Source organism: Streptomyces sp. NBC_01176 (assembly GCF_045039825.1).
Classification (GTDB): Bacteria; Actinomycetota; Actinomycetes; order Streptomycetales; family Streptomycetaceae; genus Streptomyces.
This window is the reverse complement of sequence record NZ_CP108600.1, coordinates 9,882,805-10,111,754: the sequence shown is the minus strand read 5'-3', so window position 1 is coordinate 10,111,754 and position 228,950 is coordinate 9,882,805. Positions and strand designations below refer to the sequence as shown.

Here is a 228,950-nt window from a genome sequence, read left to right as displayed (position 1 = left end):
GAATACTCGCTCCGCTCGTTTCGCGCGTCCCCGCGCGAATTGCCTCCGCCTCCGGCGAATAGTTTATGAATTCACCCTCCGGGCGAAATTCATAAACCTGCGTGCCTCCGGCACGAAAAGCGTTGTGTGTGTGTGTGGGGTTGAGGGTTTGCGGACGGGTTTTGAGGGGGTGTCAGGCCGGTTTCCGGGTGCCGGGGGCGGGTCGGGCCTTCCAGTCCCTCCCCGGGAGGTGGTAGGGATTCTCCGAATTCCCTACCACGGGAGAGAAAATGGGATTCGCTGAATTTTTTGAGACAATTAAACCACGGAATTCCAGGGAGAGTTGGCCCCTCCGGGGCCAACCCAACCGGAGAGCAAGGAGAGTGAGAAGCCGTCAGACGACCACGAAAGGGCGCAGGAGTCCTCCGGACACTCACACACCCAACACCCCACCAGGCGCCCCACCGGACGCCTGACGGGCTACCAGGCCCCCACCACCCAGCGCGGCGACACCAGCGCCGCGCCACCGCCGACACAGGCCCCGCCCGTCCCCGAGGCCGCCACCCGACCACACCCCACCCCCCATTCCTCTACTCGTACTTCTGCGGTGCGGGAAAGTGGCAGCTGAGGGGATGTCGGCAAGACGACCACACGCCACATGGCCTCTGACCTGCGGTTATATAGAAGCCGGCGAATCCGGCCCGCAACCTCGAATGCAGCACCTGACGCAACGTCAGAACGCAACATCGCCCGCAACAGGGGTTGGGTCCTCCGGACCTCAACCCGTGTGTGGGGGTTCCCGTCTTTGGGCGACTCCGTCGCATTCCGCCGGCCGCCTCCCGATGAAGTGCTCTCGTCGGCCCGGCAAATACCCGACACGCCGTAGTGGCCAACGTCACACCCCCCTTTTAAGGGGGCCACGCTTTTGTCTGCCGATTCCGTAAATAGGCGGCGACTCCAGGGGGCCTGGGTTGCAGAAATAACAGGCCGTCAGGGTGACCTAGAGTGGGAGTAGTTAGAGAAACCCGACGCAAGGAGGGTCCGCATTTTCACAATATTTGGAGGATGTATGTATCAGCGTGAATTTCTGATTTTGTCGTTCGTGGCCGCAGTACTCATGTACTCCGTCTATGGAGTGCCGCAGAATTCACCTTCTTCTTCGGCATCATCGGAGACACTACGTCAAGAAAGACGTCGACGCCTCGCCTCCGGCGAGGCTAGCTTCCACAACTCACCGCACAGAACTTCACCGCCCCGCCCACACGATGCCCGACGCGCCCTCGCCCGAAGAACGCGGAGGGCCGACCCGTACCTGAACGACCCTCTGACGCACCCCTCGCCGACAGCAGCCGAGTTAACGAGCCCACGCTCCATCCCGGCAGACAGTCACCGGCGGCCAGCGGCTGCCGCACAGCGGCCTTCGTGTCAGTGCCCGCTGCCCTGCTGCCCGCATGACTTGCCTTGGGTCCCTGCCCCTCAGCCTCCAAGAACTCCTCGTGCTTGATCGACGGAATGCTCCAGGCGGATTGGACGCGCCGCGCAAGCAGCGGCACACGATCACGCGGATCTTCCACCGCCTGGTCGAGGAGCACGCAGCGGACGTCTCCTATCAGATGGTCCGGCGTTACGTCTCCGACCGGAAGCCGCAGATCCTCGTCGAGTCGGGGAAGGCGCCGGTCGAGGCGTTCGTGCCGCAGACCCACCAGCCCGGCATGGAGGCCGAGGTCGACTTCGGCGACGTGACGATCCGGCTCGCTGGCGAGCTTGTGACCTGCTATTTGTTCTCCTTCCGCCTGTCCTACTCGGGCAAGGCCGTCCACCGCGTCTTCGCGTCCTGCGGCCAGGAGGCCTTCTTCGAAGGGCACGTTCACGCGCTACGGACGCTGGGCGGCGTCCCACGGAGCAAGGTCCCCTACGACAACCTGAAGGCCGCCGTGGCCCAGGTGTTGGGGCTGAGCCGGGCCAGGGTGGAGGCCGACCGGTGGATCGCGTTCAAGTCGCACTTCTCGATCGAGAGCTTCTACTGCCGGCCAGGCATCGAGGGCGCCCACGAGAAGGGCAGAGTGGAGGGGCAGATCGGCTACTTCCGCCGCAACCACTTCACCCCGGTGCCCGAGGTCGACTCGCTGGCCGAGCTGAATAAACTCGTCGACCAGTGGGATCTGCACGACGGACGGCGCCGGATCGGTTCGCGGCCCCGGACCATCGACGAGTACTTCCAGGTCGAGCGGCCGCTGCTGATGCCGCTGCCGGAAGAGTCCTTCGAGACGTGCCGGCTGTTCACTCCGAGGATCGATCGCTACAGCCAGATCGCGGTTCGCACGAACCGGTACTCGGTGCCGGTCCGGCTGATCGGCAAGCGGGGCCGGGTCGTGTTGCACGCCTCTCACCTGGTTGTTTACGACCGGAACGTGGAAGTGGCACGGCATGAGCGTCTGATCGCGAAGGGCGGCTGTCGCCTGGATCTGGACCACTACCTGAAGGCTCTGATCCGCAAGCCGGGTGCTTTCCCCGGTGCGACGCACTTGAACAGGCCCGCTCCGCAGGCAAGTTCACCCCGGTCCAGTGGGCCGCGGCGGTCAAGGCCCACGGAGACACCGCCGGCACCAGAGCCTTGATCGAGGTGCTGCTGCTGGCCCGCCACGTCTCGCACGAGCACCTGGTCGCCGGCCTCGCAATGGCTCTGCGGGCCGGGGCACTGACCGCGGACGCGGACGCGGTCGCCCTCGAGGCCCGCAAGGTCGCCCAGGCCGAGGATGACCCCGCCGGGCACCCTTCGCCCGCCGGTTCCGCCGGTGAGGCGACGGTGACGTTTCTGCACGAGTGGCGGCTCGCGCATCTTCCCCCGGACACCAGCCGCTGCCCTCGGTGACCCACTACGACCAGTTGCTCCGACGCCGTCGCGCCAGCGGCGGTGAACACCGCGAGGCAGAAGCACAGTGACCCTGCCCCGCCAGCGAGGATTGACCAAGCAGGCCGCCAACACGGCCATCGACACCGCCTGCCGCCTACTGCGGCTCCCCTCGATCAGAAACGAGTTCGCCGACATCGCCGACCGGGCGATGAAGGACCAAATGACCTATCGCGGCTTCCTCGCCGAGCTGCTGATGGCCGAGTGCGACGACCGGTCCCGGCGCCGTTCGGAACGGCGGATCAAGGCGGCCGGCTTCCCCCGGGACAAGTCTCTGCGGACCTTCGACTTCGACGCGAACCCGAACATCGACGCGGCCACCATCCACACGCTCGCCAGCTGCGATTGGATCAAGAAGAGCCAGCCTCTCTGCCTGATCGGCGACTCCGGGCCGGGCAAGTCCCACATGCTGATCGCCCTGGGCACCGAGGCGGCGATGGCCGGCTACCGGGTCAAGTATGTGCTGGCGACGAAGCTGGTCAACGAGCTCGTCGAGGCCGCCGACGAGAAGCAGCTCTCCAAGACGATCGCCCGCTACGGCCGCGTCGATCTTTTGTGCATCGATGAGCTCGGCTACATGGAACTCGACCGTCGCGGCGCCGAACTCCTCTTCCAGGTCCTGACCGAACGCGAGGAGAAGAACAGCGTCGCCATCGCCTCCAACGAGTCCTTCGGCGGCTGGACCAAGACGTTCACCGACCCCCGCCTCTGCGCGGCCATCGTCGACCGCCTCACCTTCAACGGCACCATCATCGAGACCGGCACCGACTCCTACCGCCTCGCCAGCACCCGAGCACGCGCCGAGCACGCTGCAGCCAGCTGACCGGAGCCCCCCGCTGGTCCGCTGCCCCAAGGGGCAGCGGACCAGCCAAGCCTCATGACCTGGTTCATTCTCCGAGTGCGAACGACGCCCTCTCTTGCCACTTCACCCCGTCATGCACCATGAGTTCAACCGACGCGACGTGAGACGTGAACGGGAGCCTGCCGACGAGGTCGGCCTCAATCTCCTCCAGGACGGCGTCTTCCTGACCTTGAGCGATGGTCAGGTGCGGCACGATCTCGGCAAACCGGCCGCCATACGGCGGAGCCTCAGGCCAACGATCAGCGATCGCCTCCGTGAGCTGCCGCAACTGCGTGTCAGGCTCGGGTACGAGATACAGCACTTCCGGGAGTCGTCCGCATCTCTCGAACCGCAGGTCAAAGGCCTGGTGGCTTCCCAGCACGTCCGCGAGAGCGGAGTAGACGAGCGCATCTATCCGGCTCTCGTCGAGGAACGGGAAGAGCACGGTGACGTGGGCTGGAACCCCGGCCTGGGCTGAGGGGTCGAGCCGTCCACGCCACGCGCGGACGGACGGCTCCGCCTCCGGGATCCGGACGATGAGCCCCGTCTGGCCCGCCTCCTCTGCCGCAGACAGCACGGCTCCTTTTTCCGCTGAACGATCACGCCGATCTGCGAAGCAGGTCGACGAGCGCGACGACCAAGACGCTGCCGCTATTTCCCGTGAACATCCAGAGTGACGATGATCACTGAACGCCGCCGGAACCCACGAACAAACGCTGCCGGTTGAAGTGAACGAAGCCATTCGAGAGTGCGACCCGCATCGCTTGACGGCATAGCAACGTGGGGTGTCTGGTGGTTGGTGGAGTACCGGAGGTTCCTCGACTGCGCGGCGATGGCGTGGTCGCGGGTGGGGACCAGGGTGCCGTCCACGATGAGCACGGTGTCCTTGGCGAACCGCTTGCGGGGCTGGGGCGCGAGCATCGGCCCGAGGTGGTCGATGATGCGGTCTGCTGCCGACTTGGACACCCCGAACAGCGGAGCGAGCTGGCGCATCGTCAAGTTCGTGCGCCAGTACGCCGCAACGAGCAGTGCCCGGCCTCCAGCGGAAGGCTCCACGGCCTGCCCCTGCGGACCGCATCCGCACCCTCGCGCCGCAGCATGGTCACGAGCTTTCCGAAGCAGCGTGGGCTCAGACCGGTGAACGGGGCCATCCAGGTGGTTCCGTTCAATTTGGGGGGTGGAGCAGGGTAGCCCGTAGGTCGTCATCGGTGACTTGGCCGGCGGGGCGGTCCAGTGTCCAGCGCTGAGCCTCGCCGTCCATGGACAGCACCGCGACGACGGTCTTCAGGCGTGGACGGCCGGGTGCGGTGCAGGTCAGTTGGCGGATTATGACGGCGGTGTCGTCGTCCAGGCCGAGCAGGGCGCTCACGGCGTCCCTCAGTTCGCGGATGCGCGGGCTCAACCCGGCTGTTTCTGGGCGCGGTTCCCGGTGCATGGAGGTACTCCTTGGTGTGTTCTGCGGCGAAGCCGATGTCGCAGGCGTTGGGGCGGGTCGCGGATGGAGGGACCGCCCGACTGCCTGTTGGAGCGGGAGGGGTGCGCTGTGCTGTCGGCGGCCTCCCGCTGGTGGTTCAGTTGGGTGGTGTGCGGGTGTCGGCGCGGTTCCAGGTGGGTGTCGCGATGGGCGGACGGGCAGCGTGGTGTTGTCTGGTCACGGTCATCTGCCAGATCGCGAGGAGCAGCAGGGTGCCGGTTTCGGCGAAGAGGCTGAGAAGGGCTTGTGGCGCGGGCTGCAGACCGTGCTCGGTGAATCCGAACACGCCCACGGTGCGCGAAGCGGTGAAGCCACCGAGGGCGCCGAGTGCGACACCGGCCACGGCGGCCCTCAGCAGGAGGGGCGGCGTCCCCACCAGCAGCAGGGCGCCGAGGGCGAAGGAGACGCTTGCCTGGAGCAGGAACAGGGGGCCGACGATGTGGACGAAGCGGTACTCGTCGACGTAGAGCCGGGCGTGGATGTATCCGCTGGCGGCGAGGGTGGCGGCGGTCGCCGACCGCAGGGTGAGGGCGAGGAGTCCTTGGCTGTTCATGCGAGCCTCTGGTCCTTGATGGCCAGTTCACGATCGCCCTGGCGGTAGCCGACGCTGCGGATGCCCAGTGCGTCTTTGAGCTGCCGGGCGGGGACGACCTGCGGGGTGGGGGCCGGGGCGCGGCCCGGTTTGGGCAGGGGGTAGGCGGTGGTGGTGGCGGAGTGGAAGGTGATATTGCCCTCCGTTTTGCTGAACAGTTGATGGACGTGCCCGTTGAGACAGGTGACGGAGGAGAAGCGGCGCAGCAGGGCGATGACCTTCAACGCGTCGTCCGTACTCCAGCCCCACCGGGGGTACATGGCGAACAGGGGGATGTGGCTGAAGACCACGATGGGCGTGTCCGACGACAGTCCCGCGAGATCCTTGCGGACGAAATCGACCTGCTCGTTGCCAAGGTGGCCGAGCTTCTCCAGGCTCAGGGTGTTGACCAGGGCGATGAAGTGCACGCCGTGGGTGTCGAAGCTGTACCAGCCGTCGCCGAGCGTGCCCTTGCCGAAGGTCTGCCGGTAGGCGTGGCCTGCGTCGCCGATGGAGTCGTGTTCGCCGGGTACGGTGAAGACACGGTCCGTCTTCATACTGGTCATCATCTGCCTGACCTGGTCGAACTGTCCGGCCGTGGACAGGTGGGTCAGATCGCCGCTGTGCATGACGAAGTCAGGTCTGAATCCAAGCGAGTTGACCTGGTTGATGGCTTCGGTGAAGGAGCCGGCCACGTCCGTGTTCGCCGGGCCCTGGAACCCGATATGGCTGTCCGAGACCTGCACGAACCGCAGTGCGCCGCTTCCTGCGGCGGCGGCCTCGACGGCCCCGGGGGCGGCCCCGGCGTGGGTGTCCCGGGAGTCGGCGATGTGACTGATCACCTCTCCACTGGCCACGGTCAGCACCACGGCTCCTCCGAACCACCCTGCATGTCGGAGTAGTTGGCGCCGGCTCATACCGTGCTGCGGGGCGGGGTCGGGCTGAGCGGCGTCGCCGGCCGGTGCTGCGTCGTGACTGTGGTGGTATGCGGTCATCGGGTCACCTCCACGGTGGCGGTCATGAACGGGTGGATGGTGCAGAGGTAGGCGTAGGTGCCGGGCTTGGTGAATGTGTAGCGGTAGGTGGCGCGGGTGTTCAGGGCGGCCGAGTGCAGAGGGCCTCCCGATCCGGTGCTGGTGACGGTGTGGGCGTCGGTGTCCTGATTGGTCCAGGTCACCGTCGTGCCCGCTTTGACCTTCAGCGTGGCGGGGAAGAACGCGAAGTTTTTGATCGCCACGGCCTTCCCTGTCACCGGCGCCGTCGGCGCCCCCGTGCTCGGTGGGCCCATGGGCATGCTCATGCCGGGCGTGGGCGAGGTGCCGTGGTCGGGGCCCGCCGTGTTCCCCGGCCCCGTGGCGCCGGACATCCCGGCCAGCTGGTGCTGACCCGGACCGGGTGTGCCGGCACCGGCTCCGGTGGACGAGGAATGCGACGAATGGCCGCACGCCCCGAGGAGCCCCACCGCGCCGGCGGTGGCGATGGCCAGCCAGGCCGCGGCGCGTGACCGACGACATGGCGTGCGCAGGTTCAGGTACATGGTGTTCGTTCCTCACTGATCAGGCGGAGATGGGGGCTGCGCCGACTGAGCGCACGCCACCGCAGCCCTGTGCGGCGGAGGCCCTGCTCATGGCCGAGTGCATCTGAGGGACCGTGCGAGCGCGGGCTGATACCGCCCGGCACCGACCGCTCGCCTCGACGTGTCCCGCGCTGCGCATCCGCGCTTGCGCTGCGAAATAGCGGGCGGCATAAGGCAATTCCCCGTAGGGCGGCCGCGAGAGAGGCATCGCGGGTTGGCGGTGCCAGGCGGGTGATGCGCTCGCTGGGCGGGACGGAGTTCTGCTCCGGTGATCGCCCAGCGCTCGATCGCTGTATGCGTCGAGCGCTCCGTGGTGTGCCCGGGGCGAGGGGCACGCAGTGCGTAATGCATCTCGGTCACCTCTCGTCCGTCGTTCGTCGAGCACGGAGTTTCCGTGGGGAATAGATGTGGAATTGCCGTGTAGGCCACCTCTTGTCCGGCTCCACGGACGGCGGGGGTCCGACGGTTCGGCGGGTGAGCACTTTTTGTGAGACTTCTTCACGGCCGCCGCAGCTCGACCGGCCTCCTGCGCGTGCTCCCCGCGATTGATCCCGGCTGTGTCGTGAGATCCGAGCAGGGTGTCGGCCTGCGGCATTCACAGGGCGCCACTCGCACTAAACTGTGCGTTACAGGACAAAGCAGCTGGTGTGCGTAATGATCGCCTTATGCACTGGAGTTCCCGAAAACGTGGTCCCCGGACCGATCCGGATCGGTCCGGGGACCGTGTCTCCGGTAAAGGGACCCTTTCGACCGCGGACGAGGAACTGCTGCGCACCCTGTATTCGGAGCACGCACGGCCCCTGTTCCACTACGTGCTGCGACTGACCTCAGGAGACTGGCAATGGGCGGAGGATGTCGTGCAGGAGACGCTGCTGCGAGCGTGGCAGCACCCTGCCGCGTTCGAGCCCGCACGCGGCCCGGCCCGGGCATGGCTGTGTACGGTCGCCCGACACCTGGTCATCGATGCCCACCGGGCCCGGCAGGCCAGGCCGGCCGAGGCCGGCGGCGAGGCGCTGGAGCGAGCCGCCGAGCAGGCGCAGGGCGAGGACGGGATCGAGCAGGCGCTGCAGAGCTGGGCGGTCGCCGACGCCATCCGCACGCTGCCCCCGGGCCACCGAGCGGTCCTGCTGGAGACCTACTACCGGGGCCGGACCATGGCAGAGGCCGCACGGGTGTTGGGCATCCCGCTGGGCACTGTGAAGTCGCGGACGTACTACGCCCTCCACGCCCTACGGCTGGCGCTGGAGGAACGGGGAATCGAGCCATGACCACGGCGTGCAGGAGGTGGTGACCATGAGTACGGAACATGACCCACTCCGGCTGGCGCTGGGAGGATTCGTCCTGGGCACGCTGCCCCCGGCGGAAATGGAACAGGTGCGTGTCCACCTCGCGGAGTGCGCCGAGTGCCGGGCCGAACACGCCCGGCTAGCGGGTCTGCCCGCGCTGCTGGCGACGGTGACCACAGCCGAGGCCGCAGGCGAGACGGTGCCGACAGCCGACGGAGACCTGGCCGACCGGCTGGTGGCGCGGGCCGCCGAGAGCGCGCAGGACTCCTCGTCCGCACGACCCGCCGTGCCTGTGATGCAGCAGGCGCCGCAGGCGGGTGGTCTGGACAGGCTGCTCCAGCGGGCCGCTGCCCGCCGCCGCAAAACCTGGCGTCTGCAGCTGGCCGGGGCCGCCGCCTTCCTGACGTTCCTCGCAGCGGCGGTCGGCGGCACATGGCTGGCGGCTGTCGGCACGGTGGGCAGTCAGGCGACGCCACCCGCGCCGACCGCGCCGACACCCTCGCGCACCTTCTCCGGAAGCGATCCCGCCACCGGCGTAACCGCCTCGGTCAAGGTCTCGCCCTCTGCCTGGGGCAGTGTTCTGCAGGTCTCGGCCAAGGGGGCGCCCGCCGGAATCACCTGTCGGCTCCAAGCGGTGGGACCAGGCGGAACCAGGGCGGACGGCGCTACCTGGCGGGCAGGCACATACCCGGCCGGCAGCACGATCCAGGGGACGGTTGCCCTGTCTCCGGGAGCCATCGACCACTTCGAGATCCTCGCGGGCAACGGTCAGAAGCTGGTCACGATCCGGGCGTGAGGCGAGAGGGCCCGCCCGGCAGTGCGTCGGGCGGGCTCCTGGCGCACCCACGGACTCGTGGACTGCGGCCGCTCCCGTCACGCGGCTGCCCCAGCGCCGGCAGGCACGGCGATGTGGGGGCCGGCGGCATGCACCTCAACCTCCACCGGAAGGTGGCCAAAGCCGGAGACCCGGTCCTTCTCCCGGCGCGCCGAACGCTCCCGGGATCCGGTCGCCCTCACCGCCGTCTCCAGCGAACCGGCCCGGTCCTCAGCCGACTTGATTACGTGTGTGCACGACGGGTCGTGCACACCGTGGCCGTCGCCATCGCCCTTGGCTTACAAAAGCCCGGCCGAGATGCCCCGCGTTCCTCGGCAAACAGTGCTCCGCCGGGCCGCTGGCATTGACCTGTCTCAAAAAGAAGTTGGACAAAAGGTGCAGACGGCTCGAACCGTTCGGCACGCATCGTCCGTGGAACTGAATGAGCGCGCCCATGCACAGGATCCGGTCCAGCGACCGCCCCTCGAAGTCGTAGGCGGCGTCCCACGTTCCAGCTTCCGTACATCGACAGAAGAGCCAGAAGACCATGTCTGTGATCGCTTCGCCCCACCCGAGTGCACTCCTCCGCCAGCCTTACCGCCGCGAGGCGCTGTTCACGCTGCCCGCGCAGGAGGCGCACGTCTCCCCCGCTCGTCACTTCACAGCCGATCTGCTGGAGACTTGGAGCGTTCCCGCGAGCGAGCGGGACTCCGCCGTTCTCATCGTGGACGAACTCGCCTCCAACGCCGCCCAGTACGGCCGCGAGCGCCTGACCGTGCTGCTCGTCCTCGACCGCGACACTCTGCACATCGTGGTCAGTGACTCCGGCACGGCGGTGGATCGCCGTCGCCCCGACATCGCCCCGGACGAACACGGCCGAGGCACCGGCATCGTCCAGTGCCTCGCCCAGTCGACCGAGGTTCACCAGTCGCGCGGCGGCCGCGAGGTCCGGGCCTGCCTGAGGTGCTCGGCATGACCGGCCCGGGCGTTGCGCACGGGCGTCGGCCCCTGACCGACGCCGGCACCACGGCGCGGCGACGGTTCACCGGGAGCGACTGCGGCACCGGGGCGTCCGACGACCCCACCGAGTGGGACTTGACGACACACAAACCATGCCCCGTCGACGGCTGTCCGGGCCGGCCCCGGGCGTCCTTGCGGGCCGCGGCAGACCCACCTGCCGTCGACCACGACGCCCGCGAACCCGGGCACGACACGGTGCTGTGTACACGCTGCGGCGCTGGCCCTGGCGTACCGGCGGGGGTGTGAGCGTGGACGTCAACCCCGACAGCGGCGAGGACGTCGGCGCACCGCCCCGGCGCGACGCGTACGTGAACGCGCCCAACCTCCACCGCGAGATGCACCAGGTGCTCGCCCTCGGCGCCGAACGCGACGGCCGCCAGGCCAGGCTCGTCACCCGACCGCCGGTCGACCCGGCGGTCGCCGAACGCGCCTGGTTGCTGCGTCGCGCCGCGCTCATGGACCGGATGACCCTGGACGACCCCGGCCCCGGCCCTGTCGACGCAGCCGAGCAAACCGCCGAACAACTCCTGCTGTATGACCGCCGTCATCCACACCTTGCGGCCGGCTCGCACCCCGACGCAATCACGCCCGTCCCCAGCCGCCGCCTCTATGTCCGCCAGGAATACGCCGCCTGGACGGCCGCCGGACGCCCCGGCGCCTGAACCGCCCCCGACCCAACACGGCCGTGACGCGAACCGGGGGTGTGGGCCGTGCATCGCGGTTCGGGAGGCCGAGTGCGCTGAGCAGGTCCGCGAACGGGCAGTTCAGGCGGGCGGCGAGGAACAACTCCCCGCGCCCGCCACGCACCCCCGCCGACGGGCAACGCTGCTCGGCCCGGCTCACAGCGTGGCGAGCGCGGGTGCGGGGGTGGGCACGGGGGCTGGCCGGAGGGCGAGTTCGGCCCAGATGGTCCTTCCGTCGGACTGCTGTCGGGTGCCCCAGCGCTCGGCGAGCTGCGCCACGATGAACAGTCCGCGTCCGCCCTCGTCGACGGTGCTGTTGACGCTTCCTGAAAACTGACCCCTGAGTAGTCCGGGAATCCTGACCCCGTCCGGACTCTTGGAGGGTGCTGAAAGTGGAGGACTGGCAGAGATACGCCGTCTGCTCGCGCGGAGGGTGTACCCATCAAGGAGATCGCTCGGCGGCTGGGGGTGGCCCGGAACACGGTGCGGGCCGCGTTGAACTCGGACCGGCCGCCGAAGTACGAACGTGAGCCCCGCGGCCAGGTCGCGGACACTTACGAGCCGCAGATTCAGGCCCAGTTGCAGGAATGGCCGCGGATGCCCGCGCCGGTGATCGCCGAGCGGATCGGCTGGCCGTACTCGCTGCCGCCGCTGCGCGAGCGCCTCGGCGGTGATCCGCCCGGAGTACGTGGGCATCGACCCGGTCGACCGGGTCGTCTACGAGCCCGGCCGGGTCGCCCAGTGCGATCTGTGGTTCCCGGAGACGAAGGTCCAGGTCGGGACGGGTCAGCAGCGGGTCCTGCCGGCTTCAGTGCGACGAGTACCCGTACGCCTCCACCAAGGAGGGCTCGGCCAAGGGTGACAACCGGTTCTCCGTCCGGCTGATCGACGGCACCGACAATGAGACCGGCGGTCGCGGGCTCGACCAGACGTACACCCTCAACCGGATCCTCGACGGCGACGCCTTTTACATGAGATCACCGACTAGCAGAAGGGCAGCGGCATCATGGCGCTCCTGGCCGCATACAGGTGCAAGGCCACACCCGGCCGCCGCGTCGTGGAGATCTACGACGCGGACGCCTATCTCAGTGACGACGACGCTATGGCCGCCGCCCGCACCCAGGTGGTAGCCGGCAACGGCTACCACCTGTACATCCAAAGCCTGCAGCCCGACATCGACGTCGAGGTCGCCATCCGGCTCTGGGACAGCCCTCCCCCTCCTCCTGCCGGAGTTGAGGGCTCGGTTCCCGTCAGCATCGAGTCGGAGACGGCGATTCTCGTGGTGAACCAACTGGAATACGGCCCCGCCGGGGAAATGTCCCTCCCCCGCTCGGGTGTCTACACCGGACACGCCTGGTGGGAAAACCGCCAGGCGACCGGGGACTACTACCAGACCACCCTCGACCGCCCCACCGACGACACCTTCGAAGACGACCTCACCGAGGCATGGAACAACCCCCCGGTGACCGAGCGCTACGTCCTGGACCTCGCCTACAGCCGTTCCTCGAAACCCAGTGACGACGACGAGCCGTAAAACCCGGACGCTGAAGGAAGACCGCTGCCTTCACGAGATCGCGAGCAGAGGGCCGGGGACTGTAGGACGTTCGGTGTAACTCCCGATCATGGAAGATGCGTCGATGACCAGTGAGAACGTGTCCGAGTCCGAGACTGCCGAGCCTGGGGGGGGCTGCGTCGGTGAAGGCCGTGGACGACCAGTTGATCGACGAGCTGGTGGGCCGTGCCCAGGCCGAGGGCCTGCAGCTGACCGGTGAGGGCGGCCTGTTGCAGCAGATGACCAAGCGGCTGCTGGACCCGCCCTGGAGGGCGAGCGCTCGGCCCATCGCCGGGCGGTCGTCGGTGAGACCTGGAACCGCTCGGCGGCCCGCCGCAACGGCCGGCGGTCCTCGACCACACAGCGGGCCAGACGCAGCCGGCCGGTCTCGGTCAGGGGTGCATTACGGTGGACCACGAGGGCCTTTCTGGTCGGTGTAGACGTCGCAATCCACACCGAACCCGGAAGGCCCTCACCTGTTCAAGATCCCGCAGCCGAGACCTGCCTCACCCGTCCACAACCTCCCCGGACAGAACATCTAGCACTCGCTGTCCGCTCAGCTGATCGCAAGCACCATGGGATCGAGGCCCAGCTTGCTTCGGCATGAATCGACGGCCCGCGTGACCCAGGCGGTCACGGCGTCGCAATCTGCCGCGATCGCGTGAAGCTCACGAGTCTTCTCCTGGGCTTTGGCAATCCAAGGCGCCAACGCGTCCTCTCGCAGGACTCGCTCGAAGTGATCGCGGGCCATGTCCGGATCCCCGATAAGAGCGGCTGCGATCCCAGCGTCGAAGCTGTCCCAGAGGAATCCCCGCCGCACCGGCCTGGACGTCAGGTACCGGGCGACGTTCGGCAGAGCCGGGAACTTCTCCCTCAGCGCGGTCACGTTCGCAGCCGCCTGTCGGCTGAGGTCGAGCGCCAGCGGCGTGAACTGGTCCTCGGTGCGGAACAGTTCGAGGCCGGTGCGGACTGCGTCCACGTGGAAGGCTAGGTGGTCCACGTCATACCACAGCCACATCGCGCCGACGTACAGACCGCTGCCGGCCGTCCGCGGCGGGGTGAACTCCACAACCCCGAGCCACCACCCGTGATCATCAATCCACAGCCGCGACCGGCCACGTTGGGCCAGTCCGAGCGGCTTCAGGGACTCCCGCGCCGCTGAGGTGATGATCCGGAGGACCGGACTGCAATCTGCCATGACCAGCAGTATCGACCGTCCCACCGACACCACCATCGGTCGTGGTGGCACACCATGCACAGAGCTGTTCAGCAACACTGGGCGTCACCGCTCCACGGAAGTTGGACCGGAACCACTTCACGTGACCAGAGCTGCTCGCCTCAGCCGGTGATGCTCTTCTGCAGCTCAGGTGTATCTGGATTCTCGGCGGCGAGCTGTAGCCGCCCTTCGGCCTTCTCTGCCACCCAGCGGGCCAGGAGCCCCGCGCCGAGAAACGCCACCGCCAGCCCGGCCCACCCCGCTGGCCCGTTCGCGATCACCCCCACCGTCACCAGCATGGGGCCGACCGCCACTTGGACGCTGGATCCCAGATGAAAGGCGGCGAGGTACTCGACGCGGGAGCGGGTGGGCGCGAGGCCGAAAGAGAGACTCCACTGGCCGGCGGACTGAAGCAGTTCGCCCCAGGTGAGCAGGACGGTGCCGGTTAGGATCACGGCGAGTGCGGAAAGCACGGAGCCGACGTACGCCGCTGCAGCGAAGCACCCACAGCACAGCGCCAGCACCATGCCTGCCCTGCGCAGGGCGACCGCTCCGTCGGACACCTTCTCGGTCCCCCGGGCCACCCGCACCTGGAACAGCACGGCCAGCACCGTGTTGACGACCAGCACAACCGCCACGACCCACTCCGGTGCGCTCGTCCGCGTAGTGATCCACAGAGGTACGCCCACACTGAGCAGCGTCATATGGAGCAGGAGCACCGCATTCACGCCGGAGGCGGCGATGTACCAACGGTCACGCAACGCCGGGAAGGGCGGGCCGTCACCGCCCACCGCCGCACGTGGGGGCCGGCCGCCGGGGCGCACCCGAAGAAAGGCCAGCAGTATCGCGGACAGCAGGAACGAGAGCGCGTCGCCCACCATGACGGCGAGAAACGACGTCCGGGTCCCTGTCTGGATGGCGAGCGCGGCCAGCAAGGCACCGCCGGTGTAGCCGACGTTGTAGACGACCCGAAGCGTCGCCGACATCCGGGTGCGATGTTCCTCGCCGACCACCTGCTCCGCCAGCGCCTGGTTCATGGGACGTGCGGCCTGCTCGGCCACCCCGAGCAGGCCCGCGACGACCAGGAAGGAGACGAAGTCGTCCACGAAGGCGTAGGCGGCGAACCCGATGGCACAGGTCAGGTGGAGCCCGATCAGGACCATGCGCGGTGACCGTCCGTCGGCCAGCCTGCCGAAGGGGACGGGCGCCAGGAAGCCGAGCACTCCGGCGACCGAGAGGCCGGTTCCGACCTGGGCGACGTTCAGGCCGACGATCTTCGTGAAGAAGAGAACCGCCCCCGCCAGGTAGAGGCCGGTGCCCGTGGCGTCGACGAGCCCCACCAGCAGCAGGCTGGTGCCGCCGGGCGGCACCATCGGCCGCGGCCAGGCCCCGTTCACCGGACCGCCACCGCGGGTTCGGAGACCTCGACCCGGACGAGGTCATGGGCCCGTTCCGCGTGGGCGACCGCCTCGCCGGTGTTCTCCCCCGTGCACAGCACATAGCCCTGGCGGTCCGTGGAGGAGGCGAGCCGGCCGAGTTCCTGCCCGGCCTCCAGCGTGCACTGGAAGCGGACGACGCCAGGTGCGTTCTCGGCCTCTACGGTGCCCCCGACCCCGACGACGCGGACGTCCTCGTACGAGAAGAACCGGATCGCGGCCGCCGGTGCGACGGGTGTGCGCTTGGGGCGGGGCAGGGAGAGCAGGGTGGTGAACGTCTCCGTCATCAGGTCGATGCCGCTGGTCATCTGGCACATTTCCCAGATTTGGTCGCCGCCGACCCTGGTCTGTGCCTCGATGATCCTGGGGCCGGCGTCCGTGAGGCGGAGTTCCGTGTGTACCGGGCCGTCCCGCTGATCGATGAGGGTCAGGAAGACGGTGATCAGTTCCTCGATCGCGATGCGGGACGCCTCGTCCAGCCGGGCGGGGACCTGATGTCCCGTCTCGACGAAACGGGGCAGCTGTGTGGTGACCTTCTCGGTGATGGCGGCGATCTCGTGACGGCCCGACGCCGAGAAGGATTCCACGCTGTACTCGGGGCCGACCAGGAACTCCTCGGCGAGGACCGGTCCGTCGGTGGCCTGGCATGTGAACTCCCAGCTCTTGCTGAGTAGTTCCTCCGTCTCCGCCAGGCAGACGCCCTCGCTCAGGCCGCCGTCCAGGGGCTTGAGTACGACGGGGGCCCCGAGCTCACGCATGAACCGGCGCGCCTCATCGAGGTCCTGGCACAGTCGGTGGCGTACGGGGCTCACCCCGTGCCGGTCGAGCAGTTCACGGCACTTCGTCTTGTCCCTGGTCAGTTCCACCGCGGTCAGGTTGTCCCCGGGGATGCCCAGGTCGCGGGCGCACTGGGAGGCCGGATACAGCCCGTACTCGGTGAACGACGCGACTGCGTCGAACGGATCGACCGAGTGCCAGGCCCGTGCCATGGCCAGGACCTCCTCAAGATTCCGGTAGTCCAGGACCGCGTAGTGCGCCGCGTTCGTGTACTGCCGTGCGCTCACCCGCTCGGGCAGCTGCATCATGGAGTAGCGCACGCCCAGCCTGTCCAGCTTGTCGAGTTCACTGCCGGGCCCGCCGACCAGCAGCACGTGTTTCCGTGTCATCGCCGCCACCCCTGTCACGGCCTGAGCCGGGACAGGTCGAGGTCCATGCGGTTCGCCCAGGACCGGGCGCGCATGAGTACGACGTCGACGAGTTCGGGGTGATTGCGCCTGACCTCGTCGGGGTTCAGCAGCAACGCGAGCAGTTCGTTCATCCGCTGACGGATGTGGGTCGGCAGGTTCTGCTCGTCGAGGCACTTGCGTCCCAGGCCGATCGAATCGCTCAGCAGCTGGATGCGGTGGTACCAGTTCGCCGGCAGGTACAGGACGTCGCCGGGTCTCAGCACGCACCGCATCAGCCGCGTCTCGGGCGCCTCGCATAGCTTGCGCCAGTCTGCCTCGGTGGTGCCGCTCAGCTCGGTCTCGGGCGCCATGACGTACCAGAGCTTCTCGCCGACGATCTGCGCGTGCATCACGTCGACCGAGTACGAGTCCTGGTGCAGCCGGGTGACACCACCCCGCTGGCCGAGCCACAGCTGGTGATTGGTCGACGCGGACTCGCCGTACAGGTTACGCCGGAAGTCGTACTGGGCGATGTCCATCTCTGGCATGTCCGCGGCCAGTTCGGGAGCGGTCGTCTGGTAGTACCACTCCTGGAGGTAGATCGGGGTCGCGTCGTCGCCCTGGTTGTCCCTCAGCATCCGGACGAACTCGCCGAGGCGCGCCTCGCGGGCCGCCTCGGTGTTGTAGCTGTCGACGACCACGTGCACCGAGCCGCACCGCTCGGCGAGATGGTCGAAGGACCAGGTCCGTACGGAGGGCCAGTCGGCGACATGGCCCTCCAAGACCACGGGGCGCATCGGGTGCCGGTACTCGGCGGCAAACTCCTGCGCGGTCAAACCGCTGCGGCGCTCGATGTCCGGGGCCGTCGTCACCGCCTCGGCGAGCGGGCCGGTGTGGAAGGCCTGCTCGACGGCGGTGGGACTGTCCCGGTCGTGTCGGCGCAGGACGTTGGGCTCGATGGTCACGAGTGCCCCTCTTGTTGGCTTTTCCTGTTGCTGTCGGCAACGAACGTGCGCAGCAGCGCCAGCAGGTCGCGCCGCGGCGCCCCTTGCCCGGGGAGCCGGCGGTGGACGAAGTGGTCGCCGTCGAGCCAGATCAACCGTCGTGTCCTGGCCTTCTCGGCGCTGTCCAGATAGCCGTCCAGGACCGTCGCGGGCACCACTTGGTCGTCTCGGGCACCGACGATCAGCAGATCGCCGGTGAACTCCCGCATCGCCGCATAGGCTGGCGAGTCGGCGTACCTGCCGGGGCGCGCGAGGCTTCCGTCGAACGGCAGATCGGCCGCGTGGCCGGGGTAGGCCGCGGGGCAGAACAGGACCAGGGCTCGCGGGTCGAGTACGGGCACGGTCCATGCTGCGAGATGGGCGCCCATGCTGGTCCCCATGACGACGGGACGCGTCTCGCCGTCCAGCAGCCGGGCCGCAGCCAGGGACTCGTCCCGGCGCCGTCGCAGGGTCGCCTCCTCCAGCACGCCCGTGCTCTCGCCATTGCCCGAGAACTCGAAGGTCACAGAGGAGTGCCCGTGCGCCGCCAGGTCGTCCAGCAGATAGCGGACACCGTGCCGGGTCGCGGTGGGGCCGAGCCCGTGCAGGTGGATGAGGGCGGGCGCGGCGCCGTCGGGTGCGTAGACCCTGGTTGCAGCCAGCCGGTGCTCGGCTACGTGGAAGAAGACGTCTTCGGTATGCGGCTGGAAGGTGCTGGCGTTTTGAGGGCGCGGCAGCATGCTGTCCGCCGCCGTGGCGATCTGGGTCATGTTCACGCCCCCGTGCCGACGGCGAGCGGGGCGAAGCGCTCCGCGCGCAGCACGGGCCACTCGTTGCGCAGGATGCTGTAGTACACGACGTCGCGGCGGCGGCCGCCTGGCATGTAGTTGTAGCTGCGCAGAGTGCCTTCCTCGGTGGCGCCCAGCGCGGCGAGGCCCCTGCGCGCAACGGTGTTGAGCACATCCGTCTTGAACTCCACGCGCTCGCACCCAAGGACGTCGAAGGCGTGGTCCAGGAGGGCGAGTTTGGCGGCCCGGTTGGCTCCGGTGCCGCGCAGGGCGGTCGCCACCCACGACCAGCCGATCTCCAGCCTCCGGTCGGCTCTGGCCAGGTTGCCGTACGCGCTGCTGCCGACGATGTGTCCGCTGTGGCGGTCGACGACGGCGAACACGATGCGCACGCCGGTCAGCGTGTCCTTGATCGCGGTCTCCAGGAAGGTGTTGAGGTCGGCTGGGGTTTCGATCCTGGTGACGAAGTGGCGCCAGATCTCCTCGTCGTAGCAGATGCGCTCGAACTCGGCGCGGTCGGTGACACGGATACGGCGCAGTTCGACCCTGTCGTTGGTGAGGACCGTGTCCGGCAGGTCGTCCCAGGTCATGCGGTGCTCCTCGAGGTGCTGGGGTGGCTGTTTGCGGGGCTTGTCGCGGGCCGGGAGGCGGTGACGACCCAGGGGTGGTCGGCGGTCGGGCCCGTGCCTGGTGCGGTGCGCCTGCGGTGCAGACGGGAGAGCTCCGGGCGGTGCCGCTCGTGCACAGCTCGTCGTCTCGGCTTGAACTGTCCGGTCAGCAGTCCGTTCTCGGTCGAGAAGGGCTCCGCGGCGATGACCAGGGCGTGGACGCGTTGTTCCGGCAGCAGCTCCTTGTTGAGTGCGGTCACATGTCGGCTCAGCTCCTCGTCGTCCGCGCCGCTGGCGGGTGAGAGCGAGACAATCGCAGACAGGAACGTGTCGCCCGTGCCGTACAGCACGCAGTCTTGGATGCCGGGGTGTGTGCGGAGTTTCTCCTCGATCAGCGGGGCCAGCACGTTGTAGCCGCTGTCGAGGGTGATGACATCGTCGACCCGCCCATGGATGAAGAGATAGCCGTCCTCGTCGAGGTGACCGAGGTCGTGCGTCCGGACCTCGCCGGTGGGCAGGAAGATCTTCTCGTCGGCTCCGGGGCCGCTCCACGTGTACCGGTGATTGACGGGGTGCCGGCTGCCGACGATCAGGATCCCGTCCCGGTCGAAGCGGACCCTCTTGTTGGGAAGGACCTTGCCGACGCTTCCGGGGCGGAAGGCGCCGGGGTGGTTCTTCGCCACGATGCAGGTCTCGTTGAGGCCGTAGCCCTCGTACAGCGGCACTCCGGAGCCGTTGAAGAACTCCAGCAGCTCGCGGCTCGCCGGGGCGGAGCCTGTCCAGAGGTAGCGGACCAGGCCGCCGAATTCGGCTTCGATGGCCTCCTGTCGCTCGTCCGCGCTGGCAGAAAGGATCGTGCCTTCCAGGCGTGCCCGCACTTCCTCGTAGAAGCCGGGGACGCCCATGACGACCGTGGGCTGTGTCCTGCGTGCCATGTCGAGGGCGTCGGTCTTGCGCGCGAGCGTCACGTCGTGACCGTGGACGAGCGCGGAGTAGATCCAGTAGCGCTGTTGGAGGAGGTAGTTGCCGAGGAAGACCAGGAGGTTGTCGCCCTCACCGTGGGCGAACATTCGCTGCACCTCGTGGAGGGAGCTGTTGACGCTGGCCACCGTGGCTTCCAGCCCTTTGGGGGCACCGGTGCTGCCGGAGGTGAACTTGACGGCCAGGACGTCCGCGGGGTCGTATCCCTGGTGCCAGGCCGGTACCGGCTCTGAGGGAATGTCCTGTGCCCAGGCCGTGACCGACCTGATGTCGCGCAGCGGGCCGTCGTCGCAGGCGCCGTCGGTGAACAGCAGCGCCAGACCGTAGTCCTTCACCACCTGGTCCGGTTCGAAGCAGACGGGTTCGAAGCCTGCTGTGACGGCGCCGAGTTTGATCACGGCGAGGTCGAGCAGAACCCATTCGATGCTGTTGGGGGCGAGGATGCCGACCCGGTCGCGTGGCCTTATCCCCAATGCGTGTAGGTGCCGCGCCACGCGCGCCGCGCGCGTGTCCAGCTCCGCGAGGGTGAGGGAACGCACCTCGTCACCGACGCGGTAGTGGATGCGATGCCGGTGGTCGGTGCACGCCTTCAGCGCCAGTGTGTTGACGACGTCGAGGATGGGCGTTCCGTCGTGGTCCTCGCCCGCGATCAGGTCAAACATCGGCGCTCTCCTTGTCGTCGCCGCCGAGGAAGAACACCGTGTCGGTGAGCGTGACCTTCGTGCCGGCCGGCAGCAGTTCGACGCCGCCGGGCCAGTCGGCCGTGTCGGGCAGGCCCAGCGCTGCCGAGAGCCGCCGGCCGAACCGGGGCATGATCGGGGCCGCACAGCGGGCCAGCAGTCGCGCGGCGGCGAGTTCCAGCGCCAGGGCGGTGCGGGTTTCGTCCTGCCACGGGCCGAGTCCGGCCAGCGCGCGCTCGCGGTCGGCGAAGGCGACGGTGTCTTCGACGATGCCGTCGAGTTCCGTCGCGGCCCGGTTCAGCGAGAACCCGTCCTGACCGAGGCTGCGGGTGATCGCGGTCAGTCTGACGGCGAGGCGATCGAGGAAGGCGGTGTGCTCGGGGGTCCACACCCCCGTGTCGGGGGCCCGTCTGTCGTGGTGCTCGTCAATCCGGCTGCCGAGACCGTTCAGCCACCGTTGCCAGGTGCCGATCAGGGTGTCGCTCAGCAGCGTCTCGTACGCGGTGGGGTCGAAGTTGGTACGCCGGCCCTCCGGGCGGGTACGGGCGAGGAAGAAGCGCACCGCGTCGACGCTGTCGGTGCTGAGGATGTCCTTGCCCCAGATCGCGTGCCGCCGGCTGGTGGAGAACTTCTGGTGCTCCAGCAGGTAGAACTCGTTGACGTGGTAGTCGATGTCCGGTTCCCAGCCCGGGAAGGCCAGCTTGTAGAGCACCGGATAGAGCAGTGAGTGGTAGAAGCTGTTGTCGTATCCGAAGAAATGCACGATCTTCCAGGCCTGCTGCGGCGCTTTGGCCCGCCATCCGCGGTTCAGGGTGCGGCCCAGGGCCTCGATGCCGTGCAGGAATCCGTACGCCATCTCCGGCCACACCCAGATGACCTGCCCCTTGGCGTCGGACTCTCGGGGCGATACGCCCCAGTGGGCGGGGTGGGTCAGCGGCAGTTCGAGCAGAGGGCGGGTGAAGACGCGGTGCGCGAGCTCCCGTAGGCGGGCCGGCACCCGTCCCAGGCGGTGATGGGCCGCCACCGTGGCCTGGAACTCGTGCAGGGGCAGGCAGTAGCGGTCGGCGGCGGCGCGTCGGGGCGGTTCGCCCGAGCGCTGGGAGCGCGGGTCGGTGAGGTCCGTGCACAGGTTCGGCTCGCCGCACTCCTCGCAGATGTTGCCCCCGGTCGGTTCTCCACAGCCGGGGCAGCCGCCGGACACCACCACCTCGTGCAGATAGTCACCGGTGCTGGCGTCGAACAGGGCGGGCGTGGCGCGTTTGTTCACGGCCCCGGAGGCCACGAGACGGGAGAAGAAGGACCGCAGGCCGTCCGGATAGTCGGTGTCGGCCTGGGTGACCGTGTACTGGTCGGGCCGGATGTCCATCAGCGCGAGGGTCGCGGCGATCTCCGCCGAGAAGTGCGCGGCGGTCTGCGCCGGGGTGCGTCCGTCGCGTTGGGCACGGTCGGCGACGTAGCTCTGGTGGTCGTCGCTGCCGGTCAGGTGCCAGGCCTCGACTCCGTTCATCCGTTGGAAGCGCGTGAAGACGTCGGCTCCCAGGTAGGGGCCGGAGAGGTGGCCGAGGTGGAGGTCGCCGTTGGGGGTTGGCGGAGTGGAGAAGACGAACACCGGCCGCTTCCCGAACCGGCGGCGGTCGGCCGGCGCGGCGGCGGCCGCCGCGGCCGCGCGGGCGGAGTCGCGCCAGTACAGGTCGAAGAAGAGGAGCTCCTCCGTACCTGTGTTCTCGATGACATGGGTCTCGAACGGTTCGAACATCGCGACCGTTCCGGGACGAGCGGGTGTGCGCTCCCCGTCGACGAGGAGTTCGCCGGTGCCCCGGACAATGACGAAGATCTCCGTCTCGTCGTGCTGGTGGGCCTCGCTGCGGCCGCCTGGCGCGACTCGCCCCCAGCCTGCCCCGGGACCGATTCCCGGGACGGCTGCCATGTCGATGCCGAATGCGGCGGAGAGTTCGTCCGGGGTGAAGCGGCTGATCTTCACGCTGCGCTCCTTCGTCCTGAGGTGACGTCCAGCAGGCTGGCGGCTTCGGCGGCGATCGCGGGCGCCAGCCGGTACCCGGAGCCGCCCGCGGCGCCGGCGAACACGACGCGCCCGTTGCCCAGTGCCCGTATGAGGGGCTCACGCGTGGGGCTGTAGGCGTCGGAGAAGACCCGCCCCGAGGTGGCGTGTTCGACCAGGGTCGGCGCGTACGCGGACAGGCACGTGAGTGCTGCGTCCAGGTCGGTTTCGCCGACTCCGCCGGTGAGCCGGTCGGGATCCACGTCCCATTCGCGGCAGGTGTAGCTGAAGAGCCAGTGGCCCCGGTGGTGCAGCGGGAGCAGGAAGGCGTCCTGGTCCTCGAAGACGATCGCCCCGTCGTGCTCCGTGGGCGCCCGGTCGATGTGCAGGGCGACGATCTTCTTCACTCGGGCGCCGAGCGGTGCCACCAGGGAGCGCCACGCGGGATCCGCGATCCACGGTCCGGGTGCGAGCACCACGTGTGACGAGGTGATCGTCCGCCCGGTGGACAGGCGCAGGGTTACGTGCGCGGGGCCGGGCTCGACGGCGGTGACCCTGGTTCCTTCCCGGAAGGAGACACGGGTGCGCAGCTCACGCGTCAGGGCCTCTGTCAGCGTGCCGACGTCGGCGTACTGACAGCCGCGGCCCGTCCATACTCTGGTCCCGGCTGGTACGTCGACTAGCCCGCCCGGTACACCGGCGACTGGGGTCAGCGCGGCGGCGGGGAGATAGGTACGCCCGACTCCGGACGAATCCGCCGACAGGACGTGCAGGTCCAGCGGGTGGATGGGGAGAGCGGGGGCGTTGTTCAGGAGGGCCGTGTAGAAGGACTGGCTGAAGTCCGCCATGGCGCGCACCCGCCCGGTCGCACCGCGTGGGAAGTGCAGTCCGGCGGAGCGTCTGCTGGCGCCCGAAGCCACGACGTCCCGGTCGAGGACCATCAGGCGGGCATCCGGGGCCGCGGCCAGGACGGTGCGGGCCACAAGGCAGCCGATGATGCCGCCGCCCACCACCGTGATGTCGGTGTCGGTCATCGGAGCACTCCCTCCAGGACCGGGGAGGAGCCCGGTTTTCCGGACCATTCGATGAAGGACTCCAGGGGCTCGTCACCGCGCGTGTTGCGGATGCGGTCGGCGATCCGTCGGCTTCGCCAGGCGACGAGGCTCAGGTTGCGGTCCGCCAGGCCCCGCTGCGCGGGCGCGGCGTTGTGAACGAAGATGTTGCGGTCGGCGGGGCCGTCCCACCGCACGGCGAAGCTGTCGTCGATGCCGAGCTCCTCGCCCTCGTGCTCCAGGCGGTGCGCGATCGGGTCGAGGAAGGTCATCGGCGCCGGGCGGAACCCGGTTGCCCAGACGAGTACGTCGGCCTCGATGGTTGTGACCCGGTCCCCGTGGTCGCTGTTGCGGACGCCTATGGACCACTCGCCCCTCACGCCGCGCCCGGCCCGGACCACCTCGCTGCTGGGGTGGAGGGTGACCAGGTCTGCGTTGCCCTCGACGAACCGGTGCACGTAGATGCGCTGGTAGATGCTGCGCAGCGTGGCCTCGGATATGCCGTCGCTGGTCAGCATGTGGGCCTCGTTCAGCCGCTCGCGGGCGGGCCTGTCCAGGCGGGCGAAGTGGTCCGAGTAGCTCGGTGTGTAGAAGTCGTTGGTGAACGGGGAGTCGTCGATCGGGAAGTAGTTGTGGCGCCGGGTGATCCAGGAGACGCGGCGTGGGCGTTCGGCGGCGGGCTGCGAGATGAGGTCGAGAAACGCCTCGGCACCCGACTGCCCTCCGCCCACGACACACACACGTTGGCCGGCGAGAGCGCGTGCCTTCATCGCGAAGTCGCAGACGTGGAACTGGTCGTCCCCGGACAGGCTCTGTGCCACGGGCGGGTACCAGGGGGCCGTGCCGATGCCGACGGACAGGTTGTCGGCGGTCAGCGTCCGGCGGTCCGTCCGCACCACGAAGGCCGTGTCGAAGTCCACCGAGACAACCTGTTCGCCGAATGTGACGTTCTCGTTCTGCTCGGCTGCCCAGTTCAGGTAATTGCGGAATTCCTGCCGGGGCATGGCATCGAACTGTGCGTTGATGAAGTGGTACATCTTCCGGTGGGCGTGCAGATACGCCAGGAATGAGAACCTGTTGGTCGGATCCGCCAGGCTGACCAGGTCCTTCAGCATCGACACCTGGAGCGTGGTGCCGGGCAGTTGCTGTCCGTCGTGCCAGGTGAACGTTTTCTTCCGGTCGAGAAAGAGGCTGGGGACCGTCTGGTCTCCGTGCAGGAGAGAGGCGAGGCTCAGATTGGCCGGACCGACTCCCACACCGATGCAGCCGTAGTGCTGCTCGCCCCGTTTTCCGCTCATGCGAATTACCCCCTGGACCAGTGGACTCGCTGACCGCCTCCACTGATCCTTCGCCGCGGTCGGGGACGCAACCAGTCGCTTTTCTCCATGACTTGACAGAGGCCTGGATCAGCGATACGAGACCGTTTGGGACAGGGGAGGTAATCGGGCGGGAGCGAATCGGAATCGGCGCGAGGGATTCTTTCTCCGACCACTGCCTACCGAAGGATCACTACGTGACAACCCCTTACTCCGATCCGAGTGACGGTGCGGAGCCCCGTACGGCTTTCCAGGAACTCGCGGACGTCGAGCGCTGGGCCGAGCGCAAAGGTTCCGGGGCCGGCGCGGCCTCCTTCGTCTCGGACAGGCCCCTGAACGGGCCCCTGTTCGGCGTCAGCACCGCGACGAACAACGGCATGCACCACATCGTCGGCATCTCCCCCCGGCCGACGCCGGGCCAGGAGCCCGCCGCCGAGCCGCCGACCGCGGCCGAACGCGCCGTACTGCGGTCGGTGGTCAGAGCCGCGCTCGATCTCGTGGGACACGAGTCCGGAGACGCCTGGGCGGAGGTGGTTCTCACGGCTCGCGGGCCGCGGATCGCCACATTCCGGCTCGGTGAGGCCACCCGGAACAGCCCGCGCTGAGCGTGTGTGACCAAGCGGTTCCCGCGGCCTGGTAACGCGGCGGGAACCGTTCGGGAAGGGCCGCGAGCAGCATCAGTGACGTCAACAGCGGACATCACTCCACACGAAGGGCCCGACATGGCGCGCAAGCTGGTTGGAATGATCGGAATCATCACCACGGCCATCGTCATCGGCCTCGCTCCGGCGGTGGAATCGGGTCATTCCCAGGCGCGTCACGCGGCACCCCTGGTACTCGCCGAGGGCAAGGGTCCCACCAACGGAACCGACACCACCGGGTCGTGACCCGGACGTCCTGGCTCCACCGGCCGGCTCAGGCACCGCCGGTCATCTGCGCCAGCGGTCGCACGGTACGCCCATCGATGTGAACAGCTCGTCGCAGGCCACCCGGTGGGCGGTCGCGGCTCGGTGGTCACCCAGGGCCTCGGCGGCGCGAGCCATGCCGAGACGGGCGTACGCGTCCTCGGGAAGGTACTGGAGCCGGGAGGCGAGTTCATGAGCCTGCACGTGGAGGCTCAGTGCCTCCTGGTGCTCCCCGTGCTTGTGGAGCACCCGCCCGATCACGTTCCTGACCTTGGCCGACCTGATCGGCGACGCGCTCGACTCCACGGTCCGCAGTGAGCGCCGGGCGTACTCTGCGGACCGCTCGGTGTCCCCCAGGGCGTGCGCGGTGTCGGCGGACAGGGCCAGCACCAGGGCGGCGATGCCCGGCTCCCGGGTGTCGTCACAGATCTCCCGTGCCCGGGCCACGGCGGCCTCCGCCTTCGCGTACTCGCCGAGGCCCACGTACGCGAACCCCAGATCGATGAGCGCCACGAGGCCGTTCTCGTGCTGGCCTACCCGGCCGCACAGCTCCACCGCACGGTGCGCGGCCTCGACGGCCTCCTGGTAGCGGCCCCACTGCTCGTACAGTGTGCTGAGGATGGTGAGGCTCTCCGCCTCCGCCCGGTGCAGCCCGAGTTCACGCTCTGTGGTGATCGCCTGCTCCAGATGGGCCAGCGCCTCGGAGAAACGTCCCAGCAGACTCTCGTACAGCCCGAGCGTGCTGTCGCTGTGGGCCTTGGTGGCGAGGTCCCCCAGACGTGCCGCGAGATCTCTGCCCTCCCGCGCCACCTCGACGCCCTCGGTGAACCTGCCCAGTTCCCAGCAGGCGACGCCCAGGTTGGCCAGGCTCACTCCCAGCAGCGCGTCGTCGCCGAGGCGGCGGGCGGCGGCCACCGCCGTGCGGGCCAACTCCCCGAACTCGTCGAGTAGACCGTGGGCATTGAGATGAAAGACGACGTTGCGGGCGAGACATACCGCATGCCGGTCGTATCCGTGGCGCACGGCCAGTCTCACCACAGACATCAGAGTGATCTGCTCGCGTGCGAACCACTCCCCTGCATGCTCGGCGGTCTTCAGGTAGGGCAGCTCGAACGTCGAGGCGGGAAGGCCGCTCGGGATGTCGCGCCGGCCCGGGAAAAGGGCCTTGCACGCGACCTCGGTGGCGGTGAGGTAGTAGCCGAGCAGCTGGTCGACCGCCGCCTCGTGAGCGGGCGGAAGGGCTCCGCCGTGCAGCCCGCGGGCGAAGCTGCCGACCAGGTCGTGGAAGGTGTAACGGCCGATCTCCGGCTGCTCAACGAGGTGGACGTCGAGGAGGCGTTCCAGCACGTCCTCCCCGTGCCGTGGCCAGGTGCCGAGCAGCGCTCCCGCGGCATACACGTCGATGCCGCCACCGGGGTGCAGGGCGAGGGTACGGAACGTGGTGCGGCTCTCCTCGTCGAGTGCCTGGTACGACAGCCGCAGGGTGGCGGCGACACTGCGCACTCCGATGCTGAGCTCGTCCAACCTGCGGGTCTCGTCCCGCAGCCGGTCCGCCATGTACTGCAAGGTCCAGCGGGGGCGGTTGCCCAGCCTTGCGGTCGCGATGCGCAGGGCGAGGGGAAGGTGGTCGCAGAGCCGGGCCAGTTCCGCGGCACCCTCGGGTTCGGCGGCGACACGCGCCTCACCCAGTATCTGGGCCATCAGGGTGCGACTCTCCGCGGGTGTCATCACGTCCAGGGTGAGCCAGTGGGCTCCGTCCAGGTCGATGAGGCGGGCCCGGCTGGTGACCAGCACCAGGCAACCGGGGTCGGTCGGCAGAAGGGGGCGGACGGCGGCCGCGTCCGAAGCATTGTCGAGGAGGATCAGCATCCGTTTTCCGACGAGCAGCGTGCGCCACAGCGCGGTACGACCCGCGAGGTCGTCGGGTATGCGGGCGTCGGGCAGCCCCAGGGCCCGTAGCAAGGTGCCCAACGCGCTGACCGTGCTGACGAGTTGCTGGTCGGGCGAGTAGGCGCGCAGGTCGATGTGGAGCTGACCGTCCGGGAAGGAGTCGGCCAGCCGGTGTGCCGCCCGCACCGCCAGCGAGGTCTTGCCACTGCCGCCCATCCCGTCGATGGCCACGATCCGAGTGCCCGCGCCGCCCTGCTGCCGGGCCTGAGCGAGGATCTGGCCCAGTTCAGACTCCCGGCCGGAGAAGTCGGACACGTCGTAGGGGAGGGTGCAGGGCGATTCGACGACCGCAGGGGCCGCCGGGGCGGGAGCGGGGGACGCCGACGGGGATGCCGACAGCTCCGGGCTCTCCCGCAGGATGTCCTCGTACAACTTGGTGAGCCTGGGCCCGGGATCGATGCCCAGCTCCTCCACCAGCAGCTCGCGGGTCCTGCTGTACTCCTCCAAGGCCTCCGCCTGCCGTTCCGACCGGTACAGGGCGAGCATCAGCTGGCCGCGCAGGGTCTCGCGCAGCGGGTATTGGGCGACGGTCTCGCGCAGGTCGACGACCAGTTCGCTGCCTTCGCCGAGGTCCAGACGCAGGCCGAAGAACTGCTCCGTGGCCGCGAGCCGCCGCTCCTCCAACGCCGTGGCGGCCGCCTCGATCACGGGGCCGCCGTCCCCGGCGAGCACGGGGCCGCGCCACAGTGCGAGAGCGTCCCCCAGCGCACTGGCAGCCTCTGTACGGCGGCCGGCCGCGACGTCCTCCCTCGCCCTGGTCACCAGGGCGTTGAATTCCGTCAGATCAAGCTGGCCGGGGGCGAGTTCCGCACGGTATCCGGGGCCGTCGGTCAGCAGGATCTCGCCGCCCCCGGGGATACGGCGGCGCAGGTCCGCCACCGCCTTGCGCACCTGATGGGATGAGGTGGCGGGCGGATCCTCGGCCCAGGCGGCGGCCACCAGCCGGGTGACGGGAAGCACCTTGCCGGGTTCGAGCAGCAGGGTGGCGAGCACGCGCTCCTGGATCAATCCGCCCAGCCGGAGCCTCTCGTCGCCCACCCATGCCTCCAGCGGGCCGAACAGGTTGAAGCGGAGTCTGGTGTCGAAGCCGGCTCCCATGTGCGTACCACCCCCGTGGCGTTTGGCCCTGGTCAGCTACCGGAACTCAAATCCCGCCGATGGTAGATCGTTTCCTTCCGGGCAACCAGAGGTGCCCGGGGCGGGAACCGGCGGTAACCGATCGGGAGCGGATCGGGAAGCGCCGCGCGGAGAGTCACCGGCAACAACGGATTCCTCTCGCAGGCTCAAGACCACGAAGGATTCACATGACTGCGGATCTCACCACGTCACCCATGACTCCTGGGCCCGAACGAGAATCGCCGCTCTCTCAACGAGAGAGGCAGGTACTCGCCCATATCGCCGCCGGCTTCACCCATCTTCAGACGTCCCGGCGGCTGCACATCAGCCAGAGTTCCGTGGAGACCTATCTGCAGCGCATCCGCCTGAAGCTGGACGTTCCCACCCGTGCCCACCTCATCCGCGCGGCGATCGAACTCGGGTTGTGAGGAGAGGGACATGAGCGAGAACAACGTAGAGAACGCAGCGAACACCGAGACCGCTGCGACCGCAGAAAAGGCAGAGGACAAGGCGCAGTGGCGGATGCGGATGCTGCGCGAGGCGAAGAAGGTGCTCGCGAGGCCCTCGGCGACCGTGCCGCTGAACGAGCGGCTCGCCACCCTCGTCGCACGGTCAGCCACGGTCTACGACCTCTCCTCCCCGCCGGACGTCTACGGCGACGGTGTCGTGGCCGATCTGGAGAAGCGGGTGGCCGCACTGCTCGGCAAGGAGGACGCTGCTTTCTTCCCCACCGGCACCATGGCGCAGCAGGTGGCGTTGCGCTGCTGGGCCGAGCGCACCGGCAACCGCCGCGTGGCGCTCCACCCGGTGTCCCACCCCGAGGTCTTCGAGGCGGACGCCTTCCGGACGGTGAGCGATCTACGGCCGATGAAGGCCACGGGAGCCCCTCGCCAGCCGACCGCCCAAGAGATCCGCGACCTGCCGGAACCGTTCGGCGCGCTGATGCTCGAACTGCCGCTGCGTGACGTCGGATATCTGCTGCCCACGTGGGAGGAGCTGGTCGAGGTCACAGAGGCGGCGCGGGAGCGCGGCGCCGTGGTGCATTTCGACGGAGCCAGGCTGTGGGAGTGCACACCGCACTTCAAACGCTCCCTGGCCGAGATCGCCGCTCTGGCCGACAGCGTCTACGTCTCCTTCTACAAGTCGCTCGACGGGCTCTCGGGTGCGGCCCTGGCGGGACCGAGTTCGCTGATCGAGGAGAGCAGGATCTGGCGGCACCGTTACGGGGGCAAGATCTTCCAGCAGTTCCCGGCTGCGCTGTCCGCGCTGATCGGTCTCGACCACGAGTTGCCGCGGCTGCCCGAGTACGTGGCGCAGGCGCGTGTCGTGGCGGCGGCCATGGCAGAGGGGTTCCGGGAGTCCGGCCTCGGCTGGTTCAAGGTACAGCCGGAGGTGCCCCACACCCTCCAGTTCCAGGTGTGGCTTCCGTTCGCCCCGGAGGCACTGCTGGACGCGGCGGCACGGCAGGCGGAGGAGAGCGGGGTCTCGGTCTTCCAACTTCCCTGGTGGGAACCGGGACTTCCGCCCGGAATCGCGCTCACCGAGGTGACGGTGACAGCAGCCGGCCTCGACTGGACCCCCGCCGAGGTCCAGGCGGCGGTCGTCGACTTCGTGCGCTGTATCGAGGGATAGCTCACCGCGGCCTTCGGTCACCGCACGGCCGGCCGCTCACACGCCACAGGAGTTCGTCGACGGAGCCGAACTCCGCCCGGCGCCTCCTACTCGGACAAGGACCTACGTATGGTACGAACCGCAGCTCTCTCCGGGCTGAGCGGCACGGCGCTGCCCCGCCAAATCGCCGATGCCTACCTTGAGGACCTGATCGCACTCGACCCGATCACCGGCAGCTTCCTGGGCGTGCGCGAGTGCGACACCCGGTTGCCCGACTTCTCCCCGGCCGGCCGAGCCGACGCGGCGGCGCTGATCCGTGGCGCGCTCGCCCGGCTCGACGTCGCCGAGCGGATTCCCGGGGCGAAGGAGGAGGTCGAGCGACGCTGCGCCCGGCTGCTGCGCGAGCGGCTGACCGCGGAGCTCGCGGTGTACGAGGCGGACGAGGAACTGCGGACGGTCAGCAACACGCACTCACCGATCCACGCCATCCGCGACGTCTTCTCGGTGATGCCCACCGACTCCACGGCGGACTGGGAGGCGGTCGCGGAGCGGCTGCGAGCCGTACCGGCCGCCGTCGAGGGCTACCGGGAGTGCCTGGCCCTGGGCCTGAAGCGCGAGTTGTACGGCGGTCCGCACACCACGGGCGTCTTCGTCGGACAGCTCACCGAATGGGCGGGCGACGGCACGGGCTGGTTCGAGGAGTTCGTGGCCCCCGGCCCCGACTCGCTGCGTGCGGAACTGGAGACGGCGGCCTGCGGTGCGACGGCGGCGCTCGCGGCGCTCCGCGACTGGATGCGCGAGGAGTACGCACCCTTGGTCGCGGATGCTCCCGACGTCGTGGGCCGTGAGCGCTACGCCCTGTGGTCACGGTTCTTCAACGGCACGGACCTCGACCTCGGCGAGGCGTACGCCTATGGCTGGTCGGAATACCACCGGCTGCTCGGCGAGATGTGCGCCGAGGCGGAGCGCGTGCTGCCGGGGGCGGAGTCTCCGTGGGCGGCACTGCGGCACCTGGACGAGCAGGGCACGCACATCGAGGGCGTCGAGGAGGTGCGAGCGTGGTTGCAGGGCCTGATGGACGAGGCGATCGAGGCGATCGACGGCACCCATTTCGAACTCGCCGAGCGGGTACGCAAGGTGGAGGCGCGGATCGCCCCGGAGGGCGGCGCGGCGGCACCGTACTATTTCCCCCCGTCGGAAGACTTCTCGCGCCCCGGCACCACCTGGCTGCCGACCATGGGCCGAACCCGCTTCCCGGTGTACGACCTGGTGTCCACCTGGTACCACGAGGGCGTTCCGGGGCATCATTTGCAACTGGCGCAGTGGGTGCACAAGGCCTCGTCCCTGTCCCGCTACCAGTCCACCGTCGGCTGGGTGTCGGCGAACTGCGAGGGCTGGGCGCTGTACGCGGAGCGCTTGATGGACGAACTGGGCTTCCTCACCGATCCAGAGCGCCGGCTCGGTCATCTGGACGCCCAGATGATGCGTGCCGTCCGCGTGATCATCGACATCGGCATGCACCTGGAGATGGCGATCCCGGCGGACTCTGCCTTTCACCCCGGCGAGCGATGGACACCGGGGCTCGCCGAGGAGTTCTTCCGCGCCCACAGCGGCCGCCCGGCCGAGTTCGTGTCGAGCGAGCTGACCCGCTATCTCTCGATGCCGGGGCAGGCCATCGGCTACAAACTCGGCGAGCGGGCCTGGCTGCTCGGCCGGGAGAACGCGCGCCGACACCACGGCGAGTCCTTCGACCTGAAGGCGTGGCACATGGCAGCACTCTCGCTGGGGTCGCTGGGGCTGGACGACCTGGTGGACGAGTTGTCAAAGCTCTGACTCCGGCTGAGGCCGATAGGTGTGGTCGAGAGGTCGGCCAGCCAGGGTCTGGGCGGTCAGGGCCTGCTGGGCTGCGGTCAGTCCCGCGCGGTTCCAGTGGAAGACGGTCCAATACGCGGCGGCCCGCCTCGGGGTCAGTGGATACCGGGTGGCGGGGCGGCTGAGGCACTCGGCGTGCCATGCCTCAAGGGTGGGGCCGCTGGTGCGGGCGAACGTGTGCAGCAGCGGCGACTGGTCCGCTTGATCGAGGCCGGGCCGATCGTGCGGTGCGGCCCAGACCGTGTCCCACCGAACGCGCAGGGACCTGGCCAGGGCCACCACCTCCGGCCGCGCCCACTCGTGTTCGGCCAGGCGGCGGCCGGTCTCCTCGGTCACGTGGTTCCAGACCTCCCGGTCCTCCCACCCCACCACACCGAGCTTGACGAACACATGGGCAAGCGCCCGGAAGGAGAGGATCAGACGCTCCCCGGCCGGCCGGGAGCCAGGCCGGGCGCCGGCGTGCCAGCGCATCCACAGCAGAGAGTCCGCGCTCCAGGTCCGGTGCACGTACCCCATCGAACGTGCCCCTCCGAACAGGGTCTGCTGCGGTTCGTAGACGGCACTGCGCACGTGGTCGCGGCCGACGATGCGTGCCGCGGCCGTGACCGCCTCCCGGCGCAGCTCGCCGAGGTGTGTGCCGTCGGCCGCCTGGAGCCGCCAGCGCAGGCCGGGCGGTTTGTGGATGAAGAGGAAGAGGTCGGCCAGTCCGGTCTGCCGCAGCCGCTGGGTCTCGTCCAGCAACCGCTCGTAGACCTCGGTGGACGGCGGATAGCCCGTCAGGGCCAGGCCGATGTCCACCCAGTTGTCGTGGTGGGTCGCCTGGTGGGGCGGGATCAGGGTGTCCTCCTCATCGGTCGTCCCGGGGCCGATGGGGAGGGGCGGTCGGTTCATGAGGCATCCCTGGTTGCTCGGTGCCATGAGAGGTGAGCGTGTTCCGCCGCGGCGGCCAGGGCCAGCAGACCGTCGGTCCCGCCCGGTCCCACCAGGCGCCCGGCGTGTTGGCGGACCATGAGGTGTCCCGCGTGGGCGACTGCGGCAGGGGCCGACAGCCGGCGCAGGTAGGTCTGCGTCGTGGCCGCGCGTTCCTCCCAGCGGTGCGTCAGTTCGCGTGGGGCGAAGCCGTCTTCGTCTGCAGCGCCGGTGAGCCGCGCGATCACCCGTCGGCGCAGGGGTGCGAAGCCACGACGGTCCGGCTCGATGCCGGCCAGGGGCCGGGTACCGCTCAGTCTGAGCCGTCCGGCGAGATCCAGGATGCTGAGCAGCGGGCCGTCCGGTACGGGGCTGTCCAGGGCGGCGAGTGCGCAGCGGGTGTCGGCCATGGCCCAGTGCTCCAGCAGTTCCGGGTGGGGTGAGGGCGTGCCGAAGCCCGCGTCCCGGGGGTAGGCCAGGATGATCGGCCCCTCTGCCGGCCACACGCCGGACAGTCCGGCGAGGAGCTCCTCCCACCTGCCCGGTCCGCACGGATCGAGGAGGATGCGGATGTCCAGGTGCTCCTCGTCCCTGTGGGTGAAGAACCACCGGTGTCCGGTGAGGATGCCCGACAGCTGGTGCCGAAGTTCCTGCCGCTTCCTGCCGGAGCAGGGCAGCGTGGCCCGCAGCCAGTCCCCGCCGGGCAGGACGGGGGCGGGCGGACGGGGGCGCTCCGGGGGGAGGCCGGCCATCGGCTTCCCGGGACCTGGACACCGTCGCTCCGTCGCGGCCATCGGGAAGACGGCCTCGACGAGATGGGCGCCACCGGGCGATCGAGCCCAACAGTGTTCCTGGCCCAGCGCCTCGGTCAGGACGAGGGGTCCCTTCTGTGCCTGGCGGTGCAGCAGGTGAACGTCGACAGGGTCGTCCAGACGCAGCGGAATCTGGCGGTCCCCGTCCACCAGCGTGACCTGCGGGGGGACGGACCACTGCCGGCACCACCGGGCGAACCGCCCGTGCCAGGAAGGGGCACGGGCACCGTCGTGCACGAGATCGCTCTGCGGGCGCCAGGTCTGGGGGCTGAAGACGGTGCGCCCACGCCGCACGCGCGGCAGCCAGGGTGCGTCGGCGAGCGTGCCCCAGCCGAAGGCGATGGCGAGGTTCTGGCCGCTCGCGGCGGCCAGCACATGGGCGCTGTGGGGGCCGGCCGCCTCCGAGTTGAGGGCGGTGGCGGCTCGTGGCAGCACCCGGACGCCCAGGCTCCGGGACCAGATCTGCGGGCCGTCCGGGCCCGGGGAGAGCAGCAGGTCCTGCGGACCGAGGTCGCTCTGGCGGATCCCGTCGTCGTCGGCGGGGGTGTTGGTGCGGATGCGGACCGAGCGGGTGAGGCTGGCCCGGGCGACGTTCTCGGCGGCCGGGTGGCGGGGGTGGAAGGTGACGTCGGCGATGAGGACCGGCTCGGGCAGCCAATCCGCGGCGGTCAGGTCGGCCCGGTCATGGATGGCGCGCAGGGCCTTGTCGCCGGCGCCGCCCAGCGCAGGGGCGAAGCGGGCCAGCGCGGTACCGGCGCTGCTCGCGGCCGGTCTGCGCACGTGCAGTTCGAAGTCGCCCCGGTTCAGTGCGGCCAAATCCGGCGCGGCGACGACAGCGAAGAGGTCCAGGTCCGTGACCGGGGCACCGTCGCGGACGGGAGCGATGGCGTCCAGGAGTGCGTCGTCCAGCACGATCTCTGTTCGGCGCTCGTGCAGCGCGGCGGCGTAGGCCGCGAGCAACGCGGGATGCGTGGCGGGCGGGCGGGGCGGCAGCGGCGGACAGGAGAACTCCGGGAGAGGGACGGCGTAACCGCCGGAGACCTGTTCAAGGTGGTCCTGGACGTGCCGGAGTTCTCGAGCGGTGGCGAACCGCGCGAGGACGCCCGCGGCGTCCTCGGCCTCCGCGCGGACGTCCGGCCCGAACGCTATGTCCGCGTCGACGACCGTGTCGACGTGCAGGGGGCTGCCCTCCACGGCCGGTACCCCGGCCACCTCGGCGACCCGGTCGGCCAGCTCATGGACGTCTTCGAGCGCGGGGCCGGCCGCGCCGGCCGGTGCCGTGGCGTAGGCGTCGACGATGGCGACGAACTCCTGCAGTTTCTGGGCCAGTTCGGGGCACAGGCGGCGACGGCGCAGCCGGTCCAGGACATGGGCGAGTGGGTCATGGCTGTGCGGGGGCGGCTGAAGTTCGGAGACGAGGAAGCCGTGCGTGACAAGGGTGCGGTGCAGGAGTACGCCGTCCTCGCGCGATGCGCCCTGGACGCGGACCGCGTCCAGGATGCGCTGGCCGGGGACCTGCCGGGCGGCAGCCTCCATCGCGGCGACAAGCGCCGCTGTGGCGCGCAGGGCGATCCGGCTGGTGCGTGCGTCAGGAGTGAGCAGGACGTAGGTGTCGTCAGTGCGTCGTACGGCGGGGTTGGCCGCGTACTCCAGGGTGCTCAGTCCGGCCGTCGAGCGTTCCGTGCTGTTCACGACCGCCCTGAGCCAGGCGGCGTCCGGGCGGACCACGCGCCGGTGCTGGGCTGGTTCGGCCACGCTCCCGCGTCCGGCGTCAGCGAAAGGGGCGAGGGTGACTCCAGCGAAGAGACCAAAGGGCGTGGCCCGGGCCCGCATTCGTGCCGCGTAGGCGGTGAGGCTCACGGCGAGGGTGCGTAGTTTCTTCACCGGAAGCTGGTCCAGCGGCTGTCGGGCCGTGTGCGTCGTCGAGGGGCTCGCCAGCGCGACCGCGTCCATCAGCAGGTCGTCACTCAGCAAGGCCGTGATCCGCGCGCGCAGCTGCTCCGGGGTGGGTGGTGCTGTGGCCACTCCCGCGCCGTCATGGGGGCTGCCGATCTGCGCGAGCGGAATCCGCACCAGCGCCGGCCCGGCGCTGGTGTAGGTGACGGGGGGCGGGTCGTCCGTCATCACACCGGCCTTTCTTCCTTCGGCTGTCGTGTCTGGTGGCGGACGGCGGGCCGCGGCGGGGTGAGCCGTCGATGCGGCAGTGTTCGGACAGGACCCGTGAGCAGGGTGGGTGTGGTGGCTCCGACCGGGAGGCTGCCGGAGCCAGCCAGGCAGTAGGCCGACCACGTGTGCAGGGTCCCGGCACACCCCACGGCCCGTACGTCCTGCAACAGGTGCCGTGCTTTTGCGGTGACGAGGAACGGCTCCAGCCGGGTGCGGCCGTCGTCCTTCGTGGCGTCCTTGACCTCAAGCACGACCGTGCCATCCCGGTGGTCCAAAGACCCGAATCCCAGCCGGTGGACGTGGATCACCGGTGCACTGGTGTCGCCCAGCGCGCTGTCCAGGGCGGCGGACGAGGCGGCGGGTGCCAGTTCGAGGTGGCTCATCCGCGGTTGCGGCCTGTGCCAGGCGTCCTCGGCACGCCACGGGCCGTCGACGTTGTCCTCCAGCAGGCCCGCTAGCCGCCCCGCGGCGAGCAGGGGGCGACGGCGCGTCGGCGTGCCGAGCATGGTGTGCTGGTGCGCGCCGAAGCCTCCGGCGTGCCGCGGGTTGTCGTCGATGGTCAGCCGGTCGTACGCCACCTGCCGTGTCAGGTGTCCAGCCAGCAGCGACGGACGATGCCGGGTGCTCTCCAGGAGGTGGCCGCAGACCTCGTGCAAGAAGGCGCCGGCGCTGCCGTCGATGAGGAGCAGCTGCACCCGGGGAGCAGCCGTGCGCGGGGGTGCAGCTGCTCGGGCCAATGCCTGTTCCACCTGCTCGCGGAGCCGGTCGAGGCCGTAGGCGATGTCACCGCTCCACGCGGCATCTGCCTCGGCCACTCGCCGCCCCGCCCTGAGCACATCGACGACGACGGCCGACGTGTGTAGCGTCTCGTGCCTGGACGGCCCGTTTGCCGGCAGCAGCAGCCGGTTCTCTACGGCGACGTGAGCCTCGACGACCAGCTTCAGGTCGTCGTCCCGGGGCAGTTGCCGGGCGACCGCCTCGACGAGCAGTGCTGGCTCCCGGTCGATGTGCGGCGGCATGACGAGCTCGGCGTCGGGTCCAGCGGCACCATGTGTGTCAGGGCATTCCACCTCGACGACCTGGGACACCGCACGCAGCGCGCGCGTGCCGCACTCGTCCACGGCCGCATGGCGGACCGGGGACGCCTCGGGGCCCGCCGCACAGTCGAACACGAGGGCGGCGGTGGTCCGCTCGACATGGTCCGCGAGGCGGCGGATCCTTACCTCCGTCCCCGGACCGGTGCCCACCGCGGCCGCACGCCGGTGGCTGCGGACCGTCACACAGCCAGGTCCGTCCCCGGCGGCCGGCGCCGTGCGGTGACCGCCCGCTCCCGCGAGATCGTGGCCGGTGGTCGATGGGGTCATGACGCCGACTCCGCGGCCGACGGAGAGAACAAGGGTTGTGCCGCTCGGGCCCGGTGGTGGCGCACGGCGGGCACGAAGGCCGCCAGGGCCAGCACACTGCCGCCCAGGCCCACGGCCCAGGTCCCGGTGCGCACGTCCAGCGCCGCGACGAGCCCGCCGAGGATCACCCCGCCGAGCGCGAATCCTCCGGTGATGGACGACTCAACGAGGCCGTAGAAGGCGCTGGAGTCGCTCTCGCCGACGCGGTCGGCATACGACGTCCAGTACATGGGCTCCGGAATGTTGGCGGCCAGACCCACGAGAACAGCGCACCCGAGGGCGACCAGCAGGCTGGGACTGGAGCCGAGGAGACCGAGAATCACGCCCATCGACACCACGCTCGTCACACACAGCAGGAGCCGTCCCTGCTTGGCCACGCTGCCACCGATCAGGACACCGAGAACGGAACCGGCGCCGACAGCGGCGGTCAGCCACCCGATCGACCCGTTGCCGGCGTGCAGCCGGTCGCCGAGCAACGGCAGCAGGACCAACGAGGCACCGGCCACCGTGCAGGCCACCGCCTGGGTCATGACGCAGGCCAGCACCGCCGGATCCTTCCGCATGGCCCGTACGGCCGTGGCCAGGGCGCCCTTGCGCAACCCGGCGGCCTGCGACTGCTCGGCCACTGGCGCGGCGGTGGCCGTGGGCTCGCGGACTGCGGCCACGAACGCCAGTGACAGCAGGAAGCTCGCGGCGTCCACGACCAGGGCACCGACATTGCCGACGGCGGTGCTCATCAGTCCGCCGAGCGCCGGGGCGACGACGATGACCGTGGTGCCCGTCGCGCCGATCACGGCGTTGAAGCTCGCGCGCTGGTCGGGGTCAATGACATCCCGCTGAAAGCGGCGTTCGGCCGGCCCGTGGAAGGCGGACACCAAGGAGCAGCCCACAACGAGGGCCACGAGCAGCCACGCCGACTGGTGGGCACTGGCCGCGAGGGCTGCCAGGAACAGCAGGCCGGCCCGTACGGCGTCGGCGAGGATCATCACCGTTCGCGGCGCCAGAACCGCGCCCCAGCGCCCGGCCCATGGCCCCACCATGAAAGGAACGACGACGCGCAGCGCGGTGAACAGGGAGAGAGCACCGGCCCCACCCTCTTCGAAGACCAGCGCGCTCATCGCGACGTAGAGGATCCAGTCACCGGCCTTGGAGATCGAATCCGCGACAAGCAGGCGCCGTGCGTCGGGAAGGTGCGCGATATTCTTGTAGTTCGTCAGGGCGGCTTTCATGGAGGCCTCGCTCTGTCTGATCGTCTGCTCGTCTACTCGGAAGGCTTGGGTCGGGTGGGGTCCGGGCGGTGGCCGCTCAGGCGGTCCTGGCGCTAGGGGGCGCCACCGTTTCCCCCGTGGCGCAGTCACAGGCCGGATGTCCGGGGAACGGCTCCAGCACGGTGCGCGGATGCTGGAAGCGCACGATCCCCCCGACGGTGGAGGGTGGTGCGGCACCGGTCAGATGGAGCACGATCTCCGTCGTCATCAGATGGGCGACGGTGAGCGGGCCGGAGACGAAGGCCGGGTAGCGCCACGACCGCTTGGCCGCCAGCGCGTTGACCAACAGGTCGTGGCGGTCCCCCAGTTCCTCGCGCAGCCGGTGTTCGAGACAGCCGAAGCAACCGGCCGCGCTCGGGCTGTACAGCGGTCCGACGGAGCCGGCAAAGGCGCCCAGGTAGGGCGTGCCGCTCTCTTTGCAGACCTCGTCGATCCACCGGTTGAGCACGAAACGCGGCGCGTCGGCGCACACGGCCACGAAGTCGGCACCGTCGATCGAGTGGCGGACGTCGTCCTTGCCGCGGACGTACTCGGGCAGAACCCGGTAGTCGGTGTACCGGGAGAACCGCCGCAGCTGCTCAGCCAGGCAGTCGGCTTTACCCCGCCCGCTCTGGTCCGGGCTGAAGAGGATCTGCCGCACCAGGTTGGACGATTCCACGGTGTCACCGTCGACGAGGGTCAACCGTCCGACTCCCACGGCGGTGAGCGCCTGGGCCAACAGGCTGCCCGCCCCGCCGAGGCCGATCACAGCCACGTGCGCCGCGCGCAGCCTGCCGAAATAGTCCCAATGCCCTTGCGACTCGGTGGACAGCGTGCCCAGCCACTCAAGCTCCGTCGAGAAGCGATCGACGAGCTCGTCGTCCGCCCACGGTGGGCGCTGTCCGTCGCGCAGCGGTACGAGGATCCCGGCCCGGGTCAAAGGGGCAAGGAGACGCTCGACCCGGCTGATGGTGGTGACCGACGTGTCACCGATGACGCGCTCGACGACGTTCCTGAGCGTCGGCCGGTCGCTTTCGATCAGCAACAGGATCCGGCGCAGCGTATCGGGCGGCTCGGAGATCACCCGGTGATCGGCGTAGACGCTGTCGAAGAACAGGGAACCGTCGGCCAGTTCGAGCATTTCCCACTGGTTGCTGAACTGCCAGCGCTCGTCCCCCTGTCCCACAGCCACCGTACGAGCCGCGGTGGTGCGTCCGGTGACGCCGAACCGCGGCACCGTCGCCTCAGACACCGCCGCCCTCATGACGGCACACCCTCTCGTGCCAGGCACTCGCCCATGGACGCGCACAAGGTCTGCCCGTCCTTGGTCCACCGCGCCGTACTGTCCAGCACGATCAGCGCCTCACGCAATGAGTCCAGGGCGAAGCGCCGGCGCTCCTCGACCGGGCAGCCGTCCAGTGGGCCACCGCTGGGATGGACGCTCAGATAGCGGCTCAGCCCTTCGGCGATCCGGCACATGACGAAGGCGGCGTGCAGGACTCCGCGCAGCGGCCGCGCATCGGGACGCAGCGCGTGGACACCGATGGCGTCCGGGTTGTCGAGGAAACGCGTGAACTGTTCCCGCAGGGCCAGCGCGTGGTGCGCCGACTCGTGCAGCAACAGCTCGAACATACGCAGCGGGTCGCTTGCCTCTTCCAGTTCGGCGTAGACGACGCCGTACGTGCTCTGGATGGTCGCCGATCGCAGCGGCCCCCGCGCGAAGACGAGGTACTGGACCAGCAGGTTGTGTTCCGTCCACGCATCAGGCCAGGAAGCGCTCAGCGCCTGCCGAGCCAGCCTCAGCGAAACGCGCACGTCGTCTGGCAGGTCGGTGACGACGCTCCCCACTTCTTCTTCGCCCCAGTTGAGGGACCGCAGCACCTCCTGCAGTCCGTCACGCAGCCACAGCGGGTCGCGGGGACCGCTGTACACCTCGGTCGGCTGCGGCACGCCGGCTTCGTCCAGCCAACGCACGACCTCGACGGGATCGGTGTCCGCGACGGTGCCTTTGTACAGGGAGTGCACGGCCGCTGGCGCGAGACGCCGGGTCCGCGGAACGAGGTCCTCGACCCGCCGCCGCTCGGCCGCGTCCACCCGGCCCGCGGCGCGCCGAGCCAGACTGCGGTGATAGATCACTGCAAGCCGCTCGGTCCGGCTCGCGTCGATGCCGATCGATCGCACCTGCTCGGCAAGGTCGACGGGGATCGCCTTCACTGTTCCTCCTCCTCGGTACTCATCTGCGCGATCGCTCCTGGTGGGTGAGAAGCCGGGGGCGGAACCTCGAATCGAGATCCCGCCCCGAGTGCTGCCGACGATGGGACAGCCGCCAGCTCACGAATGGCGGCGCCCAACGCTCGCGGCCGCTCAGCGGCCGGATGATCAGGCGAGACGCGGCTCGGTGTAGGTGAAGGAGGTCTCCGCCGTCTCAAGCTCGATCTCGACGTCGAGGTCCGCGGCGACCTTCGTCTCCACCTGGTCCTGGACCGGGGTGCCCTGGATGTCGTTGGTGTTCTCAGCCATTTCCGTCTCCTTCAGTCGGGCCCGCCGTTCGGGCTTGACTCAAGATTCCGGCATGGCGGGGTGGTCCAACCAGTCGGAAAAGTAGACGACTTGACGTGAGTAGAGATCACGTATAAATGCGCATGGCACTCGTGATCCAGTTCGACAGGGGGCGTCACGAGACACTTGGTTCTCGTGGATCTCTTGGCGGCCACGACGAAACCCGAATGGAACCCGCATGAGTGACGGAATCGCCTGGATCGGTGTGCACAGTACGGCAGGCAGTTCAGCCGCCCTTCCGGGCATGCTGGGAGGGATATCGCTTACCTGTGCACGCGGCGTCGACGCGGACGAGTTCCTCATCGCGCTGGGTGCCGATCTCGACGAGCTCGCCGACCGTACGCTCTGCAGGGATCTCCTCGTGCCAGTGAGGCGACCGGGCGACCGGTCACCGCACGTCAATCGCGCGATGTACGGGACGTGCGGCGAGTGGGTGTACGTGCTGGAGGACTGGGGCGCGGCGACGTGGGCCACCGGCTACCGGAAGGTGGAGTCGATGCGGCCCGCTCCGGACGAGGAGATCGTCTGCGTGGCCTTGAACGCCTGGAGTCCGCCGCAAAGGATCATCCATGCGCCGGGCGACGAGAGCGCCCGTCAGGCCGAGTTCGGACAGGACACCGGGGAAGGCTCGGCCTTGGATGCGGCCCTCCATGCTGCCGGCGCTGTGTTCCCCTCCATCGGGGAAGTGGGTGAGGCCGCTGCCGTGGCGCACTTCGAGGAGCACGGGCCCCGGCTTCCCGAAGCGGTGTTCACGGCTGTGGGCGACTACTGCGGCCTGTCCGTCGATCGGGCAGCCGTGGAGGCCGGGGATCTTCCCGCGGTCCTGATTCCCATGGTCTGACCTACGCGCCAGGACGCGGTGCGCAGCCTCCACCCCGGGGTTCCGACGAGGAGGAGGGAAGCGATTCGTCGAGCGCGCCGCGTACGAGAGATTCATGGGTGTCACGCAGCGAACGCGCGGCTGGGACCCCTCCCCGGCACGAGACATGCCGCCGCGGGAAGAGCGAAAACAGACCAGCTCAGCCGTCTCTTGCACCATGCCCACACACGACGTACGAAGCGGCGCACGTTGGACAGCCTGCCGAACTCGGGTACGTCGTATCCTTCCGTCGATCAGCCGGACGGAGAAGCGGTGTCTCCCTTGGTGGAGCCTTTCTCGGTGGAGGCGAAGGGGTACTCGTCGCACTGCAGGCCGTTGTCGACCGCACCTCCGTGGGGGTCCCCGTCGCGGGGCCGCCGGCGGGTTCAGTGCTGTCCGGCGGCCGGTGGCGGCGTCCCGCGCCATCGCCGCAACTACCCGGCCTTTTCGGCCTCGCCGCCGCCCTGTGCTGCTACTAGAGGCTCGTCCGCCTCACCACGTAGGACACGGTCTTTAGCCAGGACGGGGTCAGGCCGCCGGGAATTTCCGTCCGTTGCGGTGACCGCCATCTGGCGTTCATACCTGTCTCACCGCTCCGGTCGACCGTGCTTCCTAGCGTCCGTGAGTGCGCGCACCGCTGACCTGCCGCAGCCCCCTGTCAGGTTCGGAGCGCTGCTGTCCGGTCGTTGTGCGACTGCACCCGACGACGCGAAAGGCCCCTGGAATGTCCGAAGAACCCAAGCAAACCAGAATCTCTCGTCGCAACGCGCTCGGCCTGTTCGGCGCGACGGTGTCCGGCGCCGCCGCCGGGCCACTGGTCCTCGGCGCCGGAACCGCCGAGGCGGTCCCGGCGCAGTCGGAGGTCACCGGTCTCACCACCGGCTCGGCCACCACCCCCGTCCAGGGCCTGCACCTGACCTTCGGCGCCGACCCACGCAGCCAGATGGTCGTCTCGTGGGTCACCGACGCGGCCGTCAAGAACCCTCGGGTCGTCTACGGCACGCTGGGTGGCGGCTTCGGCTCGACCGTGCACGCGAGGACGAAGACCTACGTGGACGGCGCCTCCGGGCGGAGCGTCTGGGTCCATCACGCGCTGATCAGCAAGCTCAGGGCCGACACCGGCTACCTGTACGCGGCCCAGCACGACGGCGCCACCCCCGACGCCGGTACCTTCCACACGGCGCCGTCCGGCCGAGCTCCGTTCACCTTCACCAGCTTCGGCGACCAGGGTGCGCCCAGTGTGACGTGGAAGACCGGAGCGAACCCGGCCGACGCCTCGGGCCGGGACTTCGAGCCCAACGCCACGCCCGCCGCCGCCGACATCGTCACCGGCGTCGAGAAGGTCGGCCCGCTGTTCCACCTCCTCAACGGTGACCTCTGCTACGCCAACACCGGGCCCGACCGCATCCGCGTCTGGCGCGACTTCCTCGCCAACAACAGCCGCTCAGCGCGATTCCGTCCGTGGATGCCGGCCGCGGGCAACCACGAGATCGAGCTGGGCAACGGCAAGCTCGGTCTCGACGCGTACCAGACGTACTTCGAGCTGCCCTCGACCGAGACCCAGCCCGAGCTCGACAACCTCTGGTACTCCTTCACGGTCGGCGCGGTGAAGGTGATCTCCCTGCAGAACGACGACATCGCCCTGCAGGAGGGGGGCGACATCTACATCAACGGCTACTCCGGCGGTCGGCAGCTGGCCTGGCTGGAGAAGGAGCTCAAGTCGGCACGGGCTTCGAAGGACATCGACTGGATCGTCATCTGCATGCACCAGGTGATGATCAGCTCTGCGACCGCCGCGAACGGCCCCGATCTCGCGCTGCGTGCGGCGTACGGGCCGCTGTTCGACAAGTACGGCGTCGACCTGGTGCTCTGTGGCCACGAGCACGACTACGAGCGCTCGTTGGCGGTGCGTGGCGTCGTCCCGGGCAGCGTCACCCTCACCCCCAACCCGAGTCAGAGCGCACTCGACGTGATCGACAGCGCGCACGGCACAACGCACATGGTCCTCGGCGGTGGCGGCGTGTCCGGCATCACCAACAACAGCTTCACCACCGACGACGCCGACGGTCACGGGCATCACTCGGCATACGTCCAGACGGAGCACGTCGGCAAGTTCAACTCGGTCAAGGAGAAGGAGACGGCGGTGTGGATCGGCGTCCGCGACGCGGAGCATCCGTACGGCTTCGCCGAGTTCGCCGTCGACCCGGGCCGTCACCCCGGTGACGTGACCCGCATCCACGTCACCTACTACAACATCATCACGCCCACGGGTGAGCTGTCGGTCTTCGAGAAGTTCACGCTCCAACGCCGTCGTAGTGACGGCGGCCACGGCCGGCACTGACCCACCGCGAGCAGCAGCAGTAGTCGTCAACGCCTGGGGCCGGGACGTCGTCCCGGCCCCAGGCGTTGCGCGCGTCGATGGCGCAACGGGACGGGTCCAACTCGTCCGGCACCTGCACGACGTGACGAGCTCCGTGAGTACTTCACCGCTGTGACCAACCAGTGCGCACCGGGCAGGCACGACCCACGTGACGGACAGCATGACGATGACCGACTGGTTCCGCACCATGCTGCAAGCCCTGGACCGCTGAACCACCCGCCCTTCTGGGGCGGCGCAGCCGCCCCCGGGCGCCGCCGTGGTCGGGTCACCAGCGGGTGGATACGTCGTCATGCCCCAACCGGCCAACCGGCCAGCCGCCGGCATCAACACGCACACCCGCTGTCGTCACACCTGCTCGTGTCGCGGGGTGGGCCTGCCCCGGCCCGGCCGGGAGGCGCACGGTCGTGCGGGCGGCACACACGCACCGTGTCCCTTCGGGGCGGCGGGCGGGCGGGGTGCCGCTGGTAAAATGGCGGCACGCTTCGATGTCGCCGGGGTCCGTACCGAAAGGGGTACGGGCCCCGGCGCGTTTCGGGCGTCGTATCGAGGAAGGTTCCCCATGAACGCGAAGCCGCCAGTTTCTGGACTCCCCCGTGCCGGCGAGCACCGGTCGGCGGCGGTGCCGCAGGGTGAGCTCCCGGTGCCGCAGGCGGTCTCCGCCGGTCTGCCGCCGGCCGCGTCCTTCGACGCGCTCGGGCTGCCCTCGGAGCTGGTGGGGGCGATGAGCGGCCTGGGGGTGACGGAGCCCTTCCCGATCCAGGCGGCGACGCTGCCCAACGCGCTGGCCGGCCGGGATGTCCTGGGCCGGGCGCGGACCGGTTCCGGCAAGACGCTGGCCTTCGGGCTCGCGCTGCTCGTGCGGACGGCGGGTCTGCGCGCGGAGTCGAAGCGGCCGCTCGCACTGGTTCTGGTGCCGACCCGGGAGCTCGCGCAGCAGGTGAGCGATGCGCTGGAGCCGTACGCGCGGACGCTGAACGTGCGGCTGGCGACGGTGGTCGGCGGTCTGTCGATCAACCGGCAGACGGCGCTGCTGCGCACCGGTGTCGAGGTGGTCGTCGCGACGCCGGGACGGCTGGCCGACCTGGTGTCGCGGCGGGACTGCCAGCTGGGCCAGGTGCGGATCACGGTGCTGGACGAGGCGGACCAGATGTGCGACCTGGGGTTCCTGCCGCAGGTCTCGGAGATCCTGGACCAGGTCCGCGGCGACGGTCAGCGGCTGCTGTTCTCCGCCACGCTCGATCGCAACGTCGACCAGCTGGTACGGGGGTACCTGCACGACCCGGTCGTCGTCTCGGTCGACCAGGTGGCCGGCTCGGTCGCCACGATGGAACATCACGTGCTGAACGTGCACGGCGCCGACAAGTACGCGACGGCGACCGAGATCGCGGCGCGGGACGGCCGGGTGCTGATGTTCCTGGACACCAAGGCGGCCGTGGACCAGTTCACCCGGCATCTGCGGGCCAGCGGTGTACGGGCCGCCGCCCTGCACAGCGGGAAGTCGCAGCCGCAGCGGACGCACACGCTCGCCCAGTTCAAGGCCGGTGAGGTCACCGTGCTGGTGGCCACCAACGTCGCCGCGCGGGGCATTCACATCGACGCGCTCGACCTGGTCGTCAACGTCGATCCGCCGGCCGACGCCAAGGACTATCTGCACCGGGGCGGGCGTACGGCGCGTGCCGGGGAGTCCGGGAAGGTGGTCACCCTGGTCACCCATGGCGAGCGGCGCGAGGTGAACCGGGTGATGTCCGAGGCCGGTATCCGGCCGACGGTCACGCAGGTGCGTTCCGGTGAGGAGGCGCTGACGGCCATCACCGGGGCGAAGCGGCCGCCGGCCGGGGCGAAGGGCGGCGGCCATGTCCCCTTCGCCGGCCTCGGTTCGCGTGCGGGCCGTCCGGCCAAGGAGTCCCGCAAGGCCGCCGAGGCCCGCAAGGTCGCGGAGGCCCGCGCGGCGGCCCGGACGCGCAAGGGGCGCTGACACCGGGGCCCTGCCGGGCCTCTACCCGGCTCTGCTGGGGTGGCCGTGGCACGTACGCGGCCGGCGGGCGCCCGCACGGCGGCACGGCGCCCACACGGCGGACGGGCGGCGGCACAGCGGACGGGCGGTATGCCGCGGGCGTAGATCGCAGGGGGCGGGCGGGCGCAGGCCGCGGGCGTAGATCGCAGCGGGCGGGCGGGCGCAGGCCGCGGGCGTAGATCGCAGCGGGCGGGCGGGCGCAGGCCGCGGGCGTAGATCGCAGCGGGCGGGCGGGCGCAGGCCGCGGCGTGGTGGTTCTATCCCTCGGGCGTGGTCAGCCAGGTGGCGACGGTCTTCAGTGCGCCGGGGCCGGAGTCGGAGCTGACGTTGCGGGCCAGGTCGGCGACGGAGACGGATCGCAGGGCGTTGCGCCAGGCGGTCTCGGCGTCGGCCATGGCGCGGCTGATGGCGCAGGGGGCGGGGCAGGACTCGGGCGGGGCGGCCAGCGGGCCACGCTGGCGGATCTCGGTGCAGACGAAGGCCGGGCCGGGTCCGTCGACGGCCTCGACGACGTCGAGGACCGTGATCTGTGCGGGGGAACGGGTGAGGACGTAGCCGCCCGCCTTGCCCTGGACCGACCGGACGAGGTCGGCGCGGGAGAGTGCCTGGAGCTGTTTGGCGAGGTAGCTGGGCGAGACGTCGTGCAGTTGTGCCAGCCGTGCGGCCGGTACCGGTTCCTCCACCGAGGTCAGCACGACACAGCAGTGCAGTGCCCATTCGACCCCGCCCGACATCTTCACGGCTTCACTCTAATCCACCCCCGCTTGACTCGGACATCAAGTGTCCGAGTATTATCCCGGACATTGAATGTCCGAGTAGGCGGCATGGAGTGCGTACGCGTCTCTTTGGCTATATAGCGGACATAAGCCATCAAAGAAGGGCAGGACGGGTCATGAAGATCGCGGTCATCGGCGGAACCGGGCTCATCGGATCGCAGGTCGTACGGGACCTGAACGCGGCCGGGCACGAGGCGGTCCCGCACTCGCTGTCCACCGGCGTCGACGTCCTCACCGGCAAGGGCCTGGACGCGGCGCTGGAAGGCGCCGACGTGGTCGTCAACCTGACCAACTCCCCGACCTTCGACGACGCCTCCCCCGCGTTCTTCCAGACGTCGATGGACAACCTCCTGGCCGCGGCCCAGCGAGCGGGCACCGGGCACTTCGTCATCCTGTCCATCGTCGGCGTCGACCAGGTCCCCGAGCTGGACTACTACCGCGCCAAGACCCTCCAGGAGGACCTCCTCAAGGCCGGCCCCGTCCCCTACTCCATCGTCCGCGCCACCCAGTTCATGGAGTTCATGGACGCCACCCTGTCCTGGACCGCCGACGACGACACCGTCCGCCTGCCCCGCACCCTCCTCCAGCCCGTCGCCGCGGCCGACGTCGCGGCCACCGTCGCCGACGTCGCGGCCGGATCCCCCCTCGACGGCACCCTCGACCTCGGCGGACCCGACACCTACCCGCTGGACGAGATCGGCCGCATCACCCTCGCCGCCAAGGGCGACAAGCGCCCGGTCACCGTCGACGACACCGCCGGCATGTTCGCCGTCCCGAAGGGCGACGTCCTCACCACCAAGGAAGGCGCCCGCATCGCCGCCACCCGCTACACCGACTGGCTGAAGTAGACCCCGCGGGCCCCCGCCAGGGGCTGCTCGGGTGGACCTTCCCCAAGGCCCCCGTCCGCGGGGAAAACGGCGCGCGCCGGCCGGCCCGCGGGCGGTACGGTCCCCAAATGCTCGATGACGACGGCTACTTCGGAGAATCCATCGCGGCCGGCTACGACGACTCGGCCGCGGACATGTTCCAGCCGGGCGCGGTCGATCCGGCGGTCGACCTGCTGGCCGAGCTCGCCGGCGGCGGCCGGGCGCTCGAGTTCGGCGTCGGCACCGGCCGGATCGCGCTGCCGCTGGCCCGCCGCGGGGTCCCGGTGCACGGGATCGACATGTCCCGGGCCATGGTCGCCCGGCTGCACGCGAAGCCGGGAGGCGACGCCGTCGGGGTGACGATCGGCGACTTCGCGACGGCGGAGGTGCCGGGCACGTTCGCGGTGGCGTACCTCGTCTTCAACACGATCAACAACCTGACGACGCAGGACGCCCAGGTGGACTGCTTCCGCAACGCCGCCGCCCATCTGGACCCCGGCGGCCGCTTCGTGGTCGAGGTGGGGGTGCCGGACCTGCGCCGGCTGCCGCCGGGACAGAACGCCGTGCCGTTCCACATCAGTTCGACCCGCTGGGCGTTCGACACCTTCGACGTCGCCACCCAGGCGATGAGTTCGCACTACGTCACGATCACCGACGGGCGCGCGGAGCACTGGTCCCTCCCGTTCCGGTACGTGTGGCCGGCCGAGCTGGACCTGATGGCGCGCCTCGCCGGGCTGCGGCTGCGCGACCGGTGGGAGGACTGGACACGGGCACCGTTCACCGGCGAGAGCACCCGGCACGTCTCGGTCTGGGAGAAACCCGCCGCCTGACCCGGCCGGGCCGGACCCGCACCCGGCCCCGGGAGCGCGCGCCCGCACGGCCCCGCGCACCGGCCCGGTCCGGGCCGGTGCGGCACCGCGGGGGCGGCGCGGGTGGGACGCGCACCACGCATGGGCCTCACCTCGCGCCGCCCGCCTGCCGTACGGGGTCGGTCCCGGTCGCCTGCGGCAGCCACGTGGCACCCGCCTGGGCGGCCCGGATGAAGGCGCGTACGTGGGCGGGCAGGACGGCGCCGTTGAGCCAGGCCAGGGCGATCGGCGCGCTGGGCAGGTCGCTCACCGGGACGGCCCTGATCCGCGGTGACAGGCCCGCCTCGACCGAGCGGAAGGAGAAGTGCAGGGCCTGCGTGGTGGTCAGGGTGCGGGTCAGCGCGTCCTGGGTGGTGAGGGTGTGGACGCGGCGGATCGGTGTCCCGGCGGGGGTGCGCGGGGGCACGATCAGGTCCCACACGGACTCCGGGAAACCCTGCGGCCGGTCGAAGGCGTCATAGGAGGCGGCCTCCTCGACCGACACCGTGTCGCGGGAGGCGAGCGGGTGGTCCGTGCCGACGAGCACGGCGCGGGCGTCGAAGCCGACCGGCGGGCCCACCGCGATGTCGTTCTCGTGCGGGCTGTACTTCACCAGCATGACGTCGACCCGGCGGGTGCGCAGCTGTGTGAACGACTCGCGGACGCTGGAGGGGACCAGGACGAAGTCCTCGATGCGGGCGCCGGTGCGGGCGATGACGCCCTTGGCGAGGTCCGGTGTCACGTGTATGCCGAAGCGGATCGCGGGGGCGTCGGTGGTACCGAGGCCGCGGGTGGTCGGCTCGGGGCCGGTCAGGTGAACCATGTCAGAGCTCCTCGGTGAGGCGGCGTTGATGGGGAGGGCTGGGGGTGCGCCCAGGGAAGTGCCGTGGGGCACCCAGGAAGTGCGGTGAGGGCACCCGGGGGTGCGGTGAGGGCACCCGGGGGTGCGGTGAGGCGCCGTACGCCGGATCGCGGCGCGGTGCGTACGGCGGTGAGCGTGCGTCCGCGGGCCGCCGGGCGGAGTACCGGACGCGGCGTCAGCCGGCCGCCGGGGCCGGTCGGTCCGGCCACGACGGCTCCGGCCGCGCAGGCGGCCGAGGCGGCCGAGGCGGCCGAGGGGGTGGGTCCCCCGGGCGCCGGTGACCCGCGCGGCGGGGTGGTGCGCGTCGCGGCCGGCGCTCCCCGGCCGCGACGGCGAGGCGGTCCGGCCGTGCGCCGCCGTCCGGCCATGCACGGCCGTGCGGCCGTGTGCGCCGGCGCCTTCGGCGCGCATCGGTGAGCGAACGCCCGCCCGTCCTGGTGCGGGAGCGGGAGCGGGCCGCCGGCACGGGGCACCGGGTGAGGGTGGCGGTGCGGTGGGCGGCCGTACGCGGGCCGGGTGCGGCCGGTGGCCGCCGGAGAGCGCGGCGAGCGGGGCGGGAGCGGGTGGGCGGAGTGCCCGGGAGCGGCCCGGCGGGCTCGCGTGGAGCGGGTGCGGTGCGGCGGCGAAGGGCCGCGCGGCGGGTGTGCGGTCGCCGGCTGCCGTCACGCACCGGCCGGCGGCATGCGGGCACCGCTGGGCCGTGTGCCCCGCCCGGTGTCCGTGGTCCGGGCGCACGCGGGCCGCCCGGTTCCCGGTGTCGGTACATCCGGGAATCCGGTGGCCGCCCGGTGTCAAAAGGCGGGAGGCAGCGCGTGCGCGGGAGGACATCCCGGTGGCCAGGGCCGCTGACGCCGGGTCAGAGACCCGGTGCCCGGACGGGTTCGGCCTTGTCCCTGTCCCGCGGTCTGCCCGGCCGGCCGGTGCACCTCGCGGCGGCACCGCTGACGCTCAGTGGTGTGCTCATGCCGTCAGCCTCACGGGTCGGGAGCACCGCGCGACAGCCGGGAGGGGCACATCTAATAATTCACTTACGGATCGCTTCCCGTTCGGACGGTGCGAGGTGGGTCAGGCCTGGCGGCCGAGGTCGGCCAGCGGCTCGCCGGAGAGGCGGAAGACGGTCAGTTCCTTGCCCTGGACCGAGGGGATCTCCGCGCCGAGCGACCGGTAGAAGGCGGCCGTCGGTTCGTTGGTGACCCTCCCCCACCACTGCATGTGGCGGTAGCCGCGTGCGACGCACAGGCCGGCGAGGGTGCTCAGCAGGGCCGTGTCGAAGCCGCGTCCGACCGCGTCCTCGCGGACGTAGATGTCGTCGATGTGGATGGCGGTGCCGCGCCAGGTGCTGTAGACGAGGGCCCACAGGGTGTAGCCGACGATCTCGTCGGTCTTGTCGTCGACGGCGAAGTGGGCCCAGGCGACCGGGTCCGGGCCGAACAGGGCGCGGCGCAGTTCGTCCTCGTCGGTGCTGATCTGCTGGGTCGCCTCCTCGTTCTCGGCCATCCCGTGCACCATCGTGTGGAGCAGCGTGAGGTCGTCGGCGGTGACTGGACGAATCATGTGTGCCATCCCCTGGGTCCTGGTGGTCCGATGAACCGGCCGCGTGGGTGCGGCGGGCGGGCCGTGCGGCGTCGGGGTGCCGCGGCGGCCGGGCCCCGGGGGCTCAGGTTCGCACGCGTGTGCAGATGCCATGGATCGGTCGCGAGGGGAACTGGTGGAATTCCCAGACTTTGCCGTGCGTGCTTCCCGCAGGCGGGGTTGGGAGGTAAATACGGGGGTGGTCGGGAGGGTTCGCGTCGTCCGTCTCAGGATTACCCTCGAATGCGGGTGGCCAAGCTGGCGGGGAGATGCTTGTACCACATGGCGGGCCGGGAGGAAAAGTCCTGTCGGGCTTCGTCCTGCTCTCCCGGGACGTTCCATTGTTTTCCCTACCACCTGCCTGCCGAGGTATCGGGTCGGTGGCTGTGGCGGCCAGAATTCATTGTCCGGAGGCGGCCTGCAGGTGTGGTGACACAAGAGCCCGGCGGTCGCGTGGCCGGAGTGACGATTCAACGCGCAGAGAGGCAGCCATGATAGAGCCGGTACGGTTCGAGCTCAGCGCCCGGGACATTCCCGAGACCTGGTACAACATCGCCGCCGACCTCGACTATGTGGCGCCGGTGTTGAGCCCGGCGACCGGCAAGCCGGTCACTCGTGACGAGATGACCCGCACGATGCCGGAGGCGCTGGTCGACCAGGAGCTCAGCAGGGAAGCCGAGTTCGAGATCCCCGGAGAGGTGCGGCAGTTCTACGCCCGGTGGCGGCCGGCGCCGCTGCTGCGTGCCCGTGGTCTGGAGAAGGCCCTGGACACGCCGGCGCGGATCTACTTCAAGTACGAGGGTGTGGCGCCGACCGGCAGCTTCAAGCCGAACTCCGCGATTCCGCAGGCCTATTACAACAAGCGTGCGGGCCGTACCGGTCTGATCGCGGAGACCGGTGCGGGCCAGTGGGGCAGCGCGGTCGCGTTCGCCGCGTCCCTGTTCGGCATGGACGCCAAGGTGTTCATGGTGAACGTGAGCTTCCAGCAGAAGCCCTACCGGCGGGCGCTGATGGAGACCTTCGGGGCGAGCTGCACGCCGAGCCCGAGCATGGAGACCGAGGCCGGGCGTGCGGTGCTGAAGGAGAACCCGGACCACCCGGGCAGCCTGGGCATCGCCAAGTCCGAGGCGCTGCAGGTCGCCTTCTCCGACCCGCGCTGGGGCTACACCCGCGGCAGCGCGCTCAATCACGTGTGTGCGCACCAGACGGTGATCGGGCAGGAGGCCATCCTGCAGATGGAGATGGCCGGGGACTACCCGGACATCGTGGTCGGGTGCGCGGGCGGCGGCAGCAACCTGGCCGGGCTGTCGTTCCCGTTCCTGCGGGCGCAGTTGCACGGCGGGCCCAGGATCCGGTTCATCGCCGCCGAGCCGGCCGCGTGCCCCTCGCTCACGCAGGGGCGGATCGCCTACGACTTCTCCGACACCGCCGGGCTGACCTCGCTGACCCGTACGCACACGCTGGGCCACCAGTTCGTGCCGCCGTCGGTGCACGCGGGCGGGCTGCGGGCGCACAACATCGCTCCGCTGGTCAGCCGGGTCGTGGAGGAGGGCCTGATGGAGGCGGTGGCGCTGCGTCAGCGTGACTGCTTCGAGGCCGGTGTGCTGTTCGCGCGTACCGAGGGCATCGTGCCCGCCCCGGAGTCGACGCACGCGATCCGCGGCGCGGTCAACGAGGCGATCCGGTGCCGTGAGGAGGGGGTGGGCAAGACCATCCTGTTCGGCCTGTCCGGGCACGGAAACTTCGATCTGAGTGCCTACGACCGTTATCTGTCCGGCAGTCTCGCCGACGACAGCATCGACCCGGGCGCCCTCGAGCACGGGCTGGAGAGCATTCCCAAGCTGGTGAACGCCTGACGCAGCCCGGCCCGCCCGCAAGCAGGAGCACAGGAGAAGGGACGGGACGATCCCGTGAAACGTGTCAGCGCCGTGCAGTTCGTGGTCCTGGGGGTCATCTGGGGCTCCAGTTATCCCCTGATCAAGGTCTCCGGCGAGGGGCTGAATCCGGGGCAGCTGGTGCTGGCCCGGCTGGTCCTGGGGGCGGTGGTCCTGATCGGCATCGGTGCGGTGACGGGTGCGGGGCTGCCGCGCTTCGGCTTCGTGTGGGTGCACATCACCGTCACGACCGTGCTGGGCATGGTCGCGCCGTTCCTTCTCCTCGCGTGGGGTGAGCAGCACACCAGTGCCGCCATGGCCGGTGTGCTGACCGGTGCGACTCCGCTGCTGACGCTGGGGCTGGCCACGGTGCAGCTGCGCAGTGAGCGGGCGACGGCGCGCCGCAGTGCGGGGCTGGTGCTCGGCTTCGCGGGCATCGTGCTCGCCATCGCGCCCTGGAACGGGGCGACGGGTACCGCGGGCGGCGAGATGGCGTGTCTGGCGGTCGCCGTGATCTACGCGGGGCATGCGGTGTTCGTCCGCAAGTTCCTGTCCGACCGCGGTATCTCCCCGATGTCCTCGGCCAGTGCGCAGGTTCTGGTGGCGCTGGTCATCCAGGCGGCGCTGGTGCCGTTCCTGGGCTGGCGCACCCCGTCGTTCACCTGGTCGGTCTCCCTGAGCATCGTGCTGCTGGGGGTGTTCGGCACGGGGCTCGCCTATGTGCTCTACAACCGGCTGATCGCGGACATCGGTGCGACCGGTGCCTCCGCGGTCAACTATTTGGTGCCGTTCATCAGTCTGGTGGTCAGCGCCGTCTTCCTCGGGGAGCGGTTCAGCTGGAACGTGCCGGTCGGCGGTGCGGTGATCGTGGTGAGCATCCTGCTCGGCGAGAACCAGCTGTCGCGGCTGGGGCGGCGTGCGGTCGTCACCGGTCCCGAGCCGGAGTTCACGCCGGCCGCGGTGGCCGTGGGGGCGCAGCCCTCGGGTGAGGCGGGGCGCGTTCCCTGACCGTGCGGGCGCGCCACGGTGCCGCCGGGCGGGGTGCAAGTCCCCGTGCGTGAGCGGCGGGCCGGGGCCGCGGGCCGTGGTGGAACGGATCCGGTGCGCGGCGCGCACAGCCGGGTGCGCGCCGGGATCGGCGCGTTCACGAGCCGGGGCACCTGTGGCCCCGGTGCCTCATCCAGGAAGTTTGGAGGTTGATGTCGCAGATGGCCGCCACCGGTCCCTCTACCCGACCGATCCGGATCGCCGTTCTGGCCCGCCGGCCGCTGCTCGTCACGGCGCTGCGTGCCCTGATGGCCGCGGAGGCGGAGCTGGAGGCGGTCGGGGTGGCCGATTCCCGGCCGCAGCTGCTGCGTCTGCTGGACGAGCAGGAGCCGCGGGTCGTGCTGATCGACGACTCCGATCCGGGCTGGGAGACCGGTGACATCCTGCGGGCGGTCGTCGGGCGGGCCGGCGGGGTGGCGGCGGTGGTGCTCGTCGACCAGTGCGTGGACGAGACGGCGCTGGAGCATCTGCGGGCCGGGGCGGACGGGTTCGTGCCGCTCGACGCGGCGCTGAGCGAGATCGCCACCGCGATCCGCGCGGTCTCGGACGGGTACGCGGTGCTGCCGCCGCCGCTGACGCGCCGGCTGGTGGATCTCCTGGTCCGGCGTGGGCCGGCGCAGGCGGTGGTGCCGCAGGTGTCGACGCTGACGTCGCGGGAGCGGGAGATCTTCGATCTGATCGCGGCGGGCATGTCCAACAGCGAGGTCGCCCAGGCGCTGGTGCTGAGCGAGAAGACCGTGAAGTTCCATGTGTCCAACCTGCTGCGCAAGCTCGGTGTGCGCAGTCGTGCGCAGGCCATCGTCCGTGCGTGGGACCGGGGTGTTCTGGCCGGCCCGCAGGGCGGGGGTTTCTAGGTTTCCGCGCTGTCGCCGAAACGGGTGCGGGATTTTCTGGAATATGTGTGTCACCGCTGTTGTGGCGGATCCTCGTCGTAGGCGGTCCGGGCCGGGTGCAATTCGCGGTCCGGGCCGTCTCGATGAGGTTTTCTGTTTTCAGGATCGGGTCGGCGGTAATGCGCCCGAGATGCCTGTCACAGTTTATCCGCTGCGTTCCGTGCGATCCGGTCCGGATGCAGGTCCAAAGAACGGGTACAAAACCCGGCCGCTAGTCCGAAGAAATTGACGGGGCGGCGCCGTCAGAATGTTCGTGACGGTATATCCGGTCGGAGGACTCGATGGCTCGGGTCCGCCGATTTTCGATCAATGGGGAGTCATGTCCAGATCGGTGGCGGCGGACGTCGCAGTGCGTGCGAGGCAAAGCCCGGACGATCCGGCGCTGCTGTTCGGCGGCGCGCGGGACGAGGTCGTCACGTACGCCGAACTGGTCGGGGCGGCGGAGCGGATCGGTGCCGAACTGGCCGGCCGGTATCCCGACACCCGCCGCCCGCTCGCGCTCCAGGCGTCGAAGTCGACCGTGGCGATCGCCACGGTCCTGGCCTGCATGCAGGCCGGACGGCCGCTGCTGCTGGCCTCCACGGAACTCGGCCGGGAACTCCTGGCCGAGCTGGTCGAACGCAGCGGCTGTCAGGCCGTCCTGGGGGTCGTCGAGGAGCGTCTGACGCACCGTCCGGTGGCCGGTGACGCGCAGGGCGGGACGGTGCTGCCGCAGAACACCAGCCTGCTGCTGACGACGTCCGGTTCCACCGGCATCCCCAAGCTCGTTCCGCTGGGCGCAGCCGGCGTCGACGCCTTCACCTCCTGGGCGGGCAGCGCGTTCGCGCTCGGCACCGGTACGCGGGTGCTGAACTTCGCCCCGCTCAACTTCGACCTGACCCTCCTGGACATCTGGGGGACGCTGCGGCACGGCGGCTGTGTCGTACCGGTGGACCACGACCGGTGCGTCGACACCAGGTACCTGCTGGCTCTGCTGGCGAGCACCCGGCCGCACGTCGTGCAGGCGGTGCCGATGTTCTTCCGTCTGCTGACCGAGGCGGGCAGCGCCTCCGGGTTCCCGGGCGTGCGTGAGCTGCTGCTGACGGGTGATCATGTGCCGCGGTCGGTGCGGGCCGGACTCGCCCGGCTCTTCCCGGCGGCGCGGCTGCACAACGTGTACGGCTGCACCGAGACGAACGACAGCATGATCCACACCTTCTCCGCCGCCGAGGCGGCCGACCGGGAGGTGCTGCCCCTGGGCAGTCCGCTGCCGGGCGTGCTGGTGGAAGTGGTGGCCGACGGCGCGGTGCTGCGGGGCGCCGGCAGCGGCGAGCTGCTGGTCTCGACGCCGTTCCAGAGCGCCGGGTATCTCGGTGAGGCGGGGGCGAAGGACCGGTTCGTCGTGCGCGGTGACCGCGTCTGGTACCGCACCGGTGACGTGGTCACCCGCTCGGCCGGCGGTGAACTGGCCCTGGTGGGCCGCACCGACTCGCAGGTCAAGGTGCGTGGTGTGCGGATCAACCTGGAGGAGGTCGAACGGGTCCTCCAGGGCCACGGTGGCGTCGCCGAGGCGGCCGTGGTGGCCGTGCCGCACCCCGTCTCGGGACGTGCACTGCACGCGTTCGTCCGGCGCAGCGACGACGCGGTGACCGGACTGCAGCTGCGCAGCTACTGCGCCGCCAAGGTCAACCGGGCGGCCATTCCCGCCGCCTTCCACCTGATGACCGACCCACTGCCGATCGGGCCCACCGGCAAGGTGAGCCGTCGCCTCCTCATGGAGAAGATCGAATGACCATCCAACGCGACATCACCGCGCACATCGTGGCGGAGTACCTGCCCGGCACGCCCGTCTCGGAACTGGACCCGTCCTACGACCTGCTGGAGAACGGGGTGATCAGCAGCCTCGATCTGCTGCGGCTCATCGAGTGGCTGGGTGACCGCTTCGACATCCCGTTCGCCGACCTGGAGATCTCCCCGGACGACTTCCGGTCCGTCGCCGCCGTCGAGAAGGTCGTCCGCCGTTACGCGGGCGCCGCCGCCCCCGAGTAACCCCCCGCCCCCTCGCACCTCCACTCCCCAGGAGAAAGAAAGGAAACCATGTTCATTCGCGAGAAGTCGCAGGTCACACCGGTCGAGTGGGGAAGCGGTCCGAGTCACCGCCTCCTGGTCGAAGCGGACAACATGGGCTTCGGCATCTGCCACACGGTCGTCCGCGCGGGCACGAAGTCACGGCTGCAGTACCGGCGTCACCTCGAGGCGTGCTACTGCATCTCCGGCTCGGGCCGTGTCGAGGCCGCCGACGGCAGCGTCGCGCAGGACCTGACCCCCGGTGTGCTGTACGTCCTCGACGAGCACGACGCCCACTTCCTGATCGCCTCCCCCGACCAGGACATGGAACTGGTCAGTGTCTTCAACCCGCCGCTGAAGGGCGACGAGAGCCACGCGCTCAGCGACGAAGCCTTCTCCCAGTACTGAGGATCGGACACTCCCCCGTCATGATGCGCTGGAGCGAGGAACAGCAGGAACTGCGTGAGGCGATCGGCGCCGTGGCCGCGAAGCTCGGCGCCGACCATCTCGAACGCGACCAGGCCGGCACGTTCGACCGGGACGGCTGGCAACGACTCAAGGACGTCGGCCTGTTCGGGCTGCCGTTCGACCCCCGGCACGGGGGGCTGGGCAAGGACCTGCTGACCACCGTCCACGTGCTGGAGCAGCTCGGCCACGGCTGCCAGGACTCCGGGCTGAACTTCTCGGTCTCCACCCACATGGTCAGCACCGGTGTCCCGCTCCAGCGGTTCGGTTCGTCGGCGCTCAAGGCCCGCTACCTGCCGGAGATCTGCGCCGGCACGATGATCGGCGCGCACGCCATCACCGAGCCCTCCGGCGGTTCGGACGTGATGGGGATGCAGACCACCGCCGTCCTGGACGGCGACGACTTCGTCCTCAACGGGAGCAAGTCGTTCATCAGCAACGCCTCGATCGCGGACGTGATCGTCGTCTACGCCCGTACCGGCGCGCCCGGGGATCTGGCCGGGATCACCGCGTTCCTGGTGCGCCGGGACTCGCCGGGGCTGTCGGTCGGCAACCCCATCTCGAAGATGGGGCTGCGCACCTCGCCGCTGGCCGAGGTCTTCCTGGACGACGTCCGGGTGCCCCGCGATCACGTGGTCGGCAGCAAGGGCGCCGGGTTCCTCATCTTCGACCACGTCATGAAGTGGGAGATCCTGTGCGGCTTCGGGATCAACGTCGGGGAGATGCGCCGGCGGCTGGAGCGGTGCGTGGAGTACGCCCGTACCCGTACCCAGTTCGGCTCGGTCATCGGCGCGAACCAGTCGGTCGCCAACATGATCGTCGAGATGCGGATCGACCTGGAGACCTCGCAGAAGTGGATCTACGACACCGCAGAGAAGGTGCAGTCCAAGGCCGACGCCGCCAGTGACGTCGCGATGACCAAGCTGGTGGTGAGCGAGGCGAACGTGCGCTCCGCGCTGAACGCGATCCAGGTCTTCGGCGGTTACGGCTACGTCAGCGAGTACGGAGTCGAGAAGGACCTGCGGGACGCCGTGGGCGGGCGGATCTACTCCGGCACCTCGGAGATCCAGCGCCAGCGCCTGGCCACCCTCATGGGCCTGAACCGCCCGCTCAGGCCCGCACAGGCCTGAGGACCCGGAAGGAATCCCGAGAGACATGGCAGAGAACACCGGTGCCGCCGCCGCGGCCGGCACCGCCACCGAGACGGCCACGCTGGCCGCGACCGAGTTCCTGGACCACCGCTCGCCCACCGTCCGCGCGTTCGTCGACAAGGCCCTCGCCCGCGCGAAGGAGAGCGAGAGCGACACCCAGAAGGCGATAGCCCTCTACTACGCCGTCCGGGACGGCATCACCTACGAGGTGTACGGCGCCGACCTGACCCGGCACGGACTGAGCGCGACCGGCGTGCTGGAGAAGGGCTTCGGGTTCTGCGTCCACAAGTCCATCCTCTACGCGGCCGCGCTGCGTGCCGTGGGCATCCCGAGCCGGGTCTACTACGGCGACGTACGCAACCACCTCGCCTCGCCGCGGCTGCGGGAGCTGGTCGGCGGGGACGTCTTCCGCTTCCACAGCCTGACCGTGGTCAACCTCGACGACCGGTGGGTGAAGGCGACCCCGGTCTTCAACAAGCTGCTCTGCCGGCTCTACAAGATCAAGCCGCTGGACTTCGACGGCCGCACCGACAGCCTGTACCACCCGTTCGACGAGGACGGCCGCCGGCACATGGAGTTCATCCACGAGCACGGCTCCTTCGACGACGTTCCCTACGACCTGGTGGTCGGCGGGATCCAGCAGGCGCACCCGCAGCTGTTCGCGAGCGCGCACACCACCGTCTCCGGATCGCTGGCCGACGAGGCCGCGACCGCGACGGTCTGAGACGGCGTCCGGTGCGGCCCCACCCGGTCTCCCCCGCCGGGCGGCCGCACCGGACCGCCCCACCGCACCCGCAGGCACCCGCACGCACGCACCACGCACCCCCACAGGAACGGAGATCGCTGTGTCGGCAGCGGCAGGAATCGTCGACGACCTCACCGGATACGCCGAGTACGCCGGCTGGTCGCACACGCTGCACCGCAGCCGTCCCGGAGGACACCTGGTGCTGCCGGGCGCCTACCTGAAGTGGTACGACATCCGCGGCGCGGAGCAGGACGCGACGCCCGCGGTGAGCGACCGGGCCCGGGTGTTCCTGCGGGCCGAGGAGGCGGCCGGACGGCTCGCGTTCCGCAAGGAGTTCGGCTACGTGCTGCTGCACCGCTGCGGCGACAACTTCTTCATGCAGGTCTGCGTGTGGCGGGACCGCAACGAGCTGGTCCAGGCGATCTACGCCGACACCGGCGGCGGCTTCCGGCCCTACGAGCAGGAGCCCGGCCTGCAGCTCGCCGCCCAGGACGTCGTCGAACTGGATGTGACCGGGCACGAGCGGCGTGCCTGGTCGCTCTACCTGCGATCGGCGCGCGACACCGCCGCGAAGCGGGCCTACCTCGACGACTTCGACACCGAGCGCCCGGTGGGCTGACGACTGCGAAAGGCAGGAAGCGCCGTGTTGCTTCACCCGGTCACCGACCACGCGTTCCACCCCCGCCTCACCGGTGAGATCCGCTCCGACCGTCCGCTGATCGTCGCGGCCGTGGAAGAGGAGGCGGCCCGCCTGGACGACCGGTTCCCCCTCCTGGTCACCGGGATAGGAAAGGTCAACGCGGCGGCGGCCCTCGCACTCACCCTGTGCCGGGGCGAGCGTCCCCGCGAGATCGTCAACCTGGGCACGGCCGGGGCGCTGAAGGAGGGCCTGGCGGGCGTCCACGAGATCTCCCGGGTCGTCCAGCACGACCTCGACACGGCCCTCCTGCACAGGATCAGCGGCCGCGTCCACGGTGCTCCCCTCACCGTGGACGCGGGCCGCGGCCCCACCCTGGCGACCGGGGACACCTTCGTCACGGACTCCGCCGTCCGCGACCGGCTCGCCCTCGAGGCCGACCTCGTCGACATGGAGGGCTACGCCGTCGCGACCGTGGCACAGCACCTCGGCATCCCCGTACGCCTCGTCAAGTTCGTCAGCGACAGCGCCGACGACGACGCGCACACCACCTGGCCCGAGGCCCTCGACCACGCCGCCGGGATCCTGGCCGGCTGGGTCGGGGAGCACATCGCCTCGCCCCGCACGCCCCGCCGTCTGCCCCGCCGCACCCGCACGTCCGTCACCTTCACCGTCCACCCGCTGTCAGCGCCCCACGCCGCATAGGGCTGCACCGCCGACAGCCCCTCGCACCCAAGGGAGCGCTGTGTCTCACCGCCTGTTCACTTCGGAGTCCGTGACAGAGGGACACCCCGACAAGATCGCCGACCAGATCAGCGACACCATTCTCGACGCCCTGCTGCGCCAGGACCCCACCTCACGCGTGGCGGTGGAGACACTGATCACCACCGGGCTGGTGCACGTGGCCGGCGAGGTCGCGACCACGGCCTACGTGCCCATCGCCCAGCTCGTCCGGGACAAGATCCTGGAGATCGGCTACGACTCCTCCGTCAAGGGCTTCGACGGCCTGTCGTGCGGGGTGTCCACGTCGATCGGTACGCAGTCCCCCGACATCGCCCAGGGCGTCGACTCCGCGTACGAGAAGCGCGCCGGGGACGGGGACAGCGACGACCTGGACCAGCAGGGCGCCGGCGACCAGGGCCTGATGTTCGGCTACGCGACGGACGAGACGCCGGAGCTGATGCCGCTGCCGATCCACCTGGCGCACCGGCTGTCGCACCGGCTGTCGCAGGTCCGCAAGAACGGGACCGTTCCCTACCTGCGCCCCGACGGCAAGACGCAGGTCACCATCGAGTACGACGGCGACCGGGCGGTCCGGCTGGACACCGTCGTGGTGTCCTCGCAGCACTCCGCGGACATCGACCTGGACTCCCTTCTCGCCCCGGACATCCGCGAGTTCGTGGTGGAGCCGGAGGTGCGGGCGCTGGCGGACAACGGCATCAAGCTGGACACCGAGGGCTACCGCCTGCTGGTCAACCCGACCGGCCGCTTCGAGATCGGCGGCCCGATGGGCGACGCCGGCCTGACCGGCCGCAAGATCATCATCGACACGTACGGCGGCATGGCCCGCCACGGCGGCGGCGCCTTCTCCGGCAAGGACCCCTCCAAGGTCGACCGCTCCGCCGCGTACGCGATGCGCTGGGTCGCCAAGAACGTCGTCGCCGCGGGTCTCGCCTCGCGCTGCGAGGTCCAGGTCGCCTACGCCATCGGCAAGGCGCGGCCGGTCGGCCTGTTCGTGGAGACCTTCGGCACCCACACGGTCGACGTCGACCGGATCGAGAAGGCCATCGACGAGGTCTTCGACCTGCGCCCGGCCGCGATCATCCGCGATCTCGACCTGCTGCGCCCGATCTACGCGCAGACCGCCGCGTACGGCCACTTCGGCCGCGAGGGCGACGCCTTCACGTGGGAGCGCACCGACCGCGTCAACGCCCTGCGCACGGCCGTCGGGCTCTAGGCCGCACATCGTCCTGTCAGGGTCAGGGAGGGCGTCCGGCCGCGCCCTCCCGCACACACCAAGGGCCCGGCATCCGCGGGGATGCCGGGCCCTTGGTGTGTGTTCCCGCGGGGCGCCACCGGGCGGCCGGGGCCGCCGGGCAGCGGCTCAGCCGTGGGGCGCGTACGCGTGCAGCCGCTTGGTCCACTCCGGTGCGAGCAGTGCCCGCGCGCTCTCGCGCGGGACGCTGAAGTGCACGTCGCGGCTGTCGTCGTCGGCCGGTGTGGGGGTGACCAGGAGTGTCCAGGGGACGGGGCTGGAGGGGAACTCGAACCAGAACGGCCGTCCCGCGCCGAAGTCGATCTCGTAGACGGGCAGCCGGCTGACGTTGTTGATTGCGACGGTTCCCCCGAAGGCGTCCAGGGCCATGCGGCTGAGGACCAGGTGGGTGCGGCGGGCGTCGCGCTGGGCCTGCAGGAAGGCGACCTCGTCGCGGACCCGGCCGGCGGTGACGCCGTCGACGGCCCGGCGGACGGTCGCGACGGTGTCGGCGAGGGAGGCGGCGCGCAGTTCCGCGGCCGGCAGCTGCGGGGTGACGTTGGTGACGGCGTTGCCCCAGTATCCGTCGGGCAGGGCCGCGCGCAGGGCGGAGCGCAGGCCGACGACCATGCCGAGGCGCTCCACGCTGTCGTCGGGGCGCGCCCGCAGCTCGGCGAGGACCTTCCACAGGTGGGCGCTGAGGGCGTCGCCGCTGGAGACCCGCAGGCCGCTGCCGGCGAGCGAGGCGCGGGCGTGCTCCTTCAGTGCCCGTATCTCGTCGGCGGCGAAGCGCAGGGTGACGGTGCGCACGCGCCGCGCACCGGCGTTGACCCGGAGGATGAAGCGGGCCTTCTGCGGTCCGGACACCAGGGCGTACTGGGTGCTGTGTCGTGCGGCGTCCGGGGCGGCGCCCTCGGCGACGCCGTCCAGGAGGGTGCGGGCGTACGGCGCCGCGCGGTGCTCCTCGCCGTGGTGGACGCGCGACCAGTGCCGCAGGAAGTCGAGGTACCCCGCGCCGTCGACGATGCTGTGGTTGATCGCGATGCCGAGGACCGAACCGCCGCCGCGCATCTGGGTGACGCGCACGGTCAGCAGCGGGGTGTCGTGCCCGACGATCCGGAAGGCGCTGGCCTTGTGGAGGTAGGAGCCGATGTCGTCCTTGGCCGAGCGGCCGAGTCCGTACGCGGGCATGGGCCGGTCGCTGTGGCTCTCGGTGAACGGGACGCCCGCGTCGCTGCAGACGACGCTGAGCCCGCGGTCGTCGTCGCGGACCAGCCGTCCGGTCAGCAGCGGGTAGTGCGCCAGCGTCGCGGTGAGCGAGGCGCGCAGCGCCGCGGCGTCCAGTGTCCGGCGGTAGTAGAAGGTGCGCGGGGTCGCGAACGTGCCGGTCATGAGGTCGTAGACACTCAGGCGCACGCGTTCCCCGGTCGCTTCGCCGGCGCGGACGGTGACGGTGTGGTGCCGTGTCCGGGACGCGGCTGAAGAGTTGTTCACTGTGCCTCACTGGAATCGGCCTGCGGGCGCGCCTGTTGACCTGGCACTCCAGCGTTCCGCGGAGCGGGCGAGGAAATCCCTAGTCCTCGCCCGCGGGCCGTCGCCGGGGGGTGCGCGGTGTCCAACGGCCGTGCGCGGGGCCGGTTTTGGTGGATCCCTAGACTTGTCCGGCAGCGCTGGGCACGCCGGTGCGCGGTGTGTTGGGCTGGGCTTCCCGGCCGACAGATCCCGGTCCGGGGACCCCGCTCGCACTTCCTGCCGTCGCGGCCACGGCTCCGTCCCCGCCGGCAGCCACAGGGAGGCCACCAGCCGATGGGCAACGACAAGACAGAGATCCTCGACCTGGTACGCGAGTACCACCGCAGCAACGCGTCCTCGGGATTCGTGCCCGGTATCACGTCCGTCATGGCCTCCGGTGCCGTCCTCGACGAGGAGGACCGCGTCGCGATGGTCGAGGCGGCCCTGGACATGCGGATCGCCGCCGGACCGAGCTCGCGCAAGCTGGAACGCGCGCTGGCCAAGTACTTCGGCCTGCGCAAGGCGCATCTGACGAACTCCGGTTCGTCGGCGAACCTGCTGGCGCTCAGCTCGCTCACCTCGCCCCAGCTGGAGGACAGCCGTCTGGTGCCGGGCGACGAGGTGGTCACCGTGGCCGCCGGGTTCCCGACGACCGTCAACCCGATCCTCCAGAACGGTCTGGTGCCGGTCTTCACCGACATCGAGATCGGCACCTACAACCCGACGCCGGAGCGCATCGAGCAGGCGATCGGGCCGCGCACGCGGGCGATCATGGTGGCGCACGCGCTCGGCAACCCGTACGCCGTCGAGGAGATCGCGCAGATCGCCGACGACCACGGCCTGTTCCTCATCGAGGACAACTGCGACGCGCTGGGCAGCACCTACAAGGGCCGTCTCACCGGCACGTTCGGGGATCTGGCGACCGAGAGCTTCTACCCGGCGCACCACATCACGATGGGCGAGGGCGGGGTGGTCCTGACGGACAACCTGGCGCTGGCCCGCATCGTGGAGTCCATGCGCGACTGGGGTCGCGACTGCTGGTGCGAGCCGGCCGAGGACAACCGGTGCTTCAAGCGGTTCGAGCATCAGATGGGGACGCTGCCGGCCGGCTACGACCACAAGTACATCTTCTCGCACGTGGGCTACAACCTGAAGTCGACCGATGTGCAGGCGGCCCTCGGGCTGCAGCAGCTGACGCACATCGACGAGTTCGGCAAGGCCAGGCGCCGCAACTGGGCGCGGCTGCGGGAGGGCCTGGACGGTCTTCCGCACCTGATCCTGCCGGAGGCGACGCCGGGCAGCGACCCGAGCTGGTTCGGTTTCGCCATCACCGTCGTGCCCGGGGCCCCGTTCGCGCCGGGGGCGCTCATCGACCACCTGGAGTACAGCAAGGTGGCCACCCGGCGCTTCTTCGCTGGCAACCTCACCCGCCACCCGGCGTACGAGGGGCGGGAGTTCAGGGTCAGCGGTCCGCTGACCAACAGTGACATCACCACCGAGAGCACGTTCTGGATCGGTGTCTTCCCCGGCCTGACGGACGAGATGATCGACTACAGCATCTCGACGGTGAGCGAGTTCGTCACGCTGCCCCACTGATGCCGGCCGGCCGGCCCGTGCGGTGCCGGCGGTGCCGCGCCGCCCAGCCCTGAAGGGTGTCGGCGGCGCGGGGGGCACCGCCGGCGTCGCGGACCGCGGCGCGCATCCGCCGCAGGGCGGCGGGGGTGCGCGGGTCGGCCAGCAGCCCGTTCACGGTGTGGGCGAGGAGGTCGGCGTCGAGGCCGGTCCGTGACAGGGTGCGGCCGACCCCGCACTGCTCCAGCCGCTCGGCGCTGAGACCGAGTTCGTGGGCGCGCGGGATGGCCACCACGGGCGTGGCGAAGTACAGGGCCTCCATGAGGCTGCCCATGCCGGCGTGGCAGACCAGGACGTCCGCGTGCGGCAGCACGGCCGGGTGCGGCAGCCACTCGTGGACCTCGACGTGCGGGGGCAGCGGCCCCAGCTGTGCGCGGTCGGCGCCGTGGCCGAGCGTCATCACGACGTGCCAGGAGGCCGGGTCGAAGGCCTGGGCGCAGGTGCGGAAGAAGTCGCCGCGGTCGCCCGACTCGGTGCCCAGGGACACCAGCGCGGTGCGCCGGCCGTCCGCCGGCGGCGACCAGAGGCCGGCCGGGGCCTCGGTGACCATGGGGCCCACGAACGCGAAGCGGTCGTCGAAGGTGTCGCCCTCGATCTGGAAGTCGCGCGGCAGGAAGACGAGGTTGTGCTCGTCCCACTCGGTGCCGTAGCGGCTCATCTCGTCCAGGCCGATGCCGTGTTCGCCCATGAACCCGATGAGGACGCCGGCGCCCTTGGCCATCACCGGGTCGGCCCGGTCCCACATCTGGGCGCGCAGGGAGAAGGTCTCGTTCGCCGCGTGGCTGGGGAACATCTGCACCGGCAGGGCGTCGAGGAGCCGGGCGGCGACCCGTCCGGCGGCCACGTTCTCGAAGTCGTAGAGGACGGCGTCCGGGGGGTCCTGGGCGAGCGCGGTCAGGGCGGCGGGGAACACGGTCTCGATGGTGTCCACCAGCAACGCGTAACCCTCCGCGGCCAGTTGGCCGGGGGCCGGGTCGGCGGCGCGATAGAACTCGCCGCGCGCGGAGGTGTAGGTGACGGCGCGGGCGCCCGCCTCCTCGACCAGGCCGGCGTACCGCTCGTCCACGACGTAGGTCACCCGGTGGCCGCCGGCGATGAGCTCGCGGGCGACGCCGAGGCTCGGAGCGACGTGCCCGAAGTCCGCGAAGGGCAGGACGGCGCAGTGGAGCGGGCGGGGGTCGGTGCGGTGCGGCATCGGCTGTTCCTTCGGTACGGCGGCGGCCTGGGACGGTGCGCCCGCGGCCGCCGGGGAGGGAGGCGGGCCCGTCTCCGGGGAACCGGTCACGTGCCGCGCAGCGCCGCGTAGTGCGCGAGGCAGTCCTCGTAGCGCGGCAGCAGGCCGGTCCGGCGGGCGGTGGCGACGGACACGGCCCGGGAGTCCTTGGCCGACATCAGCGGGGTCTCCGACAGCTGCCACGGTAAGTCCAGCTCGGCGTCGAGGGGGTCGATGTCGACCTGGGTGCCGGGGACGAACTCGGTGGAGCACAGGTAGGAGACGCAGGTGTCGTCGGTGAGGGCGAGGAAGCCGTGCACGAGCCCTTCGGAGACGAAGACGCTGTCGCCGGACTCGGCGCTCATCCAGTTCGCCTCGTGCGCGCCGAAGGTGGGCGAGCCGAGGCGCACGTCCACGACGATGTCGAGGATCGCGCCGCGTACGACGCACACGACCTTCGCCTGGCCGGGTGGCAGCAGGGTGCCGTGGAGCCCGCGCAGGGTGCTCCTGCGGGAGACCGAGTAGTTCACCTGCACCAGGGGCACGGGTCTGCCGATCTCCTCGGCCAGCCTGTCGTGGCGGAACGACTCGTAGAAGTTCCCGCGCACATCGCCGATCTTGTGCGGTGTGATGTGGAAAGCGTCCGGCACAGCCATCTCTCGAACCTTCATGGTGGCAGCACCATAGGGCGGGCCGGTAGAGGACCGTTGAAGCGCCGCCCAGGGCACGGTCGAGTCGAACGGTCCTGGAGGGGTCCTCGATCGCCGGGTGCGACAGTGACCGCACAAAACCGACGTCCGCCGCCGTGGCGCACCGGGACGACGTACGGGTGCGGGGCGACCCGGCCCAAAAGGGGGAGCGGCATGACGCTGGTCGGTAGACAGGGAGTGCCCGAAGCGCCGGACGGATCGTCCGGCCGGGTGGTCGTCCTCGGCGCGACCGGCTTCGTCGGCCGGCACGCGGGCGCGGCCCTGGAGGCAGCCGGTCACGAGGTCCTCGCCGTCGCGCGGCAGGCCGCGAAGACACCGGCCTCGTGGCAGTTCTGCCCGATGGACCTGGTCAAGGACGGGCCGGCCGCGCTGACGAGGCTGATCGACGCGGAGCGTCCGGTGGCCGTCGTCAACGCGGCCGGCGTGGCCTGGTCGTCGTCGGTGGGCGTCATGCGGCAGGGCAACCAACTGCTCGTGGAGCAGCTGCTGGCGGCGCTGGACGCCGCCTCGTGGCAGCCGCGGCTGGTGCACCTGGGCTCGGTGCACGAGTACACGCCGCAGCCCGCGGGCGTCCTGCTCGCCGAGGACTCCCCCACCCGCCCGGCGACGGACTACGGGCAGTCGAAACTGCTCGGCAGCCAGGCCGTCCTGCGCTCCGCCCGGGAGGGCCGGACGAACGCGGTGGTGCTGCGGCTGTCGAACGTCATCGGCGCCGGGATCCCGCCCGGCAGCCTGCTGGGCCGGGTGGCGCAGCAGCTGCTCGCCCGGCCGGCGCCGGACGGCCCCGTCACGGTGCAGCTGTCCCCGCTGCGCAGCAGCCGGGACTTCGTCGACGCGAAGGACGCGTCCGAGGCGGTCGTGGCCGCGACGCGGACGCCGCGGGCGCGGGGCCGGGTGGTGAACATCGGCAGCGGTACCTCGCTGCATGTGCGCACCGTGGTCAACCGGCTGATCGCGGCGAGCGGGCGGGCGGTGCGGCTGGTCGAGGACACCGGCGGTACGGTGCGGCCCGCCGCGGACGCGGACTGGATGTGCGTGGACGTCACCGCGGCGCGCGAGCTGCTGGGGTGGTCGCCCCGCCGCGGGCCCGAGGAGGCCGTACGGGACCTGTGGAAGGCGGCGGAGCGCTCCGTCTGAGCGGGCGTGGGCGCGCTGCCGGGCCGCGTACGGACGCGTGGGCGTGCGCGCGCTGCCGGGCCTCGTGCCGGCCGGCGGTGTGCGGACGCGCGGACGTGGGCGCGTGGGCGCGTGGGCGTGGGCGCGTGGGCGTGGGCGCGTGGGCGTGGGGGCGTGGGCGCGTGGGCGCGTGGGCGCGAACGGCAAGGGGCGCGGGCACGGACGCACGGGCATACGGGCACACGGGCACGGACGGCATGGGACACGGGCACAGGGGCACTGACGTACGGGCACACGGGCGCGGGCACAGAGGCGTGGGCACGGCGGAAACCGGTGGCCCGGCCGGCGGACAGCGGGTGTACGGGGCCCGTCCGGCGGCTCCCTGTTCAGCCCGGCAGCAGGCTGAGGTCGGCGGTGGTGACCCGGTCCATGAGGACGTGCTGGCGGATCTGCTGCAGCCCGGCGGAGGGTTCCAGGCCCAGTTCGTCACGGAGCAGCCGGCGCAGCCGCTGGTAGACCTGGAGGGCCTCGCTGCTGCGGCCGCAGCGCTGGAGCGCGATGATGAGACCGCCCTGGAACCACTCGTGGAGCGGGTAGGTGCTGGCCAGTTCCTTGAGTTCCGCGACGAGTTCGCGGTGCTGGCCGAGTCCGAGCCCCGCGGTGATGCGCAGCTCCAGGGCGTGCATGTGGAGCTCCTCCAGACGCAGCGCGTACGCCTGGAGGCAGGGGCCCTGGCCGATGTCGGCGAACGGCTGGCCGGACCACCAGGCCAGTGCGGCCTGGAGGCGTTCGGTGGCGGTGTGGGCGTCACCGGCCTCGATCGCGGACCGTGCCTGGACGGTGAGCCGTTCGAACTCCTCGGCGTCGTAGTCGCCGGGGGCCACCCGCAGGATGTAGCCGGTGGCCCGGGTGACGAGCGGTCCCGTTCCGGCGGCCGTCTCGCTGTCGCTCTGCAGGAGTTTGCGCAGCTGGTAGACGTAGGTCTGGACGGTGGCGGTGGCGCTGCGCGGCGGGGTGCGCTCCCACAGTTCGCCGGCGATTGCGGAGATCGACACCAGGGTGTTGCGGCGTGCCAGCAGCAGGGCCAGCATCTGGCGGACCTTCGGGGCGGTGGGTGTCACGGGCCGTCCGTCCCGGGTCACCTCGAGCAGTCCCAGGGTGCGGAAGGTCAGCATGCGGGGGTCCCGGTCGCGGGCCCGTCGGCCTCGGTGGCGGCGGGCTCCCACCAGTCGCGGTTGTCGCGGTACCAGGCGACGGTCTCGGCGAGGCCCTCCGTGAAGTCCTTCTGCGGCTTGTAGCCCAGCTCGGTGTGGGCCTTGCTCCAGTCGACCGAGTAGCGGCGGTCGTGGCCCTTGCGGTCGGTGACGTACTCGACCTGGTCCCAGGACGCGCCGCACGCCTCCAGGAGGCGTTCGGTGAGCCGGCGGTTGTCGAGCTCGGTGCCGCCGCCGATGTTGTAGATCTCGCCGGCCCGTCCCCGGGTGCGGACCAGTTCGATGCCGCGGACGTGGTCGTCGATGTGCAGCCAGTCGCGCACGTTCATCCCGTCGCCGTACAGCGGGACCTTCCTGCCCTGCAGGAGGAGGCTGACGAAGAGCGGGATGATCTTCTCGGGGTACTGGTGGTGGCCGTAGTTGTTGGAGCAGCGGGTCACCCGCACGTCCAGGTCGTGGGAGCGGTGGTAGACCAGGGCGAGCAGGTCGCTGGCCGCCTTGGAGGCGGCGTAGGGCGAGTTGGGGTTCACGGACTGCTCCTCGGAGCAGGAGCCGGCCGGGATGGAGCCGTAGACCTCGTCGGTGGAGACGTGCACGAAGGTCCCGATGCCGTGCTGCAGTGCGGCGTCCAGGAGCACCTGGGTGCCCATGACGTTGGTGCGGACGAACTCGGCGGAGCTGGACAGTGACCGGTCGACGTGCGACTCGGCCGCGAAGTGCACGACCTGGTCGTGCTCGGCCATGAGGGGGCCGACGACCGCCGGGTCGCAGATGTCGCCGACGACCAGCCGGAACCGGTCGGAGTCCAGGACTTCGTCGAGGCTGGCCCGCTTGGCCGCGTAGGTGAAGGCGTCCAGGACGGTCACCGAGACGTCGTCGGGGCCGAGGGGGCCGAGGAGGGTGCGGACGTAGTGGGAACCGATGAAGCCGGCACCGCCGGTCACCAGGATGCGTGTCTGACTCATCGGGATTGCGGCGCCAGGTACCCCGGTCGGGGTCGCGGTCGACGCCGTCCTCCTTCCTCGTGTGTGCGGTGTGGTGCGCGAATCCGGCCGGTGGGCCGGTCTGTTCGGGGCAGCGTGCCCGGGGCGGTGCGTTCGGGCGGGGCGAGCGCGGCGTGCGTTCGGGGCGTGCGTTCGGGGCGTGCGTTCGGGGCGTGCGTTCGGGGCGGTGTCAGCGGCCGGCGACCAGTTGTTCCAGTTGGCCGACCAGGGCGCGCGGGCTGGGCAGGGCCGCGGACTCGTCCCGCAGCCGTCCCGCGGCGGCCGCGAACGACGGTTCCTCCACGAGCATGCGGGTGTGCACGAGGACCTGGCCGGCGTCGACGTCGCTGTGGTGGACGAAGATCCCGGCGCCGGCCTTCTCCACCGCGCGCCCGCGCAGTTCCTGGTCGGCGACGTTGGTCGACAGGGCGAGCTGCGGGACGCCGTTGACGAGGGCGGTGGCGAAGGTGCCCCAGCCGCCGTGGTGGATGACGGCGGAGCAGGTGGGCAGCAGCGTGTTCAGGGCGATCCCGCTGACGGCGCGCACGTTGGGGGGCAGGTCCCCGAGCTGTTCGGCCTGTTCGGGCATGAGCGCGGCGACCACGTCAACGTCGAGTGCGCCCAGGGACCTGAGGATGTCGTAGAGGGGGACGTAGTCACCGCCGTAGGCCTCGCTGTTGGTGCGGCCGAGCGTGAGGCACACCCGGGGCGACTTGGGCCGCTCGCGCAGCCAGTCCCACTGCACGGCGGGGCCGTTGTAGGGGATGTAGCGCATGGGCAGCCGGTGCAGGTCGCTCGGCGGCCGCAGGCTCGGGGGCAGGGTGTCGATCGTGAACTGGCCGTTGAGGAGTTCCTCGTCGCAGGACACGCCGTAGGCGCGGCCCCGTTCGTCGATCCACTCGGCGAGCGGGTCGGTGCGCTCGGCCTCGGGGACGTCGCGGGCGAGGTCGACGAAGGTGCGCCTGGCCTGCCCGTACACGTCGGCGCACCACAGCAGGCGGGCATGGGCCGCGCCGCTGGCGCGTGCGGCGACCGCGCCGGCGTAGGCGATGGGGTCGCGGATGACGAGGTCGGGCCGCCAGTCGCGGGCGAGGGCCACCATGTCGTCCATGACGGGGTCGTTGTAGCGGGCGAAGCCCCAGGGCACGCTGATCTCGTAGCGTTCGCGCAGGGTGGCCCAGTCGACCTGGCCGGGGCCGAGGTGGCTCCAGTTGGCGACGTCGGCGTCCTGGGACTCGCGGGCGAGTGCCATGTCCGCGTGCAGCAGGGTGTGGTCGTCGGTGCCCACGGGGGCGGCCACCAGGCCGGCCCCGGTGATGGCGGGGGTCAGCGACGGAGAGTTGGCCATCAGCACATCGTGCCCGGCCGTGACGAAGGCCCAGGCCAGCGGCACCATGGTGTTCAGGTGCGACTTCTCCGACAGGCCGGCGAACAGAACGCGCATGGCATCCTCTCGTTCGTAGAAGGTCTGCGGCCGGGCCGCGGGACATCGAGGAGCGCCCGGCGGAAGGTGCGCCGGGCGCTGTCGCCCGGACCGGCTGCCGGAGCCGCTCAGTCCTCCTGGAGGGTGATGGCACCCAGCGGGCAGGATTCGTGCGCTTCTCGGATCGCCTCGTGGTGGTCGCTTCCCGGCCGTTCGATCAGGAGCAGGGCGCGTCCGTCGGTCTCGTCCTGGTCGAAGACCTCGGGTGCGATCAGTACGCACTGACCCGCTCCCATGCACTTGTCGGGGTCGATCGCGATGTCCATGCCGGCCTTCCGCGTCGGGCGGTACGGGGGTGGCGCCCCGCTGCCCGGGGCGGTGCCCATCTTGGGCCGCGGGCGGGCCCGTTGCGGCCGTGGGCCGTCACTGTCTGGGATTTCCTCCAGAGATTGCGCCCGCCGCCGTGCCCTCGCGCGGGGGCCGGGCGGGCGGTACTCGGTGAATCCCTAGACTGCGCGGCCGTTCCTGGCCCCGGTCCGGCGCCGCGTGCTGGAGTGACGCGAGAGCCGGGCCCGTCGGGGCGCCGGTCGAATTCGGCGCGTCGCGGGCCGCGATCGCGACCGGGCCGCACGAGAGGGGGAACCACTGGTGGCGGAGGAAGGCACCTCGGACGTCGGTGTGACGCGGGAAGTGGCGGATCCGGCGCACGGCGCGGCGCCGGGACCCGGCATCGGCAGGGCTCCCTCGGTGGAGCCGGACGGCGGGACGACGCTGCTGGCCTGGCTGGCGCGGATGCGTGCGCAGAGCCCGGTCTGGCGGGACGAGGCAGGCCATGTGCACCTGTTCCGGTACGAGGACGTCCAGCGTGTCCTCGCCGACCCGGCGACCTTCTCGTCCGACACCGTGGGCCGTCTGTCGGGCGGTGAACGCCAGGCCCCGCGCGGCACCCTCCTGCTGCTGGACCCGCCGCTGCACGGCAAGATGCGCCGTCTGGTCAGCCGCGCCTTCACCCCGGGGCTGATCTCCGGCCTCGAACCGTGGATCACCGACCTGACCGCCGAGCTGCTGGCCGCGGCCGGCTCGGACCGCTTCGACCTGGTGGACGTGCTCGCCAACCCGCTGCCGGTGACGGTGATCGCGCGGATGCTCGGCGTGCCGACGGCCGACCGGGACCTGTTCCAGGGGTGGGCGGACCAGCTGCTGTCGACGGATCCGGAGGATCCCGCGAGCGTGCGGCGGATGGAGGAGACCGGCGCCACGATCTCGGCGTACCTGCAGGGCTTCATCGACGAGCGGCGCCGGGAGCGGCAGGACGACCTGCTGGGCACCCTGGTGCACGCGGAGCTCGACGGCGAGCGCCTCGACGACGAGGACATCGCGAGTTTCGCGACCCTGCTGCTGCTCGCGGGGCATGTCACCACCTCGGTGTTGCTGGGCAACACGCTGATGTGCCTGGACGGGGAGCCGGAACTGTTCGAACGGGTCCGTGAGGACCGGTCACTGGTGCCGGCCGTGATCGAGGAGACCCTGCGGCTGCGTCCGCCGTTCACGCGGATCGAGCGGGTCACCACGGCCGTGACCGAGTTCCACGGGACGAGCCTCGCCCCCAACACCCTGGTGCACCTGTGGCTGTTGTCGGCCAACCTGGACGAGGAGGTCTTCGAGGACGCGGCCGCCTTCCGCCCGGAGCGCTCCAACTCCCGCCAGGCCGCATTCGGTCACGGCATCCACTACTGCATCGGGGCGCCGCTGGCCCGGCTGGAGGGGCGGGTCGCCCTGAACGCGCTCCTGGACCGGTTCGCCCGGATCGAGGTCGACCCCGACGCGCGGCTGACCTATCACGGCACCAACGTCTTCGGCGCCCGGCACCTGCCGCTGGCCGTCAAGCGTGCCTGACACCCCACCAGCTCTCGCCCCACGACACCCGACGGCGTAGCCGGCACACCAACGGAGTGACCATGAAGACACGGCCCGACGCACCCGTCATCCCGGCGGACCGGGGTAAATGCCCGTTCGATCCGCCGGCGGCGTACGCCCGCCTGCGCGCGGAGAACCCGATCAGCCCCATCACCTTCCAGGTGGCCCCGGCGGACACCTCGGGCTGGCTGGTCACCCGGCACGACCTGGTGCGGCAGATCCTGGCCGACAACCGCTTCAGCCACCGCAACGAGCTGCTGGCCCACGTGGTCGCGCCGCCGTTCCCGATGGACGAGTACAACCCCCAGCCCTCCCCGCCCGGTTCGTTCGCGAAGACGGACGCGCCCGAGCACTCCAAGTACCGCCGTCTGCTGGCCGGGCACTTCACGGTCCGCCGGATCCAGCAGTTCGAGCCGGAGCTGACCCGCATCATCGGCGAGACCCTCGACGAGATGGCGGCGCAGGGCTCGCAGGCCGACCTGCTGACGTCGTTCGCCGAGGTGGTGAGCGTGCGCACGGTGCAGTCCCTGATGGGGGCCTCCGCCGAGCTGATGGCGGTCATCTCGAAGCACTTCTCGGCGATGATGACGCTGACGTACACGCTGGAGGAGTTCATCCACCACGTCGAGTCCATGGACGCGGCGCTGCGGCCCATGGTCCGCGAGCGGATGGAGGAGCGGGGCGACGACTTCTTCGGACAGCTGGCCTCCACCGGGGAGCTGACCGAGGAGGAGATGGTCAACCTCGCGGTCCTCACCCTGGGCGGCTCCCTCGACACGACGCCCAACATGCTGGCCCTGAGCACGTTCGCGCTGCTGGAGCAGCCGGAGCAGCTGGCCCTGCTGCGCAGCCGTCCGGAGCTGTACGAGGCCGGTGCCGTCGACGAGTTGATGCGGTACCTGACCATCTCGCAGATGGGGTCCAGCCGTTGCGCGCTGGAGGACGTCGAGCTCGAGGGCGTCACCATCAAGGCCGGGCAGACCGTCGTCCTCTCGCTGCCCGCCGCCAACCGCGACCCCTCGGTCTTCACCGACCCCGACGCCCTCGACGTCACGCGTATCCCGCGCAAGCATCTGGCGCTCGGGTTCGGGGCGCACCAGTGCCTGGGCCAGCACCTGGCCCGCGCCACCCTCAGGATCGGTCTGCGCACGCTGTTCGAGCGCTTCCCGAAGCTGCGGCTGGCCACGCCCGCGGACGAAGTACCGCTGCGCGACCGTGCCGTGCACTACGGGGTCGACAGCCTGCTCGTCGCCTGGGACTGATCGGCCCGCGAGGAGGACCGCCGTGACAGCGAACACGACCAACCCGACGGACACGCCCGACCCGACCGGCACGCCCGGCACGGAGAAGACGGCGAGGACGAGCACCACGAGCACGATGGGCACGACCAGCACGACCAGCACGACGGACACGACGAGTACGACGGGCAGGACGGGCAGGACGCGTGTCGTGGGGAAGAGAGGCAGGGCGAAGGGCGGGAAGGGCAGGACGCCCGGGCCGGTCTTCCGTCACGCCGTGGAGAGCCGGGAGGAGCGGTCGTTCCTGGTCCGCACCGGCGCCGCCGGCGACGCCGGCGACGCCCGGGTCCGGCTGAGCGGTTACGACCTGCTGACCGGCCCCTGGTACACACCGCTGACGTTCTTCTACCGCGAGACGCTGGACGGCGCGGAGCTGCGCGCGTCCCTGGCGCGCACGCTGCGCCGCTACCCGCTGCTGGCGGGCCGTCTCACCCGGGACCGGGACGGCGGGCTGAGCGTGCTCTGCAACGACGCGGGGGTCCGGTTCACCGAGGCGGTGTCGCCGGAGCCCATGCGGGAGTACGGGCCCTCGCTGCGCACCGAGCCGGTGATCGGCAGCCTGCTGCGCGAGGTCAGCGCGTTCCGTGTCGTCGACCGGGACACCCCGCTGCTGAAGATCCGGCTGACGCAGATGCGCGGCGGCGGTTCGGTCCTGGGCGTGATGATCAATCACAGTCTCGCGGACGGCGGGAACACCCTCGCGTTCCTGGAGAGCTGGTCGCGCGAGCACCACGGGCTGGACTCCCCCGAGGAGCCGTTCCACGACCGGACCGTCCTCGACGCGCTGGGCCGGGCGTCCACGGATCCCGCGACGGTGGCCCGACGCGCGTTCACCGGTGTCTCCCGCGCACGGCTGCTGGCCACGAACATCAAGGTCGGCCTGCACAAGCTCGCGACCGTCGCCACCCGCTTCGAAGCCGCCGAACTCGTCGCGATGAAGCGGGCCGCGCAGCGGCAGCTGACCGGCGAGGGCTCCTGGGTCTCCACCAACGACGTGCTGACCGCGCACATCTGGCAGGTGCTCGGCGAGCTGCGGGGCCGGGACGACGAGGCGGCCGAGTGGCTCGGCATGATCGTCAGCGCGCAGTCCCGGCTCGGTGACGCGCTGCCCGCCGGGTACTGGGGCAACTGCGTCAGCAACAGCTGGACCGGCACCTCGGCGGCGGCGCTGCGCGAGGGCCCGCTGGGCCGGGTCGCCCAGGACGTCCGGGCCTGCCTGGACTCCAACACCGCCGACAAGATCCGCGACGAGATCGCCTTCCTCAACTCCTACCGCAGGGCGGGCGTGTCACGGCACGTCATGTCGGTCCGGGCGCCGGACGTCTTCGAGACGGCGCTGACCGTCAACAACTGGTCGCAGTTCCCGCTGTACCGCATCGACCTGGGCGCCGGAAAACCGTTCTGGTACGAGTTCCCGGACCTCCCGGTGCCGACGGTGCACATCGCGCCGACGCCCGCCGAGGACGGGGGCCGGGACGTCTATCTGTGTCTGGCCCAGGAGCACGCGGCCGTGGTGCGGGAACCGGCCTGGCTGGAGCGCCTGCACGTCCACGGGCGCACCGGCGGGGGTGGCGTTCCCGAGGGGATGTGAGCACGGGCGGGCCGGTGGCCCCGGCGAGGCCGGGGCCACCGGCCCGCCCGTGTCCGCTCCCCCGCCACGGTGATTCGTGGGTCCAGGGCCGGCTTCGTGGTGTCGGTGCCTTCGTGGTGCCGGTGGCGAACATCGTGCGGCTGCCGGTCGGCCCGTCCCACGTCGGCAGGTCGGCGCCGTCGTCGTCGCCGTCGCCGTCGTCGTCGTCGAGCATCATCTTGATGCGGTGCGCGCCTTCCTTCCGGCGTGCCGTCACCTCTTCCTGTGCGTCCTCGGGGCCGGCCAGCTTCCCTGGTCGGCAGTCGGCCGATTCACGGGCGTTTCGAGAAACACCCGTGAACGGACTCGTCAGCACGGCTCGCGCCGCCTCGGGCGGTCCGCGCTCCTACGACTGGTCGAGTTCCCGGCTGATCAGGTCGAAGAGTTCCTCGTCGGTGGCGTCGTCGAGCTGGTCGGCCATGGACATCCCGGGCCGCGTGCCGTCGTCCGGGCCGTTCGGGCCGGACTCCAGATCCTCGACCTCGGTGAGGAACGCCCTGAGCCGTGTCTTGAGCAGGACCCTCAGGTCCTGTCCGGGGTCGGAGGCGATGATCTGCCCGACCGCGTTCTCCACCTCCGCCAGCAGCGCCGCGGCGTTCGTCCGCCCGCCCCCGAAGAGCTCGTCCGCCAGGTGGCGGGCGAGGTCGGCGGGTGTGGGGTGGTCGAACACGAGGGTGGTCGGCAGCCGCAGACCGGTGTCGGCGTCGAGCCGGTCGCGCAGTTCCACGGCGGTCAGCGAGTCGAAGCCCATCTCCCGGAACGCCTTGGTGGGTTCGACGCCCGACACCCCGTCGAAGCCGAGTGCCGTGGCGGCGACGCTTCGCACGTGGTCCTGCACCAGCTGGAGCCGTGCCTCGGCGGGCGCCGCGGTCAGTTTCTCGACCAGGGGGCGCGGGGCGCCGGGTGCGGTCTCCGCGTCACCGGGCGCCGCCGCGGCGGCCCGCGCCTCCGGGAGGGCGGACAGCAGCGGGCTGGGACGGCGGGCGGTGAACGGTGCGAGGAACTTCTCCCAGTCGACGTCGGCCACCACCACGGTGGCGTCCCCGACGTCCAGCGCGCGTCCGAGCCCGGTCAGCGCCCGGTCGGGGTCCATCACCCGCAGACCCCGGCGCATCAACTCCGCGGCGCCCTCGTCCGTCACCATCCCGCCCCCGTCCCAGGGCCCCCAGGCGACGGCGGTACCGGCGAGCCCCCTGGCCCGGCGCCGCTCCACGAGCGCGTCGAGGTGGGCGTTGGCGGCGGCGTACGCGGACTGGCCACCGCTGCCCCACACCCCGGCGATCGAGGAGAACACCACGAACGCCGACAGGTCCCACTCCCGGGTGAAGGCGTCGAGATGATCGGCACCCACCGCCTTCGCCGCCAGGACGGCGGCGACCCGCTCCGGAGTCAGCCGGTCGATCAGATCGTCGTCCAGCACACCCGCCGCATGGAACACCCCGTCGACCGGATGCCGGGACAGCAGACCCGCGACCGCCTCCGCGTCCGCCGTGTCACACGCCTCCACCACCACCCGCGCACCCAACTCCTCCAGCCCCGCCACCAGTTCGGCCGCACCAGGGGCGTCCATTCCGCGACGGCTGGTGAGGACGAGTTCGCTCGCACCGCGCCCCACCAGCCAGTGCGCCAGACGCGCACCGACTCCGCCCGTGCCCCCCGTCACCAGCACCCGCTCCGGAGCGCGCCAGCCGTCGGCCGAGGGCCCCCAGGCCGGTGCGCCGCCGGGCAGCGGGGCAGGGGAGAGCCGGCGGGCGAACAGGGCCGCCGCGCGTACGGCCACCTGGTCCTCGCCGCCGTCGGTGACGGCCGCGGCCAGGCTCGCGAGGTCACTCCGGTCCACGGATTCCGGCAGGTCGACGAGGCCGCCCCACCGGTCGGGGTGTTCCAGGGCGGCGACCCGGCCGAAGCCCCACAGGGCGGCCTGCGCCGGATCGACGACACCTTCGGACGGGGTGCCGACGGCGACGGCGCCCCGCGTGAGCTGCCACAGCGGCGCGGTCACTCCCGCGTCGCCCAGCGCCTGGACGAGGGTCAGGGAGGTCGGCACGTCCGCCGGCCGGAACAGGACTCCGACGACCGGGTCGCCCGCCGCTGCCGCGTCGGACAGGACACGGCCCAGTTCGGCACGCCCGGCGGCGGGGTCGTAGGCGATCCGCTCCACACCGGGGAGGAACTCCTCGACGCCATCGAGCACCGGGCCTTCGGTGGGCGGCTGGAGCAGCAGCCGGCGGCCGGTGTCCGGGGCGGTGGGCGGTGGTGGGGTGAAGGGCTGCCAGCCGACGCGGTAGCGCCAGCCGTCGACCCGGGTCCGCTCGGTCGCACCCTGCCGCCAGGCGGACAACGCCGGTACGACCGTGTCGAGTTCGGCCTCGTCGACGCCCAGGACCTCGGCGAGGTCGTGGGCGTCGCCGCGTTCCACAGCCGCCCAGAAGCTCGCGTCCAGCGGATTCGCGCTGGTCTCGGACACCCGGTGTGCGGCGGGCTCGGGCCAGAAACGCTCACGCTGGAAGGCGTACGTCGGCAGCTCCACCCGTCGCGCGCCGCAACCGTCCAGCAGTGCGGGCCAGTCGACGGCGGCACCGTGTGCGAACGCCCGCGACACGGCGGCCACGACGGTGTCCGCCTCGGAGCGGTCCTTGCGCAGGACGGACACGAACAGCGTCCCGTCGCCGCCGGAGACGCCGGTCCGGGCGAGGGCGGTGAGGGTGCCGTCGGGGCCGAGCTCCACGAACCGGGTGACACCACGCTCTTCGAGCCAGGCGATCCCGTCGGCGAACCGCACAGCCTCCCGGACGTGGCGCACCCAGTAGTCGGCGGACTCCAACTCCCCCACGTCGGCGGCCTGTCCAGTCACGTTCGACACCACCGGGATACGCGGCTCGCCGTAGGTCACGCTCTCCGCGACCGTGCGGAACTCGGCGAGCATCGGTTCCATCAGCGGCGAGTGGAAGGCGTGGGAGACGCGCAGGCGGGAGGTGCGGCGGCCCGATCCGGCGATCTCCTCGGCCACGGCGGCCACCGCCGCCTCCACACCCGAGACCACCACCGAACGCGGGCCGTTGACGGCGGCGATCGACACCTCGTCCGTCAGCAGCGGGAGCACCTCGTCCTCCGCCGCCTCCAGCGCGAACATCGCACCACCGGGCGGGAGTTGCCGCATCAGACGACCGCGCGCCGACACCAGCCGACAGGCGTCTTCGAGGGAGAACACCCCGGCCACGTGCGCTGCGGCCAGCTCACCCACCGAGTGGCCCACCAGGAAGTCAGGGCGCACACCCCACGACTCCACCAGCCGGAACAGGGCGACCTCGATCGCGAACAGCGCGGGCTGAGTCCAGCCCGTCTCGTTCAGCAGGTCGACGTCCTCACCGAACACGACCTCGCGCAGACCCTCGTCCACGTGCGCGCACACCGCGTCGAAGGCCTCCGCGAACACCGGGAAGGAGTCGTACAACTCCCGGCCCATACCCAGGCGTTGTGCACCCTGACCGGAGAAGAGGAAGACGAGTTTGCCCGCGGTCGCGGCTCCGTGTGCCACACCCGGCAGCGTCTCGCCGCGGGCGACGGCGGCAAGACCCGCAAGGAGTTCCTCACGATCAGTGCCGCGCACCACCGCACGGTTGTCGAAGGCGGACCGTGACCCGACGAGCGACAGGGCCACATCGGCAGGGGCCGGCTCCGGGTGAGTCCGCAGATGGTGCAGCAGGCGGTCCGCCTGGGCCCGCAGCGCGGCGGGGCCCTGTCCGGACACCACCCACGGGGTGACGGGCAGCGGCCGCCCGGCGTCCGTCGCCTCGACGGCGGGGTCCGGTGCCTGTTCCAGCACGACGTGCGCGTTCGTGCCACTCAGTCCGAACGAGGAGACTCCCGCGCGGCGCGGACGGTCGGTCTCCGGCCACTGCGTCGACTCGGCCAGCAGCCGTACGTCACCGGCCTCCCAGTCGACGTGCGACGAGGGCTCGTCGACGTGGAGGGTGGCGGGCAGCACGCCGTGGCGCATCGCCTCCACCATCTTGATCACACCCGCCACACCCGCGGCGGCCTGCGTGTGACCGATGTTCGACTTCACCGACCCCAGCCACAACGGCCGCTCGCCCTCACGGTCCCTGCCGTACGTCGCCAGCAGGGCCTGCGCTTCGATCGGGTCACCCAGTGCCGTGCCGGTGCCATGGGCCTCGACCGCGTCCACGTCCGAGGCGGACAGACCGGCGCTCGCGAGGGCGGCGCGGATCACCCGCTGCTGGGACGGACCGTTCGGCGCCGTCAGACCGTTCGACGCACCGTCCTGATTCACCGCCGAACCACGCACCACCGCGAGGACCGGGTGACCGTTGGCGCGCGCGTCCGACAACCGCTCCACGAGCAGCACACCCACACCCTCACCCCACCCCGTACCGTCCGCACCCTCCGCGAACGCCTTGCACCGCCCATCACCCGCCAGACCGCCCTGGCGGCTGAACTCCACGAACGCACCGGGCGTGGACATCACGGTCACGCCGCCGGCGAGCGCGAGGTCGCACTCCCCCGACCGCAGCGCCTGCGCGGCCAGGTGCAGGGCGACCAGCGACGACGAGCAGGCCGTGTCGACAGTGACCGCGGGCCCTTCGAGACCCAGCACGTACGACACCCGCCCGGAGAACACGCTCGCCGCGTTACCGGTGCCCACGTAGCCGCCGAAGTCGCCCTCCGACAGCGACAGCAGCGCCGGGTAGTCCTGGCCGTTCGTTCCCGCGAACACGCCGGTCCGCGAACCGCGCAACGACCGCGGGTCGATGCCCGCCCGTTCCACCGCCTCCCACGACGACTCCAGCAGCAGGCGCTGCTGCGGGTCCATGGCGAGGGCCTCACGGGGCGAGATCCCGAAGAAGCCCGCGTCGAACGAACCCACGCCCGACAGGAACCCGCCCACCCGGGCGAAGTCCGCGGCGTCATAGCCGTAGACCGCGCCGAGCTCTTCCCAGCCGCGGTCGTCGGGGAAGCCGGCCATGCCGTCGCGGCCCTCCGACAGGAGGCTCCACAAGGTCTCCGGGGAGTCGACCCCGCCGGGGAACCGGCACGCCATCCCCACGATCACCACCGGGTCGCCGGCCACCGCCACGCTCACGGACGTGCCGGGCGTCTCGTCGGCGGCGCCGCCCAACTCGCCGTACAGGAACTCCGCCAGGGCCGTCGGGGTCGGATGGTCGAACACCACCGTCGCGGGCAGCCGTACCCCGCACTCCGCGCCCAGTACGTTCCGCAGCTCGACCGCGATCAGTGAGTCCACGCCCAGGTCGCGGAACGCACGGTCGGCCGGAACCGCCTCCGCGTCGGCATGGCCCAGCACCGCCGCCGCACGGGCACGGACCAGGTCCACGGCGGCCCGGACGCCCGCCTCGCGCGGGAGGGCTCCGATGCGGGCGCCGGGGCTGTCCGCGGCGTCCGGCGACGACCGGTCGGCGGCCGGGGAGGAGGCCTCGGGAAGTTCCCGCAGGAGTGCGCTCGGCCGGATCGACGTGAAGGCCGGTGCGAACCGGGGCCAGTCGATGTCGGCCACGAACTCGGTGGTCACACCCGAGTCCAGGGCCGTCGCGAGGGCGGCGACGGCCAGGTCCGGGTCGAGCGACGCCACCGCGCCACGACTGCGCCTGCGGCCGCCCGTGGCCTCGGCGGCCATGCCGCCACCGGCCCACGGGCCCCAGGCGACGGAGGTGGCGGGCAGCCCCTCGGCGCGACGGCGCTCGGCGAGCGCGTCGAGGACCGCGTTGGCGGCGGCGTACGCGCCCTGTCCGGCGTTGCCCATGACACCGGCGAGCGACGAGAAGAGGACGAAGGCGGACAGCTCCCGGTCGCGTGTCAGTTCGTCGAGGTGCAGGGCCGCCTCGGCCTTGGCGCGCATGACGTGCCGGATGCGCTGGGGATCGGTGCCGCCGATGACGGCGTCGTCGAGGACGCCCGCGGTGTGCAGCACGGCGTCGACGGGGTGTCGTGCGAGGAGCGCGGCGACCTCTTCCCTGACGGACACGTCGGCCGCGGTGACCGTGACGCGGGCGCCCAGCGCCCGGAGGGCGGTTTCGAGTTCCGGGGCGCCGGGCGCGTCGGAGCCGCGCCGGCTCACCAGGACGATGTCCTCGGCACCACGCTCGACAGCCCAGCGCGCGACCCGGGCGCCGATGGCGCCCGTGCCCCCGGTGATGAGGACCGTTCCGCGCGGCCGCCATGCGTCCAGGGGGGTGGGAAGGGGCCTCGACAGCCTGCGGCCGAAGACGCCGGAGTCACGGACCGCCACCTGGTCCTCGCCGAAATCGACGGACTCGGCGGACTCGCCGGACTCGCCGTCCCGGCCCGGCAGTTCGGTGAGGACCGCCGCGAGCCGTGCGACCGCCCGCTCGTCGAGGTCCTCGGGGAGGTCCACGAGTCCGCCCCAGAGATCGGGGTGCTCGAGGGCCGCGACCCGGCCGAGCCCCCACACCGCCGCCTGCTCGGGTGCCGTGAGCGCGTCGGAACGTCCGACGGAGACGGCGCCGCGCGTCAGCGACCACACCGGACCGCGCAGTCCGCTGTCCGTGAGCGCCTGGACCAGCGTGGCCGTGGCCGCCGCCACCCCGGCCCGGTCCTCGGCCAGCGGGAGCAGTGACAGGACGGCCGTGACGGGTCCGAACTCGTCGTGGGCGTCGGTGAGTCGGGCCGCCAGGTCGGCTCGGCCGGTCTCGGACGCGGGGTGCGGTACCTCGATCTGCCGCAGTTCGAACCCGTGCCCCGCGAGCCCTTCGAGTACGGCGCGGATCGTGGCGTCGGCCCGCTCGTCGCGCACCTGCGGGACGAGCACCAGCCGTGGGCCCGGGGAGGGTGCGGGCGCGGTGTCGGAGAACCGGGCCAGGGACTTCCAGGTGACGGCGTAACGCCAGGAGTCGGCGCCGGGCCTCGGCCTCGGGGCGGACGGGTCGAGCCAGTAGCGCTCCCGCTGGAAGGCGTACGTGGGCAGTTCCACGGCCGCCGCACCGGTTCCCGCGAAGAGCGTCTCCCAGCCGACCGGCGCACCGTGCGCGTGCAGCCGGCCCAGTGCACGCAGGACGGCCGACGGTTCGGAGGCGGTCTTGTGCAGTGTGGGGGTGAAGAGCATCCCGTCGTCGGAGGGGACGCAGGGCTGGGCCAGTGCGGTGAGCGTCCCGTCGGGGCCGAGTTCCACGAACCGGGTCACGCCCCGCTCCGCCAGCGTGCGCACCCCGTCCGCGAACCGTACGGCCTCACGGACGTGGCGGACCCAGTACTCGGCCGACTCCAACTCCCCTGCTCCGGCGGCCTGTCCGGTCACGTTCGAGACGACCGCGATACGGGCCGGCGCATACGTCACGCTCTCAGCGACCGTGCGGAACTCGGCCAGCATCGGCTCCATCAACGGCGAATGGAAAGCGTGGGAGACGCGCAGACGGGAGGTACGGCGACCCAGGGCGGATATCTCCTGAGCGACCGCCTCCGCCGCTGCCTCGACACCCGAGACCACTACCGAACGCGGGCCGTTGACGGCGGCGATCGACACCTCGTCCGTCAGCAGCGGGAGCACCTCGGCCTCCGCCGCCTCCAGCGCGAACATCGCACCACCGGACGGCAGTTCCTGCATCAGACGGCCACGCGCCGACACCAGCCGGCACGCGTCCTCCAGCGAGAACACCCCGGCCACGTGCGCTGCGGCCAGTTCACCGACCGAGTGACCCACCAGGAAGTCAGGGGTGATCCCCCACGACTCCACCAGCCGGAACAACGCGACCTCGATCGCGAACAGCGCGGGCTGCGCCCACCCGGTCCGGTTCAGCAGCTCGGCATCCTCACCGAACACCACCTCCCGCAACCCGTTGTCCAACCCCGCGCACACCGCGTCGAAGGCATCGGCGAACACCGGGAAGGAGTCGTACAACTCCCGCCCCATACCGAGGCGTTGCGCGCCCTGCCCGGAGAAGAGGAAGGCGAGCTTGCCGTCGCTCCGGGCGGAGCCGGTCACGGCCCGGGGGGTGGTCTCGTTCTCGGCGAGGCTCCGCAGGCCGTCGAGGAGGTCCGCGCGGTTGCCTCCGAGCACGACGGCGCGGTGGTCGAACGTCGACCGGGTGGTCAGCAGGGACCAGCCGACGTCGACCGGGCTGTGGTCAGGGTGCCGGGCCAGGGAGGCGGACATTGCGCGGGCCTGTGCGCGCAGGGCTTCGGGGGTCCGGGCGGAGAGAAGCCACGGGACCACGGGCGGCACGGCGTCGGCGGGGGCCCTCTCGGGAGCCTTCTCGGGGGCCGGTGGCGGGGTCTCCTGTTCCAGGACGACGTGCGCGTTGGTCCCGCTGACACCGAAGGCGGAGACCGCCGCGGTGCGGGGCCGGCCGGTCTCGGGCCAGGCGCGGGGTGCGGTGAGGAGGCGGACCTCGCCCGCCTCCCAGTCGATGTGGGTCGAGGGCTCGTCGACGTGGAGGGTGGCGGGCAGCACGCCGTGGCGGATCGCCTCCACCATCTTGATCACGCCCGCCACACCCGCGGCGGCCTGCGTGTGACCGATGTTCGACTTCACCGACCCCAGCCACAGCGGCTGTTCGGCGTCACGGTCCCTGCCGTACGTGGCCAGCAGGGCGTGGGCCTCGATCGGGTCGCCCAGTGCCGTGCCGGTGCCGTGGGCCTCGACCGCGTCCACGTCCGAGGCGGACAGACCGGCGCTCGCGAGGGCGGCGCGGATCACCCGCTGCTGGGAGGGGCCGTTCGGCGCGGTCAGGCCGTTCGAGGCGCCGTCCTGGTTGACGGCCGAGCCCCGCACGACGGCCAGGACGGGGTGGCCGTGGGTGCGGGCGTCGGACAGCCGCTCCACGAGGAGCACGCCGGCCCCCTCACCCCAGCCCGTGCCGTCCGCGCCCTCGGCGAACGCCTTGCAGCGCCCGTCGCCCGCCAGGCCGCCCTGCCGGTCGAACTCGGCGAAGACGTCCGGGGTGGACATCACCGTCACTCCGCCGGCGAGCGCGAGGTCGCACTCCCCCGACCGCAGCGCCTGCACCGCCAGGTGCAGGGCGACCAGGGACGACGAGCAGGCCGTGTCCACGGTCACCGCGGGCCCTTCCAGACCCAGCACGTACGACACCCGGCCGGAGACGACGCTCGCCGCGTTGCCGGTGAGCAGGTGGCCCTCGATGCCCGCGGGCAGCTCACGTCCGGTCGCGGAGCCGTAGTTCTGGTTGCTGCATCCGACGAAGACCCCGGTCCGGCTGCCGCGTACGGCGGCGGCGTCGATGCCCGCCCGTTCCAGCGCCTCCCAGGACGCTTCGAGGATCAGGCGCTGCTGCGGGTCCATGGCGAGGGCCTCGCGGGGCGAGATCCCGAAGAACCCGGCGTCGAACTCCGCGGCGGAGGCGACGAATCCGCCGCGCAGGGCCGCCGTGTCGGTGGTGGCTCCGCTCAGGTCCCAGCCGCGGTCCTGCGGGAACCCGGTCATCGCGTCCCGGCCGTCGGCCAGCAGCTGCCACAGGTCGTCGGGCGAGTGGACGTCTCCCGGGTAGCGGCAGGCCATGCCGACGATGGCGATGGGCTCGGTCGCCGCGCGCGCGATGCGGTCGTTCTGCTTGCGCAGCCGCTCGTTCTCGACCAGCGACGCGCGCAGGGCCGCGACGACGCGTTCCTCGGAGGTGGCCATACTCAGCTCCACTGTTCTGCTTCGGGCTTCGGCGGACGGGGCGGGTGAGGCGGGCCGGTCAGGGGGCCGAGTCGCCGAGGGCCAGTTGTACGAGGTCGTCGATGTCCATCGTGTGGATCAGCTCGCTGTCGTCGGGGCCGGCGGCGGTGTCGGCTTCCACCGGGCCTTCCGGCTCGGCGAGCGCCAGCAGCGCGGTCAGCAGGCCGCTGTCCTGAAGGCGGGCCAGCGGGATGGTGGACAGCTTCTTGCGCAGCGTGTCCTCGTCGGCGTCCGCGGGTCCTGCGGTGTCGGGGAAGAGCTCGGTGTAGAGGTGCTCGGCCAGGTGGCCGGGGGTGGGGTAGTCGAAGACGAGGGTGGTGGGCAGGCGCAGACCGGTGTCGTGGTTGAGCTGGTTGCGCAGTTCGACGGCGGTCAGGGAGTCGAAGCCGATGGTGCGGAACGCCTGGCCGGGTTCGATGCTCTGGCCGTCGGCGCGGCCGAGGACCGAGGCGGCCCGGTCGCGCACGAGGTTGCGCAGGGCGAGCTTGCGGTCGGTGGTGGAGAGTTCGGAGAGCCGGTGCCTGAGGTCCGCGGCCTGTGCCGCGGTGTCGTCCGGGCCGGCCGCCGGCGCCGCCGCCGCTTCCGGGAGCACGGACAGGAGCGGGCTGGGACGGCTGCTGGTGAACGTGGGGAGGAACCTCTCCCAGTCCACGTCGGCGACCACCACCGTGGCATCCCCGACGTCCAGCGCGCGTCCGAGCCCGGTCAGCGCACGGTCGGGGTCCATCGCCCGCAGACCCCGTCGCGCCAGCTCGACGGCTCCGTCGTCCGTCACCATTCCCCCGCCGCCCCAGGGACCCCAGGCCACCGCCGTACCGACGAGCCCTCGGACCCGGCGGCGCTCGACCAGCGCGTCGAGGTGGGCGTTGGCGGCGGCGTAGGCCGACTGGCCGCCGCTGCCCCACACCCCGGCGATCGAGGAGAACACCACGAACGCCGACAGGTCCCGGTCTTTCAGGAGGGTGTCCAGGTGGGTGGCGCCGGCGGCCTTGGCTCCCCATACGTCGGCGAGGTGCTGGGCATCGGCGGTGTCGATCGGTGCGGCGTCGCCCCGGCCCGCGGCGTGGAACACCGCGTCGACGGCGTGCCGGTCCAGCAGGGCGCGGACCTCGTCGCGGTCCGCCATGTCGCAGGCCTCCAGGGCGACCTGGGCGCCCAGGTCGCGCAGTGCGTCGGCGAGTTCGACGGCACCGGGCGCTGCCGCTCCGCGGCGGCTCGTCAGGACGAGGTCCCGTGCGCCGCGCTGTACGAGCCAGTGGGCGAGGCGCGCGCCGAGGGCGCCTGTTCCGCCGGTCACCAGGACGGGGCCGCGCGGGGTCCAGGCGGTGGCCGGGGCCGAGGTGGCGGAGACCGGGGCGTGCACCAGACGGCGGGCGAGGAGTTCGGGGCCGCGTACGGCGATCTGGTCCTCGCCGGACACGAGGGCGGCGGCGATGCCGGCGAGGGTGTGCCGGTCGGGCTGCCGGTCCGGGACGTCCACCAGGCCGCCCCAGCGGTCGGGGTGTTCCAGGGCGGCGACCCGGCCGAGGCCCCATACGGCGGCCTGTGCGGGATCGGCCGGTTCCTCGGCCGGTCCGTCGGTCGACACCGCGCCGTGCGTCACCGTCCAGAGCGGGACCGTGAGGCTCGCGTCGCCGAGGGCCTGGACGAGCGCGAGGGTCGCCTCCACGCCGCCGGCGGGGGCGAGGCACGACAGCACGCCCGCGACGGCGCCGCCTTCGGCGGCCTGTACGAGGATCCGTGCGAGCGCGGCACGATCCGTCCGAGGGGGGCAGGTGAAGCGGTCGGCACCGGGGACGAACTCCTCGATGCCCGCCAGCGCGTCCTCGTCCGGGGGCTGGAGCAGGATCCAGCGGCCCGGTACGGGTGCGGGAGGAAGCGGTACGGCCGCCGGCTCCCAGTCGACGCGGTAGCGCCAGCCGTCCACGCGTCGCTCGACCGCGTCCTGTGCGGGTTCGGGCCAGAACCGCTCGCGCTGGAAGGCGTACGTGGGCAGGGTGATGGTCCGCGCGCCGGTGAAGAGCGCGGGCCAGTCGACGGTGACCCCGTGGGTGAACGCCGCCGACAGGGCGGCCAGGGCGGTGTCCGTCTCCGGGCGGTCCTTGCGCAGCGTGGGCGCGAAGAGCATCTCCTCGCCGCCGGAGACGCCGGACTGGGCGAGGGCGGTGAGGGTCCCGTCGGGGCCCAGCTCCACGAACCGGGTCACACCCTGCTCTTCGAGCCACTCGATGCCGTCGGCGAACCGTACGGCCTCACGGACGTGGCGGACCCAGTAGTCGGCCGACTCCAACTCCCCTGCTCCGGCGGCCTGTCCGGTCACGTTCGAGACGACCGCGATGCGGGCCGGCGCGTAGGTGACGCTCTCGGCGACCGTGCGGAACTCGGCGAGCATCGGTTCCATCAGCGGCGAGTGGAAGGCGTGGGAGACGCGCAGACGGGAGGTACGGCGGCCCAGGGCCGCTATCTCCTGCGTGACCGCCGACGCTGCGGTCTCGGTACCGGAGACCACCACCGAACGCGGGCCGTTGACGGCGGCGATCGACACCTCGTCCGTCAGCAGCGGGAGCACCTCGTCCTCGGACGCCTCCAGCGCGAACATCGCTCCACCGGACGGCAGTTGCTGCATCAGACGGCCGCGTGCCGACACCAGCCGGCAGGCGTCTTCGAGGGAGAACACCCCCGCCACATGCGCAGCGGCGAGCTCCCCCACCGAGTGGCCCACCAGGAAGTCAGGGCTCATCCCCCACGACTCCACCAGCCGGAACAGGGCGACCTCGATCGCGAACAGCGCGGGCTGAGTCCAGCCCGTCTCGTTCAGCAGATCCGCGTCCTCACCGAACACCACACCCCGCAGACCCTCGTCCAGGTGAGCGCACACCGCGTCGAAAGCCTCCGCGAACACGGGATACGCCTCGTACAACTCCCGCCCCATACCCAGGCGTTGTGCACCCTGTCCGGAGAAGAGGAAGGCGAGCTTGCCCTCGCTCGCGACGCCCTGGACCACACCTGAGACGCTCTCGTCGCGGGCGACGGCGGCGAGGCCCGCGAGGAGTTCCTCGCGGTCGCCGCCCCGGATTACGGCGCGGTGCTCGAACGCCGACCGGGTCCTGACCAGCGACAGACCCACGTCGGCGGGGTCCAGGTCGGGGTGGGCCTGGGCGTGAGCCAGCAGCCTGGCGGCCTGGGCGTGCAGTGCCTCGGTGCCGCGGCCGGAGACGACCCAGTGGGTCACGGGGACGGGTCGGGGAACCGTTGTCATGGTGTCCTCGGTGGCCGTCTCCGGTGCCTGTTCCAGCACCACGTGCGCGTTCGTCCCGCTGAACCCGAAGGCCGAGACCGCGGCCCGGCGGGGCCGTGCGGTGTCCGGCCAGTCCACGGACTCCGTCAGGAGCCTGACCTCGCCCGCGGACCAGTCGACGTGGGTCGAGGGTTCGTCGACATGGAGGGTGGCGGGCAGCACGCCGTGGCGCATCGCCTCCACCATCTTGATCACACCCGCCACACCCGCGGCGGCCTGCGTGTGACCGATGTTCGACTTCACCGACCCCAGCCACAACGGCCGTCCACCGTCACGGTCCCTGCCGTACGTCGCCAGCAGCGCCTGCGCCTCGATCGGGTCACCCAAAGACGTACCCGTACCGTGCGCCTCCACCGCGTCCACCTCCGACGCCGACAGACCCGCACTCGCCAGAGCAGCCCGGATCACCCGCTGCTGGGACGGACCGTTGGGCGCCGTCAGACCGTTCGACGCACCGTCCTGATTCACCGCCGAACCACGCACGACGGCCAGCACCGGGTGACCGTTGGCGCGCGCGTCCGACAACCGCTCCACGAGCAGCACACCCACACCCTCACCCCACCCCGTACCGTCCGCACCCTCCGCGAACGCCTTGCACAGGCCGTCGGCGGCCAGGCCGCGCTGACGGCTGAATTCGACGAACGCCGCCGGGGTCGACATCACCGTCACACCGCCGACGAGTGCCATCGAGCACTCCCCCGAGGTGAGCGCGCGGATCGCCCAGTGCAGGGCGACGAGGGAGGCCGAGCAGGCCGTGTCGACGGTGACCGCGGGGCCTTCGAGGCCCAGGACGTAGGAGACCCGGCCCGAGATGACGCTCGCGGCGTTGCCGGTGCCGAGGTAGCCCTCGGTGTCGGCGTCCGCCGTGCTGAGCACGTGTGCGTAGTCCTGGCCGTTGGTGCCGGTGAAGACTCCGGTGCGGCTGCCGCGCAGGGAGCGGGGGTCGATGCCGGCCCGTTCGACGGCCTCCCACGACGTCTCCAGCAGCAGGCGCTGCTGCGGGTCCATGGCGAGGGCCTCGCGGGGCGAGACGCCGAAGAAGTCCGCGTCGAACGATGCGACGTTCTCCAGGAAGCCGCCGCGGTTGGTGTACGTCGTGCCGCGGCGCCGGGACTCGGGGTCCGGGTCGTGGAGGGCGGCCAGGTCCCAGCCGCGGTCGGCGGGGAAGTCGGTGATTCCGTCGCCGCCCTTGAGGAGCATGTCCCACAGTTGCTCGGGGTTCTCGACCCCGCCGGGGAAGCGGCAGCCCATGCCGACGATCGCGACCGGGTCGTCGGCGAGGTCGGTGGGTGTGCCGGGGTTCCGCCGTGCGGACTGTGCGGACTGTGCGGTGGTGGGGGCGAGTTCGGCGAGGAGGAGGTCGGCGACGGCGTTCGGGGTGGGGTGGTCGAAGACCAGGGTCGCGGGCAGGGCGAGGCCGGTCTCGCGGGTGAAGGCGTTGCGCAGTTCCATGGCGGTGAGGGAGTCGAAGCCCATCTCCGCGAAGGGGCGGTCGAGGGCGATCGACGCGTCGCTGCCGTGGCCGAGGACACCGGCGACCGTCGTACGGACCAGCGACCGGACAGCCGCCCGCCGCTGTTCCTCGGGGAGCGCGGCGAGCGTGCCGCCCGCGGGTGCCGTGCCGCTCGCGCCGGCGCCCGCGGCCCGTCGTAGCGGGGTGCGGCCGGCCAGGGAACGCAGGACGGGGGGAAGCCCGGCCGCGTTCCGGCGCAGGGCGGGCAGGTCGACGCGCAGGGGCAGGGGGGTGCCGTCGGTGTGGGACAGGCAGCGGTCGAAGAGCGCCAGTGCTTCCCGGGTGGGCAGGGCGCCGATGCCGCTGCGGTCGATGCGGCCGCGCTGTGCGGTGTCCAGGTGGCCGGTGATGCCGCTGTCCGCGGCCCACAGTCCCCAGCCGATGGAGAGGGCGGGGCGTCCTTCGGCGCGGAGGTGTCCGGCGAAGGCGTCCAGGAAGGAGTTGGCCGCGACGTAGTTGCCCTGGCCGGGGTTGCCGAGGGTGGCGGCGGCCGAGGAGAACACGACGAACGCCGTCAGGTCGAGGGTGCGGGTCAGCTCGTGGAGGTGGACCGTGGCGTCGACCTTGGGGCGCAGTACGGCGTCGAGGCGTTCGGGGGTGAGGGAGGTGATGAGGCCGTCGTCCACCACGCCGGCGGCGTGCACGACGGCGCCCAGCGGGTGGTCGCGCGGAATGGCCGCCAGCAGTGCGGCCAGGGCGTCGCGGTCGGTGGTGTCACAGGCGGCCGCGGTGATGTCGGCGCCCGCCTCGGCCATTTCGGAGACGAGTTCGCGGGCGCCGGGCGCGTCCGCGCCCCTGCGTCCGGCGAGGACGAGGTGGCGTACGCCGTGCTCGGTCACCAGGTGGCGGACGGTGGCGGCGCCGACGGTGCCGGTGCCTCCGGTCACCAGGACCGTGCGCTCGGGGTCGAAGACCGGTGTCCGCGAAGGCTGCCCGGCACCGGTGCGGGTGAGGCGGGGCAGCAGGACCCGGCCGTCGCGCAGGGTGACGTCGGGCTCGTCGTGGCGCAAAGCCTCGGCGACGGCCCGCGGGTCGGGCCGGGGGGTGTCGGTGTCCATGAGCAGGAAGCGGCCGGGGTGCTCCGCCTGGGCGGAGCGCACGAGTCCGCGGACGGCCGCGGCGGGCAGGTCGGCGGCCGTCTCGCCGTCGGCCGCGGCGACGGCGCCCGAGGTGAGCAGGAGCAGGCGGGAGCCGGTGAAGCGGTCGTCCGTCAGCCAGGTCTGCAGCAGGGTGAGTGCGGTGGTGGTGGCGGTGCGGACGGCTTCGGCGGTCGCTGTGCGGTCGTCGAGGAGGGTGTGGAAGGGGAGGGCGACGACCTCGGGCAGGGGGCCGGTGCCGGCGGCGGCGAGGAGGTCGTCGAGGGAGGCGTGGACGGCGAGTCGGGGGGCGTTCGGCAGCACCGGTCCGGGCGAGGCGGTCCATACGACGCCGAAGATGTCGTCGTTCCGCGCGGCCGTGGAGAGCGGCAGGTCCGACGCGGTGAGGGTGCGCGTCCTCAGGCCGTCCGCGCTGAGGACGGGGGCGCCGGTGGTGTCGAAGAGGCCGAGCGCGACGGTGCCGTCCGGGCGGGGGCGGACACGGACGCGTACGGACTCGGCGGCTGTGGCGTGCAGGGTGAGGCCGGACCACGACAGGGTGTGCGGTGCGGGGTGTCCGGTCGCGGAGAGGGCGAGGAGGGCGCCCTCGACGAGGGCCGGGTGCAGGGCGAAGTGGCCGGCCTCGGCGCGCTGCGGCTCGGGCAGCACGGCGTCGGCGTACACCTCGTCGCCGAGTCGCCAGGCGGCTGTCAGGGTGCGCAGGGCGGCGCCGGGTACGGTGTCGCGGTCCTCGAGGGTGCGGTACAGCTCGTCGATGTCGAGGGGGGTGGCACCGGCGGGCGGCCAGGCGGCGGGGTCCTGGTGCTCGGCGGCCGTCGCGTGGTCCGGCAGCCGGAGCAGGACGCCTCGTGCGTGCTGCTGCCAGGGGCCGTCCCCTGTGGGGTCGCTGGGGTCGGCGGGGCGGGAGTGCGCGGTGAACGTCCACCGGCCTTCCTCCTCGGTGCCCTCGACCACGGTCTGGATCTCGGTCTCGCCGGTCTCGGGCAGGACGAGGGGCAGGTCCACGGTGAGTTCGGCCAGGTGCGGGCTGCCGAACCGGGAACCGGCGTGCAGGGCGAGGTCCGTGAAGACCGCGGCGGGCACGAGCGGTGTGCCGAAAGCGGTGTGGTCGGCGAGCCAGGGCTGGGTCCGGCGCGAGACGCGTCCGGTGGAGACGACGGTGTGCGAGCCGGCGAGCGCGACGGACGTGCTGAGCAGCGGGTGTCCCGTCGTCCGGGCGGTGCCCTTGGCGACGGGGTCGAGCCAGTAGCGCCGGCGCTGGAAGGCGTAGGTGGGCAGGGTGACCGGCGGGCAGTCGTCGCCCTGGATCACGGCGGCCCAGTCGACGGGGATGCCGCGGGTGTGGAGGGTGGCGATCGTGCCGAGCGCCGTGAGCGGCTCGGGGCGGTCCTTGCGCAGGACGGAGGCGAAGAGCATGTCCTCGTCGCCGGTGACGCCGGTCTGGGCGAGGGCGGTGAGGGTGCCGTCGGGGCCGAGTTCCACGAACCGGGTCACGCCCCCCTCCGCCAGCGTGCGCACCCCGTCGGCGAACCGTACGGCCTCACGGACGTGGCGCACCCAGTAGTCGGCCGACTCCAACTCCCCTGCTCCGGCGGCCTGTCCGGTCACGTTCGAGACGACCGCCATACGGGCCGGCGCATACGTCACGCTCTCGGCGACCGTGCGGAACTCGGCCAGCATCGGCTCCATCAACGGCGAATGGAAAGCGTGGGAGACGCGCAGACGGGAGGTACGGCGGCCCAGGGCGGATATCTCCTGCGTGACCGCCGACGCTGCGGTCTCAGCACCGGAGACCACCACCGAACGCGGACCGTTGACCGCCGCGATCGACACCTCCGCATCCCGGCCCTCCAGCAGCGGGAGGACCTCGTCCTCGGACGCCTCCAGCGCGAACATCGCTCCACCGGCAGGGAGTTGCTGCATCAGACGGCCGCGTGCCGACACCAGCCGGCAGGCGTCTTCGAGGGAGAACACCCCCGCCACGTGCGCGGCAGCCAGCTCCCCCACCGAATGACCCACCAGGAAGTCGGGACGCACACCCCACGACTCCACCAGCCGGAACAACGCCACCTCGATCGCGAACAGCGCCGGCTGAGTCCAGCCCGTCTCGTTCAGCAGATCCGCGTCCTCACCGAACACCACACCCCGCAGACCCTCGTCCACGTGCGCGCACACCGCGTCGAAAGCCTCCGCGAACACGGGATACGCCTCGTACAACTCCCGCCCCATACCCAGGCGTTGCGCGCCCTGGCCGGAGAAGAGGAAGGCGAGCTTGCCTCCGCCGCGGCGGGCCGTGCCGACGACGGCCTCGGGGGCGGGGGCGGCGTCCGCCACGGCGTCGAGGCCGCGGATCAGGGCGTCGTGGTCGTCGCCGAGGACGACTGCGCGGTGGTCGAACACGGAGCGTGTGGTGGCCAGGACGTGTGCCACGGCGTGGTCGCCGTCGTCGGGGTGGGTGTCGAGGTGGGTGAGCAGACTGCGGGCCTGGGCCTGGAGGGCCTGCGGGGTCTGTGCGGACAGCAGCCAGGGCACGACCGGCGGGGTGGCGGCGGTTCGTGTCCGGGATGCGTCGGCCGGTGCGTCGTCGCCCCGGTCGTCCGTCGGTTCGGCGGGCGGTGCCTGTTCCGGTGCCTGTTCCACGATGACGTGGGCGTTGGTGCCGCTGACGCCGAAGGCGGAGACGCCCGCCCGGCGCGGCCTGCCCGGGTCGGTCCACTCGACCGGTGACGTCAGCAGGCGGACGTCGCCTTCCGTCCAGTCGACGGTGGTGGACGGCTGGTCGACGTGGAGGGTGCGGGGCAGTCGCCGGTGGCGCAGGGCCTGCACCATCTTGATGACGCCGCCGACGCCCGCGGCGGCCTGGGTGTGGCCGATGTTCGACTTGAGCGAGCCGAGCCAGAGGGGGCGGCCGGCGGGCCGGTCCTGGCCGTAGGTGGCCAGCAGGGCCTGGGCCTCGATGGGGTCGCCGAGGGTGGTGCCGGTGCCGTGGCCCTCGACGGCGTCGACGTCACCGGGCCGGAGGTCGGCGGCGGCGAGCGCGGCGCGGATGACCCGTTGCTGCGAGGGGCCGTTCGGAGCGGTGAGGCCGCTGCTCGCGCCGTCCTGGTTGACGGCGGAGCCGCGGATGACCGCGAGGACGTCGTGGCCGGCCCGCCGGGCGTCCGAGAGGCGCTCCAGGAGGAGCATGCCGACGCCCTCGCCCCAGCCGGTGCCGTCGGCGGCGTCCGCGTAGGACTTGCAGCGGCCGTCGGCGGACAGTCCGCGCTGGCGGCTGAACTCCATGAAGGTGACCGGGGTGGACATCACGGCGACACCGCCGGCGAGCGCGAGGTCGCACTCGCCCGCGCGCAGGGCCTGGACGGCCAGGTGCAGGGCGACCAGTGAGGAGGAGCAGGCGGTGTCCACCGTGATGGCGGGGCCTTCGAAGCCGAAGGTGTAGGCGATGCGTCCGGAGGCGATGCTGGCCGCGCTGCCGTTGCCGATGTAGCCGTCGAGTCCCTCGGGCGGTTCGGGGAAGCGCGAGCCGTAGTCGTTGTACATGACGCCCGCGAAGACGCCGGTGGCGGTGCCCTTCAGGTCGGCGGGCCGTATTCCGGCGCGCTCCATGGCCTCCCAGGTGACCTCGAGGAGCAGGCGCTGCTGGGGGTCGGTGGCGAGGGCCTCGCGGGGTGACATGCCGAAGAAGTCGGCGTCGAAGTCGACGGCGTCGTGCAGGAAGCCGCCGTGGCGGGTGTAGCAGGTCCCGGGGTGGTCGGGGTCGGGGTCGTAGAGGGTGTCGACGGACCAGCCGCGGTCCTCGGGGAAGTCCGAGATGCCGTCGGTGCCGCTGTCCACGAGGTGCCACAGGTCTTCCGGGGTGCGTACGCCGCCCGGGTAGCGGCAGCTCATGGAGACGATGGCGATGGGTTCCGTGGCCCTCGACTCGACCTGGTGCAGGCGGTTGCGCGTGCGTTGGAGGTCTGCGGTGACGCGCTTCAGGAACTCGTGAAGTTCGCGGAGCCTGTCCTCGGTCACGGATCGGTTCCCTTCGACTGCGGGGCCCGTGGTGTCGCCGGTGGTACGTCGGTGGCGCGGGCGGTGGCGGTCCCGGACGGGTGCGGGCGGCCTGGGGCCGATTATGCGGACGGCCGGGGGTGGCTTCCGGACCTGCGGTGACCGGCTCTAAGAGATCCCCTAGCGTTGGCGGGCGCTGGACTCTAGAGGCTCGGGGGGAAGTCCAGGGCGCCGTCGGGTACGGCGGGCAGCAGGCCGAGGTCGGCGCTGCGGCCGAGGAGTTCGCGTACGGCGGCGTGGCCTTCGTCGCCGAGTTCCGCGGTGAAGGAGTTGACGTAGAGCTCGATGTGCTGGTCGACGACGTCCGTGGCGAGTTCCTGGGCGTGCTTGAGGACGTAGGGGCGGGAGGCGGCGGGGGTGTCCCAGGCGGCGCGGACGGAGGCGCGGACGGCGTCGGCGAGGGCGGTGAGACGGGTGGCGCCGAGGCTGCGGCGGGCGATGATGGCGCCGAGCGGGACGGGCAGGGTCGTCTCCTTCTCCCATTCCTCGCCCAGGTCGGCGACGCTGTGCAGGCCGTAGTGGCGGTAGGTGAAGCGGGCCTCGTGGATGACGAGGCCGGCGTCGACGAGGCCGTCGCGCACGGCGGGCATGATCTCGTGGAAGGGCAGGACGACGATCTCGCCGACGCCGCCGGGGACGGCGCGGGCCGCCCAGAGTCGGAAGAGGAGATAGGCGGTGGAGCTCGTGCTGGGTACGGCGACGCGGGCGCCGGTGAGGCTGCCGGCCGGGCCGGTCTGCCGGCGCAGGACGAGCGGTCCGCAGCCGCGGCCGACGGCGCCGCCGCACGGCAGCAGGGCGTAGGTGTCGAGTACGTGCGGCAGGACGCCGTAGGACACCTTGAGGACGTCCAGTTCGCCGCGTTCGGCGAGGCCGTTGGTGACGTCGATGTCGGCCAGGCGCACGTCGGTCCCGGGAGCCCCGGGGATCAGGCCGTGGGTCAGGGCGTGGAAGACGAACGTGTCGTTCGGGCACGGGGAGTGCGCCAGGGTCAGTGGTGACGTCATGCGGCCCGCCTCAATCTCTGCCGTGAGTGATCCGGTGACGGCGCTCGCGCGCCCCCTCCAGGAAAGCCGCAGTGGGTGTGGGGTTTTCCCCAGACTGTCCTCCGCGAAGATGAGGGAGCCTCATCCGACGTGGCCGGAACCCCTGTGTTCCGGTCAGGGAGCGGTCCAAGTGCCGCTGTTTCCAGGAGGGTTCGGGCTCGTCCGGAAGCGGGCGGACCGGCCGGCCCGGGTCGGGTGGCGCGGCTCCGCACCAGTTCCGCCCTGCCGGATCCACGGCGGCGCGAGTCGTCCGCGAAGACGGGTGGCTCGGCCGGGGCCCGCAGACGAGTTACGTGCCACCCGCGTACTCGCACTCACTACGTGTGCCGCCAGGCACTGACCGAGGAGGTTCCCCGGTAATGGACGCAGGGCTCAAGCGTGAGCTGGAGGAGAAGGTCTACTCCGGTGAACGGCTGTCCCGCGAGGACGGCATCGCGTTGTACGAGTCGGACGAGCTGGCCTGGCTGGGCGAGCTCGCGCACCATGCGCGCACGGTCAAGAACGGCGACGTGGTCCACTTCAACGTCAACCGCCACCTCAACATGACGAACGTGTGCACCGCGTCGTGCGCCTACTGCTCGTTCCAGCGCAAGCCGGGCGAGATGGACGCGTACACGATGCGCATCGAGGAGGCGGTCCGCCTCGCCAAGACGATGGAGAGCGAGCACCTCTCGGAGCTGCACATCGTCAACGGCCTGCACCCGACGCTTCCTTGGCGCTACTACCCGCGTTCGCTGCGGGAGCTGAAGAAGGCGCTGCCGAACGTGTCGATCAAGGCGTTCACGGCGACGGAGATCCACCACTTCGAGACCATCTCCGGGCTGCCCGCGTCGGAGGTCCTGGACGAGCTGATCGACGCCGGCCTGGAGTCGCTGACCGGTGGTGGCGCGGAGATCTTCGACTGGGAGGTGCGTCAGCACATCGTCGACCACCGCACCCACTGGGAGGACTGGTCGCGCATCCACCGCCTCGCGCACTCCAAGGGTCTCAAGACGCCGTGCACCATGCTGTACGGGCACATCGAGGAGCCCCGCCACCGTGTCGACCACGTCCTCAGGCTCCGTGAGCTGCAGGACGAGACCGGCGGCTTCCAGGTGTTCATCCCGCTGCGCTACCAGCACGACTTCGTGGACATGAAGGACGGCAAGGTCCGCAACAAGCTCCAGGCGCGCACCCAGATGGCGACCGGTACCGAGGCGCTGAAGATCTTCGCGGTCTCCCGGCTGCTGTTCGACAACGTGCCGCACGTGAAGGTGTTCTGGGTCATGCACGGCCTGCACACCGCGCAGCTCGCCCTCCAGCACGGCGCGGACGACATGGACGGCTCGGTCGTCGAGTACAAGATCACCCATGACGCGGACAACTACGGCACCCCGAACAAGCTGACCCGCGAGGATCTTCTCGACCTGATCCGCGACGCCGGCTTCCGCCCCGTCGAGCGAAACACCCGCTACGAGATCATCCGCGAGTACGACGGCCCGGACCTCGCCCGCCGCGACGAGCCGCAGCCGATGCGTGTCTGACGCGCCGGGCCGCGGCGGACGGTGTGTCCTGCCGCGGCCTTCCTTCTCCCCCTTCACTCCCGCGCACCGCGGTGCGCGCTCTCACGACACGATCGGCAGACAGGCAGGTGGACATGTCCCAGCAGACGAGCGGCGAGCAGGCCTTCGAGGTCTGGATCGACCATGAGCTGTGCACCGGCGACGGTATCTGTGCCCAGTACGCGCCCGAGGTGTTCGAACTGGACGTGGACGGCATCGCCTATGTGAAAGACGAGGACGACGAGCTCCTCCAGGAACCCCGCGCGGCCACCCGGATCCCGCTGGAGCTTCTGCCGGATGTCGCCGACTCCGCCAAGGAGTGCCCCGGCGAGTGCATCCACGTGCGCCGTGTCGCCGACGACGTCGAGGTCTGGGGTCCGGAGGCGGAGAGCGCCTGAGGCTCCGCCGCCCCCGCAGCCAGTTCCGCACCGTTCACCGGGCCCCTGTGCCCGGTGCGCCGATCCCCTGGAAGGACATCCGCGTCCCATGAGTCCAAGTCCCGCGGACGATCTGTGGATCCGCAGTTTCCGTCCCGCTCCCGAAGCGGCCGAGCGTCTGGTGTGCTTTCCGCACGCGGGGGGTTCCGCCAGTTTCTACCTGCCGGTCGCCGCGGCCCTCAGTCCCGGCGTCGACGTGGTCGCGGTGCAGTACCCGGGCCGGCAGGACCGGCGTCATGAGCCGGGGCTGACCTCGGTGGCCGAACTCGCCGACCGGGTGGCCGAGGCGCTGCGGGCCTGGCAGGACCGGCCGCTGACGTTCTTCGGGCACAGCATGGGGGCGGTGGTCGCCTTCGAGGTGGCCCGGCGTCTGGAGCGGTCCGGGAGCGGACCGGTGCGGCTGTTCGCGTCGGGGCGGCGGGCGCCGTCCCGGACCCGGGACGAGAGGGTGCACACCCTCGGTGACGACCGGCTGATCGCCGAGATCCGGGCGCTCAGCGGTACCGACAGCCGGCTTCTCGACGACGAGGAGCTGCTGCGCATGGTGCTGCCCGCGATCCGTAACGACTACACGGCCGTCGAGACCTATCTGGCCGCGCCGCAGGACACCGTGCGCTGCCCGGTGACGGTGCTGGTCGGCGACGACGACCCGAAGACCTCGCTGGACGAGGCGCGCGCCTGGGAGGGCCACACGCTCGGCGGCAGCACGCTGCAGGTGTTCCCCGGCGGTCACTTCTACCTCACCGACCGGGCGGCGGACGTCCTCGCCGTCCTCACCGAGCACTTCACCGCGACGGTCTCCCGCGGGGCGTAGGACCGGCGCGGGCTGCCGGGCAGGGCCGCACACGTTCAGGCGGGCGCCGGGATGCTCCTCTCCCGGCGCGTCGCACACCCCCCCTTTGTCCCTCCTCGTTCCGTGCGCCGGGCACCGAGTACGCCCCGCCGCCCCTCTTCGACCCGCTCCGGGAGCGTCCAGAGATGACCGAACCACTCGTCGCAGAACCGTCGTCGGCGCTGCGCACCAAACGTCGCCGCCCCCGAGTCGGGCACATCGAGTTCCTCAACTGCCTGCCGCTGTTCTGGGGGCTGGCCCGTACCGGCAGCCTGCTCGACCTGGATCTGCGCACGGACAGCCCGGACGGCCTCAACAGGGCGCTGGCCGCCGGTGATCTCGACATCGGGCCCATCAGCCTGGTCGAGTTCCTGCGGCACGCCGACGACCTGGTGGCCCTGCCGGACATCGCGGTGGGCAGCGACGGCGACGTCATGTCGTGCCTGATCCTCAGTCAGGTGCCGCTGGAACAGCTGGACGGCGAGCGCGTCGCGCTGGGCTCGACCAGCCGGACCTCGGTGCGGCTGGCCCAGCTGCTCCTGGAGGAGAAGGTGGGTGTGCGGCCCGAGTACGTGGTGCGGCCGCCCGACCTGCGCACGATGATGACCGAGGCACGCGCGGCGGTCATCATCGGTGACGTGGCGCTGAGTGCCGCGCTGCACGAGGCCCCCGGACTCGGCCTCCAGGTCCATGACCTGGGCCGGATGTGGAAGGAGTGGACCGGACTCCCGTTCGTGTTCGCCGTGTTCGCGGCGCGCCGCGACTTCCTCGCCCGCGAGCCCGCTCTGGTCCACCAGGTCCACGCCGACCTGCTGGCCTCCCGGGACCTGTCGCTGCGCGAGGTGACCGAGGTGAGCGAACAGGCCTCCCAGTGGGAGGAGTTCGACGCCGGAACGCTGGAGCGGTACTACACGGAGGCGCTCGACTTCCGGCTCGGCGCGGAGCAGTTGGCCGGCATCGAGGAGTTCGCCCGCCGGGTCGGCGGTGCGGCCGAGGGCTTCCCGCCCGACGTGGCCGTACGCCTGCTGGACACCGCCCCCGAGTGAGACCCCCGCCATGACCAGGAACACCATCCACAGCCCCGGAAAGGCCGGCACCATGCCCCGACCTACCCCGTCCCCGTTGCAGTCCGTCCTCGACCGTGCCGCCGAGGGTGAGCGCATCACCCCGGAAGAGGCGCTCGACCTCTACCGTGACGCCCCGCTGCACGCGCTGGGCGCCGCCGCCGACGCCGTACGCCGCCGCAAGTACTCCGGCACCGAGCACATCGCGACGTACATCATCGAGCGGAACATCAACTACACGAACGTGTGCGTCACGGCGTGCAAGTTCTGCGCCTTCTACGCCGCGCCCAAGGACACCGCCAAGGGCTGGACCCGCGACCTCGACGACATCCTGCGCCGCTGCGCGGAGACCGTCGAACTCGGCGGCACCCAGATCATGTTCCAGGGCGGACACCACCCCGACTACGGCGTGGAGTACTACGAGAAGCACTTCTCCGCGATCAAGGAGAACTTCCCCCAGCTGGTCATCCACTCCCTCGGCGCGTCCGAGGTCGAGCACATGGCCCGGATCTCCAAGGTCGGCGTGGAGGAGGCCATCACCCGCATCCACTCCGCGGGTCTGGACTCCTTCGCGGGCGCCGGCGCCGAACTCCTCCCGGCCCGCCCCCGCAAGGCGATCGCCCCGCTCAAGGAGTCCGGTGAGCGCTGGCTGGAGATCATGGAGGTCGCGCACGGGCTGGGTGTCGAGTCGACCTCGACGATGCTCATGGGCACCGGTGAGACCAACGCCGAGCGCATCGAGCACCTGCGGATGATCCGCGACGTGCAGGACCGGACCGGCGGTTTCCGCGCCTTCATCCCGTACACCTACCAGCCCGAGAACAACCACCTCAAGGGCCGCACGCAGGCCACGCTCTTCGAGTACGTGCGGATGATCGCCGTCGCGCGTCTGTTCCTCGACAACGTCCGCCACATCCAGGGCTCCTGGCTGACCACCGGCAAGGAGGCCGGCCAGCTGACCCTGCACTACGGCGCGGACGACCTCGGTTCCGTGATGCTGGAGGAGAACGTCGTCTCCTCGGCCGGTGCCAAGCACCGCTCCAACCTGGTGGAACTGCTCACGCTGATCCGCGGTGCCGGGCGGGTGCCCGCGCAGCGCTCGACGACCTACGAGCACCTCAAGGTCAACGACGACCCGGCGAACGACCCGGTCGACGAGCGGGTCGTCTCCCACATCTCCTCCACCGCGATCGCGGGCGGCACCGCCCACCCCGAGCTGAAGCTGATCTCCGCGAACTGAGAAGTCCCACCGAACGCAGAAACAGGACGGAGAAGCCATGCCGGGCGCCATCCACGCTGAGGGCCTCGTCAAGACCTTCGGGAAGATCCGGGCTCTCGACGGAGTCAGTCTCACGGTCCCGGAGGGCACCGTGCTGGGTCTGCTGGGCCCCAACGGGGCGGGCAAGACCACCGCCGTCCGGGTGCTCACCACTTTGCTGCGCCCCGACGCGGGCACCGCCACGGTCGCGGGCCACGACGTGGTCCGCGACCCGGACCTGGTGCGCCGGTCGATCGGGCTGTCGGGGCAGTTCGCCGCCGTCGACGACCGGCTGACGGGCCGTGAGAACCTGCGCATAATCGGCGAGTTGTACGGCATGCGGGCCGGCGCGGCCCGGCGGCGGGCGGAGGAGCTGCTCGCGCAGTTCGAGCTGACCGGGGCGGCCGGACGGGTGTCCAGCACGTACTCGGGCGGCATGCGCCGGCGGCTCGACCTCGCGTGCGCGCTGGTGGTGCGGCCGTCGGTGATGTTCCTCGACGAGCCGTCGGTGGGCCTCGACCCCACCAGCCGCCTGCTGCTGTGGGAAGCCATCGACCGGCTGGTCGACGCGGGCACCACCCTGCTGCTGACCACGCAGTACCTGGAGGAGGCGGACCGCCTCGCCCGGGACATCGCCGTCGTCGACCAGGGCCGGATCATCGCCCAGGGCACACCGCGCGAACTCAAGACACGGACCAGCCGGCAGCAGATCGAGATCGTGGTGGAGCGCGCCGACCAGATCGCGGGCGCCGCCACGCTGCTGGGCCGCTTCAGCACCCGCGCACCGGACGTGGACCGGGCCAGGTCCCTGGTCTCCGCGCCGGTGGACGGCGGCGTGCACCTGCTGACCGAGGTCATCGGCGCCCTGGCCGGCGCCGGGATCGAGATCAGCGACATCAGCCTGCGCCAGCCGACCCTCGACGAGGTGTTCCTGGCCCTGACGGACCCGCCCCGCGGTGACCGGCCCGCACCCGCGATGGTGTCGGCCGGCGCGTCGAACGAGAAGGAGTGATGACCGTGGCATGGGCGGTACAGTCCCGCGGCGGGGACGCCCTGCGCCCCGCGTCCGCGGCGAAGGCGATCCACGACGTGGTCGTGATCACGCGGCGCAACATCATCAGGATGGTCCGCATCCCCGAGGTGCTGGTCCTCAGCCTCGTGCAGCCGATCGTGTTCGTCCTGCTCTTCGCCTACCTCTTCGCGGGCTCCTTTGCGCTGCCCGGCGCGGGCGGCCCTGAGGCCTACCGCGAGTACATGATGCCCGGCTTCTTCGCGCAGACCATCGCCTTCGCGACCGCCAGCAACAGCAGCGTGGGCATGGCCAACGACCTCAAGAGCGGCATGGTCGACCGGTTCCGCTCGCTGCCCATGTCCCGCGGGGCGCTGCTGACCGGCCGCGCGCTCGCCGACCTGGTGCAGAACTCCGCCGTGATCGTGGTGATGGTGGGCTGCGCCCTGATCGTCGGCTGGCGCATCCACCACGGATTCCTGCACGCGGGCGCGGCGTTCGGGCTGCTGCTCCTGCTGGGCTACGCCCTGTCGTGGGTGGGTGTGCTCATCGGTCTGTCGGTCCGCGCGCCGGAGGCCGCCGCGACCGGCAACTTCCTGTGGCTGTTCCCGCTGACCTTCCTGTCCAACGCGTTCGTCGCACCGTCCACGCTCCCGGCCCCGCTGCGTTTCGCGGCGGAGTGGAATCCGCTCACGGCCACCGTCCAGGCGGCCCGTGACCTGTTCGGCAACCCCGGGCTGCACGCGACGACCGGCTGGCCCGCCGAGCACGCCGTGGCGGTGTCCGTGACGTGGTCGGTCGTCATCGCCCTGGTGTGCCGGACGCTGGCGGTGCGCCGCTACCGCTCGTCCGCCGCCTGACCGCAGGGAGTCCGAGGAGCGTGAGTGACATGTTCCGTGCCGATCTCGTCCGGCCGCTGCACGAACTGCTCGCCGAGCACGCCGAGCAGCGGCCGCGGCAGCCCGCGTTCCGCGACGCTCACCGCTCGGTGACGTACGCCGAACTCGCCCTGCGTACCGCCCGGGTGGCCGGCCATCTCGCCGAACTGGGCCTGGAACGCGGCACGCGGGCCGTGATCTACCTGCCCAACCGGGTGGAGACGGTGGAGAGTTACCTGGCCGTCACGCGGGCGAGCGCGGTCGGTGTCCCGCTCAACCCGCAGTCGACCGACGCCGAGCTGTCCTTCCTGCTGGACGACTGCGGGGCCCGGATGGTGATCACCGGGGTGGCCCAACTGCCCCAGGTGCGCCGGGTCCTGGTCGACCGGCCGGGGGTCGCGGTCGTCGTGGTGCCGGACCCCTCCGGGCCCGGGGAGGAGCACGGTCTGCCGCGCTACGAGACGCTGGCGACGACCTGGTCGATACGTCATCCGCCGCGCGACGACCTGGGCCTGGACGAGCCGGCGTGGATGCTCTACACGTCCGGCACCACGGGCCGTCCCAAGGGCGTGGTCTCCACCCAGCGGTCGTCGCTGTGGGCGACCGGCGCCTGCACCGCCCCGGTCCTCGGGCTGTCGCCGCGGGACCGGGTGCTGTGGCCGATGCCGCTGTTCCACGCCGTCGCGCACAACGTGTGCGTGCTCGGGGTGGTGGCGGTCGGCGCGACGGCCCGGATCACCGACGGGCTGGCGGCGGACGAGATCCTGCGCGCGGCCCGCGAGGAGCGCTCCACCTTCCTCGTCGGGGTGCCGACGATGTACCACCACATGGTCGAGCGGGCCCGGTCCGACGGCTTCGACGCCCTGGCGGACCTCAGGCTGTGCATGGTCGCCGGCTCCTCCTGCCCGGTGTCGCTGCACGAGTCCTTCCGTGCCGCGTTCGGACTGCCGCTGCTGGACAGTTACGGCAGCACCGAGACCGGCGGCGCGATCACCACCAACCTCCCCGAGGGCCCGTACGTGCCGGGCTCCTGCGGGCTGCCCGTACCGGGACTGACGCTCCGTCTGACGGACCCCCGCACCGGGGAGGAGGTGCCCGGCGGGGCGGAGGGCGAGGTGTGGGTCTCCAGCCCGGCGCTGATGCTGGGCTACCACCGCCAGGACGAGGCGACGGCGTCCGTGCTGAGCGACGGCTGGTACCGCACCGGGGACATCGCCTGGCAGGACGAGGCCGGGTACGTCACGATCAGCGGCCGCCTGAAGGAACTCATCATCCGCGGCGGCGAGAACATCCATCCCGGCGAGATCGAGAAGGTGCTGGGCCGGGTGGAGGGGGTCGCGGACGCGGCCGTGGGCGCGAAGCCGCACGACACGCTCGGCGAGGTGCCGGTGGCCTACCTGGTGCGCGGGCCCGGCGGCATCGACCCGGACGCGGTCCGGGCCGCGTGCCGCGCGGAGCTGTCGGCGTTCAAGCTGCCCGAGGAGCTGTACGAGGTCGACGAGATCCCGCGCAACCCCGCCGGGAAGATCGCCCGCAAGCGTCTGGCCGGGCTGCCCGGCCGGCTGCTGTGGCGCAGGGCCCGGGCGGCGGAGCAGTCCTCGCGGGTCTACGAAGGGGCCCTGGAACTGGGCCTGGTGGACGGCGCGCACCCGCTGCTGCAGGCCGCGGTCGAGCTGCCCGGCGGGGACGGCGTGCTGTTCACGGGCCGGCTGCGGGGCGGCGGGCACGCTCCGCTGCCGTCGCGCACGGTGGCCGGTAGGGCCGTCGTGGCGCCCGCGGTGCTCGCCGAGCTGGTGCTGCACGCCGGGGACCACGTCGGCTGCGGACACCTGGTGGAACTGAGCACCGGCGAACCGCTGGTGCTGCCCGAGCGGGACGGTGTCCAGCTGCGGGTGAGCGTCGGGGCCGCCGGTGACGAGGGCGTACGTCCCGTGACCGTGCACGCCCGGCGGGACGGCGGGGGCGCGGCCGGGCGGCCCTGGACCCGCCACGCGTCCGGCACCCTCGCGCCCGGCCTCCCCGACCCCGACGACCCGGGTGAACCGGCCGTGTGGCCGCCCGCGGGTTCCCGGCGCGTCCCCTTCGAGGAGCTGCCGTCCGGCGACGGCGTGCCGCGCGAGCTGCGGACGGTGTGGCGGCGCGACGGCGAGCTGTTCGCCGAGGTCGCGCTGCCCGACGACAACCGTGAGCAGGGAGCCCTGTTCGGACTGCACCCGGCGCTGCTGGACGCGGTGCTGCGGCCCCTGCTCCTGCACACCCGGGTGGATCCGGCGGTCCAGGCGCCCGCGCCGGACGGCTACGCAGACGGCCTGTGGTGGCCGGACGCCTGGCACGGGGTGACGCTGCACGCCTCCGGGGCGTCCGTGCTGCGCGTGCGGGTACGGCCGCGGCCCGACGGCGGATTCGGCATCGAGGCCGCCGACGCGGCCGGCGATCCCGTACTGAGCGTGGAGTCCGTGACCTCCGGCGGACTGACCCGCTCCGCGCTGGCCCGGGCGTCGGCCGTCCAGCAGGACGGCCTGTTCGCCCAGGTGTGGGACGACGTGCGGCTCACGCCGGCCGCGCGGCACGGCGACGAGCGGTGGGCGGTGGTCGGCGACGACCCGCTGCGGGTCCGCGCCGGTCTGATGGCCGCCGGGCGCTACTCGGAGACGTATCCGGACCTCGGCGCCCTCGCGAAGGCCGTCGCGGACGGCGGCGCGCCGCCGCACGTGGTGGTCGTCTCCCCCGCGTCGGCCGCCGCCGGAAGCGGGGCGGACGTCGCGGACGCGGTGCGCGGCGCCGTGCGCGAGGGACTGGAGTGGGCGCGCCGGTGGGGCGATCCGCTGTTCGCGGACAGCCGGCTGGTCGTGCTGACCCGGGACGCCGTGCCCGCCTGGGACGGTTCGACGGTGCCGGACCTGCCGGCCGCCGCGCTGTGGGGGCTGGTCGGCGCGGCGCAGGACCGGGCACCGGGCCGTTTCCTGCTGGTCGACACGGACGCCTCCAAGCGGTCCTGGCGCGTCCTGCCCGACGCGGTGGCCTCCGGCGAACCCCGGCTGGCGCTGCGCGGCCGTGCGGCGCGCGCGCCGCGAATCGAACGCGTCGGGCCCGGCGCCGGCGCACCGGTGCCGGCCCCGCGCGGCACGGGCCCGCTGCTGGTGGTGCGGGCCGGGGCGACCGCACCGGTCGGGCGTCTGCAGGCCGGACTCGGCTCGCGTGAGGTGCTGTTGGCCGACACCGCGGGGCCGGACCCGGACACCGCGGCGGAGGCAGGGGTGCCGGGCACGTCCGTGGCCGGGTGGGACGCGGCGGACCCGGTGGCGTCCGTGCGCCCGCTGCGGGCGGCCGGTCCTTCGGCCGTGCTGTTCGCGGCGGCCGTGCACCTCGCCTCCGAGGGACCCGACGGCGATGTCGACGCGGTGCTGCGGCCGGTCGTCGACACCGCGCTCGCCCTCGGCGACGGGCTCGCGCCCGGGGACGTGGACCTGTTCGTGCTCAGCTCCCCGGCCCCCGCGGCGGCCGCCCCCGGGCTGGTCGCCGAGGCCGCCGGCGCGTTCCTGGACGCGTGGGCGGTGCGGCTGCGGGCCGGCGGTGTGCCGGCCGTGTCGGTGCGCGGGAGCGACCTGGACTCGCGGGAGGCCCTCGACCTCTTCGACGCGGCGCGCTCGCTGGGGCTGCCCGCGGTCGTCGCCGCGCGCACCCCGCTGGGCGGCACCGGCTCCCGGGGCCCGCTCACCGGCTCGGCCGCGCTGCGGCGGGGGCTGGTGCGCGGTGCGGGCCGCCGGGTGGCCCGTGACGCGGTGGCGGACCCGTCCGGGCTGCGGCACCGGCTGGCGGCCCTGTCGGACGCGGAGCAGGAACACTCCCTCATCGACCTGGTACGCACGCACTTCGCCGCCTCCCTCGGGCTGCCCGGCGGCGCCCAGGTGCCGCCGGACGGCGAGACCCGGGAGCTCGGCTTCGACTCGCTGACGGCGCTCACCGCGCGCAACGCGCTGGTCGAGGCGACCGGGCTGCCCCTGTCGGCGGCCGTGGTGTTCGACTTCGCCACGCCGGCCGGGCTCGCCCGCCATCTGAAGAAGGAGCTGCTCGCCCGCTGAACCAGCCTGTCCGACAGGCCCGTTGAGGCGGGTTCCCCGGCCGGGCGGTGCGGCACCTGACGGTGGTGCCGCACCGCCCGGCGCCGTCGTGACGCGGGAGGTCCGCCGTCATGACGCCGCACGACACAGAACGCCCGAAGGCGGAAGAGGAGAAGAAGCCGGATGAGGGTCGAGAACGTGCACATCGAATCGCTGGGCGTCGTGCTGCCCGAGTGGGCCGACGCCCTGCAGGCCGTGGCCGAAGGGAGGCTGGACGGCGAGATCCAGGCGGCGAACGGGCTGACGGGCACCCATGTCGCCGGTGACGTGCCGGCCATGGACCTGGTCGTGGCGGCCGCGCGGACCACGCTGGAGCGCTCGAAGACCGATCCCGAGGACCTCGGGGCGTACATCCACAGCGCCGTCCACTACCAGGGCCCCGACGGCGCCTACCCGCCCGGCTACATCCTTCGGGAGCTGGGCCTGGGCAACATTCCCGCGCTCTACCTCCAGCAGGGCTGCGACGGCATGCTCAGCGCCCTGGAGGTGGCGATCGGCAAGCTCACCGGGGCCGCCGGGGCGGGTTCGGTGCTGCTGACGACGGGCGAGAACTTCTCCTCGCCGCAGATGGACCGGTGGAAGGGCTTCGGCCAGGCGTACATCCTCGGCGACGGCGCGGCCGCGGTGCTGGTGAGCGACGAGGAGGGCTTCGCCGAGGTGCGCTCCCTCAACTCGGGGGTGCTGCACGAGCTGGAGTCGTGGCACCGCGGGGACGGGCCGCTGCTGCTTCGCGAGGACACCGGAACGGTGGCCGGCATGGTCGAGCGGGCCGAGCAGTTCAGTGAGCGGATGCCCCTGTCGGAGACGATGGAGAAGCTGACCCTGTTCGGCCTGGACATGATCCACCGGTCGCTGGTCGACGCCGGCCTGAACGCGTCCGACCTGACCAAGGTGGTGCCGATCAACATGGACGGCCGGATGATCGAGTACTCGATCATGCTGCCGCTCGGGCTGACCATGGCGGAGTGCAGCTGGGACTTCGGCAGGACGGTCGGGCACGTGGGCGGCGCCGACGTGTTCATCTCCCTGGAGCACCTGGTGCGCACGCGCGAGGTGGTGCCGGGCGACAACGTCCTGCTGTTCTCCCAGGGGCCGGGATGGCTGTGCAGCGCGGCCGTGCTCACCATCACCGACACGCCGCACTGGGCGGTCTGAACACCGCCCCTCCGTCTCTTCCGCTCTTCCGCTCTTCCGCTCTTCCGCTCTTCCGCTGCGCACGTTGCCCCCTGTGTCCGGTCCGGACGCAGGGGGCATCGTGTCGCGCGTGGTGGGTCAGCCGTCCTGGTCCAGGCTCTCCAGCCATGCGTCGGTGGCGCCGGCGGTGCTGCGGGCGTGGGTCTCCATCATCGTGAAGTGGTTGCCGGGGACGTCGATCGTGGTGTGCGCCCGCTCCCACGACGACTGCCACTCCTCCCGCTCCAGGGGGCCGTTCGGGTCGGCGGGCACCGGGGGCTCGCTGGAGCGCACCAGGACGACCGGGCTGTCCAGCGGCCCCGGCTCCCATTCGCCGATGAGGCTGATGTACCAGCTCATGGCGGTCAGCCGGTCGGTGTCCATGTGGGCGAACATCGACTCGCGGTCGAACATGCCGCCCAGCATCTGCTGGGAGAACTTCAGGAACGGTGAGTCGGCGCGCGGCATGTAGGTGTCGAGCAGGACCACGGCGGCCGGGGGCCTGCCCTGCTCCTGGAGGTGCCGGGCGGCGGCCAGGGCGAGGATGCCGCCCGACGAGGAGCCGACGAGGACGACGGGGCCGTCGCCGACGGTCCTGGTGACCGCCTCGGCCTGGAGCGCGGCGACGGCGTCGAACGAGGCGGGCAGTGCCTCACCGGTGCCGAACCCCTGGGTGGGCAGGGCCCATACGTCGCGCTCGCCGCGGAAGGCCGAGGCGAACCGCGCGTACTGGTGCACGCCGGCCAGCGCCACGTAGGAGCTGAAGCAGACGAACGGTGTGCCGGTCTCGCCCTTGGAGAGCCTGATCGGCTCGGGCACCGTGGTCAGTTCCCGCGGGGAGGCGAAGGTCGGCCGCAGTGCGGCGGCGGCCTGGAGCAGGGCGAAGCCCTCGTCGACGCGGCCGCTCTCGCAGGCCTGCTTGAACAGGCCGCTGAGGGTGTCCCCGGTGTGCGCGGCGGGCCGGGCGGCCGGCGCGGCCGGGTCGCCGCCGGTGGGCGCGTCCAGCAGCCGCTGGTCGAGGTGGGCGGCGAGCAGTTCCGGGGTGGCGTGGTCGAACAGGAGGGTCGGCGGCAGGGGCAGGGCCGTCGCGGTGGCGAGGTGGTTGCGCAGTTCGACGGCGGTCAGGGAGTCGAAGCCCTGCTCGGTGAAGAGCTGGTCGGCCTCCACCGCGTCGGCGGACGCGTGTCCGAGGACCGCCGCGGCCAGATCGCGGACCAGGGCGAGCAGTGTGGTGCGGCGCTCGGCCGGGTCGAGTCCGGCGAGCCGGGCGGAGGTGGTCGGTGCCGGCCGGGCGCCCGCCGCGCTGCGGCGGCCGGCCGGGCGGTCCGCGGGCCGCAGCAGGGCTTGCAGGGCGCCGGTGCCGGCGGTGGTGTCCATGGCGATGAGGGCGGGGCGGTCGGTGGTCAGCGCGCTGTCGAGCAGGAGGAGTCCGTCCTTGGTGGACAGCGGCCGCATGCCGCCGCGGGTCATGCGGCGGCGGTCGGTGTCGGAGAGGCCGGAGGTCAGGGCGCTGTCGCTCTCCCACAGTCCCCAGGCGAGGGAGGAGGCGGGCAGGCCGTGCGAGTGCCGGTGGGAGGCGAGGGCGTCGAGGAACGCGTTGGCGGCGGCGTAGTTGGCCTGGCCCGGGGAGCCGAAGGTGCCCGCGGCGGAGGAGAACAGGACGAACGCGGACAGGTCGTGGTCCGCGGTGAGTTCGTGCAGCAGCCAGCCGCCGTCGGCCTTGGGGCGCAGGACCCGCTCGAAGCGTTCGGGGTCCAGGGCGGTGACCGGTTTGTCGTCGACGACGCCGGCGGCGTGCACCACGCCGGTCAGGGGCCGGTCGGCGGGGACGGCGGCGAGGAGGCGTTCGACCTGGGCGCGGTCGGCGGTGTCGCAGGCGACGAGGGTGACGTCCGCGCCGAGTGCGGTGAGTTCGTCGCGCAGCGCGCCGGCGCCGGGGGCGTCGGGGCCGCGGCGGCTGGTGAGCAGCAGGCCGCGTACGCCGTGGGCGGTGACGAGGTGCCGGGCGAGGGTGCTGCCGAGGGCGCCGGTGGCCCCGGTGACCAGGACGGTGCCGGACGCCAGGGCGGGCGCCTCGGTGCCGGGCTCGGCCGGGGCGAGTTCGGGCAGCAGGACCCGGCCGGCGCGGACCGCGCTCTGCGGGTGGACGGCGGCGACGGCGGCGAGGAGGGCGTGTTCGTCCGTCTCGTCGGGGGTGCCGGGAAGGTCCACGAGCTGGAAGCGGCCGGGGTGTTCGGCCTGGGTGGAGCGGACCATGCCCCACAGGGCCGCGCCCGCCAGGTCCTGGATGCCGCCGTCGTCGTCGGTGGCCACGCAGGACCGGGTGACGAACACCAGGCGGGAGGCGGCGAAGCGTTCGTCGCCGAGCCAGCCGCGGATCAGGTCGTGGGCCGGGGTGAGCGCGGAGCGGACGGTGCCGGGGACGTCGCGTCCGTCGTCGGGGCGGTGGCCGTCGGGGGCGACGAGCACGACGTCCGGCAGGGTCATGCCGGTGTCCACGGCCTTGCCGAGCGCTTCGAGGTCGGCGTACGCCTCCAGGTGGACGCCCGCGGCGTCGACGGCCCGGGCCATCCGGTCGTCGCCCTCGCCGAGGATGATCCAGCGGGCCGATTCCGGGTGGGGTGCGGCCGGGGCGGGCCGGGCGGCGTTCCAGGCCAGGCGCAGCAGTCCGGGTGCCCGGTCGTCGTGTTCGTGCGGCCGGGCGGCGGCCACGGCGCGCAGGGTGAGGGACTCGGCGGTGGCGACGGGGTGGCCGTCGGTGTCGGCGACGAGCACGGAGAACCCGTGGTCGTGTCCGGCCGGTGCCAGCCGCACCCTGAGGGCGGTGGCGCCCTCCGCGTGCAGGGTCAGGCCGCTCCACGCGAAGGGCAGCATCGGCTCCGGCGACTTCCCGGCGCCGCCCGGGAGTGCGACGAGCAGTGCCTGGGTCGCCGCGTCCAGCAGGGCGGGGTGGAGGCCGAAGCGCGGGGCGTCGGCGCGGTGCTCCTCGGGCAGCGCGGCCTCGGCGAACACCTCGTCGCCGCGCCGCCACACCCGGCCCAGTCCCTGGAAGCCGGGCCCGTAGTCGAAGCCGGCCTCGGCGAACCCTTCGTAGTGGCCGCCGGCGGCGACGGTCTCGGCGCCGTGCGGGGGCCAGACGCTCAGGTCGGCCGGCGCGGCCGGGGCCCGGGTCTCGGGGGCGAGGGTGCCCCGGGCGTGCTGTTCCCACGGCGTGTCGGTGTCGGTGTCGGCGGGGCGCGCGTACACGCCGAGGGCGCGCCGGCCCCGCTCGTCGGGTGCCTCCACGGTGACCTGGAGCTGGACGGCGCCCTCGCGGGGGATCACCAGCGGGCTGTGCAGGGTGAGTTCGGCCAGGTGGCCGCAGCCGGTGCGGTCGCCCGCGTGGACGGCGAGGTCGAGGTAGCCGGTCGCGGGCAGGATGACCTGGCCGAGCACGGTGTGGTCGGCGAGCCAGGGGTGGGTGCGCAGGGACAGGCGTCCGGTGAACAGGACGGTGTCGGAGCCGGCGGGGCTGAGGGCGGCGCCCAGGAAGGGGTGGGCCGCCGGTTCCAGGCCGGCGCCCTGGAGGTCGCCGGTCCAGGGGGCGCTGGGCAGCCAGTAGCGCTCGTGCTGGAAGGCGTAGGTGGGCAGCGGTACGGGCCGGGCGCCGGTGAACAGGGCGGGCCAGTCGGGTTCGGTGCCGGTGGTGAACAGCCGGCCGAGCGCGGTGAGGAGGCCGCGGGTCTCGGGGACGTCCTTGCGGACGGCCGGGACGAGGTGGGCCTCGGGGCGGTCGGGGTCGTCCAGGGCCGCCGCGGCCAGGGTGGTCAGGGTGGCGTCCGGGCCGATCTCCAGGAAGCGGGTGACGGCGAGGTCGTCGCGGAGGTGGCGGACGGCGTCGTGGAAGCGGACCGGTTCGCGGACGTGGCGCACCCAGTACTCGGGGTCGGTCAGCTGTGTCGCGTCGACGGGCTCGCCGGTCGTGCCGGAGACGAAGGGCAGCGTCGGCGCGGAGTAGGTGAGGCGTGCGGCGACGGACCGGAAGGCGTCGAGGACGGGGTCCATGAGCGGCGAGTGGAAGGCGTGGCTGACGCGCAGCCGGGAGGTCTTGCGGCCCTGCGCCGCCAGCTGGTCGACGACGGCGGTGACGGCGTCCTCGGTGCCGGAGACGACCGTGGCCGCGGGGCCGTTGAGGGCGGCGATGCCGAGCGCGGCCTCCCGCCCGGCGAGCAGCGGCAGCACCTCCGCCTCGGAGGCCTGCAGGGAGGCCATCGCGCCGCCCGGGGGCAGTTGCTGCATGAGGCGGCCGCGGGCGGCGACGAGGGTGCAGGCGTCCTGGAGGGAGAGGACTCCGGCGACGTGGGCCGCGGCGAGTTCACCGACGGAGTGGCCGGTGACCTGGTCGGGCACGATGCCCCAGGACTCCAGCAGGCGGTAGAGGGCGACCTCGAAGGCGAACAGGGCGGGCTGGGCGTGCTCGGTGCGGTTCAGGACCTCGGCGGCCGCGGCGTCGGAGCCGTCGTCGCCGCCGAGGACGATCTCGCGCAGTCCGGGGAGGTGGGCGCAGGCCGCGTCGAAGGCCTCGGCGAACACGGGGTGGGTCCGGTGGAGTTCGCGGCCCATGCCGGGTCGCTGGGCGCCCTGGCCGGTGAACAGGAACGCGGTGCGGCCGGCGCCGCGCGCCACGCCGGCCGGGGTGCGGGGCTCGGACCGTCCCTCGGCCAGCGCGGTGAGGGCGTCGGTGAGTTCCGCCCGGTCGGCGCCGAGGACGACGGCCCGGTGTTCGAAGGCGGTGCGGGTGGTGGCGAGGGACAGTCCCACGTCGCGGGGGTCGGCCTCCGGCCGGTCGGCGAGGTGGGTGAGCAGGCGGCTCGCCTGGTCCCGCAGGGCGGTGGCGCTGCGGGCGGTGAGCACCCAGGGGGTGACGGGGGCGGGGGTGCCGGTGGCCGCGGGTGCGGCGGGTCCGGTGTCGGCGGGCCCGTCGGGTTCGTGTTCGGTGGCGGCTTCGAGGATGACGTGGGCGTTGGTGCCGCTGATGCCGAAGGAGGAGACGCCGGCGCGGCCGGGGCGGCCGTTCTCGGGCCATGCGACGGCCTCGGTCAGCAGCCGGACGTCGCCGGCGTCCCAGTCGACGTGCGTGGAGGGCCGGTCGACGTGCAGGGTGGCCGGCAGGACTCCGTTGTTCAGGGCCAGGACCATCTTGATGATCCCGGCGACGCCGGCGCCGGCCTGGGTGTGGCCGATGTTGGACTTCACCGAGCCGAGCCACAACGGCCGCTCCGCGGGCCGGTCCTGGCCGTAGGTGGCGAGGACGGCCTGGGCCTCGATGGGGTCGCCGAGCATGGTTCCCGTGCCGTGCGCCTCCAGGACGTCGACGTCCGCGGTGCCGAGGCCCGCGTCGGCGAGCGCGGCGCGGATGACGCGCTGCTGGGAGGGCCCGTTGGGGGCGGTGAGCCCGTTGGAGGCGCCGTCCTGGTTGACGGCGGAGCCGCGGACGACGGCGAGGACCCGGTGGTTGTTGCGGCGGGCGTCGGACAGGCGCTCCACCAGGAGCATGCCGCCGCCCTCGGAGAAGCCGGTGCCGTCGGCGGCGTCCGCGAAGGACTTGCACCGGCCGTCGGCCGCCAGGCCCCGCTGCCGGCTGAAGTCGAGGAACAGTCCGGGGGTGGACATCACGGTGACGCCGCCGGCGAGCGCGAGGTCGCTCTCGCCGGAGCGCAGCGACCGCACGGCCAGGTGCAGGGCCACCAGTGAGGAGGAGCAGGCGGTGTCGACGGTGACCGCGGGCCCTTCCAGGCCGAAGGTGTAGGAGATGCGGCCGGACAGGACGCTCGCCGAGTTGCCGGTGCCGAGGTGGGCGCCGGCGTCCTCGTCGAGGGCGAGCGGCCGGGAGGAGTAGTCCTGGTAGTTGGTGCCGGCGAAGACACCGGTACGGCTGCCGCGCAGTGTCCCCGGTTCGATGCCGGCCCGCTCGAACGCCTCCCAGGACATCTCCAGCAGGTGTCGCTGCTGCGGGTCCATCGCGGCGGCCTCGCGCGGGGAGATGGTGAAGAACGCCGGGTCGAAGTCGGCGAACCCGGTGAGGAAGCCGCCGGCCCGGGTGGAGACGCCGCCGCGTCCCGGCTCGGGGTCGTGGAGCGCGTCGAGGTCCCAGTCGCGGTCGTCGGGGAAGGGGGTGATCGCGTCGGTGCCGGCGGTCAGCAGCCGCCAGAACTCCTCGGGGGTGCTGACGTCGCCGGGGAACCGGCAGGCCATGCCGATGACGGCGATCGGGTCGTCGTCGTCCGCGCGCCGTACGTCCAGGGCCGCGGACGCGGTGGGCGCCGGGGGGCTCGCGGGGGCGAACGCGGCGCCGAGGTGGTCGGCGAGCGCGGCGGGCGTCGGGTAGTCGTAGACGAGGCTGGTCGGCAGGCGCAGGCCGGTGGCCGCGTTGAGGGCGTTGCGCAGTTCGACGGCGGTCAGCGAGTCGAAGCCGAGTTCCCGGAAGGCCCGGGTGGGTTCGACCTCGTCGGGGCTGGGGTGGTTGAGCACGTAGGCGATGTGGGCGCGGACGAGGGCGAGCAGGGCGCTGCGGCGGTCGCTGTCGCCGAGTGGGGCGAGCTGTTCGGCGAGGCCGGTCCCCTCCCCCGGCGCGGGCTCCGGTGCGGTGCCGCGGGTGCCGGCCAGGGCCTGCCGTGCTTCGGGCAGGGCGGCGTAGAGGCGGCGCGGGCGGCCCTTGGCGAGTTCGGCGCCGAACGCCTCCCAGTCGATGTCGGTGACGACGAGGGTGGTGTCGTCGTGGTCGAGGGCGTGCTGGAGGGCGGTGACGGCCGTCTCGGGGTCCATGAGGCGCACGCCGTGGCGCTCCAGGCGTTCGCCGACGGTGCCGGCGGCCATGCCGCCGTCGGCCCAGCCGCTCCAGGCGACGGCGGTCGCGGGCAGTCCGCGGGCGCGGCGGTCCTCGGCGAGGGCGTCGAGGAAGGCGTTGCCGGGGGCGTAGTTGCCGTGTCCGGGGCTGCCGAAGACGCCGGAGGACGAGGAGAACAGGACGAAGGCCGACAGGTCGAGGCCGGCGGTGGCGGAGTCGAGGTTGAGGGCGCCGCCCACCTTGACGCGCAGCACGTCGGCGAGGCGTTCGGGGGTGAGGGAGCCGATGACGCCGTCGTCGAGGACGGCGGCGGTGTGGAAGACGGCGGTCAGGGGCCGCTCGTCGGGTATCGCGGCGACCAGGCGGGCGAGGTCGCCGGGGTCGGCGATGTCGCAGCGGGCGATGGCGGCGCGGGCGCCGAGGGCGGCGAGTTCGGCGGCGAACTCGGCGGCGCCGGGCGCGTCCGGGCCGGAGCGGCTGACCAGCAGCAGGTCGCGGGCGCCGGAGCGGGCGAGCCAGCGGGCGACGTGCCGGCCGAGTGCGCCGGTGCCGCCGGTGACCAGTACGGTGCCGTCGGGCTGCCAGCGGCGGCCGGTCGGCAGGGCGCCGGTGGCCGCGCGCAGCAGTCGGCGGCCGAGGACGCCGGTGGCGCGGATCGCGACCTGGTCCTCGTGGTCGCGGCCGGCCAGCACGGCGGTGAACCGGTCGGCGGCGCGCTCGTCGAGGACGGCGGGCAGGTCGACGAGACCGCCCCAGAGATCGGCCTGTTCGAGGGCGACGACCCGTCCGAACCCCCAGACCATCGACTGGACGGGCGCCTGCGGGGCGCTGCGCGCGTCGGTCGCGACGGCGCCGCGGGTGGTGAACCACACGGGGACGTCGGCGCCGAGGTCCTGCAGCGCCTGGACGAGGGCGACGGTCCCGGCGGACCCCCTCGGTACGGCGGGCAGTGCGGGCAGCGGGTCCTCGTCGAGGGCGAGCAGCGAGACGACTCCGGCGGCGTCGGCGGCACGGTTCGTGGCGGCGGGCGCGGTGGGCGCGGCGGGCTCCGCCGCGGGACCGGCGCTCCCGGTGAGGGCGGCGGCGACGGCGGTCCGGTCGGCCGCGCAGTCGACGGGGACGGTCACCGGGGTGGCGCCGGCGCGCCGCAGGGCGGCGGTCAGCGCGGTGGCCTCGGGGCCGTCCTCGCGGCCCGTGGGGACGACGACGAGCCAGCGGCCGGTGAGGGCGGGGGCGGGTCCGTCCTCGACGGGCTGCCAGGCGATGCGGTAGCGCCAGGAGTCGGCGACGGCGGTCTCGGCACTGTGGCGGCGGTAGTGCGCCAGCGCCGGGACGAGCCGGGAGACGGCGTTCTCGTCGAGGTCGAGAGCGGCGGTCAGGGCCGTGACGTCGCCCTGCTCGACGGCGTCCCAGAACGGTCCGTCGGTGGTGCCCCGTGCGGTGCCGGCGGCCGCGGCCCGGGTGAACTCGGGCCAGTAGCGCCGGCGTTGGAAGGCGTAGGTGGGCAGGTCGACGCGGCGCGCCGGGGTGTCGTCGGTGGCGCGGAGCTCGGCGCAGCCCTGGACGTGGAGTTCGGCGAGCGAGAGCAGGAAGCGGGCGGGGCCGCCGTCGCCGCGGCGCAGGGTGCCGACGACCACGCTGTCGGCGGCGCCGGCCTCGTCCAGGACGTCGCCGAGGACGGTGGTCACCACGGGGTGGGGGCCGACCTCCACGAAGACGCGGTGGCCCGCGGCGGCGAGCGCCTCGACGGTGTCCCCGAGGCGGACGGTCTGCCGGACGTTGCGGTACCAGTAGTCCGCGTCCAGCGTGGTGGTGTCCTCGATCCGGCCGCCGGTGACCGTGGAGTGGAACGGCACGTCGGCCGGGCGCGCGGCGACGGGCGCGAACGCGGCGAGCAGGTCGTCGCGCACCTCCTCGATCTGCGCGGAGTGCGAGGCGTAGCCGATGGCGACGCGGCGGGCCGGTACGCCCTCGTCGGTGAGTTCGGCCCGCAGGGCGTCGAGCGCCTGCGTCTCGCCGGAGACGACGACCGCGCGGGGGCCGCTGAGCGAGCCCACGGAGATCCGCCCCTCCCAGCGGGCCAGGCGGCGTTCCACCTCGGCGAGCGGCAGCGGTACGGAGAGCATGCCGCCGCGGCCGGCGAGCGGGGCGAGCGCGCGGCCCCGGGTGACGACGATGCGGGCGGCGTCGGCCAGGGTGAGGGCGCCGGCGACGTGCGCGGCGGCGATCTCGCCCTGGCTCTGGCCGGCGACGGCGACGGGCCGCACCCCGTGGGACCGCCACAGGCGGGCGAGCGCCACGCAGACCACGAACAGGGCGGGCTGGACGATGTCGACGCGGTCCAGCGGCGGGGCGCCGTCGACGCCGCGCAGCACGTCCAGCACCTTCCAGTCGGTGTACTCCTCGACGGCGGAGGCGACTTCGGTGAAGTGGGTGCGGAACACCTCGTCGGTGTCGAGGAGTTCGGTGGCCATGCCGGGCCACTGCGGGCCGTGTCCGGGGAAGACGAAGACGGGTCCGCCCTCGGTGTCGGCGACGCCCTTGACCACGGTGGGTGCGGGCGTGTCCTCGGCGACGGCGGTGAGGCCGGCGAGGAGTTCGGGGGTGTCCCGGGCGACGACGACGGCGCGGTGTTCCAGGGCGGAGCGGGTGCGGGTCAGTGCGCGGGCGAGGTCGGCGGGGTGCGGGGCGGGGTGCTCCCCGGAGGTCAGGTGGTCGTGCAGGCGCCGGGCCTGGGCGCGCAGTGCGGTGTTCGTGCGTGCGGACACCGGGAAGGCGAAGGGGCCGGTGGCCGCGGTGGCCGGCGGCGTGTCGGTGCCGGTGGCGGGCTGTGCGGTCTCCTGCGGTGCCGGGGGCTGCTCGAGGATGACGTGGGCGTTGGTGCCGCTGACGCCGAACGAGGAGATGCCGCAGCGCAGCGGCCGGTCGGCGGCGGGCCAGGGCCGGGCGTCGGTGAGCAGTTCGACGTGTCCGGCGGACCAGTCGACGTGGGTGGAGGGCCGGTCGACGTGCAGGGTGGCGGGCAGGTGCCGCTCGCGCAGCGCGAGGACCATCTTGATGACGCCGGCGACTCCGGCGGCGGCCTGGGTGTGGCCGATGTGGGACTTGACCGAGCCGAGCAGCAGGGGCCGGTCGGCGGGCCGGTCCTGGCCGTACGTGGCGAGCAGGGCCTGTGCCTCGATGGGGTCGCCGAGGCTGGTGCCGGTGCCGTGCGCCTCGACGGCGTCCACGTCGGCCGGGGCCAGGCCGGCGGAGGTGAGCGCCTGCCAGATGACGCGTTCCTGGGAGGGTCCGTTGGGGGCGGTGAGGCCGTTGGAGGCGCCGTCCTGGTTGACGGCGGAGCCGCGGACGACGGCGAGGACGGGGTGGTTGTTGCGGCGGGCGTCGGACAGGCGCTCGACGACGAGGACGCCGGCGCCCTCGCCCCAGGCGGTGCCGTCGGCGGCGTCCGCGAAGGCCTTGCAGCGGCCGTCGGCGGCGAGGCCGCGCTGCCGGCTGAACTCCAGGAAGACGGTGGGCGTCGACATGACGGTGACGCCGCCGGCCAGCGCGAGGTCGCACTCGCCGTTGCGCAGGGCCTGGACGGCCAGGTGCAGGGTCACCAGGGAGGACGAGCAGGCGGTGTCGAGGGACACCGCGGGGCCCTCCAGGCCGAGGGTGTAGGAGACGCGGCCGGACAGGACGCTCGCGGAGTTGCCGACACCGTCGTCGCCCGCGTTGTCCGAGAGGCTGAGCAGGGTGGTGTAGTCCTGAAGGTTGGTGCCCGCGAACACGCCGGTGCGGCTGCCGCGCAGCCCGGCCGGGTCGATGCCGGCCCGTTCCAGGGCCTCCCAGCAGATCTCCAGCAGGAGGCGCTGCTGCGGGTCGGTGCCGACGGCCTCGCGGGGCGAGACGCCGAAGAAGCCGGCGTCGAAGTCCGCGACGCGGTCGATGAATCCGCCGGTGCGTGTGTAGCTGCGGCCGGGGGTGCCGGGCTCGGGGTCGTACAGCGAGTCGGTGTCCCAGCCGCGGTCCACGGGCCACTCGGTCATGGCGTCGTCGCCCGAGCCCAGCAGCCGCCACAGGCCCTCGGGGTCGCTCACGCCGCCGGGGAACCGGCAGCCCATGGCGACGATCGCGACGGGTTCGCGGTTGCGGGCCTCGGCCTCGCTCAGCCGTTGCCGCGTCTGGTGGAGATCGGCCGTGACCTTCCTCAGGTAGCCGAGGAGCTTCTGTTCATCGCTCATGCGTGTTCACCCGTTCCCCGGTCCTGTGTCCGTTCGCCGTCGCCGCAGCGGCGGCCTCAGGAGATTCCAAGATCGTTCTCGATGAAGTCGAAGATCTCGTCCGCCGCTGCGGAGTTGATCCGGTCGCTGACGTCGTCCGTCGCCGTCGCCGTGAGGACGGCGCCGCGGTCCGGGCCGTCCCAGCGGGCCAGCAGGGAGCGCAGCCGGGCGCCGATCCGGTCCCGCCGCGCGTCGTCGTCCGCCAGGTCCGTCAACGCGGACTCCAGACGGTCGAGTTCGGCGAGCGCCCGGCTCGCGCCGTCGATGCCCTCGGTGAGCCGGCCGCGCAGGTATCCGGCGAGGGCCGCCGCGTTGGGCTGGTCGAACAGCAGCGTGGCGGGCAGCGCCAGGCCGGTGGCGGTGCCGAGCCGGTTGCGCAGCTCGACGGCGGTCAGGGAGTCGAAGCCGAGGGCGTTGAACGCCTGGGCGGCGCCGACCTTGTCGGTGGAGGCGTGGCCGAGGACCCCGGCGGCCTGGCCGCGCACCAGGGCCAGGAGCGTGCGCTCCTGCTCGGCCGCGGACTGCTCGGCCAGCCGGGAGCGCAGCGTCTCGGCGGCGTTGTCCTCGCCCGGGGCCGCCGGGCGGGCGGCCGCCAGGTCGCGGACCTCCGGCAGGTCGGACAGGAGCGGGCTGCGGCGGGCCGAGGCGAAGCCGGGCGCGAAGCGTGCCCAGTCGACGTCGGCGACGGTCACGGCCGCGTCCGGGCGGGCCACGGCCCGGCCGAGGGCGCCCGGGGCGCGCCGCGGGTCCAGCGGGTTCATACCGCTGCGCCGCATGCGCTCCTCGGCCCCGGTGTTCTGCGCGGCCATGCCGCCGCCGGCCCACGGCCCCCAGGCCAGGGAGGTGGCGGGCAGTCCCGCGGCGCGGCGCTGCTGCGCGAGGGTGTCCAGATAGGCGTTGGCGGCGGCGTAGTTGGCCTGGCCGAGGGTGCCGAGGGTGCCGGAGACGGAGGAGAACAGTACGAAGGCGGACAGGTCGCGGTCGCGGGTGAGGTCGTGGAGGTTGCGGGCCGCGGCCAGTTTCGGTCGCAGCACGGTCTCCAGGCTCTCGGGCGAGAGGGTGTCGATGAGCCGGTCGTCGAGGACGCCCGCGGTGTGCACCACGGCGTCCACCGGGTGCCGGGCCAGGAGGGCGGCGAGCGCGTCGCGGTCGGCGACGTCGCAGGCGGCGATCTCGAGTGCGGTGCCGGTGCCCTCCAGTGCCGTCCTCAGCCGGGCCGCGCCCTCGGCGCCGGCGCCGGAGCGGCTGACGGCGAGGACCCGTTCGGCGCCGTGTGCGGCGAGCCAGGCGGCGGTGTGCACGCCGAGGGCGCCGGTGGCGCCGGTCAGCAGGACGGTGCCGTGCCAGGCGGGAGCGGTGGCGGGAGCGGTGGCGGCCGGTATCCGCTCCAGGCGGCGCAGGAAGGTTCCGGAGCCGCGTACCGCGACCTGGTCCTCCCCGTCGCGGCCGGCCAGGACCGCGCTCAGCCGGCGGCCGATGTCCTCGGCGATCGGGGTGCCGGTGGTGCCGGGGAGGTCGACCAGTCCGCCCCAGCTCTGCGGGTACTCCAGGGCCGCGGTACGGCCGAAGCCCCAGACGGCGGCCTGTTCGGGTGCGGTGGGTGCCTCCTGGGCGTGGACGCCGACGGCGCCGGCGGTCAGGCACCACAGGGGCGCGGGCGCCGAACCCGGCGCTGCGTCAGGGCCGTTCAGACCGTCCGGGCTGTCGAGGCTGTCGAGGCTGTCGGAGAGTGCCTGGACGAGTGCGGCGGTGGCGGCGAGGCCGCTCGGGGTGGAGGCGTGCTCCGGCAGCGGCCGGGTGTCGGCGGCGAGCAGGGACAGGACGCCGCCGAGGCGGCCGCCGTCCGCCTTCGCGAGGGCGGCGGTCACCTGGGCGGCCAGGGTGACACGGTCGGCCGACGCGCAGTCGACGGGCACGCGCACCACGTGGGCGCCGTGCGCGCCGAGGGCGGCGGCCACCGAGGCGGCCCAGGGGCCGTCCGCGTCGGCGGCGGGGACGGGCAGCAGCCAGGTCCCGGTGAGGGCGGCGGCCTCTTCGACGGCCGGCTTCCACACGACGCGGTGCTCCCAGCCCTCCGCCTCGGAGGTCTGCCTGCGCTCCCGGCGCAGGGAGGAGATCGCGGGCAGGACCGCGCTGAGCGGCGCGTCGGTGTCGAGGCCGAGGCGGTCGGCGAGGTCCTGCGGGCCGGCCTGCTCGACGAAGTCCCAGAACCGCGCCTCCTCGGCGGAGTCGGCCCCAGGGGCCGCCCCGGCGGGCTGCGCGGAGGACTGGAGCCAGTAGCGCTCGCGCTGGAAGGCGTAGGTGGGCAGTGCACCGCGCAGCGCGTCGTCGTCGTGCAGCGCGGCCGGGTCCAGCTCGGCGCCGCGGGCGTGCAGCAGGCCCGCGGCGAGCAGGGCGGAGCGGCGTTCGTCGCCCTCGCGCCGCATCAGCGGTGCGGCGGCGGCCGTCGTGGGATCGGTGACGCTGTCGAGGGCCATCGCCGTCAGCGTGGCGTCGGGGCCCAGTTCGAGGTACGTGGTGACGCCGAGGACTTCCAGGGCGCGGGCGCCGTCGCAGAAGCGGACCGCGTCGCGCACGTGCCGCCTCCAGTAGGCGGCCGTGCGCAGGTCGTCGCCTTCGGCGAGGCGTCCGGTCACGTTGGAGACGACGGGCAGGGCGGGCGGCGCGTAGGTGACGCGTGCCGCGACCTGTTCGAACTCGTCGAGCATCGCGTCCATGCGGGCGGAGTGGAAGGCGTGGCTGACCCGCAGACGCCTGGTGCGCCGGCCGCGCCCGGCGAGGACGGCGGCGATCCGCTCCACTTCGTCGCTGTCCCCGGAGAGCACGACCGACGCGGGGCCGTTGAGGGCGGCGATGTGGGCGCGGCCCCCGCTCCCGTCGCTCCCGTCGCTCCCGTCGCTCCCGTCGCTCTCGGCGAGGAGTGCGCGTACCTCCTCCTCGGTGGCCTCGACGGCGGTCATCGCGCCGCCCTCGGGCAGTGCCTGCATCAGCCGGCCGCGGGCGGCCACGAGGGCGCAGGCGTCGGGGAGGGTGAGGACGCCCGCGGCGTGCGCGGCCGTCAGTTCGCCGATGGAGTGGCCCATGAGGGCGTCGGGGCGGGCGCCCCAGGAGTGGACCAGGGCGTGGGCGGCGGTGCCGACGGCGAACAGCGCGGCCTGGGTGTAGGCGGTCCGGCCGAGCAGGTCGGCCTCGGGCGAGCCATCCTCGCAGAAGACCACCGAGCGCAGCGGCGGTCCGTCGAGGTGGCGGTCGAGTTCGGCGCAGACGGTGTCGAACGTCTCGGCGTACACGGGGTGGGCCCGGTACAGGTCCTGGCCCATGCCGGGCCGCTGGGCGCCCTGGCCGCTGAAGAGGAACGCGGTCCCGGCGCCGGTGCCGGCGACGCCGGTGGCGACGTCCGGGGTGCCGGTGCCCTGCGCGACGGCGGCGAGTGCGGTGAGCAGTTCCGTGCGGTCGACGGCGACGGCGACGGCGCGGTGGTCGAGGGTGTGCCGGGCGGCGGACAGGGAGTGCGCGAGGTCGCGCAGGTCGGTGTCGGGGTGGGCGAGGAGGTGGGTGCGCAGCCGGGCGGCCTGGGCGCGCAGGGCGTCCGGGGTGTGCCCGGAGACGGTGAACGCGCGTGGCCGGGCGGCCGGTTCGGGGCGGGCGGGGGCGGGCCGGGGTGCGGGCGGTTCCTCCAGGATGACGTGCGCGTTGCTGCCGCTGATGCCGAAGGAGGAGACGCCGGCCCGGCGGGGGCGTGCGGTGTCGGCCGGCCAGGTGCGGGGCTCGGTGAGCAGTTCGATGGCGCCGCTGGACCAGTCGATGTGCGCGGAGGGCTCGTCGACGTGGAGGGTGCGGGGCAGTTCGCCGTGGCGCATGGCCATGACCATCTTGATGACTCCGGCGGCGCCGGCGGCGGCCTGGGTGTGGCCGAAGTTGGACTTGGCGGAGCCGAGCAGCAGGGGCCGGCCGTCCTCCCGGTCCTGGCCGTAGGTGGCGAACAGGGCGCGGGCCTCGATGGGGTCGCCGAGGCTGGTGCCGGTGCCGTGCGCCTCGACGGCGTCCACGTCGCGGGAGGTCAGGCCCGCGGAGGCGAGGGCCTGGCGGATGACGCGTTCCTGGGAGGGTCCGTTGGGGGCGGTGAGGCCGTTGGAGGCGCCGTCCTGGTTGGTCGCCGAGCCGCGGACCACGGCCAGGACGGGGTGGCCCAGGCGCCGGGCGTCCGAGAGCCGTTCGAGGAGCAGGACGCCGACGCCTTCGGAGAAGCTGGTGCCGTCGGCGGACGCGGCGAACGCCTTGCAGCGGCCGTCCGCGGCGAGTCCGTTCTGCGCGGTGAACTCGGTGTAGGTGCCGGGGGTGGCCATCACGGTGACACCGCCGGCCAGGGCCATGCCGCACTCGCCGGTGCGCAGCGCGTGCGCGGCCAGGTGCAGGGAGACCAGCGCCGAGGAGCAGGCCGTGTCGATGGTCATGGTGGGGCCTTCGAGGCCGAAGGTGTAGGCGACGCGGCCGGAGATGACGCTGCCGGAGACGCCGAGGCCGATGTAGCCCTCCATGCCCTCGGGGATGTCGGCGAGCCCGGAGGCGTAGCCGGAGCCCATCGCGCCCACGAACACGCCGGTGCGGCTGCCGCGCAGGGACAGCGGGTCGATGCCGGCCCGCTCGAAGACCTCCCAGGAGGACTCCAGCAGCAGTCGCTGCTGCGGGTCCATGGCCAGCGCCTCGCGGGGCGAGATGCCGAACAGGGAGGCGTCGAAGTGGGTGGCTCCGTAGAGGAATCCGGCCTGGAGTCCGGGCAGGCGTTCCAGGTCCCAGCCGCGGTCGGAGGGGAACGCGGAGATGGCGTCGCCGCCCTCGGCGACGAAGCGCCACAGCTCTTCGGGGGAGGTGACGCCGCCGGGGTACTGGCAGGCCATGCCGATGATGACGACGGGGTCGTCGTCGGCGGCGGCCACGGCGGCGGTCTCCGTCCGTGCGGTGGTTCCGCCGAGTTCCTCGCGCAGGTGGCGGGCGAGCGCGGCGGGCCGGGGGTGGTCGAAGACGAGCGTGGGGGGCAGGCGCAGCCCGGTCTCGGTGTTGAGGCGGTTGCGCAGTTCGACGGAGGTGAGGGAGTCGAAGCCGAGGTCGCGGAAGGACTGGTCGGCGCCGACCGCGCCGGCCGTGTCGTGGCCGAGGGCGGTGGCCGCGTGCCGGCGGACCAGGTCCAGGAGCAGCCGTTCCTGTTCGGTCGGTTCCAGGCCGGCCAGCCGTGCGCTGAGCCGGGGTGCGCCGCCGGTGCCCGCCTCGACGGTGCGCCGGGCCGGGGCCCGGACCAGGCCGCGCAGCAGCACGGGCAGCCGGTCCGCGCCGGCGGCGGTGCGCAGCGCGGCGGTGTCCAGCCGCAGCGGGGCGAGCAGCGGCTCGTCGGTCGTCAGTGCGGCGTCGAGGAGGGCGAGGCCCTGCTCGGCGGTGATCGCGGGCAGGCCGGAGGCGGCGATGCGCCGGATGTCGTCCTCGCTGAGGCCGCCCGTCATGCCGTCGTCGCCGGCCCACAGTGTCCAGGCGAGGGAGGTGGCGGGCAGGCCCTGGGCGTGCCGGTGCTGGGCGAGGGCGTCGAGGACGGTGTTGGCGGCCGCGTAGTTGGCCTGTCCGGCGCCGCCGAGCAGTCCGGCGGCGGAGGAGAACAGGACGAACGCGGTGAGGCCCGCGTCCCGGGTGGCGTGGTGCAGGGCGAGCGCGGAGGCCGCCTTGGCGCGCAGGACGGTGTCGAGGCGCTCGGGGGTGAGCGAGGCGAGGACGCCGTCGTCGAGGACGCCGGCGGTGTGCACGACGCCGCGCAGCGGCCGGTCGGCGGGGATCCGGGCGAGGAGGGCGGCGAGCGCGGCGGGGTCGGCGGTGTCGCAGGCCTCGACGCTCACCTCCGCGCCCAGGGCGGCGAGTTCGGCCACCAGACGGCTCGCGCCCGGGGCGTCGGTGCCCCGCCGGGAGGCGAGGACGAGGCCGCGTACGGCGTGGCGGGTGACGAGGTGGCGGGCGACGAGGGCGCCCAGGAAGCCGGTGCCGCCGGTGATCAGGACGGTGCCTTCGGGGTCCCAGGGAGCCTCGGGGCCGGGGGCAGGGTCCATCGTGGGGCGGGCGGTGTTCACGCGGGTGAGCCGGGGGGCGAGCAGCCGGCCGTCGCGCAGGGCGAGTTGGGGTTCGCCGGTGGCGAGGGCGGCGGCCAGGGCGGCGGCGGGCGTCTCACCGGTGCCGGTGTCCAGCAGGACGAGCCGTCCCGGGTTCTCCGTCTGGGCGGAGCGGACCAGGCCCCAGGCAGCGGCGGCGGCCACGGCCGGCACGTCCTCGCCGTCGCGGGCGGCGACGGCCCCGCGGGTGAGGACGACCAGGCGGGCACCGGCGGTGCGGTCGTCGGCGAGCCAGGTCTGCAGGGTCCGCAGGACGTGCGCGGCGACGGTGCCGGCGTCGTCGCCTGCGGGGCAGGGCAGCAGCACCGCTTCGGCGTCCTCGGGGACGTCGTCGGGGCCGGCCACGGGGGGCCAGGCGGCGTCGAGGCCGGTGTCGGGTCCTTCGTCGTCCGCCGCCACGTACCAGCGGCCGGCCGGGGGTGCGGCCGGGGCGCTCTCGACGGGGCTCCAGGTGACCCGGTGCAGGGCACCGGCGACGGCGGCCGGGGCCGCGGCACCGCGCAGGCTGTCGGCGGAGACGGGCCGGGAGACGAGGGTGTCGACGGTGGCGACGGGGCGGCCCTCGGCGTCGGCGATGCGCAGGGCGACACCGCTCGCGCCCGACGGTTCGATCCGTACCCGCAGGCGCGTGGCTCCGGCCGCGTGCAGGCGCACCCCGCTCCACGAGAACGGCAGGCCGACCCCGGCGGGACTCCCCTCCCCCTCCCCCGCGGGGGCGGTGAGCTGGGCGTGCAGGGCGGCGTCCAGCAGCGCGGGATGCAGTCCGTAACGGGCCGCCTCCTTGTGCTGGTCCTCGGGCAGGGCGACCTCGGCGTACCACGCCCCGTCCGCGCGCCAGGCGGCCTTGAGGCCCTGGAAGACGGGGCCGTACTGGTAGCCGGTGTCGGCGAGGGCGGCGTAGAAGCCGTCGAGGGGGACGGGCCGGGCGCCGGGCGGCGGCCAGGCCGTCAGGTCGAAGGCCGCCTCGGTGCTCCCGGCGGCCCGGGTGGCCAGGACCGCGGAGGCGTGGCGGGTCCACCCGGTGTCGGTGTCGTCGCCCGCGGCGGCCTCGGGGCGCGCGTACACGGCCAGTTGGCGGCGGCCGGTGTCGTCGGGGGCGCCGAGGACGAGCTGGAGCTGCGCGGTGTCCTTCTGCGCCAGGACGAGCGGGGCCTCGAGGGTCAGTTCCTCCAGCAGGTCGCAGCCGACCTCGTCGCCCGCGCGCAGGGCGAGCTCGGCGAAGGCGGTGCCGGGCAGCAGGACGGCGCCGGAGACCTGGTGGTCGGCGAGCCAGGGCTGGGAGCGCACCGAGAGCAGGCCGGTGAGCAGGACCCGGCCGTCGTCGGCGACGCGGACGACGGCGCTCAGCAGTGGGTGTCCGGCGCTGCCGAGTCCCGCGCCGGAGAGGTCGCCGGCGCCGCGGGCGCTCATGCGCAGCCAGTAGTCGTCGCGCTGGAAGGCGTAGGTGGGCAGGTCGATACGGGCGGCGGCGCGCGGGGGCAGGAGGCGCTCCCAGTCCACGGCGGCGCCGTGCGCGAAGAGTCCGGCCACGGCCGCCAGCAGTGCGGGGGCCTCGGGCCGGTCCTTGCGCAGGGAGGCGAAGCAGACCCGTTCGGTGGTGTCGTCGGGCAGGCAGGTGCGGGCGAGCGCGGTCAGGGTGGCGTCGGGTCCGAGTTCGACGAACCGGCTGACGCCGTGTCCGGCGAGCCAGTCGATGCCGTCGGCGAAGCGCACGGGCCGGCGCAGGTGGCGCACCCAGTAGTCGGGCGAGCGCAGTTCCTCGGCGGAGGCCGGCCGGCCGGTCAGGTTGGAGACGACAGTGATCCGCGGCGCGTGGTAGGTGACGCTCTCGGCGACGGCGCGGAACTCGTCGAGGGCGGCGTCCATGCGGGCGCTGTGGAAGGCGTGGCCGACGCGCAGACGCCGGGTGCGGCGTTGCCGGGTGCCCAGGTGTGCGGCGACCTCCTCGACGGCGTTCTCGTCACCGGAGATCACGGTGGAGCGGGGGCCGTTGACGGCGGCGATGCTCACGGCGCCGCCGTGTGCGGTGAGCAGCGGGGTGACCTCGTCCTCGGTCGCCTCTACGGAGATCATGGCGCCGCCCGGCGGGAGCGCCTGCATGATGCGGCCGCGGGCCGCGACCAGCCGGCAGGCGTCGGCCAGCGACCAGACGCCCGCGGCGTGGGCGGCGGACAGTTCGCCCAGGGAGTGTCCGACGAGGTACTTGGGCTTGACGCCCCACGACTCCAGCAGCCGGAACAGGGCCACTTCGACGGCGAACAGGGCGGGCTGGGTGAGGTCGGTGCCGTCCAGGGCCTCGGGGCCCTCGCTGCCGTCGAGGACGATGCTCTTCAGGGACCGGCCCAGGGCGGTGTCGAGGTGGGCGCAGACCGCGTCGAAGGCCGCGGCGAACGCGGGGAACGCCGCGTACAGCTCACGTCCCATGCCGATGCGCTGGGATCCCTGTCCCGAGAAGAGGAAGGCGGTGGCGCCGCGCAGGACGCGGCCGGTGACGAGGTGCGGCGCGTCGGGCGCGTCGGGGTCCTCGTCGGCGAGCCGGGCCAGGCCGCGCAGCGCGGCGGCGTGGTCCTCGGCGAGGACGACGGCGCGGTGTTCGAAGAGCTGGCGGGTGGTGAGGAGGGCGTGCGCGATGCCGGGGGACGCGAGGTCGTCCTCGGTGGTGACGCGGTCGAGGAGCCGGGCGGCCTGGCCGCGCAGGGCGGCGGCGCTGCGCGCGGAGACGATCCACGGCACCACCGGCACCACGGCCGGGGTGCCGGTGGGCGCGGTGTGTGCCGCGGCGTCCTCGTCCGCCCGCGCTGCCGGGACCGTGCCGGACGCGGGCTCCGCGGCGGTGGGGTCCTCGGCCAGGGGGTCGGCCGGGGGTTCGGGTTCGGCGGGCGCGGCCTCCAGGATGGTGTGGGCGTTGGTGCCGCTGATGCCGAACGACGACACGGCGGCGCGGCGCGGCCGGTCCCCGGTGTCGGGCCACTCGGCGGGCTCGGTGAGCAGGCGGACGTGGCCGGCCGCCCAGTCGACGTGGGTCGAGGGCTCGCTGACGTGCAGGGTGCGCGGGAGGCGGCCGTGGCGCAGCGCCATGACCATCTTGATGATGCTGGCCACGCCGGCGGCGGCCTGGGTGTGGCCGAGGTTGGACTTCAGGGAGCCGAGCAGCAGCGGACGCTCGGCGTCCTTGGCGCCGCCGTAGGTGGCCAGCAGGGCCTGTGCCTCGATCGGGTCGCCCAGTGAGGTGCCGGTGCCGTGGGCGTCGACGGCGTCGATGTCGGCGGCGTTCAGGCCGGCGTTGGCCAGGGCCTGTTCGATGACGCGCTGCTGGGCGGGCCCGTTGGGCGCGGTGAGGCCGTTGGAGGCGCCGTCGGAGTTGACGGCCGAGCCGCGGACGACGGCGAGGACGGGGTGGCCGTTGCGGCGGGCGTCGGAGAGGCGCTCCACCAGGAGCAGGCCGACGCCTTCGGACCATCCGGTGCCGTCGGCGTCGTCGGAGAACGCCTTGCAGCGGCCGTCGGCGGCGAGGCCGCGCTGCCGGCTGAACTCGAAGAGCAGTCCGGGGGTCGCCATGACGGCGACCCCGCCGGCCATGGCGAGGTCGCACTCCCCCGATCGCAGGGCCTGCACCGCCCAGTGGAGGGCGACCAGGGAGGAGGAGCAGGCGGTGTCGACGGTGACGGTGGGGCCCTCCAGGCCCAGGACGTAGGAGATGCGGCCGGAGGCGACGGAGGTGGCGTTGCCGGCGAGCATCAGTCCGTGGACGTCCTCGGGGACCTCCACGGGGCCCTGGCCGTAGCCGGAGGTGGCGGCGCCGATGAAGACGCCGGTGGCGCTGGAGCGGAGGGTGGCGGGAGGGATCCCGGCCCGTTCGAGGAGTTCCCAGGACGCCTGCAGGAGCAGCCGCTGCTGGGGGTCGGTGGCGAGGGCCTCGCGGGGGCTCATGCCGAAGAATCCGGCGTCGAACGCGGCGGCGTCGCCGAGGAAGCCGCCCTCGCGGGTGGAGAAGGTGCCCGGCTTGTCGGGGTCGGGGTCGAAGCGGTCCTCGATGTCCCAGCCGCGGTCGGCGGGCAGCGGGCCGATGGCGTCGCCGTCCTCGTCTACGAGCCGCCACAGGTCCTCGGGGGTGGCCACCGCGCCGGGGAAGCGGCAGCTCATCGACACGATGGCGATGGGCTCGCGCTGCTTCTCCTCCACCTCGTGAAGCTGCCGGCGGGTCTGCCGCAGCTCTGCCGTCACCCGCTTGAGGTACTCGACGTACTTGCCGTCGTCAGCCACGTGTCTCACTTCCTTGACCCGAGCCGGACAGTGTCCGCTGTGCGGGAGCCAGTGCCGGAGTGGGGAGGTCCAGTGCCGCAGGGGAGGGATCGGCTCCCGTCGGGGGGTGATCCGCGGCGGCGGGTGCCGCCGCTGTGCGGGCGTCCGCTGCCGTGGTCACGTCGTTCCCAACTCCCTGTCGATGAGGTCGAACAAATCGTCGGCGGTCTCGACCGATTCGAGTTCGCCGTCCGCGGCGTCCGGCTCCTCGGTCCCGGTGACCGTCACCGGCGCGCCCGACCAGCGGGCCAGCAGGTCCCGCAGCCGGTCGGTGACGCGGGAGCGGACCTCGGTGTCGTCCACGTCGGTGCCGTTCAACGCGGCGTCCAGGCGGTCGAGTTCGCCCAGCAGGGCCTGCGCGCCACCGGTCGGGTCGGGCAGGTCGAGCTGGGTCAGCAGGTGGCGGACCTGGACGGCGGGGGTCGGGTAGTCGAAGACGAGGGTCGCCGACAGCCGCAGGCCGGTGACGGCGTTGAGGCGGTTGCGCAGTTCGACCGCGGTCAGTGAGTCGAAGCCGAGTTCCTTGAAGGACTGGTCGGGTTCGATCTCGGCGGCCGAGGAGTGGCCGAGGACGGCCGCGGCCTGCTCGGCGACCGCGTCGAGCAGCAGCTGTTCCCGGTCGGCGGCCGGCAGCGGGGCCAGCCGCTCCGCGAGGGTCTGGGTGTTGCCGGCCGCCGTGGCGGACGTCTCGGCCCGGCGCCGGGCGGGTGCCTTGACCATGGCGCGCAGCAGCGGGGGCAGTACCTCGGCGTGTTCGCGCAGGGAGCCGTGGTCGAGGTCCATGGGCAGGAGCACCGCGCGGTCGGTGGCGGGGCCGGCGTCGAGCAGGCGCATGCCCAGTTCGGCGCCGAGCGGGACCATGCCGGTCCTGGCGTGGCGTTCGCGGTCGGCCTGGCCGAGTTCGCCGGTCATGCCCGCGTCGGGCAGCCAGGTGCCCCAGGCGAGGGAGGTGCCCGGCAGGCCCAGGTCGCGGCGGTGGTGGGCGAGGGCGTCCAGGAAGGCGTTGGCGGCCGAGTAGTTGGCCTGTCCGGCGCCGCCGAACGTGCCGGCCACGGACGAGAAGACCACGAACCGCGCCAGGTCCAGGTCGCGGGTCAGTTCGTGCAGGTTGGTCACGGCGTCGGCCTTGGGCCGCATCGACTCGTCGATGCGCTCCGGTGTCATCGAGGAGATGACGCCGTCGGCCAGGACGCCCGCGGTGTGGATCACCGCGGTCAGCGGGTGGGCGGGGGGCAGTGAGGCGAGGAGGTCGGCGAGGGCGGCGCGGTCGCCGGTGTCGCAGGCGACGATGGCGACGTCGGCTCCCAGGGCGGTCAGTTCCTCGCGCAGTTCGGCCGCGCCGGGCGCGTCGGGTCCCTGCCGGCCGGCCAGGACGAGATGGCGCAGACCGTGGTGGGCGACCAGGTGGCGGGCCGTGATCCGGCCCAGTCCGCCGGTGCCGCCGGTGAGCAGGACGGTGCCGTCCGGGTCGGGGGCGGTCGGCAGGGTCAGGACGACCTTGCCGATGTGGCGTGCCTGGCTGAGGAAGCGGAACGCGTCGGGGGCCCTGCGTACGTCGAACGTGGTCATCGGCAGTGGCGGCAGCACCCCTTCCTCGAAGAGGGTGACCAGTTCGCGCAGCATCTGCCCGATGCGGTCGGGGCCGGCCTCGACGAGGTCGAAGGCCTGGTAGGCGACGCCCGGGTGGTCCTCGGCGACCTGCCGCGGGTCACGGACGTCGGTCTTGCCCATCTCCAGGAAGTGTCCGCCGCGCGGCAGCAGCCGCAGGGAGGCGTCCACGAACTCGCGTGCCAGCGAGTCGAGTACGACGTCCACGCCGCGGCCCTCGGTGGTCTCCAGGAACAGTTTCTCGAAGCCGAGGTCGCGGGAGGAGGCGAGGTGGGCGTCGTCGAGGCCCGCGGCGCGCAGCGCGTCCCACTTGCCGGGGCTCGCGGTGCCGAACACCTCGGCGCCCAGGTGACGGGCGAGCCGTACGGCGGCCGTGCCCACTCCCCCGGCGGCGGCGTGCACGAGCACGGACTGGCCCGGGCGCAGTCCGCCGAGGTCGACGAGGCCGTAGTAGGCGGTCAGGTAGACGATGGGCGCGGTGGCGGCCTGGGCGAAGGTCCAGCCGCGCGGGATGCGGGCGACCATCCGTTCGTCGGCGACGGCGACGGGGCCGAAGGCTCCGGCGAACATGCCCATCACCCGGTCGCCGACGGCGAGCGAGGTGACGTCGGCGCCGGTCTCCGTCACCACGCCGGCGCCTTCCAGGCCGATCGCCGTGGCGTCGCCGGGATACATGCCCAGCGCGGTGAGGACGTCGCGGAAGTTGACGCCCGCGGCGCGCATCGAGATGCGGACCTCGCGCGGTGCGAGGGGTCCTGTCACTTCGGGGCACGGGGTGAGCTTCAGGCTCTCCAGGGTTCCGCGTTCCTCGACGGCGAGCCGCCAGGCGGCCGTGTCGGCGGGCTCGGTGAGCGCGCGCTGCGCGGCGAGGGGGATGATCTTCGGTGTGGTCACCGTGCCTTCCCTGACGGCCAGTTCGAGGTGGCCGGAGGCGAGGGCGGCGGGCAGCGCGGCCGCCGAGGCGGGGGCGGTGTCGAGGTCGGCGAGGACGAAGCGGCCGGGGTTCTCGGAGCGGGCCGAGCGGACCAGGCCCCAGGCGGTGGCGCGGGCCGGGTCGGCGTGCCGGGTTCCGACGCGCATGGCGTCGCGGGTGACGACGGCGAGCCGGGCGTGGGCGAAGCGGGGTTCGTCGAGCCACTGCTGCACGAGCCGCAGTGTCGTGTGCGCGGTGGCGCGTGCGGCGCCGGCCAGACCGCCGGCGTGAGCGTCGGTGTCGGTGTCGGGCAGGGCCAGCAGGACGGTCTCGGGGATCTCCAGGTCCGAGGCGGCGAGCGCGGTCAGGTCGGGGAAGGTCCGTACCCGTGCGCCGGTCCGTTCCAGCTCCGCGGCCAGCGGCCGGGCTTCGGCGCCGCCGACCAGGGTCCAGTCCGTGCCGGGTGTCTGGGCGCCGGCGGGCACCGGCGTCCAGTCCAGTTCGTACAGGCCTTCCTGGCGCGGTGCGCCGATGGTGGCGCCGGCGAGGTCTCCGGTGAGTTCGCGCAGGGTGAGCGAGCCGATGGTGGCGACGGGGCGGCCGGTGGTGTCGGCGAGGGCCAGGCCGATGGACTCCGGGCCCGTCTGCACCATGCGGACCCGCAGGGCGTCGGCGCCTGCGGCTTCCAGGCGGACGTCGTTCCAGGAGAACGGCAGCCGGCCCGCGTCCTTCATGGGCACGAACATCACGGCGTGCAGGGCGGCGTCGAGCAGTGCCGGGTGCAGGTCGAACGCGTCGGCGGACGGGTCGGCGCCCTCGGGCAGCGCGACCTCCGCGAACACCTCCTCGCCGCGCGTCCACACCGACTTCAGGCCCTGGAAGAGCGGTCCGTACAGGTGGCCTCGCTCGGCGAACCGCTCGTAGAAGCCGTCGAGGGGTACTTCGTCGGCGTCCCGCGGCGGCCATGCGGCGAAGTCGTAGGGGGTTTCCGGCGTCGTCGCGGCGTCGTCGGTGAGCAGGCCGGAGGCGTGCAGCGTCCACGGTGTCTCGGGGCCGGCGTCCTCGGTCCGGGAGTGGACGGTGAGGGTGCGGGCGCCGTTCGCGTCAGCGGCCTCCACGTGCAGCTGTACGTGCAGGGCGCCGCTGTCCGGGAGGGTGAGCGGGGTGAGGATGGTCAGTTCCTCCACCCGGTCGCAGCCGACGTGTTCGGCGGCGTGCAGGGCCAGGTCGAGGAAGCCGGTGGCCGGGAACAGGGCCGTGCTGGTGAGGGCGTGGTCCGCGAGCCAGGTCTGGCCGCGCAGCGACAGGCGTCCGGTGAAGAGGCGGGCGTCGCCTCCGGCCAGTTCGACCGCGGCACCGAGCAGCGGGTGTGCGGCGGAGTCCAGTCCCGCCGAGCCGACGTCACCCAGCAGGACGGGCGGTCCGGGCCAGAACCGCTGCCGCTGGAAGGCGTACGTCGGCAGGGTCGTGGTCTGTGCGCCGGTGCCGTCGAAGACGTGGGCCCATTCGAGGTCGACGCCCTTGACGAACGCCTGGGCCAGGCCGGAGAGCAGTGCTTCGCGTTCGTCGCGGTCCTTGCGCAGGACGGGGACGAAGAGCATCTCGTCGTCGCCGGTGACGCCGGTCTGGGCGAGGGCGGTGAGGGTGCCGTCGGGGCCGAGCTCCACGAACCGGCGTACGCCGCGCCCTTCGAGCCAGGCGATCCCGTCGACGAACCGTACGGCCTCACGCACGTGGCGCACCCAGTAGTCGGCCGACTCCAACTCCCCTGCTCCGGCGGCCTGTCCGGTCACGTTCGAGACGACCGCCATACGGGCCGGCGCATACGTCACGCTCTCGGCGACCGTGCGGAACTCGGCCAGCATCGGCTCCATCAACGGCGAATGGAAAGCGTGCGAGACGCGCAGACGGGAGGTACGGCGACCCAGGGCCGCTATCTCCTGCGCGACCGCCGACGCTGCGGTCTCAGTACCGGAGACCACCACCGAACGCGGGCCGTTGACGGCGGCGATCGACACCTCCGCGTCCCGGCCCTCCAGCAGCGGGAGCACCTCGTCCTCGGACGCCTCCAACGCGAACATCGCCCCACCGGCAGGGAGTTGCTGCATCAGACGGCCACGCGCCGACACCAGCCGGCACGCATCCTCCAGCGAGAACACCCCCGCCACATGCGCTGCGGCGAGCTCCCCCACCGAGTGGCCCACGAGGAAGTCAGGGGTGATCCCCCACGATTCCACCAGCCGGAACAGGGCGACCTCGATCGCGAACAGCGCGGGCTGTGTCCAGCCCGTCTCGTTCAGCAGGTCGGCGTCCTCACCGAACACGACCTCCCGCAGACCCTCGTCCAGGTGCGCGCACACCGCGTCGAAGGCATCGGCGAACACCGGGAAGGCGTCGTACAACTCCCGTCCCATACCCAAGCGTTGTGCACCCTGGCCGGAGAAGAGGAGGGCGAGTTTGCCCTCGCCCCGGGCGGAGCCGGTCACGGTGGAGGGGTTCGGCTCGTCGTCGGCCAGTGCGCGCAGGCCCTGGACGAGGGTGTCGTGGTCCCCGCCGAGGAGGACCGCGCGGTGTTCGAAGACCGAGCGGTGCGCCGCCAGGGACAGGCCCACGTCGGCGGGGTCCGTCTGCGGCCGGTCGGTGAGGTGGGTGAGGAGGCGGTCCGCCTGTGCCCGCAGGGCGGTGCGGCTGCGGGCGGTCACGATCCACGGCACCGTGCCGGCGGGGGCCGGTTCGGTGGCGGCGGGGGCGGGCTCCTCCTCGGTGGCGGCTTCGAGGATGACGTGGGCGTTGGTGCCGCTGATGCCGAAGGAGGAGACGCCGGCGCGGCGGGGACGGTCCGCCTCGGGCCATGCGACGGCCTCGGTGAGCAGCCGGACGTCGCCCTCCGTCCAGTCGACGTGGGTCGAGGGGCGGTCGACGTGGAGGGTGGCCGGCAGCACGGCGTTGTTCAGCGCCAGGACCATCTTGATGATGCCCGCGACGCCGGCGCCGGCCTGGGTGTGGCCGATGTTGGACTTCACCGAGCCGAGCCACAGCGGCTGTCCGGGCTGCCGGTCCTGGCCGTAGGTGGCGAGGACGGCCTGGGCCTCGATGGGGTCGCCGAGGGTGGTGCCGGTGCCGTGCGCCTCGACCGCGTCGACCTCGGTGGCCGTGACCCCCGCGTCGGCCAGTGCCGCGCGGATCACCCGCTGCTGGGCGGGGCCGTTGGGGGCGCTCAGACCGTTGGAGGCGCCGTCCTGGTTGACGGCGGAGCCGCGGACGACGGCGAGGACGGGGTGGTTGTTGCGGCGGGCGTCGGACAGGCGCTCCACCAGGAGCATGCCGCCGCCCTCGGAGAAGCCGGTGCCGTCGGCGGCGTCCGCGAAGGACTTGCACCGGCCGTCGGCCGCCAGGCCCCGCTGCCGGCTGAAGTCGACGAACAGGCCGGGTGAGGCCATCACGGTGACGCCGCCCGCGAGGGCGAGGTCGCACTCGCCGGAGCGCAGGGAGCGCACGGCCAGGTGCAGGGCGACCAGGGACGCCGAGCAGGCGGTGTCGACGGTGACCGCCGGGCCCTCCAGTCCGAAGGTGTAGGAGAGCCGGCCGGAGACGACGCTGGCGGCGTTGCCGGTCAGCATGTAGCCCTCGAAGTCCTCCCGGGAGGCGGCCAGCATGCCGGTGTAGTCCTGGCCGTTGGTGCCGGCGAAGACGCCGGTGCGGCTGCCCTTGAGGGTCCTGGGGTCGATGCCGGCCCGCTCGAACGTCTCCCACGTCATCTCCAGCAGCAGGCGCTGCTGCGGGTCCATGGCGACGGCCTCACGCGGGGAGATGTTGAAGAACGCCGGGTCGAAGCCGCTGGCGTCGTTCAGGAAGCCACCGGTGCGGGTGTAGACGCTGCCGGGCTTTCCGGGCTCGGGGTCGTACAGCGCGTCGAGGTCCCAGCCCCGGTCCTCGGGGAAGGGCACGAGCCCCTCCTCGCCGTCGAGCAGCATGGTCCACAGCTGTTCGGGGGTGCTGACGTCGCCCGGGAAGCGGCAGCCCATGGCGACGACCGCGATCGGTTCGTCGTCCCGCGGGGGCATGGCGGGTGCGGGGGCCGGGGTGTCCGGCTGTTGCGTGCCGGCCAGCTCGGTGAGGAGGTGGGTGGCGAGGGCGTCGCAGTTGGGGTGGTCGAAGACGAGGGTGGCCGGCAGGCGCAGGCCGGTGATGCGGTTCATGCCGTTGCGCAGTTCGACGGCGCTGAGGGAGTCGATGCCCAGGTCGGTGAAGGGGCGGCCGGGTTCGACGGCCTCGGCGGACGGGTAGCCGAGCACGTTGGCGACGTAGGAGCGGACGACGTCGAGGACGGCGCCGGCCCGGTCGTAGGCGGGCAGTTGGGCCAGGTGGGCCTGGAGGGAGGAGGCGTCCGCGGCGGGGCTGTCGGCCTGCTGGGTGCGGGCGGCGTCCAGGGCGCGGCGGGCCGCGGGCAGTTCGTCCAGGAGGTGGCTGGGGCGCGGTCCGGTGAAGGCGAGCGCGTAGGTGTCCCAGCGCAGGTCGGTGACGACGACGGCGGTGTCGTCGGCGTCCAGGGCCCGGCCCAGTGCGTCGCAGGCGGACTTGGTGTCCATGGGGTGGACGCCGTAGCGGCGCATGCGGTCGCCGGCGGCGTCGCCGACCATGCCGCCGTCGGCCCACAGGCCCCAGGCGATGGCGGTGGCGGGCAGGCCCTGGGAGCGCCGGTACTGGGCGAGGGCGTCGAGGTAGGCGTTGCCGGGGGCGTAGTTGCCCAGGCCCGCGCCGCCGAGGACGCCGGCGGAGGAGGAGAACAGGACGAAGGCCGACAGGTCCAGGTCCTGGGTGAGTTCGTGGAGGTGCAGGGCGGCGGTGGCCTTGCCGCGCAGGACGGGGTCCATGCGGTCGGCTGTCAGGGAGTCGACGACGGTGTCGTCGAGGGAGCCGGCGGCGTGGAACACGGCGTCCAGCGGGCGGTCCGCGGGGATCGAGCGGAGCAGGTCCTCCAGGGCGCTGCGGTCGGCGACGTCGCAGGCGGCAAAGGTGATGTCGGCGCCGAGTGCGGTGAGTTCGTCGCGCAGTCCGGCGGCGCCGGGGGCGTCGGCGCCGCGCCGGCCGGCCAGGATCAGGTGGGTGGCGCCGCGCCCGACGAGCCAGCGGGCGAGGTGGCCGCCGAGGGCGCCGGTGCCGCCGGTGACCAGGACGGTGCCGCGGGGGTGCCAGGCCGGGGTGTCGGCGAGGGGGGCGGCGGCGTGGACCAGGCGGCGTCCGAAGGAGCCGGAGGGCCGGATGGCGATCTGGTCCTCGTCGCCGGGGGCGGCGAGGACGGCGCACAGGCGGGTGCCGGCCCGGCCGTCGAGTACGGCGGGCAGGTCGACGAGGCCGCCCCAGCGTTCGGAGTGTTCCAGGGCGGCGACCCTGCCGAGGCCCCAGACGAGCGCCTGGGCGGGGCTGGTGACGGTCTCGGAGGGGCCGACGGCGACGGCGCCGCGGGTGGCGCACCACAGCGGGGCGTCGGTGGTGGTGTCGCCGAGGGCCTGGAGGAGGGTGACGGTGCCGGCGAGGCCGTGCGGGAGCGCCGGGTGGTCGGGGTGGGGGCGTTCGTCGAGGGCGAGCAGGGACAGGACGCCCGCCACGGCGGGGGTGGCGTCCCCGGTGAGGGCGGCCGTCAGGAGGGTGGCGAGTCCGGTGCGGTCGGTGCCGCCGTCGGGGACGGTGACCAGGCGGGTGTCGCGGGCGCCGCCGGCGGTCAGGGCGCGGTGGGCGTCGGCGACGAGGGCGGCGTGGGTGCCGTCCGGGTCCGCGGGGGCGACGACGAGCCAGGTGCCGGACAGGGCGCCCGCGGCGTTGTCGGTCAGCGGGGACCATCCGACGCCGTAGCGCCAGGAGTCGGTGGTGGAGCGTTCGCGGCTGGTGCGGCGCCAGCTGGACAGGGCCGGCAGGAGGGTGCTCAGCGGTGCGTCGGCGGGCAGGTCGAGGGCGTCGGCGAGGGCTTGCGGGTCTCCCTGGTCGACGGTCTCCCAGAAGCGGGACTCCACCGTGTCCGTGGCGGCGGTGTCGAAGGAGGCGGAGGTGTCCTGTTCCGGTACGTGGGGCCAGTACCGCTGCTGTTGGAAGGGGTAGGTGGGTACGTCGACGCGGTGGGCGCCGGTGGCGGTGAAGACGGCCGTCCAGTCGAGGGCGACGCCGTTGACGTGGGCCTCGGCGACCGAGGTGAGGAACTGGCCGAGGCCGCCCTTGTCGCGGCGCAGGGAGCCGAGCGCGGCGCCGTCGACGCCGGCGTCCTCCAGGGTCTCGCGCAGGCCGACGGCGAGCACGGGGTGCGGGCTGACCTCGATGAAGGTGCGGTGTCCTTCGGCGATGAGGCCGCGGACGGCCTCCTCGAAGCGGACGGTCTCGCGCAGGTTGGTGTACCAGTACTCGGGGTCGAGGGTGGTGGTGTCCTGCCACTGGCCGGTGAGGGACGAGCGGAAGGGGATCCCGGCGTCCTGCGGCTCGATGCCGGCGAGGGCGTCGAGCACGGTCGCGCGGATGGATTCGACCTGCGGGGAGTGGGAGCCGTAGTCGACGGCGACCTTGCGGGCGCGTACGCCGTCCTCGGTGAGGGCGGTGAACAGTTCGTCGAGCGCGGCGGCTTCGCCGGACACCACCACCGAGGCCGGTCCGTTGACGGCGGCGACGGCGAGGCGGTCGGCCCACGGGCTCATGCGGGCGCGGGTCTCGTCGGCGCTCAGCGGTACGGACATCATGCCGCCGGTGCCGGCGATGGCGACGATGGCCCGGCTGCGCAGGGCGACGATCCGGGCGCCGTCGTCGAGGGACAGGGCCCCGGCGACGCAGGCGGCGGCGATCTCGCCCTGCGAGTGGCCGACGACGGCCGCGGGGGTGATGCCGAGGGAGCGCCACAGGCCGGCGAGTCCGACCATGACGGCCCACAGGGCGGGCTGGACGACGTCGACCCGGCCGATGTCGGCCGCGTCCTCGTCGCCGCGCAGGACCGCGGTCAGGGACCAGTCGACGTAGGGGGCGAGAGCGCGTTCGCAGTCGGCGACGAGTGCGGCGAACAGGGGTGAGTCGGTGAGGAGTTCGCGTGCCATGCCGGTCCACTGCGCGCCCTGTCCGGGGAAGACCAGGACGGGATCGGCGGCGGTGGGCGCGGTGCCGCAGACCACGCCGGGCCCGGTGACGGGGGCGCCGGCGGCGAGGGCGGCGAGCGCCTCGTCGAGGGTGTCGCGGCCGGTGGCGAGGACGGCCGCCCGGTGTTCGAAGGCCGAGCGGGTGGTGGCCTGGGAGTAGGCGAGGTCGGTGAGCGGGGTGTCGGGCCGGGCGAGCAGGTGGGTGCGCAGGCGTGCGGCCTGGCTGCGCAGGGCGGCCTCCGTGCGGCCGGACAGCAGGGTCGGTACGACGGGCAGGGCGCCGGTGAAGGCCGCGGTGTCCGGGGTCGCGGGCGGGGCGGTGGCCGTTTCGGTGGCGGGTGCCTGTTCGACGATGACGTGGGCGTTGGTGCCGCTCATGCCGAACGAGGAGACACCGGCGCGGCGCGGTCGCCCGGTCTCGGGCCAGTCCAGCTGTTGGTCGAGCAGGCGGACGTCGCCGGCACTCCAGTCGACGTGCGGGGTGGGGTTGTCGGCGTACAGGGTGCGCGGCAGGACGCCCTCGCGGATCGCCATGACCATCTTGATGATGCCGCCGACGCCCGCGGCGGCCTGGCTGTGGCCGATGTTGGACTTCAGGGAGCCCAGCCACAGGGGCCGGTCCTCGGGCCGGTCCTGGCCGTAGACCGCGATGAGCGCCTGGGCCTCGATCGGGTCGCCGAGGGTGGTGCCGGTGCCGTGCGCCTCGACCGCGTCGACCTCGCCGGGGGTCAGTCCGGCGCCGGCGAGCGCCTGGCGGATGACACGCTGCTGGGAGGGTCCGCTGGGTGCGGTCAGTCCGTTGGAGGCGCCGTCCTGGTTGAGGGCGCTGCCGCGCAGCACGGACAGGACGGGGTGGTTGTTGCGGCGGGCGTCGGAGAGCCGTTCGAGGACGATCATGCCGACGCCCTCGGCCCAGCTGGCGCCGTCGGCGTCCGCGGAGAACGGCTTGCAGCGGCCGTCGGGGGCGAGGGCGCGCTGGCGGCTGAACTCGATGAGGGAGCCGGGTGTGGACATCACGGTCACGCCGCCGGCGAGCGTGAGGGAGCATTCGCCCTGGCGCAGTGCCTGGGAGGCGAGGTGGAGGGCGACGAGGCTGGAGGAGCAGGCGGTGTCGACGGACACCGCGGGGCCTTCCAGGCCGAGGGTGTAGGCGATGCGGCCGGACAGCACGCTGGGTGAGTTGCCGGTGCCGACGTAGCCCTCGACGTTGTCGTCGGCGGCGGCCAGGATCGTGACGTAGTCCTGGTAGGTGACGCCGGCGAAGACGCCGGTGCGGCTGCCGCGTGCGGTGGTCGGGTCGATGCCGGCGCGTTCCAGGGCCTCCCAGGACGTCTCCAGCAGCAGGCGCTGCTGGGGGTCCATGGCGAGGGCCTCGCGGGGGCTGATGCCGAAGAACGCGGGGTCGAACTGGCTGGCGTCGTGGAGGAATCCGCCCTCGCGGGTGTAGACGGTGCCCGGGTGGTCGGGGTCGGGGTGGTAGAGGGTCTCCGGGCTCCAGTTGCGGTCGCCGGGCAGCGGGGAGATGCCGTCGGCGCCGGCCACGACGAGGTCCCACAGGTCCTCGGGGCTGCGGACGCCGCCGGGGTAGCGGCAGGCCATGCCGACGATGACGATCGGGTCGTCGTCGGCGGACACCGGGCGGCGGGTGTGGCCGTCGTCGTTGTCGGTGGTGCCGAACAGGTCGGCGTCGAGGTGCCGGGCGAGTGCGTGGGGGGTGGGGTGGTCGAAGACCAGGGTGGCCGGGAGGGCCACGCCGAGCGCGGTGCTGAGCGCGTCGCGCAGTTCGACGGAGGTGAGTGAGGTGAATCCGAGGGTGGAGAAGGAGTGGGCCGGTTCGATGTCGGTGGGTCCCTCGTAGCCGAGGACGTCGGCGACCTGGGTGCGCACGGTGGTGAGCAGGACGCGGGCGCGTTCGGCCGGGGGCCGGTTCGACAGCCTCTCCAGCAGGCTGCCGGGCTGCTGGGTGCGGGCCGCGGTGCGGCGGGCGACGGCCCGGGTGCGGGCGGCGGCGGGCCGGCCGGTGGTGGCCGGGGCGGCGGGGGCGCTCGTGTGGTGCGGGTCGACGGGCCGCATCAGCAGGGAGGCGATGGCGAGGACGGGTTCGCCGATCGCGTCGGCGGCTTCCAGGGTCAGGGTGTCGGGGCCGCGGCGGGAGAGGCGGACGCGCAGGGTGGTGGCGCCGGTGGCCTGGAGTGAGGCGTCGGCGAGGGAGAACAGGACGCGGCCGTCGCCGAAGCCGTCGAAGGTGCCCAGGCCGAGCGGGTGCAGGGCGGCGTCGAGGAGCGCGGGGTGCAGGTCGAAGCGTCCGGCCTCCTGCGCGGTGCCTTCGGGCAGGGCGACTTCGGCGTACACGTCCTCGCCGTGGCGCCAGGCGGCCCGCAGGCCCTGGAAGACGGTCCCGTAGTCGAGTCCCGCCGCGGCGAGGCGTTCGTAGACGCCGTCGACGTCGAGGGGTTCGGCGCCGGGGGGCGGCCAGGCGGTGAAGTCGAACTCCGGTGTGCCGGCGCCGCGTTCGGGTTCCCGGGCACTCAACAGGCCGCCGGCGTGCCGGATCCAGGGGCCGTCCGTGCCGGGATTCTCCGGCCGGCCGTACACGCTGAAGACGCGGGAGCCCAGCGCGTCGGGGTCGGCGACCCGGATCTGGAGGTGGACGCGGCCCTGGTCGGGCAGGACGAGCGGGGATTCCAGGACGAGTTCGCGCACGTGCCCGCAGTCGGTGTGGGCGCCGGCGCGCAGGGCGAGTTCGAGGAAGGCGGTGCTCGGCACCACGACGGAGCCGTTGACGCGGTGCGCGGCGAGCCAGGGCTGCGCGTGGGCCGACAGGCGTCCGGTCAGGACGACGGTGGCGCCCTCGGCGGGCGGGACGACGGCGGTCAGGAGCGGGTGGTCCGCGTCGAGGAGTCCGGCCGCGGACGGGTCGTGGGATCCGGTGGGTACGTCGAGCCAGAACGTGCGGTGCTGGAAGGCGTAGGTGGGCAGGGGTACGGGCCGGCCGCCGGGCGCGACCGCGTCCAGGCAGGACTGCCAGTCGACCGGGACCCCGCGGGTGAACAGGGCGCCCAGGGCGGCGATGAGGACGGCCGGTTCGGGGCGGTCCTCGCGCAGCGCGGGCACGGTGAGGTGACCGTGGGACTCCCAGCAGCCCTGGGCAAGGGTGGTGAGGGTGGCGTCGGGGCCGAGTTCGAGGCAGTGCTCGACGCCGTGGTGTTCCAGCCAGGCGATCCCGTCGGCGAAGCGGACCGCCTGGCGGACGTGGCGTACCCAGTACTCGGGCGAGGTGAGTTCCCCGGCCTGGGCGGGGCGGCCGGTGAGGTCGGAGACGACCGGGATGCGCGGCTCGGCGTAGCCGATGCTTTCGGCGACGGCCCGGAAGTCGGCCAGCATCGGTTCCATGCGGGGTGAGTGGAAGGCGTGGCTGACGCGCAGCCGGGTGGTCCTGCGTCCTTCGCCCGCGAAGTGCGCGGCCACGGCGAGTACGGCCGGCTCGTCGCCGGCGACCACCACGGACCGGGGGCCGTTGAGGGCGGCGAGGCCGATCTCGTGCTCCCGGCCGGCCAGCAGGGGCAGTACCTCCTCCTCGGTGGCCTGGAGCGCGGTCATGGCGCCGCCCTCCGGCAGGGCCTGCATGAGCCGGCCCCGGGCGGCGACCAGCCGGCACGCGTCGGGCAGGGTGAGGACGCCCGCGACGTGGGCGGCGGCCAGTTCACCGACGGAGTGGCCCAGGAGGTGGTGGGGCCGTACGCCCCAGGACTCGACCAGGCGGTACAGCGCGACCTCGACGGCGAACAGTGCGGGCTGCGCGTACTCGGTGCGGTCGAGGAGGGCGGCGTCGTCGCCGAACACGACCTCGCGCAGCGGTCGCTCCAGCTGGCCCTCGAAGTGACCGCACACGGCGTCGAAGGCGTCCGCGTAGACGGGGAAGGCGGCGTGGAGCTCGCGGCCCATGCCCGGCCGCTGGGTGCCCTGGCCGGCGAACAGGAACGCGGTGGTTCCCTCGGTCAGGGTGTCGCCGGTGACGGCGTCCGGGGAGGGTTCGCCCGCGGCGACGGCGGCGAGGCCGCGCAGGAGTTCGGTACGTCCGGTGCCGTGGACCACGGCCCGGTGCTCGAAGCCGGGACGGGTCGTCACCAGTGCGTGGGCGATGTCGGCGGTGTCGAGTGCGGGGTGCTCCTCGACGTGGGCCAGCAGGCGTGCGGCCTGTTCGCGCAGGGCGGCGGCGCTGCGGGCCGACACGATCCACGGGGTCACCGCGCCGGCGGCCGGCCGGCGGGCGGGTGCGGCGGGGACGGTCGGCGTCCGCGGGGCCTGCTCGATCACGACGTGGGCGTTGGTGCCGGACACGCCGAAGGCGGAGACACCGGCGCGGCGCGGGCGGCCGGTGTCGGGCCACTGCCGCTGTTCGGTCAGCAGCCGGACGTCGCCCGCGCTCCAGTCGACGCGTGAGGAGGGCGCGTCGGCGTGCAGGGTCTGCGGGAGGACGCCCTTGTCGAGGGCGAGGACCATCTTGATGATGCCGGCGGCACCGGCGGCGGCCTGGGTGTGGCCGATGTTCGACTTGACCGAGCCCAGCCACAGCGGCTGGTCGGCGGGGCGGTTCTGCCCGTACGTGGCGAGCAGTGCCTGTGCCTCGATGGGGTCGCCGAGGACGGTGCCGGTGCCGTGCGCCTCGACGGCGTCGACGTCGGCCGGGGTCAGGCCCGCGGAGGCGAGGGCGGCGCGGATGACCCGCTGCTGGGCGGGACCGTTCGGCGCGGTCAGTCCGTTGGAGGCGCCGTCCTGGTTGACGGCGGTGCCGCGGACGACGGCGAGGACCCGGTGGCCGTTACGGCGGGCGTCGGACAGTCGCTCGACGACGAGGACGCCGACGCCCTCGGACCAGCCCGTTCCGTCGGCGCCGTCGGCGAACGCCTTGCAGCGGCCGTCGGGTGCGAGGCCTCCTTGGAGGCTGAACTCGACGAAGGCGCCGGGGTTCGCCATGACGGTGACGCCGCCGGCCAGCGCGAGGTCGCACTCGCCGGTGCGCAGGGACTGCACGGCGAGGTGCAGGGCGACGAGGGAGGAGGAGCAGGCGGTGTCGACGGTGACCGCGGGGCCTTCGAGGCCGAGCGTGTACGCGACGCGGCCGGAGACGACGCTTCCCGCGCCGCCGGTCAGCAGGTGTCCGCCGAGGCCTTCGGGGACCTCGGTCAGGCCCGAGCCGTAGCCGGAGCTTCCGGCGCCGACGAAGACGCCGGTCCGGCTGCCCTTGAGGCCGGTCGGGTCGATGCCGCCGCGCTCCAGCGCCTCCCAGGACGTCTCCAGGATCAGACGCTGCTGGGGGTCGATCGCGAGGGCCTCGCGGGGGCTGATGCCGAAGAACGGGGCGTCGAAGCCGGCGGCCTCCCGCAGGAAGCCGCCCGAGCGGGTGTCGCTGGCCGCGAGCAGGGTCTCCAGGTCCCAGCCGCGGTCCTCGGGGAATCCGGCGACCGTGTCGAGGCCGCCGGAGACGATCCGCCACAGCGCCTCGGGACCCGCCACGCCGCCCGGCAGGCGGCAGCCCATGCCGACGATGACGACGGGGTCGGTGTCGGTGGCGGTGGCCGCCGGGGGACGCGCCGTGGGGTCGTCGCCGGTGTCGGTGCCGAAGAGTTCGTCGCGCAGCCGGGCGGCGACGGCCAGCGGGGTCGGGTGGTCGAAGACGAGGGTGGAGGGCAGCGGTACCCCGGTGGCGCCGGTGAGTTCGTTGCGCAGTTCGACCGCGGTCAGGGAGTCGAAGCCCAGTTCGCGGAAGGTCCGCGCGGGGGCGACGGCCGCGGTGTCGGTGTGGGCGAGTACGACGGCGGCGCGCTCGCGGACCAGGTCGAGGAGGGCCGTGTCGCGGTCCTCGGCGGGCAGCGGGCCGAGCCGTTCGCGCAGGGCGGCGCCCGCGCTCGTGGTGTCCGCCGCCGGGCCGGTGCCGCGCAGCGCGTCGGAGGCCTCCGGCAGTGCGGACAGCAGGGGGCTGGGGCGGCCGGTCGTGAACGCGGGGGCGAAGCGGTCCCAGTCGACGTCGGCCACGACCACGGTGGTGTCGCCGAGTTCGAGGGCGCGGGAGAGGGCGCGCAGGCCCGCGTCGGGCTCCAGTGGCCGCAGTCCGCGGCGGCGCAGCAGATCCTGGGCCTCGGCGTCGGCGGCCATGCCGCTCTCGCCCCAGGGACCCCAGGCGACGGCGGTACCGGCGAGCCCCCTGGCCCGGCGCCGCTCCACGAGCGCGTCGAGATGCGCGTTGGCCGCGGCGTACGCGGACTGGCCACCGCTGCCCCACACCCCGGCGATCGAGGAGAACACCACGAACGCCGACAGGTCCCACTCCCGGGTGAGGGCGTCGAGATGATCGGCACCCACCGCCTTCGCCGCCAGGACGGCGGCGACCCGCTCCGGAGTCAGCCGGTCGATCAGATCGTCGTCCAGCACACCCGCCGCATGGAACACCGCGTCGACCCGGTGCCGGGACAGCAGACCTGCGACCGCCTCCGCATCCGCCGTGTCACACGCCTCCACCACCACCCGCGCACCCAACTCCTCCAGCCCCGCCACCAGTTCGGCCGCACCAGGGGCGTCCATCCCGCGACGGCCGGTCAGGACGAGTTCGCTCGCACCGCGCCCCACCAGCCAGTGCGCCAGACGTGTGCCGAGCGCTCCGGTGCCGCCGGTGAGCAGCACCCTGCCGGGTGCGTTCCATCCGCTGCCCGCGTCGGCGGGGGCGGCGGCGTGGGTGAGGCGCCGGGCGAAGGCGGCGGTGCCGCGGACGGCGACCTGGTCCTCGGCGCCGTCGGCGACGACGGCGGCCAGTGCGGCCAGGGCGCGGCGGTCGGGGCGGGCCGGCAGGTCGACGAGGCCGCCCCACCGGTCGGGGTGTTCCAGGGCGGCGACCCGGCCGAAGCCCCACAGGGCGGCCTGCGCCGGATCGACGACACCTTCGGACGGGGTGCCGACGGCGACGGCGCCCCGCGTGAGCTGCCACAGCGGCGCGGTCACTCCCGCGTCACCCAGCGCCTGGACGAGGGTCAGCAGGGCGGCCGGGCCGGACGGGAAGGCCAGGATGCCCGTGATCGGTTCGGTGCCGGCCGGGTCGGACAGGCCGGACAGGACGGCGGCCAGGGTGGTGCGGTCCGCGTCCGGGGCATAGGTCACCCGCTCGGTGCCGGGCAGGAACTCCTCGATCCCCGCGAGCGAGTCCTCGCCGGCGGACTGGAGCAGGAGCCGGCGGCCGGTGTCCGTCGCGGTGGGAGCGGTGAGCGGCTGCCAGACGACGCGGTAGCGCCAGCCGTCCACGCGTGAGCGCTCGGCCGCGCCACGCCGCCAGGCGGACAACGCCGGTACGATCGTGTCGAGTTCGGCCTCGTCCACGCCCAGGACCTCGGCGAGGTCGTGGGCGTCGCCGCGTTCCACGGCCGCCCAGAAGCTCGCGTCCAGCGGGTCGGCCGCCACGGGTGCGGCGGCAGCGGCGGGCTCGGGCCAGAACCACTCGTGCTGGAAGGCGTAGGTGGGCAGTTCGACCGGCCGTGCGCCGGTGAGGAGGGCGGCCCAGTCGACGGGGGCACCGTGCGTGAACGCCCGCGACACGGCTGCCATGACGGTGTCCGTCTCGGAGCGGTCCTTGCGCAGGACGGACGCGAACAGCACGTCCTCGCCGCTGGACACGCTGGTCTGCGCGAGGGCGGTGAGGGTGCCGTCCGGGCCGAGTTCCAGGAACCGGGTGACACCCCGCTCCGCCAGCGTGCGCACCCCGTCCGCGAACCGCACCGCCTCGCGGACGTGGCGCACCCAGTACTCGGCCGACTCCAACTCCCCTGCTCCGGCGACCTGTCCGGACAGGTTCGAGACGACCGCGATACGGGCCGGCGCGTAGGTGACGCTCTCGGCGACCGTGCGGAACTCGGCGAGCATCGGTTCCATCAGCGGCGAGTGGAAGGCGTGGGAGACGCGCAGGCGGGAGGTGCGGCGACCCAGGGCGGATATCTCCTGAGCGATGGCCTCCGCCACCGCATCGACGCCGGAGACGACCACCGAGAGGGGGCCGTTGACCGCGGCGATCGACACCTCGCTCTCCCAGCCCTCCAGCAGCGGCAGGACCTCGGACTCGGACGCCTCCAGCGCGAACATCGCACCACCGGATGGCAGTTGCTGCATCAGACGACCGCGCGCCGACACCAGCCGGCAGGCGTCTTCGAGGGAGAACACCCCCGCCACATGCGCGGCGGCGAGCTCACCCACCGAGTGGCCCACCAGGAAGTCGGGACGCACACCCCACGACTCCACCAGCCGGAACAGGGCGACCTCGATCGCGAACAGCGCGGGCTGAGTCCAGCCCGTCTCGTTCAGCAGGTCGACGTCCTCACCGAACACGACCTCGCGCAGGCCGTCGTCCAGGTGAGCGCACACCGCGTCGAAGGCCTCGGCGAACACCGGGAAGGAGTCGTACAACTCCCGCCCCATACCGAGGCGTTGTGCACCCTGTCCGGAGAAGAGGAAGGCGAGCTTGCCCTCGCTCACGACGCCCTGGACCACACCCGGGACGCTCTCGTCGCGGGCGACGGCGGCAAGACCCGCGAGGAGTTCCTCACGGTCGCCGCCCCGGATCACCGCACGGTGCTCGAACGCCGACCGGGTCCTGACCAGCGACAGACCCACGTCGGCGGGGTCCAGGTCGGGGTGTGTCCCGAGGTGGGTCAGGAGTCTGGCCGCCTGGTCCCGTAGAGCGGCGGCGCCCTGTCCGGACACCACCCACGGGGTGACGGGCGGCGCCGGGGGGATCGGGGTGTCCGTGCCGTCGGCGGTGGTCTCCGCCTGTTCCAGCACGACGTGCGCGTTCGTGCCGCTCAGTCCGAACGAGGACACTCCCGCCCGACGCGGACGGTCCGTCTCCGGCCAGTCCACCGCCCCGGCCAGCAGCCGTACGTCACCGGCCTCCCAGTCGACATGCGACGACGGTTCGTCGACGTGCAGGGTGGCGGGCAGCACGCCGTGGCGCATCGCCTCCACCATCTTGATCACGCCCGCCACACCCGCGGCAGCCTGCGTGTGACCGATGTTCGACTTCACCGACCCCAGCCACAACGGCCGCTCGCCGTCACGGTCCCTGCCGTACGTCGCCAGCAGCGCCTGCGCCTCGATCGGGTCACCCAAAGACGTACCCGTACCATGCGCCTCCACCGCGTCCACGTCCGCCGCCGACAGACCCGCACTCGCCAGAGCAGCCCGGATCACCCGCTGCTGCGACGGACCGTTCGGCGCCGTCAGACCGTTCGACGCACCGTCCTGATTCACCGCCGAACCACGCACCACCGCGAGGACCGGGTGACCGTTGGCGCGCGCGTCCGACAACCGCTCCACGAGCAGCACACCCACACCCTCACCCCACCCCGTACCGTCCGCACCCTCCGCGAACGCCTTGCACAGGCCGTCGGCGGCGAGGCCGCCCTGGCGGCTGAACTCGATGAACGCACCGGGTGTGGACATCACGGTCACGCCGCCGGCGAGCGCGAGGTCGCACTCCCCCGACCGCAGCGCCTGCGCGGCCAGGTGCAGGGCGACCAGCGACGACGAGCAGGCCGTGTCGACAGTGACCGCGGGCCCTTCGAGACCCAGGACGTAGGAGACCCGGCCCGAGAAGACGCTCGCCGCGTTGCCGGTGCCCACGTAGCCGCCGAAGTCACCGCCCGAGGACGCGAGGAGTGCCGGGTAGTCCTGGCCGTTGGTGCCCGCGAACACCCCGGTCCGCGAGCCGCGCAGCCGGCGGGGGTCGATGCCGGCCCGTTCGACGGCCTCCCACGACGTCTCCAGCAGCAGGCGCTGCTGCGGGTCCATGGCGAGGGCCTCACGGGGCGAGATCCCGAAGAAGGCGGCGTCGAACGATCCGACGTCGCCCAGGAATCCGCCGCGGCGGGTGTGGCTGGCGTAGGGGCCGTCGGGTGCGTTGAGGGCGTCGAGGTCCCAGCCGCGGTTGCGGGGGAAGTCGGCGATGCCGTCGCGTTCTTCGGACAGCAGGTTCCACAGGGTTTCGGGCGAGTCGACGCCGCCCGGGAAGCGGCAGGCCATCGCGACGATCACGATCGGGTCGGCGGACAGCGCGGCCCCGGTCGCGGTGGGCGTGCCCGGTGTCTCCGCGACGACACCGCTCAGCTCGCCGTGGAGGAAGTCCGCCAGGGCCGACGGGGTCGGGTAGTCGAAGACCACGGTGGCGGGCAGCCGTACCCCGCACTCCGTGCCCAGTACGTTGCGCAGTTCCACCGCGATGAGCGAGTCCACGCCCAGGTCGCGGAACGCACGGTCGGCCGGAACCGCTTCCGGACCGGCGTGACCGAGCACGGCGGCCGCGCGGGCACGGACCGTGTCGAGGAGTTCGGCGCGCTGGGCCTGCACGGTCAGGCCGGTGAGGCGTTCGCGCAGGGCGGTCGCGGGGGCGGACCGGCCTGCCGTGTTCTTGGGGGCGGCATACAGTTCGCCGAGGAGCGGGCTGGGGCGGACGGCGGTGAAGGCGGGGCCGAACAGGGTCCAGTCGAGGTCGGCGACGAACGTGACGGGGGCCGGCGAGGCGGTGCAGACGGCGAGGGCGTCGAGGCCTGTCGCGGGGTCCAGGAGGTTGACGCCTCCGCGGCGCTGGCGGTCCTCGGCGGAGGTGTCGGCGGCCATGCCACCGCCGGCCCAGGGGCCCCAGGCGATGGACGTGGCGGACAGACCCTGCGCACGGCGGCGTTCGGCGAGTGCGTCCAGCATGGCGTTGGCCGCCGCGTAGTTGGCCTGGCCCGCGGAGCCGACGGTGCCGGCGAAGGACGAGAAGAGGACGAACGCCGAGAGGTCGCGCTCGCGGGTCAGTTCGTCCAGGTGGAGGGCGGCGGCGACCTTGGAGCGTACGACCGTGTCGAACTGCTCGGGGGTGAGCCGGTCGAGGACCCCGTCGTCGAGGACTCCGGCGGTGTGGACGACGGCGTCCACCGGGTGGTCGTCCAGTAGCTTCCGTACGGCCTCACGGTCCGTCATGTCGCAGGCGACCAGGGAGACTTCGGCGCCCAGGGCCGAGAGTTCGGCCTCCAGTTCGGCGGCGCCGGGGGCCTGCGCTCCGCGCCTGCTCGTGAGGACGAGACGGGCGGCGCCCTGTTCGGCGGCCCAGCGGGCCACCCTGGTGCCGAGCGCGCCGGTGCCGCCGGTGACCAGGACCGTACCGGTGGGGGTCCAGGGGGTGCCGGGTTCCTCCGTGACCGCGACCAGGCGGCGGGCGAGGACGCCCGCGGCGCGGACGGCGACCTGGTCCTCGTCGCCGCCGCCGCCGGAGAGCAGGGCGGCCAGGCGGGAGGCGGTGCGGCGGTCGAGTACGTGCGGGAGGTCGATGAGACCACCCCAGCGGTCGGGGTGTTCGAGCGCCGCCACGCGGCCCAGTCCCCAGACGGCGGCCTGGTCGAGGCGCGGGGGGACGTCGCCGCGGCCGGTGGTGACCGCTTCCCGGGTGAGGGTCCACAGGGGTGCGGTGAGGTCGGTGTCGCCGAGTGCCTGGACGAGGAGGGCGGTGGCCAGGACGCCGTCCGGGGTTCCGGTGTGTTCTCCCGGGGTCAGGGCGAGGGCCGAGACGACGCCGTTGACCGGAGTGCCGGCGGCTGCCGAGGTGAGCAGGGCGGCGAGCGTCGCACGGTCGGCGTCGGCGGGGCACGGCACGGTGACGAGGCCGGCGGCGCGTGCGGCCAGGGCTTCGGTGAGGGCGCCGTTCCAGCCGTCGTCTCCGAGGGCGGCCGGAGTGACGAGCAGCCAGCGGCCGGTCAGTCGTGCCTCGGCGGGCAGGCCGGTGACGGGACGCCAGGTCACCTGGTGGCGGTGGTCGCCGTCCGCGGTGGGCGCGGCGGAGCCGTCGGCCCGGTAGGAGCGTTCGAGCCAGTAGCGGTCCCGGCGGAAGGCGTAGGTGGGCAGGTCGACGCGTCCGGCGCCGGGGAGGAGGGAGGCCCACTCGGGTGTGCGGCCGTGCACGTGCAGGAGGCCGACGGCGGACGTCAGGGTCTCGGGCTCGTCCCGGTCCTTGCGGAGTGTGGGCGCGAAGAGCGTGTCCTGGCTGTCGGGCAGGACGGTCTGGGCGAGGGTGGTGAGGGTGCCGTCGGGGCCGAGCTCCACGAACCGGGTGACCCCGTTCGCGGCCAGCCACTCGATGCCGTCGGCGAACCGTACGGCCTCACGCACGTGGCGCACCCAGTAGTCGGCCGACTCCAACTCCCCCACGCCGACGGCCTGTCCGGTCACGTTCGAGACGACCGCGATGCGGGCCGGCGCATACGTCACGCTCTCGGCGACCGTGCGGAACTCGGCGAGCATCGGTTCCATCAGCGGCGAGTGGAAGGCGTGGGAGACGCGCAGACGGGAGGTACGGCGGCCCAGGGCGGATATCTCCTGCGCGACCGCCTCCGCCGCCGCCTCGACACCCGAGACCACCACCGAACGCGGGCCGTTGACCGCCGCGATCGACACCTCCGCGTCCCGGCCCTCCAGCAGCGGGAGCACTTCGTCCTCCGCCGCCTCCAGCGCGAACATCGCTCCACCGGCCGGGAGTTGCTGCATCAGACGGCCGCGTGCCGACACCAGCCGGCAGGCGTCCTCCAGCGAGAACACCCCGGCCACATGCGCGGCAGCCAGCTCACCCACCGAATGACCCACCAGGAAGTCAGGGCTCATCCCCCACGACTCCACCAGCCGGAACAGCGCGACCTCGATCGCGAACAGCGCGGGCTGAGTCCAGCCCGTCTCGTTCAGCAGATCCGCGTCCTCACCGAACACGACCTCCCGCAGACCCTCGTCCAGCTGGGCGCACACCGCGTCGAAAGCCTCCGCGAACACGGGATACGCCTCGTACAACTCCCGGCCCATACCCAGGCGTTGCGCGCCCTGCCCGGAGAAGAGGAAGGCGAGTTTGCCGTCGCCCTTCGTCGAGCCGGTGAGGACGCGGTCGGTGGGGCGGCCCTCGGTGAGGGCGGCGAGGCCGCTGAGCAGGTCGGCGAGGCCGGTGCCGAGGAGTGCGGCGCGCTCGGGGAGTGCGGCGCGGGTGGCGGCGAGGGACCAGGCGAGGTCGTAGGGGTCGGTGTCGGGGTGGTCGGTGAGGTGGGCGCTCAGGCGTGCGGCCTGTTCGCGCAGGGTGTGTTCGTCGCGGGCCGAGAGCACCCAGGGCAGCAGGGGCAGGCCGGCGCGGGCGGGAGCCTCGGTGGCCGGTTCGGTGGTGGGGGCCTGCTCGATGACGGCGTGGGCGTTGGTTCCGGAGACTCCGAAGGCGGATACGGCGCCGCGGCGGGGCCGGTCGGCCCGCGGCCAGTCGACGGACTCGGCCAGGAGCCTGACGTTGCCGGCGTTCCAGTCGACGTGGGAGGAGGGGTGCTCGACGTGGAGGGTGGGCGGCAGGACGCCGTGGCGGATCGCCAGGACCGTCTTGATGACGCCGACGACGCCCGCGGCGGCCTGGGTGTGGCCGATGTTGGACTTCACCGAGCCGAGCCAGAGGGGGCGGTCGGCCTCGCGGCCCTGGCCGTAGGTGGAGAGCAGGGCCTGGGCCTCGATGGGGTCGCCGAGCGCGGTGCCGGTGCCGTGGGCCTCGACGGTGTCGATCTCGGTGGCGGGTACGCCCGCGTTGGCGAGGGCGGCGAGGATGACGCGCTGCTGGGAAGGGCCGTTGGGGGCGGTCAGTCCGTTGGAGGCGCCGTCCTGGTTGACGGCGGAGCCGCGGACGACGGCGAGGATGTGGTGGCCGTTGCGGCGGGCGTCCGACAGGCGCTCGACGACGACGACGCCGACGCCCTCGGCCCAGCCGGTGCCGTCCGCGTCCTCGGCGAACGCCTTGCAGCGGCCGTCGGAGGCGAGGCCGCCCTGCTGGCCGAACTCGATGAAGGCGCCGGGGCTCGACATGACCGTCACGCCGCCGACGGCGGCGAGTGAGCACTCGCCGGAGCGCAGGGACTGTGCGGCCAGGTGGAGGGCGACCAGGGAGGAGGAGCAGGCGGTGTCGACGGTGATCGCGGGGCCTTCGAGGCCGAGGGTGTAGGCGACGCGGCCGGAGACGACGGACATGGAGGTGCCGGTCAGCAGGTGGCCGCGGACGTCGTCGGGGACTTCCCGCAGTCCGCTGCTGTAGCCCTGGTCGCTGCATCCGACGAAGACTCCGCAGCGGCTGCCGCGCAGCGCGGCGGGGTCGATGCCCGCGCGTTCGAAGGCCTCCCAGGTCGCTTCGAGCAGCACGCGCTGCTGCGGGTCCATGGCGAGGGCTTCGCGGGGGCTGATGCCGAAGAAGGCGGGGTCGAAGCGGTCGGCGTCGAAGACGAAGCCGCCCTGGCGTCGGGCGCCGCCGGTGGCGTCGGTGCCGAGGTCCCAGCCGCGGTCGGCGGGCCAGTCGGTCACCGCGTCGGTTCCGGACACGAGCAGGTCCCAGAAGTCCTCGGGCGAGCGGACACCGCCGGGCAGTCGGCAGCTCATACCGACGATGGCGACGGGTTCGTCGTCCTTGGACTCCAGCTGGCGGAGTTTGAGCCGGGTCTCATGAAGATCGACGGTGAGTCGTTTGAGGTAGTCCCGAAGCCGCGCTTCAGTTGTCATGGACTGCCCCCATGCTGTTGTGGTGAGAAAGGGTCGCGCCTCGTGCGGCTTGGACAGCATGTCCCGGGGGCGGACCGTTTCCGTGGCCCTGGCCGGGTTGTCTGGGGAAACCCTTGGAAATCATCACCGCAGGCCGGGGACGTGGCCGCGGACACGGCGAAGCGGCGGTGCCGGGCGACGTGGTCGCCGGGCACCGCCGCTTCGCGCCGGTCGGGGCGGCTCAGGTGTACGGGGGCGGGGCGCCCTTCTCCAGGACGGTGCGCAGGACGGAGAAGGCCTCCTGAAGGGCGGCGAGGGCCTCGCCGATGCGCCAGGCCGAACGGTCGCGGGGGCCCACGGCGTTGGAGACGGTGCGGATCTCCAGTACGGGTGTGCCGTGCGCGGCGGCTGCTTCGGCGACGCCGAATCCCTCCATGGCCTCCGCGCCGGCGTCGGGGTGGGCGTGGGCGAGGGCGCGGGCGCGTTCGGCGGTGCCGGTGGCGGTGGAGACGGTCAGGACGGGGGCGTGGGTGGCGCCGAGGGCGCGGGCCACGGCGGTGGCGAGACCGGGTGGGCAGGCGTGGGTGGTCCTGCCGAAACCGAGGGTGTCGACGGGGAGGAAGCCGCCCGGGGAGTCGGCGCCTAGGTCGGCGGCGACGATGCGGTCGGCGACGACGGCGGCGCCGACGGCTGCGTGGGGGGCGAAGCCGCCGCCGATGCCGGCGGCGATGACGAGGTGGTAGGGCTCGTCTCGCAGGGCCGCGGCGGTGAGGGCGGCGCCGGTGGCGGCCGCGGCGGAGGCCGGGCCGACGCCGCCGGCGAGCAGGTCGGCGCGCAGCGGGCCGGGGGCGGTGCCGTCGCCGGTGCGTCTGAGGACGTAGCCGGGCAGGGCGTGTTCGGCGGGGGGCGCGGCGGGCTCCAGACCCCGGGCGGCGGCTTCGCGTTCCGCGGTGACGGCGGTCACCACGAGCAGCCGTACGGGCGTCATGACGGGATCTGCACGCGGCCGTGGTCACCGATCACGAACCGGTGGGCGGCGGGCAGGCGTGGGGCGAGGGTGACCTGGACGTTGCGGCCGATGAGGGAGGCCTCGACGCGGCGGATGCGGTCGAAGGAGGAGTCCCGCAGCACGATGGAGAACTCGATCTCGCTGGCGGTGATGCGGCAGTTCTCGGCGACGGAGGTGGAGGGGCCTATGTAGGAGTCGGTGATGACGCTGCCGGCGCCGATGATGGCGGGGCCCACGATGCGCGAGTTGCGGACCACGGTGCCGGCCTCGATGTGGACGCGTCCGATGATCTCGCTGGCCTCGTCGACGTAACCGTCGATGCGGGTCTCCAGGCGTTCCAGGAGGGTGCGGTTGACCTCCAGCATGTCGTTGACGTTGCCGGTGTCCTTCCAGTACCCGGTGATCACGGTGGAGCGCACGGCGAGCTGCTGCTCGATCAGCCAGCGGAGGGCGTCGGTGATCTCCAGTTCGCCGCGCGGGGAGGGGGTGATGGCGCGTACGGCGTCGTGGATGTGGGGGGTGAAGAGGTAGACGCCGGCGACGGCGAGGTCGCTCCTGGGGTGCCGGGGCTTCTCCTCCAGGTCGACGACGTTGCCGCTGTCGTCGATGACGGCGACGCCGAAGGCGGTGGGGTCGGGGACGCGGGTGAGCAGGATCTGCGCGTCGCAGCGGTCCTTGCGGAACTCGTCGACGACGTCGGTGATGCCGTCGAGGACGAAGTTGTCGCCGAGGTACATGACGAAGTCGTCGTCGCCGAGGAAGGGGCGGGCGATGAGGACGGCGTGGGCGAGTCCGAGGGGTTCGCCCTGCGGTATGTAGGTGATGTCCAGGCCGAAGGCGGAGCCGTCGCCGACGGCGGCCTCGATCTCCTCGGCGGTGTTCCCGACGATGATGCCGACGTCGGTGATGCCGGCTTCGGCGATGGCTTCGAGGCCGTAGAAGAGGATCGGTTTGTTGGCGACCGGGACCAGTTGCTTGCTGGACGTGTGGGTGATCGGCCGCAGTCGCGTACCGGATCCCCCCGCGAGCACGAGAGCCTTCACAGTTCCATCCAGGTGACGAGTAGCTGGTCGGCCGGTGGGCGCCGGGGCGTCCACGCGGCCGGGTGGGGTGGGGCGGCCGCCCTGCCGGACGGCCGCCCCCGTGGGTCATGCACCGCCGAGTTCGGTCTCCAGGAACCGGCGCAGTTCGTCGTCCGACACCTCGTCCGGGTGGCCGGTGCCGGCCGCCTGGTGCGTCGCGGGCGCGGCGGCGTCGAGCTGGGCGAGCAGCCGCTGGAGCCGGCTGCGGAGTCCGTCGTGCAGTTCGTCGTACGGTCCGGCCTCGGCCAGCACCTGTTGGAACTCTCCTTCCATGTGGTCGAGTTGTGCCAGCACGGAGCCGCCGGAGGCGGGGGCCGTGCCCGGTGCCGCGGGGGCGGGTGCGGGGGCCATCCGGGTCAGCAGGTGGTCGGCGAGTCCCGCGGGGGTCGGGTAGTCGAACAGCAGGGTGGCCGGGAGTCGGACGCCGGTGACGGCGCCGAGCCGGTTGCGCAGTTCGACGGCGGTCAGGGAGTCGAAGCCGACCTGCAGGAAGCCCCGTTCGGGGTCGATGAGGTCGGCCGTGTCGTAGCCCAGGACGAGGGCCGCCTGGGCGAGCACCGCCTGCAGCAGGGCGCCGTGGCGCTCGTGCGCCGGCAGGGCCGCGAGGCGTTCTTTCAGGCCGTCGGCGCTCTCCGGTGCCGTGTGGTCGGCGGCCGGGCCGCTCGCGCGGGCCAGTCGTGGGTTGCGGGCCTGGACGAGGTCGCGCAGCAGGTGCGGCACGGATCCGTCGGAGGCGCGCAGGGCGGCCGGGTCGAGTGCGGCGGGCGCGAGGAAGACGTCGGGCGCGCCGAGTGCGGTATCGAGCAGGGCGAGGGCTTCGGCGGTGTCCATGGGCTGGACGCCGCCGCGTTGCACCCGGCGCAGGTCGGCCTCGCCGAGTTTGCCGGTCATGCCGCTGCGTTCGGCCCACAGTCCCCAGGCCAGGGAGAGCGCCGGGTGTCCCGCGGCGCTGCGCCGGGCGGCGAGGGCGTCGAGGAAGGCGTTGGCGGCCGAGTAGTTGCCCTGGCCGACGCCGCCGAAGGTGCCGGCGAGCGAGGAGAACAGGACGAGGGTGACGGGGCGGGCGTCGCGGGTGAGTTCGTCGAGGTGTGCCGCGGCGTCGGCCTTGGCCCGCAGGGCGGTGTCCACCCGTTCGGGGGTGAGGGCCTCGACGACACCGTCGTCGAGGACGCCGGCGGTGTGCACGACGGCGGTCAGCGGGCGGTCGGCGGGGATGCCGGCCAGGAGTGCGGCGAGGGCGTCGCGGTCGGCGACGTCGCAGGCGGCGAGGGTCACCCGGGCGCCGTGGCCGCGCAGTTCCTCGGACAGTGCGGCCATGCCTTCGGCCTCGGCGCCTCGCCGGCTGGCCAGGATCAGGGAGTCGACCGCGTGCGTGGTGACGAGGTGGCGGGCCACCTGCCGGGCGAGCACTCCGGACGCTCCGGTGACCAGGACCGTGCCGGAGGGGTCGAAGCCGGTGAGGCCTCCGGTGTCCGTCAGGTCTCCGGTGTCCGTGAGGTCTCCGGTGTCCGTGGGGTCTCCGGTGTCCGTGGGGTCCCGGCGGTCCGTGAGGTCCTGGGCGCGGGTCAGGCGCGGGGCGAGTGCGCTGCCGTTGCGCAGGGCCGTCTCCGCTTCGCCGCCGGCCAGGACGGCGGGCAGCAGGTCCAGGGAGGCGGCGGCGCCGTCGTGGTCGAGGAGGCCGAAGCGGCCCGGGTTCTCGGCCTTGGCCGCGCGGATCAGGCCCCATACGGCGGCCTGCGCCGGGTCGGTGGCCGCGGCGTCGCCGGCAGCGGTCGTCACGGCGTGGCGGGTGGCGAACACCAGTCGTGCCGGCGCGAACGTCTCCTCCCGCAGCCAGGCGCCGGCCAGTTCGAGGGCGCGGTGCGTGGTCCGGCGGACGGCGTCGGCGGGGTCCGGGGCACCGGCGGTCGCGGGCAGGGCGACCAGCACCGTAGGCGGCAGCGGGGCGCCGGCGGCGACCTCGGCGCGCAGGGCGTCGAGGCTGTCGTGGCGGGTCAGCGCGCCGGTGTGCCGGGCGGCCCAGTCGGTCAGGGTGGCGTCGGCGTCGAGAAGGGCCGGTGCCGGGGCGGTGCCGTCGTGCGTGCCGGCGGGCACCCACCGCACGCGGTAGAGGCCGGCGGCGCCGGTGGGGTGGGCCGGCCGGGTGCTGTCGACGGGGCGCAGGACGAGTCCGGTGATGCCGGCGACGGGTGTGCCGGTGGCGTCGGCGACCTGGACGGCGTACTGGTGGTCTCCGCGCGGGGTGAGGCGTACGCGCAGTGCGGCCGGTCCGGCGGCGGTCACCGTCACTCCGGTGAAGGTGAACGGTACGACGGTGGGTCCGTCGGCGTCGGCGACGAGTGCCACGGTGTGCAGGGCGGCGTCCAGGAGTGCGGGGTGGACGGTGAAGTCCCCGGCGCGTTCGGGGGCGGTGCCGTCCTGCGGGGCGATCTCCGCGTACACCTCGTCGCCCAGGCGCCAGGCGGCGCGCAGGCCGCGGAAGGCGGGCCCGTAGTGGAAGCCGTTCTCGGCGATGCGGGTGTACAGCCCGGACACGTCGAGGGGTTCGGCGCCGGCGGGCGGCCAGGCGGCCGTGCCGAGGTGCTCGGGCGGGTCGGCCGGTTCGTCGCCGAGTGTGCCCGCGGCGTGCCGGACCCAGGGCGGGGCCGTGTCGTCGTGGGTGCTCAGGGGCCGTGCGTGCACGGTCAGGGCGCGGGTCGCGGAGCCGTCGGAGGGGGCGACGGTGACCTGGAGCTGGAGGGCTCCGGTGAGGGGCAGGACGAGGGGTGTCTCCAGGGTGAGGTCGGTGACCTGGGCGGCGCCGGCCCGTTCGCAGGCCTGGAGGGCGAGTTCGAGGAACGCGGTGCCCGGGAAGAGGACGCTGTCGCCGAGCGCGTGGTCGCGCAGCCAGGGCTGGCGTTCCACGGACACGGTGCCGGTGAGCAGTACGCCGTCCGAGCCGGCCAGTGGTACGGAGATGTCGAGCAGCGGGTGTCCGGCGGCCTCCACTCCGGTGTGGGCGACGTCGCGGGTGCTGGGGGTGGCCTGGAGCCAGTAGCTGCTGCGCTGGAAGGGGTAGGTCGGCAGGTCGACCCGGTGCGCGCCCAGCGGGGCGAGCAGGGTGGCCCAGTCGGGTGCGTGGCCGCGGACGTGCAGCCGGGCGAGTGCGGTGGTGAAGGACTCGCGCTCGTCGGTGTCGCGGCGCAGCAGCGGTACGAGGGTGGCGTCGCCGGTGACGCAGTCGCCGGCCAGGGCGGTCAGTACGCCGCCGGGGCCGATCTCGACGTAGGTGGTGATGCCCTGTTCCTCCAGGGTGCGCACGCCGTCGCTGAACCGGACGGCCTCGCGGACCTGGCGCCCCCAGTGGGCGGGGTCGGCGATCTCCTGTGCTCCGTAGGGGGCGCCGGTGACGGCGGAGACCACGGGCAGGGCGGGGGTGTGGTGCGGGAGGTGGGCGGTGAGGGCGGCGAACTCGTCGAGCATGGCGTCCATGCGGGGCGAGTGGAAGGCGTGGCTGACGTTCAGGCGCCGGGTCTTGCGGCCCTGGGCGGCGAGTGCGTCGGCGACGGCGGTCACCGCGTCCTCGTCTCCGGAGACGACGGTGGCCAGGGGGCTGTTGAGGGCGGCGATGGCGGCCCTGCCCTCGTGGCCGGCGAGCAGCGGCAGTACCTCCTGTTCGGACGCCTGTACGGAGATCATGGCGCCGCCCTGCGGCAGGGCCTGCATGAGCCGGCCGCGGGTGGCGACCAGCAGGCAGGCGTCCTCCAGGGCGAGTACTCCGGCGACGTGCGCGGCGGCGATCTCGCCGACGGAGTGACCGAGGACGGCGTCGGGCTTGAGACCGGTGCTCTCCACGAGCCGGTACAGGGCGACCTCCACGGCGAACAGGCCTGCCTGGGTGTAGGCGGTCTGGTCGAGGAGTGCGGCCTCGGGTGTCCCGGCCGGTGCGAACAGGATGTCGCGCAGGGGGTGTTCGAGGTGGCGGTCCATGTGTGCGCAGACCGCGTCCAGGGCGTCGGCGAAGACGTCGTACTCGGCGTAGAGGGCGCGTCCGGTGCCGGGCTGCTGCGCGCCCTGTCCGGAGAAGAGGAACGCGACCTTGCCGGTGCGTGCCCGGTCCACGCTGAGGAGCGGGTGTTCGCGGCCCTCGGCGAGTGCGGTCAGGGCCTCGGTGAAGGAGGCCGGGTCGCCGGCGACGACCGCGGCCCGGTCCTCGAAGGCGGTCCGTCCGCGGGCCAGGGACAGGGCGATGTCGGCCGGGCGTGCGTCGTGGGGCGGGGCGAGGTGGTCGAGCAGGCGGCGGGCCTGTTCGCGCAGGGCGGCCGTGCCGCGGGCCGACAGCAGCCACGGCACGATCGGTGCCGGATCCGTTGCCGTTGCGGTGGTGTCCGTCGCGTTGCCGGTGCCGTCAGTGCCGTCAACGTGTTCGGTGCCGCCGGTGGTGTCGGTGCGGTCGGTGGTGTCGGTGGGGTGGCCGGCGGGCGGCTGGGCGGTCTCGGGGAGGGCGTCGTCGGTGGGCTCGGGTTCCTGGAGGATGACGTGGGCGTTGGTTCCGCTGACGCCGAAGGAGGAGACACCGGCACGGCGCGGGGCGTCGCCCCGGGCCCAGTCGCGTTCCTGGTCGAGCAGGCGTACCGCGCCCGAGGACCAGTCGATGTGCGGGGAGGGGTTCTCGGCGTGCAGCGTGCGGGGCAGCACGCCGTGCCGCATCGCCATCACCATCTTGATGATGCCGGCGACGCCCGAAGCGGCCTGGGTGTGGCCGATGTTGGACTTCAGCGCGCCGAGCCACAGCGGCCGGTCGGCGGGCCGGTCCTGGCCGTACGCCGCGAGCAGGGCCTGGGCCTCGATCGGGTCGCCCAGCTTGGTGCCGGTGCCGTGTGCCTCGACGACGTCGACGTCGGCCGGGGCGAGGCCGGCGGAGCCGAGGGCCTGGCGGATGACCCGCTGCTGTGCGGGACCGTTGGGGGCGGTGAGCCCGTTGGAGGCGCCGTCCTGGTTGACGGCCGTGCCGGCCACGGTCGCGAGGACGGTGTGGCCGTTGCTGCGGGCGTCGGAGAGTCGTTCCAGGAGCAGCAGGCCGACGCCCTCGGCCCAGCCCGCGCCGTCGGCGTCGGCGGAGAAGGCCTTGCAGCGGCCGTCGGGCGACAGGGCGCGCTGCCGGCTGAACTCGATGAAGGTGTCCGGTGTGGAGATCACGGTGACGCCGCCCGCGAGGGCGAGGCCGCACTCCCCCGACCGCAGTGCCTGCACGGCGAGGTGCAGGGCGACGAGGGAGGAGGAGCAGGCGGTGTCGACGGTGACCGCCGGGCCTTCCAGGCCGAAGGTGTAGGCGATGCGGCCGGAGGCGACGCTGCTCGCGCTGCCCGTGGCCAGGTAGCCCTCCAGTCCTTCGGGTGCCTGGCGGGCCCGGGTGCCGTAGTCGTTGTAGTTGGAGCCGATGAAGACGCCGGTCTGGGTGCCCCGGACGCGTTCGGGGTCGATCCCGGCCCGCTCGAGGGCTTCCCACGAGGTCTCCAGCAGGAGCCGGTGCTGCGGGTCGACGGCTACCGCCTCACGGGGCGAGATCCCGAAGAAGGCGGGGTCGAACTGGTCGGCGTCGTAGAGGAATCCGCCGTGCCGGGCGTAGGAGTGGCCGGGCTTGTCGGGGTCGGGGTCGTAGAGGTTGTCCACGTCCCAGCCGCGGTTGTCGGGGAACGGGCTGATGGCGTCGGTGCCGTCGGCGACGAGGCTCCACAGTTCCTCGGGCGAGGTGACGCCGCCGGGGAAGCGGCAGCCCATGCCGACGATGACGATCGGGTCGTCGGCCGGTGCCCGGGGCGGGAGCCGGTCCGCCGTGGTGGCGTCCGTGGTGGCGCCGTGGTCGTCGGTGAACAGTTCGGTGTCGAGGTGGGCGGCGAGCGCCGCGGCCGAGGGGTGGTCGAAGGCCATGGTGACGGGCAGGCGCAGCCCGGTCGCCTCGGCGAGGCGGTTGCGCAGTTCGACGGCGGTCAGCGAGTCGAAGCCGAGGTCGCGGAAGGCCCTGCCCTCGGGCACGGCGTCGGTGTCGGTGTGTCCGAGCACCGCCGCGGCCTGGCGGCGGACCTCCGTGAGGAGCGCCGCGCGGCGCTCGGCGGGCGCGAGGCCGCGCAGCCGCGCGGGCAGCGGCGGGCCGTCCTGTGCCGCGGTGTCCTTCTCGGTGCGTTCGCCCTCGGGCGTGGCGGCGCGGGCCTCGGGGAAGTCGCGCAGTGCGGCGAAGGCGCGGGCGGTGACCAGTTTCCAGTCGACGTCGGCGACGACGAGGAACTCCTCGTCCTGGTCGAGGGCCTGCTGGAGGGCGGACACGGCGAGTTCGGGCTCCATGGGTGGCACGCCGTCGCGGCGCAGTCGCTGGGCGACCTCTTCGCTGACCATGCCGCCGCCGGCCCAGGTTCCCCAGGCCATGGACGTGGCGGGCAGGCCGTCGGCGCGTCGCTTGGCGGCGAACGCGTCGAGGAAGGCGTTGGCGGCGGCGTAGCTGCCCTGGCCGGAGCGGCCGAGTGTGCCGGCCATGGAGGAGAACAGGACGAACGCGGTGAGGTCGAGGTGGCGGGTCGCCTCGTGCAGGGCCAGCGCGGCGTCCACCTTCGGCCGCAGGACGCCGTGGGCGCGCTGCGGGGTGAGTGCGTCGATGACACCGTCGTCGATGACACCGGCGGTGTGCACGACGGCTGTCAGGGTGCCGCCGCCGGGCAGGTCGTCGACGAGTCGGCGGACGGCGTCACGGTCGGCGACGTCGCAGGCGACGACACTCGCCGGGGTGCCCAACGCGGCCAGTTCGGCGACGAGTTCGGCGGCTCCGGGGGCGTCGGGGCCGTGCCTGCTGACCAGTACCAGGTGTTCGGCGCCGCTGCGGGCCAGCCAGTGGGAGACGTGGCGGCCGAGGCCGCCGGTGCCTCCGGTGACCAGGACGGTGCCGCTGGGCGACCAGGCCGGTCCGGCCGGGCGCGGGCCGTCGCCGGCGCGTACGAGGCGGCGGGCGAAGAGGCCCGAGGGGCGCAGGGCGAGGTGGTCCTCGTCGAGGAGTCCGGACAGGGCGGCGACGAGCCGTCGGCCGGCCCGCTCGTCCACGGTCTCCGGCAGGTCGATCAGGCCGCCCCAGCGCTGCGGGTACTCCATGGAGGCGATCCGGCCGAGGCCCCAGGCCATGGCCTGCAGCGGGTGGTCCAGGGTGTCGTTGCGGTGCACGGAGACCGCGCCGCTGGTGGCGCACCACAGGGGCGCGTCGAAGGACGCGTCGCCGAGCGCCTGGATCAGGGTGGTCATCAGGACGAGCCCGGTGGGCAGGGCGCACTCGTCGGCCCAGGGCCGTTCGTCGAGGGCCAGCAGGGAGACGATGCCGTGCACGGGGCCGTGGGCGGCCTCCTGCCGCAGCAGGTCGGCGAGCCGGTCGCGTTCGGCCTCCCGGGATCCGATGACGAGGGTGCGCAGGCCGTCCGCCCGCTCGGCCACCGATGACGTCACGCCGCGTACGAAGTCGCTGTCCTCCTGGCCCTCGGGGACGACGAGGAGCCAGGTGCCGTCGAGGGTGACGGGTGCGCCCTGTTCGGGCTTGGGCCGCCAGGCGATGCGGTAGCGCCAGCTGTCGAGGGTGGAACGCTCGCGCCGGCTGCGGCGCCAGGACGACAGGGCGGGCACGATCGCGCCCAGTGACTCCTGGTCGTCGAGGCCGAGGGTCCGGGCGAGGCTTTCGACGTCACCGTCCTCGACCGACTCCCAGAAGCCGTCGTCGGCCAGGTCGACCCCGCCGAACATGACCGGGCCGGTGAAGGGTCCGGCCGGCTCGGGCGCGTCGAGCCAGTAGCGCTGCCGCTGGAAGGCGTAGGTGGGCAGCTCCACCCGGCGCGGGTGCTGTTCGGCGTAGGCCTGGCTCCAGTCGACGGTGACGCCGCGCGTCCACGCCTCACCCAGTGACGTGTAGAAGCGGGCCAGGCCGCCCTGACCGCGGCGCAGGGTGCCGGTGACCACGGCCTCACCACCGGCCGCCTCCACCGTCTCCGCGACGGGAACGGTCAGCACGGGATGCGGACTCATCTCCAGGAACGCACCATGCCCCGAACCCACCAACTCACGGACCGCAGACTCCAGTTGAACGGTCTGACGCAGATTCGTGTACCAGTAACCGGCATCCGTGACCGCCGACTCCAGCCACCCACCCGTCACCGTCGAGAAGAACGGCACCTCCGGCTCACGTGCAACGACCGGAGCGAGTATCTCCAGCAGCTCCTCACGGATCAGCTCGACATGCGCGGAGTGGGAGGCGTAGTCCACCTCCACCCGCCGCACCCGAATGTCTTCGGTGCCCGCCTGCTCCACGAGTTCATCGAGCGCGTCCGCGTCACCCGAGACCACGACCGACGTCGGACCGTTCACCGCCGCGACCGACACACGACCGCCCCACGCGGAGATCAGTTCCTCGGCGCGCTCACGCGACAACGCGACCGACACCATCCCACCCTGCCCCGCCAGTGCGGTGATCGCACGGCTGCGCAAGGCCACCACCCGCGCACCATCCTGAAGACTCAGCGCACCCGCGACGACCGCAGCCGCGATCTCACCCTGCGAATGACCCACCACCGCCGCCGGACGCACACCGAACGACTCCCACAACGCCGCCAGCGACACCATCACCGCCCACAACACCGGCTGCACCACATCCACCCGGTCCAGCCCCGGAGCACCCTCCACGCCCCGCACCACATCCATCAACGACCACTCCACGAACCCGTCCAACGCCGCCGCACACTCACCGAAACGAGCCGCGAACACCGGCGAGGTATCCAGGAGTTCGACCGCCATCCCCACCCACTGCGCACCCTGACCCGGGAACACGAAGACGGTGTCGATGTCCTCGCCGACGCGCTGGGTGGTTCCGCGGACGAGTGCGGGGGTCGCCTCGCCGTCGGTGAGCGAGGTGAGGGCGGTCAGGAGTGCGTCGCGGTCGGCGCCGACGACGACGGCGCGTTCCTCGAGTGCGGCACGGCCGGTCACCAGGGAGTGGGCGACGTCGACGGCGTCGGCGTCCCCGGCGGCGACGGCGGCCACGAGCCGCTCCGCCTGGGCCCTGAGTGCCTTCTCCGAGCGGGCCGTGACGAGCCACGGGACGACCGGGCCGTCCGTCTCGGGAGCGGGCTCGGCGGCTGCCGGTCCGGACTGCTCGGATGCGGACTGCTGCTCGGACGCGGACTGCTCGGACGCGGGCTGTTCGATGATGATGTGCGCGTTCGTGCCGCTCACGCCGAAGGAGGAGACACCGGCCCGTCGGGGGTGGCCGTTCTCCTCCCAGGGCCGTGCCTCGGAGAGGACCTCGACCGCGCCGGCCGACCAGTCCACGAACGACGACACCTCGTCGGCGTGCAGCGACTTGGGCAGCACACCGTGCCGCATCGCCTGCACCATCTTGATGACCCCGGCCATGCCGGAGGCGGCCTGGGTGTGGCCGATGTTGGACTTCACCGAGCCGAGCCACAACGGTCGGTCGGCGGGCCGGTCCTTGCCGTAGGTGGCGAGCAGAGCCTGCGCCTCGATGGGGTCACCGAGCTTGGTGCCCGTGCCGTGCGCCTCGACCACGTCGACGTCGACCGCCGACAGACCGGCGTTGGCCAGGGCGGCGCGGATGACACGCTGCTGGGACAGGCCGTTGGGGGCCGTCAGGCCGTTGGAGGCGCCGTCCTGGTTGATCGCCGAACCCCGGACGACCGCTAGGACCTCGTGTCCGTTGCGGCGCGCGTCCGAGAGCCGCTCCAGCAGCACCATGCCGACGCCTTCGGCCATGCCCATGCCGTCGGCTTCGGCGGAGAAGGGCTTGCAGCGGCCGTCCACGGCGAGCCCCCGCTGCCGGCTGAAGCCGACGAGGCCGATGGGCTCGCCCATGACGGCGGCGCCGCCGGTGAGCGCGAGGGAGCATTCTCCGGAGCGCAGCGCCTGCAGGGCGAGGTGCAGGGCGACCAGGGCGGAGGAGCAGCCGGTGTCCATGGTGACGGCCGGGCCCTCCAGGCCGAGGGTGTAGGAGATGCGGCCGGAGGCGATGCTGGTGACGGTCCCGGTGATGAGGTGGCCCTCGAGGCCTTCCGGTACCTCGGAGCGTGACCCGTATCCCTGGTGGGAGGCGCCGACGAAGACGCCGGTGGGGCTGCCGTGGAGGCTGTCGGGGGCGATGCCGGCCCGCTCCAGGGCCTCCCAGGCGGTCTCCAGCAGGAGGCGCTGCTGCGGGTCCATGGCGGTCGCCTCACGGGGCGAGATCCCGAAGAACGCGGCGTCGAACTCGGCGGCGTCGTGCAGGAATCCGCCCTCGCGGGCGTAGGTCGTACCGGCCCGGTCCGGATCGGGATCGTAGAGGTTCTCGACGTCCCAGCCGCGGTCGGTGGGCAGGGTGGACACCGCGTCGGTCTCGTCCAGGACGAGGCTCCACAGTTCGTCGGGCGAGGTGACGCCGCCGGGGAAGCGGCAGCTCATGGAGACGATGGCGATGGGCTCGTCGTCGTGGGCGGCGGCCACGGGGGTGACGGTGGCCGGCGGGGCGGCATCGGCCTGCGTGTCGGGGACGAGGCTCGTGCGCAGGAAGCGGACGAGGTCGCGGACGTTGGGATGGTCGAAGACGATCGTCGCCGGAAGGCCGAGGCCGGTGGCGGAGTTGAGGCGGTTGCGCAGTTCGACCGCGGTGAGGGAGTCGAAGCCCATCTCGCGGAAGGCGCGGGTGACGGCGACCTCGGCGCTGTCCGCGTGGCCGAGGACTCCGGCCACCTCGGTGCGGACCAGCTCGAACAGCACCCGGTCCCGCTCGGCGGCGGACATCTCGGCCAGTTCCGCGCGGAGGGTGTCGGCGCGGCTGACCGCGCTCGCGACGACGGCCTCGTCGGCCTTCATCGCCTCGGCGACCTCGGGCACCTCGTGCAGGAGCGGTCGCGGGTGCGCGGCGGTGAAGACCGGGACGAACCGTTCCCAGTCGATGTCGGCGACGGCGAGGAAGGTGTCGTCGTGGTCGAGTGCCTGCTGCAGTCCCTCGACGGCCAGCTTCGCGTCCATGAAGGGGATACCGCGCCAGCGCAGCTGTTCCCGGACGATGTTGACGGCCATGCCGCCGCCCTCGGGGCTCCAGATGCCCCACGCGATGGACGTACCGGTCAGGCCGCGGGCGCGCCGGTGGTCGGCGAGCGCGTCGACGTAGGAGTTGCCCGCGGAGTAGGCGCCGTGGTCGCCGCTGCCCCAGGTGCCCGCGACGGAGGAGTACAGCACGAACGCGTCGAGGCGGTCGTGGTCGAAGACGGCGTCGAGGTTGGCCGCTCCGAGGACCTTGGCGCGCAGTCCTTCGGAGAAGAAGTCGAGGTCCGTCCCGGCGAGGGGTGCCAGCAGGCCGACGCCCGCGGTGTGGATGACGGAGCGGATGGCGGGGCCTTCGGCCTCGACCTGTTCCACGAGCCGGGTCAGGGCCTCGCGGTCGGCGACGTCGCAGGCCGCGATGGTCACGCGGCAGCCGAGAGCGGTGAGCTCGTCGCACAGGTCCCTGGCGCCGGGGGCGTCGAGGCCGTGCCGGCTGGTGAGCACCAGGTGCTCGGCGCCGCTGCGGGCGAGGAGGCGCGCGGCGTGGCCGCCGAGGCCTCCGGTGCCGCCGGTGACCAGGGCGCTGCCGCTGGTGGTCCAGGTCCGGGCGGACCGGCGGCCGGACAGCGGGGCGCGGACCAGGCGGCGGATGTAGGTGCCGGAGGGGCGCAGTGCGATCTGGTCCTCGTCGCCGGCGGCGGCGAGGGTTTCCACGAGTGCCGCTCCGGTGCGCGCGTCGAGTTCGGCGGGCAGGTCGAGCAGGGCGCCCCACAGCTTGGGCTGTTCGAGGGCGATGACCCGGCCGAGTCCCCAGACGGCGGCCTGGAGGGGATGTGCCACCGTGTCGCCGGCGATGCCGGTGGTGGCCGACTCGGTGGTCAGCAGCCACAGCCGGGTGTCGGTCCCGGCGTCGAGGAGTCCCTGGAGGAGGGCGACCGACTGGGTCAGGCCGACGGTGGGTCCGGCGTGGCCCGGGGCGGGGCGCTCGTCGAGGGCGAGCAGGGACACCACTCCGCGTACGGGGGTGGCGGCGTCGGCGGCGACGATGTCGGTGAGTTGTTCCGCGACGGCGGTCCGGTCGAGTTCCGTCTCGTTCATCACCAGGGGAACGGTCGCGGCTCCGGCCTCGACGAGGAGGCGGGTCACGGTCTGGACGATCGTGGCGTCCTGGTGGGTTTCGGGGACGACGACGAGCCAGGTGCCGTCGAGGGTCGGGGCGGGTGTGCCCGGTTCGGGTTTCGGCCGCCAGACGATGCGGTAGCGCCAGCTGTCGAGGGTGGAACGGGCCTGGCGTCCCTTGCGCCACGACGACAGGGCCGGAACCACCGAACCCAGGGACTCCTGGTCCTCGATACCGAGAGTGCGCGCGAACCCTTCCAGGTCACCGTCCTCGACACTCTTCCAGAACGCCTCGTCCACCGGGTCCGCCACCACCGCCGAGGCCTTCGGCAGCTCCAGCCAGAACCGCTGGTGCTGGAAGGCATACGTCGGCAACTCCACCCGCCGCGGACGCCGCCCGGCGAACACCGGACTCCAGTCGACGGTGACGCCGCGCGTCCACGCCTCACCGAGAGAGGTGTAGAAACGGGCCAGGCCGCCCTGACCGCGACGCAGAGTACCCGTGACCACGGCCTCACCACCGGCCGCCTCCACCGTCTCCGCGACCGGAACGGTCAGCACGGGATGCGGACTCATCTCCAGGAACGCACCATGCCCCGAACCCACCAACTCACGGACCGCAGACTCCAGTTGAACGGTCTGACGCAGGTTCGTGTACCAGTAGCCGGCATCCGTGACCGCCGACTCCAGCCACCCACCCGTCACCGTCGAGAAGAACGGCACCTCCGGCTCACGTGCAACGACCGGAGCAAGAACCTCCAGCAGCTCCTCACGGATCAGCTCGACATGCGCCGAGTGGGAGGCGTAGTCCACCTCCACCCGCCGCACCCGAATGTCTTCGGTGCCCGCCTGCTCCACCAACTCATCGAGCGCGTCCGCGTCACCGGAGACCACGACCGACGTCGGACCGTTGACCGCCGCGACCGAGATACGACCGTCCCAGCCCGCGATCAGTTCCTCGGCGCGCTCACGCGACAACGCGACCGACACCATCCCACCCTGGCCCGCGAGTGCGGTGATCGCACGGCTGCGCAAGGCCGCCACCCGCGCACCGTCCTGCAACGACAGCGCACCCGCGACGACCGCAGCCGCGATCTCACCCTGCGAATGACCCACCACCGCCGCCGGACGCACACCGAACGACTCCCACAACGCCGCCAGCGACACCATCACCGCCCACAACACCGGCTGCACCACATCCACCCGGTCCAACGACCGGCCCTCACGGACGACATCCAGCAGATCGAAGTCCACGAACCCGTCCAACGCCGCCGCACACTCACCAAAGCGAGCCGCGAACACCGGCGAGGAATCCAGGAGTTCGACCGCCATCCCCACCCACTGCGCACCCTGACCCGGGAACACGAAGACGGTGTCGACGTCCTCGCCGGGGTTCTCGGCGAGGCCGCGGGCCACGGTGGCGGGCTGTTCGCCGCGTGCGACGGCGCGCAGGGCGGTCAGGAGTGCGTCGCGGTCGGCGCCGACGACGACGGCGCGCTCTTCGAGTGCGGCGCGGCCGGTCACCAGGGAGTGGGCGACGTCGACGGCGTCGGTGTCACCGGCTTCGACGGCGGCCACGAGCCGCTCCGCCTGGGCCTTGAGTGCTTTGTCCGAGCGTGCGGACAGCAGCCAGGGAAGGGCGGTGGGGGTGGTGGCGGGCTCGGCCGCGGTTTCCTGCGCTTCCTCGTCCTGCGGTTCCTCGTCCTGCGGTGCCTGTTCGAGGAGGACGTGGGCGTTGGTGCCGCTGCCGCCGAAGGAGGAGACGCCGGCGCGGCGGGGCCTGCCGGTCTCGGGCCAGTCGACGGATTCCGTCAGGAGTTTCAGGGTCCGGGTGGACCAGTCGACGTGCGAGGTCGGCTCGTCGACGTGCAGGCTCTTGGGGAGGACTCCCCGACGGAGGGACTCGACCGTCTTGATCACGGCGGCGACGCCGGAGGCGGCCTGGGTGTGGCCGATGTTGGACTTCACCGAGCCGAGCCACAGCGGCTGGTCGGCGGGCCGGTCCTTGCCGTAGGTGGCGAGCAGGGCCTGTGCCTCGATGGGGTCACCGAGCTTGGTGCCCGTGCCGTGCGCCTCGATGGCGTCGATGTCCTGGGCGGTGAGGTCCGCGTTGGCGAGGGCGGCGCGGATGACACGCTGCTGGGAGGGGCCGTTGGGGGCGGTCAGTCCGTTGGAGGCGCCGTCCTGGTTGATCGCGGAACCGCGGACGACCGCGAGGACCTGGTGTCCGTTGCGGCGCGCGTCCGAGAGCCGCTCCAGCAGCAGGACGCCCACGCCCTCGCCCCAGCCCGTACCGTCCGCGCCCTCCGCGAACGGCTTGCACCGGCCGTCCGTGGCGAGGCCGCGCTGGCGGCTGAACTCGACGAAGTTGCGGGTGGTGGCCATGACGGTGGCGCCGCCGGTGACGGCCATGGAGCACTCGCCGGTGCGCAGGGCCTGCATGGCGAGGTGCAGGGCCACGAGGGACGAGGAGCACATGGTGTCGAGGCTGACCGCGGGTCCCTCGAAGCCGAAGCTGTAGGAGAGCCGGCCGGAGAGGACGGCCGCGGAACCGCCGGTCAGCAGGTGCCCCTCGACGTCGTCGGGCGCGTTGCTGCCGTCGACGGCGTAGCCCTGGTTGCTGGAGCCGATGAAGACGCCGGTGCTGCTGCCGCGCAGGGTGTCGGGGTCGATGCCGGCCCGCTCGAAGAGCTCCCAGGTGGTTTCCAGCAGGAGGCGCTGCTGCGGGTCCATGGCCAGTGCCTCGCGCGGCGAGATCCCGAAGAACCCGGCGTCGAACTCCGCCGCGTCGTAGAGGAAGGCGCCCTCGCGGACGTAGCTGGTGCCGGTCCGGTCGGGGTCCGGGTCGTAGAGCGCGTCGAGGTCCCAGCCGCGGTCCGTGGGCATGGCCGCGACGGTGTCGGTGCCCTCGCTCACCACCGTCCAGAGGTCCTCCGGGGTGCGGACTCCGCCGGGCAGGCGGCAGGCGGTCGCCACGATGGCAACGGGCTCGTGCTCGCGGGTCTCGAACTCGGCGAGCCTGCGGCGCGTCTGCCGCAGGTCCGTGGTGACCCGCTTGAGGTAGTCGCGGAGCTTGTCCTCGTTGTTGTCCATGGCAAAAAGTCAGCCCTTCGAGAATCGGGAGCCATGACGGGGTTCCGCTCAGGAGATCCCGAGTTCCCTGTCGATCAGGTCGAACATGTCCTCGTCGGAGGCGGCGAGCAGTTCCTCGTCGACCGTCGCCTCTTCCGGCTCTTCGGATGCGGCCCAGGTGTCCAGCAGCGCGCGCAGTGATGCGGTGAGTGCCTGCCGTGCGGCGGGGTCGGACGCCTGCCGGTAGGCGGCTTCGAGCTGTTGCAGACCGGCGGGCAGATCGGTGGCCGGTCCGCTCACGGCCGGCAGCAGTTCCGCGTCCAGGTGGTCGGCGAGGGCGTTCGGCGTCGGGTGGTCGAAGACGATGGTCGCCGAGAGGCGGGTGCCGAAGACCCCGCTGAGCCGGTTGCGCAGTTCCACCGCGGTCAGGGAGTCGAATCCCATGTCGCGGAAGGCGCGTCCCGGTTTGACGGTGTCGGACGGGCCGTGTCCCAGGACCGCGCCCACATGGGTGCGGATCAGGTCGACGAGCCGGCGTCGTCGCTTGGCCTCGGGCAGTGCCGCCAGTTCGGCCAGCAGAGCGGTGGCCGCGTCGGCTCCGTCGTCCTGGGTCTCGGGCCGCGCGGCGTTCTGTGCGGCGAGGAGTTCCCGTACCTCGGGCACCTCGTCGACGAGCGGCCGGTGTCCGTGGGCGCAGTAGGCGGGCAGGAAGCGGTCCCAGCGGATGTCGGCGACCACGAGGGTGCTCTCCCGCCCGGCGCTCGCCCAGGCCAGGGCGCGGACCGCGAGTTCGGGAGCCATCGCCGGGACCCCGCGGCGCAGCAGTTGCCCGCCGACCTCTTCGTCGACCATGCCGCCGCCCGCCCAGGCTCCCCAGGCGATCGAGATCGCGGGCAGCCCTTGGGCGCGGCGCTGTTCGGCGAGGGCGTCGAGGTGGGCGTTGGCGGCGGCGTAGGGGGCCTGTCCTCCGTTGCCCCAGACGCCGGCGCCGGAGGAGAACAGGACGAAGGCGTCCAGGGAGTGTCCGGTCAGCAGTTCGTGGAGGTTCTGCGCGCCGAGCACCTTGGCGTGCATCACGCCGACGGCGTCCTCGGGTGTGAGGTCGCCCAGCGGCCGTGCCGTCTCGACCGCGCCCGCCGTGTGGACGACCGCGGTGAGGGGCGAGGCGTCGGGCACCTGGTCAAGCAGCGCGGCGAGCGCGGTGCGGTCGGCGACGTCGCAGGCGGCGATGGTCACGCCGCAGCCGAGGGCGGTGAGCTCGTCGCGCAGTGCGGCGGCTCCGGGCGCCTCGGGGCCGCGCCTGCTGGTCAGGATCAGGTGTTCGGCGCCGTCCTGTGCCAGGGACCGGGCGACCTGCGAGCCGAGGGCTCCCGTTCCGCCCGTGACGAGGACCGTGCCGCGCGGTCGCCAGGTGTCGCCGTCGGTCACCGGCGCGTGGAGCGGTGTACGGACCATGCGGCGGACGCTGACCCCTCCCCCGCGTACCGCGAACTCGGTCTCCCGGCCGCCGTCTCCCCCGGGCTCCGCGGTGAGCAGAGCCGGAAGTACGAGGCGTACGGCGGACTCCGTGTCGCCGGCGGGCAGGTCGACGAGGCCGCCGCAGCGGTCGGGGTCGTCGAGGCCGATCACCCGGGCGAGTCCCCACACGGCGGCCTGTGCCGGATCGGGGGCGCCGTCGTCTTCGCCGGTCGAGACCGCGCCTCGGGTCAGGCTCCACAGCCGGCCGGGTATCCCGGCGTCGTCGAGTGCCTGGACGAGCGCCATCGATCCGAGCAGCCCGTACGAGACGCCCGGACTGTGCTGGCTCGCACGGGTGTTGAGGGCGAGCAGGGACAGGACGCCGTCCGGTGTCACGTCCGCGGGGAGGTCCGCGAGCAGTCGCCCGGCCAGCTCGCCGCGCTGGGCGGAGTCGGGCACGGCCAGCTCGACGGTCCGGGCACCGGCGGCGTGCAGGGCGCCGAGGGCGGCCGCGACGAGATCGTCGTCCTGGTGGGTTTCGGGGACGGCGACGAGCCAGGTGCCGTCGAGGGTCGGGGCGGGTGTGCCCGGTGCGGGCGCGGGTTTCGGCCGCCAGACGATGCGGTAGCGCCAGCTGTCGAGGGTGGAACGCTCGCGCCGGCTGCGGCGCCAGGACGACAGGGCGGGCACGATCGCGCCCAGTGACTCCTGGTCCTCGATACCGAGAGTGCGCGCGAACCCTTCCAGGTCACCGTCCTCGACACTCTTCCAGAACGCCTCGTCCACCGGGTCCGCCACCACCGCCGAGGCCTTCGGCAACTCCAGCCAGTAGCGCTGGTGCTGGAAGGCGTAGGTGGGCAGGTCGACTCGGCGTGGCGCGTAGGGCGTGAACGCCGGGGCCCAGTCGACGGTGACACCACGCGTCCACGCCTCACCCAGCGACGTGTAGAAACGGGCCAGGCCGCCCTGACCGCGACGCAGAGTACCCGTGACCACAGCCTCACCACCGGCCGCCTCCACCGTCTCCGCAACCGGAACGGTCAGCACGGGATGCGGACTCATCTCCAGGAACGCACCATGCCCCGAACCCACCAACTCACGTACTGCAGACTCCAGTTGAACGGTCTGACGCAGATTCGTGTACCAGTAGCCGGCATCCGTGACCGCCGACTCCAGCCACCCACCCGTCACCGTCGAGAAGAACGGCACCCCGGGCTCACGTGCAACGACCGGAGCAAGAACCTCCAGCAGCTCCTCACGGATCAGCTCGACATGCGCCGAGTGGGAGGCGTAGTCCACCTCCACCCGCCGCACCCGAATGTCTTCGGTGCCCGCCTGCTCCACGAGTTCATCGAGCGCGTCCGCGTCACCCGAGACCACGACCGACGTCGGACCGTTCACCGCGGCCACCGACACACGACCGCCCCACGCGGAGATCAGTTCCTCGGCGCGCTCACGCGACAACGCGACCGACACCATCCCGCCCTGGCCGGCGAGTGCGGTGATCGCACGGCTGCGCAAGGCCGCCACCCGCGCACCGTCCTGCAACGACAGCGCACCCGCGACGACCGCGGCCGCGATCTCACCCTGCGAATGACCCACCACCGCCGCCGGACGCACACCGAACGACTCCCACAACGCCGCCAGCGACACCATCACCGCCCACAACACCGGCTGCACCACATCCACCCGGTCCAGCCCCGGAGCACCCTCCACGCCCCGCACCACATCCATCAACGACCACTCCACGAACCCGTCCAACGCCGCCGCACACTCACCGAAACGAGCCGCGAACACCGGCGAGGAATCCAGGAGTTCGACCGCCATCCCCACCCACTGCGCACCCTGACCCGGGAACACGAACACAGCGGACGGAGGCGAGGCGGCGGACCCGGCGACACCGGAGGCGACCACCTCGGAGCCGATCACCAACGCCCTGTTCTCGAACACCGAACGGTGATTGAACAGGGTCCAGGCCACATCGACAGGACGCGCACCCGCCTCCCGCAGATCCCTCTCCCCCAGCTCTGTGTCCGTCTCCCGCAGATGGGACAGCAACCGCTCCGTCTGGTCGTCGAGCGCCTTCTCCGAGCGGGCCGAGACCAGCAGGGGGACACTCGCTCCCGCGGGGTCGGGCACGTCCGTGCGGGCGGGCTCGGTGGGAACAGGTTCGGGCTGCTCGATGATGACGTGGGCGTTCGTGCCGCTGATACCGAAGGAGGAGACGCCGGCGCGCCGGGGGTGGCCGTTCTCCTCCCAGGGCCGTGCCTCGGAGAGGACCTCGACCGCGCCGGCCGACCAGTCCACGAACGACGACACCTCGTCGGCGTGCAGCGACTTGGGCAGCACACCGTGCCGCATCGCCTGCACCATCTTGATGACCCCGGCCACCCCCGAAGCGGCCTGACTGTGACCGATGTTGGACTTCACCGAGCCCAGCCACAACGGCCGGTCCGCGGCCCGGTCCTGCCCGTACGTGGCCAGCAGCGCCTGCGCCTCGATCGGATCACCGAGCTTCGTGCCCGTGCCGTGCGCCTCGACCACGTCGACGTCCTGGGCGGCCACGCCCGCGTTCGCCAGCGCCGCCTGGATCACTCGTTGCTGGGAGGGTCCGTTGGGGGCCGTCAGACCGTTGGAGGCGCCGTCCTGGTTGATCGCCGAACCCCGGACGACCGCGAGGACCTCGTGTCCGTTGCGGCGCGCGTCCGAGAGCCGCTCCAGCAGCAGGACACCCACTCCCTCGGACAGGGCGAAGCCGTCGGCTTCGGCGGAGAAGGGCTTGCAGCGGCCGTCCCGGGACAGGGCCTGCTGCCTGCTGAAGGCGATGAAGGGGCCGGGCCCGGACATCACGGTGACGGCACCCGCGAGGGCGAGGGAGCACTCTCCGGAGCGCAGTGACTGGACGGCCATGTGCAGGGCGACCAGTGAGGAGGAACAGGCCGTGTCGACCGTCACCGCGGGACCCTCCAGGCCCAGCGTGTAGGCGACACGGCCGGAGGCGACGCTCGCCGCGGCTCCGGTGGCCAGGTAGCCCTCGGCCTCCCCGGCGGCGGCGCGCAGCTGGGTGGCGTACTCCTGATCGGTCATGCCCAGGTAGACACCGGTGCTGCTGCCGCGCAGCGCCCGCGGGTCGATGCCGGCGCGCTCCAGTGCTTCCCAGGTGGTTTCCAGCAGGAGGCGCTGCTGCGGGTCCATGGCCAGTGCCTCGCGCGGCGAGATCCCGAAGAACGCGGCGTCGAACTCCGCCGCGTCGTGGAGGAAGCCGCTCTCGCGGACGTAGCTGGTGCCGCTGCGGTCGGGGTCCGGGTCGTAGAGCGCGTCCAGGTCCCAGCCACGGTCCGTGGGGAACTCCGAGATGACATCGGCCTCCGCACGCACCAGCCGCCACAGATCCTCCGGCGAACGCACCCCACCCGGATACCGGCACCCCATCGACACGATCGCGATCGGGTCACCGTCCACGACACCGCGCGCCACCGGCACAGCCGCCCCGGCGGGGTCCTGCGGGGAGCCGAAGGCCTGCTCTTCGAGGAGGTCGGCCAGTGCCGAGATGCTGGGGTGGTCGAAGACGACCGTGGTGGGCAGCCGCAGCCCCGTGGTCCGGCCGAGGCGGTTGCGCAGTTCGACGGCGGTGAGCGAGTCGAAACCGAGGTCCTTGAAGGCGAGTTCGGTGTCGATGTGCTCCGCGCTGTCGTGGCCGAGGACGGTGGCCACCTGTCGGCTCACCAGGTCCAGCAGGGCTGTGCGGCGCCGGGCCGGGTCGAGGTGCGTCAGGTGCTGGAGCGGCGCGGGATCGGTCGCGGACGTCCGGTTCTCGTCGTCGGCGGGCTGTGCCTCGGGCAGTTCGGCGAGGAGGTCACTGCGCCGGACCGAGGTGAACACCCCGGCGAAGCGTTGCCAGTCCACGTCGGCGAGCGCGATGAGCGTCTCGTCGTGGTCCAGCGCCTGCTGGAGGCCGGTGACGGCGGTGTCCGGGTCGATGACGGGCACGCCGCGGCGGCGGAGGGTGTCCTGAAGGTCCTCGGCGATCATGCCGCCGCCCGCCCAGGGGCCCCAGGCGACCGAGAGGACGGGCACGCCGTCCGCGCGGCGCTGCTCGGCGCGTGCGTCGAGGATGGCGTTGGCGGCGGCGTACGCGCCGTGGTCGGCGACGCCCCATGTCCCGGAGATGGAGGAGAAGTAGACGACGGCGTCGAGTGCGGCCGGGTCGAGTGCGGTGTCGAGGTGGTCGGCGCCGAGGACCTTGCCGGACAGGGTCGACACCAGGTCGGTGATCCCCGCGTCGTCGAGGGATCCGAGGGCGCTGATGCCCGCGGCGTGCACGACCGTGCGGACGGGCGGCACGTCCTCCTGTTCCAGGTGCCGTATCAGCCCGGTGACGGAGTCCGGGTCGGCCATGTCGCAGGCGACGATGCTGACCGCGGTGCCCTGCTCCTCGAGTTCCCGGCGGAGCTCGTCGGTGCCCGGTGTGTCGGCGCCGCGGCGTCCGGTCAGTACGAGATGGGCGGCGCCCTGGCCGGCGAGCCAGCGCGCCATGCGGACGCCGAGGGCGCCGGTGCCGCCCGTGACGAGGACGGTGCCGCTCGGTTTCCAGGAGCGGGCGGCGGGTGCGTGGCCGTACGGCGCGCGGATCAGCCGGCGGCCGAAGGCCTTGCCGGCGCGGACGGCGATCTGGTCCTCGGTGCCCTCGCCGGCGAGGAGGTGCACGAGCAGCTTCAGGGTGGACTCGTCGGTCTTCTCGGGGAGGTCGATCAGACCACCCCAGCGCTTCGGGTGCTCAAGGGCGGCGACGCGGCCGAGTCCCCAGACGCCTGCCTGGACGGGAGCGGCGGGTGCCCTGTCGTCGGCTGTCGCGACGGCGCCACGGGTGAGGCACCACAGGGGTGCCTGGATCCCCGCGTCGCCCAGCGCCTGGACGAGGGTCAGGCTCACGGCCAGGCCCCGGGGTACGGAGGTGTGCTCGGGGTGCGGCAGTTCGTCGAGGCCGGTCAGGGAGAGGACGCCGCCGAAGGTGCGGTTCTCGGCCTCGGCCCGCAGGCGTTCCGCCAGTCGCTGCCGCTCGGAGTCCGCGGTGCCGACCGTCAGTACGCTGACGCCGTCCGTCCGTTCCGTGAGAGCGCCGAGGACGGCCCGGAACAGCGGGGCGTCGTCGAACGTCTCGGGGACGACGAGCAGCCAGGTGCCGTCGGCGTGTGCGCCGGCGGGTGCGTGGGTGGACAGCGGCCGCCAGACGATGCGGTAGCGCCAGCTGTCGAGGGTGGAACGGGTCTGGCGTCCCTTGCGCCACGACGACAGGGCCGGAACCACCGAACCCAGTGACTCCTGGTCCTCGATACCGAGAGTGCGCGCGAACCCTTCCAGGTCACCGTCCTCGACACTCTTCCAGAACGCCTCGTCCACCGGGTCCGCCACCACCGCCGAGGCCTTCGGCAGCTCCAGCCAGAACCGCTGGTGCTGGAAGGCATACGTCGGCAGCTCCACCCGCCGCGGACGCCGCCCGGCGAACACCGGACTCCAGTCGACGGTGACACCACGCGTCCACGCCTCACCGAGAGAGGTGTAGAAGCGGGTGAGTCCGCCGTCGTTGCGCCGCAGGGTGCCGGTGACCACGGCCTCACCACCGGCCGCCTCCACCGTCTCCGCGACCGGAACGGTCAGCACGGGATGCGGACTCATCTCCAGGAACGCACCATGCCCCGAACCCACCAACTCACGTACTGCAGACTCCAGTTGGACGGTCTGACGCAGGTTCGTGTACCAGTAGCCGGCATCCGTGACCGCCGACTCCAGCCACCCACCCGTCACCGTCGAGAAGAACGGCACCCCGGGTTCACGTGCAACAACCGGAGCAAGAACCTCGAGCAGCTCCTCACGGATCAGCTCGACATGCGCCGAGTGGGAGGCGTAGTCCACCTCCACCCGCCGCACCCGAATGTCTTCGGCGCCCGCCTGCTCCACCAACTCATCGAGCGCGTCCGCGTCACCGGAGACCACGACCGACGTCGGACCGTTCACCGCGGCCACCGAGATACGACCGTCCCAGCCCGCGATCAGTTCCTCGGCGCGCTCACGCGACAACGCGACCGACACCATCCCACCCTGGCCGGCGAGTGCGGTGATCGCACGGCTGCGCAAGGCCGCCACCCGCGCACCGTCCTGCAACGACAGCGCACCCGCGACGACCGCGGCCGCGATCTCACCCTGCGAATGACCCACCACCGCCGCCGGACGCACACCGAACGACTCCCACAACGCCGCCAGCGACACCATCACCGCCCACAACACCGGCTGCACCACATCCACCCGGTCCAGCCCCGGAGCACCCTCCACGCCCCGCACCACATCCATCAACGACCACTCCACGAACCCGTCCAACGCCGCCGCACACTCAACAAAGCGAGCCGCGAACACCGGTGAGGAATCCAGGAGTTCGACCGCCATGCCCGCCCACTGCGCACCCTGACCCGGGAACACGAAGACAGCGGAGGGAGGTGTGGCGGCGGATCCGGCGACACCGGAGGCGACCACCTCGGAGCCGATCACCAGCGCCCTGTTCTCGAACACCGAACGGTGATTGAACAGGGTCCAGGCCACATCGACAGGACGCGTACCCGCCTCCCGCAGATCCGCGTCCCGAAGGTGCGAGACAAGGCGCTCCGTCTGGTCGTCGAGCGCCTTCTCCGAGCGGGCCGAGACCAGCAGGGGCACCGCCGGTTCATCCGTCTCGGGAGCGGGCTCGGTGGCCGCCGCCGGTCCGGGCTGCTCGGCGGCGGGCTGTTCGATGATGACGTGCGCGTTCGTGCCGCTCACGCCGAAGGAGGAGACGCCGGCCCGTCGGGGGCGGTCGTCCTCCTCCCAGGGCCGTGCCTCGGAGAGGACCTCGACCGCGCCGGCCGACCAGTCCACGAACGACGACACCTCGTCGGCGTGCAGCGACTTGGGCAGCACACCGTGCCGCATCGCCTGCACCATCTTGATGACCCCGGCCACCCCCGAAGCGGCCTGACTGTGACCGATGTTGGACTTCACCGAGCCCAGCCACAACGGCCGGTCCGCGGCCCGGTCCTGCCCGTACGTGGCCAGCAGGGCCTGCGCCTCGATCGGATCACCGAGCTTGGTGCCCGTGCCGTGCGCCTCGACCACGTCGACGTCGACCGCCGACAGACCGGCGTTGGCCAGGGCGGCGCGGATGACACGCTGCTGGGACAGGCCGTTGGGGGCGGTCAGGCCGTTGGAGGCGCCGTCCTGGTTGATCGCGGAGCCCCGGACGACCGCGAGGACCTCGTGTCCGTTGCGGTGCGCGTCCGAGAGGCGCTCCAGCAGCAGGACACCCACTCCCTCGGCCCAGGCCGTGCCGTCCGCGCCCTCCGCGAACGGCTTGCACCGCCCGTTCGCCGCGAGCCCGCGCTGCCGGCTGAACTCCACGAACATGCCCGGGGCGCCCATGACGGTGGCGCCGCCGGCGAAGGCGAGGGAGCACTCTCCGGAGCGCAGTGACTGGACGGCCATGTGCAGGGCGACCAGTGAGGAGGAACAGGCCGTGTCGACCGTCACCGCGGGACCCTCCAGGCCCAGCGTGTAGGCGATACGGCCGGAGGCGACGCTCGCCGTGGTGCCGGTGAGGACGTGGCCTTCGACCGCTTCGACCGCTTCGTGCAGGCGCGGGCCGTACTCGGGGGCGGTGGCTCCGATGAAGACGCCGGTGGCGGTGGACTGCAGTCGGTGCGGGTCGATGCCGGCGCGCTCCAGTGCCTCCCAGGCGGTCTCCAGCAGGAGGCGCTGCTGCGGGTCCATGGCGAGGGCCTCGCGCGGCGAGATCCCGAAGAACGCGGCGTCGAACTCCGCCGCGTCGTGGAGGAAGCCGCCTTCGCGGACGTAGCTGGTGCCGCTGCGGTCGGGGTCCGGGTCGTAGAGCGCGTCCAGGTCCCAGCCACGGTCCGTGGGGAACTCCGAGATGACATCGGCCTCCGCGCGCACCAGCCGCCACAGATCCTCCGGCGAACGCACCCCACCCGGATACCGGCACCCCATCGACACGATCGCGATCGGGTCACCGTCCACGACACCGCGCGCCACCGGCACAGCCGCCCCGGCGCCGGTGTCGTCGTGTGCGGCGTCGAGGTGGCGGGCCAGGCGGGCCGGGGTCGGGTGCTCGTAGACGACGGTGGCGGGCAGGCGCAGGCCGGCGGCCCGGTTGAGGCGGTCGCACAGTTCGACGACGGTGACCGAGTCGAAGCCGAGGTCCTTGAACGAGCGTGCGGGGTCGATGGCGTCGGCGTCGGTGTGGCCGAGGATGAGGGCCGCGCTCTCCCGGACGAGCCGCAGGCTGTCGCCGGTGCCGGTGCCTGTGCTGGAGGGGGTGGCGGGTGCCGGGGGCTGGTGGGCGGGCGCCGTCGGGGCGGTGCGGGGGTGTGCGCGGGTTGCGGGGGTGGCGTCGATCCAGTGGCGGCGGCGCTGGAAGGCGTAGGTCGGCAGGTCGACCGTGCGGGGCTGGTGGGCGGCGAAGGCCGGGGTCCAGTCGACGTCGGCGCCGCGCGTCCAGAGTTCTCCGAGCGAGGTGTAGAAGCGGGTGAGTCCGCCGTCGTTGCGCCGCAGGGTTCCGGTGACGACGGTGTGTTCCGGGTGGGTGGCCGCGGCCTCGGCGGTCTCGCGGACCGGGGTGGTCAGCACGGGGTGCGGGCTGACCTCGACGAACACGGTGTGTCCGGCGGCGGCCAGGGCCCGTACGGCGGGTTCCAGGAGGACGGGCCGGCGCAGGTTGGCGTACCAGTAGGCGGCGTCGGTGCGGGCGTCGCGCAGCCAGTCGCCGGTGACCGTGGACAGGAAGGGGATGTCGGGCGTGCGGGGGGTGAGCGGGGCGAGGAGGCGCAGCACCTCGTCCTGGACGGCTTCGACGTGTGCGGAGTGGGAGGCGTAGTCGACGTCGATGCGGCGTACGCGTACGCCTTGGTGCTCGGCCTCGGCGGTCAGTTCGTCGAGGGCGGTGGTGTCGCCGGAGACGACGACCGAGGAGGGGCCGTTGACGGCGGCGACGGCGACGCGGCCGTCCCAGGCGGCGATGAGGGTGCGTGCCTGGGGCTCCGGGAGGGCCACGGACATCATGCCGCTGAGGCCTTTGAGTGCGATGAGTGCCTTGCTGCGCTGGGCGACGGCCAGGGCGCCGTCCTCCAGGCTCAGCGCGCCGGCGACGCAGGCGGCGGCGATCTCCCCTTGGGAGTGTCCGACGACCGCTGCCGGGCGTACGCCGTGGGCCTGCCACAGGGCGGCCAGGGACACCATGACGGCCCACAGGACGGGCTGGACGACTTCGACGTCGGAGCGGTCCAGGGAGGGTGCGTCGGCGTCGCCGCGCAGGACGGCGGAGAGCGACCAGTCGACGTGCGGGGCGAGTGCGGCCTCGCACTCGGCGATGCGGGCGGCGAAGGCGGGCGCGGTGGTCATGAGTTCGTCCGCCATGCCGGCCCACTGGCTGCCCTGGCCGGGGAAGACGAAGACGGGCCGGTCGAGGTGGCCGCCCGCGGGGCCCGGGGGGAGGGCGGCGGTGAGGTGGTTCAGGATGCCGGTGGCGTCGGTGGCGGCGCCGACGGCCCGGTATTCGAGGGGGGTGCGGGTGGTGAGCAGGGACCAGCCGACGTCGATGGGGTCGGCGTGCGCGGCGGGGTGTGCGGCGAGTCGTGCGGTCTGGGCGTGCAGGGCTTCGGGGCTGCGGGCGGACAGCAGCCAGGGCACCACGGGTCGCTCGGTGTGGTCGGCGGTCTGTCCGGTGCCGGCGGGCCGGGGTGCGGGTGGTGTGCGCGGGGGTGCCTGTTCGAGGACGAGGTGGGCGTTGGTGCCGCCCATGCCGAAGGAGGAGACGCCCGCGCGCAGGGGGCGGCCGGGGTCCGGGGCGGTCCACTCGGTGGTCTCCAGCTGGACGCGCAGGCCGAGTCCGTCGAGGTCGATGGCCGGGTTGGGGGTGGTGTGGTTGAGGCTGGGGACGAGTTGGCCGTGGGCCAGGCAGAGGACCACCTTGAGCAGTCCCGCGATGCCCGCCGCGCCCTCCAGGTGGCCGATGTTCGTCTTCACCGAGCCGACGGCCAGGGGGGTCCTGCGGTCGGGGTCCGTGCCGACGGCGGCGCCGAGCGCGGCGGCTTCCACGGGGTCGCCGACCCGGGTGCCGGTGCCGTGCAGTTCGACGTAGTCGATGCTTGCCGGGGCGACGCCGGCGCGGGCGCAGGCGCTGCGGATCGCGGCCTCCTGGGCGGCGGCGTCGGGAGTGGTGAGGCTGGCGCCCGTGCCGTCGTTGTTGACGGCTCCGCCGCGGATGACGGCGTGGATGCGGTCGCCGTCGGCCAGTGCCCGGGAGAGGGGCTTGAGGACGACGAAGCCGGCGCCCTCGCCGCGGACGAATCCGTTGGCGCGGGCGTCGAAGGTGTGGCACAGGCCGTCCGGGCTGAGGCCGCCGAACTCGGCGAGGGCCAGGGTGCTGTCGGGGGTGAGGTTGAGGTGGACGCCGCCGGCGAGGGCGAGTTCGCAGTCGCCGCCGCGGAGGCTGTCGCAGGCGAGCTGGACGGCGACGAGGGAGGACGACTGGGCGCTGTCGACGGTGAGGCTGGGGCCGCTGACGCCGAGGGCGTAGGAGAGGCGGCCCGCGATGAGGCCGCGGTTGAGGCCGGTGGCGGTGTGGTGGCCGACGGCTTCGCTGCCCTGCTGGTGGACGAGTGCGGCGTAGTCGGAGACGTCGGCGCCGACGAAGACGCCGGTGGCGTGCGGCAGGCCGGTCACCGGCAGTGCGGCGTGTTCCAGTGCCTCCCAGCCCAGTTCGAGGACGAGCCGTGCCTGCGGGTCCATGGCTTCGGCCTCGCGGGGCGAGATGCCGAAGAAGGCCGCGTCGAAGTCCGCGGGGGCGTCGATGAAGCCGCCGCGGTAGGGGATCGTGGTGCCCCGGCCGGTGGTGAAGGCGTCGTCGTGCGGTGCGCCGGTACGACGGTCCTCGGGGGCGTCGGTGATGGCGCTGCGGCCGTCGGCGAGCAGCTTCCAGTAGGCGTCCGGTCCGCTCGCGCCGGGCAGCCGGCACGCAAGGCCGACCACGGCCACGGGTTCGTGGGCCGAAACGGTGGTCCGGGCGTCCGCGGGTACCGGCTCGTTCATGGATGGCACTCCAAACACCAAGGCGACGGGGTCGGGGCAGCCCTCACGGTTGCACGGTGTCCGGCGCGCTCCGCGCTCCTGCCAGGTGCTCTAGGGGAATTCCTAAGCGGTGCCCGGGTGCCCGGGAAGTGCCTTTCGCGGGCGCTGGGACCTGCCTCCATAGCGAGGGAGGGCGGGTCCGGGCAAGGGGTCAAGTCTAGGCGTCTGCCCGAACTGGGGACGGCACGCTCAAGGGGCGGCAGCCGACTGCCGCGAGGCCTGTGCCCGTGTGCCGTCAGCGTCGTGCGCGCGGGCCGATCGCTGTACCCCTGAAGGAGAAGAGGCGCATCCATGACCGCGATGAACCTGGTGTTGCCGTCACGTGCCGCGGACCCTCCCCTCGTGTCCCGGCTGGCGGCGTCGGCGGCGGTGGTCGAGGGCGGGGTGATGAGCAATGCGGAGGTGTTCGCCTGGATCGACGAGCGGCAGCGTGAGCAGCAGCAGCATGTCGAGCGGGTGCCGTTCGCGGCGCTGCGCGGCTGGCGCTTCGACCACCGCACCGGCGATCTGCGTCATGACAGCGGGCGGTTCTTCTCGGTGCTGGGGCTGGCGGTGCAGTCGGACTTCGGGCCGGTGCGGTCGTGGTCGCAGCCGATCATCCACCAGCCGGAGATAGGGATCCTGGGCATCGCGGTGCGGGACTTCGACGGTGTCCCGCACCTGTTGATGCAGGCGAAGTCGGAGCCGGGCAACGTCAACGGCGTGCAGTTGTCGCCGACCGTGCAGGCGACGAAGAGCAACTACACGGGTGTGCACGGTGGTTCGGCGGTGCCGTACATGGACGTCTTCCGCAGGCCCGGGGCGGGGCAGGTGGTGGCGGACGTCCTGCAGTCGGAGCAGGGGTCGTGGTTCCTGCACAAGCGCAACCGGAACATGGTCGTGGAGGTGGGCCCGGAGGTGGAGGCCGGCGAGGACTTCGCCTGGCTGACGCTGGGGCAGGTCAACATGCTGCTGCGGCACGACAACCTGGTGAACATGGACGCCCGTACGGTGCTGTCCTGCCTGCCGGACTGGCGTGGCGGCGAGGAGAACCTGGTCGAGGACGCCGGCTGGTCGCTGCACACCGACCGGGAGGTCCGCACCTGGATCACCCGGCGGCGTGCGGAGCACGAGGTGAGCGCGGCGCCGATCCCGCTGGCGCAGGCACAGGGCTGGCTGCGGACGCAGCACGCGGTGACGCACTGCAACGGCCTGTACTTCGATGTCGTCGCGGTGGACGTGTCCTCCCGCGGGCGTGAGGTGCCCGCCTGGTCGCAGCCGCTGCTGGAGCCCCGCGGCACGGGCATCGCGGCGCTGTTCGTGAAGCGGATCGACGGGGTTCTGCACGCGCTGCTGCGGGCCCGTGCCGAACCGGGCTTCCTCGACGTGGTGGAGCTGGGTCCGACCGTGCAGTGTGTGCCGGAGAACTACGAGCATCTGCCCGAGGCGGACCGGCCGCCGTATCTCGCGCAGGCGCTGGCGCGCCGTGCAAGTGCCCGCTACGACGTGGTGCTGTCCGAGGAGGGCGGCCGGTTCCGCAACGCGCAGAGCCACTACATGGTCATCGAGACGGAGAGCGACTTCCCCGCCGTGTCGGACGAGTTCCGCTGGCTGACGTCGCATCAGCTGGATGAACTGCTGCGCTACAGCCATCATTTGAACGTGCAGGCCAGGACGCTGGTCGCGGCGTTGAGGGCGCTGTGAGCGGCGCCGTGGCCCGGCCGCTGCGGCTGGGTGCGCTGGGGACCTCGTCCATCGCGCGCCGTCGTACGCTGCCGAAGGCGGTGGCCGCGCCGGAGGTGGAACTCGTCGCCGTCGCGGGCCGGTCGGCGCAGAAGACGGCGGCGTTCGCCGAACAGTTCGGGTGTGCGGCGGAGGCGGATCTCGCGTCGCTGCTGGAGCGCCCGGACGTGGAGGCGGTGTACATCTCCACGCCGACCGCGCTGCACCGCACCTGGGCGGCGCGGGCCCTGCGGGCGGGCAAGCACGTGCTGGTCGAGAAGCCGGTCGGGGTGGACGCCCACGAGGCACGTGAACTGGCCGACCTGGCGCGGGAGCGCGGGCTGGTGCTGCGGGAGAACTTCATGTTCCTGCACCACCCGCAGCACGCCTTCGCCGCGGACCTGGTGCGCCAGGGGCGGCTGGGCCGGCTGAGTGCGATGCACGCCGCCTTCTGCATTCCGCCGCTGCCCGCCGACGACATCCGCTACGTGCCCGACATGGGTGGCGGGGCCCTGCTGGACGTGGGGGTGTATCCGCTGCGCGCCGCCCAGCTGCTGCTGGGCGGGGGGCTCCAGGTGGCCGGGGCGGTGCTGCGTACGCGCCCGGACGGGCTGGACCTGTCGGGTCAGGCGCTGCTGGTCTCCCCGTCCGGTGTCCTCGCGAACGTGACGTTCGGCTTCGAGCACGCGTACGCGTCGGCGTACGCGCTGTGGGGTGACACGGCGCGTCTGTCGGTGACGCGCGCCTTCACCCCGCCGCCCGCGCACCAGCCCGTGCTCGTGCTGGAGGAGCAGGATCACGAGGAGCGGTTCACGCTCCCGGCCGCCGACCAACTCCACAACTGTCTGGCCGAGTTCGCGGCCGCGGTCCGGCGGGGCGACGCGGGCGGCGCGGAGGAGGCCGACAGGCGCCGAGCCGTGGTGGCGGGCATGGACCTGGTCGATCTGGTGAACAAGGTGGCCGTGCGGGTGCCCGTGGGCGACGGCCGGGAGGAACGGGACAGACCCACCGGCAGCGACTGAGCACCGTCTCCAAGCACCGTCTCCACGATCCTGGCGTCCCGCCGTACACGACGACCGGAAATCGCCCTCCCCGTGCGGGCGCCCGTGGTCCACTGCCGGGCAGACCATCCAAGGGGAGGGCCCGGAAGCCGACGGGCGGAGCACGCCACCCCCGAGAACCGTCCCGCCAAGCCCACCGGCCGGCCCGGATGCCGGCCGCACCAGAGGAGTGTCCTCATGGCTCCCCCCACCTCCCCCGGTTCCGCCTACGACAGTCCGCCGCCCCCGCCCGCCGGGGACGCGGACGAGGCCCCCGCGTCCCCCAGGGCCCCGGCCGGGGCATGGGGCTTCGTCGCCACCGTGGTCTGCGACATCGTCCTGCCGGCCGGCCTCTACTACGTGCTGCGCGACCTGGGCGCCGACGAGATCACCGCGCTGCTGGTCAGCGGATCGGCGCCCGCCCTGCACACGCTGTACTCGGCGGTGCGGCACCGCAAGGTCGACGCCCTCGGTGTCTTCACCATCACGCTGCTCGTGGTGAGCGCCCTCGCCTCGGTCCTGACCGCGAGCCCGCGCATCGTGCTCGCACGCAACAGCCTGTTCACCGCCCTCGCCGGTGTGTGGCTGCTGGTCACCCTCTTCACCGCCCGCCCGTTCACCTATCAGGCCGTCAAGGCGCTGCTGCCCGGGCGGTCGGCGCGGCTGGAGAGTCTGTGGGAACAGGACGCCGCGTTCCGCCGTGTGTGGCGTGCCGTGACCGTCCTGTGGGGTCTGGGGCTCCTCGTGGACGCCCTGCTGCGTCTGATCATGGCTTACTCCCTGCCCGTCGACAGCGTGCCCGCGCTCGACGCGGCCCTGTACGCGGCCACCTGGATCGTGCTCCAGGTCGTCACGCAGATCTCGCTGTACCGCTCGGGCACCTTCCGGAAGATCTTCTCCCGCTGACACCCGGCCGGAGCCGGTCTGCGGCGCGACAGACTTAACGGTCGTTTAATTCGGATCTTTCGCGCTACATAGGTAACTTCGAGATGATTACTCGGTTACGTGTGGTCGGTGTCGGTCGGTGTCGAGTTAGCCGGCGGGGTGCCCGCCCGCCGGGTGCGGCAGCCGCCTCGGGCCGTCCGGTCCCGCCGTCCGTGCGGGCCGCCGCAAACGGGCACCCGCGGGCGGCGGGCGGCATCCGCCCGCCGCCCCCGGATCGCCGCCGCAAACCCCGCGCCCCCGGGGCGCGGCCGGTGCCGCGCGCCGCGCGCAGGCCGTCGATCACGGCCCCCACCTCGGCATCCGCGCCGGTACCTGCCGCCCCGGAACGCGGCAGGAGCCGTACGGGCGTTCCTGGGCGCCACGTTGTCGAGCAAACCCCCGGCCCGCCGCCCCGGCGCCCGCCGCGGGCACGGCGGCCCTGCCGTCGACAGCCGGGTGGTGCCGCGCGCACCGGCCGGGTGCGCCCCTGCGAGCCCCTCCGCGCCGGGTGTGCGGACGGCCGCACCCGGCGGTCACCTCACGGACCGCGGGAACGGTGAAGGTGACGTGAAGGTGTCGCCGGGGCGCGGTGGACGCGGCGGTCCCGGCGGGGTTGTGAAGTCGGCGGTCACAGCGGGCCCGCAGGCATAACCCGACCGAATACGGCGCACACGTCACGGGCCGCCGCCGCTTCTCCTGACGCACGTCAAATGAGCGAGAACGTGTCCGGCCGCCGGCGCCGCGGGCCGGACACCGGCCGGTGATTGGCCCCGGCGGGGCTCCGCCGTTGTCGCGGGCCGCCTCGTGGGCCCCAACCTCCATGCGGGAAAGCCTGGTTCGGGCATATCCGGGGAAGGGCGACGCAAACTTGAGACTCGCTGGAGACTCACTCGAAAGACGGTTGAATCCCGCAACGCGAACGTCAATTTACGACCGCTTTCCTCTCTTCTTGTCGCTGCACCGCGCATTCGGCCGCTTGGCCACCTGTCGGGGAATTCCCCGACACCGCCCCATCCCGCACCCACCCCCACCTGCACTTCCTGCCATGCAGGCACCGGCCAGCAGCAACCTCTTGGAACGCGCCTGACGGTGCGCCAGCCTGCCCGTCAGCCGCAGCGACGAGGGAGGCCCCGTGCCGCACGGGCAGGCCGGTGAGCCGGGGCAGGGTGTCCGCGCACACGAACTGGCTCTTCTGACGCAGGAGTTGGATCATGCGCGGACGTCGGCCGGGTTCGTGCGGCTGAGCGGTGAACCGTGGGTCGGCAAGACCCGTCTGGCGCTTCGCCTGGCCCGCGCCGCGGCACACCGGGAGTGGGCCGTGGCATGCGGCCGGGCCGCCCGGGACGGAACCGGCCGCCCCTTCCACGCGCTGGTGGACGCGCTCGACGACCAGCTCGCCTCGGCGGATCCCGCCGCCCTGCGGCGGCTGGGCCCGGCCCGCCTGCGCCTGCTGGCCCAGGTCTTCCCGGCCTTGGGCGGCGCCTTCACGGAAAACCCGCGGGACGTCGACGTCCACGCGGTCGCCCGGGCGGTCCGCGCCGTGCTGGAAGAGCTGGCGGGCCGGCGCGGGCTCCTGCTGGTGCTGGACGACGCACACCGCGCGGGGCGGGAGGTGGCCGAGTTCGCCGAACACCTGCTGCGCCGCCCGCCGGACGCCCCGGTGCTCACGGTGCTCGTCCACCGCGGCGGCGGCCCGGGGGCCGGCCGGCTGGCTTCGCTCGCCCACCCGGACGGCGCCGTGCGCCACATCCCGCTGCGGCCGCTGCCGCGCGCGGCGGCCGCCGCGCTGCTGCCCGACGGGCTCGCCCCGCTGCACCGGGAGCTGATCCTGCGGGACGCGGCGGGGGTTCCGGGGCTGTTGCGGGCGCTGTCCGACGGCGAGCCGCCCGACACCGGGGGTGTCCCCCACAGCAGCCTCGAACTGGCCTGCGGCCCCTCCCCGTTGGCGCCGTCCGTGCAGGCGCTGGATCTGGGCGCGCTGTCCCCGCCCGCCCGGCGCGCCGCGGACGCGGCCGCCGCCGCGGGCGACCCCTTCACCGTGGAGACGGTGGCGCACACGGCCCTGCTGTCCGTCGAAGAAGCCCTGCGCGCGGTGGACGAACTGCACAGCGAGGGCATCGTCGGACCGGACCGCCGGGCGGGGTGGTTCCGCTTCCGCCGTCCTGCGGCCCGGGCCCTGCTGCACCAGGCCGCGGGGGCCGCGCGGGGGCGGGCGGCCCGGGAACGGGCGCTCGCCGCGCCGGCCACGGGCGAGGACACCGGCGCGGCGGTCCCCGCGCTGCTGGAGACCGCCGCGCCGCCCACGGCCGCGCAGGCGGACCTCCTGGAGAAGTACGCGCGCGCCACGGTCTTCACCCAGCCGGCCCGCGCCGAGCGGGCCGCCCGCCGGGCGGCGGAACGTCCCGGCGCCCCGCCCGGCGCGTGGCTGCTGCGGTGCCAGGCCCTGGTGCTGTGCGGGCGGCCGGCGCGGGCACTGACCGAGTACGCGCGGCTGTGGCCCCCGCAGGAGGCGCCACGGCCCCCCGCCGGGGTCACGGAGTGGACCGAGGCCGCGGTGTGGCGGGCCCGGGCGCTGCGGCTGCTGGGGGCCCGCTCGCAGGCGAGACGTGTGCTGCGCGCGGTGTCCGCCGAGGACCGTGCCGCCGTCCCCGCGGCCCAGGCCGAACTGGCCGCGCTGCTGCTGGAGTCGGGGCAGCCGACCCGGGGGGCCGCGCTCGGCGCCGCGCGCCGCGCCGTGCGCTGCGCGCCGGAGAGCGACGTGGCCGCGCACAGCCATGCGCTGGCGCTGCTGGCCGCCGCGCACGCGGCGCAGGGGGCGGCCGAGGCGGCCCGGGAGGCGGCCGGGGAGGCCGGACCGCTGCTGTCCGGGCTCGGCCGGGAGGGGGCGGCACCGGTCGTGGAGGCATGGCGCTGGCTGGGCGAGGCCGTGGCGGACGGCGACGGCCGACGGGCCCGGCAGTGTTTCCAGCTCGGTTTCGACCTCGCCCTGCACCACGGGCAGGGGCATTTGCTCGGCTCCTTCGCGCTGGGGCTGGCACGGGCCTGTCTGGATTCCGGGGACCTGACCGCCGCGGCCGCGCACGCCCCTTTCGCCGCCACCGAATTCGACCGACTCACCGCATATGATTCGGCAGCCGCCGCGCAGGATCTCCTCGAATTCATTGAAAGGGGTCCCGAGCACCATCCGGGGAAAGATTTGGGAATTCCGCTCAGTACGCGTGAGAGAGAAATCGCGATGCTTATAGGCCCGGGTCTGACGAATAAACAGATCGCGGCCCGCATGAACATCAGCATCAAGACCGTGGAAACCCACCTCGGACGCATATTCAAAAAACTCGGGGTGAAATCAAGGGCGCAGGTCGTCTTCCTCCTCTCCCTTCCGGTGTCCGAATTCCCGGCCCCCGGGGAGGAATGCGGGCCCGCTCCGCGGCGGCCGGCAACCGTCCGTTCACCCGCACCCGGAGGGCGCCCGCACCGGTCCAGGTGAACGGACGGTGGCACGGGGGCCCGCCCGCGCGGGCGGCCTTGCCGGTGGCCGGTGCCCCTGGCAAAACCGGGGACAAGCGGACCCGGTACGCCCGCTACGGGCACCTTTGCGGCCACAAAGCCCCGGGCCGCCCCGGCGCCAGGACACCCACCGGCGGGGACGATGCGCAGGTCCGGACCGGTGCCGGGGGATCGGGCGCCCCGGATGACGGGCGGGACCCGTCCGGGGAGGACGCCGGCCGGCCGTGCCGGCGGCGGCCGTATCGGGAACACACGGCCACCCTGCACGCACCCCGCCGCCACAGACCGACCGACCGCCCGGTACGGCCTCCTCCACCAGGCCCGCGGGCCGCCGCCATGCACAGGAGCGGGCACCTCGTCCAGGGCCTTACGGGCAGAGTGCCGGGCAGGGTGCGGCCGGTGACCCGCGGGGCACGGCCGCCGTGCCCCGCGGGTCACCGGCCGGGTCCGGCAGGCCCCTGGATTCGGCCAGGCCGCCGGGCCCGGCCGACTCCCGCGCCGGAGCCGCGCCGGACGGCACCGGCCGCGCGCCGCGACACCTGTCCGAGCCACCGAACAGGCCTTACGTCGTCCCGGTCCGGATGCCCCAGGCCGCCGAAGTCATGTGTGACAGCCGGAATTCGCCGAGGTGTCCGGCAGCCGCCGGGCCCTCCGGCCGGAGCGGGGACCCGGCCGCCCCGCACTCCGGAAGGCGCCCCGCCCCGGCGGGTTCCGGCACGTCGCCGCACCCGCCCCACGGCGGGGCCGAGGGGCCGCGCGGCGGCCCGCGGCGGGCCGCTGCGTCCGCTCCCGGAAGCCCGGCGGCGGCCCGGCCGGCCCCGCACAGCAGAACGGCCCGCCGGTTTCCGCGGCGGGCCGTCCGACCGTTCGGGGCCGGCCCGGTCGGGGACCGGCTCGCCGGGCCGGCTGGTCGGGGCCGGCCCGGCGGGGTGAAACATGAGCAAAGCCCGCTTTGCGGACATGCCGACGGGCGGCCCGGGAAGCACCGGCCCGCCCGCGTCACAGCTGATTCATCAGCCCCACTGGTCGTCCCCGAGCGGCGCCGCGTGTGCGGAATGCGCCGGGAAGGGCGACGACACGGCCACCTGGCCGTGTGCAATGGCGGGAACCGTAATGTGGGCCCCGAGCGTGCCGATGAATCCGGCGGTGGCCAGAAGTCCGGCGGTCGTGATTCGCAGTACAAGCTTGCTCATAGCTACCCCCACGTTCGACAGTTGGCCTTGCAGCAGCAAGACTCGCCGACCGGGGTTCTCCGCCCAACCCATTCCTGGTGTCGTAAAGTTGCCTGACAAGAAGTTCCGTCGCGCGGGAATGCGAGCCTCCAGTGCCTGAAAGCTCTCTCCCTGCAGGCGCTTTCGCCATGCTGGATGACGCAGAAGCGAAGGCGTACCGCAATGCAGTCCTGCTGGGCCGCTTTGTCCGTGAGGAGATGGCGACCGCCCTCGGCGTCTCCCTGGAAAAGGTGGCACAAGTCGAGGAGCGTCTGACGGCGCTCAGCCTGCTGCGGCCCCTGCCCGGCGAGCCGGAACTGCTGGTACCGGTGAGCCCCGACACGGCGGTGGCCGACCTCGTGGGGCCGGCCGAGGGCCGCATACGGGACCTGCAGCGGGAGGTCACCGAGATCCGTGACCAGATGGGCGCGCTGCGCGCGACCTACTTCGAGAGCCGCCAGCAGCGCAACCAGGCCGAGGCCTTCGACGTGATCAGCGACATCAACGCGCTGCAGGCCGTGCTGGACGAGCAGGGCGAGCGCTGCCGCACCGAGATGCTCAGCGCGCAGCCCGGCGGTGCCCGTCCCTCCAGCCTCCTGGCCAACGCCCGGCCCAGGACCCTGGAACGGCTCAGACGCGGGGTGCAGATACGCCACCTCTACCAGCACACCGCGCGCAGTGACCTCGCCACCGCCTCCTATGTGCGGGCGATCACCGAGCACGGGGCCGAGGTGCGCACCACCGACGAGCTGATCGACCGGATCGTCATCTACGACCGGGAGGTGGCCTTCCTTCCCGAGCAGCACGTGGGCGGCCGGGCCCCCGGGGCGGTGGTGGTGCGCGAGCCGACCCTGGTGGCCTTCATCTGCCGGGTCTACGAGCATCTGTGGTCCGGGGCCACCCAGTTCGTCCCCGGGGCCGAGGACAGCAGCGAGATCACCGACGACCTGAAGCGGTCGATCATCAGGCTCATGGCGCAGGGCTACAAGGACGAGCTCGTGGCCCGCCGGCTGGGCATGTCGGTGCGCACCTGCCGCCGGTACATCTCCCAGATCATGCTGAGTGTCGACGCCAACAGCCGTTTCCAGGCCGGGGTGCACATCGCGCTGACGGGGCTGCCCGACCTCCAGTAGCCCGGTCCGGCACTGCCTGTCAGGCCACAACCTGTCACCGGACGCAAGTGGCCTTCCTGCCCTGCTCCCCGGCAGGCTGGTACGACCAGTCACATCGAGCCAGGACACCGCCGAGGAGAGTGAGGCGTTGGAGACTTCCCGGCCCGCGCCGCCAGGGTACGGACACGGCAGCCGCCATCTGGTGCACCGGCCGCAGTGCTTCGGCCCCCAGACGCCCGACAGCCCCGACGACCGGTCCCAGGAATTCGTCCTGACCGGTGAACTTCCCACCTCTCACCCGCTGTTCAACGACGGACACGACCGCTTCCACGATCTGCAGGCGGCCATGGCGATGGTCCGCCAGGTCAGCGGGGGTATCGGTCAGGCCCACTTCGGTGTCGCGGCCGACCGGGTGCCGATCTTCTACCGGTTCGGCCTGGAGATGGACGAGGTCAGCGCCTGGCGCCGGCATGCCGGCCCCGGCACGCTGACGACGACCATGCGGGTGCGGCCCGACAAGGTGATCTCCGGAATCCCGCGGGCCCTGGAGTTCGACGCGCGCCTGGAGATCGACGGGGTCGCGGCGGGCACCGGTTCGGCCAATCTGCTCTTCCTCGCCCCGATGGCGCACCGCAGCCACCGTGAGCACTCCCGTCACACCGTCCTCGCGACGGCCGGGCACCAGCATCCCGGTCACGAGGACCCCCTCGGCAGGTCACCGGGCCCCGCTCCCGCGGACGTGGGGCGCGCCAGCGCCGTCAACGTCCTGCTGCGGTCCCCGGTGACCGTCAACGGACAGCGGCTGTCCGCGGCGGTGCTTGCGCCCGACACATGGCGGGCCGGCGCGGGCCGGCCGGACAAGGTGCCCTCGTCCGCGCTGCTGCTCGAAGTACTGCGTCAGACGGCGCTGTTGACCGCCCACCGGCTCCATGGCCTGGATCCGCGGCACTGTGCGCCCGTGGCCATGCACACGCACTTCCGGGGCCACGCCGAGCCCGACCTGCCGCTGCGGTGTGTCGCGGTGGCGCAGTCGGCCGCGCAGGACGCGCTGGGGCGGCCGCTGGTCGCGATGACGCTCGCCCTGACCCAGGCGGGGAGGGCGGTGACGGAGGCGGCGGTGTCAGTCGTCGAGGATCTGTGACCACTCCTCCTGTTCGGCGTCCAGCGCCTCGTGGATGGCCGCGACGGCCTCGGCGTCGAGCATCGTGGTGATCTCCGTGTCCAGGGTGCGGCCCATGCCCGCGTCGTAGACCGCGATGCTCACGACGAACTCGGTGCCGCCGCTGTTGAGGACGAGGGTCCGCAGCGTCCACTCGTCGCCCGCACCCGGCGTGCCGTCGGGCCGGTTCAGCTGGACGGGCCGGCTCTGCGGGCCGAAGCCGAACTCGTTGAAGCGGAACTGCATGCCCTGGCCGATCGCCTTGCTGTAGGCCTCCTTGAGCGTCCACAGCCGCACCAGGCTCGGATTGCGTTCCGGCTCGGGCAGTCCCGACAGCATCCGCTGCTCGTCGGGTGTGCAGATGAGCCGGGCCAGGCCGCGGGCGTAGATGCTGCGGTCGGCGCGTTCCGCGTCCACTCCGATCAGGCCGCTGCTGGTCAGGCCGACCAGCAGGAGGTCGTCGGTGTGGCTGAGGCTGATGTCGATCTGGTCGCAGCCGCGCAGATACGGCCGTCCGGTCGGCCCGTAGGCCAGTTCCAGGTCGATCGCCTCGGCCCGCAGGGCGGCCGCGGCCGCGTGTTTGAGCAGCCGGCGCGAAGCCGCGTACCGGCTCTGGATGTCCGGGTGCCCGATGTCGCGGTAGCGCGACCAGTCGCGGCCCAGCACCGCGCGCAGAGCGGGACCGTCCGGTGCGCGCGGACGCCAGTCGGCGAGCCGGCCGTGGACCACCGCCGTGCCGTAGCGCCGCAGGTCCTCGCGGACCGCCGCCCAGTCGCTGTCCTCCGCTGTCACACCGATCAGGCCCCCGCCGACGGCGTTCATCGGGTGTCCCTCCCCTCGGTGGTGACCAGTGAGTGGATCTCGCGCATGCTACGCGCCTCGAGCAGGCGGCTGACCGGGATGCTGCAGCCCGTCTCGCGTTCCAGGAGCATCAGCAGGCGCAGCAGGTGCACCGAGTCCCAGTCGGGCAGCAGGTCGAAGTCCGCCGCGGCCTGTTCCTCGGTCAGGTCCAGGCCCAGGCCGTCGCGCACCGCTTCGAGGAAGCCGGCGAGGCCGGCCGTGCTGTCACGACTCATCGGCGTCTCCTTCGAAGTCGGCCTCCACGGTCAGGTGACCGGGCGGGGCGGGGATGTCCTTGAGGTCGTGCCGGAACAGTGTCTCCGCGCTGTCGCCGGGGGTGTCCGGTACGAAGCCCAGTGAGGGGTAGAAGCCGCTCGCCCGGCCGTTGCCGCGGGTGGCGCGGTAGCGGGCGCGGACCGCGGGCAGGCCGAGGTCACGGGCGTGCGAGAGCACCGCGGCCAGGCAGCCGTCCTCGATGCCCCGGGCCAGTACCCGGCAGCTGAGGAGCATGTTGTCGATGGTCAGGCCGTCCGCGGTCTCCCGGGCGAAGATCGCGCCCACCAGGCCGCTGTCGCCGTACCGGTCGCTCACGTGCACCGTCAGCGGGCGGCGGCCTTCGGCGAGGATGCGTTCCGGCGGGACGCGTTCGCCGGTGAGGTTGAACTGGTTGGTGCGCAGGGAGAGTTGTGACACCCGGAGCAGTTCGTGGGGGCGGGGCGGGGCGATGCGGACGACGATGCCGAGTTCGCGCAGGTACTCCTCGTGCGAGCCGGTCGTGCCGCGCATCCGGGCCCGGGCGGCGGCGCCGCGGTACTGCGCGGTGCGGTCGCGGTCCTCGTCGGTCACGTGCGGGGTGTCGAACCAGCCGTCGGCCAGCAGCCGGGTGATGTGCCAGGCCGGCTCGGTGCCCAGCGGGACGACGGGAGTGTCCGGCAGACGGTGGCGGATCAGGGCGCGTTCGGCCGGGCTGTCGTCGGCGAACACCAGGGCGTCGGTCGCGATGCCCAGCTGGTCGGCGATGGTGCGCAGGGCGGTGTCCTTGGGGTCCCAGCCGGCCTGCACGCTGACGAAGTCCTCCGCGCGCAGTGTCATTTCGGGGTGGTGGGCGAGGACGTCCCGGACCGGGCCGGGGTCGTTCTTGCTGCTGACGGCGAGCAGCACGCCCTGGGCAGCGAGCTGTTTGACGACTTTCTGGAGGGCGGCGTACGGCTCGCCCTGCGGGGTGGGCCCGCAGGTGATGCCGTCCGGTCCGTCCTCCCCCAGCACCCCGTCCCACAGGGTGTAGTCGAGGTCGAGCACCAGGCACTTCTTCGTCATGCCGCGCCGGGCGCGCAGCACGTGCACGGCTTCGCGGGCCAGTGCGGCGAAGACGGCGGCGCTGAAGGCGCTTCGCGTGTAGAGGGCCAGCCGGGGGTCGGTGGCCGGTCCGGTGCCGGCGACGAGCGGGTCGAGGTCGACGACGGCCAGGGCGGGGTGTTCGCCGGCCAGTCGCAGCAGGCGGGCGTTGAACTCCCGCCACACCGCGCCGAGCAGGGCGCGCTGCCGCTGGTCGATGATCTGGTGGGTGGCGCCGCGGGGCAGCGGAAGGGTGTTGAGGACCAGGACTCCGGTGCCGTGCGCGGTGTGTGCGTCGGCGACGCCGCGCAGCTGGTCCAGCAGCCGGGCGCAGGCCTGTTCGGCGTCGTCGACCGTCCACGGCGGTACGAGCTGTTCCAAGACGGCGTCGGCGCCGAGCACACACACCGTCAGTTCCGGTCGACTGCGGCGCAGTTCACCGTGTTCGTCGGTGAGGTCGCGCAGGTAGGCCCCGTGGTCCCCGGTGACGAGACGGCCGAGCAGGCCGTGCCGGGCGAGTTCGGCCGTCAGCGGGTCGGTGAGCTGGGCGGTGGCGGAGTGGCCGGTGACGGCCACGGTGAGGACGGGGGTGTGCGGGTGGTGGGCGAGGACGTCCTCGGGGCGCAGCCGTGTCAGCAGGCTTCCGCAGCGGGTCAGTTCGTCGGCGGTCTGTTCCTCGGAGCGGTCCGCCGCGTCCGTGACCCCGGTCAGCAGCGGGGCCACGTCGGGGTAGGCCGCGGCCAGCCGGCCGGTGCGGTGCAGGGTGCGCAGGTCGTCCAGGGCGGTGGTCATCGGGTGTGCCCTTCTTCCCCGGGACCGGCGGGCCGTTCCAGCGCCAGCCCCGCCTTGATCCATTTGCTGGACTCGACGACCACGGACAGGGCGCGCTCCCCCGGGGCCAGCCGGTCCATGAGCCGGTCGAGCTGGAGCAGGGGCAGGGCGTTGCCGGTGTTTCCGGTCTCGCGTACGCAGGAGACCTCCCGGCAGCCGGGCGGCAGGCCGAGGCCGGCGACGATCCGGTCGGTCATGTGCCCCGACAGCTGGGGCGGCAGGACGGCGTCGATCTGCTGTGGGGTCCAGCCCGCCGTGCTGAGCAGTTCCCACACGATCTCGCCGGCGAGGGCGGGTACCTCTTCCTCGATGGTCTTGTAGTCCTCGAAGAGCATCTGCCGGTCCGGTTCGGGTTCGGTGATCCCGTGCCAGCCGACGATCTGTCCCGGTGGGCGTCCGCGTCCCGCGAAGCGGTGCAGCAGGCCGTGCACGGCGAGGGCGTCGCCGTGCGGGCGTGCGGTGACCACCGCGGCCGCGGCTCCGTCGCCGAACAGGACGTAGTTGACGAGTTCCTGGCCGGCCAGGGTGGTCGCGTCCCGGCCGGCTTCGAGGAAGCGGGCGGTGACGTCCCCGGAGACGACGAGGCCGGTGCGGTGGCCGCCGGCCAGCAGGGCGCGGGCCACGTCGAGGGCCTGGACGGCGCCCGAGCAGCCGGCCTGGATCTGGTAGGTGGGCAGGTGGTTGAGGCCCAGCCGGTCCGCGGTCTCGTTGGCGGTGGTGGGCAGCAGGGTGTCGGGGGTGGCGGTGGACAGCACCAGGAAGTCCAGGTCCGCGGCGGCCAGTCCGGCGGCGGCCAGTGCCCGGGCGGCGGATTCGGCGCACAGGTCGCCGAGGGTGTGGGTGACCTTTCCGGTCGCCAGGTCCCAGCCGAAGTGGCGGGTGCCGGTTCCCACGAAGAGGTCGATCCAGTCCTCGCTGATCCCGAAGGCGCGGCTCAGTGCGGCGTTGTCGACGGGTTCGGCGGGCAGCGCGCTGCCCGTGCCGGCGATGTGCATGAGTGCGGTGTGTGCTGTCATACCGTGGCCCCCGTGCTGGTCAGCTCGCGTACGAAGGCGGCGAGGGTGCCCACGGACTTCAGCGCGGGCAGCAGTTGCGGCACGGTGATGTCCGCGCCCCGCGGGAGTTGCTGCTCGATCCGGTTCTTCAACTGCATGATCATCACCGAGTCGAAGCCGAGGTCCTCGTAGAGCCGGGCCTCGGCGTTGACCTGTTCGCGTGCGTAGGCGCCGACCTCGACGACGGCTTCGATGACCGCGCTCAGCGCGGGGTCGGGCCGGTCCGCCGGGGTGCCGGGGCCGCCGGGGTGGGGCGGGTGGGCCGGGCCGGTGGCCGCCTGGCGCGGGGTGGTGTCCGGTGCGGCCGGCTGGGCGGTGGGCTGGGCCGCGGCGGTCTGTCCGAAGCGGTGGGCGCCGGAGAAGACGTAGGGGGCGAGGCGTTCGGTGCGGCGGTGGGCCGGCTCGTACAGGGCGTCCCAGCGCGGTTCGACGCCGCTCAGGTACAGGCCGCCCACGGTCTCGGCCAGGTCGGTGAAGGTGGCGGCGCGGCCGGGGGCGGGGTGCAGCAGCCGGATGCCGGTGGGCAGGCCGTCCTGCCGGGCCAGGCTCAACAGGTGTGCGGCCGGGCCGAGTTCGACGAGGCAGGTCGGGGCGGCCTCGGTCATCAGGGCGGACAGTGCGTCGGCGAACCGTACCGGTTGCACGGCCAGGTCCGCCCAGTACGCGGTGTCCGGGATCTCGTCGCGCAGCATCCGGCCGTGGCGGGCCGAGGCCAGGGCGATGCGGGCGGGGCCGGCCGTGACCGGGCCGGCCAGGTCGGCGATCCGGGCCGCCAGGGCGGTGTCCGCCGAGCCCTGGGCGCCGTGCGGGACCCGGAGGCGGCGGGTGTTCAGCCCGTGTGCGGCCAGGTCCGCGGCGGCCTGTCGCAGTACGTCGGCGGTGCCCGACAGGACGGTGTCGTGCGGGCCGTCCACGGCGGCCAGGAACAGGCCGGGGTGGGCGGCGAGGATGCCGGCGGTCTCCTCCGGGGTGGCGCGCACGCTGAGCATGCCGCCGTCGGGCAGGTCGTGGGCCGCGGTGGCGTGGGCGGCGACCAGGCGTGCGGCGTCCGGCAGGGTGAGCATCCCCGCGGCCACGGCGGCGGCGATCTCGCCGGTGCCGTGGCCGAGGACGGCGTCGGGCACCACGCCCAGCTCGGCCAGGGTCCGGGTGAGGGCGTGGGCGACCGCGAACAGGGCGGGCTGGGCCCATCGGGCGTGGTGGATCGCGGGGTCGTCGGCGAGGATCAGGTCCCGTACGGAGTCACCGGTGTGGGGGCGCAGCGCGTCGTCGGCGTCGTCCAGGTGGCGTCGGTAGAGGACGGATTCGCGGTAGAGGGCGGCCGTCATGCCGGGCTCCTGGCAGCCCTGTCCGGGGTAGAGGAAGGCGACGGCGGGCGGGCGCAGGGCGCGGTGGGTGACGCGGTCCAGGGTCGGTTCGTCGGCGGCGGCCGTGCGCAGGGCGTCGGCGAGTTCGGCGGTGTCGCGGGCAATGAACACGGCCCGGTAGGGCAGGCCGGTCTTGACCTGGTTGCTGGTCCAGCACACCGAGGCGGCGTCGCCGCGTGGCCGCCGGGCCAGTGCTTCGGCCTGGGCGGTGAGGTTGCGGCGCAGTGCCTCGGGGGTGTCGGCGGAGAGTGTGAACGCCCCGGCGGTGGCCGGCCCGCGCACGGCGGTGACCGGCGTCCGGGGTGCGGAGGCCAGGACGGCGTGCGCGTTGGTGCCGCCCATGCCAAAGCTGCTGACTCCGGCGACCACTTCCTCGGCCGGCAGTCGCAGGGGGGCCTTGAGCAGGCTCAGCCCCCGTTCGGCGAGCCGCAGTTGGGGGTTCTCGCGGGTGGCGAAGCGGCTGGCGGGCACGATGCGGTGGTGCAGGGCGAGGGCGGTCTTGATCAGGCCGGCGATGCCGGCCGCTCCTTCGGTGTGGCCGATGTTGCCCTTGACCGAGCCGATCGCGCACGGCTCGTCGCGGGGCACGGCGTGCACCTCGCCGAGGGCCGCGCACTCGATGATGTCGCCGAGTGTGGTGCCGGTGCCGTGCGCCTCGACGAAGCGGACCTGGTCCGCGTCGACGCCGGCCCTGCGGTAGGCGGCGGCCACCACGGCCTGCTGGGACCAGCGGCTGGGTGCGCTGACGCCGTTGCTGCGGCCGTCCTGGTTGACGGCGGTGCCGCGGATGACGGCGTAGACGCGCTGGTGGTCGTCGAGGGCGTCCTGGAGCCGGCGCAGTACCACCACGCCGACGCCGTCGCTGCGGCCGATGCCGTCGGAGTCCATGCTGAAGGGCTTGCAGCGTCCGTCCGGTGCCTTCAGTCCCATCTGCTGGTAGACCATGCCGAGCGCGGGGGTGAGCACGATGTTGACGCCGGCCGCCAGGGCGGTGGAACACTCCCCGGACAGCAGGGAGTTGACGGCGAGGTGCACGGCGACCAGGGACGAGGAGCAGGCGGTGTCCACCGCGAGGCTGGGGCCCTTGAGGTCGAGGTGGTAGGAGATCCGGTTGGCCGTCATGCCGGCGCTGCTGCCGGCGCCCAGCTGCGGGGTGACCCGCGCGTAGTCACCCATGTGGAGCTGGGCCCACTCGCTGCCCATCACCCCGACGAAGACACCGGCGTCGCTGCCGGCCAGTGCGGAGGGGGCACGGCCGGAGTCCTCCAGGGCCCGCCAGGCGCACTGCAGCAGGAGCCGCTGCTGCGGGTCCATGGCGGCCGCCTCGCGGGGCGCGATGGTGAAGAAGTCGTTGTCGAAGGTGGTGACGGTGTCGACGAAGCCGCCCTGGACGGTGTCGTCGAAACCCGGTCCGCGGCGGTCCTCGGGCAGCGGGCCGATCGCGTCGCCGCCGCGCATCAGCAGGTCCCAGTAGGCCTCGACGCCGTGGGCCGCGGGGAAGACGCAGTCCAGTCCGACCACGGCGACGGCGTTCACCGTTGCCACCGGTCGGGGTCCGCGCCGCGCGAGGTCAGGTGGGCCGTCAGGTGGGCCACCGTCGGATGGTCCCAGACGAGGGAGGGTTCGACGACGATGCCGAAGTCGTCCTCGATGTCGCCGCACAGGCTGAGCGCGCACACCGAGTCCATGCCGTACTCGGCCAGGGGCACCGTCGACTCGATGTTCTCGGGCAGCCGGTCCAGGTAGACCGCCAGGTGCGTGATCAGCCACTGGTGGAGCGGGGCCTCGGTGTGCCACGGCGGGGAGGGAGTCATCCCTGAAGGCTCCTTGTCCTGATACGGGCCCGTGCTCAGCCCGGAATCGGTGTGTTGTGCAGGTCGAAGCTGCGCCGGTCGCCGTAGCGGGCCAGGACCTCCCGGTGGACCCGGGCGGTGCACTCGGCGGGCAGGTCGGCGGCGGGGATGCCCAGCCGGCGGGCGATGCGGTGCAGGGCGGCGGCGGCCCACGCCGGGTCGGCCAGGAACGGGTCGGGTCCGCCCCGGTTGTGGTGCCACACACCCAGGACGCAGGCGGCGGCGAGCACGAGCACGTAGCGGTCGGTCAGGGCGAACCAGGCCGGGCCCACCGGATGGGCGGCGTCGGGGGGCGGCAGCGCCAGGACCCGGCTGCGCAGTTCGTGCAGTTCGGCGCTCATCTGGCCGGCCAGATGACGCAGCGTGCGCTCGACGGCGGTGGAGCCGGGCACGGACGCGGCGGTGGCCAGCAGGGAGGCGCTGACGCTGTCCCGGCCACAGGCCAGGGACAGTTGACCGTAGTCGAAGGGCGGCAGCGGAGCACCGGGGCGAAACAGTGCGGCGGGCGCCTCGACACTGGTGAACCAGGACTTCTCGGCGAGGGATCTGAGCTGCGGGATGATCGTCGCCTGGCAGGCGGCCGTGCCGGCGTGTCCGAGGCTGACCACCGGCACGTCGCGGATGTGTTTCTGGAAGATGCCGACGGTGCCCTCGCGGGTGTAGATCTGCGAGCCGAGCACCGTGGCCAGGTCGTACATGGTGTCGCTGAGCACCTGGGGCAGCAGCAGTTTGACCGCCGCGGAGTAGATGCTGGTCTCGGCGGGCAGCAGGTGCAGCGCCCGGGTGGCCACCACGGCCATGCAGTCGTAGAGCAGCAGGTTGACGAAGGCCCCGGCGAGGGTGCCCGCCGTGTGCTGCGGGTCGGTGGGGTCCAGGCCGGTGCGGCCGGGCCGCTGGCTGCGGTCCACCAGGACGGCGGTGCGCAGGCCGGTGTCCACCGCGGCGGACACCATGGAGGCCATGAGGGTGCGGCTGACCTGGAAGGAGCGCAGGGCGGTCACCACTCCGCCGCCCAGTGGTCCCAGCAGGCTGTCGCGGGGGACGACGCAGGCGTCGAGTTCCACTCCGGCGAAGAAACAGCCGCGCAGACCGAGGGTGGCGGGACGGCGGGTGACCCGGTAGCGGTCGGCGGGCAGGGTGTGCGGATCGAGCAGGAGCACCGAGTGGGCTCCGGTGGTGCCCGGCTGCGGTTCGGTGCGGCAGAACAGCACCAGGGCGTCGGCGCGGTGCAGGTTGTTGATGACCGGTTTGACGCCGGTGACCGACAGGCCGTCGGGGTGCACCTCGGCGCGCACCCCGCTGCGGACGAAGTCGTTGGTGTGGGCGGTCTCGTGCTGGGCGATGGCCGCCTTGGAGCCCGACAGCAGCAGGTCCGCCAGCCAGGCCCGCTGGTCGGCGCTGCCCTGCATCCACACGTCGGACGCGGCCATGAAGGTGGTCATGCCGTAGCCGGCCCCGAGGGCGACGTCGCGGCGGAAGACCGCGCGCATCACCCGCAGCAGGGTTTCGGCGGAGTCGAACCGGCCGCCCAGGTCCGTCGGCACGAACTCGCGGCTCATGCCGAAGTCGTCGAGCAGCCCCTCGGCGTCGGCGGACAGCGCGGCCCGCCGGTCGGCGTGCAGCAGGGCCCGGTAGCCGGCCGGGTTGGCCGGGTCGGCGGGGTCGCCCAGCAGCGCTTCCAGCCGGGCGACCCGGGCCGGGGCGTCGCTCGGGGGCAGGCCCTCGTGCAGCGGCGGCTGGGTCAGCAGCGCGGAGGTCACCACTAGCTGCTCCGCACCATCGTGGGGGCGTTCTCGCCGCTGGGCACCTCGGACGGTGTGATCAGGGCGCGCACGGCCGGGTCGAGGACGTCGTGGAGCGGGGTGATCTCACCGCGCAGGAACAGCGAGCGCATCAGGGTGCGCTGGATCTTGCCGCTGGTGGTGCGGCGCACGGTGCCGGGGCGTACGAGGACGACATTGCCGGCGGGGACGTCGAAGTCCTGTCCGACGAGCGTCTGGATACCGCAGGCCAGCTCCCGCAGGCGGTCGGTGTCCGCGCGGGGAAGGCGTGCCTCGTGGATCACTACGAGCTGCTCCCGGTCCGCTCCGACGGTGAACACCGCGCCGTGGCCGGCCGCGAGGGCGGGGCCGGTCTCCCGGATCGCCCACTCCACGTCCTGAGGGTAGATGTTGCGCCCGTTGAGGATGATGACTTCCTTCAAACGCCCGGTGATGTAGAGCTCGCCGTCGTCCACGGCGCCCAGGTCACCGGTGCGCAGGAAGGCGCCGGGGGTGTCCTCGAGCGTGGCGTGGAAGGTCTCGTCGGTCTCCAGTGGCTGGCGCCAGTAGCCCTGGGCGACGCTGTCGCCGCGCAGCCAGATCTCCCCGACGCGTCCGGGGGGCAGTTCCACGCCCGCCAGGGGGTCGACGACCCGCAGGTCGAAGTCGTGCGCCCGTCCCGAGCCGACCAGGGTGCGGGTGGCCGCGCCGTCGGCCGGGGCGCGCAGTTCGTCCTGTTCCAGGGCGGCCGCGTCCACGGTCAGCCGGCGGGCCGGGACGTTCGGCCGGCCGCCGGAGACCACCAGGGTGGCCTCGGCGAGCCCGTAGCCGGGGTAGAGACTCGCGGCGCGCAGTCCGGCCGAGGCGAAGCGGCGGGCGAAGGCGTCCAGGGTCTGCGCCCGGACGGGTTCGGCACCGCACAGGGCCAGGCGCCAGCTGGACAGGTCGAGTTCGGCGAGGTGGGCGTCGGTGACGCGGCGGGTGCACAGGTCGTAGCAGAAGTTCGGGCCGCCGCTCACGGTCAGGCCGTACTCGCCGATCGCGCGCAGCCAGCTGACGGGCCGTTTGATGAAGGAGACCGGGGACAGCTGGACGCACTGGGTGCCCAGCCACAGGGGGTGCAGCACATGGGCGATGAGGCCCATGTCGTGGTAGTGCGGCAGCCAGTTGGCGAAGCGGTCGTCGGCGGTGGTGCCCAGGAGGTGCTGCAGCGCCTCCTGGTTGGCCATCAGGTTGCGGTGGGTGACCATGACGCCGCGCGGTTTGCTGGTCGAGCCGGAGGTGTACTGCAGGAAGGCGATGTCGTCGGGGCCGACGCGCGGTGCGCGCCAGGCGTCGGCGGCCGTGCTGTCGTCGAGGTCAGTGGCCAGGCAAACCGTTTCTCCTCGGCCGGTCACGGCCAGCCACAGGGAGGTGTCCGCCGCGTGCTCGGAGTCGGTCAGCACCAGCGTGGCCGCGGTGTCCCGGAGGATGCCGGAGACCCGCTGCAGCCGCTCGCCCCGGTCGCCGGGCAGCGGGGCGGGCACGGCGATCGCGCCGGCGTACAGGCATCCCACGAACGCGACGAGGAATTCCGGGCCGGGTGGGTACAGGAGCAGCACGGGCCGGCCCTGTGCGCCGAGTTCGTGCAGCCGTACCGCGAGGGCGCGGGCGCGGCGGTCGAGAGTGGAGTAGGTGAGGTGTTCGGCTTCGCTGACGTCCCGCACGAACACCTGGGCGTCCGCGTCGCCGAGCGCGGCGACCCGTTCCCGCATCAGCTGGGTGAAGGTGGTGAATGCAGCGGTCAACGTCAGCCCCCTCATGGCGCATACGAAGCGGGGCACAGGACGCCCCTCTGCCGCCGAGCAAGCTCATCGTGAGATCACGGGCTAAAGCGCCGCTTGCGATGCACCGCCCCTTCACAGAATTCAGGGGTACGCCTGTCCGAATTTGGGGTGTGGCCGACGCCTACATTGGGGCAGCACGGTCTGTCGTCGCGGTTCCGCGGAGCGAGCGGGCGACGAGCGGCTCCGGCGCGCGTCGGCCGTCCGGTCCCGCCGGCCGATGCGACGGAGAAGAGGGTGGGAGCATGCGTTTTCGGATTCTGGGTCCGTTGGAGATCACCTCGTCCGCGGCGGCCGAGCCGGTCCGGCCCCGGGCGGCCAAGATCCGTGCGGTGCTCGCGACCCTGCTGGTCAGGGCCAACGAGATCGTCTCGGTGGACAGTCTCATCGACGAGCTGTGGGGCGAGCACCCGCCGCGCACCGCGACGACCACCCTTCAGGTCTACGTCTCGCAGCTGCGCAAGCTGCTGCACACCGCCGACCCGGAGTACGGCCGGGACGCGCTGGTCACCCGTCCGCCCGGGTACGCGCTGCACCTGGATCCCGCGCAGCTCGATCTGACGGTGTTCGAGGAACTGCACCACAACGGCCAGAAGGCGCTGCTGCGCGGCGACCACGCCGCCGCCGCGGATCTGCAGCGCCGCGCGCTGCAGCTGTGGCGTGCCCCGCTGGCCTCCGACACCCCGCACGGCGCGCTGCTGGCCCGGACCGCGGTGCGGCTGGCCGAGGTGCGGGCCGCCGCTCTGGAGCAGCGCATGCGTGCCGAGCTGCGGCTCGGTCACCATCAGCGGCTGATCGGTGAACTCCACTCCGCCGTGGCCGAGATGCCGATGCGCGAGGAGTTCCACATGCTGCTGATGACGGCCCTGTACCGGGCCGGGCGGCAGGCGGAGGCGTTACGGATCTTCGCGCAGCTGCGCCAGACCCTCGTCGCGGAACTGGCCATCGAACCGGGGCAGCCGCTCCAGCTGCTCCACCAGCGGATCCTGGCGGGCGATACGGAACTGCTGCACCCCGCCCCTGTCCCCCGGGCGTCCGAGGAGAGCGTGCCGCAGGACACCGGGCCCGCGCCGACCCCGGACACGGGCCGCCTCGGGCAGGTCCCGCTGCCCGGCCGCACACCCGACCGGCTGCCCCCGCGGGACCCGGTGTTCGTCGGCCGCTCCGACGAACTGGACCGGCTGGGCGCCCTGTTGCGCGACATCCCGGCCGGCGGCTGCGCGGCGGTCGCCGGGGCGGCCGGCATCGGCAAGACCGCGCTCGCCGTCGCCGCCGGCCACGAGCTGGGTGACCTCTTCCCCGGCGGCCGGGTCTTCCTCGAACTGGGCGGTCCGCCGCAGGCCGGCCCGGCGGAGCTGCTGACGCGTCTGCTGCAGCGGCTCGGGGTGGACGGGCCGCTGCCCACCGACGTGGCCGGGCTGCGCCGCGTCCTGGACCGGCTGACCGAGGACCGGCGGATCCTGCTGATCCTGGACGGCGCCGAATCCCCCGAACACATACGGACGTTGCTGCCGGCCTCGGCGGGCAGCACCGCGCTGATCACCTGCCGGCGCGTGCCGGAGGGGCTGACCGACCGGGTGCTGGAACTGGACGTGCTCCCCCAGGACGAGGCCCGCCGGCTGTTCACCGCGGCGGCCGGCCGTCTGATCCCGCAGCACGGCGGCGAGACGCCGGTGCGTGAGATCGCCGCGCTGTGCGAGGGACTGCCGCTGGCGCTGCGGGCGGCGGCGGCACGGCTGGCCTCCCGCCCCAACTGGGGCCCGGAGATGCTGGCCGCCCGGCTGCGCGGCGAACAGCGGCGGCTGGCGGAACTGAGCGCCGCCGCGCCGGGCTTCCACGACCGGATGCGCTCCTGCTACGAGGAGACGGAGCCGGTGCTGCGGCGCGCCTTCCGTCTGCTGGGGCTCGTGCCCGTGGGCCCCTTCGACACCCAGACGGCCGCCGCGGTCCTCGGGGAGGACGTGGCCAAGACCGGTGAGCTGCTCGACGCTCTGGTCAGGGCCCAGCTGCTGCGCCGGGTGGCGGGTGGCCCGGAGCACGGCACGCACCACCGGATGCATCCGCTGTGGCGGCTGCTGGCCCTGGAGTGCCTGGCCGCGGAGAGCCCGGCCGCGGAGGCGCGGGCGGCCACCGCCAGGCTGGCGCAGGAGTTCACCGGGCAGCTGCGCGAGGCGGGCGGCCACGCCGAAAGGTGCGGGATACATCCGCTGGAGCTGTTCAGCCGGCGGCAGGACGGGCTGGTGGACGTCGTACGCCGGTGTCACGCGGCCGGCCTGTGGGCGCAGACGGTGGAACTCGCCGACGCCATGACCGGCTTCCTGGAGGCCCGGGCGGCCTGGGACACCTGGGAGACCTGTCACGCCCTGGCGCTGGAGGCGGCACGCAGGCAGGAGGACCTCGCCGCCGAGGCCCGGCTGCTGCGGTCGCTGGGCGACCTGGCCTGGCAGCGGCGGCAGCTCACGACGGCCGGCGAGTTCTACGAGCGGGCACTGCTGACGGCCGACGCGGGGGCGGCGGCCACCGAACGCGGCCGGGCCCTGGTCGGGCTGGCCGACCTGCAGTTGGACGCGGGCGGCCTGGAGGAGGCCGCGGCGCTGCTGTCCCCCGCGCTCGACGCGGTGGCCGACGACCCCCGGGGCCGCTACGAGGCCCACCGGGTGCTGGGCCTGCTGGCCCTGGAGAACGTCGGCGTGGACGCGGCCGAGGCGCACTTCGCCGACTGCCTGGTACTGGCGGCGACCCTGCGCGACCCGCGCCTGGAGTCCTACGCGCAGCGGTGGCTCGACCGGGTGCACGGTCAGGGCCACCGGCCCGCGGGCTGGTCGGAGGTACGGCCCGGGGTGTGGCGCCTGGCGCCCTGCGCCAACTGAGCGGCTGTCAGCTCAGGGTCACCTTCACGTCCGACTCGGAAGCCGCACCGCAGTCGAACTTCATCGTCTGATGGGCATTCCGGGCCATCGGCGGGCGCCCGATGTCACGACGCCGCCTGCCGTGACTGTTCCGCGGGACGCGGCGGGCCCTTCGTACGGTTGACCGCGCGGGCCGCCGGCAGAACCCCGGCCGCGGCGTCCGACGCCCCCTGCGGCCGAGCGCACAGAACCAGCCTCCCGGGCCTGCGTCCGCGCTCCCCAAAGGGCCCCGCAGGGCTGCCACAGAGATCCCCCATGCCGCACACAACACAGCCGCAAGCGGCCGGTGGTGCAGTAGGACAGGTCACTTCCTGTTCAGGAGGAAACGAAGAGATCCAGCCGATCGAGGAGATCGCGGAGCTCACGGGGATCGCGGAACGGCTGCCCGCACGCCGAAGGGATCACGAGCACGTCGGCAGCGGCGCGGCCAGGATCCCCCCGCCCCAACCGCCGCGCACGGATTCCCGGCGATCGCCCGGCGCTGTGTGAAAGCCGGCCGTGCAACGAGGCATGCGCTGTCCCGCACTTGGATACAGAAAGCCGGTATCTCGTCATGACCACCAGCATCACGGATGTCCTGCTCACCAACGACCGGTCGACCACCTCGCACCCCTCGGTCGGGCACCGCTACACCTACGCCGCCCGTTCGGCGTCGGCGGCCGGCCGACGCACCTACACCGCCCACCTCAATCCCGAACGGCGCATCGTCGCGGCCGAGCCCGACTTCTCCCGCCGGTTCGGACGTACCTCGGCCGACACCTGTGGCCGCAGCCTGTACGAGCTGCTCCACCCGAGTTCCCCGTCCTATCTCGACCGGCACTTCACGCGTCTGTCGGAGGGGCGGTGCAACCGCTTCGACGAGCGGATGGTCGGCCTCGGCGACTCGGGCCGGGTGTTCTCCGCCGGGCTCACCGGAATCGCGGTCCACGACACCACAGGTGGGCTCGCTGGCATCGTTGTCCAAGTACGCCCGGACCAGGAGGGCGCGGCCGCCGAGGAGCCGGCCGTCCACTCCCCCGAGCGGCTGCTGAGCAAGCTCGACGCGCAGGTGCTGGAGGGGGTCGCCGCCGGCGCCTCCACCGTCCAGCTCGCCGCGCGCCTCTACCTCAGCCGGCAGGGCGTCGAGTACCACGTCGGGCTCATGCTGCGGAAGCTCAAGGCCCCCAACCGGGCCGCCCTCGTCGCCCGCGCCCACTCCCTGGGCATGCTGACGGTGGGTCACTGGCCCCCGCGGGTGCCCCCGGAGTTCATCAAGTAGAACGGCCGAACCGGCCTGGTCCAGCCTGCCCCCCGTGCTGGATGCTCCCGCCGGGTCCCTGGCCGTCACCGGCCAGGGACCCGGGAACATCGCACCCCTGCGGCGGCGTCGTGGTGGAGGCGGCGCGCACCGGACACGGCGTGCGGCGGACCGCCGAGGATCTCCTGTCCCGGGATGAGCCCGGTCCGCTCCCGTACGGCCGTCCCGCCCCGCCCCGTCCCGGGCCCCTCCTCCGAGGTGTGCCGGCGCGCCGGGGCAGCGGCCACCGACTGCGCGGCACCCGCCGGGAGTCCGGCCCGTCAGGAGTGCGGCCCGTCAGGCCCTCCGGGGGCCGGGACGTCCCGCTCGGCACAGGTCTCCCGCCCCGCGCGAGGCGCGTGCGGGGGCGTGCCGTCACCGGGCCCGTGCGGACGGTTTCAGTGACCGGCCTGTTCGAACGTGCGGGTGCGCAGGTCCGAGGGCAGGTCCTGGCGGCGGGCGATGCCGAGTTTGCGGTAGACGCAGGTGAGGTGGCGCTCGACCGTGCTGGGGCTGACGAAGAGCTTGACCGCGATCTCCCGGTTGGTGTGCCCCTGGGCGGCGAGGGCCGCCACCCGTTCCTCCGAACCGCTCAGCCGTGCGGTGTCCCGGTGGCGGACGGGACGCGCGGCACGCTCCGGGCCGTCGACGGGACGTATCCGCTCGCGCAGCGGCACCGCACCGCAGTCGCCCGCCAGTTGCCAGGCCCGCCGGGTGATCGTCCCGGCCCGGGTCCCCTCGCCGTTCAGCCGCAGCGCGCTGCCCAGGTCGGCCAGGGCGCGGGCGAGTTCGAGGCGGTCCCCGTAGTCGCGGAGCTCGTCGACCGCGCCGACCAGCAGCTCGACGCGGCGCCGGGGCTCGGCGGTGGCCGCGCTGAGCCGCAGGGTCACCCCGCGCGCCCGCGCGCCGGCGGCGGCCGGGAGGGCGAGCTGGTCGGCCACCAGGGCCTGTGCCTCGCCGGGGCGCCCGAGCAGGAGCAGTGCCTCCGCCGCGTCGGTGCGCCAGGGCAGCAGTTCGGGCTGGTCGGTCGCCCAGCGGCCCGCGGCCCGGCCCGCCTCCAGGAACTCCTCCAGGGCCGCCTGGGGGCGGCCGGTGGCCAGGTAGTAGCGGCCGCGGGCGCGCAGGAAGGCGAGGGCGTGCACGGTGGAGTACGGCTCGCCGGGCAGGGTGGGATGCAGGTGCAGGGCCGCCGTGGCGTACTCGCCCTGTTCGGTGAGGGCCTGGACCAGCAGGGCGAGCGGGGCGAGGAGGAACGGGCCGCCGCGGCCGGCGAGGTGTTCGAGGGCACGCGTCGCCTCCCGCCGGGCGCCGGCGAGGTCGCCGAGCCGCAGCAGGGCCTCGGCGTGCGCGGTGGCGAAGGCGGCCTGCCAGCCGGGAGCGTTGCGGGCGGAGATCTCCTCGCCGAGCCGGCCGCACCAGGCCACGGCCCGCTGCGGCCGGTGGTGGACCAGGGTGCGCAGGGCCCGGGCCAGGGACTCGTAGGTGGCCGGGGCCAGTGGGGTGTCGGCCAGCAGCCGTTCGGCGGCCGGTACGTCCTCGCGCGCGCCCGGGCTCAGCCACAGCGTGGCGGCGCGGGTGACCGGCGCGGTGGTGGGGCGCTCGTGGGTGACCGGGCACTGGGCGTGGGGTTCGCTGGGCACGTTGTCGCGGGCCGGGCGGACGTCCCCGGCGGCTCGGCCCAGGACCTCGTCGGCCTCCTCGACGCGGCCCTGGGCCGCCAGCAGCCGGGCCAGCCATCCCGCGTCGGCGCAGGGCAGTTGTCCGGCGCGCAGGGCGGCCTGGGGTTCGTCGAGGAGGTGGTGGGCCGCGGCCGGGTGCAAACGCCAGGTGTGGGCGGCGAGTTGCAGGGTGATCCGCAGCCGGGTGGGTTCGTCGGGGCAGCCGGAACGGGCCAGCCGGAGAAAGGTCGGTGCGCCGTCCGGGTCGCTGTGCGAGAACGGTTCCTGCCGGGCCGCGTCGCGCAGCGCCTGGATCTCCCAGTTGTGCGTGGCCGTCCCGGCGGCGAGTAACTGCCCGGCCACGAGGGCGGGTTCGGCCAGGGCGTGGTGCAGGACGCGGGCGGCGTTGCGGTGCATCGACCGGCGCTGCTCGCAGGAGAGCATGCCCAGCACCGCGGACTCGGCCGCGGCGTGGCGCAGCCGGGCGCCGGTGACGAGTCCGGCGGCGTCCAGGGCGTTGCACGCGCGGGCGGCGGCGTCGGCACCGAGCCGGGCGAGCCGGGCGGCGCGCTCCACGTCGGCCTGCGGACCCAGGACGGCGAGGGCGGCGGCCAGCCGGCGGGCGGCGGGGCCGCAGCGTTGCACACAGGTCGCGAACGCCTCGGCGAAGGGGCCGCCGGGTTCGGGCTCCGGCCACTCGGGCCGCCCGGCGGGGGCGCCCGTCTCGGCCAGCAGGGCGCGTATCAGAAGCGGGTTGCCGCCGCTGAGCGCGTGCAGTGACGCGGTGGCGTCCGCGGGCACCGGGGTGCCCCAGAAGCGGGCCAGTTCGGCGGTGCCCCGGGCGTCCAGGCGGGCCAGCGGGATGCGGACGAAGCCCTGGTGGCGCAGGAGTTCGGTGTGCAGGCCGAAGCCGTCCGTACGGTGGTGGGGGGACTGGGCGAGCACCGTCAGGAGGGGGGCCTCGTGCAGGGTGTGGGTGAGGCGCAGCAGTTCGGCGAGCGAGGCGCGGTCGGCGTGCTGCAGGTCGTCGACGCACAGGAGCACCGGGCCGTTCGCGCAGGCGGTGCGCAGCAGGGCGGCGAAGCCGGCGGCTGTCTCGTCCGGGTCGGGTGCCGGCCGGGACGGGTCCCCGGTGAGGCAGGCGGCGAGCCGGCGCAGCAGCGCGTGGTCCTCGCGGCGGGCGCCGGGGTCGGCGGCGGCGTGCAGCACGGTGAGTCCGCGGTCGGCGGCGAGGTCGGCGGCGTACTGCAGGAACCGTGTCTTGCCGCAGCCGGGCGCCCCTTCCACCAGCACCAGTTGAGCGGTGCCGTCGCTGCAGGCGCGCAGAGCCTTGTCGAGTCGTGCGCATTCGTCGTCGCGGTGCAGGAGCATCATGGGCCCGCCCTCCCGGTCGCATTCCCTCCACGTTCCTGCAGTCTAGGAAGGCATATGCCCGACACGAGTCCGGCGCGATGGCCAGTGACTGCACGGCAGGAAGTACCGGGATGCCGTCCCTGTCACACCGTCGGCGGGTTTCGGCAGGTCCTTGCGGGGATGGTCGCGCTGCCCGGGCTTTAGTCACTGCCCCCACGATGACGACCCGCGGCGCTCCCGCGGTACGCCGGGCCTTTCGGAGGGACGAACATCGATGTTCACCGTCTGCCCCTGGACCACGCACCGGTCCGCCGCTTTCGGCACCGCGGGCGAGTCCAACGCCTACTACCGGCGGTTGGTCGCGCGCGGCACGACGGAGCTGTCGGTCGTCTTCGACCTGCCCACGCAACTGGGTGTCGACTCGGACGCCCCGGTCGCCAGCGGTGAGGTGGGCCGGGCGGGGGTGGCGGTCGACTCCATCGACGACATGCGGGTGCTGTTCACCGGGATCCCGCTGGACCGGGTGTCGACGTCGATGGCCGTCGGCGCGCCGGCGGCCGTGCTCCTGCTGCTGTACCAGCTGGTCGCCGAGGAACAGGGCCTGCGCGCCGACCGGTTGACCGGCACGGTCCACCACGACGTGCTGACGGAGTACGTCGTCCGGGGCAGGTACGTCTTCCCGCCGGAGCCGTCGCTGCGGCTGGCGGCGGACCTCTTCGCCTACTGCCGTGCGCAGTTGCCCAGGTGGAACACGCTCTCGTTCTCGGGGCGCGCCCTGGCGGAGGCGGGAGCCACGCCCGCGCAGGAGATCGCCTTCACCCTGGCCGAGGGTGTCGAGCACCTGCGGACGGCGGTCGCGTACGGGATGGAGGCGGACGACTTCGCGCCGCGGCTGTCGTTCCTCTTCGGTGCGCGGGCCACACTCCTGGAGGAGCTCGCCACCCTGCGTGCGGCCCGGCGTGTCTGGTCGCGGGTGCTGGGTGAGCAGTTCGGTGCGCGCGGCCCCGCGTCGCGTCTGCCGGTGCGCTGGGCGGTGCGGGGCCTGGCCGCGGTGCTCGGCGGCCGGCCGCACGGGTCCGCTCCCAGCGTGCGCCCGTTCGCCGGCAGCCGGGCCGCCGCGGGGACGGCCGACGCTCTGGAGGCCGCGGCGCTGGAGCTGATGCGGCGCGTGGAGGAGCTGGGTGGCGCGGTCGCCGCCCTGGGTCACGGCTTCCAGAGGGACGAGATCGAGCGCGCCGCCCACCACCACCGCTGCCTCGACGGGGACGGGTTGTACGAGGCGGCCCGTCTCGACCCCGTCGCCGAACAGCGGCAGACCGAGCGGCTGGCCAAACTGCGTGCGTGGCGGTGCGCCGACCGGGTCGACGACGCGCTCATCGCGGTACGCAAGGCGGCGGAGGGCAGTGACAACGTCCTCCACCCGATGAAGCAGGCACTGGCTTCCGGAGCCACGGTGGGTGAGGTCTGCGACACCTTGCGGCAGGTGTGGGGCGCCGGTTTTCAGCCCGCCGCGTAGCGGGCGGGTGGTGGGCGCCGGCGACCGGTCCCATCAACGTGAGTGTCCACGGACGGGATGCCGTTCGGGTGAGTTCCGCTGTTCTCCCCGATGCCGCACCCCGTTGTCTGGGACTGTGCCTCCTACGACGTGGCCGATCTCAGCGGCCCCGGTCCGGAGGGGAGTTGGTGTGTGCGCCTGCCGCACATCGCTGCGGCCGGTATCGGCCATGGTCCGCGCGGGGTTGGTCTCCCCGGGGATGTCCCGTGCTGATGAGGGGAATGAGACACCCTCGATGTGGGCTGGTGGTGCCACTCACATGTGGCCTTCCTTGATGTCATGTGGGCCCCGAGCACGGCATCCTTGGGAGTCGGTCAGTGCGCGAGAGCCCGAACACGCACAGGATCATGGCCAGATGATGCAGGTACCATCCGCCCTCAGGACCGATGCAGACATCCCGGAAGAAGGAACTGACATGACCCAAGTCCAGTCGGAGACCACCGAACTCCAGTCGCAGTACGCGGCCCAGCTCACCGCGGACCTTGAGCGCAACACCAAGGAACAGGAACGTATCGCCGCCGAGGTGGTGGCCCTCCAGGAGCTGCTGCAGGCACTGCGGCGCGATCAGGCCCTGTTGGTCAACCTGCGGCGGACGCTGGGTGACGAGACCCCCGCCGCGGCCGGGGCGAAGGCGGCCGAGCCCGCCGCGACGGTGCCCTCGGTGCCGCGGCAGGCTTCCGCCGAACCCAAGTCCGCGCCCAAGCCCGCCAAGCAGCAGAAGAAGGCCGCTGCCGCCAAGCCTGCCAAGGCCGCCCGGACGACGCCCAGGAGCGCGGGGACGAAGGCCGCCGCGAAGGCGCCGGAAGCCGCGGGGAAGCCCACCCTCACCCTGGTCGAGCTCATCCACGACCACCTGAGCCGGCAGTCCGAGCCGCGTTCCGCCGCGGAGATCACCTCCACGCTCTCCGAGACCCACCCCGAGCGCGGCATCAAGGCCACGGTCGTGCGCACCACGGTGGAGGGACTGGTCGCCAAGGGACGCGCCCAGCGCAGCAAGCAGGGCACGTCGGTGTACTACACGGCGGCCGGGACCGGTACGGCCGACGACTCCGCGAAGCAGGCCGCCCCGGAGCAGAAGGCCCCGGTCACCGACTGACGCGAGGGCATGCGCAGCCGTACCCGCGCGGCCCGGTCCGCGCCGAAGAACACCTTCATGTCCGTGCCGCACCCATCGGCGCTCACCCTCATGAGCGGTCCGGCGCCCTTCGCCGCGGCGGCGCCCTCAGGTGGACGTGGCGCCGGGGACCCTCATGTGCCCTTTCTGCCCGAGGGGTTGGGCAGGCCCGGCGGTCCAGGTGATGTGCGGAGGTTCGACACGTGCGCACAGGGGGTTGCCGTGCGCGTCGCTGAGGCCGAGGTGTCCGACGAGGAGGCCTTCGCGCGCGGCGGCGGCGAGCACCTGCGGGGGCACGGCGTCGAGCATCAGCTTGGCGCGGCGGAACATCGTGAAGACGCCCGACTCGTCGACGGTGCCCCAGGACAGGTAGACGAACCGGCGGCCCAGGCGGTCCTGCACGTAGGGGCCTTTGATGTCGGTGCCGGCCGGCGAGGCGGCCGCCGTGCAGGGCAGGGTCCATGTCGCGGACTCGGCGTCGCCGGGCTGTGGGTCGAGGAGTTCGGCGGGACGGTCACGGCGTTGCACCGCGACATGGATGTCGCGGTACTCGGGGAAGGCGGCGTCGGCGGGGGCCGGACAGGTGCGGCCGGGCAGGTCGACGGCGTCGATACGGATGCGCATGCCGGCCATCATCCCGTCGTGGCCGTGGCGGGCGCCTCGCGGTGCCGTGGCGGGGTCGGTGGCGGGGGCCCGGTGCGCGGGGCGGACTGTTCCACAAGTGCTGTTGCTGCGTGCGAGTGGTGGATCTCCCGGCTGGGTCGTAGCGTCGTGGGAGGAGGCATCCTCCGCGTGGGAAGGCAGCCGGTCGGCGCCCGCCGTGCAGGCGGGGCCCGGCGGGTGGGCCGGACGGACGTGGGGGCCAGGGAGTCCAAGGAGAACGCGGCCGGGAGCGGACATGCGAAAACTCACCGTCAGGGCGGCAGTCACGTTCTGTGCCGCGGTATCGCTCGCCACTGTCATGGGAACGGCGGATGCCGCTCCGGTGACGTCGCCGCGGTCCGCGCACACCCTCGCGCAGGAGTCGACGCAGCCCTCGGTGCCGACGCAGCCCGTCATCGTCGACTGCTTCTGGCATCCGCAGGTGGAACCCGGCAACTTCGTGCTCGCCTGCGGTGACGGCAACAGCCGCCTCACCTCGTTGCAGTGGTCGCGCTGGGACGCCAACTCCGCGGTGGCCAGCGGCGTCAACGTGGTCAACGACTGCAAGCCGTACTGCGCCGCGGGGACCTTCCGCAAATACCCCGTCACCGTACGGCTCGACCGCCCGCAGACATGGAAGAAGAACCCCCAGTCCTCGCAGTACACCCGGTTGAGCCTCGTCTACACCGACAGCAAGCCCGCCGGATACGGGCAGACGGTCGCCTACCCCCTGTGGAACTGACCCGCGCGGCCGTGCCCAGGGGCTTGTCGCGGGCCGCGTCACCTGGTCTTCTGTACCCCGGTTGACCGGCAAGGCGTCCGCCTGCCGGCTCGCCGGGCCGTCCCGCGTCCGGCGCGGACGCGGGACCTCGAGGTGGAGCGGCGTGGAGTCAGTGGCCGGGCAGGACGTACAGGGTGCACTGCCCGAGGGGCTGGACGCGGCCATCCGCGAAACCGCCCGGGAGATCGCCGCGCTGCTGCGCCGGGATGCGGACATGGCGCTGCCGGTACCCGGCTCGCGGTGGAGCGTCGGGGAGGCGGCGGCGCATCTGGCGCAGGCCAACGAACTGATGGCGCAGCTCGCGGCAGGGCAGGTACGCGGCTACGGGGACGGGACGCCGCAGAGCCTCGCCGCGGCCAACGAGCAGGCCCTCGCCGCGTTCGGCGAGCGCAGGGCGAAGCCGCTGGCGGTGATGATCGAGGCGCAGGCCGAGGCGTATCTGCGGGCGTGGGAGGCGGGTGCCGCGCGGGGAACCCTCGTCACCCCGCTGGGCCCGATGGGCGCGGACGTGCTGGGGTCCTACCTGCTGACCCACATGCTGGGTCACGGATACGACCTCGCCCGCGCGCTGGGCCGGCCGCACATGATCGACCGCGCCCGGGTCGATCTGACCGTGCCGTTCCTGCTCACGGCCATGCCGCGGGTGACCGACGCCGCCCGTGCGGCCGGGCTGGACGCGCGCTACACGATCCGGCTGCGGGGCGGTGCCCGGTTCGGTGTCACGGTGAGCGACGGTGTCGTACAGGTCGACCCGCGGCCACCGGCCCGGCCGGACTGCACCATCCTGACCGAGCCGGTCACCTTCCTGCTGATGGCGCTCGGCCGCCGTGGCCAGTGGAGCGCCATCGGGCGGGGCGGCATCACCGTCTGGGGTCGCAGGCCCTGGCTCGCTCCCCGCTTCCCGGGCCTCTTCACGGCACCCTGACCGCGGTGACGGCGGCGGGGGCGGTCACCTCCGGCCGGGTGCGCCGGCCGCCGGGGTGGTGTCCAGCAGGACCAGCAGGGTCGCGCGGTGGAGGTCGGCGATCGGGCCGAGGAGATCCGGGTGACGCAGCAGGGGGGCCGCCCGGTGGTCGCGGGGGCTGGGGACGGTGAGCCTGCGGGCGCTGCCGATGCCGTCGGTGCCGTGGTGGGTGGCGGCCAGGCAGGCCGTCGCCACGGCGGCGAGATCGGCGTCGGCCAGCAGACAGGCCGCCCAGCTGACGACGGTCTCGTCGACCCAGGTGCGCCAGAGATACTCGGCTCCGGTCGGCGCGTGCACGTCGGCGCCGGTCACGTAGTCCAGCCGGCCCGAGCCTCCGGGGCCGAGCAGGCCGAGCAGTTCGGCGTCCAGCGGGGTGGGGTAGCGCAGCGCGGCGGCGATGGTGACCGCGTGCTGCGCCTGGGCCTCGGCCAGGGCATGGTTCAGCGAACCGGCCGCCGGCGGGAACGCCGACAGCAGCCAGCGCGCGGAGGCGCTGATGACGGGTGAGAGTTCGCTGGGCATGGTGACCGTCCTTCGCAGGTGCCCGCCGTGGCCCGTGCCCGGCCGAGCAGGTCGCGGGCCTCGTGACGCCGGAGGGGGCAGGCGCGTGGGCAGCAAACGTAAGGGCGGCCGTTGTGGCGGCGACAGGGCGTAGGTCACAGAACGGGGTGTGAGCTTGTCCGCCGCCCCGCCGCCCTCACGGGCTGTCCGCCGTCCTGAGGGGTTGGGTGCCGGGTTTCAGGGGTTGTCGCCGCCCTCAGGGGTTGGGTGCCGGAGCTCAGGGGTTGGGTGCCGGGTTCAGGGGTTGGGTGCCGGGTTCGGGCTGGCCGTGCGCCTGCTGGGCGTGTTTGGGCAGCAGGCCCACCAGCAGCAGCGTCAGGAGGTTCAGGCCCGCGGCGATGGCGAAGACCAGTTCCGCGGCGGCGAGGCGGGAGGACAGGGACGGGTGCCCGGCCCGGGCGAAGAACACCGTGCCGAGGGCGGCGACACCGATGGCGCCGGCGAACTGCTGGACGGCGTTGAGCAGGCCCGCGCCGGTGCCGACCTCCTCGGCGGTGGCGTCGCCGATGATGAAGTCGACCAGCGGGACGAACACCAGCCCGGAGCCGAAGCCGGTCAGCAGCAGCGCGGGCGCCAGTTTCCAGACGGTGATGCCGGCGCCGAAGTGGGCGAGGGACCACCACAGGGCCAGCAGGCCGACGACGGCGACGGCCAGCCCCAGGTGCAGGCTCGCGCGTCCCAGCTTCTCGGCGAGCACGGCGCCCGCGAGCAGCACGGCGACGGCCGTGCCGAGGGCCCAGGGGATCAGGGTGAGGCCGGTGCGCAGTGGCGTCCAGTGCATGCCCTGCTGCAGCAGCAGGTTGATGACGAGGACGAACGCGCTCAGTGACGCGTAGAACCCGGCCACGATCACCAGGCCGACGACGAAGCTGCGCTTGCGGAACAGCGACGGTGTGATGACCGGGTGCCGGCTGCGCCGCTGGGAGACGACGAACAGGGCGAGCAGGACGACCGAGGCGGCCATCATGACGTAGGTCCAGGCGGGCCAGCCGAGGTCGCGTCCCTGGATGAGCGGGACGATGAGCAGGGCCGAGGCCGCGGTGAGCAGGCCGACGCCGGTGAGGTCGAGGCGGGCGGCCGGGTCCTCCCCGCCGCGGTGGGGCAGGACGCGCCGGGCGAGCGCGCCGGCGACGACGCCGAGGGGCACGTTGATCAGGAAGATGGAGCGCCACTGGCTGCCGAACAGGTCCAGGTGGAGCAGCCAGCCGGCCAGGATGGGCCCGCCCACCATGGTCAGGCCCATCAGCGGGCCGACCGGGGTCAGGGCCCTGCGCAGGTGCTGCGGCGGGAAGACGACCTTCACCAGGGCCAGGCCCTGCGGGATCATCACCGACCCGCACAGGCCCTGCAGCGTGCGGGCGACTATCAGGAAGACCGGGTCGGGTGCGAGACCGCAGGCCAGCGAGGTCAGGGTGAAGCCGGCCATGCCGAGCAGGAAGAGCCGTCGGCGCCCGAGCAGGTCCCCGAGCCGTCCCGAGGTGACCAGGCCGAGCGCGAAGGCCGCGGTGTAGGCGCTCAGCACCCACTGGACCGTGGTCTGGCCGCCGCCGAGGTCCGCGTGGATGGACGGGCCGGCGAGGCCGGCGATGCTGGAGTCGATGAGATCCATGACGTCGGCCATGACCACGACGGTCAGGACGAGCCAGGCGGTGCGCGACGGCGGTGTGCTGGTGGGAGGCGCCTCGGACGAGCGCTGGTCGATGGACACGAACACTGTTCTACATTGGATCGCCGTTCTGAACAATACGAACACTGTTCCTGGTGGCGCGGAACAGTGTTCGTCGATTGGTTAGACTGCCCGTATGTCACCGACTCCGGAGCAACGGCGCGCGGCCCGGCACCAGCTCGGCACCGGTTCGAGCGCGCCCGCGGCCCGGCGTGGACCGTCCGGCGGGCGCAAGAAGCCGATCACGGTCGACGCCATCATCAGCACCGCGTTCGGCATCGTGGAAGCGGAGGGGTACGACGCCCTGACGATGCGGCGGGTGGCCACCGCGCTGGAGACGGGGCCGTCGTCGCTCTACGCCCACGTGGTCAACAAGGAGGATCTGGACGAGCTGCTCATCGGCCGCCTGTGCGCCGAGATCGAGCTGCCCGAGCCGGACCCCGCCACCTGGCGGCAGCAGATCGCCGGCGTCTGCACCCAGCTGCGCGACCAGTATCTGCGGTACCCGGGCATCTCCCGGGCGGCCTTCGCCGCCGCTCCGTCCAACCTGGACACGCTGCGGGTCGGCGAGGGCATGCTCGCCATCCTGCTCGCGGGGGGCATCGACCCGCAGATCGCCGCCTGGGCGCTCGACTCGCTGTCGCTCTACGTCAACGCCTACAGCCTCGAGGTCTCCCTGGCGAGCAGCCGGATGGGCCGCGGTGACGACGGCTGGGTCGTCAGCCGCGACGAGCTGCTGCGCCGGTTCGCCGCGCTGCCCGACACCTTCCCCCAGACCAAGCGCTACGCCGCCGAGCTGACCGCCGGAACCGTCCACGACCGCTTCGACTTCACCATCGGCCTGATGATCGACGGGCTCCCGGGCGCACGCTGAGATCCCCGCACCGGCCGGCGAACCGGTGAACCTGCTCCGCGGCCCCGCCGGGCCCCGGCGCGCCCGGCGGCCGGGGGCCGCTGAGGCGGTGGCCGGGGGCCGGTGAGGCGGTGGCCGGGGCCCGGCGGCGCCGGATGATCACGCGAACGCGTGCCGCCCGGCGCCTGTGCGGGCCCCGGCCACCGCAGGCCGGGGTCGTCCCGCCCGGCCGGGTCAGCCGGGCGCGGCGGGCCTTGACTCCGTCGGCCTCGGAACATGCGGCCCGTATCCCCTCGTTCACACCCTCGGCGGAGGGGAGATCCCCGGGCGGGTGTCACCGTCCGCGTACGGCGGGAGGGCGTGTGGCGCTCCCGCGGGCGGGGGGAAAAGATCTTCTAGCCGAGTCTGCGGTCGAGGTTGAAGGCCGCGCTGATCAGGGCGAGGTGGGTGAACGCCTGGGGGAAGTTCCCCTGCTGCTCGCCCGTGTGGCCGATCTCCTCCGCGTACAGGCCGAGGTGGTTGGCGTAGGTGAGCATCTTCTCGAACGCGAGCCGGGCCTCGTCCAGCCGGCCCGCGCGGGTGAGGGCCTCGACGTACCAGAACGAGCAGATCGAGAACGTGCCCTCCTCGCCCTGGAGGCCGTCGGGGCTGGCCTGCGGGTCGTAGCGGTAGACCAGTGAGTCGGACACCAGGTCCTCGCCCAGCGCGTCCAGGGTGGCGAGCCACTTCGGGTCGGTCGGGGAGATGAACTTCGCCAGCGGCATCATCAGCAGCGACGCGTCGAGGATGGAGCTGTTCTCGTACTGGACGAAGGCATGGCGTTCGGCGGACCACCCGTGGCTCATGATCCGCCGGTAGATCGCGTCCCGTACCCTGCCCCAGCGGACCATGTCGGAGGGCAGGCCGCGGTGCTGGGCCAGCCGCATCGCCCGTTCGATCGCGACCCAGCACATCAGCCGCGAGTACAGGAACGGCTTGCGTCCGCCGCGGGTCTCCCACACCCCCTCGTCGGGCTGGTCCCAGTGGTCGCACACCCAGTCGACGAGCTCGCAGATGCTGTCCCAGTGCCCGCTGGAGATGGGCTTGCCCCACTTGTCGTAGAGGTAGAACGAGTCGAGCAGTGCCCCGTAGATGTCCAGTTGCAGCTGGCCGACGGCGGCGTTGCCGACGCGTACGGGGGCCGATCCGCGGTAGCCCTCGAGATGGGGCAGTTCACGCTCGGGCAGGTCGAGGCGGCCGTCGATGCCGTACATGATCTGCAGGGGTCCCTCGGTCTGGGACGCCCGGGCCGATTCGAGCCCGACGTTCTCGGTGAGGAAGCCCATGAAGGCCTCGGCCTCGTCGATGAATCCGAGCCTGAGCAGCGCGTAGACACAGAACGCGGCGTCGCGGACCCACACGTAGCGGTAGTCCCAGTTGCGTTCGCCGCCTACCTGCTCGGGCAGGCTGGTGGTCGGCGCGGCGATGATGGCGCCGGTCGGCGCGTAGGTGAGCAGCTTCAGGGTGAGGGCGGAGCGGTGCACCATCTCCCGCCAGCGGCCGCGGTAGCGCGACTGGGACAGCCAGTGCCGCCAGTAGCGCACGGTCGCGTTGAACTCCCTCTCCGCCTCGGCCACGGCGCAGAAACGCGGTGCCACCTCACCACCGATCCGGTCGATGGTGAAGACGGCGGACTCGCCCTCGTGGAGTTTGAACAGCGACCACACGTCCGGGCCCGCGACCTCGATGGGCACCGTGGAGGTCAGCGCGAGATGGAGGGAGGGCGACTCGAAGACGGCCTGGCCGTCGTACACGTGCACGGTGTGCGGCACGGAACCGTACTCGAAGCGGGGAGCGACGCGCGCGCGGAAGGGCAGTGTTCCGCGCACGCACACCACGCGGCGGATCAGGCGGTGCCGGCCGGCCTCGCGCGAGTCGTCGACGACCGGCATGAAGTCCTGGATCTCGCCGACCCCGTCCTCCGCGAAGAAGCGGGTGATGAGCACGTTGGTGTCGGGGAAGTAGAACTGCTTCGTGCGCGCGGGGACGTCCGCGGCCAGTTCGAAGGACCCGCCCCGCTCCGCGTCGAGGATCGAGGCGAAGACGCTGGGCGCGTCGAAGCGGGCGCAGCAGTACCAGTCGATGGTGCCGTTCGTGCCGACCAGGGCCGCGCTGCGCAGGTCGCCGATCAGGCCGTGTTCGGCGATCGGCAGGTAGGCGGGTGTGTCGGCGCCACGGGGGCCGGGGCCGCGGGGGCCGGGGGCACCGGGGTCGCGGCGAAGTCCTTCTGGCGCTCCGGTGTCGGTCGTCGCTTCAGCCACGTCAGCCTCCTCGGGCTGTCGGCCTGGCCACCCCCTTGCCACTCCAGGCTAACCAGTCCCCGGAACCTGGGCTTGGGGAGCGGGCGGGCCGCCCGGCGCGGCGGCGGGGGGCGCGATCAGGTCCGGCCGCGGTGGTGGGCGGGGGGTGCGGCGACCAGGGTCTGGGCGAGCGGGATCCGGGCCAGCAGGACCGCTCCGTACAGGATCAGGCCGGCCCCGGCGATCTCGGGGACCAGCCACCAGCCGGTGCGCACCTCCTCCGCGTACAGGGTGACGCCCAGGGCGAGGCTGACCAGGGCGTCGCCGAGGGTGAGGGCGGGCTGGGAGGCGACCAGGGGGCCGGACTGGACGGCGTTCTGCAGCAGGAACAGTGCGCAGACCCCGGCGGCGGCGAAGGCGTAGGTCTGCCAGGCGAGGAAGAAGCCGGTGACACCGCCCGTCTGCCACGCGTGGGTGGCGTCCTTGATCAGGGCCGCGGTGAGCGCGTAGCCGATGGCCGCGGCGCTGCCGAAGCAGGCCGCGCGGGCGCGTCCGGCGGGCAGGCGCAGCGCGATCCGGACGGCGGCCGCCATGACGCCCACACAGCAGATGATGGCCACGGCCCAGCCGCCCGCGGCGGCATGGTCGGTGCCGGCCGAGGGTGCCGCCGCGGCCAGTGCGACGCCCAGCCCGGCGGCGATGCACACCACGGCCGTCCAGCCGCGCCGGGTCACCCGCCGGCGCAGCACCAGGCCGCCGATCAGCAGGGCGAAGGGAAGTTCCAGGACGAAGATCGGCTGTACGACGGCCAGGGCGCCGTTGACCAGGGCCAGCGCCTGGAAACAGGCCGCCGCCATGACCGCGCCCATGCCGCCGAGCCAGGCCGGCCGGTGCAGCAGGTCGACGAACAGGCGGGCGCGGAAGCCCTCGGACAGGGGGACGTCCTGCGCGGCGCGGCGCTGGAGGACGGTGGCGGTCGCGTTGCTGGCGGCGGCCAGCAGGGCGAAGACGACGGAGACCACCATGCCCACCGGCCTGTCCCTCCTCGCTGTGTCCCGGCGCTCCCGTGTCTGCCGGATGCGGCCCGGCGTGGGGGCCGGTCATGCCCATGCTCCCGCGACGGCGCGGTGTCCGCTCCCTGACGGTACGGTGCGGGACGCCGAGGGGCTGCCGCCCCCGGACCCCGCATCGGCCTGAACGGCCTCGTCCTCGAACGCCGGACGGGCTGGAGATGCGAGCCCCGCGCTGGTGGGTCGCCCTCGAAGGCTGACGCCCAGGGTCATGCATTTCAGCCCGTCCGGCGTTCGAGGACGAGCCCTTCGGGCGAGCGGGGGTCTGGGGGCGGCAGCCCCCAGGGGCGTTGGTGCACCGCCGCGTGCCGGTGCCGGTGGTGTGCGCGGTCGGCGCGCCGCGGGCTGCGCGGGCAGGTCGAAGACGTGTCCCGGTGGGACGCTCCTCGTGACCGCCTCGCCGAAGAGCGTGCGGGGTGCGGCGCCGTCGTGACTGATGTCGGTGTTCAGGAACGCGACCAGGGTGGCCTGCGCCGACGGCAGGTGGACGGTCAGTGACTCGTAGCCCGGCAGGGAGCCGTTGGACGGGAGGGCCGGGGGCCGTCGGGCGGTACGCCCCCCGGGCGGCACCGGCAACCGGGAGCAACCGGGCAGCGGCGTGTTCGGCCGCGGACGTGGCGGTGCGGTTCAGAGGCCGGGCGAGGGCTCCGCGGCGAGGGTGCGGTCGGCGTCGGGGAGCCAGGAGTCCGGCGGCCGTTCGAGCCAGTTCCCGGCCGAGCCGAGGGCTTGAGCGGCGTCGGCCAGCGCTCTCACTCCCGGGTGGCGAAGGCCGCGGCGCCAGACCAGGGAGACGGGCGAAAGAGGCACCGGGTCGGTCAGGGGACGCAGGGCCATCTCCGGAACGTCCGAGAAGTCGACGTTGGCCAGCACCGACCAGCCCTGCTTGCGCATGACCCGCCGGAACTCGGCCTCGCCCTCGATCTTCGGGAAGGGCGGTGCCAGGTCGACACCGCGGCCCGCGAACAGGGCGCGCGCGTAGTCCGTCCACTCGGTGGTGTCCTCGTTGCCCGCGGCGGCGTACACGGTTTCGCCGGCCAGCGCGGCCAGCGGCACCCGCGGCAGGGCGGCCAGCGGGTGCTCCGGGGGCAGGTGCACCGCCAGTCGGTCATAGCGGATCAGCCGGTGTTCCAGACCGGCGCGGACAGCCGCCGGCAGCCCGGCGACGCGGCCGAAGGAGACGTCGAGCCGGCCGGCCGCCATCTCGGCCGCCGCCCGCGTCAGGCCACTGTGGAACCGGGAGACGAACTCCAGGCCGGGAGCCGCCTCCCTGGCCGCTGCCAGGACACGTGGCCCGGTGGAGCCGTGGAGCGCGACGTCGACGATCAGAGGGCGGGCGTTCCCCTCGGCCGGGATCTGCTCCAGTTCCCGGCCCAGCTGTTCCTGGGCGGCCAGAACATGCCGCACGACGGGCAGCAGCCGCTGCCCCTCGCGGGTCAGGGCCACATGCCGGGTGTCCCGCTCGAACAGGGCCCTGCCCCACACCCGTTCCAGGTGCCGGATGTCCCGGCTGAGCGCCTGCTGCGCGACGAACAGCCGGGCGGCGGCCCGGGTGAAGTGCAGCTCCTCGGCGACGGCCACGAAGGCACGCAGCAGCCTGGGGTTGATGTCATGACGCACGCCCCCATTCTCACCACGGGCGTTGCGGGGTCACGGGCTGGGGCACAGGGTCAGGTGGCGGCGGGTGGGCGGCCTGGGGCCGGGTGTCGCAGCGGGGGCCGCCGCAGCGGGAGCGGTGCGGCGGGCGGCCGGGTGGGGGCCGGCGGGCTGCGGGCGCTCCTCGCGGACGACGGCCTGCAGGGCGTGGCCGAAGCGGGTGATGTCGTCGGGGGTGCTGCCGTGGTGGAGGGATGCGCGCAGGGCGGTGCCCGCGGGGTGGTCCAGGAGCGGGATCTCCTGCGCGACCGTCTTCCACAAGACGACGCCGCGGGCCGCGAGTTGCCGGCGCACGAGCGCGGCGGGCAGTTCCCGGTGACGGAAGGCGAGGATGCCGGACTGGACCAGGCCCGGCGTGATCAGTTCGGCGCCGGGTGTCTCCTCGACCGCGGCGCGCAGGGCGGGCAGCAGCCGCAGTCCGTCGTGTCCGGCGGGCCCGGTGAGGGTCGCCGCGTGGTGGGCCAGGGCGGCGTTGAGGCCCGCGACGGCCGCGTTCTGCGGCGGGGCGCGGTGTGCGGCGGCCTCCTCGAACGTGTCCCGCAACCGGGGTGCCAGGTAGGCGAATCCGACGTCGTGGGGTCCGCGCAGGAACCTCCAGCCGTCGCCGGTCAGCAGATGGCATCCGATACGGGCGGCGTCCACGGGGAGCTGGCCGGCGGCGTAGGAGGCGTCGACGGCGTACAGGCACCGGTGCGGGGCGAGGATCCGCCCGATGGTCTCGACCGGGTTGACGATGCCGCGGCCGGAGGGGACGTGGACGACCGAGACGAGGGCGACGTCGTCGTCGATGTGCCGGGCCATCCATTCCAGGTCCAGGTCTCCGTCCTCACGCAGCGGGACGACCTCGAGCCGGCAGCGGGTGCGGTCGCGCAGGGCGTACAGGGCCGTCAGGTTGGCCACTCCCTCGTAGGGGGTCGTCCAGATCCGGTCGCCGCGGCCGGGGCCGAGGTGGCGGACCAGCGCGTCGAAGGCGGTCGCCGCGTCCGTGACGACGGCGGTGTCGGCGGCCGGGACGCCGAGCAGGGCGCCGAGACGGTCGTGGATCTCGGTGCGCAGGACGTGTTCGAGGTGTTCCTCGAGTTCGTGCGGCCCGTAACGGTCCTCACGGGCCGCGCAGTCGGCGACGAGTGCGCGTACGGCGGCGGGCATACGGCCCCAGCCCGCCGTGTCCAGATGGACCGTCCGCCCGGCCGGGCCGCCCGCCGTGTTCCGGTCGTCCCGGCCGCTGCGGCTGTCGCGGTCCGTGCGGTCACTCCGGTCCGTGCGGCCCGTACGGTCTGTGCGGTCTGTGCGGTCGCTT

General features: G+C 72.8%; 117 protein-coding genes and 3 pseudogenes (1 of these 120 running past the window's edge). 58 read left to right on the top strand and 62 right to left on the bottom strand.

The window, feature by feature from the left end:
* Positions 1 to 1,505 precede the first annotated feature (1,505 nt).
* The 3 genes from istA to istB all read left to right on the top strand — a co-directional run bounded on the left by istA (position 1,506) and on the right by istB (position 3,713).
* Positions 1,506 to 2,597 carry an IS21 family transposase gene (gene istA, locus OG199_RS43620; RefSeq protein ID WP_356809565.1) on the top strand — a complete coding sequence of 364 codons (1,092 nt, stop codon included), beginning with the start codon at positions 1,506 to 1,508 and terminating at the stop codon, positions 2,595 to 2,597.
* Positions 2,594 to 2,851, top strand: coding sequence for a hypothetical protein (locus OG199_RS43615; RefSeq protein WP_356809566.1), 258 nt, complete (start codon positions 2,594 to 2,596; stop codon positions 2,849 to 2,851). Before istA ends, OG199_RS43615 begins: the two co-directional genes overlap by 4 nt.
* 67 nt (positions 2,852 to 2,918) lie before the next feature.
* The gene (gene istB, locus OG199_RS43610) at positions 2,919 to 3,713 is read left to right on the top strand and encodes an IS21-like element helper ATPase IstB (protein ID WP_405827100.1); all 795 of its coding nucleotides are present in this window, start codon (positions 2,919 to 2,921) and stop codon (positions 3,711 to 3,713) included.
* Between the two features lie 64 nt (positions 3,714 to 3,777).
* On the opposite strand, the gene OG199_RS43605 is transcribed toward istB, so the two are convergent.
* The 6 genes and pseudogenes from OG199_RS43605 to OG199_RS43580 form a co-directional block, all read right to left on the bottom strand.
* On the bottom strand, positions 3,778 to 4,308 hold the full coding sequence (locus OG199_RS43605) for a 2'-5' RNA ligase family protein (RefSeq protein ID WP_356808857.1): 531 nt from the start codon (positions 4,306 to 4,308) through the stop codon (positions 3,778 to 3,780).
* Between the two features lie 212 nt (positions 4,309 to 4,520).
* A pseudogene (locus OG199_RS43600) lies at positions 4,521 to 4,882 on the bottom strand (transposase family protein); the annotation flags it as partial.
* A gap of 14 nt (positions 4,883 to 4,896) precedes the next feature.
* Complete coding sequence (locus tag OG199_RS43595; RefSeq protein WP_356808858.1) at positions 4,897 to 5,166, bottom strand: hypothetical protein; 270 nt, start codon at positions 5,164 to 5,166, stop codon at positions 4,897 to 4,899.
* A gap of 136 nt (positions 5,167 to 5,302) precedes the next feature.
* On the bottom strand, positions 5,303 to 5,758 hold the full coding sequence (locus tag OG199_RS43590; RefSeq protein WP_405827103.1) for a hypothetical protein: 456 nt from the start codon (positions 5,756 to 5,758) through the stop codon (positions 5,303 to 5,305).
* Positions 5,755 to 6,645 (bottom strand): metallophosphoesterase, encoded by an 891-nt coding sequence (locus tag OG199_RS43585; protein ID WP_356808860.1) that lies wholly within the window; start codon positions 6,643 to 6,645, stop codon positions 5,755 to 5,757. Before OG199_RS43585 ends, OG199_RS43590 begins: the two co-directional genes overlap by 4 nt.
* 122 nt (positions 6,646 to 6,767) lie before the next feature.
* Positions 6,768 to 7,313 carry a cupredoxin family copper-binding protein gene (locus OG199_RS43580; RefSeq protein WP_356808861.1) on the bottom strand — a complete coding sequence of 182 codons (546 nt, stop codon included), beginning with the start codon at positions 7,311 to 7,313 and terminating at the stop codon, positions 6,768 to 6,770.
* Between the two features lie 704 nt (positions 7,314 to 8,017).
* On the opposite strand from OG199_RS43580, the gene OG199_RS43575 reads away from it, so the two are divergent.
* The 4 genes from OG199_RS43575 to OG199_RS43560 all read left to right on the top strand — a co-directional run bounded on the left by OG199_RS43575 (position 8,018) and on the right by OG199_RS43560 (position 11,134).
* The gene (locus OG199_RS43575; protein ID WP_356808862.1) at positions 8,018 to 8,620 is read left to right on the top strand and encodes a sigma-70 family RNA polymerase sigma factor; all 603 of its coding nucleotides are present in this window, start codon (positions 8,018 to 8,020) and stop codon (positions 8,618 to 8,620) included.
* Positions 8,621 to 8,645: 25 nt separating this feature from the next.
* Positions 8,646 to 9,434 carry an anti-sigma factor family protein gene (locus OG199_RS43570; RefSeq protein WP_405827106.1) on the top strand — a complete coding sequence of 263 codons (789 nt, stop codon included), beginning with the start codon at positions 8,646 to 8,648 and terminating at the stop codon, positions 9,432 to 9,434.
* Between the two features lie 565 nt (positions 9,435 to 9,999).
* On the top strand, positions 10,000 to 10,428 hold the full coding sequence (locus tag OG199_RS43565; protein WP_405827108.1) for an ATP-binding protein: 429 nt from the start codon (positions 10,000 to 10,002) through the stop codon (positions 10,426 to 10,428).
* Between the two features lie 286 nt (positions 10,429 to 10,714).
* Entirely contained in the window at positions 10,715 to 11,134 is a 420-nt protein-coding gene (locus OG199_RS43560; RefSeq protein ID WP_356808865.1) for a hypothetical protein, read from the top strand.
* Positions 11,135 to 11,311: 177 nt separating this feature from the next.
* Here the strand turns inward: OG199_RS43560 and OG199_RS43555 are convergent, their stop codons facing one another.
* On the bottom strand, positions 11,312 to 11,434 hold the full coding sequence (locus tag OG199_RS43555; protein WP_405827110.1) for a hypothetical protein: 123 nt from the start codon (positions 11,432 to 11,434) through the stop codon (positions 11,312 to 11,314).
* Positions 11,435 to 11,538: 104 nt separating this feature from the next.
* Here OG199_RS43555 and OG199_RS43550 point away from each other — a divergent pair.
* The 3 genes and pseudogenes from OG199_RS43550 to OG199_RS43540 all read left to right on the top strand — a co-directional run.
* Positions 11,539 to 11,969: pseudogene (locus tag OG199_RS43550) on the top strand (IS21 family transposase); the annotation flags it as partial.
* Positions 11,902 to 12,285 (top strand): NucA/NucB deoxyribonuclease domain-containing protein, encoded by a 384-nt coding sequence (locus OG199_RS43545; protein ID WP_405834363.1) that lies wholly within the window; start codon positions 11,902 to 11,904, stop codon positions 12,283 to 12,285. The pseudogene OG199_RS43550 and the gene OG199_RS43545, both read left to right, overlap by 68 nt.
* Positions 12,171 to 12,689, top strand: a complete 519-nt coding sequence (locus OG199_RS43540; RefSeq protein ID WP_405834365.1) for a hypothetical protein — start codon at positions 12,171 to 12,173, stop codon at positions 12,687 to 12,689. Before OG199_RS43545 ends, OG199_RS43540 begins: the two co-directional genes overlap by 115 nt.
* 228 nt (positions 12,690 to 12,917) lie before the next feature.
* On the opposite strand, the pseudogene OG199_RS43535 reads toward OG199_RS43540, so the two are convergent.
* The 11 genes and pseudogenes from OG199_RS43535 to OG199_RS43485 form a co-directional block, all read right to left on the bottom strand.
* Positions 12,918 to 13,124 (bottom strand): annotated as a pseudogene (locus OG199_RS43535) (IS481 family transposase); the annotation flags it as partial.
* Between the two features lie 139 nt (positions 13,125 to 13,263).
* The gene (locus tag OG199_RS43530) at positions 13,264 to 13,983 is read right to left on the bottom strand and encodes a hypothetical protein (RefSeq protein WP_405827112.1); all 720 of its coding nucleotides are present in this window, start codon (positions 13,981 to 13,983) and stop codon (positions 13,264 to 13,266) included.
* Positions 13,984 to 14,045: 62 nt separating this feature from the next.
* On the bottom strand, positions 14,046 to 15,320 hold the full coding sequence (locus OG199_RS43525) for an MFS transporter (protein ID WP_405827114.1): 1,275 nt from the start codon (positions 15,318 to 15,320) through the stop codon (positions 14,046 to 14,048).
* A complete protein-coding gene (locus OG199_RS43520; RefSeq protein WP_356802798.1) occupies positions 15,317 to 16,525 on the bottom strand; it encodes an ATP-grasp domain-containing protein in 1,209 nt (402 codons plus the stop codon). Before OG199_RS43520 ends, OG199_RS43525 begins: the two co-directional genes overlap by 4 nt.
* Before the next feature lie 14 nt (positions 16,526 to 16,539).
* On the bottom strand, positions 16,540 to 17,490 hold the full coding sequence (locus OG199_RS43515) for a cupin-like domain-containing protein (RefSeq protein WP_405827116.1): 951 nt from the start codon (positions 17,488 to 17,490) through the stop codon (positions 16,540 to 16,542).
* On the bottom strand, positions 17,487 to 18,278 hold the full coding sequence (locus tag OG199_RS43510) for an alpha/beta hydrolase (protein ID WP_405827118.1): 792 nt from the start codon (positions 18,276 to 18,278) through the stop codon (positions 17,487 to 17,489). Before OG199_RS43510 ends, OG199_RS43515 begins: the two co-directional genes overlap by 4 nt.
* 2 nt (positions 18,279 to 18,280) lie before the next feature.
* Positions 18,281 to 18,886: a GNAT family N-acetyltransferase gene (locus tag OG199_RS43505; RefSeq protein ID WP_405827120.1), complete on the bottom strand. Its 606-nt coding sequence runs from the start codon at positions 18,884 to 18,886 to the stop codon at positions 18,281 to 18,283.
* The gene (locus OG199_RS43500) at positions 18,883 to 20,547 is read right to left on the bottom strand and encodes an AMP-binding protein (protein ID WP_405827122.1); all 1,665 of its coding nucleotides are present in this window, start codon (positions 20,545 to 20,547) and stop codon (positions 18,883 to 18,885) included. The genes OG199_RS43505 and OG199_RS43500 overlap by 4 nt, the downstream gene beginning before the upstream one ends.
* Positions 20,540 to 22,546 carry a class I tRNA ligase family protein gene (locus OG199_RS43495; protein ID WP_405827124.1) on the bottom strand — a complete coding sequence of 669 codons (2,007 nt, stop codon included), beginning with the start codon at positions 22,544 to 22,546 and terminating at the stop codon, positions 20,540 to 20,542. The genes OG199_RS43500 and OG199_RS43495 overlap by 8 nt, the downstream gene beginning before the upstream one ends.
* Entirely contained in the window at positions 22,543 to 23,598 is a 1,056-nt protein-coding gene (locus OG199_RS43490) for an FAD-dependent oxidoreductase (RefSeq protein WP_356802810.1), read from the bottom strand. Before OG199_RS43490 ends, OG199_RS43495 begins: the two co-directional genes overlap by 4 nt.
* Positions 23,595 to 24,914, bottom strand: a complete 1,320-nt coding sequence (locus tag OG199_RS43485) for a lysine N(6)-hydroxylase/L-ornithine N(5)-oxygenase family protein (protein WP_405827126.1) — start codon at positions 24,912 to 24,914, stop codon at positions 23,595 to 23,597. Before OG199_RS43485 ends, OG199_RS43490 begins: the two co-directional genes overlap by 4 nt.
* Positions 24,915 to 25,129: 215 nt before the next feature.
* Here OG199_RS43485 and OG199_RS43480 point away from each other — a divergent pair, with 215 nt between their 5' ends.
* A complete protein-coding gene (locus OG199_RS43480; RefSeq protein ID WP_405827128.1) occupies positions 25,130 to 25,537 on the top strand; it encodes a hypothetical protein in 408 nt (135 codons plus the stop codon).
* Positions 25,538 to 25,675: 138 nt separating this feature from the next.
* Entirely contained in the window at positions 25,676 to 25,819 is a 144-nt protein-coding gene (locus OG199_RS43475) for a hypothetical protein (protein ID WP_356802816.1), read from the top strand.
* Positions 25,820 to 25,861: 42 nt separating this feature from the next.
* Here OG199_RS43475 and OG199_RS43470 read toward each other — a convergent pair whose 3' ends face one another.
* On the bottom strand, positions 25,862 to 28,885 hold the full coding sequence (locus tag OG199_RS43470; RefSeq protein ID WP_356802817.1) for a BTAD domain-containing putative transcriptional regulator: 3,024 nt from the start codon (positions 28,883 to 28,885) through the stop codon (positions 25,862 to 25,864).
* 233 nt (positions 28,886 to 29,118) lie between these two features.
* On the opposite strand from OG199_RS43470, the gene OG199_RS43465 reads away from it, so the two are divergent.
* The 3 genes from OG199_RS43465 to OG199_RS43455 all read left to right on the top strand — a co-directional run bounded on the left by OG199_RS43465 (position 29,119) and on the right by OG199_RS43455 (position 32,347).
* Complete coding sequence (locus tag OG199_RS43465; protein ID WP_405827131.1) at positions 29,119 to 29,331, top strand: response regulator transcription factor; 213 nt, start codon at positions 29,119 to 29,121, stop codon at positions 29,329 to 29,331.
* Positions 29,332 to 29,341: 10 nt separating this feature from the next.
* Positions 29,342 to 30,535, top strand: a complete 1,194-nt coding sequence (locus OG199_RS43460; RefSeq protein ID WP_405827133.1) for a threonine aldolase family protein — start codon at positions 29,342 to 29,344, stop codon at positions 30,533 to 30,535.
* 108 nt (positions 30,536 to 30,643) lie between these two features.
* Positions 30,644 to 32,347, top strand: coding sequence for a DUF885 domain-containing protein (locus OG199_RS43455; RefSeq protein WP_405827135.1), 1,704 nt, complete (start codon positions 30,644 to 30,646; stop codon positions 32,345 to 32,347).
* Here OG199_RS43455 and OG199_RS43450 read toward each other — a convergent pair.
* The 7 genes from OG199_RS43450 to OG199_RS43420 all read right to left on the bottom strand — a co-directional run bounded on the left by OG199_RS43450 (position 32,336) and on the right by OG199_RS43420 (position 41,443).
* The gene (locus tag OG199_RS43450) at positions 32,336 to 33,277 is read right to left on the bottom strand and encodes a thiopeptide-type bacteriocin biosynthesis protein (protein WP_405827137.1); all 942 of its coding nucleotides are present in this window, start codon (positions 33,275 to 33,277) and stop codon (positions 32,336 to 32,338) included. The two genes, OG199_RS43455 and OG199_RS43450, sit on opposite strands and share 12 nt — an antisense overlap.
* Positions 33,274 to 36,231, bottom strand: a complete 2,958-nt coding sequence (locus tag OG199_RS43445) for a lantibiotic dehydratase family protein (RefSeq protein ID WP_405834367.1) — start codon at positions 36,229 to 36,231, stop codon at positions 33,274 to 33,276. Before OG199_RS43445 ends, OG199_RS43450 begins: the two co-directional genes overlap by 4 nt.
* The gene (locus OG199_RS43440) at positions 36,231 to 37,637 is read right to left on the bottom strand and encodes a metallopeptidase TldD-related protein (RefSeq protein ID WP_405827139.1); all 1,407 of its coding nucleotides are present in this window, start codon (positions 37,635 to 37,637) and stop codon (positions 36,231 to 36,233) included. The genes OG199_RS43445 and OG199_RS43440 overlap by 1 nt, the downstream gene beginning before the upstream one ends.
* Positions 37,634 to 38,905 carry an MFS transporter gene (locus tag OG199_RS43435; protein ID WP_405827141.1) on the bottom strand — a complete coding sequence of 424 codons (1,272 nt, stop codon included), beginning with the start codon at positions 38,903 to 38,905 and terminating at the stop codon, positions 37,634 to 37,636. Before OG199_RS43435 ends, OG199_RS43440 begins: the two co-directional genes overlap by 4 nt.
* Before the next feature lie 76 nt (positions 38,906 to 38,981).
* Positions 38,982 to 40,175, bottom strand: coding sequence for a HesA/MoeB/ThiF family protein (locus OG199_RS43430; protein WP_405827143.1), 1,194 nt, complete (start codon positions 40,173 to 40,175; stop codon positions 38,982 to 38,984).
* Between the two features lie 8 nt (positions 40,176 to 40,183).
* Positions 40,184 to 41,137 carry an aKG-HExxH-type peptide beta-hydroxylase gene (locus tag OG199_RS43425; protein WP_356802833.1) on the bottom strand — a complete coding sequence of 318 codons (954 nt, stop codon included), beginning with the start codon at positions 41,135 to 41,137 and terminating at the stop codon, positions 40,184 to 40,186.
* A gap of 165 nt (positions 41,138 to 41,302) precedes the next feature.
* Complete coding sequence (locus OG199_RS43420; RefSeq protein WP_356802835.1) at positions 41,303 to 41,443, bottom strand: hypothetical protein; 141 nt, start codon at positions 41,441 to 41,443, stop codon at positions 41,303 to 41,305.
* Positions 41,444 to 41,660: 217 nt separating this feature from the next.
* On the opposite strand from OG199_RS43420, the gene OG199_RS43415 reads away from it, so the two are divergent.
* The 3 genes from OG199_RS43415 (at position 41,661) to OG199_RS43405 (ending at position 46,696) form a co-directional block, all read left to right on the top strand.
* Positions 41,661 to 42,323, top strand: coding sequence for a hypothetical protein (locus tag OG199_RS43415; RefSeq protein ID WP_405827145.1), 663 nt, complete (start codon positions 41,661 to 41,663; stop codon positions 42,321 to 42,323).
* Between the two features lie 742 nt (positions 42,324 to 43,065).
* The gene (locus OG199_RS43410) at positions 43,066 to 44,682 is read left to right on the top strand and encodes a purple acid phosphatase family protein (protein WP_405827147.1); all 1,617 of its coding nucleotides are present in this window, start codon (positions 43,066 to 43,068) and stop codon (positions 44,680 to 44,682) included.
* A gap of 598 nt (positions 44,683 to 45,280) precedes the next feature.
* Positions 45,281 to 46,696 (top strand): DEAD/DEAH box helicase, encoded by a 1,416-nt coding sequence (locus OG199_RS43405; protein WP_405827149.1) that lies wholly within the window; start codon positions 45,281 to 45,283, stop codon positions 46,694 to 46,696.
* A gap of 296 nt (positions 46,697 to 46,992) precedes the next feature.
* Here OG199_RS43405 and OG199_RS43400 read toward each other — a convergent pair whose 3' ends face one another.
* The gene (locus OG199_RS43400; RefSeq protein WP_356806522.1) at positions 46,993 to 47,469 is read right to left on the bottom strand and encodes an Rrf2 family transcriptional regulator; all 477 of its coding nucleotides are present in this window, start codon (positions 47,467 to 47,469) and stop codon (positions 46,993 to 46,995) included.
* Between the two features lie 158 nt (positions 47,470 to 47,627).
* Here OG199_RS43400 and OG199_RS43395 point away from each other — a divergent pair, with 158 nt between their 5' ends.
* Both OG199_RS43395 and OG199_RS43390 read left to right on the top strand, forming a co-directional pair.
* On the top strand, positions 47,628 to 48,359 hold the full coding sequence (locus OG199_RS43395) for an NAD(P)H-binding protein (protein WP_356806521.1): 732 nt from the start codon (positions 47,628 to 47,630) through the stop codon (positions 48,357 to 48,359).
* A gap of 107 nt (positions 48,360 to 48,466) precedes the next feature.
* Positions 48,467 to 49,207 (top strand): class I SAM-dependent DNA methyltransferase, encoded by a 741-nt coding sequence (locus OG199_RS43390; protein ID WP_405827152.1) that lies wholly within the window; start codon positions 48,467 to 48,469, stop codon positions 49,205 to 49,207.
* A 127-nt stretch (positions 49,208 to 49,334) separates the two neighbouring features.
* Here the strand turns inward: OG199_RS43390 and OG199_RS43385 are convergent, their stop codons facing one another.
* Entirely contained in the window at positions 49,335 to 50,048 is a 714-nt protein-coding gene (locus OG199_RS43385; protein WP_356806518.1) for a LysR substrate-binding domain-containing protein, read from the bottom strand.
* A gap of 1,104 nt (positions 50,049 to 51,152) precedes the next feature.
* Positions 51,153 to 51,641, bottom strand: a complete 489-nt coding sequence (locus tag OG199_RS43380) for a GNAT family N-acetyltransferase (protein WP_356806516.1) — start codon at positions 51,639 to 51,641, stop codon at positions 51,153 to 51,155.
* Positions 51,642 to 52,150: 509 nt separating this feature from the next.
* Between OG199_RS43380 and OG199_RS43375 the strand changes: the two genes are divergently transcribed.
* The 11 genes from OG199_RS43375 (at position 52,151) to metK (ending at position 62,474) form a co-directional block, all read left to right on the top strand.
* A complete protein-coding gene (locus tag OG199_RS43375) occupies positions 52,151 to 53,515 on the top strand; it encodes a TrpB-like pyridoxal phosphate-dependent enzyme (RefSeq protein WP_405827155.1) in 1,365 nt (454 codons plus the stop codon).
* Between the two features lie 54 nt (positions 53,516 to 53,569).
* On the top strand, positions 53,570 to 54,541 hold the full coding sequence (locus tag OG199_RS43370; RefSeq protein WP_356806514.1) for a DMT family transporter: 972 nt from the start codon (positions 53,570 to 53,572) through the stop codon (positions 54,539 to 54,541).
* A 191-nt stretch (positions 54,542 to 54,732) separates the two neighbouring features.
* The gene (locus OG199_RS43365) at positions 54,733 to 55,434 is read left to right on the top strand and encodes a response regulator transcription factor (RefSeq protein WP_356806512.1); all 702 of its coding nucleotides are present in this window, start codon (positions 54,733 to 54,735) and stop codon (positions 55,432 to 55,434) included.
* A gap of 358 nt (positions 55,435 to 55,792) precedes the next feature.
* Positions 55,793 to 57,244: an AMP-binding protein gene (locus OG199_RS43360; RefSeq protein WP_405827157.1), complete on the top strand. Its 1,452-nt coding sequence runs from the start codon at positions 55,793 to 55,795 to the stop codon at positions 57,242 to 57,244.
* Positions 57,241 to 57,501, top strand: coding sequence for an acyl carrier protein (locus tag OG199_RS43355; protein WP_356806509.1), 261 nt, complete (start codon positions 57,241 to 57,243; stop codon positions 57,499 to 57,501). Before OG199_RS43360 ends, OG199_RS43355 begins: the two co-directional genes overlap by 4 nt.
* A 48-nt stretch (positions 57,502 to 57,549) precedes the next feature.
* A complete protein-coding gene (locus OG199_RS43350; protein WP_168525108.1) occupies positions 57,550 to 57,927 on the top strand; it encodes an ectoine synthase in 378 nt (125 codons plus the stop codon).
* Between the two features lie 20 nt (positions 57,928 to 57,947).
* On the top strand, positions 57,948 to 59,114 hold the full coding sequence (locus OG199_RS43345) for an acyl-CoA dehydrogenase family protein (RefSeq protein WP_351724610.1): 1,167 nt from the start codon (positions 57,948 to 57,950) through the stop codon (positions 59,112 to 59,114).
* Between the two features lie 25 nt (positions 59,115 to 59,139).
* Positions 59,140 to 59,859 (top strand): transglutaminase-like domain-containing protein, encoded by a 720-nt coding sequence (locus OG199_RS43340; protein ID WP_356806506.1) that lies wholly within the window; start codon positions 59,140 to 59,142, stop codon positions 59,857 to 59,859.
* A gap of 121 nt (positions 59,860 to 59,980) precedes the next feature.
* Positions 59,981 to 60,499: a hypothetical protein gene (locus OG199_RS43335; RefSeq protein ID WP_356806504.1), complete on the top strand. Its 519-nt coding sequence runs from the start codon at positions 59,981 to 59,983 to the stop codon at positions 60,497 to 60,499.
* 24 nt (positions 60,500 to 60,523) lie between these two features.
* Complete coding sequence (locus OG199_RS43330; protein ID WP_405827161.1) at positions 60,524 to 61,222, top strand: nucleosidase; 699 nt, start codon at positions 60,524 to 60,526, stop codon at positions 61,220 to 61,222.
* 40 nt (positions 61,223 to 61,262) lie between these two features.
* Complete coding sequence (metK, locus tag OG199_RS43325; protein ID WP_351724618.1) at positions 61,263 to 62,474, top strand: methionine adenosyltransferase; 1,212 nt, start codon at positions 61,263 to 61,265, stop codon at positions 62,472 to 62,474.
* A gap of 147 nt (positions 62,475 to 62,621) precedes the next feature.
* Here the strand turns inward: metK and OG199_RS43320 are convergent, their stop codons facing one another.
* A complete protein-coding gene (locus tag OG199_RS43320) occupies positions 62,622 to 63,986 on the bottom strand; it encodes an acyltransferase (RefSeq protein WP_405827164.1) in 1,365 nt (454 codons plus the stop codon).
* A 312-nt stretch (positions 63,987 to 64,298) separates the two neighbouring features.
* Here OG199_RS43320 and rfbH point away from each other — a divergent pair, with 312 nt between their 5' ends.
* The gene (rfbH, locus tag OG199_RS43315) at positions 64,299 to 65,600 is read left to right on the top strand and encodes a lipopolysaccharide biosynthesis protein RfbH (protein ID WP_351724623.1); all 1,302 of its coding nucleotides are present in this window, start codon (positions 64,299 to 64,301) and stop codon (positions 65,598 to 65,600) included.
* Here rfbH and OG199_RS43310 read toward each other — a convergent pair.
* Both OG199_RS43310 and OG199_RS43305 read right to left on the bottom strand, forming a co-directional pair.
* Entirely contained in the window at positions 65,584 to 66,831 is a 1,248-nt protein-coding gene (locus OG199_RS43310; protein ID WP_405827166.1) for a macrolide family glycosyltransferase, read from the bottom strand. The genes rfbH and OG199_RS43310 overlap by 17 nt on opposite strands.
* 86 nt (positions 66,832 to 66,917) lie before the next feature.
* Entirely contained in the window at positions 66,918 to 67,505 is a 588-nt protein-coding gene (locus tag OG199_RS43305) for a dTDP-4-dehydrorhamnose 3,5-epimerase family protein (RefSeq protein ID WP_351724626.1), read from the bottom strand.
* 207 nt (positions 67,506 to 67,712) lie between these two features.
* Here OG199_RS43305 and OG199_RS43300 point away from each other — a divergent pair, with 207 nt between their 5' ends.
* Positions 67,713 to 68,696, top strand: a complete 984-nt coding sequence (locus OG199_RS43300; RefSeq protein WP_405827168.1) for an NAD-dependent epimerase/dehydratase family protein — start codon at positions 67,713 to 67,715, stop codon at positions 68,694 to 68,696.
* Between the two features lie 365 nt (positions 68,697 to 69,061).
* Here the strand turns inward: OG199_RS43300 and OG199_RS43295 are convergent, their stop codons facing one another.
* The 4 genes from OG199_RS43295 to OG199_RS43280 form a co-directional block, all read right to left on the bottom strand.
* Complete coding sequence (locus tag OG199_RS43295; RefSeq protein WP_351724630.1) at positions 69,062 to 69,850, bottom strand: AfsR/SARP family transcriptional regulator; 789 nt, start codon at positions 69,848 to 69,850, stop codon at positions 69,062 to 69,064.
* On the bottom strand, positions 69,844 to 70,854 hold the full coding sequence (gene rfbB / locus OG199_RS43290; protein WP_356807687.1) for a dTDP-glucose 4,6-dehydratase: 1,011 nt from the start codon (positions 70,852 to 70,854) through the stop codon (positions 69,844 to 69,846). The genes OG199_RS43295 and rfbB overlap by 7 nt, the downstream gene beginning before the upstream one ends.
* A gap of 208 nt (positions 70,855 to 71,062) precedes the next feature.
* Positions 71,063 to 72,316: an activator-dependent family glycosyltransferase gene (locus OG199_RS43285; RefSeq protein ID WP_356807686.1), complete on the bottom strand. Its 1,254-nt coding sequence runs from the start codon at positions 72,314 to 72,316 to the stop codon at positions 71,063 to 71,065.
* A gap of 107 nt (positions 72,317 to 72,423) precedes the next feature.
* Positions 72,424 to 72,621, bottom strand: coding sequence for a ferredoxin (locus OG199_RS43280; RefSeq protein ID WP_351724635.1), 198 nt, complete (start codon positions 72,619 to 72,621; stop codon positions 72,424 to 72,426).
* Between the two features lie 322 nt (positions 72,622 to 72,943).
* On the opposite strand from OG199_RS43280, the gene OG199_RS43275 reads away from it, so the two are divergent.
* The 3 genes from OG199_RS43275 to OG199_RS43265 all read left to right on the top strand — a co-directional run bounded on the left by OG199_RS43275 (position 72,944) and on the right by OG199_RS43265 (position 77,101).
* Positions 72,944 to 74,191 carry a cytochrome P450 gene (locus OG199_RS43275; protein WP_405827172.1) on the top strand — a complete coding sequence of 416 codons (1,248 nt, stop codon included), beginning with the start codon at positions 72,944 to 72,946 and terminating at the stop codon, positions 74,189 to 74,191.
* Between the two features lie 62 nt (positions 74,192 to 74,253).
* Complete coding sequence (locus OG199_RS43270) at positions 74,254 to 75,474, top strand: cytochrome P450 (protein WP_356809305.1); 1,221 nt, start codon at positions 74,254 to 74,256, stop codon at positions 75,472 to 75,474.
* 22 nt (positions 75,475 to 75,496) lie between these two features.
* Positions 75,497 to 77,101: an acyltransferase gene (locus tag OG199_RS43265; RefSeq protein ID WP_405827174.1), complete on the top strand. Its 1,605-nt coding sequence runs from the start codon at positions 75,497 to 75,499 to the stop codon at positions 77,099 to 77,101.
* A 385-nt stretch (positions 77,102 to 77,486) separates the two neighbouring features.
* On the opposite strand, the gene OG199_RS43260 is transcribed toward OG199_RS43265, so the two are convergent.
* The 3 genes from OG199_RS43260 to OG199_RS43250 all read right to left on the bottom strand — a co-directional run bounded on the left by OG199_RS43260 (position 77,487) and on the right by OG199_RS43250 (position 97,778).
* Entirely contained in the window at positions 77,487 to 86,774 is a 9,288-nt protein-coding gene (locus tag OG199_RS43260; protein WP_405827176.1) for a type I polyketide synthase, read from the bottom strand.
* Between the two features lie 58 nt (positions 86,775 to 86,832).
* On the bottom strand, positions 86,833 to 96,735 hold the full coding sequence (locus OG199_RS43255; protein ID WP_405827178.1) for an SDR family NAD(P)-dependent oxidoreductase: 9,903 nt from the start codon (positions 96,733 to 96,735) through the stop codon (positions 86,833 to 86,835).
* A 182-nt stretch (positions 96,736 to 96,917) separates the two neighbouring features.
* A complete protein-coding gene (locus OG199_RS43250) occupies positions 96,918 to 97,778 on the bottom strand; it encodes a 1,4-dihydroxy-6-naphthoate synthase (RefSeq protein ID WP_401810109.1) in 861 nt (286 codons plus the stop codon).
* Positions 97,779 to 98,176: 398 nt separating this feature from the next.
* Between OG199_RS43250 and mqnE the strand changes: the two genes are divergently transcribed.
* The 9 genes from mqnE to OG199_RS43205 all read left to right on the top strand — a co-directional run bounded on the left by mqnE (position 98,177) and on the right by OG199_RS43205 (position 110,112).
* The gene (gene mqnE / locus OG199_RS43245; protein ID WP_401810111.1) at positions 98,177 to 99,340 is read left to right on the top strand and encodes an aminofutalosine synthase MqnE; all 1,164 of its coding nucleotides are present in this window, start codon (positions 98,177 to 98,179) and stop codon (positions 99,338 to 99,340) included.
* 113 nt (positions 99,341 to 99,453) lie between these two features.
* Positions 99,454 to 99,756 carry a ferredoxin gene (locus OG199_RS43240; RefSeq protein WP_168525150.1) on the top strand — a complete coding sequence of 101 codons (303 nt, stop codon included), beginning with the start codon at positions 99,454 to 99,456 and terminating at the stop codon, positions 99,754 to 99,756.
* An 88-nt stretch (positions 99,757 to 99,844) separates the two neighbouring features.
* Entirely contained in the window at positions 99,845 to 100,609 is a 765-nt protein-coding gene (locus OG199_RS43235) for a thioesterase II family protein (protein WP_401810113.1), read from the top strand.
* Positions 100,610 to 100,773: 164 nt separating this feature from the next.
* Complete coding sequence (locus tag OG199_RS43230; protein ID WP_405827182.1) at positions 100,774 to 101,673, top strand: menaquinone biosynthetic enzyme MqnA/MqnD family protein; 900 nt, start codon at positions 100,774 to 100,776, stop codon at positions 101,671 to 101,673.
* 52 nt (positions 101,674 to 101,725) lie between these two features.
* Positions 101,726 to 102,931, top strand: a complete 1,206-nt coding sequence (gene mqnC / locus OG199_RS43225) for a cyclic dehypoxanthinyl futalosine synthase (protein ID WP_405834369.1) — start codon at positions 101,726 to 101,728, stop codon at positions 102,929 to 102,931.
* Positions 102,932 to 102,968: 37 nt separating this feature from the next.
* Positions 102,969 to 103,961: an ATP-binding cassette domain-containing protein gene (locus tag OG199_RS43220; protein WP_405827184.1), complete on the top strand. Its 993-nt coding sequence runs from the start codon at positions 102,969 to 102,971 to the stop codon at positions 103,959 to 103,961.
* Positions 103,961 to 104,818, top strand: coding sequence for an ABC transporter permease (locus OG199_RS43215; RefSeq protein WP_401809973.1), 858 nt, complete (start codon positions 103,961 to 103,963; stop codon positions 104,816 to 104,818). Before OG199_RS43220 ends, OG199_RS43215 begins: the two co-directional genes overlap by 1 nt.
* Before the next feature lie 29 nt (positions 104,819 to 104,847).
* On the top strand, positions 104,848 to 108,918 hold the full coding sequence (locus OG199_RS43210) for an AMP-binding protein (protein WP_405834371.1): 4,071 nt from the start codon (positions 104,848 to 104,850) through the stop codon (positions 108,916 to 108,918).
* A gap of 162 nt (positions 108,919 to 109,080) precedes the next feature.
* Positions 109,081 to 110,112, top strand: coding sequence for a ketoacyl-ACP synthase III family protein (locus OG199_RS43205; RefSeq protein WP_168525164.1), 1,032 nt, complete (start codon positions 109,081 to 109,083; stop codon positions 110,110 to 110,112).
* Positions 110,113 to 110,229: 117 nt separating this feature from the next.
* On the opposite strand, the gene OG199_RS43200 is transcribed toward OG199_RS43205, so the two are convergent.
* The 7 genes from OG199_RS43200 to OG199_RS43170 form a co-directional block, all read right to left on the bottom strand.
* A complete protein-coding gene (locus tag OG199_RS43200) occupies positions 110,230 to 121,182 on the bottom strand; it encodes a type I polyketide synthase (RefSeq protein ID WP_405827187.1) in 10,953 nt (3,650 codons plus the stop codon).
* 56 nt (positions 121,183 to 121,238) lie between these two features.
* Positions 121,239 to 131,639 (bottom strand): type I polyketide synthase, encoded by a 10,401-nt coding sequence (locus OG199_RS43195; protein WP_405834361.1) that lies wholly within the window; start codon positions 131,637 to 131,639, stop codon positions 121,239 to 121,241.
* A 147-nt stretch (positions 131,640 to 131,786) separates the two neighbouring features.
* Positions 131,787 to 155,873: a type I polyketide synthase gene (locus OG199_RS43190; RefSeq protein WP_405827191.1), complete on the bottom strand. Its 24,087-nt coding sequence runs from the start codon at positions 155,871 to 155,873 to the stop codon at positions 131,787 to 131,789.
* Positions 155,874 to 156,093: 220 nt separating this feature from the next.
* Complete coding sequence (locus tag OG199_RS43185) at positions 156,094 to 156,840, bottom strand: futalosine hydrolase (protein WP_356807749.1); 747 nt, start codon at positions 156,838 to 156,840, stop codon at positions 156,094 to 156,096.
* Entirely contained in the window at positions 156,837 to 157,904 is a 1,068-nt protein-coding gene (locus OG199_RS43180) for a glucose-1-phosphate thymidylyltransferase (protein WP_356807748.1), read from the bottom strand. The genes OG199_RS43185 and OG199_RS43180 overlap by 4 nt, the downstream gene beginning before the upstream one ends.
* Before the next feature lie 105 nt (positions 157,905 to 158,009).
* Positions 158,010 to 173,192 (bottom strand): type I polyketide synthase, encoded by a 15,183-nt coding sequence (locus tag OG199_RS43175; RefSeq protein ID WP_405827194.1) that lies wholly within the window; start codon positions 173,190 to 173,192, stop codon positions 158,010 to 158,012.
* A gap of 48 nt (positions 173,193 to 173,240) precedes the next feature.
* Positions 173,241 to 185,759, bottom strand: a complete 12,519-nt coding sequence (locus OG199_RS43170) for a type I polyketide synthase (protein ID WP_405827196.1) — start codon at positions 185,757 to 185,759, stop codon at positions 173,241 to 173,243.
* A 330-nt stretch (positions 185,760 to 186,089) separates the two neighbouring features.
* Here OG199_RS43170 and OG199_RS43165 point away from each other — a divergent pair, with 330 nt between their 5' ends.
* The 6 genes from OG199_RS43165 (at position 186,090) to OG199_RS43140 (ending at position 196,434) form a co-directional block, all read left to right on the top strand.
* Positions 186,090 to 187,481, top strand: a complete 1,392-nt coding sequence (locus tag OG199_RS43165; protein ID WP_405827198.1) for an NDP-hexose 2,3-dehydratase family protein — start codon at positions 186,090 to 186,092, stop codon at positions 187,479 to 187,481.
* A complete protein-coding gene (locus OG199_RS43160; RefSeq protein ID WP_405827200.1) occupies positions 187,478 to 188,521 on the top strand; it encodes a Gfo/Idh/MocA family protein in 1,044 nt (347 codons plus the stop codon). The genes OG199_RS43165 and OG199_RS43160 overlap by 4 nt, the downstream gene beginning before the upstream one ends.
* Positions 188,522 to 188,737: 216 nt before the next feature.
* Entirely contained in the window at positions 188,738 to 189,445 is a 708-nt protein-coding gene (locus OG199_RS43155; RefSeq protein ID WP_405827202.1) for a VC0807 family protein, read from the top strand.
* A 1,150-nt stretch (positions 189,446 to 190,595) separates the two neighbouring features.
* Positions 190,596 to 192,950, top strand: a complete 2,355-nt coding sequence (locus tag OG199_RS43150; RefSeq protein WP_405827204.1) for a LuxR C-terminal-related transcriptional regulator — start codon at positions 190,596 to 190,598, stop codon at positions 192,948 to 192,950.
* 1,380 nt (positions 192,951 to 194,330) lie between these two features.
* Complete coding sequence (locus OG199_RS43145) at positions 194,331 to 195,314, top strand: hypothetical protein (protein ID WP_356809000.1); 984 nt, start codon at positions 194,331 to 194,333, stop codon at positions 195,312 to 195,314.
* Positions 195,315 to 195,441: 127 nt separating this feature from the next.
* Positions 195,442 to 196,434 (top strand): AfsA-related hotdog domain-containing protein, encoded by a 993-nt coding sequence (locus OG199_RS43140; protein WP_351725743.1) that lies wholly within the window; start codon positions 195,442 to 195,444, stop codon positions 196,432 to 196,434.
* Here the strand turns inward: OG199_RS43140 and OG199_RS43135 are convergent.
* The 8 genes from OG199_RS43135 to OG199_RS43100 are packed head-to-tail and all read right to left on the bottom strand — an operon-like array spanning position 196,414 to position 207,280.
* Positions 196,414 to 197,274, bottom strand: a complete 861-nt coding sequence (locus tag OG199_RS43135) for a 4'-phosphopantetheinyl transferase superfamily protein (RefSeq protein ID WP_351725740.1) — start codon at positions 197,272 to 197,274, stop codon at positions 196,414 to 196,416. The two genes, OG199_RS43140 and OG199_RS43135, sit on opposite strands and share 21 nt — an antisense overlap.
* Positions 197,271 to 197,528 (bottom strand): phosphopantetheine-binding protein, encoded by a 258-nt coding sequence (locus OG199_RS43130; RefSeq protein WP_405827207.1) that lies wholly within the window; start codon positions 197,526 to 197,528, stop codon positions 197,271 to 197,273. The genes OG199_RS43135 and OG199_RS43130 overlap by 4 nt, the downstream gene beginning before the upstream one ends.
* Positions 197,518 to 199,419 carry an HAD-IIIC family phosphatase gene (locus OG199_RS43125; RefSeq protein WP_405827209.1) on the bottom strand — a complete coding sequence of 634 codons (1,902 nt, stop codon included), beginning with the start codon at positions 199,417 to 199,419 and terminating at the stop codon, positions 197,518 to 197,520. Before OG199_RS43125 ends, OG199_RS43130 begins: the two co-directional genes overlap by 11 nt.
* On the bottom strand, positions 199,416 to 200,474 hold the full coding sequence (locus tag OG199_RS43120) for a 3-oxoacyl-[acyl-carrier-protein] synthase III C-terminal domain-containing protein (RefSeq protein ID WP_405827211.1): 1,059 nt from the start codon (positions 200,472 to 200,474) through the stop codon (positions 199,416 to 199,418). The genes OG199_RS43125 and OG199_RS43120 overlap by 4 nt, the downstream gene beginning before the upstream one ends.
* A complete protein-coding gene (locus OG199_RS43115) occupies positions 200,471 to 203,425 on the bottom strand; it encodes a type I polyketide synthase (RefSeq protein ID WP_401808880.1) in 2,955 nt (984 codons plus the stop codon). The genes OG199_RS43120 and OG199_RS43115 overlap by 4 nt, the downstream gene beginning before the upstream one ends.
* Positions 203,413 to 203,694 (bottom strand): acyl carrier protein, encoded by a 282-nt coding sequence (locus tag OG199_RS43110; RefSeq protein ID WP_351725730.1) that lies wholly within the window; start codon positions 203,692 to 203,694, stop codon positions 203,413 to 203,415. Before OG199_RS43110 ends, OG199_RS43115 begins: the two co-directional genes overlap by 13 nt.
* 35 nt (positions 203,695 to 203,729) lie before the next feature.
* Complete coding sequence (locus OG199_RS43105) at positions 203,730 to 205,493, bottom strand: acyl-CoA dehydrogenase family protein (protein WP_356807385.1); 1,764 nt, start codon at positions 205,491 to 205,493, stop codon at positions 203,730 to 203,732.
* A gap of 2 nt (positions 205,494 to 205,495) precedes the next feature.
* The gene (locus OG199_RS43100) at positions 205,496 to 207,280 is read right to left on the bottom strand and encodes a fatty acyl-AMP ligase (protein ID WP_405827214.1); all 1,785 of its coding nucleotides are present in this window, start codon (positions 207,278 to 207,280) and stop codon (positions 205,496 to 205,498) included.
* Between the two features lie 281 nt (positions 207,281 to 207,561).
* Between OG199_RS43100 and OG199_RS43095 the strand changes: the two genes are divergently transcribed.
* Together OG199_RS43095 and OG199_RS43090 are read left to right on the top strand one after the other, a co-directional pair.
* The gene (locus OG199_RS43095; RefSeq protein WP_405827216.1) at positions 207,562 to 210,186 is read left to right on the top strand and encodes a BTAD domain-containing putative transcriptional regulator; all 2,625 of its coding nucleotides are present in this window, start codon (positions 207,562 to 207,564) and stop codon (positions 210,184 to 210,186) included.
* Positions 210,187 to 210,778: 592 nt separating this feature from the next.
* Positions 210,779 to 211,483: a LuxR C-terminal-related transcriptional regulator gene (locus OG199_RS43090; RefSeq protein ID WP_356807380.1), complete on the top strand. Its 705-nt coding sequence runs from the start codon at positions 210,779 to 210,781 to the stop codon at positions 211,481 to 211,483.
* Positions 211,484 to 211,899: 416 nt separating this feature from the next.
* On the opposite strand, the gene OG199_RS43085 is transcribed toward OG199_RS43090, so the two are convergent.
* Positions 211,900 to 214,533 carry an AAA family ATPase gene (locus OG199_RS43085; RefSeq protein ID WP_405827219.1) on the bottom strand — a complete coding sequence of 878 codons (2,634 nt, stop codon included), beginning with the start codon at positions 214,531 to 214,533 and terminating at the stop codon, positions 211,900 to 211,902.
* A gap of 88 nt (positions 214,534 to 214,621) precedes the next feature.
* Between OG199_RS43085 and OG199_RS43080 the strand changes: the two genes are divergently transcribed.
* Positions 214,622 to 216,028 (top strand): methylmalonyl-CoA mutase family protein, encoded by a 1,407-nt coding sequence (locus tag OG199_RS43080; RefSeq protein ID WP_405834373.1) that lies wholly within the window; start codon positions 214,622 to 214,624, stop codon positions 216,026 to 216,028.
* Between the two features lie 454 nt (positions 216,029 to 216,482).
* The gene (locus tag OG199_RS43075) at positions 216,483 to 217,163 is read left to right on the top strand and encodes a hypothetical protein (RefSeq protein ID WP_356808357.1); all 681 of its coding nucleotides are present in this window, start codon (positions 216,483 to 216,485) and stop codon (positions 217,161 to 217,163) included.
* Between the two features lie 126 nt (positions 217,164 to 217,289).
* Here OG199_RS43075 and OG199_RS43070 read toward each other — a convergent pair whose 3' ends face one another.
* Positions 217,290 to 217,805, bottom strand: a complete 516-nt coding sequence (locus OG199_RS43070; protein ID WP_405827221.1) for a DUF5990 family protein — start codon at positions 217,803 to 217,805, stop codon at positions 217,290 to 217,292.
* 274 nt (positions 217,806 to 218,079) lie between these two features.
* Here OG199_RS43070 and OG199_RS43065 point away from each other — a divergent pair, with 274 nt between their 5' ends.
* A complete protein-coding gene (locus OG199_RS43065) occupies positions 218,080 to 218,565 on the top strand; it encodes a hypothetical protein (protein ID WP_356808355.1) in 486 nt (161 codons plus the stop codon).
* Between the two features lie 142 nt (positions 218,566 to 218,707).
* Positions 218,708 to 219,529, top strand: coding sequence for a maleylpyruvate isomerase family mycothiol-dependent enzyme (locus tag OG199_RS43060; RefSeq protein ID WP_401808865.1), 822 nt, complete (start codon positions 218,708 to 218,710; stop codon positions 219,527 to 219,529).
* Positions 219,530 to 219,553: 24 nt separating this feature from the next.
* Here OG199_RS43060 and OG199_RS43055 read toward each other — a convergent pair whose 3' ends face one another.
* Together OG199_RS43055 and OG199_RS43050 are read right to left on the bottom strand one after the other, a co-directional pair.
* Positions 219,554 to 220,090 (bottom strand): hypothetical protein, encoded by a 537-nt coding sequence (locus OG199_RS43055; RefSeq protein WP_356808351.1) that lies wholly within the window; start codon positions 220,088 to 220,090, stop codon positions 219,554 to 219,556.
* Positions 220,091 to 220,346: 256 nt separating this feature from the next.
* Positions 220,347 to 221,837 (bottom strand): DHA2 family efflux MFS transporter permease subunit, encoded by a 1,491-nt coding sequence (locus tag OG199_RS43050; protein WP_401808863.1) that lies wholly within the window; start codon positions 221,835 to 221,837, stop codon positions 220,347 to 220,349.
* 94 nt (positions 221,838 to 221,931) lie between these two features.
* On the opposite strand from OG199_RS43050, the gene OG199_RS43045 reads away from it, so the two are divergent.
* Entirely contained in the window at positions 221,932 to 222,669 is a 738-nt protein-coding gene (locus OG199_RS43045) for a TetR/AcrR family transcriptional regulator (protein ID WP_401808860.1), read from the top strand.
* 374 nt (positions 222,670 to 223,043) lie between these two features.
* Here the strand turns inward: OG199_RS43045 and OG199_RS43040 are convergent, their stop codons facing one another.
* The 4 genes from OG199_RS43040 to OG199_RS43025 all read right to left on the bottom strand — a co-directional run.
* Entirely contained in the window at positions 223,044 to 224,840 is a 1,797-nt protein-coding gene (locus tag OG199_RS43040; protein ID WP_405834375.1) for a glycoside hydrolase family 15 protein, read from the bottom strand.
* A gap of 224 nt (positions 224,841 to 225,064) precedes the next feature.
* On the bottom strand, positions 225,065 to 225,952 hold the full coding sequence (locus tag OG199_RS43035) for a DMT family transporter (protein ID WP_401808909.1): 888 nt from the start codon (positions 225,950 to 225,952) through the stop codon (positions 225,065 to 225,067).
* A gap of 672 nt (positions 225,953 to 226,624) precedes the next feature.
* The gene (locus OG199_RS43030) at positions 226,625 to 227,614 is read right to left on the bottom strand and encodes a LysR family transcriptional regulator (protein WP_405827225.1); all 990 of its coding nucleotides are present in this window, start codon (positions 227,612 to 227,614) and stop codon (positions 226,625 to 226,627) included.
* Positions 227,615 to 227,644: 30 nt separating this feature from the next.
* Positions 227,645 to 228,950: the 3' portion of an aminotransferase class V-fold PLP-dependent enzyme gene (locus OG199_RS43025; protein WP_405827227.1), read on the bottom strand. Its footprint extends 56 nt past the window's final position; the window shows 1,306 of its 1,362 coding nt (coding positions 57-1,362); the start codon falls outside the window, past its right edge; the stop codon is at positions 227,645 to 227,647.

What these genes read in the sequence shown, in the direction of transcription:
- OG199_RS43595 (WP_356808858.1), bottom strand. Translation starts at nt 5,166, where the DNA reads ATGCACCGGGAACCGCGCCCAGAAACAGCCGGGTTGAGCCCGCGCATC.
- OG199_RS43590 (WP_405827103.1), bottom strand. Translation starts at nt 5,758, where the DNA reads ATGAACAGCCAAGGACTCCTCGCCCTCACCCTGCGGTCGGCGACCGCC.
- OG199_RS43580 (WP_356808861.1), bottom strand. Translation starts at nt 7,313, where the DNA reads ATGTACCTGAACCTGCGCACGCCATGTCGTCGGTCACGCGCCGCGGCC.
- OG199_RS43575 (WP_356808862.1), top strand. Translation starts at nt 8,018, where the DNA reads ATGCACTGGAGTTCCCGAAAACGTGGTCCCCGGACCGATCCGGATCGG.
- OG199_RS43570 (WP_405827106.1), top strand. Translation starts at nt 8,646, where the DNA reads ATGAGTACGGAACATGACCCACTCCGGCTGGCGCTGGGAGGATTCGTC.
- OG199_RS43565 (WP_405827108.1), top strand. Translation starts at nt 10,000, where the DNA reads ATGTCTGTGATCGCTTCGCCCCACCCGAGTGCACTCCTCCGCCAGCCT.
- OG199_RS43520 (WP_356802798.1), bottom strand. Translation starts at nt 16,525, where the DNA reads ATGACACGGAAACACGTGCTGCTGGTCGGCGGGCCCGGCAGTGAACTC.
- OG199_RS43510 (WP_405827118.1), bottom strand. Translation starts at nt 18,278, where the DNA reads ATGACCCAGATCGCCACGGCGGCGGACAGCATGCTGCCGCGCCCTCAA.
- OG199_RS43505 (WP_405827120.1), bottom strand. Translation starts at nt 18,886, where the DNA reads ATGACCTGGGACGACCTGCCGGACACGGTCCTCACCAACGACAGGGTC.
- OG199_RS43500 (WP_405827122.1), bottom strand. Translation starts at nt 20,547, where the DNA reads ATGTTTGACCTGATCGCGGGCGAGGACCACGACGGAACGCCCATCCTC.
- OG199_RS43490 (WP_356802810.1), bottom strand. Translation starts at nt 23,598, where the DNA reads ATGACCGACACCGACATCACGGTGGTGGGCGGCGGCATCATCGGCTGC.
- OG199_RS43485 (WP_405827126.1), bottom strand. Translation starts at nt 24,914, where the DNA reads ATGAGCGGAAAACGGGGCGAGCAGCACTACGGCTGCATCGGTGTGGGA.
- OG199_RS43475 (WP_356802816.1), top strand. Translation starts at nt 25,676, where the DNA reads ATGATCGGAATCATCACCACGGCCATCGTCATCGGCCTCGCTCCGGCG.
- OG199_RS43470 (WP_356802817.1), bottom strand. Translation starts at nt 28,885, where the DNA reads ATGGGAGCCGGCTTCGACACCAGACTCCGCTTCAACCTGTTCGGCCCG.
- OG199_RS43465 (WP_405827131.1), top strand. Translation starts at nt 29,119, where the DNA reads ATGACTCCTGGGCCCGAACGAGAATCGCCGCTCTCTCAACGAGAGAGG.
- OG199_RS43460 (WP_405827133.1), top strand. Translation starts at nt 29,342, where the DNA reads ATGAGCGAGAACAACGTAGAGAACGCAGCGAACACCGAGACCGCTGCG.
- OG199_RS43455 (WP_405827135.1), top strand. Translation starts at nt 30,644, where the DNA reads ATGGTACGAACCGCAGCTCTCTCCGGGCTGAGCGGCACGGCGCTGCCC.
- OG199_RS43450 (WP_405827137.1), bottom strand. Translation starts at nt 33,277, where the DNA reads ATGAACCGACCGCCCCTCCCCATCGGCCCCGGGACGACCGATGAGGAG.
- OG199_RS43445 (WP_405834367.1), bottom strand. Translation starts at nt 36,231, where the DNA reads ATGACGGACGACCCGCCCCCCGTCACCTACACCAGCGCCGGGCCGGCG.
- OG199_RS43440 (WP_405827139.1), bottom strand. Translation starts at nt 37,637, where the DNA reads ATGACCCCATCGACCACCGGCCACGATCTCGCGGGAGCGGGCGGTCAC.
- OG199_RS43435 (WP_405827141.1), bottom strand. Translation starts at nt 38,905, where the DNA reads ATGAAAGCCGCCCTGACGAACTACAAGAATATCGCGCACCTTCCCGAC.
- OG199_RS43420 (WP_356802835.1), bottom strand. Translation starts at nt 41,443, where the DNA reads ATGGCTGAGAACACCAACGACATCCAGGGCACCCCGGTCCAGGACCAG.
- OG199_RS43415 (WP_405827145.1), top strand. Translation starts at nt 41,661, where the DNA reads ATGAGTGACGGAATCGCCTGGATCGGTGTGCACAGTACGGCAGGCAGT.
- OG199_RS43410 (WP_405827147.1), top strand. Translation starts at nt 43,066, where the DNA reads ATGTCCGAAGAACCCAAGCAAACCAGAATCTCTCGTCGCAACGCGCTC.
- OG199_RS43405 (WP_405827149.1), top strand. Translation starts at nt 45,281, where the DNA reads ATGAACGCGAAGCCGCCAGTTTCTGGACTCCCCCGTGCCGGCGAGCAC.
- OG199_RS43400 (WP_356806522.1), bottom strand. Translation starts at nt 47,469, where the DNA reads ATGTCGGGCGGGGTCGAATGGGCACTGCACTGCTGTGTCGTGCTGACC.
- OG199_RS43395 (WP_356806521.1), top strand. Translation starts at nt 47,628, where the DNA reads ATGAAGATCGCGGTCATCGGCGGAACCGGGCTCATCGGATCGCAGGTC.
- OG199_RS43390 (WP_405827152.1), top strand. Translation starts at nt 48,467, where the DNA reads ATGCTCGATGACGACGGCTACTTCGGAGAATCCATCGCGGCCGGCTAC.
- OG199_RS43385 (WP_356806518.1), bottom strand. Translation starts at nt 50,048, where the DNA reads ATGGTTCACCTGACCGGCCCCGAGCCGACCACCCGCGGCCTCGGTACC.
- OG199_RS43380 (WP_356806516.1), bottom strand. Translation starts at nt 51,641, where the DNA reads ATGATTCGTCCAGTCACCGCCGACGACCTCACGCTGCTCCACACGATG.
- OG199_RS43375 (WP_405827155.1), top strand. Translation starts at nt 52,151, where the DNA reads ATGATAGAGCCGGTACGGTTCGAGCTCAGCGCCCGGGACATTCCCGAG.
- OG199_RS43365 (WP_356806512.1), top strand. Translation starts at nt 54,733, where the DNA reads ATGTCGCAGATGGCCGCCACCGGTCCCTCTACCCGACCGATCCGGATC.
- OG199_RS43360 (WP_405827157.1), top strand. Translation starts at nt 55,793, where the DNA reads ATGTCCAGATCGGTGGCGGCGGACGTCGCAGTGCGTGCGAGGCAAAGC.
- OG199_RS43355 (WP_356806509.1), top strand. Translation starts at nt 57,241, where the DNA reads ATGACCATCCAACGCGACATCACCGCGCACATCGTGGCGGAGTACCTG.
- OG199_RS43350 (WP_168525108.1), top strand. Translation starts at nt 57,550, where the DNA reads ATGTTCATTCGCGAGAAGTCGCAGGTCACACCGGTCGAGTGGGGAAGC.
- OG199_RS43345 (WP_351724610.1), top strand. Translation starts at nt 57,948, where the DNA reads ATGATGCGCTGGAGCGAGGAACAGCAGGAACTGCGTGAGGCGATCGGC.
- OG199_RS43340 (WP_356806506.1), top strand. Translation starts at nt 59,140, where the DNA reads ATGGCAGAGAACACCGGTGCCGCCGCCGCGGCCGGCACCGCCACCGAG.
- rfbH (WP_351724623.1), top strand. Translation starts at nt 64,299, where the DNA reads ATGGGCAACGACAAGACAGAGATCCTCGACCTGGTACGCGAGTACCAC.
- OG199_RS43310 (WP_405827166.1), bottom strand. Translation starts at nt 66,831, where the DNA reads ATGCCGCACCGCACCGACCCCCGCCCGCTCCACTGCGCCGTCCTGCCC.
- OG199_RS43305 (WP_351724626.1), bottom strand. Translation starts at nt 67,505, where the DNA reads ATGGCTGTGCCGGACGCTTTCCACATCACACCGCACAAGATCGGCGAT.
- OG199_RS43300 (WP_405827168.1), top strand. Translation starts at nt 67,713, where the DNA reads ATGACGCTGGTCGGTAGACAGGGAGTGCCCGAAGCGCCGGACGGATCG.
- OG199_RS43295 (WP_351724630.1), bottom strand. Translation starts at nt 69,850, where the DNA reads ATGCTGACCTTCCGCACCCTGGGACTGCTCGAGGTGACCCGGGACGGA.
- rfbB (WP_356807687.1), bottom strand. Translation starts at nt 70,854, where the DNA reads ATGAGTCAGACACGCATCCTGGTGACCGGCGGTGCCGGCTTCATCGGT.
- OG199_RS43285 (WP_356807686.1), bottom strand. Translation starts at nt 72,316, where the DNA reads ATGCGCGTTCTGTTCGCCGGCCTGTCGGAGAAGTCGCACCTGAACACC.
- OG199_RS43280 (WP_351724635.1), bottom strand. Translation starts at nt 72,621, where the DNA reads ATGGACATCGCGATCGACCCCGACAAGTGCATGGGAGCGGGTCAGTGC.
- OG199_RS43270 (WP_356809305.1), top strand. Translation starts at nt 74,254, where the DNA reads ATGAAGACACGGCCCGACGCACCCGTCATCCCGGCGGACCGGGGTAAA.
- OG199_RS43260 (WP_405827176.1), bottom strand. Translation starts at nt 86,774, where the DNA reads ATGGCCACCTCCGAGGAACGCGTCGTCGCGGCCCTGCGCGCGTCGCTG.
- OG199_RS43250 (WP_401810109.1), bottom strand. Translation starts at nt 97,778, where the DNA reads ATGACGTCACCACTGACCCTGGCGCACTCCCCGTGCCCGAACGACACG.
- mqnE (WP_401810111.1), top strand. Translation starts at nt 98,177, where the DNA reads ATGGACGCAGGGCTCAAGCGTGAGCTGGAGGAGAAGGTCTACTCCGGT.
- OG199_RS43240 (WP_168525150.1), top strand. Translation starts at nt 99,454, where the DNA reads ATGTCCCAGCAGACGAGCGGCGAGCAGGCCTTCGAGGTCTGGATCGAC.
- OG199_RS43235 (WP_401810113.1), top strand. Translation starts at nt 99,845, where the DNA reads ATGAGTCCAAGTCCCGCGGACGATCTGTGGATCCGCAGTTTCCGTCCC.
- OG199_RS43230 (WP_405827182.1), top strand. Translation starts at nt 100,774, where the DNA reads ATGACCGAACCACTCGTCGCAGAACCGTCGTCGGCGCTGCGCACCAAA.
- mqnC (WP_405834369.1), top strand. Translation starts at nt 101,726, where the DNA reads ATGCCCCGACCTACCCCGTCCCCGTTGCAGTCCGTCCTCGACCGTGCC.
- OG199_RS43220 (WP_405827184.1), top strand. Translation starts at nt 102,969, where the DNA reads ATGCCGGGCGCCATCCACGCTGAGGGCCTCGTCAAGACCTTCGGGAAG.
- OG199_RS43215 (WP_401809973.1), top strand. Translation starts at nt 103,961, where the DNA reads ATGACCGTGGCATGGGCGGTACAGTCCCGCGGCGGGGACGCCCTGCGC.
- OG199_RS43210 (WP_405834371.1), top strand. Translation starts at nt 104,848, where the DNA reads ATGTTCCGTGCCGATCTCGTCCGGCCGCTGCACGAACTGCTCGCCGAG.
- OG199_RS43205 (WP_168525164.1), top strand. Translation starts at nt 109,081, where the DNA reads ATGAGGGTCGAGAACGTGCACATCGAATCGCTGGGCGTCGTGCTGCCC.
- OG199_RS43200 (WP_405827187.1), bottom strand. Translation starts at nt 121,182, where the DNA reads ATGAGCGATGAACAGAAGCTCCTCGGCTACCTGAGGAAGGTCACGGCC.
- OG199_RS43190 (WP_405827191.1), bottom strand. Translation starts at nt 155,873, where the DNA reads ATGACAACTGAAGCGCGGCTTCGGGACTACCTCAAACGACTCACCGTC.
- OG199_RS43185 (WP_356807749.1), bottom strand. Translation starts at nt 156,840, where the DNA reads ATGACGCCCGTACGGCTGCTCGTGGTGACCGCCGTCACCGCGGAACGC.
- OG199_RS43175 (WP_405827194.1), bottom strand. Translation starts at nt 173,192, where the DNA reads ATGGACAACAACGAGGACAAGCTCCGCGACTACCTCAAGCGGGTCACC.
- OG199_RS43170 (WP_405827196.1), bottom strand. Translation starts at nt 185,759, where the DNA reads ATGAACGAGCCGGTACCCGCGGACGCCCGGACCACCGTTTCGGCCCAC.
- OG199_RS43165 (WP_405827198.1), top strand. Translation starts at nt 186,090, where the DNA reads ATGACCGCGATGAACCTGGTGTTGCCGTCACGTGCCGCGGACCCTCCC.
- OG199_RS43155 (WP_405827202.1), top strand. Translation starts at nt 188,738, where the DNA reads ATGGCTCCCCCCACCTCCCCCGGTTCCGCCTACGACAGTCCGCCGCCC.
- OG199_RS43145 (WP_356809000.1), top strand. Translation starts at nt 194,331, where the DNA reads ATGCTGGATGACGCAGAAGCGAAGGCGTACCGCAATGCAGTCCTGCTG.
- OG199_RS43135 (WP_351725740.1), bottom strand. Translation starts at nt 197,274, where the DNA reads ATGAACGCCGTCGGCGGGGGCCTGATCGGTGTGACAGCGGAGGACAGC.
- OG199_RS43130 (WP_405827207.1), bottom strand. Translation starts at nt 197,528, where the DNA reads ATGAGTCGTGACAGCACGGCCGGCCTCGCCGGCTTCCTCGAAGCGGTG.
- OG199_RS43125 (WP_405827209.1), bottom strand. Translation starts at nt 199,419, where the DNA reads ATGACCACCGCCCTGGACGACCTGCGCACCCTGCACCGCACCGGCCGG.
- OG199_RS43120 (WP_405827211.1), bottom strand. Translation starts at nt 200,474, where the DNA reads ATGACAGCACACACCGCACTCATGCACATCGCCGGCACGGGCAGCGCG.
- OG199_RS43110 (WP_351725730.1), bottom strand. Translation starts at nt 203,694, where the DNA reads ATGACTCCCTCCCCGCCGTGGCACACCGAGGCCCCGCTCCACCAGTGG.
- OG199_RS43095 (WP_405827216.1), top strand. Translation starts at nt 207,562, where the DNA reads ATGCGTTTTCGGATTCTGGGTCCGTTGGAGATCACCTCGTCCGCGGCG.
- OG199_RS43090 (WP_356807380.1), top strand. Translation starts at nt 210,779, where the DNA reads ATGACCACCAGCATCACGGATGTCCTGCTCACCAACGACCGGTCGACC.
- OG199_RS43085 (WP_405827219.1), bottom strand. Translation starts at nt 214,533, where the DNA reads ATGATGCTCCTGCACCGCGACGACGAATGCGCACGACTCGACAAGGCT.
- OG199_RS43075 (WP_356808357.1), top strand. Translation starts at nt 216,483, where the DNA reads ATGACCCAAGTCCAGTCGGAGACCACCGAACTCCAGTCGCAGTACGCG.
- OG199_RS43070 (WP_405827221.1), bottom strand. Translation starts at nt 217,805, where the DNA reads ATGCGCATCCGTATCGACGCCGTCGACCTGCCCGGCCGCACCTGTCCG.
- OG199_RS43065 (WP_356808355.1), top strand. Translation starts at nt 218,080, where the DNA reads ATGCGAAAACTCACCGTCAGGGCGGCAGTCACGTTCTGTGCCGCGGTA.
- OG199_RS43055 (WP_356808351.1), bottom strand. Translation starts at nt 220,090, where the DNA reads ATGCCCAGCGAACTCTCACCCGTCATCAGCGCCTCCGCGCGCTGGCTG.
- OG199_RS43045 (WP_401808860.1), top strand. Translation starts at nt 221,932, where the DNA reads ATGTCACCGACTCCGGAGCAACGGCGCGCGGCCCGGCACCAGCTCGGC.
- OG199_RS43035 (WP_401808909.1), bottom strand. Translation starts at nt 225,952, where the DNA reads ATGGTGGTCTCCGTCGTCTTCGCCCTGCTGGCCGCCGCCAGCAACGCG.